Origin of the sequence: Paenibacillus shunpengii, from assembly GCF_042684905.1 — a bacterium.
GTDB lineage: Bacteria > Bacillota > Bacilli > Paenibacillales > Paenibacillaceae > Paenibacillus > Paenibacillus shunpengii.
The window spans coordinates 173,014-403,699 of the sequence record NZ_JBHUMJ010000004.1 but is presented as its reverse complement, the minus strand read 5'-3'; the positions used below and the strand labels follow the sequence as shown (position 1 = coordinate 403,699).

Genomic DNA, 230,686 nt, shown 5'->3' with positions numbered 1-230,686 from the left:
ACCTGCTGTTCCTTCATTCTCCCCTTGATTACACCCATAGGTTAACCCTTCTTTCCAAGATACGGTAATGTCTTCGTCTCAAAGTGATTGATTCATCTTTTATTATTTTAAATTAAAGATTCTGAAATGAAAATCATATTTTGGCGAATATTTCAAAATGATACCATGGTAGGATATTTGAATGTGTGAATATTCCCAATACAGATGCATTAGGTCTTGTTATCGACAAAAAAAGCCTGCCACCGACTACTGTCGTTCAGCAAGCTCTAATCTTATTTCGTCTCTCGGACTAAGCACCATATCCAGTCCATTATCCATCAGCTCTTTATTGTTCACTTCAATTTTCCATCTTTCCGTAATTAACGGAACATAACCATCAATCGAATGAACGTATCGTTTGTTATCCGTCAGTTGAATCCGCTCATTCTTCTCCAAAATATCTCGTACGGTCAAATTAGGAAAATAAAGACTAGCAATGGAGCCCCGCAAATCCGGCTGACTTACCCCGCCATAAATCGTTAAGGTTACAGCCGATGGCTCCAAATTCTCAATCTTGGCAATAGGTTGAATGTATAGAATTAGTGAATCTTTACTATCTAAAGAATGTCCCCATGCATCGGAGCCAATATCCTCATCATTTAATTTTAATCTCCACTCAAGAGACTCATCTAATACATACGAGCCAACGGAAGCAATGGCATTCGATCCTTCATTAAATTCAGCAACACGATCGATTGCATCATGTACTGTAAGTCCTTCATTAATTCTAATCTGTACAGGTTGAGTCAATGCCGGTATGTAGCTGCCACCTTCTACACGGAGTTCAACAGTTCCCGGCGTTTGATCCTCCGCCAGGCTTGTCCCTTTATCTACCGAACTGCAGCCCGTAAATATGAACAAGAGTAGAATTATTGCTGAAATTGTAAATGAGTACCGCACTTTCATGCAATCACCGCCTTACTTTTTTTTGCATTATTCTACAATCTATTTATATAGCATACTATTATCTTGTGTTTAACTTCAACTCCAATAGAAAAAAGCCCAAAATTGGGCTTCTGACATGACCAGTATGATGTTACTACTGAACTGCTGCTTGCATATATATTCGGTTACCGCTCATATTTTTTAAATAAGGACCAAGTCCCTTAAATTGCAGACCTGACACATAAACTCCTGTCATAAGCTTACCTTCCATCGTTCCCCACTCTGAATCAAATACGACAGACGGAGCTGGTACATCCTCTTGGAAGATCGTAACTCCGTAATCTCTTCTTCGATACTGGATTCCACTCTCATACAGCGGTCTCTCCGTCAAATAAGTCGGCACAAAGTAAGCAGCAATGACATCCATCTCTTCTCCCGTATAAAAGGATTCATCTCCCAGAAACGGATGAAACAATTGAATCTCTTCATACTGAGACCATATGAATGCCTGTAGAATTAAGCTCGCAAAAGTTCCGCCACGTTTGGTCGATACAGCTGTAGACTCGCCCATGCTTGTATCCGTTTTCAGATCAGCTAATGGGGGACGGGCTTCTGCTTGTTCATTCTGATATTCACTTCCAATGAATTTCCATCCTTTGCTCGTGTGTATCCACTTTTGAAAGTATGAGCGCTGGGACAGGACTGTTGCTTCAAGCTTCTCAGCAGCTGCTGGAGAAAAGTACTGTTTCACCATTCTGGCTGCCTTCTCATAGATCGACTGAACGCGGAGGGATGCTTGCTCAAGCTCGGCAACATCTTGTTGAAAGTAATTCACTTTACGAGATACGACGATTTTGTTCAAGTAGATCGCCCTCCTTTTAAGCCTTTTAGGACCTTTCTGCAATTATACTACGAAAAGCACTGACTTGTGCAAGGACGACAAATAAATACGAAGATCATACCTCAAGTGCTAATAAAAAAACCCTTTATCTTTCTTCAGAAAAATAAAGAGTTTGAAGTCATTACTTAAGTATATCGTGGTCAACATACCGTTCACCGTTAAGCTCACTGAGCACCTCAATGGCCACTCTTGCTCCGTCACCGGATGTCACGATGGTATGGACACTGACTCCAGCAATGACTCCAGCAGCCCAGACATTTGGCATACTTGTTCTGCCGAGACGATCCACCTCAATAACCGATTTTATTCTTGGCTCACGTCCTTCAATCATACGGATCCCACTATTTGCGGCCAGTTCAGGATTAGCACCGGTGGTCAGAATTACGTGCAGTGCCGTGTATTCTTTACCTGATTCTGTTGTAAGCCTGACCTGACCATCCTCGGAGGTGATCGAGGTCACCTTCTCATCGCAGAAAACAGCGCCAAACTTCTCTGCCTGCTTTCTGCCTGATGTTAACAGATCCGGACCTGATATGCCCTCTGTTCCATAATGGTTCTCCATCCAGGCGCGCTTTGTCATACTTGCACCGCTGTCAAGAACGATCGTTTCTTTGCCTGCCTTAGCCGCAAAAATAGCTGCACTGCCTCCTGCAGGACCTGCACCAACAACAATTATATCTGCCATGAGTTTCATCCTCTCCACACAAGATTCATGACGCCACGAGCCTAGCTTCGGCTATTCAACCCATTGCTCCGCCCACTGCTGAATTCCCTGCATTACAGGCTGGAGTGCTTTCCCTTTGTCGGTAAGCTCGTATTCAATTCTGACGGGTGTCTCCGGATATACGTGTCTTATTAAGATTCCTTCGCTCTCCAGATCCTTCATTCGCTCTGACAGCATTTTATCACTCATTTGAGGTATGAGATTCGAAATATCCTTAAATCGTTTAGGACCATCCATCAATGTTTGAATAATGAGACCATTCCATCGTTTGCCCAGGAATGAAAAGGCCGACTCAAATCTTGGACACATCTTCAGATGTTGACCTTCCATTATATTCACCTCTTTAAATATTTCCATCAACACAAACTTACAATTAGTTAGTACATATCATAATAGCACATTTCTTGGTGTATGGAAAGAAACTATACCATATCCCATGAAGTATACTATAACCATTAACCAAAAATGAAGCTAATGACCCAATTGTGAAATCAGTCAACCGCTTCAATTAAAAAAGACCATCCAAAGACAGTCCACACACTTTAGAAGGCTTTAAGATCAGGATTCATAAGCATTTCTATTATATCACGCTGATATTTGAATAACCAGTTCTTTGTACCTATATAATTTTAAAAATACCATGGACTCACTTAGATGTAAGTCCATGGTATTATTGTTGAAATTCGCTTATACAAGCACGTTACCTAATGCTCTGACCGGTTCGCTGTTACCAAATACCGGTTTGGTATGATGAAGAGGATAAGCCCATCGAATGGAATTGCTGATCACTCTTAGAATCTCCGGACGATAGTAGGTTGGATACGTTTCATGTCCTGGTCTGAAGTAGAAGATCTTACCTTCACCTCGTTTGAACGTACATCCGCTTCTAAACACTTCTCCGCCCTGAAAATTACTCAAGAATACAAGCTCATCCGGCGTTGGAATATCGAAGAATTCACCATACATTTCTTCATGTTCTAATATGATATGGCTGTCGATTCCTTCTGCAATCGGATGACTCGGATTTACAGTCCATATAATTTCTTGTTCCCCAGCTTCCCGCCACTTCAGGTCACAGGAAGTACCCATCAGCTCTTTGAACGGTTTGGAGAAATGTCCCGAATGAAGAACAACAAACCCCATACCATTTAATACTCTCTTCACAACCTTGCTTACGATTTCGTCGCTTACTCTGTCATGAGCCATATGACCCCACCAGATTAATACATCCGTCGTATTCAAGACCTCATCCGTTAAACCATGCTCCGGCTCATCTAGAGTAGCTGTACGAATCGCATATCCTTCTCCTGAAAGACCATCAGCAAGCGCTTTGTGAATGCCTTCCGGGTATACTTCTCTAACCTCATCATGAATTTTTTCGTGAACAAATTCATTCCAGATCGTGACGTTAATCATTCTTATTTCCCCCTGTTGATGTTAGACCCACCACATATCGCCAAGCGGTTCTTCAATAAGTACTTGCTTGAGATTGTGGACGGCTTTTGAGAAACCTTCCTCAACGGACATTAGTCCGTCTTCATGTTCAATACTTACAACATAATCATATCCGACAAGTCGCAGGGCACTGATAATATCTGCCCAGGTTTTGATATCATGACCAAATCCGACGGTGCGGAATTGCCATGCGCGGGTTTGCATATTTGTATAATCCTGCATATCCGTAAGACCATACATATTTACGTTAACAGGATCAATCGTTGTATCCTTGGCATGGAAATGGTGAATCGCTCCTTCACGACCCAAAATTTTGATGGATTCCACAGGATCAATACCTTGCCACCACATGTGAGAAGGATCTAGGTTTGCCCCGATCACTTCACCCGCTGCCTCGCGCAATTTAAGCAGTGTAGCTGGCGTATGAACCGAGAATCCGCCGTGCAGTTCAAGGCCGATTTTTACATTGTGATCAGAAGCGAACTTACCCCATTCCGTCCAGTATGGTATCAGTTTATTCTCCCATTGCCATTTCAATACTTCCTGGAAATCATTTGGCCACGGAGCGACAGGCCAGTTCGGATATTTCGCATCCTCATGATCACCAGGCAGGCCTGAGAACGTGTTAACAACAGGTACTTCGAGCTTCTCAGCAAGCTTCACTGTGTTAACAAAATCATCATGGAACTTCTTAGCAATCTCCTTTTGCGGATGTAGCGGGTTACCGTGACAGCTGAGCGCACTAATGATCAAACCACGAGATTCAACTGCCTTCTTGAATTCTTTCAATGCCGTTTCATTCTCCAGAAGCTCAGCCGGTTTGCAATGAGCATTGCCCGGATGCCCTCCTGTACCAATCTCTATCGCACCTAGACCTTTGGAAGCGATATAATCTAATGCATCCTCAAACTTACGACCACCGAATAGTACTGCAAATACGCCTAATTTCATAAACTAAAATCCCTCCTGTAATGTAATGAGTACTTCAACTATATTTAAACTGCTGCTTCTAAATGAATAAGGAAGATTGCTTATTACTCAAAATAAACTGCTTTTCCAGTACGTGCTGATTCATAGATGGCTTCAAGGATTTGAGTTACGACGTAAGCCTGTTCTGGTTTGACAAGAGGTTCCTTATCTTCAAGAATCGCCTCGATCCACATTCTAGCTTCCCGATCCGCGTCACTCTCGCTCTCACCTGCAAAAAAGGCAACACCGCCGGCATTAAGATCAATATTCTGTTCATATAGTCTGCTTAATTTCTCACCATTCAACCGAAGACCGTTCTTCATATCAGCTCCGCCTTCTGTCCCTGCAAGAAGGGTCTGTGCCTCGCCCGTCTCCACCACATTAAGAGCCCAGCTCGCTTCGACCTGAATGGTAGCCCCATTCTCCATTGTCACAAAGCCAAAGGCTGAATCCTCCACATTAAACTCTTTAGGATCCCAAGGACCAAATGCATTCGCTGCATTTTCCCGTCCGCTAAGCTTATGGAACACAGAACCCATTACACTCTTAGGTTTGTAGTTATCCATCAGCCATAAGGTTAGATCAAGCGCATGGGTCCCGATATCGATCAAAGGTCCGCCGCCTTGCTTCTCTTCGTCCAGGAATACGCCCCAAGTAGGAACACCGCGGCGGCGAAGTGCAATCGCTTTGCCATAATAGATATCCCCGAGTTCTCCCGTTTCGATAAGCTCCTTCAAATAGAGACTATCGTTGCGGAAACGGTTCTGATACGCGATGGACAGTTTTTTGCCCGTCCGTTTTGCCGCTTCGATCATCTCCAGGGCCTGCTCCGAAGTTTTGGCCATCGGCTTCTCACACATGACATGCTTGCCTGCTTCTAGTGCGGACACAGTAATAACCGAGTGGGAATCGTTTGGCGTACACACATGGACTACATCAATGCTCTTATCCTTGAGGAGCTCTTGATAATCGGTATACACTTTAGCTCCCTCGGCACCAAATTTGCTTGCTGCTTCTTCTGCGCGAGATTCAACAATGTCACAGAAGGCAACCATTTCAGCATTCTTTTGTTTAGATAGGGATGGCATATGTTTACCGTTTGCAATACCTCCGCAACCGATAATAGCTACTTTTAATGTTTGGGTCATGAACTTTACCTCCGCGTGCAGCTTGTTAATTTCATTATTGTTTAGTAAGTCTAATCGATATTGCTTAGATGTAGTTAGTTGTTGGATACAAGCTCAGGTTTCTTATGGACCTCAACGGTGCTCTCCAGCAGTACATGTCTGCCTTCAATCGAAGAGCGTTCAAACGCATGCATGGCTTCAAGCACATGGTATCCAAGCTTACCGCTTGCTTCAGCCTCACTTCCGTTATGAATCGCTTCTACCATCTGATTCAGACCTAGACCACGCTCATTCTGCTCACTGGCCGTTACTGGCTGGATTACTTCCCAAGCATCAGATCCAATTCGCTTCACTTTAACATCGCCGTTAAAGAAGTTTGGATCAGGCACCTGAAGCGTGCCTTCTGTTCCATGAATCTCGATCAGCGGCAGACCTGAACCTGCGCGAACATCAAAGCTTGCGATCATTGTTCCAATCACTCCATTGGCAAAATCCATGGTCCCAGCCAGATGGGTAGGTGTTTGTACCTGAAGCTTCTGACCTTGCTTCGGTCCGGATCCAACGACCCGGTCTGGGATTTGAATTCCGGTTGAAGCGCTTACCCTGCGGATCGGTCCTAACAGCTTAACAAGTGCTGTCAAATAATATGGTCCCATATCCAGCATCGGTCCCCCGCCGTAGGCATAGAAAAACTCCGGATCAGGATGCCAGGACTCAGGCCCGCCACCCATGAAAAAGGCGGTCGCAGATACCGGTTTTCCTATGACTCCGTCTTGTATGGCTTTCATCGCAGTCTGAATACCCGACCCCAAGAAAGTATCCGGGGCGGTTCCAACATAAAGCCCTTTTTCTTCAGCCAGCTCAAGCACTCTGCGGCCATCCTCAAGAGAGATGGTGAATGGTTTCTCGCCGTATACGTGCTTACCTGCCTCTAGTGCAGCTATATTGGTTACGGCATGACTGCCCGGTACCGTCAGATTTAATACGAGTTCAATTTCATCATTCTGCAAAAGCTCGTCAACGGTGTAAGCGTTTGCTACCCCGAACTCGGCTGCTCTCGCTTCGGCGCGTTCCATAATGATGTCCGCTACCGCTACAACTTCAATTACAGGACTCTTTTTCAGGTTCGTGAGGTATATGCTGCTGATATTTCCGCACCCGATAATGCCTGCCTTCATTTTTTTCACTGATCTTGTCACTCCTCTGGTGATTGACCTTCAAAGGTAATTCTTAACTGGTACTATAGTATTCGATTCGTTTATAAATTAAAATGAAGTATATGATCAAAACATGAACAATCTGGTCAATATTTTTATTTCAAGGAGTCAGTACTTATGTCAGTTGAACAATCCTGCCAAGTTCTTACAGCCGGCTTTTCTTTTCATCGGAAGCCTTACTATTTCTCACAGCCTGAAGGAGTGAAAAATTATCTGTTCCGTCTTCAGACCGATGGGAGGTGCAGAGCCCGGGTTGATGACCAAATGACCTTTATAGAATCAGGTGATTTGCTGTTATTTCATCCGACAGAACCGTATGAACTCAAGATTGATAATGAGGAGAACGGTGCCGGCAATTCACTTGTAGAAAGTGGAGATTATCATATTTTTTTCACTGGAGATTGGGCGGATGAATGGTGGCATAAAAAGAAGCGTCCGACGCGGATCAAGGTCGAATTGACCGAAAGCCTACTTAGCCTATTTCGTCAAATCGTTCTCGAACAGCGCCGGATCGCAAATCCATTTCCGGAGATCCCAAGCTATTATATGCGCATATTATGCCTTGAAATTGATCGTTTACTCTCGGAGCATCCGACCACGACACAAACCAGTTATTTAGCTTATCAAATCAAAAATTACATTGTTGAGAATGCTTCTACTTTATTTAAGCTTGAAGATGTAGCTTCCAGTATTGGCATTAGTGTCTCCAGGGCTGTTCATTTGTTCAAAGAAGCATTTGATACAAGTATCATGCAATATACACTGGATATCCGGTTAAATATGGCCCGTGAGCGCATTATTTTTAGTCCGATGTCACTCGAGCACGTCGCCGAATCTTCAGGCTTTAACAGCTATACATACTTTCATCGCGTGTTTAAGGCAAGATTCGGAATGTCGCCGAGGGAATTTCGTTCTATCCACCGAGAACAGCTTCTCTAACGCTTCCGCTGCTCGATCACCTCAGCTACGACCATAGCAAGATCGTCATTACCGTATAATGACAGGACACCAAGGAGTGTATCGTCTGCAATATCGCCTGCTTCTTCCTTAGGAACGACGAGATTCAGTACATGCTGAAGACGTTCGTTGTTCTTCTGTGCAGGATAAGCTTGGCGGTACAGCTCCTCAGGGTTCTGTTCATTGTTTACACACCACTGAGCGAAGACGAGAATCATCATATCCTCATCCTGTCTGTAGCTTTCAATGATTTGTTCTTCCATTTCTTTTTTATTCAAGGCTCATATCTCCTGTCTTGTATGATTTAAGATAAATATTACTGCGTCAGAAGCTCTTCACACAGCTCATGACTTGCAAGTACACGGCCGGCATGAAGCTCGCATCCCTCCGGCTCCTTGTCCAGGAAGTCCAGGAAATGCTGTACGCAGCCCGTAAATCCTCTGCGAGTGAGGATCGATTCCCAGCTGCCCGGTGTTCGGATGATGGATGGCGTGCCTGCTGCATGGAGGTGCAGCGTTTCCATCTGATGGACCCATGCTGTTCTGCCTGCTCCATGAAGCTCTATCGTTTCAGTGTCCGCCCCTGCAAAACGCACCATGCCAAACGAGCCCGCTCCTTTATTACCTGTCACTATACTGCCCGAAGCCTGGAGGAGCGCTCCCTGATCGTTCGTTCTCAGCCTATGGCTTGCGAGCTCGTAATCCTCACCGCCAAGCCATAATAGAGTATCAATCATATGAATGAGATCATCGTAGACGGTAACGCGGCTGGATCGGCTGTCCAGCTTCATACGATGCTTATGGCACACGATACTCTCAAGCTCTCCCGATTGGCTGATCCAGTCTTGTGCCTCACGGTACAGTGGAGCAAACCTGCGATTGAACCCGACAGCAAGCAGCACACCCATCGACTCTGCAAAAGCCGCCATTTCTATGGATTCCTTGAGATTATAGGACAATGGCTTATCTACATAAACGGCAATTCCCCGTTCGATACAGGCCATAACGATCTCATAGTGAGCTTCTGTTGAGGTATGTACAAATACGGCTTCCGGCTCCCAGTCAAGCAGCTCGTCCAGTTTGGTTGTTCCCCGATCAAGCCGATACAGAGAGGTGATCTCCTCAACTTTGGACAATGATCGATTCATTACGCCGACAACTTCCACCCCAGGATGGGCCGTAAGCAGCGGCAGATATACTTTATTTGCGATGTCACCCAGTCCTGCGATCGCAATTCTTTTTCGATGTGTTATTCTCATCTGGTTCTAGACTTCCTCCTGTCTCCTTCAGAATCACCTGCTCTAGTGTAACAAGGGCCTGCTCAACTAGCAAAGTGCACTTGTCCTCCTTATGTAAGTATGTGCGCATCCGGTATAATGTAAGAACGATGAATTCTCTGAGGATGATGATATGAAAAAATGGCTTCTCCTTACGCTGCTTTATCTGCCAGCGCTAATATTTCTTCTATTATATCGTAACGAAATCCTGACATGGGCGCAGGATCATGCGAATTATTTCAACTTAACGCTGATTGCCACCTTATTCGCTCTGTTTCCCGTGCTCCCTTATAAGCTTGTGATCGGGCTGCTGGGATACTCCTTCGGTGCAGCTATAGGCGGCATCGTTACCTGGCTCGGGACAACGATTGCCTCCATTATGGTGTACATGATGTTCAGATGGTTGTTTCAGGCGAAAGGACGGCTGTACTTGGAGCGAGTTCCCATCATTTCAAGACTCACTGCGCTGTTCGAGCAGCATACTTTCAGCACGATCCTACTCGCTAGAATGCTTCCAATCATTCCACAAATGGGGGTGAATATTTACGCAGGAACGGCCTCGCTGCCCTTCTGGAGCTATCTGCTGGCAACCTCTGTTGGCAAAATACCCAGTATCGCCCTGTATGCCTATGCAGGAGGCAACCTGTTAGAGCATCCGCTGCAAACCGCAGGTATAGCTCTGATTTATGTTATTATGCTCGTCATCGCGTTTGCCGCGTATAAAATAAGGTTAAAGCAAATAGAAGGACCGAGATAACCTCTTCATTGGTTAATATCGGTTTTTTAAGATATAATACTTCAAGGACAAGTTGATCTCATAATTCTTCATCGAATGGAGTGTGAATATAGAATGGAACCACTATTTACCGAAAAAGCTACATTTGCCGGAGGGTGCTTCTGGTGCATGGTCTCACCCTTTGAAGATCTTCCCGGCATTTTGAAGGTAAGATCAGGCTATACCGGAGGACATACGGAAAATCCGACCTATGAAGAGGTATGCTCAGAAACGACGGGTCACGTGGAGGCTGTTCAGATCACTTATGATCCGAAAGTATTCCCTTATGAGAAGCTGTTAGCCTTGTTCTGGCAGCAGATTGATCCGACCGATGCTGGAGGACAATTTCATGACCGCGGTACTTCGTATCAGACGGCCATCTTTTATCATACAGAAGAGCAGAAGGTGAAGGCGGAAGTATCCAAACAGGCGCTTGAAGCAAGCGGAAGATTCGATAAACCCATCTTTACCCCTATTCTGCCTGCTCAGACGTTCTATGAGGCTGAAGAGCATCATCAAGACTATCACAAGAAAAATCCAGCACATTACAAACGTTACAGTAAAGGCTCAGGGCGTGTGGATTTCATCGAGAAACACTGGTCACGCTCTATAAATAAGGAGCAGCTGAAAGATCGGCTGAGCCCGATGCAATACAATGTCACTCAAAATAATGGCACCGAGCCTCCCTTTCAGAATGAATTCTGGGACCATGAAGGAGAGGGAATCTATGTGGATATCGTATCCGGAGAACCTCTATTCAGCTCACGTGATAAGTATGATGCAGGCTGCGGCTGGCCAAGCTTTACGAGACCCCTTCGGGAATACAGTATTAAGGAAAAGACCGATTTGTCTCATTTCATGATCCGTACCGAGGTTAGAAGCCGGGAAGCCGATTCTCATCTGGGCCATGTGTTTGATGATGGACCTGGAGAGAACGGGCTTAGATACTGCATCAATTCCGCAGCCCTAAGATTTGTTCCAAAAGAGGATTTGGAGAAAGAGGGCTACGCTGAGTACGTCCATTTATTCGAGAAAGAGAACAGCTGAGCATTTTACCCTCATTCATTAGAAACGCAGGAGCTGAAAAGCCCTGCGTTTTTTGCCGTTGAAATTTGATGTTAGGTTATTAATGCTGAGTCTAGCAGCTCTGGACTACTTTGTTGTCCTGCACTAACTATATCCAGCCGACTATAAGGCTGATCCACAGAGCAAAGGGCACTAGAAGCAGCTGGGCAAGCAGCGTGCCGGCAAGGCGTGACATCAGCATGCAGCCATATACCCGGTTCATCTGCTCCAGACAAATCTCTCCCCTAAGTGATCGATCACTTAGAAGTGCGATCCGCGGGTCGATTAGCAGAGTCAGCAGAATCGTTGCCATACCGTTAATTAAGCCCGAAGATTGTGAAGCAGCCATCGCTTGTTCGGGATTTAGATAGGCTGCATATAAAGTGGCAAGAACGCCAACCGTATAAATAGCCGTCACCGACATGTTAAGGACCATCAGCCTTCTCGGCAAATTTCCAGCGAAGCATGTCTGAAGCATGGAGAACCTGGGCCAAGAAATGTAGTGAAGGGCATTTTTCATCGTATTCATGGAGCACAGTGAAGCAAGCATGCCAGGAATGGATCCTGCCTTCTCCAAATGAACCACCAGCCTTGAGGACCATCTTACCATGGTCGGAAACATGAGAATGGCGATTACCGTCCCTACTGCTGCCGCTCCTAAAATCCAATGAAGCTGAGTTTGCAGCATACTGCTGTCTGCGCCATTCGCCTTATCCACCATTGAGCCAAGCAGCGGCCCTTGTGCCATATTCGAAGTTCTTGAAACAAGGAGCAGCATACCAGATAAAGACAGAGCAATCGTGATCCGCTTTGTTCTTAATCCGCCTAGCCTCAGCGCATAAGACAGGCTGTCTGCAGCGTGAATTATCATTGTAAACATAAACGGCAGAGCCAGTTGGAGCAGCATGATCATTCCCTCCTTATGTTTTTGTCAATTTGTTATCGGGTAAATAGATAGGAGATATCTAATGAAGGGAGAGAACCATTATGCCATGGAGCAAACACGACTACCCTCCATCCATGAAAAATCTTGACCCCAGAATCCGTGAGAAAGCAGTGGAGATAGCAAATGCTTTGCTCGAAGACGGATATGAGGAAGGCCGATCGATTGCCATCGCTACCGCTCAAGCCAAGGAATGGGATGAGAATCATCCTGAAGGAAAGAACAAATCTGGCGGCGACAAAGACAGACCTGTTCACTCTTCTCGTGATCACCAGAATCTTCATATTGTTCCCTATGAAAATGGCTGGGCGATAAAAAAAGAAGGCAAAGACAAACCTGAAGATACCTATCACTTAAAAAATGAAGCAGAGGATGCGGCCAAGAAAATCGCGTCAGGTAAAGAGATGAGAGTCATTATCCATGATAAACAAGGTAAAATTATGACCTCCAAGATCTATCACTAAGCTTGTTACTGAGCAGCTAAGCTATGTAAGGATCAGCTTGGCTGCTCCTATAATCCCAGCTCTATTTCCTAATATGGCGGGCAGGATCGGAAGCGGCGGATGATCCGCAAATCCATCCATCGTGTACCTCTCTATATGTTTGCGTACCGGGCGGAGCAAGGCATCCCCCTGTTCTGAAATCGCACCGCCGATAATAATAGCGGGTGGATTATAGAGATGAATGAGATTGGTTAGACCGATGGCGATGAACTCGGCATAATCGTTGATAAGGATTTTTGCAGTTTCATTTCCCACCTCAGCTTGGGCAAACAATTGTCTGGGATCATCAGCCCAAGCAGGCTGTCCCGCTGCCAATACCTGTCTTTTTAGGGCTGTAACTGAAGCATACTGCTCCCAGCAGCCTTTCGATCCACACGTACAGGGATGACCACCCAACTGGATAATCTGGTGTCCAAAGGCACCTGCGTATCCACTTCTTCCCCGATAGGTATGTCCGTTTGTTATGATACTGCCGCCTACACCCGTTCCAAGACTAACACATAGAAAATCAGTCAAACCTCTGCCTGCGCCCTGCCACATTTCTCCTATGGCGAGTACGTTTACATCATTCTCCAGCTGTGCAGGGAGGTGGAGTCTTCGCTCCATTTCCGCTCTTAACGGAGTTCCTTTCCAATCTGGCAAATTCGCTGTTGCACTGCCGATGGCCCCGGCTAACGTAATGAACCCTGCTGTTCCCATTCCGATTCCTGTTACTTCGATATTTGTATAATTCCGGGCCTGCTCCATGCAGCTTGCAGCCGCTTCGGCAATGGAGTCAAGCAGCTGATCCTTGCCCTTCTCTGCATTTGTCGGAGCCATCATATCGTACAGAATGACTCCATCCTCTCGCACAAGCCCGGCCTTTATATTCGTTCCTCCAATATCCAGTCCCACTGCAGCCTGAAGCATGCCCCTCTCTCCCTTCTAATCAGCCCATTAATCGGTTGTATTTCGATATGTCAGAAATGATGTGATGAACATAATTCGTCGTTTGCTCTGTTTCGCCATACTCGGCAAGAACAGCTGTCGCTCCCCTTACCAACCACAGGATCATATTTTTGAGAAGCGAGTCCTGTTCCAGCTGTAAACCGCTCTGTTCATAACCTTTTTTAAAATTCGAAATATGAGTGGCAACCTGTTGATCTGTCCAAGTCTTACTCATCGACGATGTTAATAGTGCGGCTGCATCAAAGTGATAATCACCTGTTCTTGCTTCTCCATAATCAATGAAATACACCGAAGCTGCATGAAAAATGACGTTCCAGATCCCGAGATCAGCATGAATTATCCCTTCTCTTCGTTGCTCTATTTCAAGACAATCGGCTATGTATTTTTCAAGAGATGTTCTTAAATTACCGGATATATTGTGAGAAAACGTTGCTGTATTCCAGCTGATTTCCAAAGAAAATCGATCTTCTTGATGCGGAATCTTTGTATGCCTCAATACAGTATGCAGGCTGCCCAGCGCGTTGCCCATTTGCAGGAACTTGTCCTGAACAGATACCTTATCCGGCTCCAAATAGTGCTGAAGATTGTATATATTGCCTTGAACCTCTATATATCCATTTTCATTTTGACCAGGAAGCATGTATGGACTAATCTGATTCGCTGCAGTTCTATGAGATATTTCAAATTCGCAGGTCGCTTGATGTTTACTTCTTAGTCGTCTTAAAACGAATTGTTGTCCTTGTGCGGTTTCTAAAAGACGGGCATCAGATGTACGCCCAGCGGATATAGGAACAAGCCCTTTGACTTCTTCGAGCTCATAGTGTGCTTCTAAGCTTCTAAGCAGAGACCCTTCTGAAATATGCAATTTGTTTCTCCTTTATAAAATTGTAAAGAATAACGGCTTCCAGTCCCTCTATGTTATCCTTTAAAGTAAGAATATGTAAAGTGAACTCATAGAAAAAGCAAAAAACCGCACATTAAATAATGTTACGGCTTGTGTGGAGCTTTATAAGCATGCATTGCATTGTTCAGTTGATCTAATGCTTGCTGGTATTCCAGCTTGTCTTTCTCATAAACCGATAACTGTCTTCGCATGATTAAATCATCCTGCATTCGCTTGACCAGCTCAGCAATCTGATCGTTTGGCTTCGAGGTCGTCGGTTTAGGCAAAGACTCCTTTCCTGTCTGTACGGTAAGCTCTCCTTGACTGTCTACCTGTCCTATAAATACCTCTTTCAGCGGCAGATCCAGTCTGCGGAGCTCTTTATGGACCCAATCCTCATTATGTCCCGAAGCGGATAACGAATCAGGTAAAATATGTCCGTCGATGATAATGGTTTTTGGCTCTTGCTCGGAAGACAGCTGATAGCCTAACAGATCGGCAGTAAGAGGTTGATGCTCTTTTTTGAGCAACACGTTAATTTCTCCGCTCTGCTCCATCACTGCGAACTCCACATCAGCTACCCTGAACACATCTTTTTTACGAAGCTGTTCTAGAAATTCATCCACCGTGAGACGTTCTTTTTTTAAATTGTCTGCAAGCAAAGCCCCGTTCTCAACCAACACGGTTGCTTTGCCGTCTACGATATCCCTTAATTTTTTACTCTTCATCGTGACATACTCAGCTAATGTAGATACGGCAACCCATACAAACAAAGCTACAAACCCTAAGTACCATGTATTATCAACGTCAAGCGAGATATAACCAACCAAGTTTCCGAGCGTAATACCTGTAATATATTCAAATAGTGACAATTGGGAAATCTGACGCTTACCTAATATTTTGGTGATCAGAAACAGGACGGTTACCGATGCCAATGTTCTGATCGAAACCTCCAGCCAATCAGGCATATTTGTTCGCCTCCCTAATGGATGGTTTGTATTTTGATTCCATTTTGATGAATCCAGATACCTCAATACATGGGATATGGATTCCATTTGATGAATCCAGATACCTCAATACTGGGATATGGATTCCATTTGATGAATCCAGATACCTCAATACTGGGATATGGATTCCATTTGATGAATCCATAACCCTCAATACTGGGATATGGATTCCATTTGATGAATCCATAACCCTCAATACTGGGATATGGATTCATCATACCTCAACAATTTTGATCAAATTCGTCGTTCCCGATCTTCCGATTGGCACACCAGCGGACAACACCACCGTATCCCCCGGCTCCACAAACCCCTTCATCGCTGCGTTTCGTGTCACCGATTCAAACATCTCGTCTGTTGTTGTTACCTTCTCACCCAAATACGGAAATACACCTGAGTACAAACACAATTTAGGCAGCACCTCCGGGTTGGATGTGATTGCCAGGATAGGGGCCTTCGGACGATACTTCGATATCATTCTCGCAGTAAACCCGCTGCCTGTAGATGTAATAATTACCTTTGCTCCCAGCTCAAGTGATGCACTTACTGCACTTTGACTAATAACCTCGGTTATTTTGGTCGCATGCTGCTCTCTTTTCTTAAAGAATTCACTTCTATAATCAATCAGCGATTCAGCCTTCTTAGCTACGGCAGCCATCGTCCTCACTGATTCCACCGGATACTTCCCGGCTGCTGATTCTCCCGACAGCATCACAACATCGGCTCCCTGTAGAACAGCGTTCGATACATCACTGACTTCAGCACGGGTTGGACGAGGATTTACCTGCATGGAATCCAGCATATGGGTAGCCACAATGACAGGCTTGCCTGCCAAATTGCATTTCTGGATAAGCTCGATCTGAACCATCGGAACATCCTCAATCGGCACCTCCACACCCAAATCACCTCGAGCCACCATAATCCCGTCCGACGCTTCAATAATCTCATTGATCCGATCCACGCCCTCTTGGTTCTCGATTTTGGCATAGATCTGGACATGCTCGGCCTTGTTTTGTTTAAGAATTGATCGAATCTCCTCGATATCTGCTCCTTTGCGCACAAAGGACGCGGCAATCATCTCCACCTTATTCTCGAGCCCAAAAGCTATATGCTTCTTATCTCGCTCGGTTACCCCTGGCAGTGTCGTTTTAATTCCCGGAAGATTCACACCTTTTCTAGGCTTTAGTACTCCACCATTCAGGATTTTGCAGTGTATATCCGGTCCAGTAACCTCCATCACTTCAAGTCCAATCAGTCCGTCATCAATTAATATGATATTCCCCGGTTTAACGACGAGATTCATCTCGGCATAATTCACACCAATACGTGTGGCATCTCCTAATATTTCTTCTGTTGTTAATATGAGCTGTTCCCCCGTCATGAGCTGGACAGAGGCTTCTTTTAATTTTCCGATACGAATCTCAGGTCCTTTGATATCAATCATAATCGGTACAAATGTGTTCATTTCCTCTGCAGCCTGCCGTACTCTCTTCATCCGCTGAACATGCTCATCTGGTTCACCATGTGCCATGTTCAGACGCGCTACGGTCATTCCTTGCTGAATCATTTGCTTTAGCAGTTCAATGGAGTCACATGCCGGCCCCATCGTACAGATTATTTTTGTTTTAAGCATTCTTTCTCCTCACTTGTCGATAAGATTTAACCGTCAGGATCTGCCTCATTAATGCAGTCTTCTCCCGTAACAAAATGGTTCCTTTGTGAAGTATGTGTTCTGTCTGAAAAAATCATGTATAGGGCGTTCCATTTAGACGTTCCATTTTTGGCCCCCTCTCTCCGGTTGCTTCGCAAAAGTCGTTCGGTTTCCAAAAATTTCACTCGGGTGGGAGAACTGTGTTCGGCTTCTCAGCGGGCGTTCCATTTTTGGCTCCTTCTCTCCGGTTGCTTCGCAAAAGTCGTTCAGGTTCCAAAAATTCCACTCGGGAGGGAGAAGCGAGTTCGTTTTCTTGGCGGGCGTTTTATTTTGGCCCGTTCTCTCTGGTTGCTTCGCAAAAGTCGTTCAGGTTCTAATAATTCCACTCGGGAGGGAGAAGCGAGTTCGTTTTCTCGGCGGGCGTTCCATTTTTAAAAAAAACAAACATGACAAAGAACCGATACATTTACACCGCTGTATCGGTCTTTGTCATTAACGGTATTTAGATTACGTCAGTCAGTTGCTTTCTACTATGCTGATCAAGCGCTCTCCAATCGAGAATTTCACAGCGCTTACCGTTTATATCCGTTAATATCAATCGTCCCTCGCCAGGGTACTGTACATGCTCGTGTAAATTACGCATGGCCATGCGTGTTGGGCCTAGTGTCGTCTGCAGCTCCCAGACCCAGAGCTCTGATTTTTCTTTGACACTATCTACTCGGGTTACTCTCGGCAGGAAATATCGAAATTGCAGTTCTCTCCCCAATTCCTCTGCACTTTCATCATCCAGCTGACTTATATCCTCAATAATTCCGAGTTCATCTCCCTTCGCATTACGAATGGAAATATATTGAGAAGTGTACTTGAAAGGAAAAGTTCGATAGATCAGAATTTCATCATACAGTGCGCCTTCTATAACTCCCTGTAAAACACCTCCCGGCCCGCGGCTGAACATGATATCCGCTGGCTGAAGAAAGTGAATATCGTAAGGATCTCGTTCCATTAACCCTCGACCCCCTTGATCTTCGACAATTCTTGCTGTGCATCAACGAGTTTGCGATAAGCTCCCTCTTCGATCGAGAGCAATTCTTCATGGGTTCCCACTTCAACGATTCTTCCTTTATCAAGTACGACCAAACGATCGGCATTTCGCAGCGTTGACAGACGATGTGCAATAGCAAACGTAGTTCTTCCCTGTATAAGTCTTGAAATGGCTTCTTGAATCTGACGCTCGGTTTCTGTATCTACGGAAGCCGTTGCTTCATCCAATATCAAAATGCGTGGGTCATGAATAATTGCCCGGGCAATAGCAACACGCTGCTTTTCTCCCCCAGACAGCCTATGCCCTCGTTCTCCGACACGGGTATCATAGCCATCCGGCAGACGAACAATGAAATCATGCGCATTAGCAATCTTAGCTGCCCGCATAATTTCAGCCGGCGAAGCATCCGGCTTGGAATAAGCAATGTTCTCCGCTATAGTTCCATCGAATAAGAATGTCTCTTGCAGCACAACCCCGATCTTATTCCGAAGATCAGTTTGACTAATCTCTGTTAGCGGAACTCCATCGATATAAAGGCTGCCTTCATCTGGATCATAGAAACGGCAAATCAGATTAATGAATGTCGATTTACCAGCTCCCGAATGTCCTACCAGCCCAATCATTTCCCCCGGCTGAACCTCCAGGCTCACCTTCTTCAGTACGGGATGATGCTTCTCATAGCCATAGGTTACTCCATTGAACTGGACATGTCCCTTCATGCTGCCAATATCACGCGGGTTCTGTGCATCAGGTACATCCGGTGTCGTATCAAGAATTTCGAATACTCGATCTGCAGCGGCCAGTGCATTACTGGACCAATTAATCATCTGGCTAACCCATTGCAGCGGACCAAACAGCATACCAAGGTAGGATATCAATGCCATGAGTACACCAAGCTGAAGCTCCCCTTGTATAACCGATGCTCCGCCGTAATACCAGATGAGCAGTGTCCCAATCCCAGCGATCAAGGAAAATAACGGGAACATTCCCTGCCACAAGCCCTCGATACGAATATTATGCTTCACGAGCTGTTCATTCACTTCACTATATCGGGATATCTCTGCCTTCTCTTGTCCAAAAGCTTTTACTACTCGTATCCCTTGAAGCGAGTCACCTACAATGACGTTCAGACGAAAAATCGATCTCCATTGCTGATACCAGCGCCGCCCGATCTTAGGCCATAGAGATAAGGACACAAACACCATCACAGGCATAGGAAGTAACGCAAAGAGCGTCAGCTTCCAGTCAAGTCCAAACATAATGGCGAAGATGGCAACCACTCGGAGAGATTCTCCAGTTACCCAGATAATACCGTCTGTCATGAATTGCCGCATTGCCTCCGAGTCACTGTTAACCCGGCCAATAAATTGCGAGGTTTGCCTCCGGTCAAAGAAGGACAGGGACAGCTTCATTAATGCGTGGTATATATCCTTCCGAATGTCTCCCATTAGTTTGGAGCCGACCCATACGCCCAGCAATCCGCGAACCGTTTGCATGACCGATGTAACGAGCATGGTTGCTCCTAGTCCGATAACCAGCCACAGTAACGAAGCGGATAATGAATCCGGTTTCAAAACATCGTCTATCATAATCTTCGTTAAATAAGGCGGGATGAGTTCAACGAGTGTAGTTAATACAAGTAAAATTCCGGCCACAATCATTCGTCCCTTATATGGCTTTGCGTACCGGAGCATACGAAGAAGTACTTTTCCATTATCCTTACAGACAGGACATGTCTGAGTTCCTTCCGCCAGTGGATGCTCGCAATTCGGGCAATAACGCGGAAGTTCTTTTTCCGAAGCAGTCGGCAGCTCTTCCTGCTGAATCACAGCACAGACCAGCTTAGCTGCGAAGCTATAGACCGCCGTAAGGGCGGCCGTATATCTCGCGATAACTACAGGACCTTTGGATGTATCCGCAATGAAGGAGCCGCCGCCAATTCCACTGACGGCTCGGGCTTCTGTCATTTGCTGTACCTCCAGCCTGCTTATATTGACTCCTTCCGGAGTCCAGACCGTGACCTCTTCCCTAGTGATCACGGTCCACTGTTCTCCGAAATGTCCATTGCGCAATAAATCTGTCCGTGCGCTGAATAACAATGGACCTTCAATTTGAATACTAATCGAGCTCGGAAGCCCTTGAACGATCGACAATGAAGGCACTCTCCCATCTAACCATCCTAGTTACCTGGACTTTACTACAATTTTGCGAATACTCTCACTTGATAGATGATATTTCTGCTCCAGCTCCGAAACAGACCATCCTTTGGAATAATATAGTGAAATTTCTGCATTACGCTGAGCTAGCTGCTTGCGGGCTCCGCTCTTTTCTCCCCAGCGTGCACGCTCTTCGGTAGCTTTTGGGATGTAGATGAGATCTCCTTGTATATACTTTTGAATCTCTTTCAATAAGCTAGGGGGAAGCGCATCTCTTCCATTTTTGTACATCACGATAAATATCCTCCTCAAATACGGTTCTCTGGCCACTCACATCATCACTTACAAAGACATTTAAAATCATGTTCGCATCTCCTTTCGTTCATTTTTGGTTGTTGTAACCTTCTCACGGAAACTATGCCCTCAAAAAAATAAAAAAACCCTGAACGTTTACAAATGTCCATAGGCAGTCCTCAACATTATTCATAGGCTAAAATTCACACAACACACAGTCCTTCTCACGATTCATTAAGAGTCACTTGTCATGATCGCGTATCGGTATAGAGGTACCTTGGCTTGAGCATATTCAGTTGTTCCTGTTGTTGAAGTTTAAGTGACGGCTGCATTGTACTTTCTCCTCTCTTCTTAAGATTAGATTCCGCCGGTTACTTAGCAAGTTAGCATGTGGCAAAATCTTCAATATGTAAAACTAAACTTATTATAATGAAACCATTGTTATATAGGCAAGAAATAGTTTTTAAAATTTACAAATTTTATCACACAGGGTCAAAAAGATACGGTATGGATGAATAATGAGAGGAGGCATCAGCCTCCTCCCATGCTAAACGCACAACTTTCGCACTTAAGCGAAAGTCACCTCGCGCTCATTGATCAATTGGATCATCTCCTTTCCTTGTATTTCGTCGGCCCCGACAACTACATTATATAACCAGTAATTCGCACCAGGGTAGAGAAAGAAAAGTTATAACTAATCTTTACCGTGATCACATCTTAAGCCCTGATTTTATTAGATCGTCAATTTCACACCGCGAGATAACCGATAAGAAAGCGATTTCAATTGAATGAAGTCATATGCAATATTTCCATCCAGCTATTCTGATCTCCAAGCGTATGCTATATTTTTATCTGCTAAATTCAAGAAATTCAATTCGGTTGCCAAATGGATCATGAGTATAGAAGCGTGTGATGCCTTCTTCTGTACGTGCCTCATCATGGATAATGGTTATATTTTCCTTCGTCAGATGCTCCTTTAAAGCTTCTATATTGTGAACATGAAATGCAGGGTGGGCTTTAGAGGCAGGTGTAAAATCCTTCTGCACTCCAATATGTACTTCATGAATCCCACATTTAAACCAAATACCACCGCGTTTCTGTAATGGCTCCGGCTTAGGAATTTCGGTCCACCCTAGAATCTCTTTAAAGAAATGACGTGCTTCTGATTCACAGCCTTCCGGTGCAGCAAGCTGAACATGATCAAGACCAACAAACCTAAATGACATCGTCCTTTTCCTCCTCATGAACACTTTCTCGTTTCATTAGATGAAACTAAGTTTTAAATACTACCTTAGTACCATTTTACCTAATTTGGAAGGAAAGAGCTATCGTGTTTTTTTGTTCTGCAGGTATGTCTCTGAGTAAAGGGGAAATATTTCGGATTCCTTGTCGCTATACGTTACTTTTTGTCTCCCCGGTCCCAGAGACTTGAATTCGAAATCCCTCAGCTCCGGCTTCAACTGAGAGCTTCGTCACGATCATCATGAATCCGGTTATAACCAGAACTATGCCCATTAATTTTGAAAGCTGAATATTTGATCTCTTCACTTATATTCCCTTCATATGGATTCATCTAATATAAAAAAACGTCTGGGATGACCCAAACGTTTCCATTCTTCTGTAATCTTTTATGAATAACAATGTATTGGCTGATCAGGTAGATGTGACATTTCCAACGTTGTTCCAGAGAGAAGTGATGGTGGAGGAGGCTTCAACAAAGCCAAAGTGCCGTTCTATATTGGTTAGACTCGGTTCGTAAGCGTCCAAATAAAGGCAGGTGGTAGCATCCTTTGCGAGCACAACATGGTACCCTATCAAATGAGCCTCCCTAAGTGTGGATTCGACACAAGTATTCGTATTGATCCCAGCAGCAATAAGCGTCTTTACTCCCATACCCTTTAATACTCTTTTTAGTTCCGTATCCACAAAGGCATTATAACGATGCTTCCACACCAATACATCCTCTGTGCGAATATCGAGCTCCTGAATAAAATCGGCCCCCCAGGTTCCAGTCCGGCAGCTCGGAGGATGGCTTCTACCTATACGCCGCCTTATCCAGGCATCCTGTCCGTCGTTCAGCTGGTTGTGAGACATCCCAACCCATATGATGGTAATATCAGCCTGCCTCGCTTCCTTCACTAATTGACTAATTACGGGGACGATCCCACTGTACATGCTTGTATCATAGCCATACTGAGCGAATACACCTTTTTCATGAATAAAATCATTCTGCATATCGATAATCATGAGAGCTGTCTTTTCTTTCAATACATTAGTTAAGCTATACTCTGTATATTCGCTCATCTCATACCTCCGTCAGAATACCTTGAGATTGAAAGACCTCCCGTATCTCCCGAACATGCTCAAAAAATTTCGGATGCGTTCTTGTCTCCATACTACGCGGCCTTTCTAACTGAATTGAAATATCTTTTAAGATTGAGCCAGGTCTAGGTGACATCACGATGACCCGATCAGATAGGAAAACCGCCTCTTCAATGCTATGGGTAATAAAAATAATAGTACATTTATACTTCGTATAAATCTTTAACAGATCATACATCATCTGCTCACGAGTTAGTGCATCAAGCGCACCAAAAGGCTCGTCCATCATCAGTAACGATGGGTTCTGAATTAAAGCACGGCAGATCGATACTCTCTGCTTCATTCCTCCTGACAGCTCAAATGGATATTTGTCACCGAAACCATCAAGTCCAACCATGCTTAGCAGCTCGTTGGTTTTTCGTTTTTGCTCAGCCAGCTGTTTACGGTTCAATCTGTTCTCCAGTTCATAAGGCAGCAGGATGTTCCCCTGTACTGTCCTCCATTCCAGCAATAGATCCTTCTGAAAGACAACCGCATTCCCCGACTGCGGCCCATTCATCGTACTTCCATCCATCTCGATGGTGCCTCCTGTCGGTTGATCCAGACCTGCAAGTAGATTCATCAACGTGCTTTTTCCACAGCCACTCGGTCCCACAACAGAAACAAATGAAGATGACTCAATATTTAAACTGACCTTGCTCAGCGCTTGAACGACACCTGTACGCGTCTCGAATTTTTTCTCTACATTTTGAATTGCGATTGTTTTTCCAGCCATCTTATTCTCCTCCTCTGGCAGCTCTGTACCAAGGTATAGCTGCTCTTTCGATCCATCCGACCAAATTGTAAAAAATGAGTCCGATGACTGCCAGCATGACAACCACACAAAACTGCATCGTAATATCAAGATTGGCACTGGCAGCAAGCTGAAGATAGCCTAGCCCTCTGTCTGAGGAGACAAATTCCGCTACAACGGCTCCGACAACAGCCAGCGTAATTCCTACTTTGAAGCCTCCAAAGATGCTAGGAAGTGCCTTTGGCAGCCGGAAGTGCATAAACACCTGGAACGTACTGGCTTTCATGGACTGTGCAAGCATCAGCATCTCTTTCTCCGATGAACGCAGACCTACTACACTATTGACAATGATCGGAAAGAACGCGATGAGAAAAGCGATAATGACCTTTGTGACCATCCCAAATCCAAGCCAAGTAATCAAAAGCGGGGTAAGTGATATCATAGGCACGCACTGTAGACCAATCATGATTGGAAAAAACGACCTGGAAAAATATTTCGAATATACGATGATGATAGCGAACGGAACACCAAACCCAACCGATAAGGCAAACCCAGCTAGGATTTCGACTATGGTTATCCCGCTGTGCCTAAGCAATACTTGCCAATCCTGAGCCATACGTTCAACGATATTAAGCGGAGTTGGCAGTAAGTATTCTGGAATTCCGAACACCATGCAGCACAGCTGCCATAGAGCAAGAAGCGCAAATACGGTAAGCGATACGGACAGCAGAGACTTAAACTTCGCAGTATTACTCATTAGTCTTCTCCCCCTGCTTCCGCAGATTGGTCAGGAAGGTACTGATTCGTATAATACGTATCTACTTTCTCTCTATTCTTAATAAGGCCAGTCTCTTGCATAAGCAGTGTCATCTGCTCTAAATGCTCTGCATTGACATATCCATACGGCTTTCCATCAGGACGTACAGCCAGCTCTCCTGTTCTTACAATTTGTTCAGCTGTAATTTGTTCATCAACCACATCCGGAAATAATCGTTTGGATATAGCTGCTGCTTCTTCAGGATGCTCCATAGAATAGGCAAAGGCTTCATCCACTGCAATCAGAAATCGTTTTAACGTATTAGGATTCTCTTCAGCAAACTTATTGTTAGTAATAAGTGAGAGTCCCGATAGGTCAAAACCATAATCCGCTAAATAAAGCGGTACTAGCTCTTGACCTAGATTCTTCTCGAACAATGGATACTCATTTGTTGAGAATACCGCTATCGCATCTGCCTCTCTGTTCTGGAACAGCGTATTTCGTGCACCGGTTTCCACCATCATGTGCTCTACTTTTTTATAATCGGTGCCATTATACTCCAGAAATTTCTCATACACGCTGGTGAAGGTTGATCCAGATGAGGAAGCCAATGACTTTCCTTCTAAGTCCTTCGGTGAGCGAACTGGGTTATCCGGATAGGACAGCAGAATGATGGGTGAGCGAGTCATATAAGATGCAATCATTTTCACTGGCATCCCTTTCTCTATCCCCTGAACGGGCTCTACAGCTGAAGTTACCCCAATTTCTTCTTTATTTTGGGCAATCACCTGCAATACCGACACTGATCCAGATCCCTCCAACACATTCACGTTAAGTCCATACTTTTCAAATATGCCTTTTTCCTTGGCTACAAAAAATGGAGCAAATTCACCTTTAAATTTCCAATTTAGACGTAGTGTGAGTTCACTTTGTTCAGCTGGAGGCAAGTCAGTTCCAAGACCTGTACTTGAGCTGGCGTTCGCAGCTGTACTGGCTGTTTCGCGGACACCTTGATTTTGATTAGCACATCCCAAAGCTGTCAGCATAACCGTTACAAGCATGACGATCCAAATCTTTTTCATTTTTTCCACTCCCTCTCTTTTGTGTCAGGTTTATTGACATTGTTCTTTTACTTGATAAACACATGATAGCGAGATATACGATGCAAGCCTATGTCCTCAGTGCACAAGATCATGACTATGAACTTCAGCAGCACTTACAAAAATGGGGCATATATCTAGATGCGCTCTATTTGATAGGGCATAATGGTTAAAAACTCTATTGTTCAGGTCCGTTTTTACCTAGATTGAATTCATGACGTCATAAAATCTTACATTGGAGGAATGAAAATGGCACTAACACTGAAAAAAATTTTAAAGTTGCCGTTCTTCTACGGCGCTTCCGTTGTTGCCGGGGAGAACGGATTGGATTCAACCATTGAGTCCGTTAATGTCATGGTCAAACTTCCACATCAAGAGTCCGCTTCTCCTGACATTGCGACATGGCTGTGTAGAGGGCAGCTTCTATTCACCACAGAACATGTAATTTTAAGCAATCACCGTGTACTTACCGCATTCATTCATCAAATGTCCGAAGCTGGATGTGCAGGTATGATTATTAAAGCCAGTCACCACATCAGCCCACTTCCAAAAGCGATGCTCTCCGCTTCCTCAACCTTGCGAATGCCAATCGCTGTACTTCCTAATGAAAAGGGTCTCGGGGATATGATGAGTCAAGTCATGAGCATTTTACTGAATGAAAAGCAGGTTGAGCTTGAACGGACTTTTGAGATTCATCGTAAATTTTCCAAACTCTTCCTGAATGGTGCTACCATGTCAGACATCGCCCAGACACTGACAAGCGTAGTTCATCATCCAATTCTGATTACGAACAGCAAGCGGACCATGGTCGGATGGTCGGCTTCTGCTCGCTCCTGGGCAGTATCTGAGGAGTTTCGCGAAGAACTACTTCAATTCATTGTGAATCAGAGCCCTACTGAAAACAGCCTATCGTACTATAAAACAACAAGCGGAGAACGGCTCGGAGTGTATCCCATTCATTCTTCTGGAAATTTAAAGGGCTACATTATTGTCATGCATACGGATGAAACGTTAAAAACATTGCTGATGCCTCTGGAACAAGCTGCTCAGGTCATTGCTCTTGAGAGCGTCAAGCAAGCTGCTCTAATGGAGGGGTCAAACCGGCTTAGAGAAGAATTTTTCAGTGAGTTATTAGATAACGGTTATACATCAGTACAGGAGATTATGAAACGCGGCGAGAAATATGGATTACAATCAAATGGCACCTATTGGGTCGCTGTTTGCCAAGTTGACTCTTCATTGGACGGACGGATTTCCTTTCCTTTTAATAGCAGGGGTTATGAGTACCTGCAAGAGCAGATTCAGGCCTACCTTGATGCTAAACACATGAATGCCATAACAACCGTCAAAGGAGATCATATTGTCATCATTCTGACTTCTAATGATCTGTCGGTTTCACAGCAAGAGGGACGATTGATTCAATTGCTGCAGAGTGCACTCTCCCATCTTCGAAAAAGCAATGACCATCACCTCTTCTCCATTGGACTCAGCAATCATGCCGATCAGCTTGACCGATTGGCCAGGGCTTATCAGGAAGCTGTCCTGGCATTAAAACATGCAAATGACAGTCATAGCTCCACTTCAGTACATGCTTACCGAGTTCAGCAGGTTCCTGATCTGATTCGGATGCTGCCTTATCATAAATTAAGGGAGTTTTGCGGCAGTATTCTCAAATCGATTGCTTTTCCGAAATCAGATGAAAATATAGAACTATTGCAGACACTCGATGTGTACTTACAGCAAAACTGCAATGTCAAAGAGACGGCAAGGGTGCTCTTCCTGCACCGCAATACCGTCTTCTATCGATTAAATAAATGTGAATCCCTTCTTCAGCTTTCATTTAAAGATCCTGTGGACCTCCTCAAGCTGCAAATGGCCGTCATGATTCATCACATTCTTAAATCTCATGAAATTCAAGCTGAACATACTTTGTCCTGAACAATTTGAGGGAGAGGCACGTGGGATAATAACTCGCGTGCCTCATGTGTTTCAAATACGACGGATACATTAAGCTCATGATAAGAAGAAGCCGATAGCGGATCAGCCGGGCCTCTTCGAATCATATCTAATAGAGCAAGCTGTTCCTCAGGCTCATAAAACCGCTGCACGTAAGCCAGAAGCTGCGCATAGCCGAGCATGTTGCCTCCTCCAAGTGGATTGAATAGATCTCCCATATTGTCACTTCCAAGTCCTACTGGAATTCCTGCTTTCAAGAGCTCTTTCGTTCTTGTAATGGGTCTTGTTGCTACTGCTGTAGGACACACTGTAACATGAAGCTTGGCATTTGCCATAAGCTCTATCGTTTTTGCCGCTTTAAGATCGGGTACAGTCGCCAGAGAATTGCAATGAATGGCATAGATCTTATCTCCACATTCCTGCTCTAAGGCTTGCTCTGCAAGAAAGGGCAGAAGAAAGTCCTCCGGCTTCCCACTCTCATCTGTATGGAATTCTAACCAGGGAACATCAAATTGCTCAGCCATCGCCATCATTTTTCTAATGTGTAATTTACCATCTACATCAACTAGCGTATGTCCGCCAAGCCCCATCCTCCCCATAGTGAGTGCTTCCTGCAGCAGTTTCTCTGTCTCTGGGTACCGATCAAAGCCTTCCTGATTAAAAGCTGTAATGTCAATAACGATGTGCTTGGCAAATGCTTGTTGCAGCTCAAGCATAGCCTCTATTCCTTTCAAGCCGACAACCGGATCTACATCTACATGTGTTCTTACATAAGTCGTTCCATAACGAATCATCTGAAGAAGCGCCTTCTCAGCGCGGTCATATATATCCATTTTAGTAAACTCAGCTTTTTTCTCCCTCGTCCATCCGCCACGAATGCTCGCGGGAGCATCCACATAGACTACCTCGGGAACGAGCATCCCCTTATCCAGATGTGTATGCGCATTAGCAAATCCTTTACATTTCCAGATCTCACTCATCATTCCTCATCCCCTCTGGCTTCAGCGATAACTGCGATTAGATTAGCTCCACGCGGGCCCTGATGCTCTGAACCGGCTGAGCACAATATGGCTGCATCATTAACAACGCTTGCCACAACCGCATGAGCCACTGATTTGGCAACGACTCCTGCATGCATGCTTAGTGCATCGGTGTGAATGGTGTGACGCTGTCCTCTAATATGAGGCAAAGCATCCGCACCGGCATTTACAAATATTTGCCGAATCCTCCCCTGCTCCTTGGGTGATAGCAAAGGATCAACGGCCATATCCAGAGATGCGAAGACACGATAAAGTCCTCTGAGATCAAATCCGTCCTCCATCATGCCAGATGCGATTACAAGTGAACTGTCTGCCCCGTCTCTGTTACCCATCACAATTACACGAATGGCTGTCTGTTCTCCGCCTGCGGAGACAGAGGTTTTGACTGTATATAAACGATGGTCCCCATTGATCGCTTCATCCGTAATCTTTTCCCGATCGACCTCCCCTAAAGCTACCGCAGAGCCGAGTGCAGAAGAAGCTTTGGATCGAACCCCTCCTTCCCCCCAGGGACACTTGATTTCAACACAGTGCACGTCACCAAGATCTGTGATTCCTGCGTCTCTGATTGCATCACGTACCGCTTCTGCTGCCAGATCCACTTGAACGCAAGTGCCGATTTCTTCCGGAAGAAGCGTTCGACTTGAAGCTACGCCGAATACCCATCGTTTGCTTCCCGCTCTTGAATCAGACAGATGATGATCGTTTCTCAAAAATACGGTATAATGCGGACTCATATAACCGCCAGTCTTACCAATCATCATCATCGGAATTTCTTCAAAAATAGCATCATGGGTTTTGCTTAAATATTTGGACAATAACACTTGGAAAGCAAGTGTACTATATCCTCTTGCATAATTATCTCCTTCTGTTTGAGCTATGATGGCTTTGATATGAGCGGCCTTGATTTGGCCGGACTCAAGTTGTTCCTCTAGTTCACTTACATCTCCTGGGTGCTTCATTGTAAATTTCATTAGTTCATAACTCATTTCTATCTTCCTTCCCTGCAAATTTTTTAAGCATCTGTCCGTTTGATTGTTCTTGAAACGAAATTTACGAGAGGCATAAAACCATCTATTCGACATTCGACATGATCACCCTCACGAATAATACAGGCTCCGGGAGTTCCCGTCATGATGATATCTCCGGGAAGAAGCGTCATGTGCTCGGAATGAAAAGATACTACATGTGCAGGTGTGTACCTCATTAGGCCAGCCTTTTTTCGTGCTTCAACCTGTCCATTTCTTATCGTCGCAATCTGGATCTCCGCAAACGGATCGACCTCATCCGGTGTTAGCAGCTCAGAACCCAGACTGAAGAAAGTATCGAAGCTTTTGGAGCGAGTTAAGAATCGGGGGTTTTTTTGATGTATATCATCTGCACCAATATCAAGCACGGCAACATAGCCTGCAATACAGCCAGCCGCGATCTCTTCGGACACATGACTGCAAGCTTTGCCAATAACGATCGCAAGCTCTGCCTCTGCGATGACTCGCTCAGATTGCTCTGGAAGCCGAATATCGTCCGCGGGACCAATTAAGCTGGTGCTTGGTTTGAAAAATCCTACAGGTTCCTCACGTTCTTTTTGATTCCTGAACGCAGTAAGTTCTTCATAACTGGAGGTATAGTTAAAGCCTATTCCATATATTTTTCCAGGATTACGATACAAGGGAGCAAAATAAATCTCATCCGGGGAAGCCATTTCGAGACCTGGTAATTCATTAATAAAAGATCTGCTTATGATCCAGCTATTCAGCTCATCAAGCCTTTCTTCTCTCAGCAAGGACATCATATCTGTAGGCCAATCCGTCTTGTAGATTCGATTCATCATCTCTATTGAAATGACACCTTGCTGAGCTTGAATGCCAGCCTGCTCTTTTCCATTCTGAATAAAGCTCACATATTTCATCGAATGTGCTCCTTTCGGGGAACCAGCTTCAGCTCAGATTCGATATTAGCGATAAGCCGCAAGAGATCCATATCCCGGCCCGGTCCAGCAATAAATGATAAGCCGAAAGGATATCCCTGAGCCTCCATCCATGGAACGTTAACTTGGGGTAACCCGCCTATTCCAGCTACACAGCATAGCTGCATTGTGCTAATTCTTATCTGTTCTGCTTCCTTACCCGTGAGTCCAATTTCAGGGGCTATGCTCGGAGTTGTCGGCACAATTAGCACCGTATTCTTTTGCAGCTTCTCATGAAGAAATGCTCGAACTTGCTTGATATCTTCCCGTGCCAACCCGGCATCTTGAGCTTGTATTCCTTCGGCCCATTTAAAACGCTCGCGAACAGCAGCTCCAAATCGCGGGTTTACTTCCTCGATCCAAGGTCCGTGTGTTCTCCATATCTCATATCCCTGTAATGTACGAAAGGCTCGAACCCAATCCATTAGCTCGAATTGCATCCCTTCGGTTATCGCTTCTTCATCACAATTCAGTGCCGAGCGTAGTTGCCCAAATCTCACACCCAATTCTTCTTGTACTTGCTCGTCTACCAGATCCCACATATCCGTTGCCCATACAAACCTAAGCTCGTCTCGATCATTTTCTCGAGCATCACCTTTAAATAACGTCTTTCCCACTTTCAGCATGGTCTCTATTTCGTTTGCCATCCAGCCCGGCGTATCAAAACTAGGGGCTAGAGGGACGACTCCAGTCAATGACAGGCATCCCCATGTAGGCCGAATACCGTATACTCCGCAATAGCTGGAAGGAACTCGAACAGATCCCGCTGTATCTGTTCCTAACGCAAAATGAACCATCTCAGCAGCAACCGACACAGCAGACCCGCTTGACGACCCTCCTGGAATACGGCCTTGTGCCTTAGGATTAACCGGAGTACCCCACTGTTCATTCTCGCCGTTCAGTCCGAACATGAGCTCGTCCGTATGTGTTGCACCTACGAGTTGAGCTCCCTCTTCCAATATTCGTAACAGGATGGGTGCATAATTCTTGGCTGGATGATGTGTACGTTGAAAGTCAGGATTTCCAGCACTGCTCACATGATTTTGAATATCATAGACGTCCTTCACTGCAAATCGAAGACCTTTCAGACTTCCCCCTATTTCATGAACCGAAATGTCTCCCATACTTTTCACGAATGCTCCCCAACGATCCATCCATTTGTACTCCTCTCTCCTTAGATTTACTTTATTTTAGAAGAGCTGCGCTGTATTCACATTGGCACCTGTGACTAAATTTGATATCCGATTTTTAGAAGCAGCGACTATTGTGAAGACAACGCAAAAAAGGACCTGCAAGCATGCAGATCCTTCTTGTTCTTATCATCAATGTTCAACTGTATGATCAATACCAATCATCTTCTATCCTCCGGCAGCACTTGACTGCTTAACTCGGGTGGTGGATACGTGATGCTTGGTATCCTTCGTTCTAATCGGTGAATATGAAACAGACGCAGCTGAAGCTGCAGGCTTCGGTAATGGTAATAGTATAACATCGGTCTTGACCGGCTTCGGCTGTAAGGTCTCCCTCTCATATTCGGGCCGCTGCTTCTTAGCTGCTGCTTGAGTAATCAGAGTTATGAACTTACTTGCAATCCATACCGCAAGCACCGTATACAGCGTTTCTTTGAGCGGCATAAAGAGTAGTGATAATAGAAGTACCATCCCGTCAAAAATAAAGAACACCGATCCGATCTTCATTCGGCTCCACTTGCTGACGAGCACTGCCAGAATGTCATCTCCGCCTGTCGCGCTTCCACTCGCAATAACGATCCCTGCTCCGACTCCGGTTAGAATACCAGATATAAGGGCCGCTGCCAGCAGACTTCCCTGGAGATCAATGACGAGAGGTGAATACCGTTCGCACCATTCATAAAATAAGGAGAAAGATAAAGCTCCCAGCATGGCTTTGAGCATATACTTTCGGCCCATGAAATACCACGCAATCAGAATGACTGGAATATCCAGCAGCAAGCTGGTAAGTGCAGGAGACCAACCGGCGACATAACTGCCAAGCAGGGCTAATCCTACAAATCCGCCTTCCGACAAATGGTTCACATAGTTGATGTGATAAAAAGCAAACGCCATCAGCATCGTCCCAAAAAGCATCATTCCGATACTTTTCAGCTCATTCAAGTTAAAAATCGATCTTACGGCCTCAGTTACTGCCGTCTTTTTTCTGTTTTCGAATGAAACAGGTTGTTCTTGAGTTGTTACAGCCGTCTTATTCCAAAACAGAAGTTTTTGCTTTGTCCTCATACAGATTCCCTCGCATTGTTTGTAGTTTGGTCAGAAACAGACCGAAACTAATGCGTAAGGAAAGCTGAGAGGAGTTCATCCTTCGAATATTCATTTGGCTTACCTCTCCCTACGCATAGTTGGTCATTTAACTAGTGACTTTTACTAATCGCGTAAGGGAAGCTACGTATACGAGGAATCGTTTCGTTTCCAAATTGTCCTTTGGGGCTTCATCCTTCGGGGACTCATGGTATCCAGATCCTTTCTGTTAGTAATCATATATTCGTGCATAGAGTCAGTTCTTTAATATATGATTAAACTCATTATAACATACCAGAAACGGTGCCTGCTTGGTAATTTATACTCACTTTATTACATGCATCATGTCCACTTCATGTAACGGCGAATAGACTATTAATAATCATAGTATCGTCTTTAGTCGCATAACTCTAGTTCTTACGTCTCTTTCTTCAGAATGTGATGCTTTTCGGTTCGTCAAATTCGGGTAAATGGTATAATATAGAAAAAGATCTTAAAAAACCATATCCCGTAAGCGAGGCGGAGCGGACTATGAAGACGATAAAGCCTAGAGCGTTCATCGGATGTTCCCTTGAAGCGAAGCCTATTGCCGCAGCTGTACATGAGAATTTAAGGTATGCTGCTGAAGTCACTCCATGGTATGCCGGCGTATTTAACCCTAGCAGCTATACGATGGAGGATTTGGAGGAGCAGGTTCGAAGCAGTGATTTCGCCATTTTTATTTTCCACCCGGATGACATCACCAGTATTCGAGGAAAAATGTACGCCACGGTACGGGACAATACCCTGTTTGAAATGGGTCTTTTTATGAGCCGATTGGGAAGAGGACGCATATTCTTTATATTACCTGAGCATGTTAACGAGCTGGATAGCAGTAAAGATATCGAAGGCATGCGAATGCCCAGTGATCTTCTTGGTCTAGGTTCCCTGACTTATGAGATTCGTTCAGATAGCAACTGGGCACCCGCTGTATCGGTAGCCTGTCACAAAATTGCAGACATGATGGAAAGATTAGGCCCTTGGTCGGATATGTATTTAACAGAGAAAGTGAATAAAGTAAAGCAGGAGGAAGAGAATAAACGCATTCAGCTGCTGAAGCTGCTTCGTTTCTTTCGTGAACTGCTGCGTTCCCGCAAAATTGATGATCAAATGCTGCATCGTATGAGTGATACACTGCGAACGGCTTTTGTATCTCGGCCTCACTTTCTCGTACGCGGTACCACGGTGCACCGGGTATCTCTATCCGGATATATTGAGCAGGTAGCCGGAAATGTCGGTGAGATCGGGAGGCGTTACCCTATGAATATCAATGATGGCAAAACGCCGGATGATCCCAGTCGAATTCTTGTCGTTGATGCGTACAAGGAGAACAAAATTAAGGTGAATCTGTACGATGATTATCTTGAGAAAGAGTATATGCTGTGCTATCCTGTAGCAAGTGGTTATGTATTTACCGTGCATCTTGTTGGACACCTTGAGGCAGGTGATGATCTATTCCAGCAAATTGACCGCGATAATCGCCAACTATTTAGTGCTATTCACGACCTGTTAGGAGGAGAGTTGGGATGAAACCAATCAGACAGAGGCTCACCAAAAAAAGAGGAGCCCCCAAGGTACGTCTGAGTGCCGCCCGCGAAACAACCGGATCTGTACCGGAAGGTGACAGCGGCAACAGTTTCAAGAAGCCCGAGGTGCCCATTGTCACGCTTGGCCCTTCCTTGAAAGGCAAGGAACGCCCGTACAAGGTCATATTAGAGAAGGACGCACTCTACGATAAACCGCAATATATGGCATAAATCCTATTAATCCAGGCAGCATCGATCATCATTGATCGATGCTGCCTTTCTCTTATCCATTGTGCATTAGCTGCATGTATTCTCCGGTGGTGCTGTAAGCTCTACCTTAATTCGGTCAGGATCTTCAAAATATACAGCGTAATGCCGCTCTCCTCCCGCATAAGGGTGAAGATGCTCGTACAAGATCGGGACTCCTCTATCCCTCATCTGACGGGTAAGCGAATCGACCTGCGCTCTTGATTCGGCGTGAAAAGCAAGATGATTAAGCCCCACTCTGCATCTGTGATACGGGACATCAAGGAATCGGTCCTCAGCCTGCACAAATACAAGATAAGCCGCTCCAAATCTCCAGCTTATTCCCTTCTCCCATTTCTGATACTGCTCATATCCCAGCTCCGTTAGAAGCCATCCCCAGAATGCAGTGCTTCTCTCCAAATCAGAGACATAGATCTCTAGATGATGAATCATCGCTTCATCAAACCCCTCTCCCCATCCGTATGTATGCAATTTCCACTTGTCAGACCGCATAAACAGATCTTATATTGAATATAATATTACAGGAACGTATGTTCTGTAAATATAATTCAAAGCATAGTATGAAACGGATTCAACTACATATCAGTAAGGAAGTGAACGGGATGTCTACATCATCCACCGCCCCGGTCCCCAGTGAAGCAGATCATTTGCTGGTCAAAAAATATATGATGCACATTCTCATGCTGGATGTGCTTGAACAGGACATTCATACCATACAGCATGTTTCTTTGCATATGCCTCAGCTGTATGTCCATCATTTAACCCGCATCCAGATGGATGTAACTCGAAATTTGACGGATATCCGGATGCAGATGCGTAGAGACGGGATCCGCATTTACGAGGAGAACAAGCTGAGGGAAGGATTTGAAATGCGCTACCTATGCCGGGGATATCACCGGCGCCTATATTTACTGTGGACCTTCTGCAAGACCGAAGTCATGAAGGAAATGAGCGAACGGCTGGGCATTGACCTGACGGAGCTGTCTTGACGGAGCAGTCTTTCTGTTCGTATGATATTAGAAGATATATATTCCTACTGAAATAATAGGATATTAACTAAAGGGGACTTTCACATGCATGATCAAAATCATTCTGCCGTGCCGAAATCAGGCAATCGCCTCGTTGTAAACAATGTAACCGAATTGATCGGGAACACTCCGGTCGTCAGGCTGAATCGTCTACCGAAAGCCGGTCATGCTGATGTATACGTCAAGCTCGAATACTTCAATCCCAGCGGCAGTGTGAAGGATCGTGCCGCAGCCAATCTGATCAGACAGGCGGAACTCCGCGGCCTTCTTCAGCCTGGCGCAACCATTATAGAGCCTACCAGCGGAAACACAGGCATCGGTCTGGCTATGAACGCCGCAGCCAAAGGGTACAAAGCAATTCTAGTCATGCCTGATAACATGAGCAAAGAACGAATTAACATACTCAAGGCGTACGGCGCAGAGGTTGTACTTACTCCTGCTGCCGAGCGTATGCCTGGAGCGATTCAAAAAGCGCTGGAGCTTAAAGAAGCCCTACCGGGGAGCTTCATCCCGCAGCAATTTGAGAATCAAGCCAATCCGGATGCTCACCGAACGACAACAGCACTCGAAATCATGACCCAGATGGACGGGAAATTAGATGCTTTTGTAGCGACTTCGGGAACCGGCGGAACCATTACAGGAACCGGCGAAGAGCTCCGCCGTCAGATTCCAGACATTCGGATCTATGCAGTTGAACCTGCAGGATCCCCCGTATTGTCCGGCGGTGAGCCTGGCCCTCATAAACTGGTCGGGACGAGCCCCGGGTTTATTCCTTCCATCGTCAACACCCATGTGTGGGATGAGATTATTCAAGTAACGGACGAGGATGCTCTAGATATCATGCGGCGACTGGCCGCTGAGGAAGGACTTCTGCTCGGTCCGTCTTCCGGCGCATCGGTGTGGGCCGGGCTGCAGATCGCCAAGCAGCTGGGAGCTGATCACAAAGTGCTCTGTATCGCACCGGATACAGGCGAACGCTACCTTAGCACAGGTTTTTTTGATAAGTAGGAAGCCTATACATCCTGTACAAAAAAGGTCAGTAAACTGGCCCTTCGTGAAGTCTGCAAGAGACTTACAAGGATCAGATCACTGACCTTTATTTATTTCAGTATCGATTCCATATTGAACTCATCATGGTTTGTAGTTCAACAGCTATATCTTCTCCACCCTGAGTACTGCTCCTTGAGGAAGCACAGCCTCCACCCGTTCTCTGACCTTCGAATCGGCGACAAGCTCAGGATCAAGCACAGCGGCAATTCCCTGATCCGACGACGAACGAATCAATCGCCCGAGCCCCTGCCGCAGTCTAAGAAGCATATAAGGCATGTCCACTTCCTCATAGCTGGACTCTGCTGCCTCCCGCTTGGCCATAAATACCGGATCTTCCGGGGGATACGGAAGTGACCAGATCATGACGTTGGATAAGGAGGGTCCCGGTACGTCCAGTCCTTCCCACAAGCTCGTTGCACAGAGTACCGTTTCCTCATTGTTCTGGAAGTCTGCAATCAGGCTGCTGATCTCTCTGTCCCCTTCGAACAGCATCTTATAGGAAGCGAAATAAGGGTGCTGGGCTGCAGCCTGCTTGAATCTGCGCAGCTCTTCCATTGTAGTGAACAGAAGAAGGGCTCGTCCTTCGGAGTGTGCGAGCAGCTTGGCGGCACTCGCCAGCTTTTTGGCAAAGAGAACCTCACTTCGAAGCTCTCCCGCCTCGCAGAGCTCTTCAGGTACAATCAGTCTCATCTGATCGGCATAATTATATGGTGAATTCACGGAGAACGATAAATAATCGGTAATACCAAGACTATCAGCGACATAATCAAAAGACTGTCCTACGGATAGTGTTGCAGAGGAGAATACGATAGGCATATTCAGCCCGAATACTCGCTGCTCCAGCACTTCTTTGACCTTTTGCGGCATAACAGCTAGCGTGACGTCGCCGTCCTCGCTCTCTTCCGCCCAGCAAATATAACTGCCAGGCTGTCTGAACAGCTGGAGAGCCGTTTGAATCATCTCGAGGTGCTCCTCCACAATTCGAAGCTTATATTCATTGAGTGTGTGCAGGCCGCTTTCGAACACCAGCTCCTCGTCAATCGCCTCAAGCGTATCATTCCAGCGATTTAACTGTATGAGCAAAGCCTCATTAACGCCCACTCTTTTCCGATCTGATCCCGGAATGGTAGTACTGAGCTCTTGAACCAAGCTGAATACCACTTTACTTTGGTCAATGGCATCCTCTACCCGCTCAGCGAGCGTTTCACGTATTTCTCCATCCAGAAGCCTTGTAATCATCTCTTCAAAAGCGGTGTGCTTCAGCTTATAGCTGAGCGCATGCTGTGCAGCAGATTCCAGCAGATGGCCTTCGTCAAACACGACAGAGCTGTGCTCGGGAAGCAGCGGAAGCTGACCTTCCCTCTTTCTCCCTTCATATGTCCAAACATGCTCCATATAATAATCGTGAGAACAAATGATGAGATCGGTCGACTTACGGTAATGATCTCTCGAGAGGGTCATCCCGCAGCGATGCCTTTTGTCGCACACAAAACAATCCTGGAAAGAATCCCAGCTGATCTTGTCCCACTGCTCGTCGTTTAGATGGGGATATTCCTTCCTGTCCCCATAAGGGGAGAAGGTCTGCAGCGTTCCAGGCGAATGGACGAAGTCCGGCAGACTGTTATAGACCTCTTCAATTACACCGGCATCCTCATCCTTAAGGCGGGCGCCGTCCATCTTTTTAAGACAAATATATTGATCCGGGGATTTCCCCAGTCTTGCGTCAATGTTCAATCCCAAGTAGCGTGCAAGCTTGGCAATATCGCCTTCCGGCTTGACGAGCTGCTCAATTAACGATTCGTCCGCACAAGCAATTACAGCTGGTTTACGGGTATAACGGGCATAGTTCACCGCATACAGCAAATACACGAGCGTCTTCCCCGTACCGACACCTGCTTCTGCAAATATCGTCTTCTTGTCGGCATAGGCTCTTTCCAGCTGATACGCCATATAAATCTGTTCATCCCGCACTTCAAAACCATGCTCGGGCAACATATCATAAAATACATCCGCCACCCAATCGCCCACTTGCTTCACGAAAGGCTCGGTCGGATTATAGGAGAAAGGATATCGCTCCACGGTTACTCCCCCACATTAACATTTTTCTTATAAGGTAAATCCACGCCATGATATCTAAATACCAATTCAGGCAAACATCAATTATCTCATAAATCCAAGATGATAGCAATTCTTTTTTGTTGTTGATTCGATGCATTAAAATGAAGCAGCTTGCTTAAGCTATGCTCAAAAAGTAACCAGGTACGCATAGTATATAGAAATGGGGCGCTATGAACGAATGAATTGGAACATCCGCCAAGAGTATCCATCCGACTATTATGCCATTACAGAACTGCATGCTCTCACCTTCTCTTACAGCTACGGAATGGGTGAGGCCGTTCTTGTCAATATACTGCGAGCACGGAGCACTTTTGATCCGGAGCTGTCTCTCGTTTGCGAGCTGGATGGGCAGATTATCGGCCACATTTTATTCACTCCCCAGCCTATACGTATCCAGGGCAGCACCTACCAAGGTCTAATTCTGTCTCCACTAGCAGTTCATCCTAATTATCAAAAACAAGGTATTGGATCCGCGTTAATCGAAGCGGGCCATCATCGTGCCTTACATAAAAACTTTGCCTTATCCGTTGTACTGGGTCATCCCCATTACTACGTTCGCTTCGGATATCAAGGAAAGGCATGGATGGACGAGCAGGTCCACATTCCTTTGGAGAGCATCTATACCGATCGTATTGCCGTAGTAAGGGAACGCCGTATTGAGCTGGGAGATATTCCGTCTTTCTCACTGATGTGGGAGCATTTGCATGCCTCTTCTCCGCTGGCACTTATTCCAGGTTCATCTATTCAGGATTGGATCAGCCCCGGTGCAGGTACGATCAGCACTGCCTTATTAATTGATGAGGAACTTCGCGGATATATTAGATACTCCAGCACAGACCCGGAGAAAATCAGCTTCATTGTGGCACAGGACAGTCATTCCCTGCTCCTCATTGCAAATTACTTCAAACAAAAGTTAAACCCGCTTACGGCTTCTCACTTATCTTTGCCGTTACCAGCAACCTCCTATTTACTCGAACGGTTTGGTACAACCTTTGATGTTAACATCAGCACTTACGCCGAATATATGGTCAAAATATTAGAAGGCCCCCTTCACTCCAAGCTGCATCATCATTTCACTGCCTTTGAGGAGGGTACCGTCCCGCGCGGCTCCATTATCTGGCCTGTTGAGTTTGACGTGTGTTAGCAGCACAAGACATAACATCTGATGCAATGATTATGATGATGTGAGCTCTGTAACGACGGAGCCGCTCGTCTCCGATATAACCTCCATTCCTCATGAGCAGTGAAGATGATTATTCCTGTACCCCTCTATATCACGTATGATTCAGATTGCAACCGTTACCAAACCACGGGTGCCAATCTAAATCAAATTATAGGAGGAATCGTAGTGACGAAATTGAATCTGCTTGACTACAAAACAAAACGGAAGTCTGTCGCCTTCCGAACGCTTGTATCCGGAATCAGCCTGTCTCTTGCCCTTCCCTTACTTCCCCTAACGAGTTTATCTGCTGAGAGTACTTCTGCTGTAATGATTGCTGAGGCTGGACCTCAAAATACACAGGCTCTCACAGCTGCCGGGAATTTATACGTAGCTCCTAACGGTTCTGCAAGCAATCCCGGGACACTCCAAAGTCCGACAACCCTTGAACATGCACTCACGCAAATTGAAGCAGGCTACACAATTTATATGCGCGGCGGTACTTACAGCTATCCCTCTACCATTACAATTGATCGAAATAACAGCGGCAATTCTGCCACGGCAAGAAAAACACTGGCTGCCTACGGAAATGAGAAGCCTGTCCTTGATTTTTCTGCCCAATCCTTTGCCTCGACCAATCGCGGTTTGCAGCTGTTTGGCAGTTACTGGCTTGTGAAAGGTTTGGAAATTAAAGGCGCGGGAGATAACGGACTGTATATAGCCGGTAACTATAACCGTATTGAAAATATAGAATCGCATCATAACCGGGATACTGGAATTCAGCTTGGCCGCTATGCGTCCACTGCCGGATACAGCGAATGGCCCGCTTATAATGAAGTTATTAATTCCTATTCACATGACAATTACGACCCTGATAATGGCGAAGATGCAGACGGTTTTGCTGCTAAACTTACGGTCGGCCCCGGCAACGTATTTGATGGATGTATAGCGGCATATAATGTCGATGATGGCTGGGATCTCTATACGAAGGACGATACAGGCCCGATTGGACCGGTAACGATCCGCAACAGCATTGCCTACAAGAACGGTCAAACCTCGGACGGAACGTCTACTACGAGCAGTGACGGCAACGGATTTAAGCTGGGTGGAGAGGATATCGCGGTGAATCATACGGTGGTTAACAGCATTGCTTTCCAAAACAAGAAGCACGGCTTTACTTTTAACAGCAATCCCGGCTCCATTAACTTCAAGAACAATACATCCTGGAGCAACGGACAGAGTAATTTTGCATTTGATGAGGGTACGCATATCTTCACAAACAATTTATCCTTTGCCGGAGGAGCAAGCGATAAGACGAGCGGAACAGACGTAGCATCCAGCAACGTGTGGTGGAAAAACAAAAAAAGCGTCAATGCGAAGGGGCTGCTCGCCAGCAGTGAAGATTTTCAGTCTCTTGTTCCCGCAGTTGCTCGTGACGCAAACGGAAATCCGGTATTGGGCAATTTCTTGAAACTGGCTTCAGGCAGTGATTTGATCGGAGCCGGGACACCAAGCGGTACAAATATTGGAGCACGTTAATTGTTACTACAAATATGTAAGAAGGAGCCGACAAGCGTTCGGCTCCTTCTTACATATATTCACTGATTTCAAGCCTCAAACAGCACTTCCCCTGTCCGGGATAGATCATATCCCGATATTGAACCCAGCTCCCGGATAAAGGACTCGGAACGCAATATATCCAGAACAGTTCGAATAAGCACTTCATTCTCGGGCTTATTTATTAGCACAAGGTCATATCTCTCTACCGTCAGCGGAATGAATTCCACCCCTTGCACAATCGTTGCCGCTTTCTCGATGCCTACTCCGACATCTGCCTGTTTGGAAGCGACCCTTCCGGCCACAGCCAAATGATTGGATTCCTCGTCATAATAGCCCATTAGCTCTCGGGCAGCGATCCCATGCATACGAAGCTGTTCCTCAAGCAGCACCCGTGCTCCTGCACCCCGCTCCCGGTTCACCATACGAATTCCCGACTTGGCCAGATCCTTCCACTCATGCAGTTCATGAGGATTGCCAGGCTGAACGTATAGTCCTGCTCGTCTGCTCATCAAATTCACAACTTTATAAGAGCAGCCGATCAGCAATTTGCGAATATAAGGAATGTTGTATTCTCCGGTATCTCCGTCCAGTAGATGGGTGCTGACAATATCGGAATGTCCCTGATACATGGAAATTAAGCTGTCCAGGCTGCCTACGTAGGATCTAAGCGGCCTGATGCCAGGCGAGCGCTTCTCTATATGCCGCACCAAAATATCGAGGCTCATATCTTGTCCTGTAATCACCACTTGCCTTACTCCCTGAGTCGTCACCTGAACAGCTGGTGGATTCGCAGGAGCATCGATCACCGGAGTTAAAGATCTTGTCTCCTCACTAGAATATTGACCAACCCCTTTGGAGCGCTGCTTGTACGCCTCAAGATCAGAGTGGTCGACCCGCATCTGCTTACCTACACGATAGGCTGTAAGCTGCCCCTTCTTAATCAGATCGTACACCGTTAATTTTGATATTTTTAGTAGCTGGGCGATTTCCTCGGTTGTATAGGAAATATCAGTCACATCTGCCACCCCTCTTGTCAGGTATGCAATAACAAATGATTAATGCTATTGATTGTACCATACTCTTTTCTTACCCTCGTATTGTAATTGTTCAAAGAACCAATATAATATATTTAATTATATCTAATTATAATCAAATATATCGATTGGATGGAGATTATGTTAAAACAAACGAAGCTTAGTATGATTTCTTTCTTCCTTCTAGCTCTGGTATTCATATCTGCCTGTGCATCACCCAATGCTTCTTCACCATACCCTTCAGCAGACCATAACAATTCGGACAGCAGCGCATCCTCGACTCCTTCATCTGAACGCACAGAGCTGACGATCTCAGCGGCTGCAAGCTTAACTGATGTACTGGAGGAACTACAGCCCCGCTTTGAGACAGCTCATCCTGGTATAAAGCTCAGCTTCAACTTTGGCGGCTCCGGCTCTCTTCAGCAGCAGATTGAGCAAGGGGCACCGGCTGATCTGTTTCTGTCAGCAGCTGAGAAAAATATGCAGACCCTTATAGATAAGGGGCTCATGGATACAGAAAATACGACTACGCTGTTAACCAACGAGCTCGTACTGATTACTTCCAGCAGCAACGAGCTGCCTATATCCTCTGAGCAGGATCTCACTGCTAAAGATATCAAGATTGTTGCCCTTGGCATACCTGAAAGTGTACCTGCAGGAAGCTATGCACAAGAGGCGCTTACTTCGCTTGGCTTATATGAACAACTCCAACCCAAAATAGTTCAGGCCAAGGATGTGCGGCAAGTATTACAGTATGTCGAAACCGGGAATGCCGATGCCGGTTTTGTATACAAAACAGATGCACTTACTTCCAGCAAAGTGAAGATCGTGCACACTGTCGATCCCTCAAGCTACACAGCAATTACATACCCTGTAGGTGTGGTATTGGACAGTGCGCATCCCGAAGCGGCAAAAGCGGTTTATGACTTTTTACAGTCTTCCGAAGCCCAAGCTGTATTTACTAAATACGGGTTCTCGGTGCCTGAATGATGTCAGCTTCATTTGACTGGCATGACTTCTGGGCTCCTGTGCGCTTATCCTTACTGGTTGCCCTATTGTCCAGTGTTATCACGATTGTGATGGGCGGGCTTACTGCAAGATGGATGTCCAAGAGCAAGTTCAAAGGAAAGCTGCTGCTAGAAACAGCGTTTATGCTGCCAATGGTCCTTCCACCCACGGTTGTAGGCTTTCTGCTGCTCGTCCTGCTGGGGAGAAATAGCTGGATCGGAGCATGGATTGAGGCCATCTTTGCCGCACCTGTCGTATTCTCGTGGACAGCCTGTGTCATCGCCGCTGTTGTCGTCTCGTTTCCACTGGTGTATCAGACGATGAAGGTCGGATTTACGTCCATTGATTCCGAGCTTGAAGCTTCCGGACGCTCGATCGGTGCGAATGAATGGCAGGTATTCCGGTATATTACACTTCCACTCATCTGGCCTTCTGTTATTTCTGCTTATATTCTCGGATTTGCACGAGCGCTTGGTGAGTTCGGCGCAACGCTGATGCTTGCAGGCAATATTCCAGGAAAAACTCAAACCGTCCCTACGGCCATATACATTGCTGTGGACAGCGGGAATACGGTCATGGCCTGGGCCTGGACGATTGCGATCGTACTTATGTCGTTCCTGCTGCTGCTTCTGACAGGACGCAGAAAAAAGGATTAGCATTGTGTATATATATCAACAGAACCACTCCAATGCAGCGGCAGGAAATCAGTAAAATCAATGTATGCAGCATAAATAATAGTTCAAACCAAACCCTTATGTGATTTTAACGAAGGGTTTTTTGGTGCTCAATTTATTAATATATTTTTGTTTTTGGCATTATTACAATATATGGATATAAGATAGAGTCCCAGAATCAATTTATTTAGTTACAATATTGTTACTTTTGTAGATACCTGTTTCAAATCAATGACAATATATTACCCGACTTAGCGGAAATTACTCGAAAAAATCCGGTTCTTTCTATGTTTTATTCCAATAATTGGTGTACAAAAAGTAAAACAAAGGTAACATTTTTGATACTTTTTAACCTTAATTTATTATATATTAATTACAGTTAATTCATATTAAAAAAGTGTGCCGAATCTATCAGAATAGTACGGGGGACGATTTACAACATTTGGGGTGAATGCAGCAGTTAAGAAATGCTAGAGTACCTTCTACTCGAACCCGACAGCTAACCTCGGAGGCAATTGGAGGAAATTTTCAGAATGAAGAAGTTTGGTAAATATATGTTGTTCTCATCCCTGCTCGCAGCTGGGTTAATCATGGGTAATGGACAAGCAGATGCATCCTCTTCCAGTACCAATACGGTAAATATTCAAGTGAACAGTAATCTGATCGATTTCCCAGACGCGGAGCCATTCCTGGATCAGAATTACAGTACACAAGTGCCGGTCCGCATGCTTGCTGACGAAATGAACTATACGATTAAAGTATTTAAGAGCGGAAAAGAAACGGTGGTCAAGCTGTCCAAGGGAGGTACAACCATTCGTATTCAAACTAACCAGACGACTGCGATGGTCAACAGCAGCAAAGTAAGTCTCGGCACGCAAGTGTTCATCCGAAATGACCGTACATATGTACCCATTCGTTTTGTATCAGAAGCCATGGGCTATGACGTAACTTGGAAAAAGGATCTTATGCTGGCCATGATTAGCACAACCGGTAAAACATACAGCCCTGCACTTGTTCCAAACGACCATGTCAAAGGCACTAGCATTGTAAATGAAGCGATGAATCACATCGGCGTTCCTTATGTTTACGGCGGTTCGACCACAAGCGGGTTCGATTGCTCTGGTCTGGTTAAATATGTATTCGATAAATACGGAGTATCCCTGCCGCGTACAGCAGCTACCCAATATAACCAAGGCTCATCTGTATCCAAAGGAAACCTGCAGCAAGGCGATCTGGTCTTCTTCAAGACAACAGGAAGCTCGATCTCTCATGTCGGTATCTATGTAGGAAACAATAATTTCATTTCAGCTACCAGTTCCTCCGGCGTAAAAATCGACAGCCTGGACAATACCTATTGGGGTCCTAAATACGTCGGTGCAAAAAGAGTTCTATAAATGAAATATATATAATCAAAACCCCTTTGCTGCTTGCCTGCAAAGGGGTTCATTATGTATGCTCTGTATTTATATCTATAGCAAAGAAGCTGCCACAGTAATTTTGTGGCAGCTCCTTTTTTATATATGATATTGGATTAATTCGTAAACAGATGATTACCGATCTGCTTGATCGTTGGACGTTCCTTGCTCCATTCGGAGGTTGCGATCTCAGGGTTATAATAGTACAGAGCTCCACCTGACGGATCCCAGCCATTGAGCGCACTCTTTGCCGCCTTGATCGCAGTCTCATCAGGAGCCAAATTGTATTGGCCGTCATCTACGGCGGTAAACTGTCTTGGCTGCAGAATGACCTCTGTGATGGAGTCCGGGAATTCATCCGATTGAACCCGGTTCAAGATCACTGCTCCGACTGCTACTTGACCTTCAAAGGATTCTCCCCGGGCCTCGCCATGGATAGCCTTGGCTAGTTGATTCAGTGAAGTTTGGTTAATCGGTGCTTTTTTCTTAAGCACGCTGATCGTCTCTGGCCCTGCGATTCCGTCAATCTTGAGTCCAAATTGCTTTTGGAAGGAGCGAACGGCCTGCTCCGTTGCCTTACCGTAATATCCTGTTGACCCTGCACTCATAAATCCGATACTGCTTAGTCTTTCCTGCAAGTCCAGCACATCAGCACTCTGAATTCCCTGCTGCATTACCGCAGCACTTGCACCTGCCGGTGCAGCAACCGTTCCATACGCTCCCAGAAGCGCAGCACAGATCATAAGTCGTTTTGTTAGTTTTCTCATTGATGTCATTCCTCCTGTTGTGTTTGAATAGATCAGCGAAGCAGCACCAGTCATAGTTCTGCATTCAATTAAATATATCTATAAATATAGATAAGTGTATATTTAGATATATTTGGATATAAATCGCCTCATATAGCGATGATGTCACTGCCTATATGTCAGTGCAGATATATTATGATTAATCCGCTGAAAGCTACCAAAATCGAGCACTAATGATATCCTTCAGCGGATCATTTCTTTTCCAATTACAGTACAAACCCCATCTTTACAGTAAACTGTTGCATTTTATACAGAAGCGAATTGGATCGATCCGCTATTTCGTAAATACATGATTCCCAAGTCTTTGCGTCACAGGCCGGGATTTAATCCACGACGAGGATGCTGTCTTAGGGTTATAGAAATACAGAGCACCCTTGGAGGGATCATAGCCCGTCAGCGCCCTGCGGGCAGCCTCATAGGATGCAGCCGTTGGACTGCTGAGTTTACCGTCCATGGCCGGCGTAAATTGATTCTTCTGGAATATGACGTTTGTTATGGAGTCCGGAAAAGCATTGCTCTGAACCCGGTTCAGAATAACGGCACCCACCGCAATCTTACCTGTCAAGGATTCACCGCCAGCCTCATCCTGTATAATCCCTGCCAAATGCCGAAGCACCTTATTGTTGATTGGAGCAACCGCCTCAAGCTTGGACTTCGTATTAGGACCGACAACACCATCCACACTTAATCCGTAAGCTCGCTGGAATGACTTGACGGCAGCTTTCGTATGGTTACCATAGTAACCGCTGATTCCAGCCGTAAAATAATTTTTGCTATGCAGTCTTTCTTGTACTTCCACGACCTCTGCACTTTGACTGCCAAGGCGCAGTGTCGCTGCGTCTGCTGATGCCGCTGAGCCCAGCACGGAAAGTGCACAGGCACATGTTATTAATAGAGTTGTTATTTTCTTCTTCATTAAGATCAGATATCCTCCAGTTTCATTCATGTTAGTCTGTATCATCAAGGACGACTGACTTCATTACTTGAAAAGGCGGAACAAAAACGTTCACCTACGAACTACACTATATCACAGGTTACAAATTTGTCATATCTGACAATGGTCCTAATCTTCGAGCTCAAGCCCTTTAGTCTCTCTGCCAAGGATAAGAACAGCTGCTGCACCTATTAGCACGGTAACAAAAAACAATACGAAAATTGACTCCACGGCAACCCCGTTTTGTACCAATAGTCCTACGAGCAGCGGTGCAAGAATCCCTCCAACGCGGCCGATTGAGGCAGAAAGTCCGACACCCGTTGAACGTGCCTTAAGCGGATACAGCTCCGGCGTGTAGGCGTACATTCCTCCCCAAGCTCCAAGGTTAAAGAATGATAATGACATGCCTGCCAGAATCAGGCTGACTTCTGTTTCCGCATTACCAAACCACAATGCACTTACTGCGGTCATCACCAAATATACAACGAGTACGAATTTACGTCCGAACTTCTCAATGAAGTAAGCCGCTGTGAAATATCCTGGAAGCTGGGCTAATGTCATAATCAGCACGTATTGGAAGCTCTTGACCAGCTCAAAGCCCTTGATCTGCATAATGCTTGGCAGCCACAGGAACATGCCATAGTAAGAGAACACCACTGTAAACCATAGAATCCATAGCATTATTGTTGTCCTGCGATGCTCAGTGGACCACACGGATGCAAATTTCTCGCGAAATGGAACCTTGCGCAGCTCCTGCTTGTTCTCAAGCCGAGGTGAATCCTCGATAGCTCTTCGCAAATAGAGTGCATATAGCGCAGGCAGCGCTCCGATCAGGAAGGCTACCTGCCAACCGTATTCGGGAATAACGAAAAAGGAGATCAGCGCAGATAGAATCCATCCCGCTGCCCAGAAGCTCTCCAGCAGCACAACGGCTCGTCCCCGCTCTTTGGCCGGTACAGACTCCGATACAAGCGTAGAGGCTACAGGAAGCTCTCCACCAAGGCCGACCCCGGCAATGAACCGGATAATACATAGAAACACGTAACCTGTAGCCAGTGCCGAAATTCCGCTTGCTACAGAGAAAATAAGCAGTGTCCACATGAGGACCGCCTTGCGTCCATACTTATCTGCCATCGTTCCTGCCAGCAATGCACCCACCGCCATGCCGATGGAGGTGGAGCTCGATACGAGTCCAACTTCACCCGGCGTAAGCAGCCACTCTTTGGCCAGTGCCGCAACGATAAAGGACATCATGCCGACTTCCATTGCATCGAACATCCAGCTGAGCCCTGCGCTGAACAGCAGCTTGCGCTGCTTCGGATTACGCAATACTTCTAAATTACTCATTGTAAGGTTCTGCTCCCTATCTATGTATTTGAATGAATCACATCCACTTGAACTAAAGATCTTACTTCTCCGGTCTTAGGATAGATTCTTCCCATCCTTCTCCAGTTTATATCTTTAGTTCATGCTAGTTAACCCATCAAACTATTTATAATGGATTCTGCCAAACTGTCAACCTTTATTTAATATAAAAAGGAGAACAGTCAGCTTTATAGCTACTGTTCTCCTTGGCTACTCGTTTTTTTGCGCAAAGGTTAAATCCCCTGTTATCTTTCGGTACCATGCCTCATAATGATGGATCGCAAGTCCTGCGAAGGAACGATGGGTCGTGCCCAGCTTGCCGGCAATTTCAATCTCTGATTCCATGTTCGTTACCGGCTTACGGAAAAAGGTTAAATGCTCGCCTTCGTCGGTATGGCCCAGCTCTGCGCCGATCCACACCTTCTTATCAAGCTCGTCCGCCTCCGCAAGCTCCTCCTTGGACAGCTCATACATCTGCTCTCCGCTGTCCCTGTAAGCCATAATGGCGATGGCATCGAACCGATCAATCACCCAGCGGCTGAACGTGCCGCTGCCATCAGGAGCTTCCCTGGAGTCAAGCCAGAACGGTACAGCAGCACTCATGTATAACCCGGCTTCTGCACCTTCCCGGCTCCATTCCTCCATGTTCTCGCTCCATTCGGCAATGACGGCTGCTTCCTCCCGTTCCCATCTTCTCAGCTGGTAGGGCTCAACATCGAATTGAACACCGTCGAACTTCTCTTCAGGGGCTGCATTCCCATTGTAGGTCTTCACCCATTCAATCCATGCCGTTCCTTCACTTCGCTTCTCCGCATAAGCCCAGTCTGCATGTCCGTTAAGCGCATGAACCGTAATATCAGCAGCATGCGCTGAACGGTTGAATGACCGATAAGCCTCATCACTTACTTCTTGCTGCGTCTGGAGGAAGACCGTGTCCACCTCCTGTTCTTCCAGGAATTGCACGATCTCCTCCGTATGCTGCTCAATAAGAGAGGCATCCCAGAGCCAGGTTGCTTTTTTCTCATCCATGACCGGTGACTTCAGCATGAAATACAGAATGAGTAAAAATACAACGATGACAATCATGAGGCTCCATTTTACCCATGCAGGATATGCATTCCATGCTTTTCCTCCTCTAATCATGACAGGTTTTATGCGAGTACCGCTTCTTCCTGCTGTGTCACCGGATGTTGTACGGAATGGCCAATCTTATAAATGTGAGGCAGCGGATAATCCTTGAACGCATTACGAGTATCCAGTACCGGCACGCCAAGGGATGCAATAACGTCATATTCCAGATTCTTATGGTTCGTAATCAGCACGATGCAGTCGTATGATTTGAACTTCTCTGGATCGTATTTCACGCTGTGTACGGTAGAACCATGCTTGTCACGGAATGTGTCTGCATACGGATCGTAGTACTCGACATTCGCTCCTGCTTCCTTGAACAGCTCGTACACTTCAAGTCCAGGTGATTCGCGTAGATCGGCAATATTCGGCTTATAAGCCATACCGAGCAGCAAGATATTTGATTTGCGGACCGACTTGGCATACTCGTTCAAGATCGTCGCTGTCTTGTTCGTTACATAGTAAGGCATATTATCATTTGTATTTTGAGCAAGCTCAATGAATTGACTATAGAATCGGAAGCCCTTCGCTTTCCAGGACAGGTACATCGGATCAAGCGGAATGCAGTGGCCACCGATTCCAGGACCCGGGTAGAATGGCATAAATCCAAACGGCTTCGTTGCAGCCGCATCAATGACTTCCCAAATGTCGATGCCCATGCGGTCACACATCATCGCCATCTCGTTTACAAAAGCAATGTTTACACTGCGGAATGTATTTTCCAGCAGCTTGGACATTTCAGCTACCTTCGGATTGGAGACAGGAACTACGGTCTGTACATATTTGCTGTACAGGGCAACACCCAGCTTCAGACATTCCTCCGTTGTGCCGCCGATCACCTTAGGTGTGTTGAATGTCGTAAACCTTCCATTGGACGGGTCGACGCGTTCCGGCGAGAAGCACAGGAAGTAGTCCTCACCTACTTTATGACCAATTGCTTCGAGCTCCTGCTCGATCAGCTCTTCGGTTGTACCTGGATAAGTTGTACTCTCTAGTGTAATCAGCATGCCCTTCTTCATATGCTGCTTAATGTTATCTACAACAGTCTCGATATAAGATGTATCCGGATCCTGATTCTCGCTAAGCGGCGTTGGAACACAAATGCTCAGTGCATCAATAACGCGAAGCATGCTGTAGTCCGTTGTTGGTTGAAAGCGTCCGCTTTGCATTACGGTCTTCAGATCCTCGGAAGTAATGTCATGGATGTAGGAATCCCCTTGATAAATTCGTTCCACTTTGGATGGGTCCAAATCAATACCGATGACGGTAAAACCCTGTTTTACCATTTCTACGGCCAGCGGCAGCCCAACATAACCTAATCCTACTACACCAAGCACCGCTTTCTTGTTCTCAATCGCATTCATTAAAGTATGGAATTGCTCTGTCACAGTACTTCACCCTCCAGATGGAATTTATAATATATATGTTGAATCTGAGTTGCCTAATTAAGAATTGCATTATTGGAAGCAGCGGCGAATGCGCGCATCCAGCTCAACCGGAGAGTACGGCTTGGTAACATAGTCGTCTACTCCTTTTTCGAAGCACTTGCTGATCGTGTCTTCAACCCGCTGATCTGTCAGCACGATGACCTTAGGCTGTATCTGCAGCTCGAGGCTCTGAATCTGATGGATAAACGACAGTCCGCTTACTCCGTACAAATTAAGCTCGGTCAAGATCAAATCCGGGTTAATCTTCTTAGCCAGTTCTATAGCGGAGAGACCGTCGACCGCTTCAAAGGTTTCATAGCCTTGCAAAGACAGTCGTATTCTCAAAAACTCGCGTGTCGTCTCGTCATAATCAACGATCATAATTTTCCCCGGTGCTGTCATCGTCTCATTCTTGGTATACAGCTGAATGTCAGTGCTTTGACTAAGCTTCGCTGACTCTGCCATATTTTTGAGCATATGCCTGCTTGGGCTGCCCATCTCAGGGAAGCCGGCAATCGTCAGCCGCGGATCCGCCTCACCGAGATGTCCCAAGAGCTCCTGCTTGATGAGCAGTGCCTGGTAATGCGTAGCGTTCAGTGTCAAGCCAGGAAGAAACACAGCGATTGTGCTCGTCTTGCTGTCCTTCCATAGCTGAAATTCTGTTTCGCAAGTACGCTCTAGAGCTTCATTCACTTCAGCCTCCGGCTGCTGCTCCATATTCTTGCAATGTACAAACACGACACCGCTGGGCCTGCTCCCCATTCCTTTCAGCTGCTCCTCTAGAATGTCGTACACATTCACCGTCATTTGACGCTCAAGCGTGACCGTATTTGCCAAAGTTATTCCTCCCTTTCATCTGTTAATACTGTGATATTCACGCGGCCTCTTCCACTTTCGGCTCTTCCCAGCTCTGTCTTGTCATCGTGCCCCAGGAGTTGTTGTTCTGCATATATTGGATATGCCCTTGTACTCTCCACAGCACGCCAAGCTGGTGATATCCTACGAATTTCAAGGCGGAGAAGGTTAACATTTTTACAAGATCAGCTGGCTTCGGATAACGACGGAAAGCAATCTCCTCTAGGATCAGCGCAGCTACACTGAGAAGATATCCGCTAAGGAAGTTCAGCAGCCCGAAGATAACAAGCACAGGCCAAGCTGTCATATCCAAGGCTACATAACCCGCTAGAGCAAGCAGCCCCGTAATACGGAAATAAGGATTCAACGCTTCAAAAAATATGTTATAAGGCATCGTCAGCAGGCCCATGGTCTTATACTTTGGTCTAAACATCATATTGCCGTTCTCAATCATATTTTTTAAGTTACCGCGGCCCCAGCGCTTGCGCTGGTTGGAAATGATCTTGTACGTGTCAGGTGCTTGAGTCCAGCATACCGCTTCAGGGCAAAAAGCAACCCGATATTTAATCTTGTTCTCCAGCATGTAACGATGCAGCTTAATAATAATGTTCATGTCTTCCCCAGGGTAACCCCCCCGGTATCCGCCGACAGCGATAACCGCCTCTTTGCTGAATAAACCGAAGGCTCCCGATACGATAATGAGTCCGTTTAACTGACTCCAGCCAATCCGTCCTCCAAGAAAAGCTTTTAAATACTCAATCGATTGAAACATCGGCCACATCTTCCTAGGCAGTGACACTTCCTTGACTGCACCGTTCTCGATCTTGCAGCCGTTCGCGATTCTTACATCGCCGCCGATGGCCACAGTCTCTTCCGGATTCTCCAGGTACATGCGGGCCATGCGAATCAGTGCATCCTTCTCCAGCAGGGAATCTGCATCAATGGAAGAAATCAGCGGATAATGCGAGAAGTTAATTCCGGCGTTAAGTGAATCCGCTTTGCCTCCGTTCTCTTTATCAATCAGGTACAGGAACGGATATTCCGGATTGTGATATACCCCGCGGATCGGCTCGACGTTAATGGTGCCGCGGAAGCTTGGATTTTTAATTTCTGTAAGACCAAACTCTTTGACAAGCACCTGAACGGTTCTGTCGCTAGATCCATCGTTGATGACGATAACTTCATAAGTAGGATAATTTAAGGTCATCAAGCATTTTACATTCTCGATAATGGTCAGCTCTTCATTGTAAGCCGGCACCAGCAGCGATACCGGAGGCACCACGTCTGATCCTGCAAGGCTCTTAAAGCTTGAAAACTCGGACCTGCGCCGGATAGACCATATATCCTTGTATGAGAAACAAAGAATACCAAAATACAAGACAGTAACAAACACGACGTAATATATAATGATTGTGCCGTAACCCAACAAAATATCTCTAAGCAGTGAAATCTCCTCCAATCACGCCGGACATCCGGTTTGCATTTGCTTGCGGCGCGGTGCCGAAGTAACGATTGTAGATCAGCCTTTTCTTGTTGAAGGTCATCATCTTCTCGATCTCTTCATGCTCATTCGCCGCTTCTATGGCACGTTCTGCATATTCCAGTGCCGTATCCTTGGCGACTCCAGTTCCCTTCAAGGCTGTCTCGCACAGCGCCTCGAAGCCTTCCTCACCAAGCTGCATCAGGCTGTTCGCACTGTTATGTCTAACGAGCCAGTCCTCATCTCCAAGTGCATTTTTGAGGAGAGGAATGCTGCCGGCTTGATGGCCTGCCCCTAACGTCTTGGCCATTTCGGCTCTGACTTCTGCCACAGGATCTCCCATCCACTCTACGATATTCCGTTCCTTAAGCACGGGATTCGTACTGAGGTACAGCTTAACCGCTTCAGAACGGATATGCAGATCCTTGGAGCCAAACAGCTGTGTTACTGCCGGCATCACTTCCGGAATGGCATGTCCAGACATTGCGACAATACCAACTTTGACGAAATCCGGATCGTCAGATTCCAGTAATTCATATAACAGCTTGCTTGATTCAAGACTTGTCTCCATCAGAATATCTGCGGCCATGCGATGTATAGGCTTGCCTTTACTGAGCAGATAACCCAGCATTTCCTTCAGCTGCGCCGGACGCTCTGCACATCTTGCTGCCGCCCGGGCGTAGATAATAGCGTAGTTGACTTTCTTCTCTTCTTTTAACAGCTCTAGAATCGGCTCTGCCGCTTCGGTGCTTCGCATACCGCCCAGCCGGTAAGCAGCCTGTATAGCCGTACCTGTCCAAGAGCTGTTCAGCAGCTTCAATTGCTCATCTACGAAGCCGGTCTCCCGCGTAAGATCACGCAGCTTGTCTGCATGCTCTCCCTTCAGCTGGTCGATCCATGCAATACACTTGTCCATAATGACTTCCCTCTCAAGCTTGGTAAGCTTGCCAATCGGAAGCCGGATGGGTTCGCTGCCTGTCAGATTAGCTTGAACGTATACGAAGTAATCCTGATGCTTCTTTGCGTACAGTTCTTTTTTTCTAAGCTTTGAATTGTGTGAATTTTTTAACGCGAATAAAATGATGATACCTGCCACAATCAGTCCTGCGCACAGGTACAAGAACGCGTACGCTAGGGCTATGTTTGAAAACATGAGTATGTGTCCTCCTTTATCGTTCCTGCTCCGTAATATCCATGAATGCCTTCTGCATCGAGTAGTAGCTCTCTTTGAGGCGCTCACTGTACTGGACAGCTTCCCACGAATTCCATGTGTATGGAGTCATCGTCGTCAGATCAAGACTCTCCTCTGAGCCTCCCGGCCAGGATACTGCCCCTGTCTCTCTCTCTGTAAGCCAAGGGATAAATCTTATTCCTTCTGTAGTAACGGTCTTGAAGGCACGCTCCTCGCCTACCGGACTGTAATCAATCACCTGATGCGAGCTCGGATCACCAAACCCAAGCAGCATCCACGGAATGCGCAGTTCAATTTCTCGGCCTTCATACTGCCACAATGTAAGTGAATCAAAGTCCTCGGACGCAGGGTCCGAGCTTCCTCTATTCAGCTTACCTATCACTTCATCCATGTAAGGATGAGCAAATTTGGTATCCGGCGGTGACATCATCAGACTGATGGCTAATTTCCATGGCACAAAGGAAGGCGTGTCCGCCGGCTGTTCCTCAAGCATCCAATATCCTTCAGGCCCGTACATCCGTTGATTGAAATCATAGCTTTTCGCGATGTTAACCGCTGATTCCTCATCCTTGCCAACAGTAATGACCGTTTCTAGATCTCCGCCTTCCATCTTTTTGCCAGGCAGCTCCTCAGCAGGCTGATTACCTCCTGCTAATGTGTCTGTTCCAATGCTGAGCTTTGTCTTATCCGGATCAAAAGCCTCATCCAGCGTAATTCCGATATATACGTAAGCTTCATCATGAGTCATCTTCATGCTTTCGATGCCCTCAACCTTTCCCTGCCACTGCTTGACCTCTCCTTCGGCAAGTGAGCTCCAATCGTCGAGGCTTCCATCCATAATCAGCTGATTCTGCTTCCCGGCTTCCATTGCGAGTACGCCAAACATCTTCTCGTTTGTCAGCACGTTCAGCCAGAACGATCTTCGATCTGCAGGAATTTCAAGCGGCATCGTATTCCACGTTTTCTTAAACCATTCATCCTGCCACATGAAGAGGATCGCTCCTGCATATCCTTCGTCATATATGTCCTTGGTAAGGGATACATTGATCTCGCCCTGCTCCTGCTCATTGTGTCCTCCCTGATCCTTTCCGCCTAATCCATAGTGGGATATCCCCAAGGAAGCCGGAACACCGTATTCTGTAATCATTACAGGCATATCGGTATACTCGGATTTAAGCTTTTGCAAGTAGGCTTTGTAGGTGTTGTACTCCCCATTGTCATCCTTAATGGTCTGAAGTGTTTCATCGGTACGGAAGAAATCAGGGTAGTACGGGTACACATGGTATGCTGCAAAATATCCACCCTGCCAATCCAGCGGCTCAATGTGTCTGGCATCCACACTAACCAGATCCTCTTCGAACAGCGGCTCACCTGGATGAGAAAGCACGTCGGTTGTCACCCAGTTCGTAAAGGTCATCGGATGCTCCCAGCCATATTGCTGCTCTTCGCTCGCTACATGATCAAGCAGCTCCGCAAGCCAGTTCTCAAACGGCGTTGCATCCTCTGTACCGGCAAAATAATTCCCGACATAACGAGGATGATCCTTATACTGCTTGTTGGTGTTATCCACCATATGCGGGTCCCACTCGGTGCCTAAGTGCCATGCCATCAAATATTGTCCGGCATTGGCCGTATACTTTCCGCTCGACTCTCCTTGTACTGGAGGGATATCCGCATCACCGTATACTGCTGCAACGGCCTTCTCAATCTCTGACTTGAACTTCTCCTGAATGCCTTCCGCAAATGCATCCTGCTGCTCGATAAGCTGTTCCTCAGGTGACCAAATGCCTTGGATGAAATATAGCGGATGCTCTTTCCCCCTGTTGTATTCAACAAGTGCGGAATAAAATACAGGCTGATGAACGGTATACACACGAATGACGTTTGCACCCATTTCCTCAATCTGTTCGAACCACTTTAAGTAGTCCTCTTTGTCCAGCGGAAATTCCCCCGGATAGTACCCCGGCTTGGTAGAGCCCAGATTAACTCCCTTGACGAACATCTCCTCCCATACGCCCTCTTGGGTGTACTGCAGGAAACGATTGCCTTCCGTCCGGAATTTCATTCTCGTCCCATCTTCAGCAGCATAGGTGAGCTGAGCTGGTTTAAGCAGAAAATAGCCAAGCCCTCCTCCCCCGCCGATTAGCAGGACGCCTGCCAAAATCCATAGGGCAAGACGTTTTCTTTTTCGTTTGCTCATGGCTTTTGTTTCGCTCCATCTCTCTAAAATGTTGATTTCTCCGTATCAAAACATGAATCTCATGCTGATCGTTCAACTGCCTTAAAATTTTTTGCTTACTTTTTAAGATAAGCGCTCGAATGCGTTTCTCTTAAATCCAGCCCGTGACACCTGCACGGTTCATAAATAACTATATCGTCATGGTTTCACTTTTGTAACTAGGCTAATGGAAGGAAAGATGGAGATGGATACTATTGCCCATTTTGCTTGCTGTCTGTCTAAGACCTTGCCTTTTTCTCCTTGTACTTCCCTCTCTACCTGCACCCCAGCCTATGTCCCAGCCTATTTATGAGCCCTGCCCCTTTACTGTCCCCAGTGAAGAATCCTCTGAACGCCTGTGGTTATTACGCCGATCGGCTCCATCTCACTACTGCAAAAGAGTAATTTCAGGAATCGATTTGCGCTGTCCTCCTATAGTTTAACGCATATCCCTACCCAAAGTTACTTATGTTTTTACATTTTTACCCATAGTTATTACAAAATTGATACAATAGTCCGATAAAAAAATAGCGAAAAAGCTTGATATAACAGCATTTTCGATTTTTTTCGTTTTTAGCAAAAAAGGACGTGAGTCCTGTATAGGCCTGAGTGGCATTTAATATTAATTTACATTCCCATTTTTGTATGCCTTTTCATAACTCAAAGGTCTCAAACAACTGACATGATATGTAAAAATCCAAGTCTATTTTCCTAATTCGCTGTTCTTTTTGACAAACTTTTGAACTTTCATACCTTTTCAAAAAAATTCCGGTTGCTGTATGTATATTTCTCCGTTATCCTAATAAAATAAGAACATGTGTTCCGTTTAATCTCAACTCTGCAATAACCGTGACGTTCCTTGATTCAATTTAATCCAAAATGGAGGGGAGGCGTGGCGTTATGGAACGAATGAAACGCGTTATTATGCTGGCAGACTGCCAATCCTTTTATGCAAGCGTGGAGAAATCGGCCCATCCTGAGTATGCAAACCGGCCGCTTGTCGTAGCAGGTGACCCTGCCCGGCGCTCCGGCATTATACTGGCTGCCTGCCCTATTGCAAAGACCTATGGAATTACAACGGCAGAACGCCTGTCCGATGCGCTTGCGAAATGTCCGGATGTTGTGGTGGTTCGGCCCCGGATGTCAGAATATATTCGTGTCTCTCTCCATATTACGGATATTCTCCAGTCCTATACCGATCTCGTTGAGCCCTATAGTATTGATGAGCAGTTCCTTGATGTTACCGGCAGCCTCGGCTTGTTCGGCAGTCCTGAGGACATTGCTCTCCGTATTCAGCAGCAGGTCATGCAGGAAACCGGCGTATATGTAAGACTAGGCATCAGCGATACTAAGGTTGTGAGCAAGATGGCCTGTGATCTTTTTGCCAAAAAAAACAAAAACGGCATCTATGTTCTTCCCAAAGAACAAATTGCAGATACGCTGTGGCCGATGCCCATTCGGGACATGTTTATGGTCGGCTCTCGGATGTCGCGCCATTTTTACAAGATGGGGATTCATACGATCGGCGATTTAGCCCGCACCCCGCTGCCGAGACTCCGTGACCGCTGGGGAGTTAACGGAGAGGTCCTGTGGCGCATTGCAAACGGCGTGGATCAATCGCCCGTCATGCCCAGCACCTTCCACCAGCAGCAAAAAGGGATCGGACATCAAATGACGCTGCCGAGAGACTATACGACCTGGTCAGAAATTCAGGTTGTGCTGCTCGAGCTATGTGAGCTTGTAGCCAGACGTTCCCGGGAGAAAAGTCTTATGGGAAGTGTTGTATCTGTAGGCTGCCGGGGCATCGATTTTGATAAACCGACCGGCTTCTCGCGCCAGATGAAGATTGAAGAGCCTACTCACATTACCGATGAGGTCTATGAAGCAGCCAAAACGCTCTTCCTGCGTCACTGGGATGGTGAGCCTGTACGGCGGATCGGCGTATCACTGACCGACCTTGTACCTGATACAGAGTATCAGCTGACATGGTTTGATGAGCGTGAACAGAAGCGGGAGCTGGAGAAGGCAACTGACGAGATTAAACGAAGATTTGGAGACACCGCTATTATGCGTGCTTCCTCTCTGCAAAAGGCCGGGCAGGCACATGATCGTTCTCGTAAAATTGGAGGTCATTACCGATGAGTAAAAAGTTAGAACGCAATGGATTGTTTGAATCCTCACGTATGATGCTTCCTGAGCACCGGGAGGCCTATGTTACGCATCAGCAAAGACTCGCACCCAAGGCTCGCCCTCAGCTGGATTCTCAAGCAGCTGAAGAAATGTCGCGTTTGCTTGCTGAATCTCTTATGCTGTATACAGAGATAACCCTTGTCCTGTTTGACGAGTGGGAAGATATACTGATGAGCGGCATCGTCGTCAAATTCGATCAGGCTTCACGCTCAATCCGCCTTCAGGATGAAGAAGGTACGCTTCATGACATTCGAATGCGGCATATTATCGAAGTTCGCTCTGGCCGTTAAATGCGTTATACTTTATTCGTAATCCCTTAGTCAGGATGCCTAGTCAGTGGATACCTAAGACCCGTTGACCAGGAGATAGGGACGATGGATAGACAGCGCTGGCTGCTTGATAATAGAGGAGGGCTTCATGAATGTGCGGACGATTTACGCTTGGAATATCACTTGAAGAATTGATGCTCCGCTATATGCTGGAGGAGATTCCGGATTATATTGATTACAGGCCTCATTATAATATTGCGCCGACACAGCAAATTATGGCTGTCATTCATGATGGATCACAGCGACGTGCCGGAACGCTGAGATGGGGACTCGTTCCTCATTGGGCGAAGGACCTCAGCATAGGGAGCCGAATGATTAATGCGCGCAGCGAAACCGTGCTGGATAAGCCTGCATTTCGGGAATCGTTTCTTCGCAAGCGATGCCTTATTCCCGCCGATGGCTTTTACGAGTGGCTGAAAGAGGAGGATGGAACCAAAACTCCTTATCGCATCATCCCCCGGACGGGCTTGTTCAGCTTTGCCGGGCTGTATGATACATGGATGGATCCTGAAGGGCAGCGTGTCAGCACCTGTACGATTCTGACCACAAGCCCAAATACGCTGATGAGCCGTATACATGATCGGATGCCGGTCATTCTCTCTCCTGGCAAGGAACAGCTGTGGCTGGATCGCACCGTGCAGCAGCCAGAAGAGCTCCTTCCGCTTCTACGTCCTTATCCGGAGGAAGAGATGGAGGCTTATCCCGTATCACGTGCCGTGAATCGGGTCGCGAATGACAGTGTTGAATTAACACATCCTTTGGCATAGGACCAGCACTATAGAACCAGGTAATCCATAATAAAACATCGTTCGTTTCGTTATATTCTCAATAAGCAAGGGACCTCGCAGACATCGCGAGGTCCCTTACTTTTAACGAAACATTCCCCACAGCTTGATGAGATGCAGGGTATTATTCGGATCAATTTTTTGATCAATTACGAATTTAACGAGCTTATCTTCATCTGCGGAAGTAAATTTTTCATTCAGAATGGCTGCAGATGATTTGACCAACCGTCTGACTTTCGCACTATTTTGCAAATCGGCCTTGGTCACGCCGTCAATCAGCACTTTAACTTTTTCCTTCATCACCGGGTTCTTCATTTTGGTCTTCACCCGTTCCACCAGCTGTGGACTAATCCCATATTTTTGATAGCTCAACAGAACATCGCACCTCCCCGCCTATATCGTAGTCCTCCACTACTATATGCCGAGGGAGCTCGTCCTCTTGACCTTATTTTTTATGCTAATCCATTACTTCTCCCTGGAAGATCTGCTCCCGCTGTAAATAATCGCGCAGCGGTGCATAGGCTGGCGAAGTCCAGAACGCCTCATTACCAACAAGCGAAGTTGCATCATCTCTGGCCATTTCAAGCACTTCAAAATCACTGACCATATCTGCCAGCTTGAAATCGGGCAGCCCGCTTTGCTTCGTACCGAAAAAGTCACCCGGACCACGAAGATCCAGGTCACGTCTGGACACTTCAAAACCGTCCTCCGTCTCGGTCATGACCTTCATTCGTTCTTGGCCTACCTCCGATTTCGGATCGGCAATCAGAATACAATAGGAGGCATGGGCGCCCCGACCGACCCGCCCACGAAGCTGGTGCAGCTGGGATAAGCCGAAGCGCTCTGCATCCATAATGATCATCAATGTGGCATTCGGAACATCGACGCCAACTTCCACAACCGTCGTGGATACCAGCAGCTGAGTTTCATTTTCATAAAACAGCTTCATCGCTTCGTCTTTCTCGGATGGAGTCATCCGGCCGTGCAGGAGACCAACCCTATATTGAGGAAGCGCCTGCTGCATAGCCACATGCAAATCTATGGCATTCTGAACATCCAGCTTGTCCGATTCCTCAATAAGCGGGCAGATCAGATATGCCTGGCGTCCCAGATCCAGCTCCCGGGTAATAAAGCCGATGACCCGATCCATCATGTCATGCTTGACCCAATACGTCGAGATCGGAATCCGGCCCTTCGGCCGCTCTGAAATGGTAGAGACATCAATATCCCCAAACGCCGTAATAGCCAGCGTTCGCGGAATCGGGGTTGCCGTCATGGTCAGCACATCGGGGTTATAGCCTTTACGTCTGAGAACACTTCGCTGATTGACACCAAACCGGTGCTGCTCATCTGTAACGACAAGTCCGATATTTCTGAAGTACACATCCTCCTGAATCAAGGCATGGGTGCCGACGACAACATCAATCATTCCCATTTGCAGTCCAGACAGAATTTCTTTTCGCTTCTTCCCTGGTGTACTACCTGTCAGCAGAGCAACCTCGATCCCAAATGGAGTGAACAGCTTCTCCAGGGAGCGCATATGCTGCTCAGCCAAAATTTCAGTCGGCACCATCAAGGCGCCCTGGAATCCGGAACGGACAGCCGCATACAGTGCAATAGCAGCAATGACAGTTTTGCCTGAACCCACATCCCCTTGAAGCAGCCGGTTCATACAGTGAGGGGAGCGCATATCCTGCAAAATTTCAAGCTCTACCCTCTTCTGGGCATCTGTCAGCTCAAAAGGCAGGCTGCGCACAAACTCGCGGATCGTTGCATTGGAAGCGGTATGTACGACTCCGTCCGTTTTCCCACGATTGATGGCCCGAAAAGCCTGCATCTTTAACTGAAACAAAAAAAGCTCCTCAAACACCATACGGCGACGAGCTTCTTGTCCCAGCTGAGGATCACCTGGCTGATGAATCAGGGCAATCGCCTTTTTCCGGGGCATCAGCTTGTACTTCCTCAGCAGTTCCTCCGGAAGCAGTTCAGGCACGATCTCTCCATACTGAAGCAGCGCCTGGTTAATCGTCTTGCGCATCCAGTTCTGCGTAATCTTTCCCCCCACAGAATAGACAGGCTGAACGGAGCCCGAGCGCACGGCCCCCTTATCAGGGAATTCTGACTCCGATACCGTCATTTGCATCCGCTTTTGATCCCATTTGCCGGTAAGCGTAATCTCCCGGTTCGGCGTCAGCTGGTCCTTCAAGAAATGCCGGTTAAACCAAGTCGCCGTAAACATAAAATCCTCTGCCATCATTCTGCAGGTCAATCTTGATTTCTTACCATATCGTTGAAGTACAGGCACACCCATAATTTTGGCCTGAACCGTCACCCGGTCCCCGTCCTTCACCTCAGTCAGTGATTTGAGACGGTAATCCTCATAACGAAAAGGAAAATATTCAAGCAAATCCTTGATCGTATAAATGCCAAAGGCGTGAAGCTCTCCTTCCTTAAGAGCACTCACGCCGCTGACCTGCTTCACCGATGTTTCTTCTAACAACATAAAGCATCCCTCATATCTTAAGCCGGCCACACAAAGATCGCGATAGTCCCGAAACCGACATGACTTCCAATGACCGCGCCGATGTTCGGATACACCACCTCGTTCAGCTCAAACCGTGTCTTCATCAGCTCCACGAAGGTTTCTGCCGATGACGGATTGGCGGTATGACCGACAGCTATATTGATTCGTTTCCCGGCAAAATCACTCTCGAACATTTGGACGATGCGTTCCATTGCCTTCTTCTGCCCTCTTACCTTCTCAACGGCATAAATCACGCCTTCTTCATCAATAGAGAGGACAGGCTTAATGTTCAGCAGTGTACCAAGAATCGCAGAGGCTTTGCCAATACGTCCGCCTTTTTGCAAATATTCCAGTGTATCGACTAGAAAATAGAGCTTGCGTTCCTTATGAAGCGTAAGGACCGCTTCCGTTATCTCCGCCGCGTTCTTCCCTTCAGAGGCAAGCCGGGCAGCATGCACCACAAGCAGTCCGTATCCATAGCTGGCCGACTTCGAGTCAATGACGGTAATATCCGCTTCACTCTCGTCTTCAAGCATGGATTTGCCAAGCACAGCGGACTGGTACGTACCGCTCATTCCTGAAGATAAATGTATAGAAACGATCTGACAGCCCGGATGGGCCTCATTCAGTTCCTTGTAAACATTCATAAATTCGATCGGAGATGGCTGAGAGGTCGTTGGCAGAGCTTTAACTTCCCCAAGCTTCTCATAGAACTTGGATGCACTCAGCTCAATTCCGTCGAGATAGGACTCCTGTTCACTAAACACGACACGCAGGGGTACGATCTTAATTCCGTACTGATCCACCACCTGATCTGGAATATCAGCAGTACTATCCGTCACAATAAATACTTTGTTCATGAAGCGCTGGCCTCCTTATCTAATTTCAGGCTTCTACAGCGAACAGATAAGAGTAGACAGGCTGTCCTCCCTGATGCACTTCCACTTCCGCATTAGGATATTCAGCAGCAAGCCATGATGCGAGGCGTTCCGTTTCCGTCTCTTTCGCTTCTTCACCTGCAAGGATTGTGATAACTTCATCACCGCTTACAATCATCTTACGAAGCAGTTGCTCGCATGTATCCAGAAGTCCTTCTTCGGTAGCCACAATCTTGGAGTCATGAATCCCGATGAAATGGCCAGCTGTAATCTCAAGATCATCAAATGTAGTATCTCTCACTGCATAAGTCACTTGTCCCGAACGGACATGTGCAATGGCTTCAAGCATATTCGCCTCGTTTACTTCTGCACTTTCATCCTCCTGGAACGCGAATGCAGCTGAAATCCCTTGCGGAATGGTCTTGCTCGGAACAACCGTTATCTCACGCTCGCCTTCCAGCAGATCTCGGGCCTGCTTGGCCGCCAGCACAATGTTCGAGTTGTTGGGAAGAATAAAGATGTGCTTCGCATCAATGGAATGAATCGCCTTGACGAAATCCTCTGTACTCGGATTCATCGTTTGTCCACCGGACAATACAATATCTATCCCGAGACTCTTGAACACTTCAGATATTCCCTCACCGGATGCAACCGAGATAAAACCAAATGGGGCAAGCTCATCCGCTGGAGGAATCGACGGCTCAGGTGCTGCCTCTTGTTCAGGCGGAATATCTGCAAACAATTCAGGAGCTGGCGCGATATCCATTCCGGCAGTCAGCAGATCACGATGCTGCTCACGCATGTTCAGAATATGGATCTGGGTAATCTCGCCATAGCGAAGTGCCAGATTCAGCACGTCTCCAGGCTGCTTCGAATGGACATGAACCTTGATGACTTCATCATCAGAAATGATAATAATCGAATCTCCATTTACTGACAGCGCTTTCCTGAAATCTTCCTCATCAAAATTTGTTCCGCCTGCATCTCCGAGCTGCCGATTGATAAAAAATTCCATATCATACAAGAATTCAATATCCTCTGTCTCAAGTCTTGCTTGTGCCGAAATCGGCATTTCAGGAGAAATCGGAGTCTTCGGTGCAGCAGGCGGCATTACAGGCGCTGGAGTCGCTTCCTTCACTGGTGTAGAAACGGTTTTCCCCTCTGTGTTCAGCAGGTACTCCATAAAGCCTTCATAAATATATACAAGACCTTTACCACCTGAATCTACAACACCAACCTGCTTAAGTACAGGCAGCATCTCAGGGGTCAAGGCAAGAGTTTCGTTTGCTTTCTTAAGCACTTCGCTCATGAGTTCCGTAATGTCATTGGTCCGTCTCGCATAATAACCGGCATGCTTCGCAGCTTCCTTTGCGACAGTAAGAATCGTGCCTTCTACGGGTTTAACTACTGCCTTGTAAGCTGTATCCACACCGCTTTGCAGAGCAGCAGCAAACTGAAGAGTATTCAGCTCCTCATATGGGGCAGCGTAACGGCTAAAGCCCCGGAACAACTGCGATAGAATAACGCCGGAGTTTCCGCGTGCGCCCATAAGCAGGCCTTTCGATAAAATACCTGCACAGCTGCCAATGGAGCTTGCGCTGTTTCTTTTTAATTCGGCCACACCGGCACTCATCGTCAAATTCATATTCGTTCCTGTATCACCGTCTGGGACAGGAAATACATTAAGGGAATTGACGTGTTCAGCATGCTTCTGCAATTGATCCGCTCCGGCCAACACCATTGCGTTAAAATCTGTTCCATTTAAAGAACGTTTACTCAAGTGAGAATTCCCCTTCCTAGCATGATGCATAAGTACACTACCAGTACTAAAGACTAAGCATGCACTTAACATCCGTTGTTCCCGTCATCAGACGGGCAGCGGCTTTCTTCCGCAGTATTATGGACTATACATCATTGTACTATAATCAAGTATAGAAATAAATAAAGTTTTTGTTTTTATTGACTAAGCTTTTTCCTATATGATATTATATTTGAGTATTGTTTTATGCAGGTATATTGGATTGATTACAACCATTGACCTTGCGGATAACGGTTACTTTCAGAATAGGAGGTGTAATCTATGTCTCGCAAATGTTATGTGACAGGTAAGAAACCTGGTAGCGGTAACCACGTGTCTCACGCTAACAACCGTAACCGCCGTTCCTGGGGCGTAAACGTTCAAAAAGTCCGCATTCTGGTGGACGGTAAACCAAAACGCGTTTATGTTAGCACTCGTGCTCTGAAAGCCGGTAAAGTTACTCGCGTATAGTTGATTTTGAATACAAAGCAAAAAGCACCTTGCCATTATATGACATAGGTGCTTTTTTCATACCCGTATGTTCGCCTGCGATCCTTCAACTGCAGCCTTTTTTACGTTACTAGACGCTATGGAAACCCCTTTTTGAACCTGTTAGCTTTTCTGGAACGTGTTAAGGATCGCTTTTACAAAACCCCCCAAAAACTTTGGAAGCTTAAATGTGTAAAATTTCATAGTTCACCCTCCCATCATCCTCATGCGCTCCACCTTTTATCGTGCCAGAAGCCTTTCCTTCTACTCCGCTTATCCCTAACTGCAACGATGCAAACGAAAAAAAGGCTACATGAGAATCGCGCTCATGTAACCATGTTTATGCAGCATGTGTTCAGCCTATACCACTGAGACTAACTTAATCCTTCTGGAGGATTGGTCATAAAAATATAAGCAGATAAAATGAAGATAAAAAGGATGAAATAAAGCACAGTGAATACGATAAATGATATTCTCACTGACTTTTTATCAAACTTTTTAAAGAACCATATAACAAGGATAATACCGAGTAAGGATACCACTGCATTAATTGGAGAGGGCAGCAGTGTGAATGAGCCCAGCAGTATTCCTGTAACCATACTGGCAAGCGAAGTCCATAGCGCTTCTTTAAGTGTCATTGGTTCGTTATCCCCCAATACTATGCCGAATTTCTCTAATGGCCTCTGCACGGTCTGTACGGCCAAATACCGCGCTGCCCGCAACGAGGACGTCAGCACCTGCATCCACGACTAAAGGTGCTGTCTCCTTCGTAATGCCTCCATCTACTTCAATATGAACGTTTGAACGGCCCAATTCGTTAAGCTCATTCCGGATTTGTCTGATCTTCTGGATTGTTCTCGGAATGAAGGCTTGTCCCCCAAAGCCGGGATTGACTGTCATCACAAGGACCATATCAACATCTCCGAGCACTTCGCTGATCGCGCTGGCAGGTGTTCCTGGATTAATAGCTACCCCAGCCAGGATGCCGTGCTCTTTGATCAAATGAATGACTCTGTGCAGATGGACACAGGCCTCGGCATGAACTGTAATCATTCCTGCGCCTGCTTTAACGAAGTCGGCTATGTAGTTCTCAGGATTCTCAATCATCAAGTGGACATCCAGCAGCAAGCTGGTATGCGGCTTGAGGGACTGTACGATGGGTGCTCCCAGCGTAATGTTCGGAACGAAATGCCCATCCATGACATCAACATGGATCCAATCTGCGCCGGAAGCCTCTGCTTCGGCTACTTCTGCGCCCAGACGGGCGAAATCTGAGGACAGGATAGATGGTGCGATTAATACTGACATGTTTAGTACCTCCGTTTCTTATCTTTCATTTCCTCCAAGAACTGTACATAGTGTGTGTATCTGCTCTCGGCAATGTCGCCTTCTTCCTTGGCTCTGATCACTTGACAGCCTGGCTCATGCGTATGGGTACAGCCGCGAAATTTGCAGCCGCCGGCATATTCACGGAATTCTCTGAAGCAATCGCTTAGCTCCTCTACGCCAATCTCCAGAAAATCCAGTTGACTGAAGCCTGGTGTATCTGAAACAAACCCGCCATTATCCAGTGGAATGAGCTCTACGTGCCGGGTTGTATGCTTACCTCTGCCCAGCTTCATGCTTATAATACCTGTTTCAAGCTCCAGCCCTGGAAGCAGTGCATTCAGAAGCGAGGACTTGCCCACACCTGATTGACCTGAGAAGACGCTGATCTCTCCAGCCAGCCGCTGCTTCAAGCGATCCATTCCTGTGCCTTGACGAGAGCTGGTAATGATGACTTCATACCCTATAGACTCGTACAGATGGACAAGCTGCGCATAACGATCATCAGACTCGTCAGCAAGGTCCATTTTTGTAAGGCAGATCACTGCTTGAAGACCCGCCTGTTCAATATGAACCAGGAACTTGTCCAGCAGCTGAACATTCATATCCGGTTCCTTGAGCGAGAATACCAATACGGCGAGATGCGCATTGGCCACAGGAGGGCGGATCAGCTCGGTATCTCTCGGCAGAATTTCTTCAACCGTTCCTTCCCCGTTTTCGGTAAGCGTATATTTTACATAGTCACCTACAAGAGGAGTAATCCCTCTTTTCTTGAAAACACCTCTAGCTCTGCATTGAACAGCAGATACATCCGTATCCGGTGTTCCGCGACCTGGAGCAGGTTTAACGTAATAATATCCGCTTAACGCTTTGATAATAACTCCCTCCAGCATAATTCACCGCCCTTTTTAGGTTTGAAAAAAATTGAATTCTGATTCTTAATGAAGAACAGGCGCCCCTAAGGCGCCTAGAATGAGGAATGCAGCTGAATTTCAGTAGCCAGATCACTCTTCACCGTCTTCATCTTCATTCTGATTGTCTCCACGGCCATTGCCGTTATTGCCGTTGTTATCGTTGTTTCCATTGCCTTCTTCATTACCATTACCATTATTGCCATTATTACCTTCATTGCTCTCGTTACCCGGATCCTCTGGGTTCGGCTCTTCATCCGGACCCGACCCTTCTTCACCATCTCCCGAATTGTTGTCAGGAGTAACAGCTGGTCCAATCTCCGGTGTGGTAACCGTTCCGTTCTTCGCATCAAAATATCTGACTTCAAATGTATCCATCAGCTGTCCATCACGATAAACGGATACGACTCCATCCTTGTTCGGAGCCAGAACGAGCGGTACGGTCAGCGTTTCTGTCTTCTTGATCGTCTTCGTACCATGCTCTTGGTTCTCTCCTCTGGCATCGGTGAAGGTGATACGGATCTTGCTGTTCTTGCCTTCTTCATGAGGAGCTACCGAAATATGATAATTGTACTCGATCGTCTCTGGTGAATACCCCGTGCTTACATAGATCGTAATTTCTTCACCCGGAACAACTGCAGCCCCAGCATCATAAGGCCATTGCTGGGTAACCCTGCCTTTCTCCACTTCAAAGCTTGGCTCTTCTTTAACCGGTGCAACAGTCAGTTTATTCTTTCGAATCAACTCTTCTGCCTCTGCACGCGTCTTATTGATCAGATCAGGCATTTCGACCATTTCCTGGCCTTTACTTACCCTCAGGGTGATGGTATCTACCTCCGGGTCAAAAGGCTGGCCTTCGGTAACCGATTGTCCAATCACTTCATTAACGGACTCTTCACTGAATTCCTCCGTTTTCTTGATTCGATCTTCACTCATGCCAAGTGCCAGCAATTCCTGAACTGCATCTTCATAATTTCGACCTGTAAGTCCAGGCATCGTTTCCTTCGGCTTCTCCACGCTTACAGTAAGGTCAATTAGCGAACCTTTCTTCACGACAGCTCCTTCAGGCCTGCTCTGCTCGTAGACAATTCCCGGATCGACACCTTCTTTATATTCCTGGAGAACCTGATTAACCTCTATCCCTTGCTCAGCAAGCAAGGCTCTGGCTTCTTCCTCGGTCTTATCAATAACGCTGGGCACGGTTACTTCAGGCACAACAAGCGCACTCTCGACATACCAGACAACACCGGCTAGTGCAATCAGGATGAACAGTGTCAACGAGACCCAAAACGCTGCCCGCTTTTTCGATTTTTTCTTCTTGGATTTGCCGTCTGTCACTGCTTCGTCTGGAGCCATTTCAGGTGCATCCGTATAGGATGCCCCGCGTGGTTCCGGTTTGATCGCAGGAATGATACGGGTCTGATCTGTATCGAACTCATCATCGAATACAAGCTTCTCCTCATTCAGGCGATCCGGCAGCAAACAGGTCTCCAGATCGGTCAACATTTCAAGCGCTGACTGATAACGCTCATTCGGATTTTTGCGCATTGATTTAAGAATAATATTCTCAACACTCTGTGGAATCAGCGGATTAACAGCACTCGGCTCCTCGAATTCCTCCTGCAGATGCTTAAGCGCTACACTGATCGGGCTCTCTCCAAGAAACGGAAGCTGTCCGGTCAGCATTTGATAGATAACTATACCAAGTGAGTACAAGTCGGATTTCTCACCTGTTACAACCCCCTTGGCGTGCTCGGGAGAAAAGTAATGCACTGAGCCGACGACTGAGCCGGTCTGCGTAATCGTCGTCGAGGTCACTGCACGAGCGATTCCGAAATCTGTAACCTTGACCCTTCCATTTTTGCCAATCAGAATATTATGCGGCTTGATATCGCGGTGAATAATTTGATTATGATGGGCATGATCCAGTGCATCCGCAATCTGTGCAGCAATTCTGACAGCTTCATCGACTTGAAGCGGTGCACGTTCTTTTATAATTTCATTCAGGTTCTGACCTTCGATATACTCCATCACTATGTAATGGATGTCTTCTTCCTGACCTACATCATAGATACTAACTACATTCGGATGAGACAAGGATGCAGCCGATTGGGCTTCTCGTCTAAACCGACGAATAAACTCGTCATCATGAACGAATTGCTGACGAAGCACCTTGATAGCAACATTACGTCCGAGCAAAATATCGTGCGCTTTGTATACCAGGGCCATTCCGCCTCCGCCGACGCGCTCAATCACTTCATAACGTCCGCTCAGCTGATGTCCGATCATGATTCAACCCCCTCTTCAACAACACTTAAAGGGCCCGCTGGCATTTCAAATAAAGCAACCGTAATATTATCGTCCCCTCCGGCCAGGAGTGCGAGCTGTAGCAGCCTGTCTGCCCGTTCAGACAAAGGCAGATCCGATTGCCCGATCACGGTTGCCATCTGCACACTGCTGACCAGGTTGCTTAAGCCATCACTGCAGAGCATAATTACATCCCCGGCTTCCAGAATGACAGGGTACAGATCCACAGACACATCCTCATCCGTTCCAAGCGCTCGGGTAACGACATTTTTGAGCGGATGTACATGCGTCTCTTCTTCACTGATCTGACCATTCTTGTACAGCTCATTAACTAATGTATGATCATCTGTCAATTGGACGACCTTATCGCCTGTTATCTTGTAAGCACGGCTGTCGCCAATATGGCCAATAATGCCGGAAGCATTACTCATAAGGAGCGCAACGACGGTTGTCCCCATGTTATGCAGCTTCTCATCCCCAGCCGCTGTACGATAGATGACTTCATTCGCGTGCAGAATGGCATCGCTCAGCGCAGCACTCAGCGATGCCTCTGACAAACCGGGCTCAAGCACCGAGAGGTCATCGGATACCGTTTCTACAGCCAGTCTGCTTGCTGTATCCCCGGCAAGATGTCCGCCCATACCGTCTGCGACAATACCTAATATATATCCCTGATCCAGATGCCTTATCCAGGCGGAATCTTCATTTACCGAACGAACTCGTCCTACGTGACTCACATGCACTGTATTCATCACAGTCATATCCTCACCTCAAGCTTCCTTGTGCTTCTCCATGTGCTTCGCACGCAGCTGACCACAAGCGGCTGCGATATCATGACCCTGCTCTCTGCGGATTGTTACATTAACTCCATGATCAGCGAGGATACGCTGGAACTGGAATATATCCTTGCGAGCCGTTCTGATATATTTACGCTCCGGCACATAGTTTACCGGGATCAGATTGACATGGCACAGCATGTCCTTCAGAACACCCGCAAGCTCTTCGGCATGCTCCGGCTGATCGTTAACGCCGCCGATCAAGGCATATTCGAATGTAATACGTCGTCCTGTTTTGCCTTGGTAATAGCGAAGGGACTCCATTACATCATCAAAAGGGAACCGGCGGTTAACAGGCATCAGCTTCGAACGCAGCTTATCATTCGGTGCATGGATGGAGATAGCCAGGTTAATCTGGGTGTCCTCATCAGCAAATTTATAAATATTCGGAACAATACCGCTTGTCGACACTGTGATATGACGCTGACCAATATTCAAACCTTTCTCGTGAATCATCGTTCTAAGGAACTTCATCGTCTCATCGTAGTTCTCAAATGGCTCACCCGTACCCATAATTACGATACTGCTCACACGTTCATTGCGTTCATCCAGTATTTGCTGGGAGCGCACGACTTGAGCAATAATCTCACCAGCAGTTAGGTTCCGCTTCAAACCGCCCAGTGTAGAGGCGCAAAAAGTACAGCCGACTCTGCAGCCGACCTGTGTCGTCACACATACACTGTTGCCATAGTTATGCTTCATAATGACCGTCTCAATTGCGTGGTCATCATGCAGTCCGAACAGAAACTTTACGGTGCCGTCCTTGGACTCAAACTTCGTAATTTCCGAAAGCGTCACGAATTGAAACTGATCATCAAGCTTCTCACGTAAAGCTTTCGAGAGATTTGTCATTTCTGAAAAATCATTCACTCTCTTTACATAAACCCAATCGTAGATTTGAGCAGCACGAAACTTCGGCTCCCCATTCTCGACTGCCCACTGCTCTAACTCTTCGAGCGTGTAATCATATATAAAAGGCTTTGTCATTTCATTCACACCTGTTCTTTCCAATTGATCTATAGACATATTATTTCTCATTCTACCCATTTTAGCACATAATTCAGTATTCATCTATGCAGGTCTTTATGCCGGCAACTGCAAAAAGCCGCCAATACCTGACGGTTACTGGCGGCAGTCTTGTTATTGATCCACTTTTTTACGATGTTTCTACCCTTGTCAATCTTGCAATATAGAATCCGTCGCTATGAAACTGGTGAGGCAAAATTTGAATTCCGTACTCATCCAATATGGCAGAGTGCCGAAGTTCTTCTCTCAGCGACAGATGACCTGCAGGGGCAAATTGATCGTTCTCCTTCAAGAATCGTTCTACGACACCGCCATTCTCAGCATGCTCTGTCGTACAAGTACTGTACACAAGCGTTCCTCCAGGCTTCAACAGCTTGGATACACGGCTTAGCAGCTCATATTGCAGCGTACTGATGGCTTCAACATCCTCTGGGGATTTGGTCCACCTAAGGTCCGGCTTTCTGCGAATAACCCCAAATCCAGAGCAAGGTGCATCGAGCAATATGCGGTCAAACGAAGCTTCCTTGTAGTTGGAAGCCAGATCAAGCGCATCATGGCATACGGTCTCAATACTGGCGAGCCCCAGCCTTTCCGCTTGTCTATGAATAAGCTCTACTTTGTGAGGATGAATGTCATTAGCAATAATACGGCCTCGATCCTCCATCTTCTCACCCATATGCGAGGTCTTGCCTCCGGGTGCAGCGCAGCAGTCCAGAACGGTCATGCCTGGCTTCGGGTCCACCGCTCCTGCCACAAGCATGGAGCTCTCATCCTGTACAGAGAGCATCCCTTCCTTATACCAATCGGTAAGAGCCATATTCCCCCCACTCTTGACGATAATCCCATCATCACTGAGAAGAGAAGGCTCCACGACAAGTCCTTCCTCCTGCATCTCTTGAATTAGCTTATTTCTCGAGATCATGGTCGTATTCACCCGAACACTGACCGGAGGTGCCTCGTTGTTCGCCCTGCACATCGCTTCAGCTTCCTGCTCTCCGTATTGTTCAATCCAGCGCTGCACAAGCCATTCAGGATGGGAGTGCATCAGTGCGATGCGTTCTGCGGCAGGAAGGCTGTCTGGAATCGTCAGCTTGTCCCGGTTTCTCAGAATATTGCGCAGCACCCCGTTCACCATTCCGGATATACCCTGATGGCCTTTGCGCTTGGCGATATTTACCGCTTCACTTACCGCCGCATGATCCGGCACGCGGTCCAAATATAGAATTTGATACAGACTCAGCCGAAGCAGACTGCGAACCCAGGGCTGAAGCTTGGCAAGTCCTTTAGCTACATAGGATTCAAGATAGTAATCCAATGTCTTTTGACGGGCAATGGTGCCATATACCAGCTCCGTGGCTAGTCCCGTATCAGCAGGGGTGAGATTGGCCTGTTTCAGCACTTGATTCAGAAGCAGATTGCTGTAGGCTCCTTCCTGTTCAACCGCAGCCAAGACTTGAAGCGCCGCTTCTCTGCTGGATACCTTGCGCTTACTAGAAGCTGCAGACTGAGCACCGCTCTTCTCTCTACCCTTATTGGATGTATTGCCAAGACGCGGATTATTGTTGTCTCTTGACCTCACTTCAGCACCGTCCCTGCTGTGAGCGATCCGCCGCGGGCAAAATCACCGGCAGCCATCGCCTTCTTACCGGCAGGCTGCACCTCTGACAGCCACAGTGAGCCGTCGCCTGTCTTCACTTCAATGCCAAGCTTGGACATCCCAAGCACCGTTCCGGGCTCTGCATTCTTGCTGGCATTTGATGCTTGAAGGTAAGGCTCTGGTAGCTTGGAAGGATTGATAGTGCCCCAGACTTTGAATACCTGCTCGTCCCATAATGTAAATCCTCCAGAGTATGGAGTAAGCCCCCGTACCTGGTCATAAATTTGACGTGATTGACGAGACCAGTCGATCTTCTCATCCTCTCGGGATAGGTTCTTCGCATAAGTTGCCTCATCCTCCTTCTGAGGAGTGGCCTGCACTTTTCCCTTAGTCAGATTGGCCATCTCGCGCATCAGCAGCTCTGCTCCAGCAAGGCTGAGCTTCTCGAACATCGTACCTGAAGTATCCTCATCCTCAATTGCGACCTCTACCCTAGAGATCATATCACCGGTATCTAGACCTTCAGCCATGTACATTAGCGTTACTCCCGTAACCTTCTCACCATTCATGATCGAACGCTGGATCGGTGCACCTCCCCGATATTTCGGCAGTAACGATCCATGCACGTTAACACATCCGTACTGAGGCATATCGAGCACGGATCTCGGCAAGATTTGTCCAAAGGCAGCAGTAACAATGAGATCCGGCTTCCATTTGGCAAGCTCTGCTACAGATTCTTCATTACGAAGCCTTGTCGGCTGAAACACGGGAATACCGTGCTTCAGCGCAGCTTCTTTGACCGGAGGCGGTGTCAGAACCTTTTTTCGTCCTTGAGGTTTATCCGGCTGAGTCACTACAAGGCTGATGTTGTATCCTTCCTCAAGCAATCTCTCAAGTGAAGGCACAGCAAAGGCCGGTGTTCCCATAAAAACGATGTTCATTTCCATACCTCCTTATTTACCGCGGTTCGGTTCAGCTCCCATTTCATACACTTTTTCAGCGAGATCTGTAAACAAAACACCATTGAGATGATCGATCTCATGCTGGAACGCTCTCGCGAACAAACCACTGCCCGTTACCGTAATTTCTTTGCCATCACGGTCAAGACCCTTTACTGTTACCGTTTCAGCTCTGCGCACATCTCCGTTGTAGCCTGGAATGCTCAGACAGCCCTCCGGTCCAAATTGCTCTCCTTCCGAGCTAACAATCTCAGGGTTGATCATTTTGATCAAACCGTGATCATCGCCAACATCGACTACGATCAGCCGCTTCAAGATACCGACCTGCGGTGCAGCAAGACCTACACCATCCGCATCATACATTGTCTCCGCCATATCATCGAGCAGTTTTTGAACATTAGGTGTGATCTTCGTTACTTCCTTGGCTACCTTGTGCAATACCTCATCCGGTTCTTTTACAATCAATCGAATTGACATGCTGCTAAACACCTTCCTATGAACGTAATCATTTCAGGATTGAATCATCCTGCGTCATGTTAAATTATATGGTCTAAAATCCCGATCCTGAACTACATCAGCATCTGTGGATCGACATCAAGGCTTATAAGCAAATCCTTACCCTGAAAATCCTGTTCCATCTTCCTCGCCATATTTTTCACAAGGCCGATGGCATCAATTTCCCCACGCCATTTTATCATACATTGAAACCTGTATCTATTTTTTAATCGCGGCATAGGCGAGGCAACCGGACCCAGCACATCAAATGCATCAGAACTAAACCGATCCAGACTGCCGAGCAGCCCCATCTTCTGCGCCTGCTCCTTGAGAAGTCTCGTGTAATTCTCCGCTGCCCTTACAAGAACAGGAAGCTGCTCATGAGAGAACGTCACCAGGATCAGCCGGCAGTACGGCGGATACTGCAGAGCGCGCCTGTGACCCAGTTCATCCTTGATAAATGAGAGATAATCATGGCTTCCTGCATGCACTATGGAATAATGATCCGGTGTATAGGACTGTACGAACACCTCTCCTGGCAGCTGATGACGGCCCGCACGGCCTGCAACCTGAGTCAGCAGCTGGAATGTTTTCTCAGCCGCTCTGAAGTCAGGCAGATTCAGCGCTGAATCGGCGGTGATCACACCCACCAGCGTCACATCCGGAAAATCAAGCCCTTTGGCCACCATCTGTGTTCCAAGCAATATATCTGCCTTCTTCTCTCGAAAAGCTTTGAGCAGCTTCTCGTGGGAGCCTTTTTCAGTCGTGGTGTCCACATCCATCCGAATGACCCGCACGCCAGGAAACAGCTTTGCCAGCTCTTCCTCTACGCGCTGAGTCCCCGTGCCAAAATATCGGATATGCTCGCTGCCGCAATCCGGACAAATCTGGGGAGCCGTTTCCGCATAACCGCAGTAGTGACATCGCAAATTGTTGCTTCGCTGGTGATACGTAAGAGAAATATCGCACTCCGGACAGCTCGCCACATAGCCGCAGCTGCGGCACATCACAAAGGTTGAGTAACCCCGGCGGTTCAAGAGAAGCACCGTCTGCTCTCCGCGTTCAATCCGCTCGGCAATTCCTTGGTGCAGAGCTCTGCTGAACATCGACCGATTACCGTCTTTCAGCTCCTCCCTCATGTCAATGATCCGTACCTTTGGAAGCTCATTGCCCAAGGCACGATAGTTCATCTCCATGAGAACCGGAGCAAATTCATCACTAGCTTGTGACCTGGCAGCATAGTAGCTCTCAAGCGAGGGCGTGGCCGAGCCTAAAATAACGGCTGCTCCATGCTGCTTGGAGCGTTCCACCGCTACATCTCTTGCATGATATTTCGGGGTCTCCTCCTGCTTATAGGAGGTCTCATGCTCTTCATCAATGATGATCAGTCCCAGCTGATCGAAGGGAGCAAACACAGCAGATCGGGCACCGATCGCCACCTTGACCTTACCCTCACGGATTTTGCGCCATTCATCATATCGCTCTCCGCCCGATAACCTGCTGTGCATGACGGCAACCTGGTCACCAAAACGCCCCTTGAATCTTTCAACCATCTGCGGTGTAAGTGAAATCTCTGGAACGAGCACAATCGCCTGACGATTCTGCTTAATGCAGCGCTGAATGGCTTGCAGATATACTTCCGTCTTACCGCTGCCTGTTACACCATGCAGCAGAAATACACCCTGCTCACGTTCATCTAACTGTCTTGCAATCCGGTCATAGACGGCCTGCTGTTCCAATGTGAGCGGAAGCGGCTCGGTTGGCTTGAAATCACGTCCACGGTATGGATCGCGGAACACTTCCACTTCAGAGATCGAGATTAAGCCCTTGTCTTCAAGCCCTTTCACTGTGGCGGCAGATACCTGAAGTGCAGACAGCACGTCTTTAAGCGGCATGGGAAGAAGCTCCTTCGCTTCGAGCAAAAAAGACAAGACCTCTTTCTGCCGTTTCCCTTTAGCCGGGAAGTCAGCAAGCGCCTCCTCAGCCTCTTGCTCACTTACAGCAAGATGGACCGCCTTCAGCATCTTCTTCTGCAGCTTGTCCTTAATCATCTGTTCCTCATGCAGAATGCCGCTGCGAATTAAACGCTTGATTTCCTTAGAATGATCCGGATACCGATCACTTAGATGATCAAGTGTCACTTGTTCTTTGCTCCGTACATATCGGATGATTTCATCCTGGATGGACACATTCTCCGGTGAATCCGGCATAGCAAATAATACAGGTCCGTCGCTCGAAGCCTGAGATTCTTGCGCGGTCTGCTCCTCTAATGATTCAAACCCTTCCGAAACAGAAACATAACGCTTGGATTTGCCCTTCAGCGCAGTCGGAATCATGACCTGTAAGGCCATAATCGCACTGCAGGCGTAATGCCGGCTCATCCATCTTCCAAGCTCCACCAGATCTGGCGACAGCGGTGGAACCAGGTCCAAGAGTTCGGCAATTGGCTTCAGCTTAAAATCTGTGTTTACTGCCTCTTCCAGCCCAACGACAAAGCCCTGAACCGTTCGATGTCCAAAAGGCACCCCGACACGACTTCCTATCTCTACCCAGCCCTTAAGCGATTCCGGAATCAAGTAATCAAAAGTGCGGTCCACGTCTTTGGCAGGCACGTCTACTATCACTTTTGCTATATTCACAAGCTCACTTCCTCCCATCCATTCGGGAGGCTGCAATCAGCAGTACTTGCCGTGCTACTTCTTCTTTGGCCGTCACAGGTATTTCCTTGACCAAGCCCTGCTTGTCAAAAATCTTAACTGCATTCGTATCTGTCCCGAATCCAACACCCTCTTGAGTGACGTCATTAGCAACGATCAGATCCGCATTTTTACGTTCGAGCTTAGATGCTGCATGTAGCTCCAGATCATTCGTTTCCGCCGCAAACCCGATTAAGAATTGATGTGTTTTGGCTTTTCCCAGTGATTCAAGAATGTCAACCGTCTTGACGAGCTCGAGCGTAAGTGTCTCACCCTTTTTCTTAATCTTCTGCTTCGCCGCCTCCATCGGACGATAGTCAGCAACCGCAGCTGCCTTAACAACGATATCGCTCTGTTCCCAACGCTCAAATACTGCCTGATGCATATCATCTGCAGACTGAACTGGAACGACGGTTATTCCTTCTGGGTACTTGACCTGTATATTAGCTGCAATTAACGTGACCTCTGCGCCCATGTCCTTAGCTGTTTTGGCAAAAGCAACTCCCATCTTACCCGAGGAATCATTGGTAATGTATCTAACTGGGTCGATTCGTTCAATGGTACCGCCTGCAGTAACTACCATTTTTTTGCCTAAGAGGGGCATGCCTGCTTCTTCCTCACCAAAAAAACGCTCGATTACATCCACAATGGTCTCAGGCTCTTCGAGCCGTCCTTTTCCGACATACCCACAGGCAAGCTGTCCTACCCCCGGCTCGATAAAATGCACACCACGTGAATATAACGTATTCATGTTATGGATCACGGCAGGATGCTCATACATGTGTACATTCATGGCAGGCGCGACCATTACCGGCGCTGTCGTTGCCAGCAATGTCGTTGTCAGCATATCATCTGCAAGTCCATGAGCCATCTTGGCAATCACATTCGCTGTTGCGGGTGCAACAAGGACCAGATCTGCTGTATCCGCTAGGTTTATATGTGAGACAACGGATGCATCACGTTCATCAAAGGTATCTGTATATACCGGATTTCGTGATAATGACTGAAGGGTCAGCTCTGTAATGAACTCCTTGGCGGATGCCGTCATGATGACGTGTACCTCTGCTCCCTTCTGGACGAGCTTACTTGTCAGCGCAGCGGCCTTATAAGCTGCAATCCCTCCTGAAACACCGAGCACAATTTTTTTACCGTTCAGCATATGCGCTCCCCCTGTTCTGATTAAGATTTGGGACTTATGCGAATTACGCGTCTAAAGAAAAAAATAACAACCTTGCGGTTGTCACTTTTATCAGGGCTGTACCTTATTCGTATTTCGCGTATAGATTATGACTGGCTGTCTTGTTCTTCTGCTTCCTCTTCGTCATGACCTTTCTCCACACGCACAAAATCACCATAGATCTCTTCAAGTGCAATACCGACTTGCTTATGGGATTTCGGATTTCTGAGTTCGGATTTCTCACCTTCACGCAGCTGTCTGGCGCGTCTCGAAGCTGCAACCACCAGAGAGTATTTACTGTCTACCTTGTTCATCATTTCATCAATAGATGGATATAGCATGGAGCACTCCTCATTTCGATTTACTATTTATTTTACAATGTTCGGCGATGATGATCGATTCTATTCGTTTGCAGGCCAAATCAATTTCATCGTTGACAACGGCATAATCATATTGCTGCAGCAAACTGATCTCCTGCTCGGCTACAGACATGCGGTGATCAATGGTCGCTTGATTCTCGGTGCCTCTGCCTTGAATTCGATCCTTCAATTCATCAAGAGACGGAGGCAGCAGAAATACGAAAATTCCTTCCGGGAACTTCTCTTTGACTTTGAGAGCTCCTTGGACTTCAATCTCCAAAATGATATCTTTGCCGGAATTAAGAGTCTCCTCTACGAAATCACGCGGGGTTCCATAATAGTTACCTACATACTCCGCATGCTCCAGAAGCTGATCCTTCTCAATCATATCAAGAAACTGCTCTCGACTCTTGAAAAAATAATTGACTCCGTTCTCTTCACCAAGTCTTGGCTGACGAGTTGTCGCTGACACTGAATAGATGAGTTCAGGAACTCGTTTTCTTAGAGCGGTACACACGGTTCCTTTTCCTACACCGGACGGTCCTGATAATACAATTAGTAATCCCTTAGACATATTACACTCCATTTTATTCGTCGTTGTCATCGTCTTTAGAAGATAAACGATGGGCAACCGTCTCCGGCTGCACTGCAGACAGGATCACATGATCACTGTCTGTAATTATTACCGCACGTGTTCTGCGTCCATATGTAGCGTCAATCAACATGTGACGATCCCGTGCTTCCTGTATAATTCTTTTGATTGGGGCGGATTCAGGACTAACAATAGAAATGATGCGATTCGCCGAAACGATATTGCCGAATCCTATATTTATGAGTTTAATTGCCATATTCAGGTTCGTCCCCCTATTACTGGTGTAATCTTTGCAAAACTGAATCAATTTCATAAAAATCATTAAAAAAGCAGCTAAAGGTATTATGAAATTGCTTCAACTTAGTGTTCATTGCCTATTCTAAATTCGCAGCTTGTTCTCTGATCTTCTCCAGCTCGGCCTTCATCTCGACTACAAGATTAACCAGCCCCAGGTGGTGAGCTTTAGTGCCGATGGTGTTGACTTCACGATTCATCTCCTGGATCAAGAAATCAAGCTTGCGCCCTATAGGCTCACGCACGGTGAGCAGCTCTTCGCACTGAGCCATATGACTAGAGAGACGAGTCAGTTCCTCATCTATGTTGGATCGGTCGGCAAAAATCGCGATCTCCATACCAAATCTATGTTCATCGAATGGTGCATCAGAAATTTCGGTTAATCGCTGTCTCAGCTTGCTTCGGTACTCCGTCACTACAGCTGGCGCTAACTGAACCATCGCTGCATGATGAGCCTGCAGACTCAATATTCGCGACTTCAAATCAGCGGCAAGATGACTTCCTTCACGAGAGCGCATATCAAGCAGCTCATCAAGTGCAAGCGCTAGTCCTTCCTGCAGCGCAGTCTCCCAGTTCTCGTCCTCAAAGACTGTAAGATTGCTCATCTCCTCAGAACTCACTAACACACCAGGCAGCTGCAGCATCTCTGAAATGGTCAGATTCCCCTTCATCCCGAAGCTGGACTCAAGCTCCCTTGAAGCCTCAAGATAGGAAGCAGCCATCTGCTTGTTCAGCACAGTACCTCTGCTGCTGTCATCCAATTCTCTCGTAATGAAAACATCAATTCTGCCTCGTGCAAGTTTACGCTGTACCATTCTGCGAAGCCCGTCTTCGAAACGACTCCATTCCCTTGGCATCCTAAAGACAACTTCACAGTATCTATGGTTGACAGATTTGACTTCAAGTTGTACCTTATACCCGCCATAGCTGAGCAAATATTGACCGTATCCGGTCATACTGAATGACATCGGCATCACATCCATTATACTATTGTATCGGATAATACAGGCTTAAACAAGTACGATAATCATGGGGGATTTGCCATTAATTCATACCATTATTGCCTAATTCAGGGCTTCCTATTAGAATCTGCATACATTATTTATTTGCACTTCAGGCACCGGCTTCCTAGTAACGACCCATAAAAACTTAAACAGGAGAGCTGCTTATGAAAACAGAACTGAACCTTATTGTTCGTCCCACCGAGATTGATGTTAACGGCCACGTAAATAATGCGAAATATCTAGAATATCTGGAATGGGCACGAGATGAATGGTATGAAGCGGGAGGGCTGTCATACAAAACACTACTTGAGCTTGGCTGTCAGACGGTCACCGTTAATATCAATATCAACTATCGCAAGGAATGCTATCAGGGCCAGCTTCTTACGGTCACAACAGAACAGGACAGTGCCCGGAATTCAAGTTATGTGCTTAGGCAAATGATATTAAATGAAGCCCAGGAGATCTGCGCAGACGCGCTCATTACAAGCGTGACCATCGACCCTTCCACTCGAAAAAGCAGACCGATACCGGAACAGCTCCGGAACCTTTTCTCATGATCAATCAATTGCTTAAACTTAACCATCATATGATAGAGCAACCGCACAAAAGTCCGTACCTGCAGTATTCAGCACAGCAGGCACGGACTTTTTTCCGATTTCATTCGTGATACTCTATTTAGCCGGATTCTAGGTCTTAATTACACGGCCTGATTTCTCCCACACATAGTGAGTCAGCTCTTCACTCATTCCATAGAACATGAACGGAGTCATTATATAGATTCCATTAAAATGCTCCATCGCTACGTCCAGCAGCTCCTTCGCTATTGCCGTACCTACCTTGCGGCCCTCTTCGCCTTCGAGCCCCGCCATTCTTTCTCTGACTGCGTCCGATAATTGAATACCTGGCACCTCATTGTGCAAATATTCTGCATTTCGACCACTTGCGAGCGGCATAATTCCTACAAATATCGGAATATCCAAATGGCTCGTTGCTTCCTTGAGCTGTACAAACAGCTTAGGATCATAGATTGGCTGGGTCATAATATAGTCTGCACCTGCAGCAATCTTCTTCTCGAGACGCTGTACCGCCTTCTCCAAATATTTCACATTCGGATTAAATGCGGCACCTACAATGAAGTCGGCTTTTTGCTTAAGCGGTTTACCGGAGAACGCTATTCCACTGTTCAGCTGCTTGATCATTCGTATAATTTCAAATGATGTCAGATCATAGACAGAGCTTGAATCCGGAAGGTCTCCGAACCTTGCAGGGTCCCCGGTTACTGCCAGCACATGATCAATGCCCAGTGCATCAAAGCCCATGAGATGGGACTGGGTTCCGATCATATTGCGGTCCCGGCAGGCGATATGAATCAGCGGTCTCAGGCCGGTCTGCTCCTTCGCCAAATATCCAAGCGCCATATTGCTCATCCGGGTTACCGCGAGAGAATTATCAGCCAGTGTCAACGCATCAACTCCAGCCTTCTTCAGACTCTTCGCTCCGGTTAGAAATTTCTGAATATCAAGATCACGCGGAGGGTCAAGTTCAACGATGACGGTGTGGCGTTCTTTAACCAAGTCTACAATTGTAGGCTCTGTTCGAATCGTGCCTGCTGCACTTCCATCGGCAAGCGTCTCGGATACGGAGTCCGGCAATGGCAGAAGCTCATCATCGACTACCGTTAATGGAGCTGCCTCATAAGTATCAAGAGCTGATACCATGGCTTTAATATGCTCCGGTGTCGTACCGCAGCATCCGCCGATAATCCGTGCATTCAAATCAGCGAACCGGACGGCGCTCTGACCGAAGTATTCAGCAGAAGCACCATACCGGTATTCCCCGTCAACGTATTCCGCCAGACCCGCATTCGGGAATACCGACATCGGAATTCCTAAATTCTGAACAGATTCCATCGCCCGCATAATACCATTAGGACCTGTCCGGCAATTAAATCCGATGACATCCGCGCCTTCTTTATGCAGAATCGAGAACGCTTCAGGCATTGTGAATCCATCGAACGTACGGCCGACATCATCAATAGCAAACTGGCAAATGATCGGCAGATCAGTCAACTTCTTAACCTGTCGAACAGCAATGACAAGCTCCTCCACATCATAGAAGGTTTCAAGCAATACCCCGTCAATTCCCTCTCCCACTAGAGCGGATATCTGCTGTTCAAAATAAAGATTCAGCTTGGCAGCGGAAATATCTGCTCTCTTACCCGCGCGAATGGCTCCGACTGCGCCAACCACAAACCCTTTATTCCCCATGGCTTCCCGCGCAACCCTAACACCCGCCCGGTTGATTGCCTCAACTTGATCTTCAAGTCCATATTTGGATAGGTTAACGTAATTCGCAGAAAATGTATTTGTTTCAATGAGCCTAGCTCCCGCTTCAATGTATCTGCGATGAACATCCTTGACCATCTCGGGGGATGTCAGGTTTAATTCCTCGTAAGAAACGCCGACCGGCACACCCATTTGATAGAGCTGTGTTCCCATAGCGCCATCGCCAATAATGACTTCATTCTTCAACACTTCACGTAAATCAGCCATCGTTCTCCTCCCGCCAATTCCAATTTATTCACACTAATGTAACACAAATGGGAGGATTGTTTAAGCAAAAAAAGCAGGCTGCTGCCCTATAGTAGATAATAGGCAAATATCTCTTTCTCCGTTGTAGCAAGCTTATAAATATGCATATGCTTTTCTGTATTACTTTTTCCTGCACCCTTTTATTTTTGGATGCAATCAGAGAGGGCGCGCAGTTCGGCAGGATTGATCGGCTGAAGACCAGACTGATCGTAGCGGACGGCAGAGCCGAAGTGGATCTCTGTTACACCGGTTTGCTCAATAAAGTTCGTGATCATTTCTCTCTTCAAGCCACTGCCCGCTAGAATACAAAGGTGGCTTCCTGCTGCCTGTTCCACAAGTCTGCGAATTTGCGGAATCGACTGGGGGGCCGGCTTCGGACCGCCGGAGGTGAGAACTCTCGTTACTGCAGGATACTTCGCAAGAGTACTGAGACCCTCCAGCTGATCCTCCAGCTCATCAAAGGCACGATGAAACGTCACCTGCAGATCACCAGCTGACTTGAGCAGCAGCTCTAACGTTCTAACATCGATTTTGCCATCTGGTGTCAGCGCCCCAAGTACAACGCCTGCTGCACCTGTCTGCCGGATTGCCTCAATCTCGGCAGCCATCGTTTCCACATCGGTCTCACTATAAACGAAGGAACGGCTATGTGGACGCACCATGACATGCACGGGAATGCTGACAGACTTCACCACTTGGGAGACAAGACCGATTCCTGGAGTTAAGCCACCTTCAGTAATGGCCGTAATCAGCTCCAAGCGATTGGCACCGCACTTCTCTGCCGTAACGGCGTCGTCCACGGTCGTTGCTATAATCTCTAACAGCATAACTAATCACTCCTTATCCATTTGTCGGTATTCCGTATGATTCCATAAAAAAAGCACGCCCATCAACCAAAACGATGGTTAATGGGGATGCCTTCAGATTTATAACTTTATAATAGTATTCCGATTACCTCAGTTCGTAGTTCCTGTATATACAATCTCGGCAGGTCCTGACATGTATACATGGTTATCTTCCTCACTCCACTCAATATACAGATCACCGCCCTTTAGACTGATCCAGGCTTCACGATCCGTTACATCATTCAGAACAGAGGATACCAAGGTAGCACAAGCCCCGGTTCCACAGGCGAGCGTGGGTCCTGCGCCGCGTTCCCATACCCGCATATCTACATGCCTGCGATCCTTCACCGTTGCAAATTCAACATTCGTTTTGTTAGGGAACAACGGATGTACTTCCATTTTAGGTCCCCATGCGGCCAGATCAAAGCTCACCGCATCATCAACATAAATTACACAGTGTGGATTACCCATAGATACTGCAGTGAACCGGAAGCCGCTGCCTCCCACCTCTATAGGTTCATTCACCACTGGATTTGCATCAATTGTCGTCGGCACCTTAAGACCGTCAAGCTGAGGTTCTCCCATATCCACACGCACCGTCTCCACTTTACCGTCCTTTACAGTCAGCTGAACGGGCTGTACGCCTGCCCCAATCGTACGAATCGTAATCTCTTCCCGGTCAATATGTCCGTTATCGTACACATATTTGGCAACACAGCGAATTGCATTACCGCATTGTTCAGCCTCTGTACCATCCGAATTAATGATGCGCATTTGGAAATCCGCCGTATCGGAAGGCAAAATAAATACAAGCCCATCTGCTCCGATCCCAAAGAATCGATCGCACCATTTTATCGCCAGCTCAGCCGCGTTAGCGGGAAGCTCTTGTTCTCCATATACGACAACAAAGTCGTTACCCAGTCCATGCATTTTCGTAAATTCCATGACGTAACTCCGCTCCTTTTGGCACTCCAGATCGAACGAACCATTCATGATAGCTATTATAAATAGGCTCATTCTCTCCAGCCTATCCTGCTAAAATATGATAAGCATTTGACTTTTTCAGGATAGCATACCTCAAGGAGCGAAGGAAATCTACTTTATGCTGAAAACTTTGTATTTTTTGGTGTGTAGCCTCCGGTAGTCAATCTCCTACGGTTACGGCGTCCTCCCCATACACTGCCGATTCCAAGCAGGAATGTAGGAATTCCGGCAGCAACGATAACAAGCGCCCACTCTCTTAGATCAAGCGGTACAGTTTTGAAGATCGGCTGCAGTTGAGGCGTGTACATTACGATAAGCATCAGAATGACAGATGACAGAACCGCAAGAACCAAATATTTATTCTGCAGCGGGTTCCGATGGAATATGGATCTTGAGCTTCGGCAGTCAAATACATGGATGAGCTGTGCCATGACAAGGGTTGCAAAAGCTACGGACTGGGCTTTAACAAGCTGTCCTTCACTATCGGGTGCGGCCTGTAACGTTAACCAGAATGCCCCCAGCGTACATAATCCGATCAGCACACCACGGCTAATAATCTTCCAGCCCAGTCTTCTTGCAAAAATGTTTTCTTTCGCAGAACGCGGTTTATGCTCCATTAGATCTTTCTCCGGCTGGTCGACTCCTAATGCCATTGCTGGCAGCCCGTCGGTCACAAGATTGACCCATAGAATCTGAATCGGCAACAGTGGCAGTGGTAGACCTGCCATCATGGCGAAGAACATCGTCAATATCTCTCCGACATTGGAAGCGAGCAAATAACGAATAAATTTTCTTATGTTCTCATATATATTTCGCCCTTCCTCAATAGCCGAAACAATGGTAGAGAAATTGTCATCACTTAGTATGAGAGCAGAGGCTTCCTTGGTTACATCCGTACCTGTGATCCCCATCGCAATCCCGATATCTGCGGCTTTGATCGCAGGCGCGTCATTAACACCATCTCCTGTCATCGCAACCACGTGCCCTTTGCGCTGAAGTGATTTTACGATCCTCAGCTTATGCTCCGGAGATACTCTTGCATAAACATAGGTCTGCTCGACTTCATTGTCCAGCTCCTCATCACTTAATGAAGCAAGATGCTGACCTGTCAGTACCTTGCCATCCCGCGGCAATATGCCAAGCTGATGTGCAATCGCCTCCGCTGTCATGGAATGGTCACCCGTAATCATGACTGTCTTGATTCCGGCTCTTCTGCAGGTTGCAATCGCATCACGTACCTCCTTGCGTGGAGGATCAATCATCCCGGCTAGACCCACAAAGATCAGCTGACTTTCTGCTTTCTGTTCACTATCAACGTGTTCTTCCGGCTTCACTTCACGATAGGCCATGCCCAGCACTCTCAAAGCCGAGCTTGCCATTCTCTCTCCCGCTGCCGTAACCCTCTGTCTCAGCGTCCCTGTAAATGGCACTACCTTGCCTTCCCACATGATGTAGGTGCATTCCTGGATTAATACGTCCGGCGCACCTTTAGTAAAGATCAGTCTTCCGCCCTGATGCTTCATCATGACAGACATCAGCTTCCGTTCCGAGTCGAATGGAAACTCCTGCACACGCTCATATAAGCCAGACAGGCTTTGCGGTGATACACCGGCTTTGGAGGCAAGCGTAACCAGGGCTCCTTCTGTTGGATCCCCCTTCAGTCTCCACTCCGTCTCCTCCAGCAGCTTTTTGCCGTTTCGCATATCTCCGGCCGGAACCTCTTCGATCTGCGCATTGTTGCAAAGTGCACTAATCTGGAACAGTCTGCGAAGAGATTGATCACTCTTCAAGTCCACGATTTGGTCTTGATACGTAATTTCTCCGGAAGGACTGTATCCTTCCCCGGACACCTTCAGATGACGTCCGCCCTGCCATACATCCGTTACCGTCATTTTGTTCTGCGTCAGTGTTCCCGTCTTATCCGAGCAAATGACCGAGGCCGATCCCAGTGTTTCAACCGAAGGAAGCTTGCGGACAATGGCCTTCCGTTTGATCATACGCTGTACACCAAGCGCAAGCGCAATCGTTACAATCGCAGGCAGACCTTCAGGGATTGCGGCTACAGCAAGGCTCACACCTGCCAGGAACATCCCCACTGCCGGTTGTCCATGCAGAATACCTGCCACAACAACCAGAACGGTAAGTACCAGGGCAACGACGATTAATATTTTGCCTAGCTGCTCAAGTCTGCGCTGCAAAGGTGTCTCCTGCGCTTCGGTATTCTGGATCAGATCAGCGATTTTGCCCATTTCGGTATCCATACCGGTGCGAATTACGATTCCCTTCGCTGTTCCTCTGGTCACCATCGTGCCCATGAAACCGATATTCTTCTGATCACCGAGCGGGATTTCCTCTTGCTGAATGATTCTGCTATGCTTGCTAACCGGCACAGATTCTCCCGTGAGCGCAGATTCTTCAACATCACAGTTGCTGGCTGCAACAAAGCGAATATCGGCCGGAACGCGATCTCCGCTCTCCAGCATGACAATATCTCCCTGGACCAAGTTTTTGGCCGGTATTTGCATTACCTTACCGTTCCGCAGCACCTTAGAAGTCGGCGCAGACAATTTCTTGAGCGCGCTGAGCGATCGTTCGGCACGAAACTCCTGTACAAACCCAAGGATTCCATTCAGCAGAATAATCGCGATAATGGTGATAGCATCCAGATATTCGCCCAGCAGCCCGGATACAAGTGTGGCACCAACCAGAACAAGCACCATAAAATCCTTGAATTGATTCAGGAAAAGGGTGATCGGTGAGATCCCTTTCCCTTCGGACAGCTCGTTAGCTCCTGATTTTTGTTGCCTCTCTTCCGCTTCGGCTTCTGTCAGACCTATCTGCGGGTCAACATTCAAGCTGGCCCCAAGATCCTCTATACTCATCTGATGCCAATTCTTATGCTCCATCACGTACAGTTTCCCCTCCCGGTCTTTAGTCCTGTGCCTGTCCAGTGTCATGACTTGCCCGAATCAAAATAGGATTCATATCCTTCAATAAGCAGCGCCAATCTTGCCGGACAAACTTCTAACATTACTGTATTCGGACAAGGACTGAATTATCACATCTAAAGAGCTCTTAAGTTTTTGTCAAAACTATGGCATGATAGTAAGAAGTGAATCTAACCGTTCACGGCCACGAACCAAAGCTTAAGATGGGAGAACACTAAACTTATGGCACTAGACGGAATCGTCGTCCGCGCAATTGTAGACGAACTGCAAGCCTGCGTTGGCGGACGCATCAATAAAATACATCAACCTAATACACATGATATCGTAATCAGCCTTCGAGCAGGCCGGGAGAATGCCAAGCTGCTGCTGTCAGCAAGCCCTACCTATCCCCGGGTTCATTTTACAGAGCAAACCTTCATTAATCCGACGGAAGCCCCCATGTTCTGCATGCTGCTTCGCAAACACTGTGAGAGCGGTATTATTGAGAAGATCAGTCAGGTTGGTATGGAAAGAATGATTCACATCGACGTAAGGCAGCGAGACGAGCTGGGGGATGTATCTGTAAAACGGATCATTATTGAGCTGATGGGACGGCACAGCAACATTATTTTGCTTGATCCTGCATCAGGCACCATGATGGATGGCATCCATCACGTCACTCCGGCGATTAGCAGTTATCGGGTGATCATGCCCGGATTTGCTTATACCGAGCCGCCTCAGCAGAACAAGCATCATCCTTTAACAGCCGGCTCAGCTGAGTTTGAAGCCTATACAGCCTATGAAGGGACAGCTGCCAAGTGGCTTGTCGATACCTTCAGTGGTATAAGTCCACTCATAGCCGAGGAGATCGTGTATCGAGCCCAGCTTAGCGGAGAGCCGAAGTCTGAGGCTCTGCCGAGATTGATACAGGCCTTTAGTGAAGTGATGAGCCTTGTATCTTCGGACCAGTTCAGCCCTGTGATCGGTCAGAATGCGAAGGGAAAAATGGTGTTCTCAGCCATTCCTCTTACACATCTGAACGAAGAGCTCACCTCATTCTCTTCAATCAGCAAATGCATGGAGGCGTATTACGGCGAGAAGGCTGAGCGGGACGCGGTCAAACAGAAGGTGAGCGATCTGCTCCGCTTTTTGCAGAACGAGCGTAACAAAAATGTGAAGAAGCTGGACCACTTGCAGAAGGATCTTGCCGAAGCTGATGATGCAGATCAATATCGAATCTACGGTGAGCTTCTATTCGCATCGCTGTATGCTATTCAGAAGGGGGACAAGGAAGCTGTTCTTCCCAACTTTTATGATGAAGAGCAGAAGGAAGTGCGAATCCCGCTGGATCCGCTTCTTACACCTTCAGACAACGCACAACGCTACTTCAAGAAGTACAACAAATATAAGAACAGCCTGCAGATCATCGAGGATCAGCTGAAAAAGACGCGTGAAGAGATTGATTATATGGACAATCTCCTTCAGCAGCTGTCCATCGCCTCCATGAGCGATATCGAGGAAATTCGCGAGGAACTGGTGTCTCAGGGATATTTACGGGATCGCAGCAAAAAAGGCACTAAGAAAAAGAAGAAAAACCATTTGCCGACCCTGCATGTGTTCACATCATCAGAAGGCATTGAAATCTGTGTAGGCAAAAACAATCTGCAAAACGAATATTTAACTAACCGTCTTGCAAGCTCAGGAGATACCTGGCTGCATACGAAGGATATTCCCGGCTCGCATGTTGTGATCCGGGCGAGTTCTTTTGGCGAAGAGACGCTTGAAGAAGCTGCACAGCTGGCTGCATATTACAGCCAAGCCAAGGAATCGAGCAGTGTTCCCGTAGACTACACCCTGGTCAGACATGTGAAGAAACCGAACGGTGCAAAGCCCGGTTTTGTTATTTACGATAATCAGAAGACATTATTTGTTACGCCGGATGAGGCGCGGATCAAACAGCTGCCGAGCACGATCAAGAACGGATCCTGACTTAGAGCAGATCATTTGAAGACGTAAAGATAGACAAAACACCTTCAGAAAATGCAGCCATTTCACGAGAATGGCGACACTTTTGAAGGTGTTTTTTAGATTAGGGATGTTTCAGACTGCTTCAGGTATTTGATGCTTCAGTTTCACGTTACGCTGCAGCTTACTTTCCGTTTAACTCTTCCAGAACTTCTGCAGCCACGGTTACGCTTCCCAGATCACCGTGGAAGACGACACCCTGTCTCTCCCCGTGAAAATCGGATCCGCCTGTTATGACAAGACTATATTTCTCGGCCATCGCCCTATACCGCGCTTCTTCCTCCAGGCCATGATCGGAGTGGTAGACCTCAATGCCCTCGGGCTTACCCTGCTCAATAATTTCCTGTACTAGCTCATCATCCCCGTACAATCCAGGATGAGCCAGAACAGGCTTACCGCCAGCCTCTCTAATCCATTCCATCGCCTCAGCCGGTGATACACGCGGAACACTGACAAATCCCGGCTTCCCTTCAGCCAGATACCGATCAAATGCTTCGCGCATGTTCTTAACATAACCTTTGTGAACAAGTGCATCGGCAATGTGCGGACGTCCAATCGTCTCATCCTTGTCCAAAGGTCTGTTCATGACACGGATTACGTCATCCATCGTCACTGACAGCCCAAGCTCCTGCAGCTTCTCCAGAATACGTGTATTCCGCTCTTCCCGGGTGCGTCGGAGTGATTCGAGCCGCTCTAGAAATTTAGTGTTGTGTATATCAACAAAATAGCCAAGCACGTGAATATCCTTACCTCCGGCCCGGGTGCTGATTTCAACACCTGGAACGACCTGAATGCCGTATTGTTCTCCCGCTCTGATGGCTTCCTCTACACCGGAGACGGTATCGTGATCCGTAATCGCCACTGCTGCAAGACCTCTAGCTGTTGCAAGCCGGACATTTTCTGTTGGAGACTGCATGCCGTCTGATGCCAGCGTATGCGTATGCAAATCACAGCGATTTGTTCCGTGCTCCATAGACATGTTCAGACTACTCCTTTCGTCATTCGCTCGTCAGAGTCATTTTAATCATCACTTTCGTCTAATGACTGCGCCTGCTTCTTCAAATAATTCAAGAAGGTTACCGCTGAAATAGGCAGCATGGAGGATTTAGAATACACCTCGTAAAATTCCCGTTTGAACTCAATATCCTTCAGCTCCAGTATCTTTAAGAGACCGAGTGTCACTTCATGCTTCACTGAAGAAGGCGATATAATCGTAATTCCTACACCGGCCTCGACAGCGGATTTAATAGCTCCGGTGCTGCCCAGCTCCATCACCGTGTTCAGCTTTGATGGATCAACCCCGTGCTCACGGATTGCATCCTCCATCACTTGCCTTGTTCCCGATCCCTTCTCACGCACAATAAATGGATACTCAAGCAGATCATGCAGCCCGATCTCTTCCTTATACGTCAGCGGGTGATTGCCTGGAACGATCAGTTTCAGCTCATCACGCATTGCAGGCTGAACGATTAAATCCGGGTGCGAGAGCGGCGCCTCAATCATTCCAAAATTCAGCTGATGCTTCATAATTCCATCAATTATTTGAGTCGTGTTCATCACATTCATGACAATGGATATATCAGGATGCCTCTTGCCGAAGGGGCCAAGCAGGCGAGGCAGGACATATTCACCAATTGTCAGGCTGGCGCCAATCAGCAGCCTGCCCTGAAGCTTGTCCGTAAAGGAAGACATCGCTTCATCCGTTTCACGAAACAGCTCCATGCTGCGCAAGGCATAAGGGAGCAATGCTTCTCCAGCCTCCGATAACTCGATCTTCTTCGTTGAACGATGAATCAGCTTCGTGCCGAAGTAATCCTCCAGTGATTGAATCTGCATTGTAACTGCTGGTTGTGTCATATGTAAAGCCTGAGCTGCTGCAGAGAAGCTCCCTTTGTCCGCAACGGTATAAAAAATGTGTAGCTGGTGAAAGTTCATCTTGATCTACTCCCCCTTAAACTTTTCTTATTGTAACCGATCCACAAAAAAAAGTGTGCATATATGCACACTTTTCGATCAAAGCGATTACTCCACTACGAAGCTATTCTGTTAAACAAAGCTAGCTAGGCTTCGTACTACTTTCTCTTACGGCTGTTCTTCACCAGCGTCATTCGTCTAGAATGCCGCAGCCAGGAATAGTAAGTCTTCAAGTCACGCAGTTCAATCGTCTCTGACATCCGTCCAAGGAAAGTGACAATGATCATTTTGTGAAGCGGATTCCCTGTAATATCATATTCACCAGGCAACTCAGAGAATTCAGCAACCACGACTAGATCACCATCAATGAGATAAACATCTTGCTCATTCCGATAGTAGGGTGAAATCCTGTTCTGCTTGAGGCACTCCCAGAGCCATGCTGCGATGTTCTCAATATCGTTATTATCCTGTCTTACTCGGTCCGCATATCTTAGCTTAGCATGGTTCGTAATGACAACATCAGCTACTCTCTTATCACCTAGAGCCACATAAAAAGGTTCGTAAGTGCTCCAGCGCTGCATCAACTTGTCTCGCATGGGATATCACTCTCCACAAGATAGGTCTTTCTATCTACATATTTAACCAATATATTACAACATAAGTCCCGATAGCTCAAGGTAAAATTGCTTCTTGTGATAAGAAATTTGAGTTGTTAGTATGTCAATCAAAAAAATCATCCGACGGCAGCCCTATCTGATCGCTTGATTAATTCAAAAATATGAAAATAAAGAGCGGCCTATGGGCCGCTCCTCCGGATTGTATATGAAATTCCTTCCCGATGTATTTACACCAGGTTAAATCCCGCCGTAAAAGCTGGTTTTGTCCGGAATGTCCTTACTGTACTCCGTTTTAATCTCATTTCGATATGAACGTTCAATCTTGCGAACATAGGATAGTCTTTTGACATTCTTCATTGTATCCTCTGCGCGCTCTGCGTTCACATACATTACGACGTAATGCATTCTTCTTGAGATATAATGTACTGTGCCATATTTTTCTAGATTGCGAGCAGCTTTTAGATCACTGACCCATATGATATATCCTGTTCGCTGTGCAAACATACGAAATTCACCTCTTCTTCAGATTTTGCTATATCTGTCTATTGCAAAATCCTCCTTGTACCGGCATCGGCATTCATGAAGAATAAATCAGCCGCCGCAACCGCAGCTTCCGCCCCCGCCGCAGCCGCCTTTTGGTGAAGGATCGTTGCTAGGAACTTTAATGGAACTAGAAACGGAAAAAGCGATCGTCTCAGACATCTGATGCAGCATATCGTCTAACTGTGCCTCAGCTTCCTTAAAACGTCTAACTTCTTCAAAAGTTTCAAGCTGATCCTCTACAGCCTTAACTTCGTCTTTGGCACTATGATAATTGGGGTGGAAATGCCCAAAGCGCTCCGTTTCCGCAAATAGCTCCTTTTTGTCCGAAAGACGTCGGACCCATACTTGAATTTCCGGATTCTGCTGAACCCGCTCTTTCCAATATAAATAATCTGTTACTAACGTAGATTGGTTAATCATATCGCCTAGTTCATAGGCGTATGACAGCACTTGGGCCATATCAACCGTATTTAGCTCAGATACGCTCATGAAAATTCATCCCGATCTATATCAAAGTTCCATTTCTTTTCGGAAAAGGACTATATCTATCATAACATATCAGCCTATACATAAGAAGAGTTTTGTCTCTATCTTGCTGGCTAATTAACTTATTTTGGTAAAATAAGGGACATTTTTGTCCATTCTGAAGGTACAAGTGTACTCTTCTCGACTACGTTTATCACTCTATCCGGCGCAAAATAGCCGTTTACTGACCAAGGCTCGCCTCTGCCAATCGACTCCGGGATAAATTCTCTACGTATTCCTGCACATTCGATGCCGAGCCGAATCCGCCAGGAAATAGCCTGCTGAACCATTTGTTTAGCTGTTGAAGGATGATATTCCCGCCATTCCTCATACCAGGACTTCGGTATCGATCTGAAATCAGGCATCAGATTAGAAATGTCGGGTGTATCTTCTACCTTTTCGTAATAGTGCAGATTGTTTCCGGTATATACGAAGCCTTGTCTGCCTGTTTCTGCACAGAACCTCACAGCGAGCTCCGCCTGCTCCTTCGTCAGCGGATAGATCCGGGTATCAGGACTAAGACCTTTAATGCCCTTTGCAGGAGAGAGGCCCATCGCAGTCAGGTGTTTCTGTATTTCATTCAGCTTGTCCTTGTTTACAATGAAATGGTTCGGGCCAATGCGCTCCATATCTGAGCGCCATACCGAATAAGACGGATGAGCCTCAATCGCATCCGCATCCTTCAGATTGGCGCATCTTAGCAGAATAACCGCTTCGAAAGTCGTCTTCCCGAGCTCAGCTCCCCATTGCTCCAGTGTTAACCGGACTTGATCGGGTACGCCGGTCTCGCTGTATTGCTCAAGCCACTCCATTACCGTATCCGGCTCGAGTCCATGCTCAGCCGCAAGATGAAGCCGCTCCTTGGTCAACTTGTATATCGTCATTCGATCCCTAGCCTTCAGCTCTGCACAGCCCTCCAATATCCATGTTAGACGTTTGGAAGCGCTCTGCGGCACCATGATTTCAAAGTCAGGCTGCACGAAGATCCCTGAATAACGATTCTCAGATCGAACCTCATCTCGATCCTCGGCCCGATCCGCATCATCATCAACAGGCTCCTCAAATCGAAAATAATAAGTCCCGTCCGTAGAGGAGCCTAATTCTCCATAGCCAAAGGCAGCCAGGAGACGTACCCAGCCTGTGGCAGCATCAGCAAGCTCGGTAGTTGTCATCTGCCTTGCAAATCCATTATCCACTAAGCATGTGCAGAGCATGTCCAGACTGAGCCATGACAGTCCAGCATCTCTTCTTCCACAGCAGGTCAGCAGACTGCGAAAATGCCGGGCCCCCGGTATCGGTGATCCATACCTCTCTACCGCAATATGATAAATGTTCTGCCTCATCTGCTCATTTGACAGGTCCAGCCAGCTGTTTAATACATCCTCATCAATCGTGATCTGTCCTTCCTCTTTGCGTACCAGACCCAGACTAAACAGCAGATCCATGATGACTGCAATATGCACCGGATAAACATCCGGATGTGCGTAAGATAGAGCAAGCCCTTCGAAATCGGAAGACTGGAGAACGGTCATTTCCCCCAGCCTTCCCAGCGTCTTTTTATGTATCGTCCCTTTGGCAGTCAGAGGCATGCCATGAATCGCAATATAAGACAGGATATGAAGAACTTCCCCTGTAATATCTGATTTCGCTTCAAGAAGGACATGCTCCACCATGGAATCATGATCACCTGACAGAGGCAGCTTAGGCAGTATGATTCGTTCTGTCAGCCATACTAAATGCGCGGAAGGAATATAATAGATTTGTTCTCCCCACGTTTTCTTTACCGTCTTCAACAGTTGAAGACCTCTTAACCGAAGAACCGCAAGATCCAGCTCCAGCCCACTAAGCTGACCCGACAGCTCCTCCTGAAGGGAGTCAAGCTGCAGCGCCGAGCTGCCGAACAGCCGAAAGGCTGTCAAATACAGCAGCCTCTCTTGCTGATTTAATTGCTCCATACTTTTCTCGAATGCCATTTGTTCTGGGTTAGCCATTTTATAGCGTGGCCTCCTTCTCAGCGGCTACATGATATTCATACCCCTGCTCAATAAGAAACATTTGTCTCTTTAACGCAAAATCCTGTTCTCTTGAATCCTTGGATACCAAGGTATAGAAATAAGCTTTATTAGCCCCTTCCTTGGGACGCAAAATTCTCCCAAGACGCTGTGCTTCTTCCTGTCTTGAGCCATAGCTTCCCGATACCTCAATCGCAAGCGCAGCATCAGGTAGATCGACAGCAAAGTTAGCGACCTTTGAGACAATCAGCGTAGTAATCTTTTTCTTGCGAAAATCGGCAAACAGGCGGTTTCTTTCCTGCTGAGAGGTTGCACCTGTTATAATCGGCACCTGTAATTCTTCAGCAAGCAGCTTCAGCTGGCCTACGTATTGACCAATAATGAGTGCCGGCAGATCCGGATGACTGTCAAGCAATCGCTTCACTACTGGGAGCTTAGCAGGATTCTCAGAGGCCAGTCTAAATTTCTGCCTTGGTTCGGCATACAAGTATTTTTGCTTCAGCTCCTCCTCCATAGGTACACGAATCTCTCTGCAGTCCACCTCAGCAATCCAGCCTTGCAGCTCCAGCTCTTTCCAGGGCATGTCATAACGCTTTGGACCGATAAGTGAAAATACATCCTGCTCACAGCCGTCCTCCCGGACCAAAGTGGCCGTGAGACCAAGTCTTCTCGTAGCCTGGATGTCAGCTGTAGCCCGAAATACAGGGGCAGGAAGCAAATGCACCTCATCATATATGATGAGCCCCCAGCTGCGCTCTCCGAACAATTTCATATGTGTAAATTCATCATTTTGGTTTTTGCGATGAGTCATAATTTGATAGGTGGCCACAGTAACGGGTCTTACTTCCTTCGTCTGCCCGGAGTATTCGCCTACAGAGGCTTCCGGAATTGTCGTCTTCTCATTAATCTCCCTGATCCACTGTCTAACAGAGGTCGTGTTGGAGGTCAGAATGAGCACCTCACATTGCAATCGTTCCATCACAGCGATTCCGATAATCGTCTTGCCCGCGCCACAAGGGAGTACGAGTACACCACTTCCACCAAGTCCGTCTGATCCTTCAAAGGCGTTTGCCGCTTCCATCTGATAGTCCCGAAGTTGAAATTCCTGGGTCCCCTTGCCCTGCTCTATTGATTTCCACGAGAAGGCAAGTGGACTTCCATGCTTATACCCCGCCTGGTCCATAACAGGATATCCGATACGAATGAGCTGCTGTTTAATTAGCCCGCGATCCTTCGCAGGTATTAGAAGCTTCGTATCGGTTAATCGCTCAAAAGAATACGAGGATAGCGCCTTATGTGACTGAATTTGGTCAATCCATTTGGCCTCTTCGCTTACAAGTATGCATTCTCCAGTCTCATCATCCGATTGAAGCTTTAACTTCCCATACTTTTCTACAATTCCGCGAACATCCTGAATCAGTGACGCAGGAACATTCCACCTGGACACCATCACAAGGCTCTCTATAATATCGTCAGCACTGTACCCCATTGCAGCTGCACTCCACAGGGTGAGTGGGGTCATTTTATATGTATGAAAAGCAGGAGGACTCTTCACCAGTTCCGCATAAGGTGCAATTTGTTCTCTAGCGGTCTCATAGCTTGGATGGCCTGTTTCAAGTAATATCGTAAAATCCCGCTGCACAATACAAGCTTTGTCTGCGTTCATATCTCTTCTCCTTCCAAAGAAAGAAAAGTCCAATTTCGCATGGGCGAAAATGAACTTTTCTGGCACATTTCATGCAAGTGGATGCTGGATCAATGTAAATGCTCCGAAATTTGCGTCAATGCCTCCCCCGCATTATCAGCAAGCAGATGAGTGACCGCCAAATCACCCAAAGAGACGATACCTATCAGCTGATCCCCTTCGATGACGGGAATTCTGCGAATCTGGTATTTAGCCATCAGCTCAGCTGCTTCATCTGCTGTGGTATCCTTCGTCACGGTATGAACCTTCTTCGTCATGACCTCTTCAACACCGGTTGACCCTGAATGCTTGCCCGCGTACCCTCGGAGCACAAGATCGCGGTCTGTTACGACACCCACCAGCTTAGAGCTGTTCTCCGTTTCTACAATCGGAATAAAGCCTGTATCCTGATCCTTCATCATCACGGCTATATCATAGATATGTTTATCTGCTGAAACCGTCGCTACACCGGTAGACATCACTTCAGACACCATTTTTTTTGTCATCCGAAGACCTCCTAATCATGAAATTTAAGCCTTGCATTTCATCATTAGGTTAACCCGAACTAGCCAAAGGTATTATGAAATTGATTCAACTTATTAAACATTATGCATGCACGGTTGATGTAATATACTCCTCAGCATAGCTTTTTGTCATTTGTATGAATAATTGCATGGCATCGAGCATCGCCTGCTCGTCAAAATCAAACTTGGGATGATGATGCGAATAGATCGCTCCGGTATTATCGCTGCCTGCACCCACAAACATGAAGCAGCCTGGAATCTCCTGCAAATAATAAGCAAAATCCTCAGCCGGCATCAGTTTTGGCGTTACACGCACTCGCTCTGCACCAAATGCCTTCGTCGCTGTATCAAAAAAACGGGCCGCTTCCTTGTCATCATTAACGACAGGCGGGTATCCCATCACATAATTGATGTTGTAGGTGGCTCCATATGCAGAAGCCACCTGCTCCGTAAGCTGATGAACACGATCTTTCATTATAGAACGCGTCTCGGCATCAAATGTGCGAACCGTACCGCTGATCGTAAAGTTCTCTGCAATTACATTTTGTGCAGAACCGCCTTTAATTGTCCCTATTGTTAATACAGCAGGCTGAAGCGGATCCACCGAACGGCTGACAACACTTTGCATCTGGAGCACAAGTGAAGCCCCGGCTACAATGCTGTCAATACTGTTATGGGGCATCCCCCCATGTCCGCCTTTACCTGTTAGTTCTATATAAAAGTCATCCGCAGCGGCCATCATCGCCCCAGGAGTGCTGGCATATGTGCCGAGCGGAATGGGTGTCCATAAATGAATACCGTAAATAACATCGACATCCGCTAATGCCCCGTCTGCTATCACTTTTGCTGCTCCTCCAGGAAGAAGCTCCTCGGCAGGTTGGAACAGAAACCGCACCTCACCAATGAAATCCTCTATATGTTCGCTCATATATGCCGCAGTACCCAGCAGGGTTGCCATATGTCCATCATGTCCGCAGGCATGCATTGCTCCGTCCACTTGAGACTTATAAGCGGTCTCCTTCTCATCCTGAATAGGGAGTGCATCCATATCTGCTCGAAGCATAACGACAGGCCCAGGTACGTTCGTTTGCAGGATGCCGATCACACCATGTCCACCTACATTTTTCATAACCTTAATACCAAAGGATTCAAGCTGTTCGGCAATAAACCTGGATGTATTCACTTCATGAAAGGAAAGTTCTGGATTCTGGTGAAGATAACGTCTCCACACAATCATTTGGTCAAGCCACTCATCTAAACTGCGCTCTCTCATAAAACGCCCTCCACCCCTTCTAATGTTTTCCTATCATTGTATCAGAAATTATGCTTAAACGATATGAAATGGCAGGTTATGGAAAGCTTGCACATGCTGAGGAAACATACTATCATGATATTTGTGAACACAAAGGAGCATTGTATAAGGAGGGTTCATCTTCTATGATATTTGAGAACACGGGCTTGGACGGTCTCAGAAGCGATCTTGCATACTTAGATGAAAGCGCGGAAAAGGCCGGCTTTGTTCGTTGGCAATGGGAATACTACCGCGCTACATACGACTACAAAATCGAAGACAGCAAATCAAAAAATGAATATTTCTTACGAATCAATACGCGTGTAATCGAGGGCAAGCTAGAGAAACCTGACACTATTTTATCTGTAGAAGCTGTATATATCGGAAGAGCAACTTTTCCTCACGGGCTGGAGTACGAAAGTGAAATTCCTGCTCCAGTGATGAGCCTTGCTAATGAGAAGATTAAGCAGCTCAAGGAATTGCTTGAAGCGTAATCAGGAACAGCCTATGAAGACAAAAGGAACAAGGCGTGTGCGAAGAGGTATGCCTGATTTTCAGTTACTCATCCTCACCTTGTTATTAGTAGGCTTTGGATTGATCATGGTTTACAGCTCGAGCGCAAGCATAGCCCTCGTCTCAGAAGATTACAACAATGATGCTCTTTATTTCACCAAGCGACAAGTGGTCTTTGCGATCCTCGGAGTTATTGGCATGTTTGTTGCCATGAACATTCCTTTTGCAAAGTACAAGCAATTATATATACCATTGTTTCTCCTAACTGTCATATTACTGTTAGCTGTGTTAGTTGTAGGTGCGGAAATTAACAACGCGAAGAGCTGGTTCTCTCTAGGGCCAATTAATCTTCAGCCTTCTGAAATTGCCAAGATTTCTCTCATTCTGTATTTATCCGCGCTGATTACCAAGAAGGGCGAACGGTTCCGTGATTTACGAACCGGCTATATTCCGGTCATGATTATTGTCGGCTTTGTCGCCGGACTGATCATGCTGCAGCCTGACTTTGGTACAACCTTCATTCTAGTCGCTACCTGCGGCCTTATTATCTATGCAGGCGGCGCCAGTATGAAGCATATCATGGGTTCAATTGGACTCTTAGTTGTCGGAGCGGGCATTGTCATTGGGGCAAAATATCTTATCGACTTAATGACAGGCAATACATCCGGCAATTCCGGCGGTTATCAGCTCGCCCGGTTTACATCATTCCTGAACCCGTTCTCTGATCCTACGAATTCATCCTACAACCTGCTTCACTCCTTGACTGCAATTGGACAAGGCGGGCTGACGGGGACTGGCATTGGTCAAGGCGTGATTAAGCTGCACTATTTACCGAATGCCTTTAATGACTTTATATTTGCCGTTATCGGAGAGGAGTTAGGTCTGATCGGAACGATATTGTTCCTTGGGGTTTATGTCTACTTTATCTGGCGCGGCTTTATTATTGCACTTCGCTGCAAGGACTCCTTCGGGACTCTAGTCGGCGTCGGTATTATGGGGTTAATCGCCATCCAGGCCTTCATTAATATCGGCGGGGTAACACAGACTATCCCTGTAACTGGAGTTACCCTTCCATTCATCAGTTATGGAGGTACGTCGCTACTGATTACGATGGCCAGCATTGGTATTATGCTCAGTATCTCCCGAGAGAATAGTCTTGATCAGCCCCAGGAAAGAGTCAAGTCTGTTCGCACCATAACAGAGGAGCAGCGCACCTCACCTGCTCTCGTTAATCGCAAAACCCAGAAGAGAACAACTTCGAAGTAAGTGTTGTAATAACGACAAAAGGACAGTTTGGTCATTTGACCAAACCGTCCTTTTTTTTGTCATTATCCGATTCCATTGCACAAGACCAGTAATCTGCCGTTTCATTACCTGTAACAGACTTACTGCTCATCTCCCTTGAATGACACGCCTTCAACTTTCACATTCACTTCAACTACCCGCAGTCCTGTCATGCTCTCTACGGCTACACGTACGTTCTGCTGAAGCATCCGGGACACCTCGTGAATTGGTGTTTCATACAAGACGATAATTCTTAGATCAATTGCCGCCTCTGTGGATCCAACCTCCACGGTTACGCCCTTCTGTACATTCTTACCGCTGAGGCGCTTGGCCCAGCCTTCGGACAACCCTCCGGACATTGCTGCAATTCCCGGAGTTTCGAGTGCCGCAAGACCAGCAATTTTAGCTACAACATCATTAGATATACGAATGTTGCCTGTTTCGATTTCGAGCTGCTCTGCCATGCCGAATCCTCCTTTGGCTTCATTACCCATATTTTAAAGCCTTTCACCCCTAAAAAGCAAATCTATATATCTCATCACTTACATAGTAAAGCCTGCTCATATTTTAGTTGAATGAGGGGATATTATAACAAGTATGTTTCTGTTCTATCAGGGGGCGATCTTTATGAACAAATTGACTTCAATCCTGCTCATCCTTACCTTCTGTTTAAGCGCTGCAGCACATTTTCTGCACCTTGATCCGCTTATACAGTTTATCCTATCTTCGATTGCCGTCATCTTCGTAGCTGCTTTTTTAGGAAAAGCAACCGAAAGCGTGGCGCACTATGCAGGGGAGCGGCTCGGCGGATTTCTCAATGCAACATTCGGAAATGCTGCAGAGCTCATCATTGCGATTTTCCTCGTGCGGGAAGGTCTATATGATATGGTAAAAGCAAGCTTGACCGGCTCTATCATCGGGAATCTTCTGCTCGTGCTTGGACTCAGCATATTCCTTGGGGGGTTGAAATACAAAACACAGAGCTTTAATGAATCGCTCGCCGGGATGAACGGCTCTCTCATGACCGTTGCCGTTATCGCCTTGTTCGTCCCTGCCGTCTTTCTTAACACCCATACAATTACAGAAAATCAGACGAAAACTTTAAGCTTGCTCGTGGCCGGCATCCTGATTGTGTCCTATCTGGCCTGGATTCTGTTCTCCATGATCACTCATAAGGACCTTCTGACGGATTACTCGGACGGTGCTGAGCCCGATCATGGTGAAAAGCCCAAATGGTCCAAGACACGTTCGATTATCTATCTTATTGCTGCTACCGTAATGGTTGCCTTTGTCAGTGAATGGCTTGTCGGAACGCTGGAGTCGCTTACGACTCAATTCGGTTTCAGTGAAGTATTCGTAGGAGCCTTTCTTGTCGCCATTATCGGAAATGCCGCCGAGCATAGTGCTGCTGTCCTGCTTGCCATGAAGAACAAAATAGGCGCAGCTGTAGAAATTGCCGTTGGCAGCAGCCTGCAGATCGCCTTGTTCGTTGCTCCCATTCTCGTATTTGTGAGCTTCTTCTCCGGTAATACAATGGATATCGTTTTCACCACTATTGAACTTGCTGCCATTGCAGTTGCCGTGTTCATATCCAAATCCATCACGCAGGACGGTTCCACGAACTGGTATGAGGGACTGCTTCTCATGGCGGTATATTGTATTCTCGGCGTCTCCTTTTTTCTTATCTGAGCGCTTCAGTCAGTCAAAAAACATACGAAAAAAGCATGCATCTCTCCATGCATGCTTCTATAAATGACCTTGCGCTTACTCCAGATTCCCTTTATTATTCAGCGCTTCATAGAGAACGGCTAAATTACGTTCAAGGTTATTCACCAGCTGCTTGCCTGTTTCCGCTGGAAGAAGTCCTGCACGAACAGCAAAATCAACTTCTTTGGAGAAACCAAATACTTGAGTATCTAATACTTCCTCATAGAGAGGGCAGTAACGTGTTGCCAGGTTCTCCATCTGTACTTGAATAAGCTTTTTTATTTTATCTGCATCTTCTTCAAGAAGACTCATCGCTTTGGAATTCAGTTGTTCTTGCAGATTTGATGAAGTCATGCACTCTTCCCCCCTATGTCCAGAATCTTGTACGACAATATATCATTAATATTAGACGAAAACCACGCTCAAGACAAGAACCTGCTAAAAAAAGCACCTTTACCATCAAGGTAAAGGTGCTTTCAATCGCTGCATAAGCTGTTATTCGGCTGCTATTACCACCGTCAAACCATGCTTAGCAAAGACTTCAGAGATTTCACGTTTCGCTTCATCGGCATCCGGTCCATGAACATGAAGTTCATACGTTTTATTGCCTACTAACGTAGTAAATAATCCAAGAATGCTTTTTACATCAATGTACTTGCTGTCTGAGTGAAGTACGATAGAAGAAGTGAACTTACTCGCAGTTTGAGCAATATCTACAACCGCTGCATTGTTACTCGACATAGGAATCCCTCCGTCTAATATCAGATCTCTAATGTAATATAACCAGCTTTATGATACCTTGAATCCGCTTTCTTAGCAACTGATTTTTCCATTACATCCATTAAACGAGATTTTCCGGATTCAAACCTTCCAGTTCTGGAATGACAAACAATCCGTCCTTGCGAATAAGAACATCATCAAAGTAGATTTCACCACCGCCATACTCAGGACGCTGAATCAGAACAAGGTCCCAATGGATGGATGACGTATTTCCGTTGTCTGTAACATCATATGCCTGACCTGGTGTAAAATGAAGACTTCCTGCAATTTTTTCATCAAACAAAATATCTTTCATTGGATGCAAAATATGCGGATTGAAGCCGATCGCAAACTCCCCAATATAACGTGCTCCTTCATCCGAATCTAGGATTTCATTCAGACGCTTCGTGTCATTGCTCGTTGCTTCCACAATCTTCCCATTTTCAAATCGGAATTTGATGTTCTCAAAAGTAATGCCATTATATAGAGTCGGTGTGTTGTAGCTGATCGTCCCATTCACAGAATTACGCACTGGGGCACTGTAAACTTCCCCGTCAGGGATGTTTTTCTCCCCTGCACATTTTTCTGCACCAATAGATTTGATTGAGAAAGTAAGATCTGTTCCCGGACCGGTAATCCGAACCTTGTCCGTCTTGCGCATAAGATCTGCCAGCGGATCTTGAGCTTTATCCATTTTGGCATAATCCAGGTTGCATACATCAAAATAAAAGTCTTCAAAAGCTTCTGTGCTCGTATTGGCCAGCTGAGCCATACTTGCGTTCGGATAGCGCAGGACGACCCATTTGGTACGTTTAACACGCTCTTCACTATGTACGGGATGCGAGTAGAGTGAGTTATACATTTTCATTTTGTCCTCAGGTACATCAGACAGGTCGTTCGCATTCTCGCCGGCTCGGATCCCTATGTAACAATCCATCAGCTCCATACGCTTCAAATCAATCTCTGCCCAGGTCTTCAGCATCTCTTCGGTAGCATTCTTGAGCATTGCACGTTGAACAGTCTTATCTGTAAGCTGAACGAAAGCATTTCCGCCTGCTTTACCGACCTCTTCAATAATCGCGTTGATGAGATCTCGCTCAGAACCGATCATTTCTACTAATACATTTTCGCCTGGCTGTACGTTCACTGAATAGTTCACCAAATTTTGCGCCAGCTTCTGAATTCTAGGATCTTTCATTGTCTTGCTCCTCCTTCAAGTTGGTTCATTTCTATTGTAGCACCCCTTTGTGTTTTGGGGTATCTATTTGGGGCAGCCCCTTCAGCCAACCTGGTTTTCAACTGTATACTTTGCTTAGTGATGCTTAGTGATACTTACTGAAATAAATATCTGTAATGAGCATTTCTTTCTCTTTCTTATTATTCTTATCAGTGACTTCATTCTCCGAGGAGAGTCTGATCGGTAAGCTGGATTGCTTATTTACGGTAAGATGATAAACCGATTTGACGGTTATATTCTTCACTCTTTGGTTAAGTTCATCATTCTCCTCATTCCATATTCTTTCCAGCTCCTTCATACATTGCCGCCGTTTGCTGCTGTCTACCTGGTTTGCAAGCTCAGGCAGCTCATCATGAAGCATCTGCATTTCTTTCTTCAGTTGATCGGCTATCCATTGACTGGCTTCATCTTCAGCAAGCTCAATTCGAATCATCTGCGTTCCCCGAGGGGCTCCTGACTCATTGCTGAATGCCTTTCCTTTCATATTACCGATCTTCTCCAGCTGTTCTACCGGGTTCAGCCGGGTCAAGCCCCCATAAGAGCTGTCCTCCATACGATCCGACATTCTCCACATCCCGGCCTTTCGCTCCATATTGACAGGATGAGAGTCTGTCTCTGCCTTATTGCTGCTGCTCGTCTCCAAACGGCCCTTGTATTCCTGACTTGTTACGACCAGCTTGTTATGGTTAGATAATGTCCCTTTATATTCAAAATGCTGGTTAAACTCGCCCTGCGCTGAAGTTCTAAGTCCTGCATGGCCTTCAAAGGTCATTTCCTCCTTACCAGCTAGTCCCGAAAGAGCTCGATGAAATGTCTCTTCAGGATCAAGGGAATTGTTGAACATCCCGCATCCGCTCATGCTGAATAGCGATAAAGTCACAATCGATATTAGAATAGTGCGTAATCTCAATCTTCGCATAATAAGTCACTGCCCTTCAGGCTATATAGTATCGTCGGTTGTTAGGTTTCCCGTTGAACAGTGCTTATATCCAGTGCAGCCAAATAAAAAAACATCCGCCGTAATACTACCCCAGCGAATGTTTGTTATCGGTCAATCATTTTATGTTCGACTACAATCCGATTTCTGCCGCCATTTTTGGCCGCATAGAGCGCCATGTCCGCACGATAAAAAAGAGATTCCAGGCTTACCTGATCATCAAGCCAGCACCATTCCCCGATACCTATCGATACCGTGATGGAAGGAGTCGTCGATTCGGGTACCCGCTGCCGGATCGTTTCTGCGATCATTTTGGCCTGCTCACTGCTTACCTGAGGCAAATAAATTGCAATCTCTTCTCCTCCCCATCGCGCACAGAGATCATTGGGTCCAGCCGACTCTCGAATAATATTCCCTACTTGCTTGAGAACGGCATCTCCCACCTGATGACCGTAGCTGTCGTTAACTTGTTTGAATTGATCAATATCAATGATGATAAGGGAGCCGCAAAAATCTGTGCTCTGTCGTTCCTCAATCATACGGTCTACATAATGTCTGACGTACAGTCCAGTCAGTGCATCAACGGTCGCCAGCCGCTTCACTTCAGCGTGCAGTGTTGCATTCGTAACAGCCAGTCCAATATGAACGGCAAGCATATCCAGAAATCGGAAGTTGTTATAAGAGAAATATTGCTTCTTCTGATGTGCTACAAGCACTGTGCCTTCTACCTGTCCGCTGATTCTCAAAGGAACCGCCATCATCGACATAGAGCCTGTTGTCTCCATGAAGAAGGAGCTTGGACCATTGTAGTTCTCATAATTAAACAATATAAAAGGTTCTCCGCTCTTGTATACTTGCCCGCTGATTCCCGATAAGGAAAAAGTCTCGTTCCGGAGTGCAGCAACATTGGAGAACATTACATGGAAGCGTTGGTCTTCCGGGTTCAGCTTGAGAATACAGCAGGATTGAGCCTTGAATATGCGAATCAGCTGCTGAACTGCATACTCATATATATCCGTGAGCTGCAGACTCCGGTTCAGACGTTTGGTCAGCTCATCTATCATCCGCAGTTCTTGAATGAGTGTACCGGATTGTTCATGCAGCTTGGCATTCTCATACGCAGTCCCCGCTGTGTCCGCCATCATGGTAATCAGCTTCAGATCTACATCTTCAATCCATTCCTGATTGCCTTCGATATGAAACACACCATAAGTCCCTTGTTTGCCTCTGAAAGGAATACCGATCTCATATTGATGCCGTGTGGAAGGCTGGGTAATAATCCGTTCCTCCGTAAAGGCACGAACACATACAGAGCTGTTATCTCCATGCAGATATAACGGCTTAACTCTCGGGTCATCCATGCCGCCGTCCTGTGACATATAGAGCGTGAGATTTACCGCAGGAAAAAGAAAAGCAACACTGTCGAACACCTCTTCCAGCACTGCGCTCACATCCATCTTCTCCTGCATTCGCTGGACGATTTGAAGGAGGATGGATCTGCGCCGGTTCTCATTATCAGACAGCTTGTGGATATGAAGCATATCCGCTAGAAATAGATGTTCAAACCGCCGGTAAAAACAAGATTGATAGTGATACTTGGAGGATAAGAGCAAGTCTGCAAATCCCTCTGTCACCCGTTCCTGCATGACCGCAATACATAAAAAACCTAATTGTTTCTGCTCGCTCCGGGAATACAGAGGAAGAGTAAACAAACTGTAATCTTCCGCTTCTGACAAGTTATGCTCGATGATCGCCTCCGAAGCCACGGAATGCCCCATTCGCTCTGCTAGGATTTGTTGAATCTTCTGCTGAGCCGCTTTCTTTACAGAAGAGAATCCTTCACCTTGGACAGCAAGACATGTACCACTTCCGCTCCATATAGAAAAAATGGCTTCATTAAAGGAAGGGATCGTCAGCATTTGAATTCGCCATTCCTCAAAAGCATCCTTAAGGATCCGTTCGATGTGCTCTGTATCAAATACGTTGACGTCCAAAAATTCCAGCCAATGTTGCTCTATATGGAGATCGTTGGAGCTATCACTAGAGTTTCGATTATATTTCTCCGGCTTAGGTCCCTCCAGCAAGAGATCTTCCATCTTGTAAGCAGATTTATGAAGGTGTTCTGTCATAAAAGCGGCACTCCTTTGCACAAACCAAGACTAGATAGTCATCTTTGTATTAATGTACTCGAATGCTTAAAATTAAGATACAAATCTATTTTACCCTCTTTCATTGCAATTTGCACGGAGTTTAAGAGAAATTTGTCCTATTTTTTTAGGTAATAAGTCCTATCGACAATTTCAGACAAATTATGGATGTTCTCTTTTTATAGCTTCATGACCACATCTTCTTGACTTCGCTCGTACATTTAATATAATATATATTGTTGAATAAGACCGATATGGTCTTTAAATTTGGGCGTAACGTTGTGTCACCCTCACAGCTTATTGTAGCTATCCGGACAGCGGCTGAACTTTCTGGATTAGAAATGTATTGCCTTATAAGGCTTGCGATACAATTAGCGGCGCAAATAGAGCCCCATCATATGAAATTTATTATAAAAGGAGTTACTATAACAATGGCACGTTACACTGGTCCTAAATTTAAATTGAGTCGCCGTCTCGGCATTTCCCTGAGCGGAACTGGTAAAGAATTGAAACGCAACTTCCCTCCGGGTCAACATGGTCCTAACCAACGCAGAAAAATCAGCAACTACGGTATGCAGCTTCAAGAAAAGCAAAAATTGCGTCATATGTACGGCTTGGGTGAAAAGCAATTCCGTACTTTGTTTGCAAAAGCACAAAAAATGCAAGGTATTGCCGGTGAGAACTTCATGTTCCTGCTGGAAAGCCGTCTTGATAACCTCGTTTACCGTCTTGGTTTCTCCAACTCTCGTGCAGGTGCACGTCAGCTGGTAGCTCACGGTCATGTGACTGTTAACGGTAAAAAAGTAGATATCGCTTCTTACGCAGTAAGCATTGGCGATGTAATCGGTCTTCGTGAAAGAAGCCGCGGTCTTTCCTCTATTAAAGAAGCTTTGGAAAACCGTACACATCTTCCATCTTACCTTGAGTACAACGAAGCAGCTCTTGAAGGCAAGTACATCCGTCTTCCAGAACGCGCTGAGCTTTCTCAAGATATCGATGAGAAGCAAATCGTCGAGTTCTACAACCGTTAATATTTAACTGGAGAACACATCCCTCGAAAGCTTGCTTTCGGGGGATTTTTTAGTTGCCTGTAAACATAAAAAAAGAGTGCCTGTCAAGTCATAGGAACTGACCTCATATGACCTAAAGGCACTCTTTTACTATCTAAAGCTTATAACGAAGCTCATAATACTTTACAGTTTGATTTTGGCAAACTTACGTTTACCGACCTGTACGATATCGCCATCCTGCGGGGTGTACTCACTGTTCGGATCGCCCCACTTTTCTTCATTAATTTTGACTGCGCCCTGCTGAATGCTTCGTTTCGCTTCACCGTTAGAAGCAGCGAATCCGAGCGTCGTAAGCAGGCTGATCAGACGTATAGTTCCATTCTCGAGCGATTCGGCAGGAATCACGACTTCTGCAATATCGTCCGGCAGTGCACGCTGCTGGAATACAGTCACAAAGTGCTGCTGAGCTGCCTCAGCTGCTTCTTCCCCGTGGTACATGCGGACAAAGGTGTAAGCAAGCTTCATCTTTGCGTCGCGCGGATGAACACTGCCGTCTTCAACACCTTGCTCCAACGCCTTCAGTTCCTCTGTACTCAGATCGGTAGCCAGCGTGTAGTATTTCAGCATAAGCTCATCGGGAACAGACATCGATTTGCCGTAAATTTCGTTCGGCTCCTCGTCGATACCAATGTAGTTGCCAAGGCTCTTACTCATCTTCTGAACCCCGTCCAGACCTTCTAGAAGCGGAAGCATGATGGTCGCCTGCGCTTCGTCTCCATTTTCTTTTTGCAAAGTACGTCCCATCAGGAGATTGAACTTCTGATCCGTACCGCCAAGCTCAATATCACTCTTTAGAACGACAGAATCCGTACCTTGCATAAGCGGGTAGAAAAATTCATGAATGCTGATTGGCTGACCGCTCTGGAAACGTTTCGTGAAATCGTCACGCTCCATCATCCGGGCAACCGTTACCTTGGCAGCCAGATTAACAACTTGAGAGAAGTTCATCGGCGCAAGCCAATCGGAGTTGTTGTATACTTTTGTTTTGTTCGGATCCAGAATTTTGAACAGCTGCTTCTTGTATGTCTCTGCGTTGCGTATAACGTCTTCCTCACTCAATTGCTTCCGTGTCTCGGATTTCCCTGTCGGGTCGCCAATTCTGCCCGTAAAGTCCCCGATGATCAGCTGCACTTCATGTCCCAGATCCTGGAATTGACGCAGCTTGTGCATAACTACAGTATGGCCAATATGCAAATCAGGCGCGGACGGATCCATTCCAAGCTTCACTTGTAACGGTACTCCGCTGACTACCGATTTCATGATCTTCTGCTTCAAATCCTCTTCCGGAACAATTTCGGATACTCCTCTTGATATCACATCCAGCTGACGGCTCACTTCCTCCTGCTGAGTCTTGCTGAGTTCTTCCCATTTCATCCTAAACGTACCCCCTATAATATGTTCGATCCTATTTGGACACAAAAAGCTCCTTCTCATCCCAAGGGACGAGAAGGAGCTCTCGCGTTACCACCCTAATTAAAGTGCCTGCTCTACAAATAAAAAGATAGGCACTTTCACTTCATTGACATAACGGGATTTCAACCCGGTACCAGACTAATCCTGCAATAGCTCATGGTAATTTCAACCTGCTATTCCTGTTCATCTGGACAGCTCCGGACGGTAATTCGACAAGCGGCACATTCCGGTTCACACCACCCACCGGCTCTCTGACTATGTGTTATCCGCCTCCTACTGGAGTCCTTCACAGCTTTTTTCCGTATCAAGTTTTGACTTTATATATAACATATTCCGAGAAGGGCTGTCAATTTCCGACCCTTGCCACCATTTGCGGGGGTTCAAAAGAGTGATTTTATGCTATAATAATGCCTGTTAAAAGGAGGAAGACATTTGATGGTTGATGATAAGGATAAAAAACCTGATGAGCAGCCTTCCCGCAAAAGAAAATTCTTAAGCAGGTTAGGTAGTTTTGTTAAATGGATGGTCGTCCTTGGCTTCGTAGGTATCCTGTTTGTCGGCGGTGCACTTACAGGTTACATAGCATCCATTGTTAAAGACGAGCCTGTCCGCTCCAGAGCTGCAATCGAACAAGCAGTCAGTGAGAATGCACTAACGGGTTTTGCTTATTTTGCAGACGGTTCAGCAATCGGTCAACTCAGGACAGAAGAAGACCGGCGTATTGTGGAACTGGAGGACATTCCTCAAATCGTACTTGATGCAGTGACTTCTATCGAGGATGATACTTTTTATGAACATAAAGGCGTAGACATAACAGGTACTCTAAGAGCTGTCAAGGAGAGAGTGCTGAACGAGCCTGTACAAACAGGCGGAAGCACACTGACTCAGCAGCTGGCAAGACGGGTCTTCCTGAGTCTGGACAAGACGGAAGATCGGAAAGTGAAGGAAATTTTATTATCCTTGCGTTTAGAACGGTTTTTGACCAAGGATGAAATCATTACAGCTTATTTAAATAAGGTTCCATTTGGGAACGGCTCCAGCGGATATAACGTATACGGGATCAAAGCTGCAGCCAAAGGTATTTTTAATGTAAATGATCTTGATGATCTGAACATTGCACAGGCTGCCTATTTGGCAGGCCTTCCTCAGCTCCCTTCCGCCTACTCCGCTTTTAACGGAAAAGGTGAGTTCAATGAGGACAATTTCAACAATGCCATTGAGCGTCAGGAGCGTGTGCTCGGACGTATGCTCGCTTTGGGCAAGATAACGCAGAGTGAACATGATGAAGCATTAGCATTTGATCTTAAGTCATCGCTTGCACCAAGAGTAGCCAAAGCATACAATACGTATCCTTACCTAATGCTTGAAACCGAAAGACAGGCTGCCAAAGTGCTGATTGATGTGCTCTATCCTGAAGGAGAAGTGCCGGATAAATCAGACAGCGAGCTGACTGAGGAAGCACTGCAGAAGCTTCGTACCGGTGGATATCGCGTTTATACGACCATTAATAAGAATGTCTACAAGACGATGCGCACCATCGCCGAGGACGACAGCAACTTCTCAGCGTATAACGAGAGCAAAGGCTTAGAGCAAACGGCTGCCATGATGATTGATCACAAGACAGGGAAAATTCTCGGCATGATCGAGGGTCGTGATTTTAATGTTGAGAATTTGAACTTTGCTACACAAATGGTAAGACAGCCTGGTTCGGCTATGAAGCCGATCGCTGCTTTTCTGCCAGCGCTTGAAGAAGGAATTATACAGCCAGCCTCCGTTCTTGATGATTCGCCGATCATTTTGAAGGATGGTCAAAAAGGCTATCATATTCCGAAAAACTCAAACGGAAATTATAACGGTCTAGTAACGGCAAGATATGCGTTAAATCAATCTCTCAACATTCCAGCTCTCAAAATCTTTAATGAAAAGCTGGGACTTGAGAAGGCCTGGGATTTTGCGAAAAGTCTTGGGATTACTACCTTGACAGATGTCGACTATACGAATGCAACTACCGGTGTACTTGGAGGTCTTACTTACGGTGTATCCGTAGAAGAACTGACGAATGCATATGGTGCGATTGCCAACAATGGTGTCTTTAATGATGCTTACATGATTGAGAAAATCGTTGATTCACAAGGGAACATCGTATATTCCCATGAAGCTGCACCGAAGGAAATCTTCTCTAAGGAAACAGCTTATTTAATGACAGACATGTTAAGTACGGTTATATCGGACGGTACAGGTAAGCTCGTTAGAGACAATTTCAATAAGTACGGTGAAATTGAAATTGCCGGCAAGACAGGCACGACGCAGAACTATGCAGATGTATGGTTCCAAGGATATACACCGGATGTGACTCTCGGCGTATGGGTAGGTTATAACAACAAAGAGACTCTATCCACACTCGCTAAAGGGGCTGAAAGAGAGCGGGCCCGCAGACTCTGGGCTAAAATATTGAACGAGGTTACCGAGGCTGAGCCAGACCTGTTCCCTACGAAGACCTTTACGAAGCCTGAGAATATTACAACCAAGACGGTATCCGCATACAGCGGCAAGCTGCCGACTTCGCTTACCGACAAATTCGTAACCGATATTTTCAATACGAAATATGTACCAACCGAAAGCGACGATGCGGTTGCTAAATCGAAGTACATCACTTACAACGGTGTAAATTATATCCCTAGAGACGAAACGCCTTCAGATATGCTGAAGGAACAAACCGTCGTGAAGCGTGAACGTCCAATCTCTGAGCTGATCAAGCAGCTGCAGGAGGCATTTAAAGTGATGGCCGAGCATGAGCCATTATCCTATTATTTGCCGGACGATGCCGATGAAGACATGCCTAAGGAGGTTGACCCTCGTAAGGATGACGGAGCGAATCCCGATGCCCCTGGCAATGTCAGAATGACGGTGAACAATGGAAATGCAGTCATCACCTTTAATCCTAGCGCAGCCGGCGATGTCGTCGGGTACAGACTATATCGGAGCATGAACGGTGGTCCGTTCCAGAATCAGGGTAAGGTCGTGCTTGCAGGGAATCCGACTTCATTTAGCAGCTATGCGGGCAGCGGCGTACAGTTCTACATTGTTGCAGTTGACGTCGCTGGCAGAGAATCAGCACCTAGTGCAATTGTCAGCAGCGGCGCTCAGGCTCCTCCTCCAGAGGAAGAGACACCAGACAATCCTATTGAGGTTCCAGGTACGGTCGTTGATCCAGATGCGAACCCGGACGGTGACGCTGGAGCGAACAGTAACACCGATGCGTCTGGTGCGCCTGCAGCACCTAGCGGTGTTTCTGCCCAGATTACAGAGCAAGGTATTGTCATCACCTGGGCCGAACAGGAAGGCGTAACGGGCTTCAATGTTTACTACAGCGAAACAGGTCAGGAGCCTTTCCAGCATGTTGGAACTGCTGGTTTCACGGCATTCACTTACAATAATGCGGAAGCCAAGGGTGCATTCAGAGTAACCGCGGTTAACGCGGCTGGAGAATCCAGTCCGTCAGCACCAGTAAGTCCTTAAGATAGGCTATAGAAGTAAAAAAAGCTAACGTAAGTTTTAAACTTACGTTAGCTTTTTTGTATATATTCAAGTTTTTTGATTAAGTCATAATATCAACACGGACGATCATTCTAATCTTCAATCGTGGACAAATCGCCAGCAGGTAAATCAAGCTCCCACGCTTTAAGCACCCTTCGCATAATCTTCCCTGATCGAGTCTTCGGCAATTTATCCTTAAATTCAATTTCACGAGGGGCTGCATGGGCAGATAGGCCTTCTTTTACAAAACGGTAAATATCGTCCTTCAATTCCTGTGTAGGTTCATAGCCTTCCCGCAGGGAGACAAAGGCCTTAATAATCTCACCTCGAACGAGATCCGGTTTACCAATTACACCGGCTTCTGCAACTGCTGGATGCTCTACGAGCTTGCTCTCTACTTCAAAAGGACCGATTCGTTCGCCTGAAGAGTTGATGACATCATCAATTCTGCCTTGGAACCAAAAATACCCGTCCTCATCCATATAAGCGGAATCCCCGGATACATACCAGCCAGGAATACGAAAGTATTCGTCATATTTAGGCTGATTGTTCCACACCTGCCTCATCATGGAAGGCCACGGTGTCTTGATTGCCAAATTACCCATGGAATACGGAGGAAGCTCCTCCCCTTGATCATTAATAATTGCGGCTTCAATCCCCGGGAGCGGCTTACCCATTGAGCCCGGCTTAATCACCATACCTGGATAGTTACAAATGAGCTGTGCTCCGGTCTCGGTCATCCACCAGGTATCATGAATTCGCTGATTATAGGCTTTGGTTCCCCATCTTACTACCTCAGGATTCAGCGGTTCACCTACGGAGAGTACATGACGTAGTGTAGACAAATCAAATTGCTTAATAACCTCGTCTCCTGCACTCATCAGCATTCGAAATGCAGTAGGAGCACTGTACCACACGGTTACTTTATTGCTGACAATCGTTTGATACCAATCCTGTGGACTGAACCGGCCGCCTCTGATTACGTTCGTGACTCCATTCAGCCAAGGCGCAAAAATACCATATGATGTACCCGTAACCCAGCCAGGATCCGCGGTACACCAATAAATATCATCTTCTCGTAAATCCAGGACGACCTTCCCTGTATAATAATGCTGAATCATTGCATTGTGAACGTGATAGACCCCTTTGGGCTTGCCAGTTGATCCAGAGGTATAGTGCAGAATCATACCATCTTCCAGACTGAGCCACTCCAGCTCCAGCTCATCTGAAGCCGCTGCCATCTCTGCATCGTAATCAATGAAACCCTCTTGCTCCTGTGCTCCACCGCCTACAACGAAGATATGCTTCAGTTGGGGCAGTTCGTCACGATTGATACGCGGCAGCAGCTGTGGAACGGTAATCAGTGCTACTGCTTCACTGTCCAGCAGACGATCCTTCACTGCCGTTTCCATGAAGGCTTCAAATAAAGGTCCCACAATGGCTCCGACCTTCAAGGTTCCAAGCAGACTCAAGTACAGCTCAGGGCTTCTTGGCATAAAAATAAAGACCCGATCACCTTTGGATATTCCGTACTTTCGGAGTACATTACCAAATCGATTAGAGCCTTCACTAAGATCTAGGAAGCTGTAGGCTTCCTCTCTGACCGCATCACTGTACAGGAGCGCTGTACGTGCTCCATTACCTTCGTCTACATGACGATCAATCGCTTCATATGCCATATTTACTTTGCCTGTTTCATACCACGTAAAGTGCTTCTTCACTTCTTCCCAGCTAAATTGCTCACGAGCCTGTGTGTAATCTCCCAGATTACTACGCTCTACGACAGTTGCGATAAATTCATTTTGATCATGACTCATTGCCTTCAGAGCCTCCTCAGTTACATTTTCACAATGTACAGGTTAGTTAGCGCTTACAAATCTGTAATGACATGAATCAAATTCATACTTACTCTCATGTAAAATTTGATTCAACTTACCAACGTATCCGAGTTACTGCGGCTATTGCTAGAAATGTGAAAACTTTATGTCTGGAATATTATAGCATAATTTGAGATTCTGTTAATATTCCCTTTTCATTTTTTTGGTTATTTGTTATAAGTAGAGAGAACACGCCATGACACTCCAGAAGGAGCACTGATGAACAATGAACCATACCAAACATCACCACGCTCACTTACTCATTATGAACAGCAGGGAGATTGTTGTAGAAGGTCCTGTTCCTGCCGCATTGCTGCAGGATCTAGTCATGCATCCGGATCTTGATGCGTTCCGAAGACCTCATGAGCAGCAAGAGGCTCTCATTCAAATATCTGAGCTTCCGGAAGGAAGAATCATTATTGCCAGAGAACAAGATACGATTATCGGCTATGTGACTTTTCATTATCCTGACGAGATGGAACGTTGGTCTGAAGGGAATATGAAGGATCTGATTGAGCTGGGAGCGATTGAGGTTGCAGATGATTACCGCTCTTACGGAATTGGCCGCGCACTCATTCAGCACGCTTTTGAACATGAACAGATGGAGGAATATATCGTCTTTACGACCGAATATTACTGGCATTGGGATTTGAAAGGAAGCGGACTATCCGTATGGGACTACCGTAAGATGATGGAGCGATTGATGAAGACGGTGGATATGGTCTGGTACGCTACGGATGACCCTGAAATTTGTGCACATCCTGCCAATTGCCTTATGGTGAGAATCGGCAGCAAGGTCCCCCTTGCCTCCAAAGAACAATTCGATCACGTAAGGTTTAAACAGCGCTATATGTACTAATAAGACAGGAGCCTGGTCCCGGACATCCCCGGGCTGCTCCTGTCTTTTCTCGTTTACTCATCTGTTCTGCTTACATATGTACCAGTATGTGTTCTACGATCCGATGGGATTTCTGAGAGGATTCCACTGTAAATTCGGCAAAGTTCACATGGGCTGAGCCATCTGCCTTATCCGACATGGCACGCAAAATAACATAAGGGATCTTATTCATGAAGCTCACCTGTGCGACCGCAGCCCCCTCCATCTCGGCACACGCCCCTTGGAACTCGTCGTGCAGCCTGCTCACAACCTCTTTGCTTGCAATAAACTGATCTCCAGACAGCACAATTCCGCTAATATATCTCGCTGACAACTCCTCACATGCTTCAGCCGCCCGTTTGATCAAATCTGTATCCGCCGGAAAAGCCGACGTTTTCTGGTAAGGAATTTCTCCCCGCTTGTAACCTAAAGGAGTAACATCTATATCGTGATGAATACATGCCGTCGAGATGACGATATCTCCAATCTCCAAATCCGGATGGACTGCACCAGCTACCCCTGTAAAAATAATATGAGACACGCTGAATTTCTCGATCAAAATTTGAGTCGTTACAGCCGCATTCACTTTGCCTACACCTGATTTGCATACAACTACATGCTTGCCATAGACATCACCCTCGGTATACGTTATGCCCGCATAATCTGTTCGTACCGGATTCTCCATATCCGACAGCAACAGCTCAATCTCTTCATCCATTGCTCCAATGAGTCCAATTGTTTGTGCCATAACTTCATATTCATCTCCTTTGGCTCGGCTTGGTTTATGAATCAGCACATCCTTTGTTCAGCAAAAAAGCTCCGCAAAAACGGAGCTTTCTACCAGTTAACCTATACGGTTGCTAATTACACATGACTGACTGACAAACGCAAAATCGTTTCGTGTGGCAAAATAACACGCGGGTTCTCCACGTTCTCTTTTTTCATCAGCTTGGTAAGCAGACGCATCGCTACCGCGCCAAGATCATACATCGGCTGAGCTACCGTTGTCAGCTGTGGACGAACCATCGAAGCCATTCGGATGTTATCGACACTGATAATCGAGAAGTCGTCTGGAACTTTGAGCCCTTCATCCTGAATGCTGTGGATCGCACCAATCGCCATCTCATCGGTTGCGCTGAATATTGCGGTTGGTTTTTTCTTCAGTCCAAGGAAGTACTTCATTGCTTCCACACCAGACTCGTAGCGATAGTTGCCAATGCGTACCAGATCTTCTTGGTACTCGATACCGGCTGTTTCAAGCGCACGCTTGTAGCCCTGGAATCTTGCATAACCGTTCGCTGGGTCCTGAAGTGTTCCACTAATCATCGCAATCTCACGATGGCCATGGCGAACCAGTGTGCTTACTGCATCAAAAGCTGCTGCTTCGTGATCAATATCGACGGAAGGGAACGTCCCTTTCTCATCACTCGTCGCACAAAGAACAATCGGCACTGCCGCTGTTTGAAAAGCTTGAATATGCTCATCAGTTACTGTACCGCCCATGAACAGAAGCCCGTCCACTTGTTTTTCCAGAAGGGTGTTAATAACACGAATTTCCTTTTCCTTCTTCTTATCGGCGTTACATAGGATGATGTTATAATGGTACATATTCGCGATATCTTCAATTCCCCGAGCAATTTCGGCAAAAATCGAATTCGAGATATCCGGAATAACTACACCGACCGTTGTCGTCTTCTTACTAGCAAGCCCCCTTGCTACTGCATTCGGACGATACCCGAGTCTTTCTATGGCTTCATATACTTTTTTACGCGTTTGTGGCTTAACGTTAGGGTTGTTGTTCACAACCCGCGAAACCGTTGCCATAGATACTCCGGCTTCACGTGCTACGTCGTAAATGGTTACCGTCACATTCCTTCTCTCCATTTGCAATAAATTTTCATTCCCATTTTCATGTTAAAAATTATGATACGACATATTATTGCGACTTGCAATAAACATAAACAGGCTTTAAGTCGAGCTCAAAACCGAACTAAGGTCTCTTGAAGTGATTCCAGAGTGGGAAGTATGCCAGACTGGATGCCCATTCTTCACCAGAATCGTCTGCGGAGACTCATGCCGAACTCCCAAACGCTCTGCTGCTGCTGTAGATACGGCGCGATCCTCGATGACCAATACAATTGAATAATTAACCTGTTCATTAGGTGCCGCTTCCAGGTAGGCTTGTACCTCTTCATATGCATGTGCGCTGATGGGACAACGAGTACTATGTTTAAATAGCAGAAGCGGAGTCTCTGAAGACTGTGTAACCGCTTCTTCAAGCTGTTCTATACTAGTCAGTCTTGTCATCGTTTTCATTGCCTATACATCCCCTTTGTCACTTCAGCTTTTCGTTTTCATACTTTTCAGAAAAACTTACACTCCCAATATATTAACAAAAAACGAGTCGAAAAGCCAATTTTCATAAGATATGGCACTGACCTGATCAGCCTGCCTCTGAAAAATGCTCTTCCCACCGAAATTGAGAGAGCTGTTCAAGTCTTCTCTCCACATCATTCATCCAATGTTCATCGCCTGCACTCAGCGCATACTGATACAAATCTAATAGCAGATTAATCCTCTCCTGCTTGGCTTGTTCAATCTCTTTACCCATGGTATCGATGTCGATATCAGGATGATGCTCTAATAGTTCAGTAATCAGCTTGGCAACTTCATTTGAATCTGCAAAGGAAACAGAGACATATTCACTTCCGGGACTTAGGCTGCTGATCAGCTGAATCAAATCCGGTTTGACTGGCTTAAGGACTTCATACGTTGAACATGTCATGCAGGAAAATACGGGCACATCTCTGATCTCTACTCTCTTAGCATAGATTACGCTTCGGAGCTCTAAGTTCATTGTCAATTTACATTTGCACCATCTGCGCATAACCCTTACCCCACCTATCTGTTCAAATCTCAATATTCAAGTTTTTTCGACTTCATCTCATCTTTTTCTACTTTACTTCGACTAATGTAGCATAAATCCTTCCCTATGAGGGATGTACTTATTTCCATAGCTTAACTATTTCTCTTATCCTGCAGTGGATTTGGATTCGCGTGTCGTTTCGGTTACAATGGCACTGTATACGGTTAGGAAGGAGTGTTACAAATACATGAGATTAGCAGGAAAAAAAGTCATTGCACTGGTGGATGAAGAGTTCGAAGATTTGGAATTATGGTACCCTGTTCATCGGGTACGTGAAGAAGGGGCCGAGGTTCATCTTGCCGGAGAAATAAAAGACAAAACCTATGTAGGCAAATACGGTGTCCCGGCGAAGGCTGAATATAGTTTCGACGAGCTTAATAGTCAGGACTACGACGGCATACTCGTTCCCGGCGGCTGGGCACCGGACAAGCTGCGGAGATACCCTAAGGTCATAGAGCTCATTCAAGAAATGCATCGGGATCACAAGATCATCGGTCAAATCTGTCATGCTGGCTGGGTATTAATATCTGCCAAGATATTGCAGGGTGTAACAGTCACGTCAACACCAGGAATCCGTGATGATATGGAGAATGCAGGTGCGATCTGGAAGGACGAGCCTGTGGTCATTGATGGGAACATAGTTTCCGCTCGCAGACCACCTGACTTGCCGCCATACGGGAAAGCCTTCTGTGATCTGCTCGCAGATGAATCCTGATATTTATATGAACGACAAAGAGGATGAATTCAGGCAGCTTGCCTCGATTCATCCTCTTTTGGTGCAGATTAACGCTTTACATATTTTGCATCGTGATGTAATACTGGAGCTTGTCTGTCAAATTAAGACAGGGAGGTGCTTTGTGTCGAATTCCGTTTATACTTCTCCAGCTCTGCCTCAATTTCTTTGCCCGTCGACATGGTTAGACAAGACTGCGCCACCGTTACAGCCTCCGCTGCTTCCGTATTTAGCACACGGTGCTTCACTCTCAGGAGAGATTGAGGAGACATGCTCAGATTGTGTATGCCCAGCGACAGCCAGATTGGAACTGCCCTTTCATCACCGGCCAGTTCTCCGCAGACACTGACACTGATTCCTGCTGCATGCGCAGCCTCTGCAGTCATACGAAGAAGTCTTAATACAGAAGGATGGAACGGCTGATACAAGTGGGCAATTTGTTCATTCATGCGATCAACAGCCAGAACATACTGTACAAGATCATTTGTTCCAATGCTGAAGAAATCCACCTCTCTCGCCAGCAGATCGGCGATAACTACGGCAGCCGGCACTTCAATCATAATCCCTACTTCAATGTTAGGATCATAAGGGATTCCTCGCTCCGAGAGGCTTGCCTTTACTTCATTCAAGATCTGATTCGCTTCTCTAATCTCATCCAGTGATGAAATCATCGGATACATAATCTTCACTTTGCCATGTACGCTTGCCCGCAAGATAGCCGACAGCTGCGTCCTGAACAGATCCTTAAGCTCCAGACTAATTCGGATCGCACGGTATCCAAGGAAAGGATTGTCTTCCTCCGGAAGAGGGAAATAATCAAGCTGTTTATCTCCGCCAATGTCCAGTGTTCGTATGACTACAGCATTCCCGCCTGTCTTCTCCACTACATGCCGGTATACTTCATATTGCTCCTCTTCACTAGGGAATGAATGACGATCCATATATAAGAACTCTGTACGGAATAAGCCAACCCCCTTAGCACCGGATCGAAGCGACATGTCCAGCTCTTTGACAGAGCTGATGTTGGCTGCCAGATTCAGCTGTATTCCGTCCTTGGTTATAGCATCTACCTCCGCCAGCACTTGAAGCTGCTCCTTCTTTCGCAGCTGCTGATCACGAATTTCCGTATATTTCTCGATAATAAGTGGATCTGGATTAACATACACTATTCCTTCATCGCCATTAATAACGAGAACATCCCCTGTTTGAACCGGAAGATTAACACTATTCTCAAGGCCTGATACCATGGGGATTCCGAGAGCTCTAGCCATAATTGCGGAATGCGAGGTCTTGCCGCCGATCAGTGTCACGATGCCAAGCACATAATTAGGATTCAGGTGTGCCAATTGGGATGGAGACAGCTCATTCGCTACCAGAATATAAGGCTGTGTATCCAATGGCAGCGTAATCTCTGGAGCACCCAATAGATGCTTCAAGAGACGATTCCCTACATCCTTGATGTCCAGTGCCCGTTCCTTCATATATTCATCATCCAAGAGGTCAAACATCGTGACAAAGTGGTCAATTGCTTCCTTTACGGCCACCTCGGCCGCTTTATATTGCCGTTCAATAATCCCCTGAATCTCGTTCATGAACACAGGATCTTCTAATATGGCCAAATGAGCATCAAAAATACTCGATTCCTCGGGACCAACCACTTCATTAAACTCCTGCTTAATATGCTGAATCTCATCACGGGATGTTTTAATCCCCTCGTACAGCCGTTCGAACTCCCGAGCCAGGTCTACAGCGTCCATCTTCTGATCCGGTAAATCCCACTCCCAGCTTGGAAGAACAAATGCTTTGCCGATGGCTACACCAGCCGCTCCTGAGATGCCTTGTATCATGCTTCTACCCCTCCAACGTTCCTATCTTCATATAATACGACCGACATGACAGATGCCTGGCCTTTTCTAACGTGCTTAAACGGTGCATAACTCCATGACTTCACCCGATCCGGGTTGGTAATGACCATCGGAGTAACGAGAGACGGTGCTTCCTTGAGCAAGGCAGCATAGTTAAAGCGAATGAGCAGCTGACCTGGCTCTACGGTATCTCCTTCGCTGACGACAGCATCAAAATTCCCCTTGAGCTGTGAGGTATCAATGCCGATATGAAGCAGAACCTCAAGCCCCTCCGGAGTTTGAATCCCGATAGCATGCATGGTCGGATATAAATGCATGACCGTCCCGTACACCGGTGACAGCAATTCTCCATTCTCCGGCTCAAAAGCGACGCCGTCCCCTACCAGCTTGCCTGCAAATATTTTGTCAGGCACCTCTTCAATGGGGAGCATCTTCCCTTGCACAGGGCTGCTGAACAGCACTTGCGGCAAATCACGCTCCAGCAGCTTGGCAATTTCCTCACGAATTAATTCAGAGTAGGTGCCGAAGACAACCTGCACATTGCCTGCGCCGAGCTTGATGAGACCGGCTGAACCAAGTGCCTTCATCGCGCTGCTATCAATAAGGCGGTCATTATGCACTGTAAGCCGAAGTCGTGTAATACATGCCTCAACCTGAACAATATTGGTCTTCCCTCCAAGCGCCTCCACAATAAGCGGGGCTTGATAAGGTATACTGCCTGCCCAGTCCTCAAGCACAGAGCCTTCCTCACGTCCCGGGGTCGGGATCTGGAATCTACGGATGGCCCACCGGAATAAGAAGTAATATACCAGACCATACACGATCCCGACCGGAATCAACAAGAGTGCATTTTCAGACAAATGGAAATTCAGTATGTAATCAATAACACCTGCCGAATAAGAAAATCCATGTCTTATTTCAAGCACATAGCTGATCCATAAGGCAAGTCCTGACAGAACGGCGTGTACAAAAAACAGATAGGGAGCTGCAAACAAAAAGGCAAACTCGATCTGCTCCGACACCCCTGTTAGAAAACAAACGAGCGCAGAAGTCATGAAGGTCTTATGTATCTTGGGCTTCAAATCTTCCCGTGCTTCCTGAATAATGGCAAATGCAATCGCAGGAATGGCGAACATCATAATAGGGAACAAGCCCGACATAAAATAGCCTGCTGAAGGATCCCCGGCAAAAAAACGCGGCAAATCTCCAGTCATAATCTGCCCTTCCGGTGTCTCGTATGAACCTAGCTGAAACCAGAACACATTATTAAGCAGATGATGTAGCCCGAATGCGACAAGTACCCGATAGAGAATACCGTACAAGAACAATCCGAAACCGCCAAGGCTGTATTCCATGGATGCAATTAAATCTAACAGCTGCTGCAATAGAGGAGCTAAGCCGAGCATAATGCAGGAGAACAAGGCGGAGAACAAGCCCACAATCAGTAGAACAAATCGGGATCCGCCAAAAAACTGCAATATTTCCGGAAGCTTGATGCTTTTGAAACGGTTATGAGTAAACCCGGCGATTGCGCCGAGGATAATTCCGATCAAAGATGCGGGCTGAACAACCCCGTTACCGAAATGGCTTACGACTTGGTCATAAATAATCATGCCTGCAAGCGCTGCAAGTCCTGCTTGACCCGCCTGATTGGACAGCCCGAGCGCAACACCGACGGCAAACAGATAAGGTAAAAAATAAAACAGGCTCTGTCCCGCGACGGTAGCTATACCGCTTATACTTTCAAATCCCCATGATTCCCAAGGAAGACTGCCTATGCTTAGCAGAATCGCCGCTGCAGGCAGTACCATCGTCGGAAGCATGACAGCTCTTCCAAGCTGCTGCAAGGAACCGAGCCAATTCATGGCGATCCTCTCCTTTCTATCATTGATGGTAAGCGTTAGCCGTCCTTTTGTCAAAATGAGAATAAACTTGAATCGATTTCATAGCCTGCATGGCGGCTCTTTGAAGGGTTAACCGCGCTCGAATAATGCATATGAAAAAGGCTGTCCCACAGTCTTGTTTGTGGTAACAGCCTTACTTCGGGTTTGCTTATATTGTTCTGGGCTGCAGAATGGAATCCTCTACTTTAATGCAGCGATCCATAATCACCGTCATTCCATGCTCTTCACCGATCTGCGCGGCTTCTTCGTTAACAATGCCTAATTGCAGCCACAATACCTTGGCCCCGATCTCTGCCGCCTCTCTTGCCACATCCGCACAGTATTCACTCCGGCGGAACACATTGACGATATCGACAGGCTCCGGAACACTCTTCAAATCAGGGTAGCATTTCTCTCCCAGGATGGTATCCGCTCCAGGATTTACGGGTATAATTCGATAACCTCTGGATTGCATCGCCTGCGATACCATGTAGGAGGTGCGGTCCGGTTTATCAGACAAGCCAACGACCGCGATATTGCCTGCAGAAGCCAAAATTTCTTTGATCTCTTCACGTGAAGGATTAGCAAAAGTCATTTGAGCATTCGCTCCTCTCCTAACAACAGATTCATTATTAACACTTCTATCGTGAATCAATTTCATAGGCAGCCAAAGGTATTATGAAATTGATTCTATATTATACCCATTCTACGTTAGCGCCAAGCGTCTGCAAATGGTCAAAATACCCCGGATAGGATTTGGCTACATGATGAGCATCCTTAATGCGAATCGGCTGCTTTGCGCGAAGCCCGACAATCGTTAAGGCCATAATAACCCGATGATCATAATGGGCATTGATTTCTACTCCGCCCTCTACTCCTTCCGGTCTTCCATGCACAATAATCTCGGCCTGCTTCTCTTCTACCTTCGCTCCGGCTTTGGCCAACTCAGTCAAATAATCTGTAATCCGGTCACATTCCTTATATCTTAAATTCTCAACATTATAGAAGCGGGATGTTCCTTCTGCAAATACAGCAGCGGCAACCATAGCAAGCACAGCATCGGTTGCAGCATCCCCATCAAACTCCACCGCCTTCAATCTGCCATTGCCCTTGATGGTGACAGTATTGTTCTCATGCGTGAGGGGAACCTCCATCATACGAAGCACATCAACAATCGCGCGCTCTCCCTGTTTACTCTCTTCCATTAATCTTGTTACCGTAACCTCAGAATTCGTAACCGCTGCAGCAGCCAGTATGGCAGCCGATCCCGGGTAATCTCCTTGTACCGTGTATTCAGCAGGCTTGTACTTTTGTCCGCCGGGCACTGTGAAGAACATATAATTCTCATCTGCATGAATGGTAATGCCCGCCTGCTCTAGAACCTCCAGCGTCTGTCCAACAACGACCTTGGACTTCAGATCCCCGAGAACTTCAATTGTGCTGTCCTCAGGCAAGAGCGGTGTCAGAAACAGTAATGCACTCAAATATTGGGAGCTAACAGAACCTGATACCCGAATGGCTCCGCCTTGAGGCTTCCCTCCGCGAATCGTGATCGGCAGTCTTCCATCCTGATGCTCCACCTCCACGCCAAGCTGCTCAAGTGCATCAATTAAATCCTGATGTGGACGTTTCCCCAGCGATTCGGGGTATGTATTCACAAAATGAATTTCTTCACCAAGTGCTGCGATACCCATAAGAAACCTCAGAACTGCCCCTGCGTTACCTACATTAAGCTCAGAAACCTGTCTTGGAGAGGCACCAAAACCGGTAATCGTTATTTTCTCCTCATCCTCAATCAGCTCAGCCCCCAGCTCCTGTATACAGCGCCGCATCGCATCACTGTCCTCACTGTGAGCCGGATAGTAAATGGTGCTGGTTCCTTCTGCAAGCGCACCTACCAGCAAATAGCGTGTCGTATAGTTTTTGGAGGAAAGTGCATTAATCTCTCCGGCGAGTGAAGGGGTATTATTTACTAGAACGTCCATCGTGTCATAGCTCCTTTTTTATGAAAGAATATATCGAGTGTGGAATCCGTCAACAAATTGACATGCTCCATCTGTCTTCGTTATCATTGAATTGTTGTACATTCATGAACTAGCCTATAGATAAAATATATAGAAGAGAGGTTTCTACCTTATGAACCAAGTACCTGAAATTACACCTTCTGAGCTGCAAGCCCGGCTTCAATCCGGCGAAGCTCTCCAGATGATTGATGTCCGTGAAGACGAAGAGGTTGCAGCCGGCATGATCTCCGGAGCTAAGCATATTCCTCTAGGTCAGATTCCGGACCGACTCTCTGAGATCGAGAATACGGGCGAGATTATCTTCATCTGCCGCAGCGGCTATCGCAGTGAAAGAGCCTGCGAGTATTTGGCTCAGCAGGGCTTTGACGGATGCACCAATCTGGTAGGCGGAATGATTGCCTGGAACGAGCTAGAAGGCTAATAAATTAAGGGGCAGGCATTCATGCCTGTCCTTTTTTTAATCATACTACAACATACCTTAAAAGCACAACAGCTTAAACGCGGTGATGCGCTAAAATATAACAAACAACCTCTTCCGGCTCCATCTCTGATGTGTCAACCGTTAGATCTGCGAAAGAATACTTCGACTGGCGCTCCCGCATAATCTGATGTACACGCTCTTCCACATTTCCTGCTAACAACGGACGATCACGATTGGCAGAAACCCGTCTTATAATCGCTTCTGCGCTCGCTGTAAGAGCAACCACCCACCCTGCCTTCTTCATTGCGTCACAATTGAGCGGCTTCAGCACGGAGCCACCGCCTGTGGAGATAATCTGTGAAGATTGGTCAAGAACGCGAAGCAATACGCTTGTTTCTACCTCACGAAAATACGCTTCTCCCTTTTGTTCAAACAGCACCGGGATCGGGCAGTCTTCCTGTGCCTCTATTTCTGCATCAATATCAACAAGCTTATACCCCAGCCTATCCGCCAGCAGGCTAGACACTGTTGTTTTACCTGTACCCATCATCCCGATAAGGACGATATTCTCATTACTCCTGCTCAAAGACCTTTGCCACCCCTTTATTAGAACTATCAGTCGCTATTTTTCATTTAAACATATCACAGATAAAATCATCCGCCAAGAAGTCATAAAAGGACATCCTATCACGTACTCATAATAGTAATGAGTTGTCTATAGCATACCTGTAGGGAGTGTGAATACCATTCAAATTACAACTAGCCTCGAAACAGCCGTCAAAAAGCCCTCGCCCAGCCGAATCGCTCGAATTTTCCAGACAGGTCATGTCATCTGCAGAGATGATGTGCTGTTCGTGCTTCATTATGTACAACAAAAAGTGGCTTCGGAGGATCCACTTCTCGTAGATCTTCCAAAGCCACGTCTTATCCAGAGCTTCCAATATTTTAGTGAGGCTTCCCTGCTGCTGTTAGATGAGCATGCTTCCCATCACTGCACACAGGAGAGGTTAAGGAAGTGTCTTAAGGAAGCACTGTTCGGCCTCTATGAAGAACACAGTCCATAATTTTATATCACCAAAACTGCTCAGGACTCATTACCTAATTAATACGGAAGGATTCTTAGTTCCCCATCCAGTTGTAATGGAATGTACCTTCTTTATCCACACGCTTGAAGGTATGAGCTCCGAAATAGTCACGCTGTGCTTGCAGCAGGTTTGCTGGAAGTCTTTCCGTACGATAGCTGTCATAATAAGACAGGGCGCTTGCAAAGCCAGGTACCGGAATACCATTTGCAACGGCGACGGAGATCACTTTACGCCAAGCATCCTGATAGGATTCAACCACATTTTTGAAATATGGATCGAGGAGCAGATTTTTCAGCTCGGCATCCTTATCATAAGCATCTTTGATGTTCTGCAGGAACTGGGAACGAATAATGCAGCCTCCGCGGAAGATCATTGCGATATTGCCGTATTTCAGGTTCCAGCCGTACTCGTCAGAAGCTGCACGCATTTGTGCGAAGCCTTGAGCATAAGATACGATTTTACTTGCAAACAGGGCTTTGCGGACATTCTCAATAAACTCCGCTTTGTCGCCTGTGAATGCTTCTGTCTTAGGACCGCTCAGCACTTTGCTTGCTGCAATACGCTCTTCCTTCATCGCAGACAGGAAACGGGAGAATACGGATTCTGTAATCATGGACAGAGGCACGCCAAGATCCAGAGCACTTTGGCTTGTCCATTTACCGGTACCTTTTTGACCCGCAGCATCGAGAATCACATCTACCATAGGCTTGCCTGTCTCTTCATCATATTTCGAGAAGATATCCGCTGTAATTTCGATCAGGTAGCTGTCGAGCTCCCCTTTGTTCCACTCGCTGAATATTTCGTGGAATTGTTCAGCGTTCAGTCCAAGCACATCCTTGAGCAGATGGTAAGCTTCACCGATTAGCTGCATATCTCCGTACTCGATACCGTTATGCACCATCTTCACATAATGTCCTGCACCGTCAGGACCGATGTATGTTGTGCAAGGCTCGCCATTTACTTGAGCTGCAATCGAAGTCAGAATCGGCTTCACAAGCTCATAGGCACTTTCTTGTCCACCAGGCATAATGGATGGACCTTTCAGAGCGCCCTCTTCACCACCGGAAACCCCTGCACCGATGAAGCGGAAGCCTTTTTCTTCAAGCTCCTTGCTGCGGCGCTGTGTATCAGGGAAGTAGGCATTTCCTCCATCAATAATAATATCGCCTTGATCCAGATGCGGAACCAGTTGCTCAATCGTCGCGTCTGTCGCAGGACCAGCTTGTACCATAATCAATATTTTGCGAGGAGATTCCAAAGATTGTACGAATTCTTCTATAGAGAACGTTCCTACCAAGTTTTTGCCGTCAGCTTCTTTTAGAAGATCTTGCGTTTTCTCCGGGGAACGATTGAATACAGAAACCGAGAAGCCTTTACTTTCAATATTCAAGGCCAGATTCTTACCCATAACGGCGAGGCCGATAACACCAATTTGTTGTTTTGCCACTCTATCTCCATCCTTTGCTTCGTATTTTTTTTGACTTCCACTGTCGATCGCCTTCATGAGGAAGCATAACGTCTGCATTCCTTATCTATGTAGCATAATGAAGTGCGCTTCAACAATACCCCTATTCTATCGTGTTTGGTTTTGGAAGTAAAATACCGGGTCCTCCAAAACAAGGGTAAAACACCTCTATTCACGAGGTGTTCATTAAATGCTCAAACTCTCTGCTCTTACTTTATATATTTGTGGCAGCCTCACCATTCAAGCATCAGCATTCGATCCTGCATTTGAAGAAGCTTTGCGCGGCATTTGTCTGCCCTTGTTGTATCATTGGCACCGATGGCCTCATACAGCCGTTCCAGCTCATCGTCGATCTCCATCCGAAGCAGTGTAAGTCTTAATTCCCCTTCCGTGGAAGTGAACATCTCTTCCATTTCCTCGAGCGTTAGTGCCGGCCCCTTCTGATAGATCACCTTCTGCTTGAAGCCCGACACTTCGACGAGCCTGATGACCTCACCGAACAAAATATTTTCTATAACGATAATATGATCCTTGAATCTGCGAACGACAGCATGCCCTCTCGTGTCTCCAATCAATTTCTCGATATATTCTGCGAGCTTTGCATCCTTGATGATATAGTCACCAATCAACTTATAATCACCAGTTCTCATTTGCTGAAATTTCAGCTTTACTAATTTGCGGCCTGTACGTACGGACAAAATAAAGTAATCCTCATCTTCGCTCCAATATAGCGAATACCCTTCCTGAATGAGATCCTTAATGAGCTGTTGGATACGAAGGCGGCTAAACCGGAGCTCTAAATTGCAGTATTCCACTTCATAGCTCTTGTTCATGGCACTTCCTCCTCCATTTTTTTACGATCATGTGAGCCGGATCTTACTTATTAAAAAATGAGACTTGCCGCCTTGGTATCCTTGCCATTCTTCGCTCCACCATAAGTCGGCTTACCCTATTTTATACTGACTTCAAGGGAAGCGTACTTAGTCGTTTGACCATTTTTTTACCCGATAATCTTCATCAACTATCCAGCAAATGTACAAACTTGAAGAGAGGGGAAGCGGGTACTCCTGTGTTATAATGAGTCGCGTAATATTGTGTATACTATTATATTGGATAGTGTTTAGGTTCATGCTAACCTATAAGGAGGATTACTTATAATGTCACAACTCACATACCCCTCATTAAATGAAGCGGATTTTGAAGTATTCGAGGTACCCGGACTGGAGCCCCGCATGGAGCTATTGATTGAACGGGTTCGGCCGAAGCTTGAGGCCATTGGGGCGGCCTCAGCGCCATTCCTCAGCGAGCTGTGCGGCGAAGACATGTTTGTCCACGTTGCGAAGCATGCCCGCCGGAAGGTGAATCCGCCGAACGATACCTGGGTTGCAGTAGCCAACAATAAAAGAGGGTACAAGGCATATCCCCATTTTCAAGTTGGAATGTTCGGTACACATGCGTTCGTGATCTTCGCCATCATCTATGAGAGCAGCAATAAGGAAGTGTTCGCTGAAGCATTATCCCGTCAGTTTGAAGAAGTAGCACAGAATATACCCGGACATTATTATTGGTCCACCGACCATATGATTCCGGAAGGAACAAATCATGCAGACATGACGAAGGAAGATTTTCAGCGTATGGCGGAACGACTCAAAAATGTGAAGAAATCCGAGGTTTTATGTGGACTTCGTATCGACAAGGATGATCCGCTCCTTCTGGATGGTCAGAAGTTCGGCAAGACTATAGAAGAGACTTTCGCAGCCCTGCTGCCCTTGTATAAAATGTCATTTTAATCAGAGTATATCCCAATATTTATAAATAAAAGGCCGGATCATAAAAAATCCATTTTCATTCCCTTTTCATTTTGCTATACTCATCTAGGTTTGATTATTCTTAATAATGAAAGGTTGTGACAGCATCCATGGATCACCGTCGTACGCCGCTCTTTACAGCACTTAAGAACCACGCGGCTAACAATCCGGTACAGTTTCACATCCCTGGTCACAAAAAAGGACTTGGAACGGACTCAGAGTTTCGCGAATTCATAGGGGATAACGCCCTTTCCATAGATTTGATCAATATCGCGCCACTTGACGATTTGCATCAACCGACTGGAGTAATTAAAGAAGCACAAATGCTGGCTGCCGATGCATTCGGGTCAGATTACACCTACTTTAGTGTACAAGGGACAAGCAGTGCGATAATGACCATGATCTTGTCCGTATGCGGACCTGGTGAGAAGATTATCGTGCCGCGGAATGTGCATAAATCAGTCATGTCTGCCATCATTTTTTCCGGAGCCAAACCGATCTTTATTTCTCCGGTCAGTGACGAAAATCTCGGTATTGATCACGGAATTACAGTTGGTTCGGTACGCCGGGCACTGGAACGCCATCCTGATGCAAAGGGTGTGCTTGTCATTAATCCAACATATTTCGGCGTTTGTGCGAATCTGAAGGAGATTGTGGAGCTGGCTCACAGTTACCAAGTGCCCGTTCTTGTGGATGAGGCGCATGGTGTACTGATTCATTTCCATGAGGATCTTCCTATGTCTGCTATGGAAGCTGGTGCAGATCTAGCCTCTACAAGTGTGCACAAATTAGGCGGCTCGATGACGCAAAGCTCGGTCCTGAACCTGAATACCAAGAACGGATTCGTTAATCCAGAGCGGGTACAGACGATTATCAGTATGCTGACTACAACTTCTACATCTTATATATTGTTGTCTTCACTGGATACAGCAAGACGTAATCTTGCACTCCATGGACACAGCATGGCTCAGAAGGCCATTGATCTTGCGGAGTATGCCCGCCGGGCGATTAATGATATCGAAGGGCTGTACTGCTTCGGCGAAGAAATACTAGGCGGAGAAGCCACCTATAGCTACGATCCGACCAAGGTGACCATTCATGTTCGACATCTTGGACTCACCGGCTATGATACAGAGAACTGGCTTCGCAAGCATTACAACATTGAAGTGGAAATGAGTGATATGTACAACATTCTCTGCCTGATCACACCAGGCGATAATGATGACACTGTCAATACACTGCTTAATGCACTACAAGAGCTGTCGAACACGTATTACAATGTGAATCAAGCCAATGAGCTTGTCGTTAAAATCCCAGAAATTCCTCAGCTGATGCTGACACCGCGTGAGGCTTTCTATGGTGATACCGAGGTGATTCCGTTCAAGGAATCGGAGGGCCGCATTATTGCCGAATTTATTTATGTGTATCCTCCAGGTATACCGATTCTGCTGCCGGGTGAAGTCATTTCTCAGGATAATATCGACTACATCATTGAGCATGTCGAGGTTGGTCTGCCTGTTAAAGGACCAGAGGACCGAACGATTCAGAATGTCAAAGTGATCGTTGAGGCGGAGCCTATTTTTTAATACTTGTCGTTATAGGGCACAAGAAAAGACCAGACAACTTGTCTGGTCTTATTCGTCTGTTGAGAAGAAGATGCGTCGATTACTCGTTCTCGACCATTTCGTTGAAAGCCGCTTCAACACGGTTCCACTCTTCTTCATCTTCGATTTGATACAACGCAACTTCTTCATTCTCTTCTTCCAGTCGGAGGATCAATCCGTCCGCTTCAGGATTATCGCGCTCGAGCAGTACCGCATACTCTTTGCCGTCTACGTCAAAAGTTTGCGCCAGGATCATTTCGACCTCTGCACCATTCTCGTCTGTCAGGGTAAGAACAGCCATTTCGTGTTCATGATCGTGGTCATGGTTGCAATGTTCGTCGTGAACATGATTGTGATCGCTCATGAGAATACCTCACTTTTATATTTATATTGTAATCATACGATAGGCATTTGTAACATCATACTACGGTCGCACTTGTAATCATACGGACGTATCGTAACACTATTACGGGACAAAATCAATGAAACTCTAATCCAAGGCCGTAATCACTTTTTCCGAAACAAGGAAGAACGAATTGCTGCCTGACGGTTTCATATAGAACCCTACTTTATAATTCCCGCTTTTTTTAAAATCATAAGTAAAATCATTTGTTTTGAACCAAAAATTATCCTTCGATCCGCTGCCCAGCTTCTCGGATTGTATATTTTTCACGTTTCCGGAGGGGTCGGTGATCGCTACTTTGACCTCAGAAATTTTCCCATCCAGACTATCGACCTGACTTAACACGTTAAACTTTAATTTACCTACATTGACATTCCCAAACACCGTCTCACCTTTGAACAAAGTGATATGCACATTCGGCTTGGTAATGGTAACCTTGCCATTTCCTGAATCCCATGAAGCAAGCCCGCTAATCTCACGGACCGGAGCGTATGTCGTTCCATTTATAAAGTAACCACCGCCGCTTACTTCTTGCCCATTAATAATGACACGAATTCGTTCGGTAACCGAGTCAGCAAACAACATGGATCCGCTGCCCAAGAGCGAGAACACAATTGCAAGGGCAAGCGTTCTTTTCCACTTCATAAGCTCTTGTTCCCCTCCAGCAATGAGAATATAGTATGTCTATTTATACTTCATCCCGGAGAACAAGTTGCGGTACGTTTGGAAAATTTTTCAGAAAAATTTACGAAATATGTATCCTGCCGCTTCTTCTATGCTGGGTTTAACATGCACCGTTCCTTGAAAGGGCCCGGTGCACGTCATTTGGGTCTAACCTTTAGGCTTGGTCAAGATGCAAGGGACGCCCTTCCCTACTGCTCCCGGTTCCCGCATGCGCTCTGCGTATGCCATTCCGCGTTCACACGGTGTTTTACAGACTTCACACACCTCGGACGTCACCAGCTTCATACTTGTCCGCACCTTTTCCTTACTTGACCCGCCTTTATTCCCCTTCCCCTTTGCCATGGATGCTTCCCCTCTTTCGTAGGTGTTTAAGGCATGTTCATCTGCAGCTTCGTGTGCCTGGTAATGCATTGTATGGGGATTCGCGGAGAAGGTGCATAAGAGAGTGCGTTGGTGCTCCATTTTGACGCTTCATTTTTTGACTCCCTCTCTCCGGTTGCTTCAGGCGCTCCATTTTTTGACTCCCTCTCTCCGGTTGCTTCGCAAAAGTCAGGCGCTCCATTTTTTGGCTCCCTCTCTCCGGTTGCTTCGCAAAAGTCGTTCGGGCTCCAAAAAATTCCGCTGAAGGTGTAAAGACTAAACTATGTTTTGACAATGGACTTAGTCATTGTTAAAAAGCAAACAAAAAGGGAAGCCCTATACTCAAGCTTCCCTTTGACAAACGATCAAGATATTTTATTGAAAGATAGGCAGTTGATCCAAATTATTCGTCGGATCACCATCGGCATCTCCGCGAATACGAAGGGAGCCATCTTTCGCTTTGAATACATTAACTCCTGCAATGGATCCGGTTTGGATCTCATTCAACGCTTCATTGTAATCAAGCACTCGGCCCGTTGACGTCTTAAATGCGGTTAAATCTCCGTCTCCGTTTTTTTGAACGGCAACAAATTGCTCGCGTGTGTTATTTTCCATAAGAACATACACTCCTTTTTTGCAGCCATAGTTTGTAACCTGCTCGGATTCAGGATAACCTGATCTCCGACATCTATGATTGTGCCCAATAAGTGGACTTCTTATGAAAGATAATATTCTCGCTTAGAGCTTTTTCTGCATCCGTACGTGCAGTATACCTGCATCATAGAAAGGCTCGTCCGAGATCACTTCATATCCAAGCTTCTTATAGAAGCCTTCTGCCTGACATTGTGCATCCAATATAGAGTAGGCTAATCCCAGGTCTTTTGCTCTTTCTTCAAGCGCCATAATCAGTACACGACCATATCCGTTTACCCGATAAGGCTTCAGGACAGCAATTCTTTGAAGCTTTGCTGTATCTTTTTTATAATAAATCAAGCGGCCGGTAGCCACCATCTCTTGTCCATCCTGAATTAAAATATGGTGTGCATCCGGACTCAGAACATCATATTGGTCTATTTCCTCTTCTATTGGAACGTTCTGTTCCTCTACGAACACCGTTTTGCGAATGTTCAGCCCAGCTTCAAGCTGTTCTTGTGTTGTAACATTAATAATCTCGGCTGGCATACGTCTCCCCCTCTTACTATCCATAAATGCAAAAATCCAAACCATTATACACTACATCAGCAGTGATCGTACAGTCTGTCTTCGATATGGATAATTAAAGCAAGCATGTGCACCTTTGCTACGGTAAAAATGTTTCTTCATTTGATGGCTTGGAGTAAACTTCATCGCCTACGGATTTTCGATATACCTCATCGATTACAGGAAGATCTGAATCAGCTGGCTCAATCAGCTGCAGGTTAATTGTTTCCTGTGAAGGAGTTAAGGTGCATCCTGTTATGCTGGTTAATACTATTCCACAGATCATAAGTATGATCAGACTACGGGTCACACTTCTGTTCATAGAACCCCATCCTCTTGTTGTAATTTTCATCCTTTTAAGGTTGCTCATTTGAGGGAAAATTAAACATAGGACAGGGATTGACATCACATAATAAGCCTGATAATATAAATTTATTCACTTTTTATTATTATTCCATGATCTGTTAGCTCAGCTGGGAGAGCACTATCTTGACAGGGTAGGGGTCAGTGGTTCGAGCCCACTACAGATCATCACTGAGAAACCCTTGTATATCAAGGGTTTCTCTTTTTTTCTCAGCTCATATGATGTAGTGCGGACTATCCTTCTCGACTCTTATTCTTTAAATTTATGTACTCCCCTGATCTCACCGATTCCATCCAAACAGATTCAATATAGAACGCAATGATTGTGTTGACTCTTTGGCGTATGCCTTCAGTTCCACATAATAAGCAGGCCCCTCTATGGTCTCCACCCTTGTCTCATATGTAAAACATGAACCCAGCAGCTCTTTTCTCCTACTGCGAAATTTAAAAAACTCGGATAAATGACCATCCCTTATCTGTGTATCACTTGCCTCCAGCGCAAGACGAAGACATTGCCTTTCCCGACTCCTAAGCTCCACATTCTCTTCAAGAAGAGGGTAGGTTAAACCCAATAGCTCATCTGGGAACCTCTTCTCTTCGCACAAATACTGGAATCCATGAAACAGCTCATGCACAAGGAGTGACTTGATCTCTGCCATATCCTCAATTCCTTCCACGTTCACAATTGCTGTAGGATGATCTTTATACATAATTAACGTATTACCGACGAATGGCTGGTCCCATTTCAATTGATGAAACGTATCTGATTGAAATTTGGGATGGTGAAATAGGAAAACTTCGCTCGAGTTATATATCGCGTAGGCGACTTTTCGAAATCCCTGCCATAACGGTTCTACATCGAGCTCAAGCAGCACATCTGCTGCAGAATGAAAGTTGATTCCCATGTTTATTCTTCCTCTCAGTTTTCATTTGGTGAGATGTTTGAGGAGATTATACCAAAAAATAAAGGACCCGCAGATACCTGGGATCCTTTATTTTTTGGTGATTAGTATAGAATGGTTTTGGAAATGATGACAAGTAGAATGAAAAGAACAAGAATCGCTCCGATGGAAGACCAACCATTGTAACCTCCACAATATCCGGATCTAGATACTTCACTCATGCTGCTCTCCTCCTTATCTCTAAGGTATGAGATAGTATATGAATACCTAGATTAGATGACAGGGCGGGTATCCTGATTTTTCAACTCTTTTTTGTCACTTTTCTCTGTTTACTCCAATTATTTCGCGTGATGAGGTGTTCCCTCATGCTTCTCTTTGCGAAGCCCGGCAAGGCCGAACAGACCTAACAAACCAAGCCATCCCCAGCCGTTTCCACGATCTGTTGTCGCGTTTGCTCGAACGTTATTGGTACCATAAGTACCATTGTTGTAAGCATTGGTATTGTAAGTTCCAGTTCCAGTACCTCTGCCATCGTACATATTATTGTTCATGTTGTTCATTGTGCGAGTACGATTCATGTTTGTTGTACCGTTGTCTGTCCCATCAATACCCAAGTTTTTTTCCAAACGATTAACCGAATTCTTAACCGGATTATCGTTCATATGGTTTGTGTTCGTTTCAGCCATTGCCGGAACAGCAATTACCATAGAAATACTTGCAGCTGCTAAAGTGGCTGCCCATTGCTTTTTCATCATCATTCACCCCACTGATTATTGTTTTGGCCTGTCGCTTGTATAATCCCCTCCGCAATTTAAAGTTATACAAGCATCAATGTGGGGGAAAAATGGGGCAAATCCTAATTTTTATGTACAGCAAAAAACCCACCGTTTGCAGCCGGTGAGTTTTCATATATACCAATCATCTCTTGAAGGGTTACGAGTACAGAATACCGCATGATTATTAACGCTGCATGATAGAAACATAAAATTTAAATTAAAATAATGAGATCTTATCCACGCCTTGACCTCACAACGAACGTATACAGTTCTTTATCAAGGACTGTCCCGTCTTCAAGTACCACATTATGGTCGTCATGAGAGCTGATTGTCGTCCGGTACGAAATTAGCTTAACCCCTTTCCATACCGTTACCGCAGATTTGAAGTAAATTGCATTATCAAATTGAATCGACTGACGCATCACATATCCGACCGTATGAATAGAAGATCTTGCTCTTTTCTTGCCTTTTCCATAGGCATCCTCAGGCAAGGGATGAATTCGTACAATTTGACTAAACGGAATCTTGACTCTCTTCGCTCCTACGACGATGATTTCGGCATCTGCATCCCACTTCAGCAATATCCCTTGAACGGGATCTTTACGACCACCTGCTCGTTCCACCAGCACTCTTTGGCCTACCCAGTGTTTCATTCTCCCGTTCACCTCCGTGTTCTTCTTGTTACTTGTCCGAGATTATCCAATTTACTTGCTTGATTCCTTCTTCTTCCAAGAAGGCGTTCGCTCGAGAAAATGGATGGCTTCCAAAAAAACCGTGCCGAGCTGCAAGCGGACTCGGGTGAGCTGATTCTATAACCAGATGACGGGAACGATCTATGAAGGCCCCCTTCTTCTGTGCGTGACTTCCCCAGAGCATAAACACGACAGGCTGCTCCCGGACATTCAAATTCCCAATTACCGCGTCAGTAAACCGCTCCCATCCGATATGGCGATGTGAAGCAGGTTCTCCCTCTCTCACAGTTAATACGTTATTTAGTAACAGAACTCCTTCCTCCGCCCAATCCTGAAGAGACCCATGTGTAGGGATGGACACCCCAAGATCACTATGTAATTCTTTATATATATTTCGCAAAGATGGAGGGATTTTAACCCCTTTTTTGACAGAAAAACTTAGCCCTTCCGCCTGACCCGCTCCATGATATGGATCTTGTCCAATAATCACAACCTTTGTATTCGCATACGAGGTCAATTTCAACGCATTGAATATGTCTTCCTTCGGAGGATATATCGTTTGCGTCTTATATTCAACAGCCAGCTTCAATCGAAGCTCTTGCATATAATCCTTACTCATCTCGTCCCGCAGCAGTTCATCCCAGTCATTATTAAACATATATCTGCTCTCCTCATTCCCAATCACTTTATACCATATATAGATATCTAAAAAAATAAGCTGGACTCCTGTTAGGAGCCAGCCTATTTCATCTAAATGTATGCCGAGGACGGGGGTCGAACCCGTACGATGGTCACCCATCGCAGGATTTTAAGTCCTGTGCGTCTGCCAATTCCGCCACCCCGGCGTATGTGTATAGACTGTTTAACCAAACTCAGTGTAAAGTTAAAGAACAATCCACAACCACTTTCGAATTCCCCAGCAAATATGCTCAAAAATCCGGTATCTCTTATTATATATGAACAGTCACGTTTTGACAAGCTCTGTGCTTACTTATATTCATGAAATCTTGATCTGACTTTAACCGCACAAAAAAATCCACCTCTTCGAGATGGACTCCTGAACGTTTGCATCGCCATGAATAGTTTATTCTTCATGATCTAAGCGCACGGCTTTGTATAATTGGCCTTCATGTTCAACAAGAATAACCTCATTCGTGTTCGCATCTTTTAATTGAAATATCAGCGATCCCGCTTTCAAATAATTGCTTAAGCCGTCTTGACCTTTAAGCTCGTTATCCTCTGTTAATTCCGATAAAGTTACTTCCATCGTTACTTCACCTAGCTCCTCACTTGCCAACTTATCTGGAAGAACTTCCTCGGTAATTACTTTATATGGAATCCCACCAGACCATGTAACAAAAGGATCGTTGTTCTCCGTCTGAACTGTCCCTGCGGATGATTCTTCCCGCTCTGCAGAGTCTGTGGCGCAAGCAACAGGAAATAATAAGCACATCATGACGATCCCAAATTTTAATACATTCATCATATTTCTGCTCCCTCTAAGAAGTTGATCTGGTACCCTGAATAGAAAGCAGATCTACAGAATAATAACGAGCTACCTTTATTTAGCTAAAACACAGATTATTCTTCCTTGTACCCTTTCTTTCTGCTCGCCATTCTCATCCACCAAGCAATGCCACCAATACCCGCAGCAATAATTACAGCAAAGATAACGATATACCATCCATGAATATTCATTGTGCATTCCTCCTAAGATAGTTATACCCATATTATCTGCCACATTAAACTTACTCACTCATTTCTTCATATTCATCACGAATGTTTAAACTTCCGCCGAATTGGTTTATTTAACTTTAAGATATTTTTTCCTGGATTATTGTAGAAATTTAGAACTAGTTCTGATAGACTATTCGTAGACATGAAAGTGAAAAAAGATGTGATAAAACAACCAGTTTGCAATGTAATTAGACCTGATTCATTACATTAATCACTGGCATAGGGAGAATAGGCTTATGAATAAAGAAGCGATTATTGCGATGAAACGTAATCAGCAGATCATGGTACGAAGCAAAGATGGAGAGACCCTAACTGGGTATCCTGTTCCTACAGATCATTCATCAAGGCTTGTATTAAAAACAACCTTTGGTCCGGTTTGGATACCATATGAGGAAGTAGAGCAAATTACCCGGATTATCAGTATTAACCGCTCAAGAAAATTGGCTTTATCTTAAAGTTATCCTACAATGTACTGTTCATAAATTTACAACGCAATGTAAATCATAGATATGAATTAGCTGGGGCCTGGCATCATGGCTCTGGCTATTTTATTATTTAATGGGGGTGAGCTAGTAATGAACAATATGCCTAAGCTTCTCATATTTGCTGGGATTGCACTGATCGTGATTGGCTTGATCTGGATGATTCTCGGAAGATTTGTGCAACTAGGTAAATTACCAGGAGACATTTATGTAGATCGAGGGAACTTTAAATTCTATTTCCCCATTGTTACTTGTATCGTTATTAGTCTTATCCTTACGTTGATCTCCTGGATTATCCGCCACTTTATGAAATAAACAGCAGCTAGTATTTCGTCCAATAATCCATTCCATCTGATGAAGCTGGTATCGAACGCACCGACGTTTGCTCCTCTGGCTCCCAGCCCTCTAGAATCATAATGTGTTCTGTAGATGATTGATCCTGCCACTTAATAAATCCTTGTCTTTCTAACTCTCTTAGAGCCTTCCGAATACCACTTTCTGTTCTTCCGGTCTTGACTTCCAGTTCCATCATTTGAGGCATGCGTCTCCGCTGCCCACAAAAATTGTATAGGATCCGCAGCAGTTTGCGTTCAAAATCAGGCATCATCCTCATCACTCCCTAAGCTGTTATCGTTGCTCTAACAGGTCGCCAAGCCAGCACATTCTCCTCGTTAAAGGTTCTCGGAGCCCCTGTATGAAGACATGTGGAATAAATTCTGCCATTTACTATTCGATGAATTTCAATATTACGTTGACTAACCTGCCCTGCTCGATCCAGATAAACGATTTCTACAACCTTGCCAATATATTTACGTGGCATAAGCTCACCCCAAATAAGAACATTTGTTTGTATCTATTATATAGGAACACACGTTCTTTTATCAACTGTAAAATTTGGCTGCTCTACCTTAAGAATTCAGTTTTATGATTAAAATGCACTAGACTTGGTCTTACGCAAAAAGACCCTTGCATACCAATATGCAAGGGTCTTTTTCCAACGATATGAGATCTATATAAACTTTCACGTATCAGATCGTCCTTTAATGGGCAGGCGCACTGTTCACTGCAATATCATCGTATTCGTCATGGATATCTCCTACGATCTCTTCCAATATGTCTTCCATCGTAACGAGCCCTGTAACTTGGCCGCTGGCATCGGTTACAAGTGCAATATGAACCCGATTCTGCTGCATTTTAGTAAGAACATCCTTAATGGGCGAGGTCTCCTTAAGACTTGGCATCGGATGAATAAAACCGTTCAGATCAAATTCTCTGCCTGCAGCAATACTTGTCAGCATTTCTTTAGTGTTGATAAAGCCAAGATATTGCTCTTTATTCCCTTTATTAATAACAGGGTAACGGGTGTACTCATACTGATGAATGACCTCAAGTATGCTCTCAAGGGACATATCACTGCTAAAGGTAGCTATTTTCCCTTTTGGAATCATGATCTCCTTCAATATGCGCTCATCAAAATCAAAAATATTCTTCAAATAATCAAGCTCTGTCTGATTAATTTCTCCACTCTCATAGCTGTTGTTGACAATCAGCTTCAGTTCTTCCTCTGAATACACGGTATCATGACCTGCAGGCTTCACACCAAAAATCTTCAACAAGAGGCGAGCCGAATTGTTCAGTGCAGTAATTACAGGATACATTATCTTACCGAACCAATACAGCGGACCTGCCAGCAGCAGAGTCATTCTCTCTGAGAACTGAATAGCCAGTGTCTTCGGAGCAAGCTCACCAATAACAACGTGCAGGAAGGAAACAACCGACAAGGCAATAACATAGGATAATACCGTCGATAGGGCTGCCGGCAGATTCCAGCTATCAAAAACCGGATGAAGCATTTTCTCGACTGTTGGTTCACCCAATGCACCCAGAACGAGCGCCGTAATCGTGATTCCCAGCTGACACGCCGATAGATAATAATCCAGCTCATGTGCGACCTTTTTGGCTAGAACAGCCTTCTTGTTGCCTTCCGCAATCAATTGGTCGATCCGTGACATCCTCACCTTGAGAATCGCAAATTCAGCTCCAACGAAGAATGCTGTCAGTCCAATGAATACAGCTACCAAAAACAAATTTAATGCAATTGTTCCGTCCAATGATTTCCCTCTTATAAGAGGGATTCACCTCCAGAGTCCTATAGTATTTTACATATTTAAGATCTACAAAAAACAAAATTATTGTTGAATTTTACTTAATACGACCTGCTTGATTTGGAAGTTATCCATCTCCTTGACCTTCCATACCTGCTCATCCTGTTCAACGACATCGCCTTCCTCAAGAGAAGCCCCCCGCTTGGATTGAATCCAGCCGGCAATCGTATCTACCTCATCAGCTCCGTCAAATATGAAGCCGAATTGCTTCTCCAGCTCATCCAGTAAGACTCGGCCACTGATTAGATATTCGTTCTCTCCAAGCTGCTGGATGTCGGCCTTCTCATCACTGTCAAATTCATCGCGAATCTCGCCAACGATCTCCTCTAGAATATCCTCCATCGTTATAATCCCGGAAGTACCGCCGTATTCATCAATAACGACTGCCATATGCACCCTTTGCTGCTGCATTTTGATCATCGCTTCCTGAATTGGTGTAATTTCCGAGACATACGGCAGCTCACGCACAAATTCTTCAAGGCGATGCTCACTTCCGTCTACGATATGAGGGAGCATCTTCTTCACGTTGACTACACCGATAATTTTGTCCTTATCTCCAGCTTCAACAACCGGATACCGTGAGTAATTATACTCATCAAAAATAGGAACAATATCTGCATAAACCATGTCGATATCGAGCGTTACCAGATCCACACGCGGAACCATGATGTCTTTCGCGTCCCGTTCATCAAAGGAAAATACATTTTCCATATAAGCAAGCTTTGTCTGATTGATCTCGCCGCCTTCGTAGCTCTGATTCATGATGATCTTGATCTCATCCTCAGAATACGCCTGTTCGTGACCCGCTGGCTTAACCCCGAAAGCACGCAGCATAACGCGTGAAGAACCGTTCAATGCCCAAATGAATGGGGACATGATCTTACCGAACCAATAGAGAGGTGCTGCGAGCAGCAAGGTCATCTTCTCCGCAAATTGGATCGCCAATGTCTTCGGTGCCATTTCACCTACAACCACGTGCAGGAAGGTAACTAAGATAAATGCAATCGCATAGGAAGCCACAGATGAAACAGCCTCGGACAAATCAAAGTAGTTAAACACCGGATACAGCAGGCTCTCAACAGCCGGTTTACCCAGCGCTCCCAGACCAAGTGCAGTAACCGTAATACCGAGCTGACAGGCTGACAAATAATAATCCAGATCTGTAGCTACTTTTTTGGCAACCACTGCTTTCTTGTTTCCTTCAGCGATAAGCTGATCGATACGCGACATTCGTATCTTAACTACAGCAAACTCAGCAGCAACGAAAAACGCAGTAAGCGCAAGTAATATGACAAGTAATATTAAATTGGTAAACGTGATAATGTCCAATAATTTCCCTCTTAAGAGGGATTCACCTCCAGGAATATTTACAGCATCTCTATTGAATAACTGTATTTAAATTTAAAAGTTCGAATGAAATATACATTACAACTTCGGCCGATGAGGGGCGGTGTTCATGAGAAGAACCTTGTTCATGCCATCATGATCAGCCCGCTTGAATATTTTCCGTTCGTTTAATTGCGTCTGCGATTCAAAATACAGTAACGCCTTCCCAATGTGTCCACCTCCCCTCCGTAATATTCCTACAAGTATATCATGATTGATTGCTAACCATCCAGTTCAACGTTATGGTTACAGCTTTATAATAGCTGCCGATGCCTCAAGATCTTATACAAAAGGTAATGTTATCGTACCTTGATATAAGTCCAGCGTATGAATTCATTAAGAATGTACAAAACTCATTCTTTCTACAATATATTGAAAAGTCTAAATTATATAAACAATATATGGACCAATTAAACAAAAATTGCTCTATTAAACCCACCATTTTGCATGCCTATACCTATATATAAATGTACTTGATCCTCTTTCTCTGCTATGAAGTTAACTCACACATTACTTACAATATTGTAAGAGAAAAGAATGAATCCATTTCATATGAATATGAAATCGATCTAAGAAAATAAAATAAAACAGCCTTTGCTTATTACGCAAAGGCTGTTCAGGTATGGGCCCTGAGGGACTCGAACCCCCGACCAATCGGTTATGAGCCGACCGCTCTAACCAACTGAGCTAAGGGCCCTGAATCAATATTCTATTACACATATGAGTACGCTGTATGTAACAATTGCGGGGGCAGGATTTGAACCTGCGACCTTCGGGTTATGAGCCCGACGAGCTACCGAGCTGCTCCACCCCGCGTCATTAAAACTTAAAACAGCGACATCTAATAATATACATGATGTGTAATAGAATTGTCAAGGCACTTTTTTTGGAGGAACGAATGCTGCTAATTACGGAATAAAACGGACACCATACCGCCCCTTACGTGATTTGTATACCTCCACCTGCTGCGGCTCATCATGTCCATAGATCCATCCGTCCTGCTCCATCCGCTTCGCGAAGCAGCCCGCCTGAAACTTACTTCCGTATAATCTTGAATAATATACCCATTTCACTCGTGTTCATCTTCCTTTGACTCCATAGTGGATGCTGTTTCCTTTCTACCATTAGGATACCCAAATGCGAAAAAAATAGCCGCAAGATGAAATTTAATCAAGCGGCCCTTTTGATCATTTTATTTAGTTTGCACCTAATTTATCCTCGAAGCTCGCCTTCGGATCTGTCTTCAGCTTCTGCAGCATTTCATTTCCATCCTGCTCCCAGGCTTCCAGTGCTTCCTTCGGTGTCTTCTTATTCTCTACAACTTCATTGAAGTATTTCTGCCCCACGGAGTCTACCTGCCATAGATTCGGCATCTTCTGGTACAGTGTGTTCATATCCGTGCTTGTCGGGGGTATCGGCTTTAATGTGTAGAAAGCGGCAATGTTATAATCCAGTCCTTCCTTAGGCTGGATATAGCTCTTCCGTGACACCATCTCATAGCTGCTCCTTGCCTTGACCTTAGCCCATTCTTCACCGTTCAGAAACTTAATGAATTCCCATGCATCCTCTGGATTCTGAGCATTGCTGTTAATGGCCATCAGGCTGCTTAAATATACACTCCCGCCAATGCCCGGTTTCTCCTGATGTACAGGAGGAGTCACTACATCCCAATCAATCGGGTCAAACTTATCATCCGTTTCAGCGTACTTGTTATCATTAATCAGCCTTGTGACATAACTGTAGTCCGAAACAACCATAGCGAGCTTTCCTTCCATAAACATATTGCCTTGAAAAGGATTGAACTCGGTCTGCTCCGTTTGATATTCAAACATCTCCTGACCAGGCACAATTTTGTCCCGAGCCAGAGTAGCCACAGTATCCCACACTCTCTCCCAGGAATCATTGTTGACTGTCATCGTTTCCGCCTTGTCATCAAAGGTACGCAGCTGCAATGGACCAGCATACATTTGAACATTGTAGAACGGATCTCCGGCATATTGACTAAAGGAGAAGCCGTAAACCCGATCCTTGCCTTCACCACTCGTTACACGTCTTGCAAGATCAAATATATCTTCCCAAGTCGCTCCATCCGCCGGTGGTTCGACCCCGGCCTTTTGAAAAATCGCTTTGTTATAAAACAATGCAGAGGATGAAAAAGTAGGTGTCAGTGCATACAAGTTGTTATCTCCCATATCCTTGATCCCATCCAGCACAGTCGGCACAATATCCGTCGTATCAAACTCATCCTCGGCAATAAGCGGATCAAGCTGTGTCAGCATATTTTCCTGAATAAGCGACTTTAAGAGAGAGGTATCTCCGACAATGACATCCACTGGATTCTCGCCGGTCATCAGCTTCTTGACTGCTTCCAAGGTGTCTGGCTGCTCTGGCTGTTCATTCTTGGTATAGTCGAAATATTGATACTGATCCTGGTCTACTGCAGGTACAATTTCGATCGTTATATTGTCATTCAGCACCTCAAAAATATCCGTATACTGCTGTCTAAAATAGGTGTCATCATTACTTCCGTACACGGTCCCGATTCGAAGCACTCTCTCCTCTTGATCTTCAGATGGTTCATTAGAAGTACATGCTGCAAGAAGTGGGGTCAGCAAAGTCATACATGTCAGCATAGCGATGACGGGTCGACTAAATACAGATTTCTTTATCATTCCCATTCTCCCTTTCTATGGTTACTTCGGCTGCGTAATGACGATACGCTCACCATCAAACTCAAGAGTAGCCCGATTATCAATAGACAGCGCTTCTAAATACTCTCTCGGCACTTGAAGACGGCCTGCTCGATCGATAATGACAAACGCTTCATGCACCTCGCTCATGCCTGGAACAACCTCTGTGTCCAAATTGGCGTTGCGTTTCACAAATTCGGTGCTGGTAAGCCCGTCACGAATAGCAACAATTCGGTCTACCTTATTAGCTAGGGCCAGATCATGAGTGACAATGACAACACTGACGGCCAGTTCCCGATTGAGCTTGCGAAATATATCCATGATCCGGTCGCTTGTCTCGCTGTCAACAGAACCTGTAGGTTCATCAGCAAGGAGCAGACGCGGCCGATTGGCCAGAGAGATCGCAATAGCGACCCGCTGCTGCTCTCCCCCTGATAATTGCTGAAGTCTGCTGTGCATTCGGTGCTCAAGCCCTACCCATTCAAGCAGCTGTTTTGCATAGCTCCGATCATATTTCCCCCCAAGCATCATCGGTGTTTCCACATTTTCGAGAGCTGTCATGTAGGGAAGCAAATTCCGGCCATTGTTCTGCCAGATAAAGCCGACGGTGTGTCTCTTGTATTCCACAAGCTGTGCTTCGGTCATCTTGAGCAGATCCCAATCTCCCACAACCGCTGTTCCAGCAGAAGGACGATCCAGCCCCCCCAGGATATTAAGCAGTGTTGATTTGCCGCTGCCGCTGTTGCCAATAATGGCCATCATCTCACCATCTTCGACAGTCAGGTTCAGACCTTGAAGAGCTACCACTTCAACCTCGCTGGTTTTATAAATCTTGACCAATCCTTCGCAGTGAATCATATCAGCGCTCCTCTCCCATCTTCACAGCCTGATGTACTCTGAGTCTGCGAATTTGCCATAACAGCATCACTGCTCCAATGAAGAGCATGACTCCGGTTACGATATACAGCTGATTCGTATCACTGGCTTCGAACACGATCCGGAACGGAGGCACCTGAGTCTCTACATTATCTGTCGTCTGCAGGAATGGAAGAAACAATCTGCTGGCCAGCTGACCTATACCGATCCCTAGTGCTATGGATAACCCTGCCGTAAATACCTGTTCGAGCAGCAGCATCCCGCTCAGCTGACCTCTGGAGAGTCCCATCGCCCTCAGCACACCAAACTGAACGACTCTGCCTGACAGATTGAAGAACCAATACAGTACATAACCAATTAATGAAATAATAATGGAAACAAGAAATCCAAGGCTTAATATTCCAAAAACTCCGCCTCGCGAAGGATGCTTGCTCTCTGCAACAAGCTCGGTACGTACATCCTTTACAGAGGACAATTCGATCCCTGCATCGGCTAACTCCGTCATCAGAGGAGCAACTAAAGCATCGGGCTCCATCTTGAGCCACACCTCGTATGGAATCATCGGAACCTGGTCGTAGATATAATCCAAATTGGCAATGAAGAATGGTGTCTGATCCGGGTATTGTGCCGGCCAGTATGGCAGAATACCAAATACAACAAATTCGATCATCTGCTCCTGTAGAGCAATGGAAACAATGTCTCCACTTTCCAGCTGATATTTCTCCGCAAGATTGGAAGGAATAATGACGGCCCCTTCATAATGACCAAGCAGATCAAGATAACGATTCGGATGAGCTGGAAATAGATCATTACGGAACCAGGCCACCTCGGCAAAATCTACATTATCGATGCCTACAATCATTCCCTGACCTGCTGATTTACCCGAGACAATGACATTCCCTTTGGTTTGCAGAACCCTGGCAGCGTGCTCTACGCCTGGCAGCTGCCTGAATACTTCAAAAGGCGGCTCAGAGTATATCATTCTACCAGGTGCTGCGCCGCCTCCACCCGGGCCCGGATTCCCTCCACCGCCGGAATTGCCCCCGCCCCCTGGACTTACACCGGGATTGCCGCCTGTATTTCCTCCATTGTTATTTCCTCCCCCGCCAGAACTGCCCCCAGGCTCGTTCGGGTTGCCTCCCCCTCCCGAATTTCCTCCGTTGACTGGAGTCAATTCAGGGGACCCTTCCCATACCGTCTGCATAACGACATCCGTCCCATATTCATACAGCGTACGTTCTGTGGAGTTCAGATCAATGGTTCTTGCAGCAGATGCATTGTACACACCCAGTCCCAGAGTCAATACAAGCAGGATCATAAGCGGGTAATAAGAAGATGAAGACCGAGAGAGCTGAGTCAGCGTTAGATAGAGTGGAACCGGAAAAATTTTGCGGCCGATCCACTGGATCAGTTTGAGAATCAACGGAAATAACCTCAAAAAGAACAGACCCATAGCAAATATTGCGATGGCGGGCACAAAAAATAAAAATGGCTGCACCTGCAATTGATCGGTTGTCATTCCTGTTTGAAAGGTGAGCATCTGGCGTTCGTAGAACAGATAGTAGCCGTACCCAGAAATACCGAGCAATAAAATATCGAGATACCACCGCTGCCATATCGGCTTACGATCACTTCTCGCCTGTCGGCGCTTGGCATCCACAATTGTCGCTCTTGCATAATTAATTGCCGGAATAACGGAAGCGATCATGGACGCAATTACCGCAACAAGGCCTAGCCAGAGTGCATCCTGCGTTACACCTACAGGTATGGCTTTGCGATCGACGAACTCCAGGAATCCGCTGGCAGACCCTATGCTCTTCGCCATAAACCAGCCAAGAAATGGACCTGCCATCATAGCTGCCGCGCCGAGTATTAGACCCTCCAGCAAATACAATAAAATAATCTGTCTGGCCGATGCTCCCCGGCTCCGCAGAACAGCAATATCACTCTCCTGCTTCTGAAGTGATTGTCTTGCGTTCATGACGATAAAATAGAAGACCATGGCAATCATCGGAACCGCAAGTGTGAACAGCATGGTCTGCAGCTGCAAGCTCTGGGCTCTAAAGTTAGCAAGCAAATCACCGAAGGAGATATCGACTTTGGTGTCCTTTAATCGTTGATACAATTCGATATCCAACCGTTCGAGTGTTCTTCCTAGACCTGGAAGCTGGCTCGTTTGAATCTCACCCAGATCAAAGGCGTAGTACCATCTGGAGGTCTGAAGCGGAACACCTTTTTCACTCAGCAAATACGTATTCATCACTTCCGGATCAATATACAGTCCATTCATCATTCCTTCAAATCCCTGGAACCAATAAGGATCGGTCAGATCATCCGGAGTAAAAACACCAGTAATTTTGACCCTCAGCGTCAGATCAAGCCCGCTGTATACCGGATATTCCAGGATGTCACCGACATGCAGGTCGTTTCGATACATACCTTCCTCAAGCATCGCTGCCTCAATCACGTTATCCCGCACCTGATTGCCTGGCATAACACCTTGAGTCACTGTTACATGATCTTCTAAATCAGTCATTGAGCCAGCGGTCATGGTCCTGATTCTGCTGGCGTCAACTTTGGTAGGATCTTCAGGACTAACTTCCGTGCTGCGGATCGTACGGACGTTAAGATAAGTATTGTGATCGAAGCCGATGCTGCTCGAAACATCTTCCCTAATATATCGATCCACTTCGTTCAGCGAGGCAAGGTCTGTCTTCGTTCCTCCTGCCGCCTGATAGCTCATGAGCAGAGAACCTGCAGGCATACCACTGCTCTCTTCTTCCAAAGACTGAGCGACGACACGCTTTAACGCTCCATCTGCATACATGGGGATGCTGACGGTGAAACCTACAGCCACAATAAGACCAAGCAAGGTACTTAGCGTGAGCCATCTGGTGTTCCACATTTTTCGAGCCAAGAGGCGCAACAAGGGCATTCCTTTCATTACCTTCCGACCACCTTCTGTCCGGGCGTCAGACCTTTGAGGATTTCAACATCCGTCGATGTCTGCTGACCTACCTCAACGTCAACCTCCCTCTTGCTACCATCCGCCTCTACAACTTGTACATAAGTTCTGGATCCAATGGATCGAAGTGTAGAGATCGGTATTAAAACAGCATTCTCCTTACGCTGAGTTACAATCGATACGGTAAGGGGGGTACCGCGATTTAAGCCTTTAGGCCAATCATCCAGCTGAGCAATGACATATTGGTCCAGTGATTCCTGTGCAGGAGGTGTCCCTGCTCCTCCTTCTCCTCCAGAACCCGTTTCTTCGGCCAATTCCATAGGCATCACCTGAATGGTACCTGTGTGCGTACCTGCCCCATTGATATCCACTTCAGCCTTCATTCCTTGTGCAATGACTTCCAGATCCTTCTTGGCAAAAGTAGCGGCAACAACGAGATTGGATGTGTCAGCAATAGTCGCAATCGGATCGTATGCCTTCACAGCAGCTCCTTTTTCCACCTGAACACTCAGCACGGTGCCTGCAAAAGGGGCTGACAGCGTTGATTTGCCTACCTGCTCCTCCAGATCGGCCAGTTCCTGTCTTTGCTCTTCAAACGTAATTACAGCTTCTTCATATTCGACAGGGTCCATCTCGTCTTTTTTGCGGAGTGTCTCCTTCATCTGAACTTCCGCTTTTCGAATCTGCAGCTTCTTCTGGCGAATCTGCTTCTCCAGCTCCTCCACATCCAGCACAGCAATTTGCTGTCCAGCCTTTATCTTATCTCCCGGTTTGACGAACAGCTCCTTGATGTGCATGCCATCCAGTGTAAAATAAACCTTCTCCTCTCTCTGACTCATCAGCTTGCCGGAACCCGAAACCTTGGTTTCAATCGTTTCTGTACGAACCTCATATTCCGGTTTCTTGGATATGGTCGGCGGTGTGATCGGGGGTAGTACCTCCTCTTCTGGTTCTGCCGGTAGTAAGGAACAGCCGCTGAGCATAAGACCTGCTGCACCAACTAGTGCAATGCTCCGAAGGCGTCTCTTCCAGCTGGTATAGGATTCGTTATGTAATGAATTTACCGTCCACCATCTCATGAACATGGTCTGCAACCTCCAAAATCGTAGGATCATGTGTCGTCATGCAGATCGTTACTTGCTCTGTTGCAATCATATTTCGAAAAACGGCCATCACTTGTGCTCCCATCTTGGAATCAAGCTCTGCCGTTGGTTCATCCGCGAGCAGAAGCTTCGGGCGGTGTGCTATGGCCTTGGCTATTGCGACTCTCTGCTGCTCTCCGCCTGACAGCTCAAAGGGCCGGTGCTTCGCTCGTTTGGTAAGGCCCACCATATCAAGGCAATAAGCCACCCTCTCCTTCCATTCACTCCTTGGAACATTCGCCATCCGAAGGGACAGCTCTACATTTTCCCATGCAGACAGTAAGGGCATCAGAGCATACGCTTGAAAAATAAACCCAATATCCTGTCGTCTGAGCTTGGTGCGACTCCCGTCTCCTGAATCATGCAGGGGCCTTCCATTAAAATAGATCTCACCACTGGTTGGCTGATCAAGGCCGCCCAGCATATTTAGCAAGGTCGTCTTCCCCGAGCCTGACCTTCCTTTCAGCATAACAAGCTGCTCCGCATGGACCTCTAGATCAATGCCTTTCAGTACATGAATCGCCTTCCCCCCCGTCTCAAAGCTGCGATGAACATTGCACACCTTAAGAACAGGCTCGCTAGATTCCAGCTGAGATGGATCCGAATCCGAGTGTCCTATAGACTCGTTCTTCTCTTCTATGCTGATCATCTCAAGAGAAGGCTCTCTCTCAGGCAATGCATTATTCTCCTCCTGAACAAATATAGAAGAACGTTTGTCATCATCCTGCGTTTTTCTGCTGCGAAATGGGTTTCTTATAACAACTCACCCCCAAACACCACAAGGAAATAACTAGAATATAATTACAAATATTTCTATCTGCATTATAAACGACAGGAAACAGGAATAAGTTACAACCTTTTAAAGATAAATTTCATTTGTTTGGATCAACAAAAAAACGGCCCTCCGCAGGGCCGCCTATCTATAGAACCTTTTATATTACACTCCAAATGAACTTGGATCTTCACGCCAGGAGCGAAGCAAAGCCAGATCCGCCTCGGCAATAGCTCCTTCACGCAGAGCCACTTCAGTCAGCGCTGTATAATTGGACAAGCTTTGCAGTGGAATTCCTGCTTCTTCAAAAGCCTTCGCTGCCCGATCCAGTTGATAGCTGAAGATTGCCAGTACGGCAAGCGCATCAGCACCCGCTTCCTGTACCGCCTTCGCAGCCTTCAAAGAGCTTCCTCCAGTGGAGATTAAATCTTCAATGACGATGACTTTTTGCCCCTCGCGGACAAGTCCCTCAATCAGGTTTTCTTTACCGTGTCCTTTGGCCTTATCGCGAATGTAAATCATCGGAAGGCCCAGCTTCTGCGCAACAAATGCGGCATGAGGTATGCCGGCCGTTGCTGTTCCCGCGATCACTTCTGTTTCGGGATATTGCTCGCGAATCACAGCTGCGAACGATTCAGCGATGAGATCACGGATTTCGGGATAAGACATCGTGAGCCGATTGTCGCAATAGATCGGAGATTTAATGCCGGAGGTCCAGGTAAAAGGCTGATTCGGGCGCAGTGCCACCGCCTTAATCTGTAACAATTTGGATGCCAGCTGTTCTGGAATTTGCGTTAGTGTTGTCATTGATTCATCATCTCCTCAATAATTTGCTCTACTGCTGCTCTTGGGTTCTCACTGGCTGTTATAGGTCTGCCTACAACGATGAAGCTGCTGCCTCCAGCAATGGCTTGTCCGGGTGTAAGAATTCGGGACTGGTCACCTACCGCACTTCCCGCAGGGCGAATACCTGGTGTAACTGTATAAAACTGATGTCCACAGGCTTCTCTGATTGCAGCTACCTCCAGTGGTGAAGCAACCACACCGTGAAGTCCCGCTTCCTTGGTGAGTAAGGCATAGCGCACAACAGCCGTCTCGACATCGCCTGGAATGCCTATTTCATCGTTCATCGTCGCTTGATTGGTACTTGTCAGCTGGGTTACTGCGATAATCGTCGGAACTGTAAGTCCTTCCTCCTCCGCTGCCTGTTTCGCTCCTGTCAGTGCAGCAGACATCATCTCCTTGCCCCCCGCTGCATGAACGTTGAACATATCCACACCCAGCCGGGTTATGCTATGTGAGCCACCCTTCACTGTATTGGGAATATCATGCATTTTCACATCCAGAAATACAGAATACCCTTTCGCCTTCAGCTCCTTCACAAAGGATGGTCCTGCCGTATAGAATAGCTGCATTCCGACTTTCATGTAACAAGGTATTCCCTCAAGACGGTCGATCAGCTGTCTGGCACTGTCTGCATCTGGATAGTCCAATGCGACCATGAGGCGTCCGGCCATCTCTTTATATTCAGAAGTTAATTGCATCCGCCGCTCTCCTCCATTCCATTTCTTTTGTTCGTTATAAAGGACATCGGATAAAGCCCGCTGATTCAGAGCTCTATCGATGTCCTTAAGATATTGTTTATACGAATCAGCGGCTGAACGCTGGCATGGATTCGGAGGAGAAGTTAATGGTCTCCAGCATTTGCAGAAGCGCGCGTACTGTATCCAGAGAAGTCATACATACAACCCCGTTTTCAACGGCTTCCCGGCGAATACGGAATCCGTCACGCTGCGGCGTTTTACCTTTTGTCAGCGTATTGAATACGAAGTTCGCTTCACCTGTACGAATCATATCCAGAATGTTCGGGGTTCCTTCGCTCAGCTTGTTGACTGTTTGCACCGGAATTCCCGCCTTAGCGAGTGCTTCCGCAGTACCGCCAGTTGCAATAATCTTGTAGCCAAGCTTGTAGAAGCCGCCGAGCAGAGATACGGCCTCGTCTTTATCTTTATCCGCTACAGTGACGATGATGGCACCGGAAGACGGAATCTTCATGCCCGCTCCAATCAGCCCTTTATACAAAGCCTTCGCGTAAAGTACATCACGGCCCATAACTTCACCCGTAGATTTCATTTCAGGTCCCAGCGTAGGTTCCACACGGCGCAGCTTCGCGAAGGAGAAGACCGGTACTTTAACCGATACATGGTCACTCTCCGGCCATAACCCATCCACATATCCTTGATCAGCTAGCTTGTTGCCAAGAATTGCCTGGGTAGCCAGATTCGCCATTGGAATACCGGTTACTTTACTCAGGAATGGAACGGTTCTTGAAGATCTAGGGTTTACCTCGATGACATACACATCATCCTGATAGATAACAAACTGAATGTTCACGAGTCCAATCGTTTTGAGTTCCTTCGCAATTCGGATCGTGATATCCACAATTTTTTCTTTCAGATGTGCTTCTAGATGCTGCGGAGGATATACCGCAATCGAGTCACCGGAGTGAACACCTGCGCGCTCCACATGCTCCATAATGCCCGGAATCAGGACCGTTTCACCGTCACAGATTGCATCGACTTCAACCTCTTTACCCAGCATATAGCGGTCAATCAGCACCGGGTGCTCAGGATTAATCTTCACCGCCTGCTCCATGTAGCTGAGCAGCTCGCTGTCAGAGTAAACGATCTCCATCGCACGTCCGCCAAGTACGTAGGAAGGACGCACCAGCACCGGGTAGCCCAGACCTTGTGCAGTGCCGACAGCCTCGTCTACAGAAGTAACCGTGCTGCCTTGCGGCTGTGCAATCGACAATCGGGACAGCAGTGCTTCAAATTTCTTGCGATCTTCCGCTTCGTCAATGCTCGCAAGATCCGTACCCAGTATCTTCACACCTGCTGCAGCAAGCGGTGCAGCCAGGTTGATTGCGGTTTGTCCACCGAACTGCACGATGACGCCGATCGGGTTCTCCTGCTCAATTACGTTCATTACGTCTTCGAAGAACAATGGCTCAAAGTAGAGTCGGTCAGACGTATTGAAATCCGTGGATACTGTTTCAGGGTTATTATTGATAATAACCGCTTCGTATCCCGCTTTTTGAATCGCCCATACCGCGTGGACTGTGGAATAGTCGAATTCGATACCTTGGCCGATCCGAATCGGACCCGAACCCAGTACCACAATCTTCTCCTTGTCGGAAGGAAGAACCTCATTCTCGGTTTCATAGCTTGAGTAGTAGTATGGTGTGGTTGCTTCGAACTCCGCTGCACACGTATCTACCATTTTGTAGACCGGGCGCAGGTTTTGAGCCTCACGCAATTCACGGACTTCACTTTCCTTCGTATGAGCTGTCCCTGGTTGACCTTCAGCACGAAGCTCGGCAATAGAACGGTCAGTAAAGCCCATGCGTTTCGCTTGATACAATGTTTCCGCAGTCAGTTCTTTCTCTGACCGAATCTGGTCTTCGAATTTGACGATGGCTTCAATCTTATCAAGGAACCACCAGTCGATCTTTGTAATATCCTGAATTTCTTGAAGCGTGTATCCACGACGGAATGCTTCAGCGACTAAGAACATACGTTCATCGTCCGGTTTAGCAAGGCGGTTTCTAAGTACCTCATCTTCGAGTGTTGCCGCTTCTTTTAGATAGATGCGGTGGACACCAATCTCGAGAGAGCGGACAGCCTTATGGATGGACTCTTCAAAAGTACGCCCAATCGCCATAACCTCGCCGGTTGCTTTCATTTGAGTACCCAGCTTGCGGTTGGCGGATGTAAATTTATCGAATGGCCAGCGCGGGATTTTACTTACGATATAATCCAGCGTCGGCTCAAAGAATGCATAGGTTTGACCTGTTACCGGGTTAATGATCTCATCCAGTGTGTAGCCGAGTGCGATCTTGGCCGCCATTTTGGCAATCGGATATCCCGTTGCTTTGGAAGCCAGTGCAGAAGAGCGGCTGACACGCGGATTAACCTCGATAACATAGTATTGGAAGCTTTGCGGATCCAGTGCAAATTGCACGTTACATCCACCCTCAATGTTCAAGGCACGGATAATTTTAAGTGACGCCGAGCGAAGCATTTGATATTCGCGGTCGGACAGCGTTTGGCTTGGAGCCACGACGATACTATCGCCTGTATGCACGCCAACCGGGTCAAAGTTCTCCATGTTGCAGACAACGATACAGTTATCGTTAGCATCCCGCATGACTTCATATTCGACTTCCTTCATTCCCGCGATACTCTTCTCAACGAGGCACTGTGTAATCGGGCTGTAACGAAGACCCGAAGCTACGGTCTCAAGAAGCTCTTCTTCATCTGCACAGATACCGCCTCCTGTTCCACCCAGCGTATAAGCAGGTCGAACAATGATTGGGTATCCAATCTCATTAGCGAATTTTACTGCTTCTTCTACTGTTGTTACAATCGTGCTTTCGGGTACCGGCTGTTCAAGCTCACGCATCAGTTCACGGAACAGATCGCGATCTTCCGCTTTCTCAATCGAAGTAAGCTGGGTTCCGAGCAATTTTACATTTTCACTTTCCAGTACGCCGGCACGAGCCAGTTCCACTGCCATGTTAAGACCGGTTTGGCCCCCGAGCGTTGGAAGCAGGCCGTCTGGACGCTCCTGACGAATGATTTGGGTGACAAAGTCGAGAGTGATCGGTTCGATATATACTTTGTCTGCCATATTGGTGTCAGTCATAATTGTAGCTGGGTTGCTGTTAATAAGAACAACTTCCACGCCTTCTTCTTTGAGCGCTTGGCACGCTTGGGTCCCGGCATAGTCAAACTCTGCAGCCTGACCGATGACGATCGGGCCGGACCCGATGACAAGAATTTTCTTGAGGTCTTTATTAATAGGCATGTTAGCGTGCTCCTTTCCCTGCTGCGGCAAGAACGGCTTGGCGCGGCTTCTGAGGGTTGTTTTGTTTATGTTCACGAATCATATCAAGGAAGCGGTCGAACAGATAGGAATTATCCTGTGGACCTGGTGCTGCTTCTGGATGATACTGCACTGAGAAAGCAGGGTATTTGGTATGCTTCAACCCTTCAATCGTTTTGTCATTGTTGTTGATATGTGTAACTTCCAGATCTGTTCCTTTAATGGATTCTTCGTTAACTGTATAGCCGTGGTTCTGGGAAGTAATATAGCAGCGTCCTGTTTCAAGCTCCTTCACCGGATGGTTACCGCCGCGATGTCCGAATTTCAGTTTTTCCGTATTTGCACCTGCTGCCAGAGCGAACAGCTGATGTCCCAGACAGATCCCAAAGATCGGATATTCACCCAGAAGCTCAGATACCATCTTGACTGCATGAGGCACGTCTTTTGGATCCCCAGGGCCGTTAGAGAGCTGAATTCCGTCCGGATTCAATCTGCGGATCTCTTCTGCCGTCGTGTCATGAGGTACGACCACAATGTCACAGCCGCGCTTGTTCAGCTCACGCAGAATCCCTGTTTTCGCACCGTAGTCAACAAGTACGATTTTTTCGCCGATGCCAGGGCTGTTATATACATGTTTCGTAGAAGTCAGAGGCACTTGGTTGCGAAGCTCATCAATCGTCGTATCACCCATCATTTCCAGAAGCTCTTCAACCGACTTGGAGCCTGTTGTCAGAATCCCTTTCATGGTTCCCTGATGGCGAATGCGGCGTGTCAGCATCCGTGTGTCGATATCGCTGATTCCGATAATTCCGTGCTCTTTGAGCAGCATGTCAATGCTGTATTCAGCGCGCCAGTTGCTTGGCACAGGTTCATACCGGCGGGTTACAAACCCATGCACGTATGGACGGATCGATTCAAAGTCATCCCGGGTAATTCCATAGTTTCCGATCAGCGGATAGGTCATTGTTACAATTTGTCCGCAGTAAGATGGATCAGAGAGCACCTCTTGGTAGCCCGTAATTCCTGTATTAAAAACGACCTCACCTGTTTGCTCACCTTCAGCCCCGAATGCTCTGCCTGTGAACAATGTGCCGTCTTCTAGTAATAATCTTGCTTGTGCCTGCATCCAACTCACTCCTTCGTTGTATCTCTTTCATATTTAAAATGTGCTTACATAATGAATTGATAAGATAATAGTGCGTAAACCATATTGATTACTTGTTTAGCTTAATGTTGGATCAGAGTATACCTTCTTGCCGTCTACAAAAGTCATAACCGGCCAGCCCTTGAGCTCCCAGCCTGTAAATGGAGTATTGCGTCCTTTGGTCGCAAACTCGTTCGGATCAACCGCGCGAAGTCCTTCAAGATCAATGATGGTGACATCCGCGATGGCATCCTTCTCAAGACGACCTGTATCCAGTCTGAATACCCGCGCAGGCTCAGCTGTCATTTTGTCAACAAGAAACTTGAGCGTCCATTTTCCTGTTTCCACGAACTTGGTATAGAGCAGCGGAAATGCGGTCTCAAATCCGACAATTCCGAATGGAGCGAGCTCCATCCCTTTGGCTTTCTCCTCCGCGCTGTGAGGTGCATGGTCAGTGACGATCATATCGAGCGTTCCGTCCTCAAGCCCCTTGATGCAGGCTTCAACATCACGACGGGATCGAAGTGGAGGATTCATCTTCCAATTCGCATCCAGACCCGGAATGTCTTCATCTGCCAGTATCAGATGGTGAGGACATACCTCAGCCGTTACTTTAATTCCGATTTCTTTCGCCTGGCGGATCAGTCTTACGGATTGCTCTGTACTTACGTGGCAGACATGGTAATGAACACCTGTTGCTTCTGCCAGCAGAATGTCGCGTCCTACATGGATTGCCTCAGACTCGTTTGGAATCCCTTTGAGTCCATGCTTCCTTGCGAACTCTCCTTCGGCTACACATGCGCCTTCTACCAGAGAGTTATCTTCACAGTGAGCAATGACCGGCATATCCAGCGAAGCCGCTAAGGCCATCGCATCCTTCATCATCTGCGCGCTCTGCACACCAACACCATCGTCTGTAAAACCGATCGCCCCTGCTGATTTAAGTGCTTCAAAGTCGGTCAGCTCACGGCCCAGTTCATTGATCGTAATAGCTGCATAGGGCAGTACTTTTGCCAGATTTGCTTCCTGTGCTTTATTCAGCACCAGCTGCACCGTTTCCGGATCATCTGTGACAGGTCTCGTATTCGGCATGCAGGCGATGGTAGTAAATCCGCCTTTTACAGCAGAACGGCTGCCGGTTTCGATCGTCTCTTTATGCTCAAATCCCGGCTCCCTAAGATGTACATGCATGTCGATCAGCCCTGGGACAACCAGCTTGCCTGCCGCATCAATTTCTTCTAGATCTGTATTTTCTGATGCGAAGTGACCTGCATTTTCATCCATAATGTCTACAATTTTGCCATCCGCTATCATAATGCTTTTCCGTTCAAGTTCCCCTTCTTGATTCAGCACGTTCGCATTCTTTATAAAATAAGCTTTCATTTAGATCCTCCGCTCCGGTCACCCATCTACGTTATTCAAGATGTTTGTACCTGTTTAATGTTGGTAGCTGATATTTTTCTCTGTCTTGTCTTCTACTCTCATTCCTATTTATAGAAGCAATGCGCGTTCCATAACCGCCATCCGGATTGGAACTCCGTTCGACATTTGCGGGAAGATCCGGGAAGCCGGACTCTCTACGACCGCGTCATCAATTTCAACATTCCGGTTTACCGGAGCAGGGTGCATGATAATTGTGCTTGGATTCAGCTTCGCGGCACGCTCTTCTGTAAGTCCGAACTGCTCACGATACTCATCTGCCTTCATATCAATGCCTTTATCATGTCTTTCCAGCTGAACTCTCAGCATCATGACTACATCCGCCTTGAGTGCTTCATTAATGCTGATATAGGGCGCGTGTGCTTCGAGCTCAGGAGCCTTCATCATGTCTGGTGCACAGAACTTCACGTTCGCGCCAAGTTTTTGCAACGCCCACAGATTGGAGCGTGCTACTCGGCTGTGCTTGATGTCTCCGATGATGGACACATTCAGTCCCTTGAGACTTCCAAAAGTCTGACGCATGGTATACAGATCCAGAAGCGCCTGTGTTGGATGCTCGTTATTCCCGTCTCCTGCGTTAACCAGAGGCACTTTCACCTTCTCAGCAAGCTGCGCAAGTACGCCTTCCGGCTTCAATCGAATCACGCCAGCGTCAATTCCCATCGATTCAAGCGTGCGTACCGTATCGTAGATCGACTCTCCCTTGGCTACACTGGAAGCCGCCGCAGCGAAATTTAATACTTCAGCACCCAGTCGTTTCTCCGCCATTTCAAAAGAAAATCTCGTGCGTGTGCTGTTCTCAAAAAACATGTTTGCTACGAATTTGGACGCAAGGACCGGAACAAGCTTCTCCTCTTGTTTATCCCAGTGTGCCGCCCGATCCAGAATTGACTCGATCTCACTTGCTGCCAGACCCTTCAGTCCCAGCAGGCTGCGCTCTCTAATACTTTTTGCAGTTAGTATCATGCTTCATTCCCCCGGTTCTGATTAATGGTGACTTCGTCTTTACCATCAACTTCGATCAGAGCAACCTCGATCGATTCCGATCTTGAGGAAGGAACATTCTTCCCGATAAAATCAGGTCTAACCGGCAGCTCGCGATGACCGCGGTCTGCAAGTACGGCAAGCTGTATCATTTGGGGGCGGCCGATATCCATCAAGGCATCCATTGCAGCACGAATGGTTCTGCCTGTGTAGAGGACATCGTCGAACAAAATTACTTTTTTATTGTGAATGTCAATGTCCAGCTGCTGCTTCATGCTTTGTCTTACATCTGCCTCCACATTCCGGTCATCCCGATAAGGGGTGACATCGAGGTCAATGCAGGGAACCTTCTTCCCTTCAATTTCCTCAATCTTTGCTGCGATGCGTTCTGCGAGATATACACCGCGTGTGCGGATGCCGACAAGAATACAGCCTTCAATCCCTTTGTTTTTCTCCAAAATCTCATGTGCAATCCGGGTGAGTGCTCTGCGAATTGCGATCTCATCCATAATGACGTGTGCTTCACCGCTCATGTTGTTTAACCTCCTCCTGGGTTTCCTTGCTTTCTTATGGTCCCGTGATGAGATAAAAAAAACTCCCTGCCGTTAAACTTGGGCAAGGAGTCTCAAAACCACGGCTACGCACGCCGGGTTACTAAGCTCTAAAGGACATACGGAAACAGCAGCCGCAGCTAAAGATCCGGGTCCAATCACGTTACCTTGCCAGTCTCACGGGACTGATTTAAAGGTGCTATTCATGTTATTGCGCCGGCATGTAACCTCTCTGGATTACTCACATTCCTACGCAATTTTTCATCGACATGAATTATGACAGAAAGCTTATCCTCTGTCAACACCTTAACCAAAAAGAAGCACCAAGTGAAGTAATAAACATTACACAGCGATGAGATTTATACAAAATTATCAGAGAAATATACATTAAACATTCATTATTTTTAATAATTATACAATAAGTTCGTATATTTATCCACTGTTCTTTTTTGATGCTTAGTTATCGGCACAGTGACCTTTGAAGCGATCCTCTCATTAACCGGATTCAGGCAATGTACGCAAAAAAAGAGACCCCTAAACAAAGGGTCTCTTACCTTACGTATTTAATAATTAATGGTCATCCTTGGCAAGTCTGCGGAACATAGCTGTAATACCGATTCCGCCCAAGACCATAATAACTGCGATCATTGCGATAAATTCCATAAAATTATGCCTCCTTCATGGATTTCTTATATATAGTTTACCTCAATTCAGAGGACTTTTATTAATCAATCCGTGACAAAACTATGAAAGGTACCACATGGTATATTGGGATTAGGATTAGAATTCGAACTGAATATCACTTAGCCGGCGTTTTATTTCACCGATTACACGCTGCTCCTCTTCTTCACCGCTTGCTTCGAATGTAACAGAGAAACGGACAAAATGACCGGCATCGTCCCACGGTACAGAAGAAATGAGCTTCTCACGTATCAGAAACTGGGAGAAGTCTTCAGCGGATTCAAAACGCCGGCCCCCAACAATTCCTGATGGAGCTTCAACGTACAAGTAGACGGAGCCTTTTGGCTTCTCTACTCGGAAGCCCAGCTCATTTAATGCCAGTACCAGCATATCATGACGACGGGAGTACTTCTCTGTCATTTTCAACGTAATTTCTGGATGTGCAAGTCCATAAGCAGCTGCTTTTTGAATAGCCATAGATTGCCCTGAATCATGATTGTCTTTTATTTCGCTGAACGCTTTGACAACAAGCGGATTCCCCGCTGCAAACCCCATGCTCCAGCCTGACATATTGAACGATTTGGAGAGGGAATGAAGCTCTACGCCCACATCTTTGGCACCTGGTACAGACAAGAAGCTGAATGGCTTGAGACCATCATACGTAAGAGCTGCATAAGCTGCATCATGCACTACAATCACATTGTACTTCTTAGCCCACTCGATCACTTCAGTGAAGAATTCAGCTGTTGCGCTAGCACCTGTTGGATTGTTCGGATAATTCAAATAAATCAGCTTCGTACGAAGGGCAATCTCTTCTGGAATCGAAGCGAGGTCGGGCAGGAAATGGTTCTCTTTGGTCAATTGAACATTGTAAACCTCTCCGCCCAAATACTTCGTATGCGTTCCCATAGCAGGGTAACCCGGCACAGTCAGAACAGCAACATCACCTGGATTGATAAATGCAGAAGGAATGATGGCCAGAGCGGACTTGGATCCGGAGGAATAAACGACCTCCGTCTCAGGATCGATATCTTCTACACCGAATACCTCTGCAAGATATGCTGCAGCCGCTTCTTTAAATTCTGGAATTCCATTATTTGCATACCCGCGATTTTCCGGCTTCGCAGCCTCTGCAGCTAGTGTCGCAGCGATTCCTGTATCCATCATTTCATTTGGATCGTAAGCGCCCAGGTTAATCAGTTCAATGTCGGGAAAATTTTTATTCGCCGCTGCCATTGCGCGTTTGATTTTATCCAATTTATTGTTGTTTGCCGATTTACCATAGTTCGGACCGCCGATTCGATCAGCAAAGCAATTCTGAATATACGTTTCTTGGTATTTGTCAATGCTCATGAGTGTCCCATCCTCCCTTGTAACCAGTTTGCATTTCGGAAAATGCCTGTCACACTTATTACCCATTGGATTGAGGTTTTCCACCAGTTTGCATTCAATCACCATGAAATATTCAGGCATGCTGTAGTTTCTCTTCTCAATAAATCATAAAGAAAGAGCCGCACATCACTGCGGCCCTTTCGGTTTCTATATAAGAATCGAACATATAAATGAACAGCTTATCTGCTTCGAAGTGAAGCGAGTACATCTTCCATATCTTGAGGCAGAGGGGCATTAAATTCGAGAGTTTCGCCTGAATCCGGATGAACGAAGCCCAGCGTTGCCGCATGTAATGCTTGTCCATTCATCTTCACACCCTTGCTTCGTCCATACATCGGATCTCCAACAAGCGGATGACCAATAAACTTCATATGCACCCGAATTTGATGTGTTCTTCCGGTCTCCAGCTTGAGCTCTAACAAGGTGTAATCCCCAAGCCGCTCCATCACGGAAAAATGAGTCACCGCATGCTTGCTGTTACGCTCCGTTACGGTAAACATCTTCCGATCATGCGCATCCCGGCCAATAGGCGCATCAATGGTCCCCTGATCATGCTGAACATGTCCATGAACCAGTGCAATATAACGTCTATTGACACTATGGTCTTTAAGCTGCGCCGCAAGCGATGCATGGGCTTTATCATTCTTCGCAGCCATCAGAAGTCCTGACGTATCCTTATCAATTCTGTGTACAATACCTGGACGCAGTTCTCCGTTGATACCAGACAGGTCATGGCAATGATACATCAGTGCATTTACTAACGTGCCCGAGGCGTGGCCTGGCGCGGGATGTACAACGAGACCTCTCGGCTTGTTAACCACAATGACACTTGAATCTTCATAAACCACTTCAAGCGGAATATTCTCGGGCAGTATTTCGACCGCGGCAACCTCGGGTACAACAAGCTCAATCTTGTCTCCTGCCGCCAGTTTATAGTTTGACTTTACTTGGCTGCCGTTCACGGTCACCTGACCATCACCAATCCAGATTTGAACCTGGGACCGGGATACGCCCTCCATACTGTCAGCAATATATTTATCAATTCGTTCCTTAACGAAATCCGCCTCAACGGTCCATTCTTGGATGTCCTGGCCTGATTCCTGATCGGACCGATCTGTCATAGATTTATTCCTTCCCTTCCTTTTGGCTCTGTGCCGCCTGCTTCTCACGTCTTGATTCAAGCAGTGTGTCCAATATGATTAAGCCTACACCGACGACAATCGCAGAATCGGCGATGTTAAAGATCGGAAAGGTGTAGCTTCCAAAATTAAATTTAAAGAAATCGACAACCTCGCCCATCAGCAGTCGATCGATAAAGTTGCCAAGTGCACCGCCAAGCACCATAGCAAGAGCTACAGGTAATATTTTATCCGGCTGTGATTTCACCTTGTAGATATACCAGATCAAGGCTACAGCTACAATCGTTGTTACCACGATAAAGAACCACGTCTGACCCTGCAAAATACCGAAGGCCGCTCCACGATTCCGATGGGAAGTGATCAAGAAGAAATCGCCAATTACGGATATTTCCTCCCCAATGGTCATCCGAGTTGCAACAAGCCATTTTGTACCCTGGTCCACTAGAAAAACAATTAGTGCAATGACATAATATATCACCTTTTTTTGTCACTCCGATCCTTCTCTTTTACCATTCCATGGGTAATGCCTCGTATATTGTAGCACAAGGTCACGAACAGCGTCTATTTTAAGCTGGCTCCTGGGAATGGACGGCCATGGTGAATCATTTTTGCAAAATCCTCCTTCTCTAAAATTGAACAAATCAGCACACTCTATACAGACAAACCGATGAAGGATAAGTTCAACTAAAGGAGTAGACCGCCATGACGCATCTGACGAAGCAGGAATGGAACAGCTTGAAGAAGCAGCTTCTTGAGCAGCAACACGATATCGAGCAGCGCGAGAAGGAATCCGATCATTACGGGCTTAGCGGATCAACACGTTATGAAGCCGGAGAGTTAACGACTTTTGATAATCACCCGGGTGATGTTGCAACAGAAATGTATGAACGTGAAAAAGATATTTCGCTGAATGAGCACGATGAATTTATGCTTGAACGAATCACAAGCGCGCTGAATCATATGGAAGAGGGCGATTACGGTATATGCGCCGTATGCAGCAAGCCGATTCCTTATGAACGGCTAAATGCGGTACCGTATACTATTTTCTGCAGAGAACATGCTCCTGAAACCTCGGTATCTGAGGACCGTCCGATCGAGGAGGAATTTCTTAGCCCTCCGTTCGGCAGAACAAGCCTGGATGAAAAGGATACCCAGAATGGATTCGATGGTGAAGATACCTGGCAGATTCTCGAAAATTACGGAAATTCCAACAGCCCCGCTCTTCAGGAAGGCAACAATAACGATGATTATGATGCCATGTACATGGAGGCTGCCGAGGAGATTGATGGCTGTGTTGAAGCGTATGAGAGCTTTCTCGCGACAGACATTTACGGCCAGAACGTATCCGTTGTACGCAACAAGCAGTACAGAAGATATTTGGAGAATCACGAGGGCATGAGCATTTTGGAGCCGGATGTTATTGAAGATGAACTATAGTTCGTCCGCCTAAAGCGAATACCATCTAATGCTTAAGCGCTCTAATATGTATCCAGCTCCAATTGTCTCTGTACGATGCGGACAATATCGGCAATGTAATCCCCGACAATCGGTAAATTCAGCGCGCCAAGCTGCTGAAGAACATACACAATTGTCGCAGCAAAAAAGGTGAATCCGATCGCAATCCCGACCCCTCTTGCTGTTCCGGATAACAAATTAAGCCAGATCAGTCGCAGAGGCTTGTGCAGCAGTCTCGTATAATCTGCAATCCTTGATTTCTCCAGATCAAGAGCGAGCTTCTGAAGAACACTATGCATCTCATCCATCTGTTCGTTCATTTGCTTCACTTCTGCGGAATAATGCTGACGAATGCGTGATCTTCGCCGAATATTGTTCATAACGAAAAAGGCCTCATTCCTTCAATTATTTCAGTAAATATGAAACGAGCCGTAAGACGAGGGAGTTATCCTTCGGCATTAGCGGCTCGCTTTCACATGCAATTCTTTGCTATTATGTCCGCTTTACCGGCATTTTAGCCGGAAAAGCTTCCTTATTTTTTCTAGTGAATCTTCACACCAATCGTTCTCGAACCGGCTTCTACCCGTTCCATATCATCCGATGCGCCAAACGCCAAATCCGTAACCAATACGTTCTCGCGAAGGACGGATTCAAAAGCTTCAATCGCTGTTCTCAGCTCATGATCCACATCCAGTGTCAGGTTTACACGCTTCTCAATCGGAAGATCAAGCTTCTTACGCGTATCCTGTACCGCACGGACCACCTCACGAACCAGACCTTCCTGTTCAAGCTCAGGCGTTATCTCCGTATTCAATGCAACGGTCAGTCCATAGCCGGAAGCTGCCGCAAAGCCTTCTTTTGCTTTTTTCTCAATCAACAGCTCTTCGCTAGTCACTTCCAGCTCTGCTCCGTCCGGTGAAACGATATTGAACTGGCCGGCTTCAACAACTGAACGAGTATCTTCTGCACTCATCGCTTTAAAATGATTTTGCAGGAAGCCTACATTCTTGCCGTATTTCTTACCTGCTACTTTCAGATTAAGTTTAAGTGTAAAGTCAACAAATCCACTGTCGCTCGTCTCCACCTCAATACTCTTCACGTTAATCTCATCCTTGATGATTTCTTCATAGCCAGGCAGATCAAAGTCATGACTGAGCGATACAATGAGGGCCGACAACGGCTGACGGGTCTTGATCCCTGTCTCGTTACGAACATTCCGTGCAAGCTCAACAATGTTACGAGCCGTTTCCATATCCTGCTCCAGCTTCTCATCAATCAGAGCTTCATTCGCTGCCGGATAATCGGTCAGATGCACGCTGCCCTTTCCTCCAAGGTTACCGTAGACATCTTCGGACAGCATCGGTGTAAATGGAGCCATCAGCTTAGACAACGTTAAGAGTACCTCTGTCAGTGTGCCATACGCTGCAAGCTTATCCTCAGTCAGACCGCTGCCCCAGAACCGATCACGGGAACGGCGGATATACCAGTTACTCAATTCGTCGACAAATACTTCAATCGCTTTCGCCGCATTCAGGAAGTCATTCACCTGAAGTCCCTTGCTTACTTTTGCAATGAGGGAGTTCAGGCGTGACAGCACCCAGCGATCCAGCTTATTCTCGGATCCTTCGAATGGATGCTTCTCTGGATCATATCCATCAATGTCAGCATAGAGCGCAAGGAAGGCATGGGTATTAACAATCGTGTCAATGACTTTGGATTTGGCTTCTCCGACGATGCCCTTGGAGAAACGCTTGCTGTTCCATGGAGCACTGTCTGCCAGGAGTGCCCAGCGGAATGCATCCGTACCATACTCCTCAATGATTTCCCAAGGATCAATTACATTTCCTTTGGATTTGGACATCTTCTGCCCGTTCTCATCCAAAATATGACCTGTTGCCATTACAGCCTTATAAGGTGCTTTACCTGTGAACAAAGTAGAAACAGCCAGCAGGCTGTAGAACCAGCCGCGGGTCTGATCAATTCCTTCACAGATCATGTCCGCAGGATATTGCTGTTCGAACGTCTCTTTGTTCTCAAACGGATAATGATGCTGTGCATACGGCATCGACCCGCTGTCAAACCACACATCGATCACTTCTGAGGTCCGTTCCATAACTCCATTCTCACAGTGTGTACAATGTACCTTCACTTCATCAACGTAAGGCTTATGAAGCTCAAGCTCCGGACTTACTTCAGAGGTCGCATGCTTGCGCAGCTCTTCGTGGCTGTGAGGAGCGAACTGGCCTCCACAATCCTGACATACCCACACGTTCAGCGGAGTACCCCAGTAACGGTTACGACTGATGTTCCAATCCACCAAATCCTCAAGGAACTTACCAAAACGTCCTTCACGTACGTGTCCTGGATACCAGTTCACCGTATTGTTGTTGGCGATCAGCTGATCCTTTACTGCCGTCGTTTCAATAAACCAGCTGTCCATAGCATAGTACAGAAGAGGAGATTTACAGCGCCAGCAGAATGGATAGCTGTGCTCAATTTTTTCCTTGCTGTACAGCAGACCCTGCTCAGACAGATGCTTCACGATATCAAGATCGCAATCCTTAACAAAACGTCCGGCGAAATCGGTAACTTCCTCGGTATACTTCCCTTCCGAATTCACGACACTGACAAAGCTGATTCCATTCTCACGACAAGTCTTGTAGTCATCCTCACCATGAGCGGGAGCCATATGAACAATCCCTGTACCGCTGGCATCCGTAACAAAGCTTGCTCCAACCACGATATTCGCTTTTTCGGCTGAAATATAGTTGAACGGCGGAGTATAAGTCAAGCCAACAAGCTCAGAGCCTTGCAAGGTGGACAGCACCTCGTAGTCACCCTTCATCACTTTCTCGACGAGATTTTTCGCTACGATATAAATTCCGTCTTCCTGCTTAACACGTGCGTATTCCATTTCCGGGTTAACAGCAAGCGCAACGTGAGACGGGAGTGTCCAAGGCGTCGTTGTCCAAGCCAGGATGTACTCATCACGGTCATGAAGCTTGAACTTCGCTGTTGCACTAAGGTCCTTCACATCCTCATAGCCTTGTGCCACTTCGTGAGAGCTGAGTGTCGTCTGGCAGCACGGGCAATAAGGGCTTACCCGGTGGCCCCGATAGAGCAGGCCTTTGTCATGAATCGTAGCCAGGATGTTCCATACACTCTCGATGTAGGTGTTATCCAGTGTTACATAAGGATGATCCAGATCCGTCCAGTATCCGATCGCTTCCGTCAGCTCACGCCATTTATGCTCATATACGAATACGCTCTCTTTACATTTCTTAATGAATTCTTCAACACCATAATTCTCAATTTCTTGTTTTCCGCTGATTCCCAGCTGTTTCTCTACACCGAGCTCCACCGGAAGACCATGCGTATCCCAGCCTGCCTTGCGGACAACCCGGTATCCGTTCATCGTTTGGTAGCGGCCGACAAAGTCCTTAATTACACGGCCCAGCACGTGGCCAATATGTGGCGCTCCATTCGCTGTAGGCGGTCCTTCATAGAAGACATAATTAGGTCTGCCTTCACGATTCTCGATTGATTTCTTAAATGTATCTTCCGTCTGCCATTTTCCCAGGATTCGCTGCTCACGTGCGCGAGCCTTCTCCTTGACGTCAACTCGTTTCATCCATCTCTTCCTTTCATCAGTTACCTTTGGTGTAATACAACTCCAAGAAAAAATAAAAAAGCCCCGCCCCAAAAAGGGACGAGACTGTTCTCGCGTTACCACCCTAGTTCCGTCATCTGTCTGCATGTGACAAATAAACGGCGCTCTAATCCTTATGTGACTGCCATAAGGAGCCGATGTAACGTTCGGCACACGGTTCGGCTTAATTGCAGCTGCTGCAGCATGCTTTCAGCTTCACTTCTCCGGGATGATATTCAGCCATGGTCCGCTTCATTGGCTCGCACCTACCGCCAACTCTCTGTAAACGAATGCTCATGAGCTTACTGGTTCCCATCATCAAACCTGTATTATAATTTACATATAACAATATTTATAGCCTCTTTACAGCAAAAAGTCAACCTGACAGATGACCTGTGTATTTGGTATTAGTAAATTTCCTTCATTTCGCGCTCGCGCTCACGAACTTCCTGCTCCCGGTTCTCCAGAGCTTCCCAGCCATCCACACTCAACAGCTCCAGTTGAGCTTCAACAAGCGTGCGGAAACGAGCTCGGTAAATAGAAGCCTGCTTCTTGAGCTCCTCAACTTCAAGCGAAATTTTGCGTGACTTAGATAAAGCTTCGTTCACGATCCGGTCTGCATTCTTCTCTGCTTCCTTCACAATGAGCTGAGCTTCCTTCTTCGAATTGTTCTTCACTTCATCAGCAGCTTCCTGCGCAACAATAATGGTCTTGCTGAGCGTTTCCTCAATATTAGCAAAATGATCCAGCTTCTCCTGCACGGACAGCAACTGTGTGCTTAGCTCCTTGTTCTCACGGATAACAGCCTCGTAGTCTTTGATTACTTGATCCAAAAACTCATTGACCTCATCCTCATCATAACCACGAATACGGCGGGCAAACTCCTTATTATGTATGTCCAGCGGCGTTAGTGGCATGCTGTCCACCTCCTATAGTATTAACCTCTTGATTAGAGAGGCATTGAACTTCATTTTATTTATCGGTCCAGTACATCATTTCATAAACTCTGACCTAAAGATTTCGACAAGAAAACAAGAATTCCTGCAAATCTATTTACACAAATTTACCCACTTTCACACGAAACCGACCTTTCTTGGTCATTCCGTCGGTTTCCATCACTTTAAAACGCCCCAAGCCTTGGACAGATACGACGTCCCCTGCCTGCAGCATTTTGGATGGATCCTCTGCCACCTTCCAGTTCACTTTGCAGCGTCCTGCCTTAATCGGTGTAAGAATCTTGCTCCGGCTCAGTCTATACACATCGCTTGCAATCCCGTCCAAACGCAAAGAAGCCACCGTCAGATCCATCATCTGGAGAGCAACATCACTCGTCCGAAGCTGATCTATCGGCAGTATGTCCGTAAATACATTCATCCGATGCACTTGGTGTAAATGAAGCGAGAAATAGTCTGCGATCTCTCTGGCAACAACGGTGTGGCATCCGTCATCCAGGACGTGAATGTCACCGAGCTTTCCACGTTTGAGCCCAAGGCTCAGCAGCGCCCCCATGTAATCCCCGTGATCGAGCTGCAGAAATTTTTGATCCGCCGAAGTAATGCTTAGAATAGCAAGTCCCATATCCTCACCATCTAGATAAGCATAGTCAGGAGCAATCAGTGCTCTTTGACGCTCCGCATTAGCAGAGCCGCCTTCCATACGCACTTGTACATCTCCTCTGCGATTCGCCAGCGTATCCAAAATATAGGCCTGGCGCGGGTCCAGAAAGTCCGTCAGCTTCATCTCATGATACTGTCCGGCACGTTCCACCCACTCCCAGGCCTTGTCTACAAAATCCCGTTCATCGGGGTGAAAATGTTCATAAATGTCTGTACGCATTTCATAATCACCCTGTTAATCATTTTAATCGTGTCTTAAGTGAAAATTCCTTGTAGTATAGCGTTCAAACCCATTGCAGCATACCTCAGCGCAATAATGGCTATAATCGGGGAGATGTCGAGCATTCCGAAAATAGGCGGTATGAATCTGCGGAAAGGAGCAAGGTATGGCTCTACAAGCTTGCCCAATATTTCTCCGAACTTAGACTCTCTTGCGTTAGGCAGCCAAGACATTAGGATGTAAATAATGATCATCCAATAGTAAATGTTAACCAAGCTGTCAACAAATCGAACTACGAATTCCAAAAACCTGTCACCTCATTCTGTTGTAATCTACTTCGCTGTCGTGATCTGTAAGTATTTCCGCGATGGTTCCTTGTATTTCAACGGTGTCGGGTGTACAGAGAAAAATGTTTCCGCCGATTTTGGAAATGCCTCCGCCAAGCGCATAAACGGTTCCACTTAGAAAATCAATAATGCGAAGAGCCTGATCCTTACGCACACGCTGCAAATTGACAACAACGGTCCGATGGGATTTGATATGATCGGCGATCTCCTGTGCTTCATCGTAACTACGCGGCTCGTACAGAACGACCTTTACATTTTTTTGGGAATGAATGCTTACGACATTATTGCCCTTCTGGTTTCTACGTTTATCAAAGCTCGGCGTTTCAACTTCTTGTTCAGGTTCTTCTACGCGTGTGTTAACCTGCTCGCGTTCTACAACCTCTTCTTCTTCTTGAAGACCGAAAAAATTCATAAATTTATTCACTACACTCATCTCCTTTAGCCCTCCTCTTTACCTACGAGAACACTTCCCAGCCTCACCCAAGTTGCACCTTCCTGAATTGCAATCTCATAATCATTGGACATTCCCATCGACAGATCCGTCAATGGTTCATGGGTCAGGGCTTGTCTATTCAAGTCGTCTCTCAGTTCACGAAGTCCACGAAATACGGGACGCGTCCGTTCCGCTTCTTCTTCATAGGGGGCCATTGTCATAAGTCCGGCGACTTGAACATGCTTAAATTCACGAATTTCTTTGAGCAGCGGAACAGCCTGCTCGGGCTGAAGACCATATTTCGATTCTTCACCGGATATATTCACCTGCAGCATACACTGTACTTTAATGTCCAGCTGCGCTGCCTTCTTCTCGATCTCGCGAGCGAGAGACAATCGGTCTAACGAATGGATATATGGAAACTTGCCAATTACATCCTTCACTTTGTTTGTCTGAAGATGTCCGATAAAATGCCATATCCCCCGATGGCCGAGCGTATTCCATTTCTCCTCGGCATTTTGCCATCGGTTCTCGCCAATATGTACCAGTCCGCTGCCAAGCACTTTCTCTGTCATCTCGGCAGATACATACTTCGTTACCGCGATTACATTCACACTTTCTCTATTACGTCCGCTTGCCTCACAAGCAGCATGGATGCGTTCATCCACATACTGTATTCTCTCCTCCAGTGACAAGGAGGGTCACCTCTCTTCCAATCCAATCCAGCTTGCCATTCTGCCTGTTATGCCGCCTTCCTTACGATAACTGAAGAATAGCTCAGGGTGGCAGCTTGTACACCATGATGTACATTCGATATGATCCGGCAATATTCCTGCTTTCATCATAATGTGTCGATTGACTTCTTTCAAGTCAAGCATGCTTTTTCCTTCAGGTGCAGGCTGATGCGCCTTCCTGTATGCAGAATCCTTATATTCATCTTTACCCTGTTCAAGTTCGTACAAAACCTTAACCCGGTCCATCACATAATCATCAACCTCATAGCAGCAGCTTCCGATCGACGGGCCAATCGCCGTCCGAATATCTGCTCGTTTACTTCCATAATGCTCTTCCATCCGTTCAATCATACGTTCTGCAATCTTCTGGACCGTCCCCTTCCATCCAGCATGGGCGAGACCGACCACTTCGTTGACCGGATCATAGAAATAGAGCGGAACACAATCCGCATAAAATGAAGTCAGCAGCACACCCCGGACGTTCGTCAGTAATCCGTCCGTATCCTGAATCGCTGACTCCCGATTCAAGAAGCCCCTGCCTCGATCTGCTTCGGTTACGATGGCAATTTCACTCTTATGTACTTGCTCACCGCATGTCCACGCCTCTGCCGGTATTCCAATCTCCTCAGCGATGCGCCTGCGATTCTCAATGACATCCTCAGGGTTGTCTCCTACATGATAAGCACAGTTGAGACTGCTGTATGGTGCAGTACCGACACCTCCGGCACGGCTTGTATATCCTGTAATAAGTCCATTACTTTTTGAATAGGAATTCCAGGGCTCTATTGCAAACAGCTTCGGTCCACTGTCCTTATTATTCAACACAAAAGGTTCCATGCTTGTATATCACCTCGTTCTTCTTTAGGAACATCTATACACCAGTGTACCAAAAAATCATCCCTCATGTCTCTTTAGGGGAGACTAGACTCCTTCTAGAATCCCTTTCGTTCCCCTTCGCGCCGCTCTGTACGTTCGTTATAGGCATCCTCAGGCTTCGCTTCCTTCACTTCATCCATCTTCACAAGCACGACGTCCGAACCGATCTTAACAATATTTCGCCAAGGAATAATCAGATCTGCGCCTCCACCAAACAGCCCCATGAATCGGCTGTAGCTGGGTACAACGATAGACTCAATGCGTCCCTGCCGCAGGTCCAGCTCCAGATCACTGATTTGGCCCAGTCTTTTCCCATCCACAATATTAATGACATCCTTGGTTTGAAAATCCGATATTTTCATCGCTCTCACCGTCAGATCTCCTGAGCTCATCTTATCCTCACATCCCGCTCTTATTAATTGAATCCTTATATCAATATATGTTTGGAACGCCCAAAATGTCCTTTTTTTTATTCAGGCTTGGTCGCCTTGGGACAATAATAAAACCTCCAGCTCCGCGCTGCATACGCGAAAGTGGAGGTTAGTTTGAAAATGATGCAATACAATCCTTTTTTTAAATCAAGCTCTTATTGTTACGATTAGGTTTTAACATGCTTTTGCATTTGCTGAATGGCTGATTTCTCAAGTCTTGATACCTGCGCCTGGGAAATACCGATCTCATCAGCCACTTCCATCTGGGTCTTTCCTTCAAAAAAGCGCATGGATAGAATCATTTTTTCTCGCTGCCCAAGCCGCTGCATTGCTTCTCTAAGTGCGATCTCCTCAATCCACGACACATCCTTGTTCTTATCATCACTGATCTGGTCCATCACGTAGATCGGGTCACCGCCGTCATGATATATCGGCTCAAACAAGGACACGGGGTCCTGAATCGCGTCAAGCGCGAATACAACATCCTCTTTAGGCACATTGAGCACTTCGGAAATCTCAAAGATGGTCGGCTCGCGAGAGTTCATATTGGTCAGCGCATCCCTGACCTGCAATGCTTTATATGCAATATCCCGGAGGGATCTGGAAACTCGAATCGGGTTGTTATCCCGCAGGTATCTTCGAATTTCACCGATAATCATCGGTACTGCATAGGTGGAGAACTTCACATTCTGAGACAAATCAAAGTTATCAATGGCTTTCATGAGGCCAATACAGCCAACCTGGAACAAATCGTCAACGAATTCTCCCCGGTTATTGAAACGTTGAATGACGCTGAGCACGAGGCGCAGGTTCCCATTCACTAATTTCTCTCTAGCTGAGCGCTCATTATTTTGCTGAAGATTCGTAAATAACTCACGCATTTCTACGTTGGTTAGGACCGGCAGTTTCGACGTATCCACGCCACAAATCTCGACTTTATTACGGGTCATCGTGATTTACCTCCCAAGGAGAAACATTAATGTACATTATCTCCGGGAGAGGTATTTTTATTCCAATTAGAGCCGCTTACCAGTTATACCCAAGACTTGATTTTACACCATTTTGTTGAACTCCTTGCGCAGTCGCTTGATGATACGCTTCTCTAGTCTGGAGATGTAAGACTGGGAGATACCCAGCATGTCCGCGACATCTTTTTGCGTCTTCTCTTCCCCATCCTGAAGACCGAAACGAAGCTCCATGATCATCCGTTCCCGATCCGTCAGCTTGTCTAATGCCTTGTGCAGCAGCTTGCGATCGACCTGTTCCTCAATGTTGCGATAGATCGTATCATTCTCCGTACCAAGCACGTCTGACAAGAGCAGCTCATTGCCATCCCAATCAATGTTCAGCGGCTCATCAAAAGAAACCTCGGTTCGTATTTTGCTGTTGCGGCGAAGATACATCAAGATTTCGTTCTCGATACAACGAGACGCATAGGTAGCCAGCTTAATTTTTTTCTCCGGATCAAACGTGTTCACGGCTTTAATCAAACCGATGGCGCCAATTGAGATCAGATCTTCGATATTAATGCCTGTGTTCTCGAATTTGCGGGCAATATAGACGACTAGCCTGATGTTGCGCTCGATCAGCATCGCCCGGATGGCCGGATCACCTGTTTTTAGCTTTTGCAGTAAATAATCTTCTTCTTCCCTGGTAAGCGGCGGCGGGAGTGCTTCACTTCCCCCAATATAATAAATCTCCTCACTCTTCAGCCCGAACAAAAACAGGAACCGGTAATACTGCAGCTGTGCGGCGAGCTTCCATTTCACAAGCATGTATACTTCCTCCTATACCACGTTCAGCGGCTTTTCTGATTGACTGGCAGATGGTTTGATAATGGGGTCCTGCACATATTCCGGATGAATGATCGCCCTGTATTTCCCTTCAGATGAGAGCGTTCCTCCATCAAGACCGATCAATGTGCGAGCCGGCGTATAGCACGTCCCATTCATCTTGATCATGACCGAGTCGGGTTTCATTGCAAGCATAAACGACGTTCCTTTGTTGATCCCCCGAAAGGGGACAAGCCTTAATCGATCCTGCCAATCGAAGTCATCGCTAAGCTCCATAACAAGCTGATCAGCGGGAACCTGAGAGATCCTTCCTCTCCAGTTCTCAGGCAGGTAAGAATCCCATAATGCAGCTTCCATAACCATGACTGGCGTGCGAGTCAACGGATCTGTGAGCTGATTGCCTGTATCCACAAGTCCTGTGCAGCTCACTTCAACTTCCCCAATACGTACACTCACTTCACCGAAGAACGCTGTCATCTGATCTGCTTTCCTCTTGTTCAAATGAACCGCTCTAAAGATGAATAGAACGCTAAAGAAGACAATAAACATAAACCAGAACCCTACTTGAAGTTCGAACGACACGCCGCCCGTTGTAGTGAATAGTATTCCGTTGAATAACTCTCCTGAGCTTTGAAGTAAATAATGCGCCCCGAGTATACCGCCTGCAGCCACAAAATTGATGACATAAAAGGAGCCGATCGTCTTCATAAAGCTCTGCAGACTATGGAATCCGAAGGCGGTCCAAATCATCAATAATGACAAACCGAACTTGATGAGAAAGGTGTACAAAAAGGTAAGTTCGGGTACGAACATCATGACCACATATAGAGCTCCAATGACCGCAGCAATAACCATTCGCCACCACTTTGGCTTCTGGCGCTGCATCCAAGCGGTTAAGAATAACAGGACCCAGTCAATCAGCAGGTTGGTCAGAAAAATCAAGTCGATGTATACAACCAGTTTTTCTCACCACCCTTATATCATCGAATCAAAGAATATAACCAGTATAAGGAGGGAGACTTTCAAAGTCTGTCTAAACTTGGGAGGAGGATTGCAACTTTTTTTGTCGGATTTTTCACCTTTTTCAAGACGTGAACAAGGCGTAAAGTGACAGGAAACAAAAAAATGCAGCCTTGTGCAGGCTGCATTGTTGAATGATATTTATTCGTTATTATTGCCGTTGTTTCTGGTGCGATTCCGCAAGAACGTCGGAATATCCAATTGATCAGAGCTAGGCTGATTGCCAAATGGCTTCAGGTTAGAAGAACGATTCTCCTGCGTTTCCGGCTGAGCAGGTTTGCGTACCGGTGGTGCAGCTGCAGCAGGCTTATTCTCGAATCCTGTCGCAATAACCGTAACCTTAATTTCTTCCTTCAAATTCTCATCAATAATGGCACCGAAAATCATGTTCACTTCTGGGTCTGATGCAGAGGTTACAATCTCAGCTGCTTCATTCACTTCGTATAGTGACAGGTTAGCCCCACCTGTTATATTCATGATTACACCGCGAGCTCCTTCAATGGAGGTTTCAAGCAGCGGACTCATGATGGCTTTACGGGCAGCCTCAGCTGCTCTGTTCTCACCTGTTGCCATCCCGATCCCCATTAAGGCGGAGCCGCGCTCCGTCATAATCGTCTTCACGTCGGCAAAGTCAAGGTTAATCAATCCAGGAACAGCGATAAGGTCAGAAATACCTTGTACCGCTTGACGAAGAACGTTGTCTGCTTCACGGAAGGCCTCCAGCATCGGAGTCTTCTTGTCCACAATCTCAAGCAAGCGATCATTCGGAATAACGATCAGTGTATCTACTTTTTCTTTCAGTGCTTCTATACCATGCTCTGCTTGGTTCGAACGCTTGCGTCCTTCAAACGTGAACGGGCGAGTAACGACACCAACAGTCAGTGCTCCACACTCTTTGGCGATCTCAGCGATGACAGGAGCTGCACCTGTACCTGTACCTCCGCCCATGCCTGCTGTTACGAATACCATATCCGCACCCTTAAGCGTGTTAGCGATAAGGTCACGAGATTCCTCGGCTGCCTTCTTACCAACCTCAGGATTAGCACCTGCACCAAGCCCTCTTGTCAGCTTATCGCCGATTTGCAGTTTGTGTTCAGAACGGGCAAGATGCAATGCTTGAGCATCTGTGTTGACCGTAATGAATTCGACTCCTTGAACACCATTCTCAATCATTCGGTTCACAGCGTTGCTTCCGCCGCCACCGACACCTATTACTTTTATCTGAGCCAAGCTCTCCATCTCGAAATCAAATTCCAACATACTTTTCCATCTCCCCCTCATGTGTGCATGGATGGCTCGTCCACTTATCAAAAATGAATCTTGTCCATTTCATATATCGGTGTTAAATCAATTCACTGAACATATTTTTTATGCGTTCGAAAAACCCCGGTTTATGTTCTTCTTCCGGAGCCGGATTCGGCTTAACACGATTCGTAGGCTTCTTGTTATTGCTTCCTCCACCGCTCGTTGGTGCTGCGGGTCTGATTTTAGCACTGCGAATCACGTTATGCAAGATACCTACACCGCTAGTATAACCCGGGTCGCGCACCCCGATAAAGTCTGGTACGGCCACTCTTACTGAAGCCGCAAGCTCATGCCTTGCAACTTGCAAGACACCCGGCATAGCCACCGTGCCGCCCGTTAATATATAACCTCCGGGAAGCTCCGTGTAACCGAGTCTCTTCATTTCCTGATGAATCATTTGGAATATCTCCTGCACACGAGGTTCAATAATCGCTGCCAGATCCTCTTGAGTAAACTCCTTATCCACATTACTGCCGATACGAGTGACTTTGAATACGACATCTCTGGCTGCATCATCAAGCCAAGCACATCCATACTTCAGCTTTACTTTCTCTGCTTGCTCAGTCAATGTACGAAGTCCGTATGCAATATCATTGGTAACAAACTCTCCACCGATCGGAAGTGTAGAAGTGGCGACAATCGAGCCTTCCTCAAACACAGCTATCGTGGTCGCGCCTGCACCGATATCGATCAACGCAGATCCCATACCCTTTTCATCCTTGGACAGAGACAGCAGGCCTGCTCCGAGAGACATCAGTACAAGATCCTTCACTTTCAGACCCGACTTCTCTACGCAGCGAAGCAAGTTATGTATGGCGGTCTTGGCACCTGTAATAATCGTTGCTTCAACCTCAAGTCTTACACCGATCATGCCGCGTGGATCCTGAATGCCCTCAAGACCGTCCACTACGTACTGTCTTGCCACTACATCGATGATCTCACGTTCCGGCGGAATAGCAATCACTTCAGCCGCCTTCAACACCCGTTCCATGTCTTCTTCACCGATCTCACGGTCTTCATTCGATACTGCCACAACGCCGTGACTTGTCATAAGTCCGATATGATTTCCGGAGATACCGACATATACTTCGGATATTTGAATACCAACCATACGCTCCGCATGATCTACTGCATTGCGGATAGACTGTACAGTCTGGTCAATGTCTACAATTGATCCCTTACGAATCCCCTCTGAGTCGGCAGATCCAACTCCAATAATATTAAAGGTTCCATTGTTAATTTCCCCAATAATAGCTCGAACTTTGGATGTACCGATGTCCAAACTAACAATGATGTCATTGTTGCTCAAGTCTGTGGCACCTCCTGACTCCGATAGTAATATACGTTCTCAAGTTACAACACTCTCTACATATTCAACACGTTTAAGGCTTTCCCTCTTTTTTCTACAAATTTTTTAGGTGCCACCATCTTAGGTGTAATTATGAACTTTACGCTTGATTCCAAGCCTAATAGCTGCATGATTCACTCTGCTGTATGTCTATGTCTATTAACGGTTTAAACCGTCTCGATGATTCTATTAAATTCTGAAGAAAAAAGAAGGATACGTTAGTAAGATGCACATAGCTTAAAGTGTAACATTTTTTTAATCAATCAGAAAGTGCTATCTTCACAGGCTGTCAATTCCATTATTTCAGGATGTGCTTCCCGCTTCGTCTTCCCCGGTATCCTCTTCGTCCGGCTGAAAGGGCTCATAGGAATCAGCCTCCAGCATGGTGATAAGACCGGGCTCTTCTGTTTCAATGACTTGGTTTAGATAACTCACCTTATCTCCAAGCAAAGAAATGGTTGTGATGACCTCAAACTGTGATTTGGTATACAGCTTGATCCGGTCGGGAAACGAAGGTGTCGGCGAAGGCAGAATCTCCGAAATATCGGTTGTCAGCTCATTTGGTATTTCTTTGAGCACATTAGAGAGCTCGGTCTTCAGCGGGTCGTCTGCTTTCCACTGGGTAAGAATCGGTTTTTCTACTGCAATGCCTCTTCCCTCCAGATTGACGCTGGCACCGCTGGATAATATGGCTTGAATCTGACCATCTGAACCTAATTCGTACGCGACAGTCTCATACTCTTTGACGTGTATGGTAATGATTCCAGGAAACTGCTTGTCCACCGTTGCTTCAGAAATAAGAGGACTATCCTCGAGCCCCTCTTCAATATCCGATGCATCGGCGCCGAAAAAAGGACTTCCTACCGCTAGACCGCTCTTAGATAAAATTTCTTCTCTAGTACTAAACACATTTCCTTCTATCTGAACCTGGGAAATTTTGCTTACGGGAGATCTAAAGAAGATCACTGCAAAAATAACGATAAATAACAACACCAAAATAAAGATAATTTTCCGGCTTGTTTTCATTTTTGGGGTGCTCTCTTTTTTGAGAGCAGGAATTTGACCTTTTGGCATTGACGTCCGCTCCATAAAAGCCTTAAGGTCCCCTCCAAAAAGAGGGGACTTTCAGGGCAATATTGTGCTTAAATCTGATGTAGCATGAATATACTTGAATATAATGACCATGAAGGTATTCGAATCTAAGGTGCAACAAAACTTACAGGCTGTCGTTCTACAGATGCACCCAGGGACTGAAATAATTGTTCAATCCGGTCGTAGCCGCGATCAATATGATGCACCTGCTCCACCACTGTTTTGCCCTGCGCTGCCAGTCCTGCAATAACCAGTGCCGCACCTGCTCGCAAATCCGTAGCCTCAACCGTTGCCCCATACAAACGAGGTACGCCGCGGATGAATGCGGTATTCAAATCCACAGAAATATCGGCTCCCATAACGTTAAGCTCATCTACATGCTTGAATCTGGCTTCAAAGACCGTTTCCTTCATAATACTGAAACCATCTGCCAAACTGAGCAGAACCATAACCTGTGATTGAAGATCCGTTGGAAATGACGGGTAAGGTGACGTAACGATACGATCAACTGCCTTGGGTCTTCCCATGCAGCTCACGGTTATTATATCATTGCATACACTTGTTTGAACACCGGCACGCTTCAGCACGTGTATAAGTGAAGTGAGATGTGCTGGATTACTGCGCGTTAATGTAACATTCCCCCGTGTTGCAGCTGCAGCAATCAGTACAGTTCCTGCCACAATTCGATCGGGAATAATCTCATACGTGCAGGAAGTCAGCCGATCAACACCATGAATTGTAATGGTGCTCGTACCTGCTCCAATGATATGAGCGCCCATTGCATTGAGGAAATTTTGAAGATCCTGAATTTCAGGCTCTCTAGCCGCATTTGTGATCGTCGTTGTCCCAGAAGCCGTTACTGCTGCCATCATGATATTTTCTGTTGCACCTACGCTTGGAAAATCCAGCTGAATATCTGCACCGATCAGCTTCTTCGCCCGACAAGTAATCTGAGAATCCTTCTCCTCAATAACCGCCCCAAGTGCTTCGAGGCCTCTCAAATGAAGATCAATCTTACGCTCTCCAATAGCGCAGCCGCCTGGCTGATAAATGGACACTTCGCCAAATCTCGCCAGCAGCGGACCCATCAAAAAAATGGATGAGCGCATTTTGTTCATTAAATCTTCAGGAACTCTTGATGAGCTAACCAAAGAAGTATCGAGCGTTACGACGCCTTGTTCATGTCTCGTATTGCAGCCGAGCCTTTCAAGGATTTGCAGCATTACTTCAATGTCGAGCAAGTGAGGAACATTGTGAAGCTCTGTGTTCCCTTCCGCCAGCAGGCTTGCCGCCATGATGGGCAATGCAGCATTTTTCGCTCCGTGGATACGTATGGATCCTGATAGGGGTTTCCCGCCTTCAATCACCAATTTGTCCAAGTGTATCACCTCCGAGTTTACCGCCCCCCTTGACTATTAACACCCATGAATCGTCTCTAGCGCACACCGTCCGATGTATATGCGTTTTGAATAGGCAGTCATAGGGAATGAACGTCCTTAAGCGGATAAAAAATTTGTTGTAACACACTATGGACTTTTGTTAGCCCAGAGTGATTGTCACATTTGATAAGGTATCTTATGTAAAGAGACCTCTGTGTGTGACAATCGCCTACTGGACTGTTTCTTACGTATCCATGATCTGATCATGTTAGTCTTATTTCTTCGCAATCCGTCTCATCTCTGCGACAAGTACAGCTGCTGAATCAGGCTTTCCGAGCTGTTTAGAGATGCTGGACATTGAGCGCTTGCGGTCCTCATCGCCGATAATGGCCTCAATCGATTGATACAGGGTATTTCCGTTCATATCCTTTTCCAGAAGCACATGCGCTGCCCCAGCCTTCTCTAACGCCCTGGCATTGGCCTCCTGGTGGTTGTTTGTTACGTTCGGGGACGGAATCAGAATAGCTGGAATGCCCAGGGAAGTAATCTCGGCAAGGAAGGAAGCCCCTGCCCGATTCACAATCAGCGAGGTCGCTGCCAGAACTTCAGGCATATTATTTACATACGGCAAAATATGCATATGGCTTGGAATGTTGCCCAGACGTTCTTTTACAGCCTGAAGAGTAGATTCATAATAGGAATCCCCCGTAACATATACCATGTGGACGTCCTTAAGCGTGGATACACGTTCACTCATGTCGATCATCGCCTCATTGATCGCCTTCGCTCCCCGGCTTCCGCCTACGACAAGCACGACCTTGCTGCCCATTGGTACCCCGAGCGAAGCAAATCCGCGTTCGCGGCTCGCATGTTGCACGGTAGTCGCACGCGGATTGCCTGTGTAGAGTACATTTTTCACGCCGGGAAAATGCTTCTCCGAGCCTTCAAAGCTTACGGCTACGGTATCCACATAACGGCTCAGAAATTTATTGGTCAAACCAGGAATTGCATTCTGTTCATGAATAATGCTCGGAATGCCGAGTTTAGCTGCGGCGTAAACGACAGGACCACATACATATCCACCTGTGCCTATCACCACATCAGGTTTGAACTCTCGCAGCAGTTTCTTGGATGTGCGGACTCCCTGCAAAAAGCGGAGGATGGTTTTAACATTGTCCACAGACAGCTTACGGCGAAACCCCGTAATATCAATGGATTCAAACCGAAGCTTTTCCTCGGGAACGAGCTTACTTTCCAGCCCTCTTTTTCCCCCTATATATAAAAACTCAGCGTTCTTGTCCTCAGACTCCAGCTGCCTTGCGACAGCGACAGCCGGATAGATATGTCCGCCTGTCCCGCCGCCTGTAAGTACAACGCGCATATAAGTCACCTCGCATAACGTGATAAATTAAGTAGTATTCCCAGTGCTGTAAGCATCAGCGTCAGAGATGAACCCCCATAACTGATTAAGGGAAGTGTGATTCCCGTTACCGGCATCAGACCGATAACAACTCCGATATTAATAACAACCTGTACGGCAACCATACCGACGATCCCTACGCCCAGCAAGCTTCCAAACGCATCCGGCACGGTCATCGCTACCCGCATCCCTCTCCATACCAGCAGCAGGAAGAGCAGCAGTACAATCAAGCCGCCAATAAAACCGAGCTCTTCAGCCAATATGGAAAATATAAAATCGGTCTGCGGCTCAGGCACATAGCTGTATTTCTGCCTGCTCATGCCAAGACCAAGTCCTCCAAGTCCCCCTGGGCCGATCGCATATAACGATTGAATAATTTGATAGCCTGTACCGAGCGGATCAGACCAAGGGTCCAGAAATCCAGTAATCCGTCTTAGACGATAAGGTGCTGCGAGAATCAAGCCGGCAAAACCAAGTACACCGCCTAGCGCCAGGAACATCAGATGCTTCATCCTCGCCCCTGCTGTAAAGATGATCAGCATCGATGCGCCAAGCATAACCGCGCCCGTTCCAAGGTCTGGCTGAAGCATAATAAGACCAAATGCAAGACCAATAAGACCTAGAGGAGGAAGTAAGCCGGTAGTGAAGTTCTTGATCGCTGCAGGATCCTTGCTGAGCCATTTCGCTAGGAACAGAATCATGCCAAGCTTCATAAACTCTGAGGGCTGAATACCGAACGAACTGATGCCCAGCCAGCTTCTTGCGCCGCCGCGAACGACGCCGATGCCCGGAATCAGTACGATAATGAGTAGAATAAAGCAGAGGATGAGTACAAACTTTGCGTAGTTGCGCCATATCCGGTAATCCACATTTGCCGTAAAGAACATGGCGAGTAGCCCAAGCCCCGCGAACAGCAGCTGCCTTTTTACGAAGTAGAAGGAGTCACCGTGTTCACGAAAGGCAAGGACGGCACCTGCACTGTATACCATCACGATTCCGATGGAGAGCAGCGACACAATGCAGATCACAAGCCACAAATCAGGCGCCGGTCGGGTCTGTTTCATTAGGAGGCCACCTCTTACATAAGTAGTAGGGGCTTATCCACCCCCCTACTTACAGATTATGCACCGCCTCTTTAAAAATGCGTCCACGCTCTTCATAGGAGCTAAACATATCCCAGCTCGCGCATGCAGGCGACAACAGAACAACATCCCCTGCTTGTGCCAGCTCGGAAGCATTTTTAACCGCTTCGACAAGCGCTGCGGCGGCATCCTCCCCATTATCGACAATCCGAATATCGTTTAGACCGGCAAGTTTCGCAACCTCAGCCAGCTTATCCTTCGTTTGCCCCAGCAAAACGACAGCCTTCACTCTCTCTGTGAACACTTCTAACATATCCATATAGTCGGACCCACGGTCAAGACCACCTGCAATCAGCACGATGGGCTCTTTGAATGAGGTGAGCGCATTAAGAGTAGCCTTCGCATTCGTCGCCTTGGAATTGTTATAGTACGCTGCACCTGCATGATTCTGTACATATTCCATTCGGTGCTCTACTCCCCTGAATGTGGATAGGGGAGCCGAAAGCGCTGAAGGAGCAGCACCCGCTGCTAACGCAATCGCACAGGCAGCCAGCGCATTGGCAACGTTGAAACGACCCGGCAGTTTTATCTCATCCACAGAAATAATTGGATGAATTCCTCCATCAAAATCACGATACATGATGGTTCTCTCAATATCATCTTCAACATCCGTTATGTAGGGAGGATCTGCATATACACCGGCTTGCAGTGTTTCTGTCAGTGAGAATGGCAAAATTCTGCCTTTGATATAAGGCACAAGCTGTCTGCATACAGGATCATCCCAGTTAATAACCGCATAATCCTCTGGTGTCTGATTGTTGAACAGCTTGGCTTTGGAAGCGATGTAATCCTCCATCCCGCCATGGTAATCAAGATGCGTCTCCGAAACGTTGAGCAGGCAGCTGACGGCAGGACGAAAATCCGTCGTTCCCTTGAGCTGGAAGCTGCTAAGCTCGACGACCATGATATCCTCTTTTTTCGCGGCCTGCGCTGCCTCGGATAACGGAGTGCCAATATTTCCCGCCACAATCGGTGACAAGCCGGCATTCTCGAGCAAAAGACCTACCCAGGTCGTTGTTGTTGTTTTTCCATTAGAGCCTGTAATTCCTATGATGGGAGCTTTGCAAATATGATAAGCCACTTCAACCTCAGTGACGACTTCGATGCCCAGCTCCAGCGCCTTCTGAATCGGTGCAACCTTATATGGGATCCCCGGGTTCTTGACCAGAAGCTGCACTCCAGGATAAATCAGATCATCCGGATGCCCTCCGCATATAACAGAAATTCCCAAAGCCTCCAGTTCGGATGCTTCGGGACACTGCGCTCTGTCCTTTTGATCGTTAACAATAACATGGGCTCCAGCCTGATGCAGCACCTTAGCCACCTGTACGCCGCTCTTGGCCAGGCCAAGAACAACGACGTCCATTCCTTTATAACTCTCCGGATGATTCATGAATTACAACCCCTTGTTGATATAAAGTCCGAGACCAGCGAGCAGCAGTCCTACGGCCCAAAAAGTAATTACTACACGCCATTCAGACCATCCCGACAATTCAAAATGGTGATGAATCGGGCTCATTTTAAACACACGTTTGCCTCTTGTTTTAAAAGATACAACCTGAATAACGACGGACAGCATCTCAATAACGAATATACCGCCGATTACGAGGAATAAGAGCTCTGTCTTTGTGACGATGGCTATAGCTCCGATGGCACCCCCGATCGCAAGCGAGCCGGTATCCCCCATAAATACTTTGGCTGGGTGCGCATTGTAGACAAGGAATCCAAGTACGGCTCCAATCATCGCTGCTGCGCAAACGGCAGCCGGTAGTGAAGTAGCCTGCATCGCTACAATGGCAAACGCGCCAAAAGCTATGGCACTTACGCCGGACAATAGTCCGTCCAGACCATCCGTGAAATTCACTGCATTACTTATAGCAAGCATCATGATAACAATGAACGGATAGTAGAACCACGGACCAAGGTCGAATGCCCATGATGTTCCAGGCAAGGCAATCTCTGTACTGTGACCATTCTGTATAAGCAAGAAGCACATAATCGCCGCAAATAGCAGCTGGCCAAACAGCTTCTGCCTTGCGGTAAGCCCCAGCGAACGTTTAAACACAATCTTAATATAGTCATCCAGGAAACCGATTAAGCCAAAGCCTAAAGTTGCCACGATCAGAACATAAAAATCCGTGTTCTTCGCAGGTGCAAACTTTAAGAAGGCCAGCGTAAAGGCAAGCACGATGACAACGCCGCCCATTGTCGGTGTACCCGATTTCTTGAGATGGCTCTGAGGTCCATCTTCTCTAACCTGCTGCCCGAATTTCATACGGCGCAGGAGTGGTATTAGAATCGGTGCAGCAATCACCGCCAGGATGAATGACACACCGATCGTTAGCAGCATTAATTGAAAATCCATGATAACACCTCTCTAGTCAACTTCGATCTGTAATGGTTCATTGATTAGTGCGTTAGCAACTTCCTCCAGCTTCATGCCCCTGGAAGCCTTGACAAGAACAACATCCTTAGGTGTCATTGTTGCCTTCAAATGGGCAATTAAAGCAGCCTTATCCTCAAAAGCATGCACCGCATGGCTCGGCATATTCTGTAACGCGCCTTTTGCGATGCTCGAAGACAAGGAACCATATGTGAATACCAGATCAAGCTTGGCCGGTGTCAGATAGTGTCCAATCTCCTCATGAAGCTCTTCTTCTCTTGGTCCAAGCTCCAGCATATCTCCAAGGACTGCTGCTTTTCGTTCATAGCCTGCAAGTCCGCTAAGGGCATCGACCGCTGCCTTCATTGCAGTTGGGCTTGCGTTGTATGCATCGTTCAGCACCGTAATTCCACTGACGCCCTTCATCACTTCGATGCGCATTCCCGTCAGCTTCACTTCTGCCAAGCCCTTTTGCATATCCTCATGAGATACGCCGTAATGTCTTGCGACGGCAAGCGCAGCCAGCGAGTTAATCACATTGTGCTGACCTATCAGCGGTATTTGCATGGCCTCCTCGCCGGAGGAAACAGAAGTAAAGATCATCCCGCCGGCATGATTCGTAATCCCCGTAGGGAAATCATTATTTGTCTGATTCATTCCAAAGGTAAATCGTTTGAACTCCTTCGGCTTCTTCGTAGACGGCTCAGCTAGAACACGATCAGCAAGTGAATCATCACCATTGTAGATAAGCAGGCCGTCGTTCTTCAGTCCGCTTACGATTTCGAGCTTGGCACGTGCAATTTCCTCTCTGGAACCGAGCTGCAGCAAATGAGCTTCTCCAATGTTCGTAATAACGGCAACATCCGGACGAGCAATTTCTGCCAGTCTCTCAATTTCATGCCGGCCGCTCATGCCCATCTCCAGGATCACAATCTGCGTATCTTGAGGCATATCAAGAATGGTTAACGGCAGTCCAATATGATTATTGAAATTCCCCTGCGTCTTATGCACCTTAAAGGTAGTGGATAACAGCGAATACACCATATCCTTGGTCGTTGTCTTGCCATTGCTGCCCGTAATAGCTACTACGGATGCTCCACTCTCCCTTAAATAAGCCGCGGATAACTCCTGCAATGCCAGAAGAGTGTCCTCTACGACAACAACCGGCCCTTCGGGAGGTGTGCCATGATCGTTCTGCCACATAATCCCGGCCGCGCCTGCAGCCAGACACTCTGCAGCATATTCATGTCCATCGAAACGCTCACCGGCCAAAGGTACAAACAGCTGTCCTTCAGCAGATTTACGTGAATCCGTATATACACCATTTATAATTAATTCACTGTCTTGATCTCTCAAGAGTGTGCCGCCGCACATCTGTGCAATTTGATATAACGTTCTTTTTATCACTTTGCTATGCCCCTTATCGCTTCTTTTGCCACCAGACGATCATCGAAATCTGTTTTTGTCGTACCCAGAATTTGATACGTCTCATGACCTTTACCCGCAATCAATACTACATCGCCGGAGCTTGCCTGCTCAATAGCACGATGGATAGCCGCCTTCCGATCCACGATAAGTTCGTATTTGTCAGGCTCGGTCCCCATATCGATAAGTCCCTGTTTAATATCTTCAAGAATGGCATCCGGATTCTCAGTACGGGGATTATCGGACGTAATAAATACCTTGTCACTGTATTTAGCAGCAATCTGCCCCATAATGGGACGCTTTGTGCGGTCGCGGTCTCCCCCGCAGCCAAAGACACAGAGCACTCTGCGCTCCGCAAACTCATTAACCGTTCGAAGCACATTTTCAAGCCCATCTGGTGTATGGGCATAGTCAACAATTACGGCAAAGTCCTGACCGCAAGCAACGGCTTCAACCCGTCCGTCCACACCTGGAATGGATTCAAGACTTTGTTTAATAGCTTCGAGGGAAATTCCCTCCAGTAGTGAAGCCGTGGTCGCAGCCAGCGCATTGTATACATTGAATTTGCCTACCATGCGAAGCTGAATATCAGCGCTGCCTTTAAATGTATCTACATGGAAGAATGTACCTTGTGCTGTGATTTTAATATTGGATGCTTTCACATCCGCTTCTGTATCAATACCGTAAGTCACGACTTCGGCTGCTGTCAGGCTGGCAAAATACTTGGATGCCTCATCATCGGCGTTCAAGACTGCATATTTACGTTTTGAGATTTCCTCTGTATACCCGTTGCCTAGTCTTGCAAATAACAAACCTTTGGCACTTCGATAGGATTCCATGGTGAGATGGTAATCGAGATGGTCCTGCGTAAGATTCGTGAACACCGCCGTACGGAAGTCGGTCCCTTTGACACGTCCCTGTTCCAGCGCATGTGAGGAGACCTCCATGACACAGTTCTCGACCCCTTCCTGCACCATATGATGCAGGCTGCGCTGCAATTCCAGCGCTTCTGGTGTCGTCCCGGACATAGGGAACTCTTTACCTGCGTAACGCATTTGTATTGTACCGATGAGACCTGTACTTTGACCTGCATCGTTTAAAATTTTCTCAATGAGATAAGAGGTTGTCGTCTTGCCATTCGTACCGGTTACTCCGATCATGTTCAAGCGCTGGCTTGGCGACTCAAAGAAATGATTAGAAAAGACGGCCATCGCTAAACGGCTGCTATTTACGATAATTTGTGGAACACGAGCTTCCAGCTCCCGTTCAACAACAAGCGCAGCAGCCCCTTGATCCACCGCTGTCTGAGCGTAATCATGCCCATCTACCGTGTGACCAGGCAGGCAAATAAACAGATCTCCTTCGGTAACTTTTCTAGAATCTGTTTGTATTCCTGTAATCTCCGTATCCCCGTTGCCTGTGACTTTACTTGTCTGCAGCAAGGAAGCAAACTGTTTTAAAAGCACATGTATTCCTTCTTTCCCTAAATTAAAACGTCATCCTTCCCTATTGTATCCGTTACCTAGCATTATGGTCCATAGGAAGCGAAGTAAAAACATCAACTTCCTTCTTTTTCCTTGCCAGAGGATGTATTGGTGTCATGCTCGTGAGCATCTTCCGGATGACTTCCCATATAAATTCGTATGGTCGAGCCTCTTTCCACCCTGGCTCCTGGTTTTGGTGCCTGACTGATGACCGTATTGCCAGTTCCTGATTTGACGAGCATAAAGTTCATATTCAGATCTTCATACAGATCCTGTACCGTTGCTCCTGTAAGGTCTGGTACGGTTACAATTGGTGTTTCTCCATATTTATAATTCTTCTCAAGCTGATCCTTCCGCTGCGGAACCTGCAAATAATGTAATGAATCCTCTAATATGTTCTGGACAATCGGAGCCGCCACTACGCCCCCGAATTGAATCCCCTTCGGATTGTCTACCGCGGTATACACCACAATCTGAGGATCATCCGCTGGTGCAAAACCGATAAACGAAACGATATGTTCGGTTGTTGAATAACGACCGTTAATGACTTTCTGTGCGGTACCTGTCTTGCCTCCGACCCGATAACCGTCGATAAAGGCTGGTCGTCCGGTCCCCTTCGCAACCACACTTTCGAGCGCTTCACGAACCTGCTTGGACGTCTCCTCCGATATCACCTGTCTTACCATCTCCGGCTCGGTTTCATCGACAACTTTGCCCGTTATGGGATCGACCCATGCTTTGGCAACAAACGGTTTGTATAATTTCCCGCCGTTTATCGCGGCAGAGACTGCGGTGATCTGCTGAATTGGAGTAACCGAAACACCCTGACCAAAGGCTGTCGTCGCAAGCTCCACAGGTCCAACCTGGGAAAGCTTGAATAGTATTCCAGAAGCTTCTCCACTCAGGTCAATTCCTGTCTTTGCACCGAAACCGAAGTTTTTAATATACTCGAAAAGCGTCTCTTTGCCAAGCTTGTTCCCTAAAGCAACAAACCCCGGATTACATGAGTTTTCCACAACCTGTAAAAAGGTCTGGCTGCCGTGTCCACCCTTTTTCCAGCAGCGAAGCCGGGCTCCGCCAACCTCAACATAGCCTGGATCGAAGAAATGATCGTTAACAAGATCCACCTTCTTCTCTTCCAGTGCAGCAGCGAGGGTAATAATCTTGAAGGTAGAACCCGGCTCATAGGTCATCCATACAGGTAAATTCCGGTTGTATATTTCTGCAGGATATTCCTGATAATTACCCGGCTCATAGCTTGGACGACTCGACATGCCAAGAATTTCTCCGGTCTTCGGATTCATGGCTATCGCTAAGGCGGAATTGGCCTCAAATTTGACCATCGCCTGATCCAGCTCACGCTCGATAATGGATTGAATCGGCTGATCAATGGTCAGCTGAAGGTTGAGCCCGTCCTTTGGTGCGACATACTCATCTGATGAACCTGGCATCAGCCTGCCTGCTGCATCCGACAGGTATTCAATTCCTCCTCCGATGCCCTTGAGGTTATCATCGTACTTCTTCTCAATCCCGGTTAACCCTTGATTATCAATTCCTGTGAACCCGAGAATATGTGCTGCCAAATCGCCGTAAGGATAAAACCGCTTATTGTCCTCAGCAACAACAATGCCCGGAAGCTCCAAATCACGAATTTCCTGTGCTTTCTCCATCGTAATTTTTCGGCCCCCGGGCTTTATCTCGACTATTCTTTCGGTCTTGGAAATGATACCGAGCACCTTCTCCTGCGTCATCCCAAGAAGCGGCGCTAGGGCTTCAGCCGTTTTTTCCTTCTCCTTCACCTGAACCGGAATAGCCATAACGGTTGGTGTCGTAATATTATAAGCAAGTGATGTGCCGTTACGGTCAAGTATTTCTCCGCGCTTAGCAGTATATGGAATTTGCCTCCGCCACAGATTCTCGGCTTCCTCTGCCAATTCTGGTCCTTTGGCAAGCTGCACATAAGCTAGACGGATCGCCAGCGCCGCAAAAAGAATGAGCAGTATCAGCATGCACCACAGCAAGCGGCGGCGAAGCGTCACGCTGGATACTTTGGCCATATGTATCTCCCCCCTACTTGTCTTTCGTATTCACAATGACATGCTTAATCATGAATATTCGGGACAACCAGGGAATAGAACAAGCTTTATTCTATTACGTTACGGTCTCACTCTTCTGGGCCTGCATCTGTGTCGGATGTCTCAGACCCTTCTGAACCGGAGCTGTCAGGTTCTGCATTATCAGGACTTTCTGCCTGTTTATCGGCTGTACTTCCTTCCTCATCTGCCGATCCCTCCGTCGATTCACCAGTTACAGCATCCTTCGCCGTCTGCAGTGTAAGTACTGCCGTACGATTTTCTCCGGTCACTTCCACTTTTTGCTTAGTGACATAACCTTCACCCTCAACTCGAACTCCCACTTTAAGCAAGGTTAGGACTTCTAGCGCATCACGTAAAGATTCACCTGTCAAATCCGGAATTTCCATGGTGTCGCTCTGCTCGGTAAGCAGGTAGATTCGCTGGCCTGCAGTAAGCTCGGCACCTGCTTTTGGATACTGCTGTATCACTTTACTCCCCTTGCCGAGGGTCTCATAGGCGATGCCCTCATCCAAGAGCTGTGCGCGAGCATCCTTGCCGGATTTGCCGACCAGATCAGGCGCTTTTTTGCGTACCAATGGCTGGGTGGTCTCTGCTCCATCCTCGCTTGTTACGGCTTCCTTCGGAACGCCAAGATAAGTGAGTGATTTAGACATGATTTCTTTAAAAATCGGAGCCGCCCCTGAACCGCCTCCCAGGTTTGGATCATTAGGTTCATCAATCATGACCAGCATTGCAATTTTAGGATCATCCACAGGTGCGTAGCCGATAAAGGAAACGACGGACTTCGTATGATCATATTCTCCGTTAATGTATTTAATCGCTGTTCCTGTTTTCCCAGCTACACGGTAACCATCAATGTAGGCATAACGGCCTGATCCATGATCCTGATCGGCAACAACCTGCTCCAAATAACTGCCAACAGTTCTTGCTGTTTCGGGTGATACCACCTGACGGATTTCTTTTGGCTGAATTGACTCTACCTCACCGTTGTTAGGATCTGATATTTCTTTCACCAGATGCGGCTCAAGCAGTTTGCCACCATTAGCTATAGCTGAAATAGCAGCCACCTGCTGAATAGGTGTTACCTGTACAAGACCATGACCATAAGAAGCAGCCGCAATATCTGCAGCATATACCAGCTCTCTAATCGGCGAAGCGGACTCCGTTGGAAGATCAATGCCGGTCTTCACACCAAAACCGAATTTATCAATATAATCGCGAAGCTTCTCTCCACCAAGCATCTTGTAACCAAGGTTGACAAAGGCGACGTTACTGGAGCGTTTTACACCCTCTAAGTAACTGATCGTCCCCCAATTACGACTAATATCACTAATATTTCTGCCACCAACCTGTATACTACCTGATTCAAAGGTCGCATTCGGGTTAAACAATTTCTCTTCAACTGCAGCAGCCAGTGTCACAATCTTAAACGTAGAGCCCGGCTCGTAAATGGATTGAATGGCATGATTGAAATAGTTGTCCGGTGTTTCCCAATAGGAGTTCGGATTGTAATTCGGCAGATTTGCCATGCCCAGGATCTCCATTGTATTCGGATCGGCTGCAATGACCGTCATACTGATCGGATCATATTTATCATAAGCTTCCTTCATCGCTTCCTCGATGTAGTACTGAATCGTATCATCAATGGTCAGCTTTAATTTTTTACCATTCTGCGGCGCCGTATAGGCACTATCCGAGTTTGTCAGCTCAAGACCTATACCATCCTTCTGATATTGGAGACTGCCATCAGTTCCTTTGAGCTCCTCATCATAGTACAGCTCGAGCCCATAAACCGGGTCTCCCTCTTTATTCAAATAACCAAGCACATGCGACGCCAGATTATCCCTAGGATAAAAGCGCTTGGATTCATCCATTAAGACGATGGCATTCTTCGCGCCATACTCCTTGTCCAGCTCATTGCGAAATTCTTCAACCTTATCTCTTAACTCCTGATCAATCTTATAACCCTCGCTGCGTACTTCTCTATGCGGCCTGAGGCTACCGTTCTCTCTTGTTGCCGTCACATCCTCCCTCAGCCCCGCTTCATCCTTGCCCAGCAATTCATGCAGACCCTCGACGACCACGTCTTCGATCCCCTTCTCATGAATAAGCTCCGGATTTACAGCCACTGTATAGGCAGGTGCATCCGTGGCCAGAACATTGCCATTGCGGTCTGTAATTGTCCCCCTCTTCGCCGGGATTGTCTTGGAATTCTCTATCAATTGAGCAGCATAGTCCTGCCAGAAGCCCGCGTTGACCACTTGAATCCAGAACACTTTGCCCACAAGTACAAGAAAAAAGAGGGTGATGATCCCTCCAATGAGTAACGTGCGAAGTTTTATTCTTTTATTGATTTTCCCCATAGTCCAAAACCTCACATTTCTTACTTGCCGTCTGAAGAGCCTTGTTCAGATGAAGTAGGACTAACTGCCGTTCTCGGCACTCGAATGACTTCACGATCCGAAGTTTGCTCTACGTAGCCAAGCTCGCGAGCTTTCGCTACGATCTCGTTTTCCAGCTTCTCCTTATGAACGTCCAGAACAGCAATTTCCTTATTGGCTAACACCGTTGCTTGTTCGACAGAATGCGTCTGCTTGTTGAGATCATAGATGTTTACATATCTGCCAACCATGACACTGACAACAATGACACATACAATCACAGATATCAGATACAGAAGCTTCTCTCTTGTCGGCAGACCTGTCCTTCGAGTAACGACTTTTGTCGTCTCTTTATACCGCTGGGGCTGTGCTTGCTGCTCCTGCACTCTTTCCTTAACTGCCAGGTTGCCACGTGTATAGGCCATATTCGACTCTCCTTACGTTTCTAATTACAATTTCTCCGCTACACGCAGCTTAGCTGAACGCGCTCTGGGGTTCTGCGCAAGTTCCGCCTCGCTCGGCACAATCGGCTTGCGATTAACGAGCTTGAGCGTTCCTTTACCGCCGCATACACATAACGGGAAGTCAGGTGGGCATGTACATTTCTCCAAATAACTGCTAAAAATCTGTTTGCATATCCTGTCTTCCAGGGAATGAAACGTAATAACAGATACTCTGCCGCCTGGTTTCAAGCAGCGAACTGCTTGATGCAAAGCCTCCTCAAACGCACCGAGCTCATCATTCACGGCGATTCGTAGAGCTTGGAAGCTCCGTTTGGCAGGATGTCCGCCCGTTCTTCTGGCAGCTGCCGGAATACCTTCTTTAATGATATCGACCAATTCGCCCGTAGTTTCAATAGCTGCAGATTGCCTTTTTTCAACTATTACCCTTGCAATCCGTCTTGAAAACTTTTCTTCGCCATAAACATACAAAATTCGAGCAATTTCTTCTTCAGACCACTCATTTACAATGTCTCTTGCTGTCAAATCACCAGACTGATCCATGCGCATATCAAGGGGGGCATCGTGATTGTAGCTGAATCCCCGCTCGCCTTCATCGAACTGTGGAGAAGATACTCCAAGATCGTACAGAATGCCATCGACTTGAGGAATCCCTTCGGTCATTGGAACATCCTGTTCACTTAATACCGCAGTGAGATCTCTGAAATTGGTTTTGACCAGTGTAACCTTGGACCCAAATTCTCCAAGCCTTTCTTTTGCATTTTCAAGTGCCCAGTCATCCTGATCGAAGGCGATCAGTCGTCCCTCGGGTCCCAGTCGTGAGGCAATCAGCGAGCTATGTCCTGCCCCGCCTAATGTGCAGTCCACGTAAATCCCGTCCTGCTTGATGTTAAGGCCTTCGGTTGCTTCTTCTTTGAGTACGGTAATGTGGTGAAACACTTGTTTGTCCTCCAGACATTTTTGTAATTACGGATTGTGCATATCCTAAAACTCAAAATTGAAATCGACCAGCTTTTCGGCAATGTCGTTAAACGTTTCTTCGGATTGGCTGTAATATTGTTCCCATATGCCTTTGCTCCAGATCTCTACCCGATTGGATACTCCAAGTACGACGCATTCCTTGTCCATCTTGGCGTAATCGCGTAAATTCATCGGTAAATTTACCCTGCCCTGTTTATCAAGCTCGCATTCAGTTGCTCCTGAGAAAAAAAACCGGGTAAAAGCACGCGCATCGGATTTCATTAGCGGCAGAGCCTTTAGCTTCTGCTCCAGAATGGACCATTCATTCATCGGATACACAAACAAACACTGGTCCAATCCACGTGTGACAACAAAGCTCGGGCCGAGAGCGTCACGGAACTTGGCCGGGATAATCATTCGGCCTTTATCGTCAATGCTATGCTGGAACTCCCCCATAAACATTGTCTACCACTCCTTAGCTCCTGCTCACCACTTTGCTCCACTTTCCACCACTTAAGCATAATTGATTCGCTTTGAAAAATCAAAACCCTTCTCTCCAACTGAAACTTTTTGGAAGAGATGTTAGAGAGCTACCTTGACTAAGGATGAAAAACCAGGTTCGTTCATAGCAAAAAAGAGCGATGCCAAAAGCCGAATTCGGCTTTATAAGCATCACTCTTTGGCGTTCCAATTCCATATCTCATGTGCCAAGCATTCCCAGCTCAGCATTTCATAAATTAGACGTTCCAACTGTCCAAGTATTGAATTTGCTCATCGGTTAATGTGTCTAGCTCAATGTTCAGGCTCTCCAGCTTGTATCTGGCTACCTTCTCATCAATCTCATAAGGAACGTTAATTACAGCAGGTTCGAGAGTTTCATAATTTTCCCTTACATACCGCAGCCCCAGTGCTTGTAGGGCAAAAGTCGTGTCCATAATTTCAGCCGGATGACCATCTGCTGCAGCCAGGTTCACGAGACGTCCTTCTGCTAACAGATACATTTTGCGTCCATCTGCAAACTGGTATTCCTCGATATTTTTCCGTACCGTCCGTACTGATGTAGAACGTTTCTTCAGCTCAGGTATGCTCACTTCCACATCGAAATGTCCTGCATTCGCCAGCACGGCGCCATCCTTCATGACATCAAAATGCTCACCTGTAATAACCGCCTTGTTTCCAGTTACCGTGATGAAGAAATCACCCAGCTTAGCAGCCTCGACCATCGGCATGACACGGAAGCCATCCATGTGAGCTTCTACAGCCTTGATGGCATCCACTTCTGTTACGATGACATTCGCACCAAGTCCCTTGGCACGCATCGCAACGCCTTTGCCGCACCAGCCGTATCCGACGACAACGACGGTGCTTCCGGCAACGACAAGATTTGTAGTCCGAATTATTCCATCGAAAGCAGATTGCCCTGTCCCATAACGATTGTCGAATAAGTGTTTGCAATATGCGTCATTTACAGCCACCATCGGTAAGTTCAAAACCTTCTGTTTTTCGAGGGCTTTCAGCTTAATAATGCCCGTTGTCGTTTCTTCTGCTCCGCCGCGAATCGTCTCCAGCAGATCTGGACGCTCGGAATGAAGGATGGTTACAAGATCTCCGCCATCATCAATAATGAAGTCAGGCTTCGTCTCCAGTGATTTCAGGATCAATTGCTTGTATTCCACCGGATCAGGATTATATTTGGCAAACACCGTAATACCGTCCTCCACCAATGCTGCACATACATCATCCTGAGTAGACAGTGGATTGCTTCCCGTAATCGTTACTTCAGCACCGCCCGCCTGTATAACCTTTGCAAGATAAGCTGTCTTTGCTTCTAAGTGAAGGCAAATTGTTACTTTGAGTCCTTTAAAGGGCTGATCTGCTTCAAACTCTTTACGTACCCGGTTCAATACCGGCATATGAGCCTCCACCCAATCAATCTTCAGGTGCCCTTCGGGGGCCAGGTTCATATCTGCAACGATACTGTTCTTAATCACATCCGTGCTCATCTTGTTCCTCCAATTATATATACAGAATATGATGGTTGCCGCTCATATCAGCAGGAACCTCCATTAATTCCTTCAACCAGCCCGTTCCATACCGGTTAAGGTAATAGTAAACATTATAGACTCTTTCCTGTGGCCGTTTAGAAGGGAAAAGCGATCTCTCTATACAATCCCATTGTTTAAGGGAAGCATCATGTCGCTGTGCGATGGCCTGCTTCGTTCTTTTTTGCATATATTCAATCTGCTCTTCTATTTTCTCACTGTTAGTCATTCCTAGACGACCTAGTCCCGACTCCAGCTGACCGAGCTGTTCAATCAATGGCGCATACAGCTTGTGGAAAGAAGTCTTTAGATCTTCAAACTGTCCATTTACATCAAATTCATCCAAGCTGAGCAGCCAGGCTTCTTTCTTCTCATCAAAAGTGAACTGGATATCGGCAAAATTCAAATCGTATTTATCCATCAGCTTCTGTATATGATGATCCAAAATCGTATATGACAAACGCGGCATGAGTATTGGCATACGAAGACCCATTCGGTGAAAGGCATCTTTGGTCAGCGCCCAATACGCAATCTCGGCATGCCCGAGTACCGTAGACAGCACCGGGAATAGAGAATCCTGCATTAAGGGCCGGGTCAGAACATTGTTGCTAAAGCGCTCCGGATGCTGATGGAGAATTTCAAGCAGCTCTGTTTTGGAAAAAGAGACATACCCTTTGCGATCGACAAATCTACCATCTTCCTTGAACAGCAGCAATCTCGATCCCTCATGGATGTAGAATAAATTGGCTCCTCCGGAGGCGACATCGGCCTGCATTGTGAAGCCGCTTGTTACAACTCGGCCGGAAGATTCGTGGTAACACTGCTCAAGCATGTCGTTATCTTCGATAATACGTTCGAACACAGGCACTTCGAGCCTTCTTAGCTCTGGATCTGCCGAGTCCATAAGGACAAGTCCATAGGAACCGAATAATTGCCCGAGTAATTTGGCAAACACATCACTCAGGCTGATATGTTCGTCCTGAACTGCTTCTTTTATAGAAGCGATGAGCTGCGGCTTGTTCTCCGAATCAGGCAGCAGCTCTTCCAGCTCATGAATAGCGGCAATCCAATGCTCCTTTTCTACGACAACGTCACTCACGGAAGAACGCCCTTCATATTTGCCGGGCATTTTGACTTTGGTTACTGAGAGATCTGAACTCATCAAGTAAGTATGGTCTACCTCATCCCAATCGTGGTCCTCACCCGCAATCCAGAATATGGGCACGACAGGTCGTCCAAGCTTCTCTTCTGCCATCTTGGCTGCTTTAATAATCGTTGCTGCCTTGTATATGACAAGCAAAGAGCCGGTGAACAATCCGCTCTGCTGTCCCCCGGTAACGACCAAAGCGTTCTCCTGTGCCAGCCTGTTGAGAGATGCCTTCACTGCAGGGTGGGGATTTCGATTTTCATTATATATACGCAGGCAATTAACAATAGCCTGTCGGTCTACTCGTGTGTCTCCGGTTCGATCAAGCCACTCGGCACGCGCTATGTAGCTGGAAACGTCGCGAAAATTATATTCGTACAAATGATGCACGGCTTCATCGTAACGCAAATAATGTTCCGCCAGAGGTGATCCACTACGCAGCGCCTCAGGAATTAGATTCATGAGGTCATCCTCCTATTCATTTAAAGCCTTATTCGATTGTACCGAATGCTTTATATTCCGTCAAAGTAATAATTATATAAAAAACCGCCGATGTAACATCGGCGGCACTAAACTACATATTTCGATCAAGCGTAAGGCTCAGCCACAAAATGGCCTTTGGATACTTCGATCAGCTTCGCATTATCCAGGTTAAAGGCGCTCTTCGCTGCCTCTCCCTCGTTGCCCGAACTGATTGGACCGGAATTGTCCTCAGGCATAATAATACGCTTTTTATTCGCTTCAATGTCCGGATCCGGAATTGGAATCGCAGATAGAAGCATTTTGGTGTAAGGATGGATCGGATTTGCATACAGCTCTTCGCTGTCCGCAAGCTCTACCATTTTACCCATGTACATAACAGCAACCCGGTCACTGATGTGCTTAACCATAGAGAGGTCATGGGCAATGAACAAGTACGTCAGGCCCAAACGATTCTGAAGATCCTTCAGAAGGTTAACCACCTGTGCCTGGATGGATACGTCAAGTGCTGAAATCGGCTCATCACAAATGATGAATTTAGGATTTACCGCAAGCGCGCGGGCAATCCCGATCCGCTGACGCTGACCGCCGGAGAATTCATGCGGATAACGGTTCGCATGGTCTGCATTCAGTCCAACGAGATCAAGCAGCTCCTCAATCCGTTTCTTGCGCTCCAAGCTGCTTCCAGCCATTTTGTGAATATCCAGAGCTTCACCAATAATATCAGAAACCGTAAAACGCGGATTGAGTGATGCATAAGGATCCTGGAAGATCATCTGCATGTCCCGGCGCATCGCTTTCATCTTGTTCGGTGAGAGCTTGTAGATATCTGTCCCGTTAAAGCGCACACTGCCTGCAGTAGGCTCATACAATCGAAGAATTGTACGTCCAGCCGTAGATTTACCACAGCCGGATTCTCCTACCATTCCAAGCGTCTCACCTTCACGAATATAAAAGTTAAGATTATCTACGGCTTTGAGCGTACGATTCTTCCCTACATTAAAGTATTTCTTAAGACCTTCAACCTCAATCAAGTTCTTGCTCATGAAGAATGTACCTCCTTCGCCATAGGATGCAGCTCCCAGCAACGTGCCATATGCGTGTCGCTGAATACCGTAGCACCCGGATCAATGCGCTCGCATATGCTCATTGCACGATCACAACGTGCTGCAAACGGGCAGCCGAGCGGCGGCTTGATCAGATCCGGCGGTGTACCCACGATCGGAATGAGCGGCTCGTCCTTCTTCTGATCAAGACGAGGCATGGAACGCATCAAACCTTTTGTATATGGATGCTGCGGATTTTTGAAAATCTCGTATTTCGTACCTGTTTCTACTACTTCTCCAGCATACATAACAATAACACGGTCTGCAATACCAGCGACTACGCCAAGATCATGCGTAATCAGGATAATTGAAGTGCCAAGCTGCTCCTGCATTTCCTTCATAACATCCATGATTTGGGCCTGGATCGTTACATCTAGAGCCGTTGTCGGCTCATCGGCGATCAGCAGGGCCGGCTTACAAGCGAGCGCAATCGCGATCATCGCACGCTGACGCATACCGCCTGAGAATTCGTGTGGATATTGATTAAAGCGCTCTTCCGCATTTTTGATGCCGACCATCTTGAGCATTTTGACCGCTTCTTTAGCCGCATCATCCTTGGACATGTTCTGATGCTTAATCAATACTTCAGTTATCTGTTTACCGATCTTGATGGTAGGGTTCAGGGAAGTCATCGGATCTTGGAAGATCATGCCGATATCTTTACCACGAATGGATTCCATTTGCTTGTTGGTCTTCTTCAGCAAATCCTGTCCTTGGAAAATAATTTCACCTTTATTAATGATGGACGGTGGAGAAGGAATCAAACGCATAATGGTTTGGGCTGTTACACTCTTACCACTACCGGATTCACCGACAATCGCAACCGTCTCACCCTTGCCGATTTCAAAATTCATGCCGCGTACGGCCTTTACCTCGCCGTCTCTTACTTTAAATGAAACGTTAAGATCTTTAACCTGCAACAACGGATCCATTATGTCCACCTCCTATTTTTTCAGTTTTGGATCAAGTGCGTCACGGAGTCCGTCACCGAAGAGGTTGAACGCTAGCATAATTAAGCTGATCAGACCTGCTGGGAACAACATCCGCCAAGGGTAATACATCCATCCTGTAAGTGCGTTCTCGATCATGGAACCCAGGGACGCTCTAGGCGCTTGTACACCCAGACCAAGGAAGCTGAGGAACGCCTCACTGAAGATCGCACTCGGTACAGACAGAGTCAGTGTTACGATGATTGGTCCTACTGCATTGGGCAGCAAGTGTTTGAAGATAAGGCGAGACGAGTTTGCACCCATGGATTTGGAAGCAAGTACGAACTCTCTGTTCTTGAGCTGCATAATTTCGCCCCGTACGATCCAGGCCATGTTAATCCAGCCGGTTATACATAGGGCGATAATAATCGTGGCAACGCTTGGTTCCAGCACGACAAGCAGCAAAATAGTAACGAGCAGGTAAGGAATGGCATACAGAATTTCAGAGAATTTATTCATGATTTCTCCGACACGTCCACCGTAGAAGCCCATGATTCCGCCGTAGATAACCCCAATACAAAGGTCAATCAAGGCAGCTGCAAAACCGATAATGAGCGAGATCTGCGCACCTGACCAGGTACGTACCCACATATCGCGGCCAAGATCGTCTGTTCCGAACCAATGCTCTTTGGAAGGAGGCTGATTGGCATTCATCAGATCATTGGTTTGATAGTCGTAGCTGGACATTAATGGTGCAACAATCGACATAATAATAATGATCACGAGGATGACTAGGCTGGTCATTGCGAGCTTATTTTTAAGAAGCCGCTCCCATGCATCGCGCATAGCTGACACACTTTGACGCTGAATGACCTCTGCTTGCTTCTCATCCGTCCCGATTCTTCTAAAATCTTCAGGTGTAAGCTGAGTGTTGTTTGGATCGATGCTAGATTGATTTGCAGACACTACCTAGCCCTCCTTTCCATTCGAAAGTTTGATGCGTGGATCGATAAGAACATATGCAATGTCCGTCAGGAAACGAGCCAGCATTAGAATAATGCCATAGAATATGGTGATCCCCATAATCATGGTATAATCACGCGTCGTAATACTCTCAACGAATACTTTACCGATACCGCCGATACCGAATACGCGCTCGATAACAACAGAACCTGTAACTACGTTAGCCGTCATTGGTCCAATATAAGTTACTACAGGCATGATCGCATTACGAATAATGTGTCTGAACATAATGGTGAAGCTGTTTAAGCCTTTGGCTTTGGCCGTTTTGATATAATCAGCGTGCAATACTTCAAGCATGTTGGAGCGTGTCAAACGCGCAATGTATGCAATAGGCTGGGCTGAGAGCGCCGCAACCGGCAGAACATAATCGAGCGGACCGTTCAGCCCCATTACTTTGAACAATCCAAGCTCTTGGGCCAGATAAAATTGCAGGAGTGATGCCAGCACGAAGCTCGGGACCGCGATTCCAATAACCGCAAGCACCATAGCCACGTTGTCGATCAGCTTGCGATGGTTCATTGCTGCCACCATTCCAAGGAGAATACCTACAACTACAGCGACAACGATAGCAACAAGTCCAAGCTTCAATGACACGCCAAAGGTTTGACCAATAATTTCGGCCACATCTTGGTTTAGTCGCTTCATGGAGATCCCCAAATCTCCTGTAATTATATTTCCGAGATAATCAATATATTGCACGAACACCGGCTTATCGAGACCATATTGCTCCATAAGTCTGGCTTGAATTTCAGGTGATGTCGCCTTCTCACTCATAAACGGGTTACCCGGAATCGCCTTCATCAGGAAGAACGTAGCGGAGATGAGAATAAATAGAGATATCAGCATGAAAATCAGCCTATTGATCACGTATCTTATCATGATCATGGACACCCCCCGCAAATTAAAATAACAGTCGTACAAGTACAATTTTATAAAAACTAGAGATTGAAATCTATTCTAGTTATTTGCGAATTTTACTATTACTTACCAAATATGAACGACATACAAAAAAATCGGGATATATAAGGGTTAGCCCGCATATATATCCCGAAGCTTCTATACAGTTATATCCTTACTTACCCTCAACAGAAGCTCTAGTGAAGTCAATGGCTCCACTGAAATCAAGGCTAACGCCTTTAAGGTAAGGCTTAGTTAAAGAAACATTTGTATAGTAGTACAACGGTGCAATGACCATATCCTCTTCAACGAGCATTTTCTCAGCTTGAGCAAAGAGATCATTACGTTTAGCTGCATCTTGCTCTACAGCGGCTTGTTTGATAAGCGCATCGTACTCAGGGTTTGCATAACCGGAATCATTGTTACCATTGCCAGTAGTCCACATATCCATGAATGTCATCGGATCATTGTAGTCAGCAGACCAGCCAGCACGTGCTACTTGATAGTTCAGGTTCTTACGAGTTTCAAGGAACACACCCCACTCTTGGTTCTGAGTGGCAACTTCTACGCCAAGAGCATTTTTCCACATATCCGCTACGGCTACAGCCAATTTTTGGTGAGCTTCACTGGAGTTGTAGATCAGCGTAACTTTAGGAAGTGTAGTGTAGCCCTCTTCCTTCATACCTTCTTCAAGCAAGCGTTTTGCTTCTTCTGCATTCTCCTCAAAGTATGCATCTTCAACTTCAGTACGGAATTCTTCAGAAGCACCTTTGATACCTGGAGGTACGAATCCAAATGCTGGCAGCTGTCCGCCAAGAGTTACGTTGTCAACGATCGCTTGACGATTGATAGACATTGCAAAGGCTTTACGGATTTTAGCATTTTGGAAAGGCTCAGCTGTTACGTTAAACATATAGTAGTACGTACTAGCGATACCTTTTACATTAAATTCGTCAGGAAGTTCACTTTGAACACCTTTAATTTGATCTGTAGGGATCTCACCGTTAGGTGCACCAGCGTAATCGATTTCACCATTTCTATAAGAAGAAAGTTCAGTCGCACCGCTGTTTGTCAAGGACATATCTACGCGAGCAAGGTTAATGTTCGCTTTGTCCCAATATTGTTCGTTCTTCGTAACTTGAATCTTTTGACCAGTTGTCCATTCAGTCAGTGTGAATGGTCCGTTAACAACCATCGAATCTTTGTTCGTCGCCCATTTGTCATTGCCATCAACAGAGGAATGAACTGGGTAGTAAGTGTAGAAGGAAGTCAGACCCAGGAAGTAAGGAGTTGGGTTAACCAATTTTACTTTCAAAGTCTTCTCGTCTACTGCTTCAACGCCGACTTGGGAGAAATCTGTAATTTCGCCAGTGTTGAATTGTTCTGCATTCTCGATGTAGTACAGCTGGTAAGCATAAGGTGGAGCTGGTGTAGAAGCTGGATCAAGGACGCGCTTCCAAGCGAACACGAAATCGTTTGCTGTTACTGGATCGCCATTGCTCCATTTCGCATCTTCACGAAGTGTGAAGACGTATTCTTTGCCATCTTCAGAAACTTCCCAAGATTCCGCAACACCTGGAACCGGGTTACCATCTTCGCCCATACGAACTAGGCCTTCATACATAAGCTTCAATACCGTGTTAGTCTGGCTGTCTTGAGCCTGTGCCGGGTCAAAAGTCGGCGGTTCAGCACTCAAATTAATGTTCAAAACCTGTTCTGCTGGTGCATTACCTTCACCAGATTGACTGCCTTCATTGCTATTGTCAGAACCGCACGCTGCAAGTACGGAACCAAATGCAAGAACTAGCGTCAAAAGGACTAACAAACTCTTCCTTTTCATCAAGCATTTCCCCCTAAAAAGATGATGTGGTATATATGTTTATAGATTATACAACCAGCGGTCAAAAAAATCTACATAACTTTTTCTGAAACACTACTTTTTTTCACCATTCGACACATTCGACACAATTTGCACACAATTTACGTTATGTTTTCTTACATGAAATCTATTATGTAGCTGAATAATCCAAAGGCTAAAAGTACTATGTAGCTGAATCCCATTACGACAAAAGCCATGCGCCAAACGGCTCTTATCATTCTTCTGTAGTTAATCTTCCCTTTTAAACGAGTTTGTGCACTTCCAATTAAACCCAAGGCGATCAGCATCACCAGCAAGATTAGATAAACGCCAAAATTTAAATTAAAGGTGCTGTTAAAAAGAGCAGCAACTGCTGCAATCAAAAAGATGGTCGTCACATCCATTGCCATATGAAGAGCCGTCTTCTTCGGCTTCTTGAAATAAACCATCCCATAGTACACGATCAAAAAAGGAAAAAACGGAAGCATGCTAAGTACAATAAGAAATGATCCGATAGCGTTCAATTCCTTTACTCCTCCCCTAGTGGCATCCCCTCAATAAGTGAACATACAAGCTGATGGACTTCCGCACGCATTCCCGCCTCTCTGGCCATAGCAACAATACTGCCATTTATAGCAGCGATCTCCGTCGGCCTGCCATGGAGAACATCCATACACATGGAAGACCAGTTGCTCGAGGTCGATTGACAAACAGCAACAACTTGTTCCCATAGATTCGTATCATATTCAATCTGATGAGCATCATAGACAGCCACAGCCTCACTGTAGAGCTGCTTCATTACTTCCCTTCTCTCTTGGTTTGTCAGTAATTCCCCATTCGGTATTCTCCAAAGAGCGGTCAGCGGATTAATTACCGCATTAATGACTAATTTCCGATAGATCAATCTATCGATTTCATTCGACGATTTCGTATCAAATCCTGCTTTATTCAATTTATCGACTAGCGTGTCCACTTCTGATTCGATAGGCATTCCTGGGTGATTCGACCAGCCGATCTGCGTCTCTCCGTAACCAGCCCTCGTCACTTCAGCCTTGTCCGTTCGTTTGGCTCCTTCTGTTGTAATTGCAGCATATACCCGGGTGGAAGGAAACGCTTTGGCAATGACAGGGATATGACCTGTTCCATTCTGAAAACAAAATAAAGCGGCATCCAGCTTCCTGACCTTTGTCAGGATCTCCATTATCTCCTGAATACCCCCTTGCTTCGACATGAGCATGATCATATGTCCAGGCTTCTGGTTCCATACTTCTGGCAGGGATGCAATGTCTCTCGCTTCAAAGCTTCCCGCTTGTACCCTCCATACTTGTCCATCGGGCTGATTTATCTTCATCCCCGCTTCAAGTAATTGTGCAGCCTGTTCACTTGTTCTAGTCCAAAACCTTACTTCTTCTCCAGCATATATGAGGGCCCCTCCATACATTAGACCAAGTGATCCCGCACCGATGACATCAATAATCAAATTATGTACACCTCCAATAAACCTTTCTCTCTTACTATATATTAGTTAGGAGCATATGACAAAAGCCCATCTGACCACGCATAACGCGGTCAAACAGGCTTTATAGTTCCGTAATCTCTAATCTAGAATTGTTACTGTGTATTCGAGTTTATTCAATTCGTTCCAGGTTGCCGTTAGCATCCATTTTGAACCGCGTTTTCTCTTCATCTTCCTCAGACAAAAAGGCGAGTCTTCTGGCACGATCCATAATTTGAATGAGCGCTTTATAATCATCGTTTACTACCCGATAATCGGTTTGTACTTCACTAACTTGCTTGGATAAGCGATCATTCTCGAATCGAAGCTCGTTCAATTCTTCTTCTTTTTCACGCAGTTCCTTCTCGATAAGCTTCAATTGTCTAGAATTCTCTTGAACCATACCCTTCCACTGTCTTAAGAAGCGGATCACCGCATCAATAGACAAGGTTTCCTCAGAGAATCCCTCTGTTCTGTACATAAGCTCATCGGTTTCCGTTACCGATAATGCTGCAACTTGAGGCTGAACTGCAGCATGTCTTCTCGAATAGCTTCGCTTTTGGCGCTGAGCCTTGGCAATGCCTATCGCTTCATCATACTTTTTACGAACAAAACTGTTCCAGCGAAAACCGCACGCGGCCGAAGTTCTACCGATTTTTTCACCAACTTCCTCAAAAGCAGCAAGCTGAGTACTTCCTTCCCGGATATGGCGAAGGGTAACATCAGCCAGGATCAAATCATCCTCCGCGCTCCAAGCATCCTGTCTAACAGCAGTCATGCTATAAACCTCCTAACGACATCCATAATCACAGCTCCACCTCTCAGCATGCATCAAGCTATGAGATGAGAAGCCGGTTATAAAATTCAGCTTTAATCATTCTTATGCCCTTCATAGAGTTCATAGAATCTATTTCATACTAAAATGTATTTCCAAATTGCTCCCTGGACATACCCTAAAAGATTTCGCTTTCATATCCATTTTTTATTTACATCATTTTCCTTAACCGCTATAATGTTACTTAGCAATTAGACGAGCGTTCCTAAGAGAGGGGGTAAGTCATCGTGGCGCGCATGTTTCGTGTACTGGGATTTTTCACTCTAACGATTGGTCTTATGGCCTTTGCAGGTGATATGTTGGAGATGGCACTATTATTTTTCCTTCAAACCGCTTTTTTCGTAATTCTCGGTTATTTGAAATTCACGGAGAGAACATATATTTTATTGTTCTGGGCTTACATGATTATCACCTTTTCAGGCTTTAGCTACTGGACTGTATTCGAAATGGGCAAACCTCTATAGCACATCTTTTAAGCAAAATAAAGAACGGATCAGCGAAGTTAAGCTGGTCCGTTCTTTATTTGTTTTCTTTTTCATATGTATGTTTTAAGTATATGATATAGAAAGTTTGTCATTATTCAGTACCCATTTACTTGTACAAGCTATAGGGAGGAAATATATGAGATGAGAAATCGTTCTACATATTATGTGACCATCTGTTGTTCTATTCTATTGTTCTTTCTTCATATCTCCCCTATTCAGGCTGAACCTGCTATGGACGAGAATACGAGAGATGTTCTGCAGAACAGCCTGTCTATCGTTGAGATTGATCACGAAATTGAACGTATAGAAGAACAGCAGCAGCAAATTGAAGAGAGGCGGTCATCACTAGAAACCCAAATGTCTGTACATAAGGAAGAAATGAAAGATCATCAGGACCGTGCGGCCTCTATTGTGAGATCCTATTATATGGGGGAACGAGATCAATTGCTGCATGTTTTTTTAAAGGCAAAGTCGCTGCGCTCTATTCAAATTCTGGCAGGCTATTATGAGATTATAATAGGCAGAGATCAAGAGGTGCTTCATGCATATCATTCGAGGCAGCAGGAATTTGAAGAAATGACGGTTAAACTAGATCAGAATGATGCAGAGCTTCGTCTGCTTAAACAAAATTTGCAGAATCAACGGGAAAGAGTCCTCTTGCTGGAGCAGGAGGTTGAGAATACGCTGGCAAGCAGTGATAACCGGGAGCTGATGGAGAAGCTGATGGAGGAGCTCAATACTTACTGGAGCAATGTAGGCATTCATGAGGTGAAGCGGTACTTCGGCGCACTTGCCTCCGCTATGAATAATCTGCCCAATTTTGTCCAGCAGGAGAAAGGCATCATATCAACCAATGGCCGTACCTATTCGATCCGAATCAATGAAGAGCAATTAAACGATTTTCTGAGAACGGAGAATGAAATATTCAACGATTTCGCCTTCGAATTTACGGATGATTATATCATTGCCAGTGGAAAAAGAGACAATCTTGAGCTTGCTGTACAAGGTCATTATACCGTCATTGATGAGCCGGCTAACGGTCTGCTGTTTCATGTAGACAAGCTCGTATTTAACGGATTTGAACTTCCAGATACAACGCGGAGCATGCTTCAGCAGGAATTTGATCTAGGATTTTACCCGCAAAAGCTAATGTCTTTCATTAAGGCAACCGATGTCTCAACAAAGGATCAGACGCTTGAAGTGACACTTGAGTTAGCCCTGAAATAACACCGATCATTGCTGCGGATCCGGCACAGACTCATGAGACACTGCATCCCCCTCCTGCTCTGAGAATAAGGATTGAACACGCGAATTATAAGCTTCAGCCGAGATGTCACCACGCAGAAATTGTGTGATCAGAGGCTGTGCACGATTCAACAAATTCCAATCCATCAAGTCATCGCGATAAGCAGTCTCAAGGCTCTGTTCCAGAGCCTGAACAGGAACCGCTCTTGTAATGTCCCGCATCTCCAGCTCTTCATAAAGCGATCTATAAATAGGCAGATTCCCAGTCTCTTCAAACCAGTCTTGTACGGATTCAGGGGATGTCATGGCCTTAATCCATTCCGTAGCCAGATCTGTTTGCCCTGTTCGAGAGGAAATGGCGAAGCTGCGTCCTGTCACCGTAAGGGCCTGTGTTTCGACATCGTTATTAATGTACTCCGTGAGTTCACCACGATATTCGGGCAGCATATCAGATAGCTTCACAATTCCAGACGTCCAGTTCAATTGACCGGAGACAGAATCCTTGAAGTTTGTCTCAATATAAGGAAGCAGCGTCTCCAGATCTTGAATCCTAGCCTGCATCTGTTCGCTCTGCCCAGCAGGATTGAAGGGCTCCTCGGTTTGACGAATGATTCCGCGAAATTCAAGCCAGGAGGCAAACGCCAGCGGGTCCTCCACATCCAAGAAGAATGGCTTATCATCCGTCTCAGACCATGCGGTCATTCGGTTCATCCAATCCTCATCTGAGTTCATTGACTGCAAGGGTGGTGACGACGCGTTGTCACTACGAGCCTCAGCATAGAGATATGGATCAATATCAAGAGGAACAGCCCAGCGATATCCATTCCATTCACTTACTGTAATGGTCTGTGGAAATGGATCAGCAGCCGTTCCATTCAGATCATTCCCTGTAATGGGTCTCAAATAGCCTTGCATGGCAAACAATCGGATATAGTAATTATTCAGTAAGGTAATGTCTGCACTATCACCTAGTACATAGCTTTCGCGAATGGCTGCGTACGCCTCACTCTCAACCGTTTCTTGCATGTTATGTACTTCAACATCACTGCCAATCTTATTTCCGATCTCTACAGCGAGGCGCTGAAAAACGGCAAAATCCTGCTCCTGCATCGAAACTGCTATTTTCAATGGCTGCTGCTCCTGTGGAGCCGGAGGAGCTGGACGATATAACGGATCCGTGCTCTGATCGTCCTCATCTGTAACCGGGTCTCTTGATATATCAAAGCTTGGAGACAATATGGTTAAGGACAAGAATAACACGACAAAGAGTATCCAGTGGTTTCTTCGCTTCACAGCTTCTGTACCTCCCCTAGACATATCCAACCTTTCCCCATTATTGTACCAAATGTATAGTCCGCTTGTCCTATTAACTCAGAAAAGAACCGGAATGGGATCCGGTTCTTTTTCGCATTATATTTCATTTTCCGGGAAATAAATGACCTACAAGAGATCAGCTGCCAGCTGGGCGAGCTTGGAGCGTTCGCCTTTTTCCAGCATAATGTGTCCGCTGATCCCTTCCTGACGGAATCGCTCCACAATATATGTTAAGCCGTTGCTTGCTGAGTCAAGATATGGATGGTCAATTTGCTCTGGATCACCCATCAGAATGATCTTACTTCCTTCACCTACACGGGAGACAATAGTCTTTACTTCATGCTTCGATAGATTCTGAGCTTCATCAATAATGATAAACTGTCCAGGAATCGATCTGCCCCGGATGTAAGTGAGCGCTTCTACTTGAATACTGCCGAGTCCCATGAGTATTTTATCGATGTCACCCGCCTTTTTTGTATCGAACAGAAACTCCAGATTATCATAGATCGGCTGCATCCAGGGACGAAGCTTCTCTTCTTTTTCCCCAGGGAGGTAACCAATATCCTTCCCCATTGGGACCACCGGTCTTGCTATGAGAAGCTTTTTGTATTTATGTTCATCCTCAACCTTCAGGAGTCCTGCAGCAAGGGCAAGCAGCGTTTTCCCTGTTCCGGCTTTACCTGTAATTGTCACCAGCGGAATATCATCATTTAAGAGCAGCTCTAAAGCCATTCTCTGCTGTGCATTACGTGCGACAATCCCCCAAACCGGATCATTGCTGAGATATAAAGGCTCTAGCTTGGTAGCCTCCTGATTCACCTTAAGCAGGGCGGATTTTCCCGTGCCCATCTCGTCCTTTAATATAATAAATTCGTGTGGATACAGATTATAGGTTAGCTGCAATGGCTTGATAGGCAGAAAACGATACGTATAAAATTCATCGATTACGGAAGGGTGGACTCTAATCGCAGTATACCCCGGATATAATTCGCTTGGATCTGCGGTACGATCAGACAAATAATCCTGTGTATTGAGACCAAGCACATCTGCCTTGATACGTACGAGTACATCCTTGCTGACCAATACAATGTCCCGCGGCTCCTCGTTATCCTCCTGCTCCAGCTGATAATTGAGCGCTACTGCTAGTATACGATTATCATTCGTAACTTCACCAAACATCTCCTGTACTCTTATAAAACTGCGGTGGTTCAGTTCTACCTTCAAGTTTCCACCATTCGGTAAAGGTACCCCACTGTGCAAATGTCCCTGCTCCCTTAATCCATCTAATGAACGCGAGACATATCTCGCATTTCTCCCTATTTCATCTGCATTACGCTTTTTGGAGTCGATTTCCTCCAGCACTACGGCAGGAATTACAACTTCATGCTCGTCAAAAGCATAAATGGCGCCCGGATCATGAAGCAGCACATTCGTATCCAACACAAAAATTTTTTTCATTGGTATCCCCTCCAAGGCGGCGTCTTTTAAGCACAGCTAGGGCAAGCTATGGGCAGCGATAAGGACAATCGTGTATCCCATATCTAAATGTATTCGACCGGGAGCAAATAATTGTACAATTTCCTGAAAATATCCGTGGAATATGCATCGTTCATCACATGAAATACAAAAAGCCCAGTGAACAGCGTTCACCGGGCTTGTATTCATGACAAAACAGTGCATTTGTCAGCATATTCATATGAAGAGAGCGATATTCCATTCGATTAGCATAATTGGACATAGACAGGACCTCCGCTAATGAATTTCCATCTATGGGATACATCCACATTATATCACTACTTCTCCATAGTTTGAATAGATATTTTGCGGATACTTTATTCCCCCGAAGCTTCAGCAGCTGCAGATGTATGCTCGCCTGCCAGCTCCTTAGCTAGTGCTTGCTTCGCCTGGTCTAACTCCCCTTGATTAATATATACATAAGGGCTGTTCCATGTTCCTGTCACCGGCACAAAGTTTACACTATCCTTAGGAAGATTCCAGTAGGTTGATATGAAGTTCTTAACCTGATCACTCTCTACCGTGGTCGTCATGTTATCATCGACAGCACCCACGACTTTACCAATCTTCGTAACACCGCCAAGAGACTTCATTTGATCCATTAACGAGTGCAGAACTTCGCTTTGACGCTGGTTACGGGAGAAATCGTCGGAAGCCGGCGTTTTGGGATCACAGTTTGATTTGCGATAGCGTACATACCCGAGTGCATCTTCACCGTTCAAGGTCTGTTGACCCGCAGTGAGATTAATATCAGTATCATCCGCGGTATCCTTATAGCACATGTTCTGATTCACATTCACTTCGACTCCGCCCAAGGCATCTACGATTTCTTCAAATGCCTTGAAGTTCAGCACGGTGACGTAATTAATATCCACATCCAAGTATTTGCCGAGCATAACCCGCATTTCTTCCTCAGCTGAAATACCTGATTCTTTCGCCGCAGCTCTGAAGCGAGGATAGAACTCATTCAGCTTCCTCTCGGTATAGCCCTCGAGCTGAACCAGCGTGTCACGTGGCAGAGATACAATCGTCGCAGATTTCGTCTCCGGATGCAGTGAGGCTACCATCACGACGTCAGACAGATGAGTGCCTGTCTCCTCTCGATAGTCCGTTCCCAAGATCAGCATCGTCTGCGGCTTCACCTTGGCTGAATCTTCAGCTGCTACGGGGTTATTGTTCCCTGTGTCGATCACATCATTAAATACCATGTACAAATAGCCAATACCTGCGATCAAACCGATAACAATGAGAGATAATACCAACTTCATAAATGTTTTTGCTGGACTCTTCTTCTTCACTTTCTTCTTCGTCGTTGTCTGCGCTGTGTTGTTATCGCTGCTCTTGCCGCCTCTATTGCGTGGGGGCAATCCGTTAGATCCCATACTCATATTATAAATTCAACACCTTTATACATTTCTATGGTTGCTCTTACATATTACCGCCACCGCTGCCGCATTTCAAATCTGGGTATATCATCCACTTAAAAAATGAGTTTAACTGCTCCAAAAAGAACGGAAAGACCGCTGATTAGGGCGGTCTCTCTAATGTGTGCATATGAAGTTGTCTTTACTAAAGCTACATTTTACTTGTCTCTCCAGAAGACTCCGTTTTTTTCTTCTGCCGAGCTTCCACAAAATAACGGATTCTGACCAGCAGCATCAGTGCTACTGCGACAAGCAAGCATTGAATAATCGGCAATTTATCGATTTGGAAAACGAGCAGCATGAAGGAGCCGATGGCCATCAAAATGTACAGTAATATCTCTTTGAGTAACGGCATTTTCTGCTGCGGGCGAAATACCTTATTGTAGACATACGTAATCAGTACAAATATAACCACATAACTAACGATCGGGTGTGACGCAAACCATGCCTGCATGGCGGCGTTCAGCTCCTTTCAAGTACATGCTCTCTTTTCCAAGCGTATTATTTACATATTATAGATTAGCTTGGGACATCTTGCGATGCTTCTCCGCACGCTCACGCTCACTCTTATTCAGGAGCTTCTTACGAAGACGAACGGACTTCGGTGTGATCTCACACAGTTCATCATCATTTAAGTACTCCAGAGCTTGCTCCAAGGAGAAGATTATAGGAGTCTTCATCTTCACTGTATCGTCCTTGGTTGCCGAACGAACGTTAGTCAGTTGTTTCTCCTTACAGATGTTTACAACGATGTCATTGTCACGATTGTGTTCACCAACGATCATTCCTTCATAAACTTCCGTTCCCACATCAAGGAACAACATACCACGGTCCTCAACACCAATCATACCATAGAATGTTGATGTACCATTCTCACTGGATACGAGCACGCCTTGGTGACGTCCACCAACTTGACCGCCAACGAGTGGACCATAGCTGTCAAATGCATTGTTCATTACGCCATAGCCGCGAGTCAGTGTCAAGAAGTTCGTACGATATCCAATCAAGCCGCGTGCAGGGATCAGGAACTCAAGACGAACCTGGCCGTTACCAGAATTGATCATGTTGACCATTTCGGCTTTACGGGAACCCAGGCTTTCCATAACCGCACCCATGCTTTCTTCAGGAATATCGATCATTAGGCGCTCAATTGGCTCCATTTTCTTGCCGTCGATCTCTTTAATGATAACTTCCGGTTTGGATACCGCAAGTTCATAGCCTTCACGGCGCATGTTCTCAATCAGGATACCTAGGTGAAGCTCACCACGGCCGGATACAACATAAGCATCTGGGCTGTCTGTTTCTTCGACACGAAGACTTACGTCCGTCTCAAGCTCTTTAAACAGACGGTCACGAAGTCTGCGGGATGTTACCCATTTACCTTCGCGTCCAGCAAAAGGACTGTTATTAACAAGGAATGTCATTTGAAGCGTTGGCTCATCAATCTTAAGAACCGGCAATGCTTCAGGATTCGCTGGATCAGCTATCGTTTCACCGATATTAATATCCTTAATTCCCGCAATGGCAACGATATCGCCTGCACCTGCTTCAGCTACTTCTACGCGCTTCAGCCCTTGGAATCCGAACAATTTCTCAATACGCGCAGTTTTATTGGAGCCGTCACGTTGGATAACTGTTACAGCCTGTCCTTGACGAATAACGCCTCTGTTCACGCGTCCAATTGCAATACGACCCAGATATTCATTGTAATCCATCAGCGTTACGAGGAACTGCAGCGGCTCGTCAACACTTTCTGTTGGATGAGGAATGTGATCAACAATCGTCTCATAGAGACTCATCATGTTGTCATCTTGTTTCTCAGGATCCATGCTTGAAGTACCGTTAAGTGCAGAAGCATATACAACCGGGAAGTCAAGCTGCTCATCATTAGCACCGAGCTCAATGAACAGATCCAGAACTTCATCAATAACCTCAGCCGGACGAGCTGCTGGGCGGTCAATTTTGTTAACAACAACGATTGGCGTCAGGTTATGCTCCAGAGCTTTGCGCAGTACAAACTTCGTTTGCGGCATGCAGCCTTCATACGCATCGACAACAAGCAGTACACCGTCAACCATTTTCATAATCCGTTCTACTTCTCCGCCAAAGTCGGCGTGTCCTGGTGTATCAACAATGTTGATAAGAAAATCTTTATAATTGATCGCAGTATTTTTGGCAAGGATCGTAATCCCGCGTTCACGTTCCAAATCATTGGAGTCCATGGCGCGTTCTTGTACGGCCTCATGTTCACGGAAGGTTCCGGATTGTTGAAGCAGTTTGTCTACAAGTGTTGTTTTGCCGTGGTCAACGTGGGCAATGATCGCAATATTGCGAATATTCTCTCTTACATGCATGGTTTATATCCATATCCTTTCCAAAATCATTTCTATTTGAATCAAATTCATGGTGCAAAGCCATGAGATTTGATTCTCGAATCAAAATTCATGATAATGAAGTCATGAGGCTTGATTCTTGAATCAAAATTCACGATACAAAGCCATAAAGTTCGATTCTTGTAATATATAACGACCTTACTCACAAAAGAAGCGCCGGGTGATAACTCCGACGCACATATATCCCTTATATTATAGACGAAAAATGTTAAAAATCAAGTAGCTTATCGAAAACGCCGCCGGGTCGGTTTAGGCCTTCCGAAGATAAGCCAGATTCCCACAAAGATAAGTATAGCAGCGACGACATATATGAATCCGGTAGTGAGCATGGTTATGAACAAGAGCACGATCGACACGGCAAGCAAAATAATGGATGTCCTGTAGATCACAGCTGGCCGAGGGTATTCAAATAAAGCATATTCAAACAAGCCTAGGGCAACCCCTGTTATAAAGACAGGCCATAGAGTTGCGGTCAGATGCCATCCCCAAATACTGCATATGAGGAAGAAAATACCATACACCGTCAGAATTCCCGCCGGCACCAAAATAACGGCACTCGTATTTCTGAAGAAATAAAAAAGATGGAGAATAATTCCTGGAATGATTAAAATGAGCGGCCAGAAATTTCGTCCAAGAAAACTGAAAAAGCCCAATTGACCAAGTAAGATGACAAGACCGGCAATGACAATAAAGATGCCTACCAACCTTTCGTTTCTTCCCTTCACTTCACACTTCACCCCGTTTGTATGATGATCTCTGCTTCTATCCAAGGCAATTCAAGATCTACGTTCACTAGGAACTATATTAGCGTATATATTTCTAGTTTATCCGATGTTTTTGCAAAAAACTACTGTCATGCTTCATATTTGAAAAAACATTACATTTCCAGCTCTTTCCTCATCGATCTTACGCTTAACAATACAAAAAAACCGGCATTCCACTTCGATTGCCGGTTTATGATTCATCTATTTATGTATCCACCCGATATCTTAACACTTTGAAAAATGCACCGCCAAGCATAACCAATATAACACAAACTGCGGGCAGCAAGGTCTCATAGCCTGCAAAAACCTCTTGGAGCCATAACCCCAGCTTCGGATCACGAAGGACCATCTCGCCGGACGTATAAGCTAATATACCCGAACCTGCGAAGACCAGTATCGGAAAGCGCTGAAGCAGCTTAACAATAATACCGCTGCCCCATACAACAATGGGAATGCTGATCGCGATCCCAATTACAATGAGTGCTAGATCGCCATCTGCGATTGCAGCTATGGCCAGAACATTGTCGAGACTCATGACAAAGTCAGCGACGAGTATCGTGTATACCGCACTCCATAAAGTTGTAGATTGTTTGACATTCACATTCTCATCTTCGTCAAACAACAATTTAAACGCAATATAGAGTAGCATAAGTCCGCCAGCCGCTTGTATAAACGGTATACCAAGTATGAGCACCGCAATAAAGGTTAAAATACATCTTAATAACACCGCGCCAAATGCTCCCCACCATACTGCTCGATTACGGCTCTGCTCAGGCAAATTACGACTTGCCATAGCAATGACGACAGCGTTATCGCCGCTTAAAACAAGGTTAATCATAAGTATCTGCATTATAAGCCAAATATCATCCATGAACAGGGTAAACACCTCCATACACTAGATGTATGCCCTGGTTGTCCGAGCTATGCTTGACGCTGAGAAATCAGAGGAATATAATGAACTCCGATTTAAGCAATCGGATGATTCGGAATCATGGTTAGAGTAAAGGAGTGACAAGAATTGGATATCGGTCAGTTTTTAATCAGCTTGCTACAAATTGTTTTTATTGATTTAATCCTCGCTGGGGACAACGCAATCGTCATTGGATTAGCTGCCCGTAATTTACCGCAAAGTGTTCAGAAGAAAGCCATTGTCTATGGTACTGGAGGTGCGGTTCTGATTCGGATCCTGGCAACCATCATCGTGCTGTGGCTGCTGCAAATTCCATGGCTGCTGCTGGTTGCCGGGCTGCTGCTCGTGGGTATTGCCTACAAGCTGCTGGCCGATCAAGGTGCCGATGAACATAGCGATATCAAGGCCGGCAGCTCGTTATGGTCGGCTGTACGTACCATTATCATCGCTGATGCGGCCATGGGGATTGATAATGTAATCGCTGTTGCTGGCGCAGCAGAGCAAAATCTGATTCTCGTTATTTTGGGTCTGCTGATCAGTGTTCCTGTCATCGTATGGGGCAGTACCTTGTTTATCAAGCTCATCGATCGTTTCCCTTGGGTCATGTATATTGGCGCTGCTGTACTCGCTTACACAGCCTCAAATATGATTACGGAGGAACGAAGATTTGAAACATTCTTTATCTCGCATCCCGTTCTTCGGATCCTATTTATTGTTCTTGTCATCGGCGGTGTTCTGTTTGCTGGCTATCGGAAACAGCAGAATGTGAAGAGAGAACATTCCTACTCATAAAACGAGAACAAGTGAAGATTGTTTCTGGACAAGCTTCTAGCACCAACCTGATCGAAGAACAAAAAAAGGCTTATTGCTGATCATATCAGCGATAGGCCTTTTCGTTTTATTAAAGTAAACTTCTTAAAACCAGTCTTCCTGTATCGAATCAGGCATAGCTGTGTCGTGATTACTGCGCAGTACCAGTGTCTCAGTCTGCTCCACTGCCCGCGCAATGAACTCAGGAAGCTCCGGAATAGAGGCTTCAATCTTTTCGACAATCCGCAAATTCGGATTCGTTGTCGGTGACTTGGGCACAAACAAGGTACAGCAATCTTCATAAGGTAAAATCGAAGTGGAGTACGTACCGATGTCCTCAGCAATCTTTACTATTTCACTCTTGTCCATCATGACAAGCGGTCTTAACAATGGAAGATCAGTTGCCCTCCCAATGACATTCATGCTTCCAAGCGTCTGGCTGGCTACTTGACCAAGGCTATCTCCGCTTACAATAGCCAGTGCCCCTTCCCGTTCCGCCAGCTGAGTTGCAATTCGAAGCATCGAACGGCGCATTAGTGTAATCATCAAATTATCCTGCCCCGTTTTCGTAAACGAAGTTTGAACCTCTGTAAAAGGAACCAGATGAAGCTTCACTTCACCGGCATGATCAGCAAGAATTCTAGCCAGCTCGATGACTTTATCTTTTGCTTTTTGACTTGTAAACGGGAAGCTGAAGAAATGAACCATTTCCAGCTCTAGTCCCCGGCGCATGGAAGACCAGGCGGCAACAGGTGAATCTATTCCCCCTGATAGCAGCATCATGGCTTTGCCATTAGAACCACGGGGAAAGCCTCCGACGGCAGGAACAGATTCATAATATAGATAAGTTCTCGCCTCGCGAATCTCAATCTTAAGCTCAATATCCGGATTTCTTACATCCACTTTAAGCGCACTGAATTTTCTTAAGATCGGGGCTCCCACCAAATGGTTCGTCTCATGAGAAGAATGCTCGAACGCTTTCCAGACCCTTCTAGCGTTTACCTTAAAGGTCGTTCCTTGCTGCGGATCCAGCTCTTCCATAAAACCAAGGGAGGCTGCCACGATCTCATCTGCTACGGATGGGGTTACCTTAACAGGACTAATGGAGACAATCCCGAATACCTTGCGTAAGCTATCCATTATAATAAGGTGATCGTTCTCTCCAAGGTCTACGTACATTCTCCCATATTCCTCAATAATGGAGGTTCCCGGATAGGCCTTTAATTTAGACTTCACATGCTTAATTACGGATCTCTCAAACCTCTTTCGGTTCTTACCTTTCAGTGTAAACTCTCCAAAACGGAGTAATAACATATCATATTTCATCGGTTTACCTATTCCACCCTTCAAAAGAAGCAAGCCTTTCCTTCATCTGTCTCATCGCCTGAATCAGCTGTAATATATCTTGCTCTGTATGTTGATCTCCCAGACTAACTCGAATCCCGCTGTCAGCAATCGCCTCTGACTTGCCCATTCCGAGCAGCACCCGGCTTGGAATGGCTTGTTTGGACGAGCATGCCGATTGAGTGGAAACAATGACATTCAGCTGTTCTAATACGTGCAGCATCACTTCGGCCTTCATGCCGGGATAAGAGAAATGTACAATATGCGGGGTACCTTCTTCTGAGCTGTTCAGTACCCACTCCGGATGTAGTCTTATTTCCTCAAGAAGCAGGATTTGCAGCTTTTTGAGGTGTGTGTTCAGCTCAGGCTGACGTTCCCGGGCAAGACGCATGGCTTTGGACATGCCTACGATCAGCGGAATATTCTCTGTTCCCGCACGCATCCCCTGCTCCTGTGAACCGCCAGACATTAAGGGAGTAAGCTCCAGACCAGAACGAATATATAAGAGTCCAACGCCCTTGGGTCCTCGGATTTTATGTCCTGAGATGCTGTATAGATCAATTCCAGACTCTGCCAATTGAACAGGAATTTTACCATAAGCCTGAACCCCATCGACATGGAACACAATCTTAGGGTGCTTCTGCTTAAGAGCCTGCCCTATTTCAACGACAGGATGCACGGCTCCCGTCTCATTATTTACATGCATCAGACTTACAAGAATTGTCTCTTTGGTAACCGCATCTAGGACATCCTCTGTCTTCACTCTGCCCATCTCATCCACCGGCACATAAGTAATATCATAACCGATTTCGGACAAAAACTTGATGCTCTCATATACAGACGCATGCTCTGTCCTGGTCGTTATAATATGCCGTCCGCGGGATTGATAACGTAACGCTGTTCCTTTTATTGCAAGGTTGTTACTCTCCGTGGCTCCAGATGTGAAGATAACTTCATCCGGTTTGACATCCAAAGCCTCGGCGCAAACGGAACGAGATTTATTCAATAGTCGTCCTGCATTCTCTCCGTATGCGTGAATGGAGGAGGCATTCCCATAATGCAGCTTCATTACCTCTGACACAGTTCGAATCACATCTTCATATGGCGGTGCTGAAGCCGCATAATCAAAGTAAAGCATATTTTGTCTGCCTCCTTTCTTAAACGTGAAAAAGATCAATAATGGACTCGTCAGCTGATGCCTCATACCGACTGTCCACGTTGATCTTTTGTTCAGATCCGATCAGCAAAAGGACTGAAATATATGCTGTTTATGCTCTATATTTCGCTTCTGCTTTTTCTATTTTAGCAACATAGTCCTGCGTTTCCCTAGGTAATAAATGGAGTACATTCATCAGCTGCTCATCCGTCGTAACCTGAAGCTGGCCTACACGGCCTGGACCTGCATTGTAAGCAGCAAGAGCAAGATTCACTTGCCCGTCAAACCGTTCAAGCTGATATGATAAATACCTTGTTCCTGCATCGATATTCTGCGCAGGGTCGAATGGATTCGTTACGCCTAATCCTGCTGCGGTTCCATCCATAAGCTGCATCAGACCCTTGGCTCCGGCTCCAGATACTGCGTTCGAATTAAATCCAGACTCTGTATCGATAACCGCCTTAATAAGGGATACAGGTACACCATATTTCTCACTGGCTTCCTGAATCATGGACTCATAGGCAGTAACCGTTCCTCCAAGCTGTGAGTGCTGCACTTGTGAGGATGAAGAGATCCCTAAATTCGAAGAGGATACAGTACTTGCATTCAAATTCGCATTTTTATTTATATCGCTTGGGCCGCCGGATATTTTACCGGTTCTGAGGTTAATCCAGAGCAGTCCGTCTGTAGACATAGAAGATTTGTTACTGCCTTTATCTCCTTGACGATCAGTGGATGGATCTCGGTTGACTTCAGCCCATATCTCCGAGAATTCAGGTGCAGAAGTCGTCGTTGCCGCTGATCTGGAACTTGTTTCTGAAGAAGAGGAAACATCATACCACAGCGATTTTCCTACAGAATCGATTTGCATATGTAAACAGGCCTCCAATATACTCGCTACCTATATCTAAATTTATTGATATTGTTTCATTCACTGATCTATTGTAACAATTGCCATCCTGCATGCCAAGTCTTGTTTTTCCTGATATAAATAAACTAAACAGGCAGCCCCACATGATAGAAGAGCTGCCTGCATTACTTTACTAATAGTAAGTGAACATCACTAGGAACGCGTAGCTTACCAAAGCCGCAATTCCGATGCCCATTGCCCAGCCGCCAGCTGTACGTCTCCCTTTGCTGAAGGCATAATACCCGAGAACGATACCTATGACACCTACCACATAAGACCATAAAAACAAGGACACAATGGATACGGCAAGAGCCAGATATCCTATTCGTTTAGAGGTTGTGTCTTCATCACGCTCACGAGCCCTCGAAGTTGTCCCAGCAGAATCTGCACTTACTAAAGGGCTGATCTCCGCTGCGTACTCCTCTTGGTGCTCATGATGCTCTTTGCGAGGAAAATCGATACGATCTCGGCTTCCCTTTACTTTGTTTTCTTGGTTCGGTTTGTCCATTTTCGCACCTCCGAAGCATTAGAGCCTGTCAGGTTAGAAGCCGCAGAATACTGATGACTTAAGCCTTTGGTTTAAACGTGTGACAACAAGTCGCCGAGGAAGTGCTTGCATAATCATGATGTTCGGAATCAAATGTTTCTCCAGCATACTCTTCCTTGAGATGGGTTCTGGCATGCGCATCAATGTCAATCATAATTAGATCTGCTTTGCAAACATTTTGTTCTCCCCAATAGCTGCAGTTCGATACGCTGCATTTCACGATGGGTACAGTCATTATTATCACCTCAAATGGTATGGTACCCTCATTGCCGATACCTTATACTCCAGCATTATTATGCACGGATGCCTTTTGCTTGCAAACAAAAAAAGCCGTGCAATGTACACGGCTCTTAGATATAATCTGTATTCAAAAATCGACCCAGCAGCGCTTAAGCTCTGCTCTTCATTCTGCGCTGAGTCAGATAGTCACTTTCGTAATAATTCAGGTCATCACGCAGTTCTTCATAGGTCTTCGTAATTTCCATAATAATATCGCGAGCAGGTCTTACCGGCTTAATGCGGAAACGAATGGCATCTTGACCTGTATATGCGTAACGTCCATCCTCAGAGTAGCATTCATTCTTTGGATAGAAAAAGCTGTTGATACCCTGATGATAAAGGTTATACAATGCTTTTTCCGCAAAATCAACGTCAAAATTGGCACGACGGAGTGCTGTTCCAAGCTTCTCATACGATACCTCAGAAAAAACGAGCAGGTGCCGAAGGTCGGAAAGAAATCCTTTGTAAAATGGAATCGTCTCCTGATCCTGGTCAGCTGCAAGCTGAGCAAGTGAGTTTTCGTTTAGAAATGTTTCCAGTTTTTCAATTGCGGGCTTCAATTTCTCTCGTGCCGATTCACACAACTTCTGCACATTTGCTGACATAAAGGTAGTTCCCCCTTAAAGAATAAGTCCCTCATATAGACTTCTTATAACCGGCCAAGATTCAAATACATCTACTGACCATTATTTCTCAGCTTCTATCCTACCATAAAAATGTGACGAGCGGTACTTAAATAACCCTAAAGCCGCCATTTCCTTTCCCCTGTTTATTTTAAGTTAGAGCTGCAAAATCCTTCGTATAAAAACCGCCTCATCTTCTCACGCTATAGGTACTATATAGACAGGCAGGAGGAGTACTAAAATAATGGCTAGAAGCAATTGGACATACTGGGCAATTGGCGCCGCCGCTGCCGTTTTGGTAATGACCACCCTGTTACTACCCGGGGAAGAAAATACCGCTGACCAGCAGCAGACCCCTAATGAGCCACAGCAAGAGCAGCTGCTCAAACAACGAATCAAAGCACAGGATGTTCAAGCGACTGACCGCTTATCCCGGATGGATGCTCAAATGCACCTCCAAAAAATACTGCAAGAATTAAAAGATTCAGACAACAAAGAGCTGTCAGCTTATATGGATCAATTAGAGAAAACACATAGTCACATTCACACCTTACTCTGGATGGATCTAGAGCAAAACAAGCAGCAATCCTTCAGTATTCAGAAGAATGCGGATTCGTTACAGAAGAACAAACAGCTTCGAGCAAGCATTGGCTCCGCGAAGCAAGCTCTTCAGAAGCATAAATCCTATGAATCTACTTCGCTTACGCTCGATAAGGATAAGTATTTTGTTCTGGGCGAACCCTCTTCGGATGGTAAGCATGCGGTTATCGCAGTAATGAGCCAGCATATCCTAAATGATGTGGAGGAGCATCAGCGCCGGAACCTAAGAATGATCCCATATCCCAAAGAGGGCATGTACAGCGTAGAATCTGTTCTCCCTAACACCTTAAAGGATATTACAGTTAAGACAGGACACGATAATCAGAATGCTAGTCATTTTTATGAAGATGAGATCGTCGTTAGATTCAATGAGAAATTAACATCAGAGAAGCTAAAACAGATCGAGAAAGATATTGATCTGGATCATACCCATCAAGTTGGCCAGGCGTATGTTTTTCGTTCTAAGAAGATGGATTTTGCTAAACTTCAGTCTTATTTTCAGAACAAATGGAATCCGGTATATACCGAACCTCACTATCTATATTTAACCAACGAAACTGCGCCTGAAAATGAGCTGGCTGATAATATTCCGAACGACCTATTGTTCTCCCGTTATCAATGGAACCTCCCTGCGACAGAAACCAATAAGGGGTGGACGTTATCCAAAGGGAGTGAGGATGTCATTGTAGCCGTTATTGATACAGGCGTCGATCTTGATCATCCTGATCTGGAAGGGCAGCTGGTCGAGGGGTACAACGTTATTGATGGGGAAGCAGAGCCTTATGATGATGTCGGGCATGGTACCCATGTTGCAGGAATTGTATCTGCCAAAGTGAATAACAATGAAGGTGTCGCAGGCATGACCTGGTATAACAAAATTATGCCTGTTAAGGTACTCGATCAATCCGGTTCCGGCACAAGCTATGCCGTAGCTGAGGGAATCATCTGGGCTACCGATCACGGAGCAAAGGTGATCAATATGAGTCTCGGTAATTATGCAGATGCTGAATTTTTGCATGATGCCATCAAATACGCTTATGACCATGATGTCGTCCTGATCGCGGCGACGGGTAATGACAATACGGAACGGCCTGGGTACCCGGCTGCTTATCCCGAAGTATTTGCCGTGTCCGCCACAGATGCATCCATGAAACGAGCGGACTTCTCAAATTATGGTGATTATGTGGATGTGATGGCGCCTGGCGCAAGCATTGCCAGCACCTATCCGGGCAATCAATACGCTGCCCTGTCGGGAACATCTATGGCAAGCCCTCATGTCGCCGCACTAGCGGGATTGATCCGTTCCTATAATCCTGATCTGTCTAACGAAGAAGTAATGGATCTGATGCGCAGCAGTGTCATCGACCTGGGAGATCCGGGATACGATAAATACTTTGGCTACGGTCAGATCGATGTGTACAAGGCACTGGAAGCTGCAGGAGCATCTGGAGAGCAGGCCCCCCTCCAATTATGGCCTCAGAATGTTCGCGACAAGCTTGAAGATACTATCAACAGATTTATGAAGTAATAAACAAAAAGAGCAGGCGAGTTCATCTCGTCTGCTCTTTGCGTTGTTTAATTATCTACGGCCTCTTCTGTTGCGGTCATGATGACAGCCCTTGCCATGCATGCCACCCATGCCGTGATTCATTGTGCTCATGCCGCCTACACCGTTCATCGTGCTTGTTCCAGCAACACCATTCATACCATTCATGCCTGTGCTCATGCCACCTACCACTTCTTCAGTTTCAGCAACGACCCACTCATGAACTGGAACTGGTACCGGATGATGTTTGTTAATGATTTGTACAGGGTGAATTACAGGCTGGATTTGAGGATGATAATGATTTTTCACTACATTTACAGGATCACAAACGATAGGCTTAAGAGGAGGAAAACATTTTTTCATGTGATGACCACTACGTTGAGACATATTGAACAACTCCTTTTCAAGTGATAGTATAATCTATTCCTCACTCCCTTAATGGCTTGGATGTTCGTCCATAGGTCAAATAATTAAGAAAAACGTCTATTCGTTCATATTGGCATAGAAAAAGGCGAGCTGCTACATAACAAAAAACGGTAATATGTCCTGCACTAGGCAGGCAAATTACCGTTATATCATCGCATATGCTGTGTTGCAGTTTGGAAAGTTTTACGTAAGCCGGGTTCTGTGCTCTTCGTGGTCATAACGGGAACTACCCTCCCACCACAAGCGACAATCATCTATCTAGGCCATTCATTGCTGAACAGCTCAAGCGACCAACCTAGACACACCTCGGGCTAAGGCTGCCTCCCTTACGGAAGACGGTGTCTCTTTAGGTCTTGCTCCAGATGGGGTTTACCAGGAACGAAGTCACCAGCGTTCCTCGGGGTCTCTTACACCTCGGTTCCATCCTTGCCTGTGCTAGCCATATAGCCAGCCATCGGCGGTCCATTTCTGTGGCACTATCCTTCAACTCGCGCTGACTGGACGTTATCCAGCATCCTGCCCTGTGGAGCCCGGACTTTCCTCTCGTGGCAACATGGCCACCAGCGATTGTCTGTCAAACTTTCCGACAACATTCATATTATACTAGGACTCGCTGTATCATTCAAGTGAAATTACTGGAATCGTCTATACAAATTGGAAAGGTTCTGTATCAATTTCAGATGCATGCACCTCTGTCGCATAGCGGCCTTTCTCCAGCTTCTCCTTGAGCCATTTCACCGTGTTGGGCTTCATGATCTTTTCAATATTATGACCTGGGTCAATAATAGCAATCCCCGCCATCAATGCATCCTGAGCGGTATGATAGTCAATATCGCCTGTAATAATGACATCCGCGCCTCTAAACAGCGCATGATTCACATATCGGCTGCCCGATCCGCCAAGCACAGCGGCCTTCTTGATCTGACGATTCAGATCGCCGACAACTCGTACTTGCTTCACATCGAACTGCTTCTTCACTTTATCCACTAGCTCCTGGAGCCGAACGGGTTCAGACAGCTTGCCGACCCGCCCCAACCCAAGCGTTCTGCCTTTCATATCCATAGGGTACAGATCATAAGCCACTTCTTCATAGGGATGAGCCTTAAGCATCGCCTGCACGACTTTATTCCGAATGCTATGCGGAACAATCGTTTCAATTCTAACCTCTTCTACACGCTCCATTTGCCCTTGCTTACCAATGAACGGCTGTGTAGCATCACCCGGAACAAAAGTGCCGTATCCGTCAATATTGAAGCTGCAGTGACTGTAATCCCCGATTGAGCCCGCGCCTGCGTCCAGCACCGCATCTAGCACTTTTTGGTGATGAGACTTCGGTACAAACACAACCAGCTTGGACAAGTGATCGGTGTGCAGATCTTCTAATGGAGCGACATCCTTTAATCCAATCGCTTCGGCCATCCAATCGTTTATGCCGCCCTCCGCTACGTCTAGGTTCGTATGACTAATATAAACGGCGATATCATGCTTGATCAGTTTTTCATACAGCTTTCCCATCGTCGAGTCGGTATTCAGCGATTTGAGGGGTCTGAAGATGATGGCATGGTGTGCGATAATAAGATCTGCTTCCAAACGGATCGCTTCTTCAACGACCTCATCTGTCACATCAAGTGCAACCAGCACTTTCTTGATTTCTTTTGCCAGCGTTCCGAGCTGAAGACCGATACGATCATCAGGAACGGCTAGATGCTTGGGAGCAAGCTCCTCCATATAAGAGATTACAGTTTGTCCTTTTGCATACATGTGAGCACCTCCACAATTCTTTTCAACTCCTGCTGGAGCTCCCCAGCCTTCTCTTTTGCTTCAGGAAGATCAGATTTAGATAAGGAAGCGAGCACCTTTTGGATCTTATCTATTTCGAGCTCCCATTTTTTAACGAAGACAGATCCACCTTGTTCTACCAAGAATGGCCCCATCTTGAGCAGTTCGCTTGAAGTCAGCTCAACCTCATGGTCAGCTGTGCCGATCAGCTTCGGCTCATATACTTCATCATTTGAGATGTGGCTGAAATACCCGGGTACAGCTGCAATGACTTCATAGATTTTGCCGTCTTCCTCAATAATTCGTTCTGCTTCAATGACGTAGTCATTATCGAACAGCCATCTTCGCAAAATATCTTCACCAACATTAGGCTGCAAAATAAGACGTGTAACTCCCTTAAGCTTAGGCTTGCCGCGTTCCAGGATATTAGCGATCAGTGCGCCGCCCATCCCTGCGATCGTGATTGTATCCACTTCGCCGGCCTCAATCACATCCAGACCGTCTCCCCGTCTGACTTCGATTTTGGCTTGTAAACCGCTGCTTGCCACTTGTCTCTTCGCTGCCTCATATGGGCCTTCGTTCAGCTCCCCAGCAATGGCTGTGGCCGCCTGACCGCTTTGAATACAAGCGACTGGCAGGAGAGCATGGTCTGAACCGATATCGGCAAGATTCCGTCCCGGATCCATTAGATCATGTAATAGCTGCAATCTTTTCGACAATTTCAACATGCATTGCACCGCCCAACTCTATACTAAATGGTATCACTGCAAATCTATCTCTCAACGATGACTTCGCCCACTAATCAGGCACTGCCTCGTTTCGATGTTTGCAATCATCATCAAAAAAAGCTAAAATAATGGGTAATAAGAAATCGAAGGAAATATATCCAAAAAAAAGAAAAAAATCGCTTGATTCATACAAAAAGACCTCCTGCCGCAAGCACAGCAGAAGGCCCTTAATCTAACTATTCAAGGAAATCTTTAAGCCGTTTGCTGCGGCTTGGATGACGCAATTTGCGAAGTGCCTTCGCTTCAATCTGACGAATCCGTTCTCTCGTTACACCAAACACTTTACCTACCTCTTCAAGTGTACGTGTCCGCCCGTCGTCAAGCCCGAAACGGAGACGCAGAACGTTCTCTTCACGCTCAGTCAGTGTATCAAGTACATCCTCCAATTGCTCCTTCAGTAATTCATACGCAGCAGCATCAGCCGGTGCAAGTGCTTCCTGATCCTCGATAAAATCTCCGAGATGAGAATCATCTTCTTCACCAATCGGTGTTTCAAGCGACACTGGTTCTTGCGCAATTTTCGTAATTTCCCGTACCTTTTCCACACTTAGATCCATCTCAGCCGCGATTTCCTCTGGCGTCGGTTCGCGCCCTAGCTCTTGCAGCAGTTGTCTGGATACACGGATCAATTTGTTAATGGTCTCCACCATATGAACAGGGATACGAATTGTACGAGCCTGGTCAGCAATCGCACGCGTAATCGCTTGACGAATCCACCAAGTTGCATAGGTACTAAATTTAAAGCCTTTGTTGTGGTCGAACTTCTCAACCGCTTTGATCAGACCCATATTCCCTTCCTGGATCAGATCAAGGAAGAGCATACCGCGGCCTACATACCGCTTAGCAATGCTGACAACGAGACGTAAGTTAGCTTCAGCGAGCCGACGTTTTGCTTCCTCGTCTCCATTCATGATTCGCTTAGCCAGTTCAACTTCATCGTCTGCTGACAACAGCGGCACACGTCCGATTTCTTTCAAATACATGCGGACCGGATCATTAATTTTGATACCAGGAGGAAGACTCAGATCATCATCAAAATGAAAATCATCACCCTCTTTATCCTCAGAGTCATCATTAGGCCGTAGTGGGTTATCATCATCACTCTCATTTACCACATCAATTCCTAAATCACTGAGTTGTTCATAGAACTCATCCATTTGCTCAGGGTCTTGATCGAATGGAGACAGCTTCTCCATGATCTCTTTATAATTCAAAGACGACCT

Annotated in this window: 217 protein-coding genes, 4 tRNA genes, 1 other RNA gene, 1 riboswitch and 2 other annotated features (2 of these 225 running past the window's edge); of the genes, 39 read left to right on the top strand and 183 right to left on the bottom strand. The window is 46.3% G+C overall.

Features of this window, described 5'->3' with window-relative positions:
• The 9 genes from ACFSVM_RS18240 to ACFSVM_RS18200 form a co-directional block, all read right to left on the bottom strand.
• A protein-coding gene (locus tag ACFSVM_RS18240) for a nitrite reductase (NAD(P)H) small subunit (protein ID WP_052511820.1) crosses the window boundary here: on the bottom strand, positions 1–38 show its beginning. 346 nt of this gene lie to the left of the window's left edge; the window shows 38 of its 384 coding nt (coding positions 1–38); the start codon lies at positions 36–38; the stop codon falls past the left edge of the window.
• Positions 39–246: 208 nt separating this feature from the next.
• Entirely contained in the window at positions 247–945 is a 699-nt protein-coding gene (locus ACFSVM_RS18235) for a hypothetical protein (protein WP_379263763.1), read from the bottom strand.
• A 133-nt stretch (positions 946–1,078) separates the two neighbouring features.
• Positions 1,079–1,786: a hypothetical protein gene (locus ACFSVM_RS18230; protein ID WP_052511818.1), complete on the bottom strand. Its 708-nt coding sequence runs from the start codon at positions 1,784–1,786 to the stop codon at positions 1,079–1,081.
• Positions 1,787–1,946: 160 nt separating this feature from the next.
• Entirely contained in the window at positions 1,947–2,510 is a 564-nt protein-coding gene (locus ACFSVM_RS18225) for an FAD-dependent oxidoreductase (protein ID WP_379263760.1), read from the bottom strand.
• Between the two features lie 51 nt (positions 2,511–2,561).
• Positions 2,562–2,879, bottom strand: coding sequence for a winged helix-turn-helix transcriptional regulator (locus ACFSVM_RS18220; RefSeq protein WP_047911015.1), 318 nt, complete (start codon positions 2,877–2,879; stop codon positions 2,562–2,564).
• A 357-nt stretch (positions 2,880–3,236) separates the two neighbouring features.
• Positions 3,237–3,965, bottom strand: coding sequence for a ThuA domain-containing protein (locus ACFSVM_RS18215; RefSeq protein ID WP_047911014.1), 729 nt, complete (start codon positions 3,963–3,965; stop codon positions 3,237–3,239).
• Positions 3,966–3,986: 21 nt separating this feature from the next.
• Complete coding sequence (locus ACFSVM_RS18210; protein ID WP_047911013.1) at positions 3,987–4,955, bottom strand: sugar phosphate isomerase/epimerase family protein; 969 nt, start codon at positions 4,953–4,955, stop codon at positions 3,987–3,989.
• An 83-nt stretch (positions 4,956–5,038) separates the two neighbouring features.
• Positions 5,039–6,121 (bottom strand): Gfo/Idh/MocA family protein, encoded by a 1,083-nt coding sequence (locus ACFSVM_RS18205; protein WP_090725494.1) that lies wholly within the window; start codon positions 6,119–6,121, stop codon positions 5,039–5,041.
• 74 nt (positions 6,122–6,195) lie between these two features.
• Entirely contained in the window at positions 6,196–7,287 is a 1,092-nt protein-coding gene (locus ACFSVM_RS18200; RefSeq protein ID WP_379263757.1) for a Gfo/Idh/MocA family protein, read from the bottom strand.
• Between the two features lie 147 nt (positions 7,288–7,434).
• Here ACFSVM_RS18200 and ACFSVM_RS18195 point away from each other — a divergent pair, with 147 nt between their 5' ends.
• Positions 7,435–8,256, top strand: coding sequence for an AraC family transcriptional regulator (locus tag ACFSVM_RS18195; protein WP_076313115.1), 822 nt, complete (start codon positions 7,435–7,437; stop codon positions 8,254–8,256).
• Here ACFSVM_RS18195 and ACFSVM_RS18190 read toward each other — a convergent pair.
• Together ACFSVM_RS18190 and ACFSVM_RS18185 are read right to left on the bottom strand one after the other, a co-directional pair.
• Complete coding sequence (locus ACFSVM_RS18190; protein WP_256209773.1) at positions 8,253–8,552, bottom strand: hypothetical protein; 300 nt, start codon at positions 8,550–8,552, stop codon at positions 8,253–8,255. The two genes, ACFSVM_RS18195 and ACFSVM_RS18190, sit on opposite strands and share 4 nt — an antisense overlap.
• A gap of 38 nt (positions 8,553–8,590) precedes the next feature.
• Positions 8,591–9,532 carry a Gfo/Idh/MocA family protein gene (locus ACFSVM_RS18185; protein WP_076313116.1) on the bottom strand — a complete coding sequence of 314 codons (942 nt, stop codon included), beginning with the start codon at positions 9,530–9,532 and terminating at the stop codon, positions 8,591–8,593.
• 151 nt (positions 9,533–9,683) lie between these two features.
• Here ACFSVM_RS18185 and ACFSVM_RS18180 point away from each other — a divergent pair, with 151 nt between their 5' ends.
• Together ACFSVM_RS18180 and msrB are read left to right on the top strand one after the other, a co-directional pair.
• Positions 9,684–10,307, top strand: coding sequence for a TVP38/TMEM64 family protein (locus ACFSVM_RS18180; RefSeq protein WP_076313117.1), 624 nt, complete (start codon positions 9,684–9,686; stop codon positions 10,305–10,307).
• 93 nt (positions 10,308–10,400) lie between these two features.
• Positions 10,401–11,372, top strand: a complete 972-nt coding sequence (gene msrB / locus ACFSVM_RS18175) for a peptide-methionine (R)-S-oxide reductase MsrB (protein WP_076313118.1) — start codon at positions 10,401–10,403, stop codon at positions 11,370–11,372.
• A gap of 127 nt (positions 11,373–11,499) precedes the next feature.
• Here the strand turns inward: msrB and ACFSVM_RS18170 are convergent, their stop codons facing one another.
• Positions 11,500–12,297: a lipid II flippase Amj family protein gene (locus ACFSVM_RS18170; RefSeq protein ID WP_379263753.1), complete on the bottom strand. Its 798-nt coding sequence runs from the start codon at positions 12,295–12,297 to the stop codon at positions 11,500–11,502.
• Between the two features lie 80 nt (positions 12,298–12,377).
• Here ACFSVM_RS18170 and ACFSVM_RS18165 point away from each other — a divergent pair, with 80 nt between their 5' ends.
• The gene (locus tag ACFSVM_RS18165) at positions 12,378–12,797 is read left to right on the top strand and encodes a DUF2188 domain-containing protein (RefSeq protein WP_090725489.1); all 420 of its coding nucleotides are present in this window, start codon (positions 12,378–12,380) and stop codon (positions 12,795–12,797) included.
• A gap of 21 nt (positions 12,798–12,818) precedes the next feature.
• On the opposite strand, the gene ACFSVM_RS18160 is transcribed toward ACFSVM_RS18165, so the two are convergent.
• The 12 genes from ACFSVM_RS18160 to ACFSVM_RS18105 form a co-directional block, all read right to left on the bottom strand.
• On the bottom strand, positions 12,819–13,745 hold the full coding sequence (locus ACFSVM_RS18160) for an ROK family protein (protein WP_379263750.1): 927 nt from the start codon (positions 13,743–13,745) through the stop codon (positions 12,819–12,821).
• A gap of 19 nt (positions 13,746–13,764) precedes the next feature.
• The gene (locus ACFSVM_RS18155; protein WP_379263748.1) at positions 13,765–14,649 is read right to left on the bottom strand and encodes a phosphotransferase enzyme family protein; all 885 of its coding nucleotides are present in this window, start codon (positions 14,647–14,649) and stop codon (positions 13,765–13,767) included.
• Positions 14,650–14,771: 122 nt separating this feature from the next.
• On the bottom strand, positions 14,772–15,635 hold the full coding sequence (locus ACFSVM_RS18150) for a DUF421 domain-containing protein (RefSeq protein ID WP_076313123.1): 864 nt from the start codon (positions 15,633–15,635) through the stop codon (positions 14,772–14,774).
• Between the two features lie 253 nt (positions 15,636–15,888).
• A complete protein-coding gene (pyk, locus tag ACFSVM_RS18145; protein ID WP_379263746.1) occupies positions 15,889–17,304 on the bottom strand; it encodes a pyruvate kinase in 1,416 nt (471 codons plus the stop codon).
• Between the two features lie 520 nt (positions 17,305–17,824).
• Positions 17,825–18,325: a DUF1854 domain-containing protein gene (locus ACFSVM_RS18140; protein WP_379263744.1), complete on the bottom strand. Its 501-nt coding sequence runs from the start codon at positions 18,323–18,325 to the stop codon at positions 17,825–17,827.
• Positions 18,325–20,526 carry an ABC transporter ATP-binding protein gene (locus ACFSVM_RS18135; RefSeq protein ID WP_256209771.1) on the bottom strand — a complete coding sequence of 734 codons (2,202 nt, stop codon included), beginning with the start codon at positions 20,524–20,526 and terminating at the stop codon, positions 18,325–18,327. The genes ACFSVM_RS18140 and ACFSVM_RS18135 overlap by 1 nt, the downstream gene beginning before the upstream one ends.
• Positions 20,527–20,547: 21 nt before the next feature.
• A complete protein-coding gene (locus ACFSVM_RS18130) occupies positions 20,548–20,811 on the bottom strand; it encodes a CD3324 family protein (protein ID WP_285849985.1) in 264 nt (87 codons plus the stop codon).
• 851 nt (positions 20,812–21,662) lie between these two features.
• Positions 21,663–22,040 carry a VOC family protein gene (locus tag ACFSVM_RS18125; protein WP_076313128.1) on the bottom strand — a complete coding sequence of 126 codons (378 nt, stop codon included), beginning with the start codon at positions 22,038–22,040 and terminating at the stop codon, positions 21,663–21,665.
• Positions 22,041–22,467: 427 nt separating this feature from the next.
• Positions 22,468–23,118, bottom strand: coding sequence for a cysteine hydrolase family protein (locus ACFSVM_RS18120; RefSeq protein WP_090725477.1), 651 nt, complete (start codon positions 23,116–23,118; stop codon positions 22,468–22,470).
• A 1-nt stretch (position 23,119) separates the two neighbouring features.
• Complete coding sequence (locus ACFSVM_RS18115) at positions 23,120–23,911, bottom strand: ABC transporter ATP-binding protein (protein ID WP_090725475.1); 792 nt, start codon at positions 23,909–23,911, stop codon at positions 23,120–23,122.
• Between the two features lies 1 nt (position 23,912).
• Complete coding sequence (locus ACFSVM_RS18110; protein WP_090725474.1) at positions 23,913–24,686, bottom strand: ABC transporter permease; 774 nt, start codon at positions 24,684–24,686, stop codon at positions 23,913–23,915.
• A complete protein-coding gene (locus ACFSVM_RS18105; RefSeq protein ID WP_090725472.1) occupies positions 24,686–25,768 on the bottom strand; it encodes an ABC transporter substrate-binding protein in 1,083 nt (360 codons plus the stop codon). The genes ACFSVM_RS18110 and ACFSVM_RS18105 overlap by 1 nt, the downstream gene beginning before the upstream one ends.
• A 267-nt stretch (positions 25,769–26,035) precedes the next feature.
• Here ACFSVM_RS18105 and ACFSVM_RS18100 point away from each other — a divergent pair, with 267 nt between their 5' ends.
• A complete protein-coding gene (locus ACFSVM_RS18100; RefSeq protein WP_177178752.1) occupies positions 26,036–27,724 on the top strand; it encodes a PucR family transcriptional regulator in 1,689 nt (562 codons plus the stop codon).
• On the opposite strand, the gene ACFSVM_RS18095 is transcribed toward ACFSVM_RS18100, so the two are convergent.
• The 5 genes from ACFSVM_RS18095 to ACFSVM_RS18075 all read right to left on the bottom strand — a co-directional run bounded on the left by ACFSVM_RS18095 (position 27,700) and on the right by ACFSVM_RS18075 (position 33,003).
• The gene (locus tag ACFSVM_RS18095) at positions 27,700–28,725 is read right to left on the bottom strand and encodes an amidohydrolase family protein (RefSeq protein WP_256209770.1); all 1,026 of its coding nucleotides are present in this window, start codon (positions 28,723–28,725) and stop codon (positions 27,700–27,702) included. The genes ACFSVM_RS18100 and ACFSVM_RS18095 overlap by 25 nt on opposite strands.
• Entirely contained in the window at positions 28,722–29,771 is a 1,050-nt protein-coding gene (locus tag ACFSVM_RS18090) for a ring-opening amidohydrolase (protein ID WP_076313134.1), read from the bottom strand. The genes ACFSVM_RS18095 and ACFSVM_RS18090 overlap by 4 nt, the downstream gene beginning before the upstream one ends.
• 26 nt (positions 29,772–29,797) lie before the next feature.
• Entirely contained in the window at positions 29,798–30,691 is an 894-nt protein-coding gene (locus ACFSVM_RS18085) for a fumarylacetoacetate hydrolase family protein (protein WP_090725468.1), read from the bottom strand.
• Positions 30,688–31,902: an amidase gene (locus tag ACFSVM_RS18080; protein WP_379263738.1), complete on the bottom strand. Its 1,215-nt coding sequence runs from the start codon at positions 31,900–31,902 to the stop codon at positions 30,688–30,690. Before ACFSVM_RS18080 ends, ACFSVM_RS18085 begins: the two co-directional genes overlap by 4 nt.
• A gap of 204 nt (positions 31,903–32,106) precedes the next feature.
• Positions 32,107–33,003, bottom strand: a complete 897-nt coding sequence (locus ACFSVM_RS18075) for a YitT family protein (protein WP_076313137.1) — start codon at positions 33,001–33,003, stop codon at positions 32,107–32,109.
• Positions 33,004–33,552: 549 nt separating this feature from the next.
• On the opposite strand from ACFSVM_RS18075, the gene ACFSVM_RS18070 reads away from it, so the two are divergent.
• Entirely contained in the window at positions 33,553–34,590 is a 1,038-nt protein-coding gene (locus ACFSVM_RS18070) for a nucleotide-binding protein (protein WP_177178751.1), read from the top strand.
• A complete protein-coding gene (locus ACFSVM_RS18065; protein WP_047910985.1) occupies positions 34,587–34,817 on the top strand; it encodes a hypothetical protein in 231 nt (76 codons plus the stop codon). Before ACFSVM_RS18070 ends, ACFSVM_RS18065 begins: the two co-directional genes overlap by 4 nt.
• Before the next feature lie 66 nt (positions 34,818–34,883).
• Here the strand turns inward: ACFSVM_RS18065 and ACFSVM_RS18060 are convergent, their stop codons facing one another.
• On the bottom strand, positions 34,884–35,285 hold the full coding sequence (locus ACFSVM_RS18060; protein WP_090725539.1) for a VOC family protein: 402 nt from the start codon (positions 35,283–35,285) through the stop codon (positions 34,884–34,886).
• A gap of 170 nt (positions 35,286–35,455) precedes the next feature.
• Here ACFSVM_RS18060 and ACFSVM_RS18055 point away from each other — a divergent pair, with 170 nt between their 5' ends.
• Both ACFSVM_RS18055 and cysK read left to right on the top strand, forming a co-directional pair.
• Entirely contained in the window at positions 35,456–35,842 is a 387-nt protein-coding gene (locus tag ACFSVM_RS18055) for a hypothetical protein (protein WP_379263734.1), read from the top strand.
• An 84-nt stretch (positions 35,843–35,926) separates the two neighbouring features.
• A complete protein-coding gene (cysK, locus tag ACFSVM_RS18050; RefSeq protein WP_090725463.1) occupies positions 35,927–36,889 on the top strand; it encodes a cysteine synthase A in 963 nt (320 codons plus the stop codon).
• Positions 36,890–37,033: 144 nt separating this feature from the next.
• On the opposite strand, the gene ACFSVM_RS18045 is transcribed toward cysK, so the two are convergent.
• Positions 37,034–39,010 carry an ATP-dependent DNA helicase gene (locus ACFSVM_RS18045; protein WP_379263732.1) on the bottom strand — a complete coding sequence of 659 codons (1,977 nt, stop codon included), beginning with the start codon at positions 39,008–39,010 and terminating at the stop codon, positions 37,034–37,036.
• A 217-nt stretch (positions 39,011–39,227) separates the two neighbouring features.
• Here ACFSVM_RS18045 and ACFSVM_RS18040 point away from each other — a divergent pair, with 217 nt between their 5' ends.
• On the top strand, positions 39,228–40,193 hold the full coding sequence (locus ACFSVM_RS18040) for a GNAT family N-acetyltransferase (RefSeq protein ID WP_379263730.1): 966 nt from the start codon (positions 39,228–39,230) through the stop codon (positions 40,191–40,193).
• 345 nt (positions 40,194–40,538) lie between these two features.
• Entirely contained in the window at positions 40,539–41,747 is a 1,209-nt protein-coding gene (locus tag ACFSVM_RS18035) for a right-handed parallel beta-helix repeat-containing protein (protein ID WP_076313530.1), read from the top strand.
• 68 nt (positions 41,748–41,815) lie between these two features.
• On the opposite strand, the gene ACFSVM_RS18030 is transcribed toward ACFSVM_RS18035, so the two are convergent.
• On the bottom strand, positions 41,816–42,793 hold the full coding sequence (locus ACFSVM_RS18030; protein WP_090725459.1) for a substrate-binding domain-containing protein: 978 nt from the start codon (positions 42,791–42,793) through the stop codon (positions 41,816–41,818).
• Positions 42,794–42,943: 150 nt separating this feature from the next.
• Between ACFSVM_RS18030 and modA the strand changes: the two genes are divergently transcribed.
• The 3 genes from modA (at position 42,944) to ACFSVM_RS18015 (ending at position 45,878) form a co-directional block, all read left to right on the top strand.
• On the top strand, positions 42,944–43,792 hold the full coding sequence (modA, locus tag ACFSVM_RS18025; RefSeq protein WP_076313144.1) for a molybdate ABC transporter substrate-binding protein: 849 nt from the start codon (positions 42,944–42,946) through the stop codon (positions 43,790–43,792).
• The gene (gene modB / locus ACFSVM_RS18020) at positions 43,789–44,466 is read left to right on the top strand and encodes a molybdate ABC transporter permease subunit (RefSeq protein ID WP_076313145.1); all 678 of its coding nucleotides are present in this window, start codon (positions 43,789–43,791) and stop codon (positions 44,464–44,466) included. The genes modA and modB overlap by 4 nt, the downstream gene beginning before the upstream one ends.
• A 408-nt stretch (positions 44,467–44,874) precedes the next feature.
• A riboswitch (cyclic di-AMP (ydaO/yuaA leader) is annotated at positions 44,875–45,013 on the top strand.
• Between the two features lie 4 nt (positions 45,014–45,017).
• Positions 45,018–45,878, top strand: a complete 861-nt coding sequence (locus ACFSVM_RS18015; protein ID WP_274358916.1) for a C40 family peptidase — start codon at positions 45,018–45,020, stop codon at positions 45,876–45,878.
• Between the two features lie 137 nt (positions 45,879–46,015).
• Here the strand turns inward: ACFSVM_RS18015 and ACFSVM_RS18010 are convergent, their stop codons facing one another.
• The 9 genes from ACFSVM_RS18010 to ACFSVM_RS17970 form a co-directional block, all read right to left on the bottom strand.
• The gene (locus ACFSVM_RS18010; RefSeq protein ID WP_274358918.1) at positions 46,016–46,666 is read right to left on the bottom strand and encodes a cell wall hydrolase; all 651 of its coding nucleotides are present in this window, start codon (positions 46,664–46,666) and stop codon (positions 46,016–46,018) included.
• Positions 46,667–46,979: 313 nt separating this feature from the next.
• Positions 46,980–47,621: a cell wall hydrolase gene (locus ACFSVM_RS18005; protein WP_379263726.1), complete on the bottom strand. Its 642-nt coding sequence runs from the start codon at positions 47,619–47,621 to the stop codon at positions 46,980–46,982.
• Between the two features lie 147 nt (positions 47,622–47,768).
• Positions 47,769–48,986, bottom strand: coding sequence for an MFS transporter (locus ACFSVM_RS18000; RefSeq protein ID WP_379263724.1), 1,218 nt, complete (start codon positions 48,984–48,986; stop codon positions 47,769–47,771).
• Between the two features lie 228 nt (positions 48,987–49,214).
• Positions 49,215–50,147 (bottom strand): hypothetical protein, encoded by a 933-nt coding sequence (locus tag ACFSVM_RS17995; protein ID WP_274358921.1) that lies wholly within the window; start codon positions 50,145–50,147, stop codon positions 49,215–49,217.
• Between the two features lie 8 nt (positions 50,148–50,155).
• Positions 50,156–51,520, bottom strand: coding sequence for a nucleotide sugar dehydrogenase (locus ACFSVM_RS17990; protein WP_274358922.1), 1,365 nt, complete (start codon positions 51,518–51,520; stop codon positions 50,156–50,158).
• A 69-nt stretch (positions 51,521–51,589) separates the two neighbouring features.
• The gene (locus tag ACFSVM_RS17985) at positions 51,590–52,396 is read right to left on the bottom strand and encodes a response regulator (RefSeq protein WP_379263721.1); all 807 of its coding nucleotides are present in this window, start codon (positions 52,394–52,396) and stop codon (positions 51,590–51,592) included.
• 37 nt (positions 52,397–52,433) lie between these two features.
• Entirely contained in the window at positions 52,434–53,819 is a 1,386-nt protein-coding gene (locus ACFSVM_RS17980; RefSeq protein WP_274360007.1) for a glycosyltransferase family 2 protein, read from the bottom strand.
• Positions 53,820–53,850: 31 nt separating this feature from the next.
• Positions 53,851–55,047 (bottom strand): HEAT repeat domain-containing protein, encoded by a 1,197-nt coding sequence (locus tag ACFSVM_RS17975; RefSeq protein WP_047910973.1) that lies wholly within the window; start codon positions 55,045–55,047, stop codon positions 53,851–53,853.
• Positions 55,048–55,063: 16 nt separating this feature from the next.
• Entirely contained in the window at positions 55,064–57,286 is a 2,223-nt protein-coding gene (locus ACFSVM_RS17970) for a hypothetical protein (RefSeq protein WP_090725457.1), read from the bottom strand.
• Positions 57,287–58,204: 918 nt separating this feature from the next.
• On the opposite strand from ACFSVM_RS17970, the gene ACFSVM_RS17965 reads away from it, so the two are divergent.
• From ACFSVM_RS17965 to ACFSVM_RS17955, 3 genes are all read left to right on the top strand, one after another.
• On the top strand, positions 58,205–59,446 hold the full coding sequence (locus ACFSVM_RS17965; RefSeq protein WP_090725456.1) for a DNA polymerase IV: 1,242 nt from the start codon (positions 58,205–58,207) through the stop codon (positions 59,444–59,446).
• On the top strand, positions 59,443–59,784 hold the full coding sequence (locus ACFSVM_RS17960; RefSeq protein WP_047910971.1) for a YolD-like family protein: 342 nt from the start codon (positions 59,443–59,445) through the stop codon (positions 59,782–59,784). The genes ACFSVM_RS17965 and ACFSVM_RS17960 overlap by 4 nt, the downstream gene beginning before the upstream one ends.
• A 131-nt stretch (positions 59,785–59,915) precedes the next feature.
• Positions 59,916–60,590 carry an SOS response-associated peptidase gene (locus ACFSVM_RS17955; protein WP_047910970.1) on the top strand — a complete coding sequence of 225 codons (675 nt, stop codon included), beginning with the start codon at positions 59,916–59,918 and terminating at the stop codon, positions 60,588–60,590.
• A gap of 102 nt (positions 60,591–60,692) precedes the next feature.
• Here ACFSVM_RS17955 and ACFSVM_RS17950 read toward each other — a convergent pair whose 3' ends face one another.
• The 4 genes from ACFSVM_RS17950 to ACFSVM_RS17935 form a co-directional block, all read right to left on the bottom strand.
• Positions 60,693–60,980: a stage VI sporulation protein F gene (locus ACFSVM_RS17950; RefSeq protein ID WP_047910969.1), complete on the bottom strand. Its 288-nt coding sequence runs from the start codon at positions 60,978–60,980 to the stop codon at positions 60,693–60,695.
• Between the two features lie 85 nt (positions 60,981–61,065).
• Positions 61,066–63,111, bottom strand: coding sequence for an ATP-dependent DNA helicase RecG (gene recG, locus ACFSVM_RS17945; protein ID WP_047910968.1), 2,046 nt, complete (start codon positions 63,109–63,111; stop codon positions 61,066–61,068).
• A gap of 17 nt (positions 63,112–63,128) precedes the next feature.
• A complete protein-coding gene (locus ACFSVM_RS17940; RefSeq protein ID WP_379263717.1) occupies positions 63,129–63,992 on the bottom strand; it encodes a DegV family protein in 864 nt (287 codons plus the stop codon).
• A gap of 25 nt (positions 63,993–64,017) precedes the next feature.
• On the bottom strand, positions 64,018–65,790 hold the full coding sequence (locus tag ACFSVM_RS17935; RefSeq protein ID WP_379263715.1) for a DAK2 domain-containing protein: 1,773 nt from the start codon (positions 65,788–65,790) through the stop codon (positions 64,018–64,020).
• 300 nt (positions 65,791–66,090) lie between these two features.
• Between ACFSVM_RS17935 and rpmB the strand changes: the two genes are divergently transcribed.
• Positions 66,091–66,279 carry a 50S ribosomal protein L28 gene (gene rpmB / locus ACFSVM_RS17930; protein ID WP_047910965.1) on the top strand — a complete coding sequence of 63 codons (189 nt, stop codon included), beginning with the start codon at positions 66,091–66,093 and terminating at the stop codon, positions 66,277–66,279.
• Positions 66,280–66,420: 141 nt separating this feature from the next.
• On the opposite strand, the gene spoVM is transcribed toward rpmB, so the two are convergent.
• The 16 genes from spoVM to ACFSVM_RS17850 form a co-directional block, all read right to left on the bottom strand.
• On the bottom strand, positions 66,421–66,501 hold the full coding sequence (gene spoVM / locus ACFSVM_RS17925; protein WP_006675261.1) for a stage V sporulation protein SpoVM: 81 nt from the start codon (positions 66,499–66,501) through the stop codon (positions 66,421–66,423).
• Between the two features lie 170 nt (positions 66,502–66,671).
• Positions 66,672–66,935 carry a hypothetical protein gene (locus ACFSVM_RS17920; RefSeq protein ID WP_379263712.1) on the bottom strand — a complete coding sequence of 88 codons (264 nt, stop codon included), beginning with the start codon at positions 66,933–66,935 and terminating at the stop codon, positions 66,672–66,674.
• 7 nt (positions 66,936–66,942) lie between these two features.
• Positions 66,943–67,605 carry a ribulose-phosphate 3-epimerase gene (gene rpe, locus ACFSVM_RS17915; RefSeq protein WP_047910963.1) on the bottom strand — a complete coding sequence of 221 codons (663 nt, stop codon included), beginning with the start codon at positions 67,603–67,605 and terminating at the stop codon, positions 66,943–66,945.
• Between the two features lie 2 nt (positions 67,606–67,607).
• A complete protein-coding gene (gene rsgA, locus ACFSVM_RS17910) occupies positions 67,608–68,516 on the bottom strand; it encodes a ribosome small subunit-dependent GTPase A (protein WP_379263710.1) in 909 nt (302 codons plus the stop codon).
• A 111-nt stretch (positions 68,517–68,627) separates the two neighbouring features.
• Positions 68,628–70,823, bottom strand: coding sequence for a Stk1 family PASTA domain-containing Ser/Thr kinase (pknB, locus tag ACFSVM_RS17905; RefSeq protein WP_379263707.1), 2,196 nt, complete (start codon positions 70,821–70,823; stop codon positions 68,628–68,630).
• Positions 70,820–71,596, bottom strand: coding sequence for a Stp1/IreP family PP2C-type Ser/Thr phosphatase (locus tag ACFSVM_RS17900; protein WP_047911231.1), 777 nt, complete (start codon positions 71,594–71,596; stop codon positions 70,820–70,822). Before ACFSVM_RS17900 ends, pknB begins: the two co-directional genes overlap by 4 nt.
• Before the next feature lie 15 nt (positions 71,597–71,611).
• A complete protein-coding gene (gene rlmN / locus ACFSVM_RS17895) occupies positions 71,612–72,664 on the bottom strand; it encodes a 23S rRNA (adenine(2503)-C(2))-methyltransferase RlmN (protein WP_047911230.1) in 1,053 nt (350 codons plus the stop codon).
• Positions 72,665–72,833: 169 nt separating this feature from the next.
• The gene (gene rsmB / locus ACFSVM_RS17890; RefSeq protein WP_379263845.1) at positions 72,834–74,153 is read right to left on the bottom strand and encodes a 16S rRNA (cytosine(967)-C(5))-methyltransferase RsmB; all 1,320 of its coding nucleotides are present in this window, start codon (positions 74,151–74,153) and stop codon (positions 72,834–72,836) included.
• A gap of 125 nt (positions 74,154–74,278) precedes the next feature.
• Positions 74,279–75,241 (bottom strand): methionyl-tRNA formyltransferase, encoded by a 963-nt coding sequence (fmt, locus tag ACFSVM_RS17885; protein ID WP_379263704.1) that lies wholly within the window; start codon positions 75,239–75,241, stop codon positions 74,279–74,281.
• A 12-nt stretch (positions 75,242–75,253) separates the two neighbouring features.
• On the bottom strand, positions 75,254–75,736 hold the full coding sequence (gene def / locus ACFSVM_RS17880) for a peptide deformylase (protein WP_379263702.1): 483 nt from the start codon (positions 75,734–75,736) through the stop codon (positions 75,254–75,256).
• 92 nt (positions 75,737–75,828) lie between these two features.
• Positions 75,829–78,411: a primosomal protein N' gene (gene priA / locus ACFSVM_RS17875; RefSeq protein ID WP_379263700.1), complete on the bottom strand. Its 2,583-nt coding sequence runs from the start codon at positions 78,409–78,411 to the stop codon at positions 75,829–75,831.
• Complete coding sequence (gene coaBC / locus ACFSVM_RS17870; protein ID WP_379263698.1) at positions 78,398–79,609, bottom strand: bifunctional phosphopantothenoylcysteine decarboxylase/phosphopantothenate--cysteine ligase CoaBC; 1,212 nt, start codon at positions 79,607–79,609, stop codon at positions 78,398–78,400. The genes priA and coaBC overlap by 14 nt, the downstream gene beginning before the upstream one ends.
• Before the next feature lie 125 nt (positions 79,610–79,734).
• On the bottom strand, positions 79,735–79,968 hold the full coding sequence (gene rpoZ, locus ACFSVM_RS17865; protein ID WP_274358934.1) for a DNA-directed RNA polymerase subunit omega: 234 nt from the start codon (positions 79,966–79,968) through the stop codon (positions 79,735–79,737).
• 10 nt (positions 79,969–79,978) lie between these two features.
• Positions 79,979–80,560 (bottom strand): guanylate kinase, encoded by a 582-nt coding sequence (gmk, locus tag ACFSVM_RS17860; RefSeq protein ID WP_047910955.1) that lies wholly within the window; start codon positions 80,558–80,560, stop codon positions 79,979–79,981.
• Between the two features lie 13 nt (positions 80,561–80,573).
• Positions 80,574–80,834, bottom strand: coding sequence for an extracellular matrix/biofilm regulator RemA (gene remA / locus ACFSVM_RS17855; RefSeq protein ID WP_006209218.1), 261 nt, complete (start codon positions 80,832–80,834; stop codon positions 80,574–80,576).
• A gap of 118 nt (positions 80,835–80,952) precedes the next feature.
• On the bottom strand, positions 80,953–81,840 hold the full coding sequence (locus ACFSVM_RS17850) for a YicC/YloC family endoribonuclease (protein ID WP_047910954.1): 888 nt from the start codon (positions 81,838–81,840) through the stop codon (positions 80,953–80,955).
• A gap of 200 nt (positions 81,841–82,040) precedes the next feature.
• On the opposite strand from ACFSVM_RS17850, the gene ACFSVM_RS17845 reads away from it, so the two are divergent.
• A complete protein-coding gene (locus tag ACFSVM_RS17845; RefSeq protein WP_076313159.1) occupies positions 82,041–82,433 on the top strand; it encodes an acyl-CoA thioesterase in 393 nt (130 codons plus the stop codon).
• A 129-nt stretch (positions 82,434–82,562) separates the two neighbouring features.
• Here ACFSVM_RS17845 and ACFSVM_RS17840 read toward each other — a convergent pair whose 3' ends face one another.
• The 4 genes from ACFSVM_RS17840 to ACFSVM_RS17825 all read right to left on the bottom strand — a co-directional run bounded on the left by ACFSVM_RS17840 (position 82,563) and on the right by ACFSVM_RS17825 (position 89,202).
• The gene (locus tag ACFSVM_RS17840; RefSeq protein ID WP_076313160.1) at positions 82,563–84,428 is read right to left on the bottom strand and encodes a bifunctional homocysteine S-methyltransferase/methylenetetrahydrofolate reductase; all 1,866 of its coding nucleotides are present in this window, start codon (positions 84,426–84,428) and stop codon (positions 82,563–82,565) included.
• 179 nt (positions 84,429–84,607) lie between these two features.
• Complete coding sequence (locus ACFSVM_RS17835; protein ID WP_076313161.1) at positions 84,608–85,294, bottom strand: copper homeostasis protein CutC; 687 nt, start codon at positions 85,292–85,294, stop codon at positions 84,608–84,610.
• Between the two features lie 129 nt (positions 85,295–85,423).
• On the bottom strand, positions 85,424–86,257 hold the full coding sequence (dapF, locus tag ACFSVM_RS17830; RefSeq protein ID WP_076313162.1) for a diaminopimelate epimerase: 834 nt from the start codon (positions 86,255–86,257) through the stop codon (positions 85,424–85,426).
• Positions 86,258–86,412: 155 nt separating this feature from the next.
• Positions 86,413–89,202: a calcium-translocating P-type ATPase, SERCA-type gene (locus ACFSVM_RS17825; RefSeq protein ID WP_076313534.1), complete on the bottom strand. Its 2,790-nt coding sequence runs from the start codon at positions 89,200–89,202 to the stop codon at positions 86,413–86,415.
• 264 nt (positions 89,203–89,466) lie between these two features.
• Between ACFSVM_RS17825 and ACFSVM_RS17820 the strand changes: the two genes are divergently transcribed.
• Positions 89,467–91,212: an Rqc2 family fibronectin-binding protein gene (locus tag ACFSVM_RS17820; protein WP_379263693.1), complete on the top strand. Its 1,746-nt coding sequence runs from the start codon at positions 89,467–89,469 to the stop codon at positions 91,210–91,212.
• A 160-nt stretch (positions 91,213–91,372) separates the two neighbouring features.
• Here ACFSVM_RS17820 and ACFSVM_RS17815 read toward each other — a convergent pair whose 3' ends face one another.
• The 9 genes from ACFSVM_RS17815 to ACFSVM_RS17775 form a co-directional block, all read right to left on the bottom strand.
• Positions 91,373–92,227, bottom strand: coding sequence for a PHP domain-containing protein (locus ACFSVM_RS17815; protein WP_379263691.1), 855 nt, complete (start codon positions 92,225–92,227; stop codon positions 91,373–91,375).
• Positions 92,228–92,268: 41 nt separating this feature from the next.
• Positions 92,269–93,183, bottom strand: coding sequence for a selenium metabolism-associated LysR family transcriptional regulator (locus tag ACFSVM_RS17810; protein WP_379263689.1), 915 nt, complete (start codon positions 93,181–93,183; stop codon positions 92,269–92,271).
• A 137-nt stretch (positions 93,184–93,320) separates the two neighbouring features.
• On the bottom strand, positions 93,321–93,758 hold the full coding sequence (locus ACFSVM_RS17805; RefSeq protein ID WP_047910946.1) for a hypothetical protein: 438 nt from the start codon (positions 93,756–93,758) through the stop codon (positions 93,321–93,323).
• A gap of 258 nt (positions 93,759–94,016) precedes the next feature.
• Positions 94,017–94,283 carry a YlbG family protein gene (locus tag ACFSVM_RS17800; protein WP_047910945.1) on the bottom strand — a complete coding sequence of 89 codons (267 nt, stop codon included), beginning with the start codon at positions 94,281–94,283 and terminating at the stop codon, positions 94,017–94,019.
• An 87-nt stretch (positions 94,284–94,370) separates the two neighbouring features.
• The gene (locus ACFSVM_RS17795) at positions 94,371–94,811 is read right to left on the bottom strand and encodes a YlbF family regulator (RefSeq protein ID WP_090725449.1); all 441 of its coding nucleotides are present in this window, start codon (positions 94,809–94,811) and stop codon (positions 94,371–94,373) included.
• A 119-nt stretch (positions 94,812–94,930) separates the two neighbouring features.
• On the bottom strand, positions 94,931–96,838 hold the full coding sequence (locus tag ACFSVM_RS17790) for a helicase-associated domain-containing protein (protein WP_379263686.1): 1,908 nt from the start codon (positions 96,836–96,838) through the stop codon (positions 94,931–94,933).
• A 1-nt stretch (position 96,839) separates the two neighbouring features.
• Positions 96,840–98,525, bottom strand: a complete 1,686-nt coding sequence (locus ACFSVM_RS17785) for a DNA repair helicase XPB (protein WP_076313168.1) — start codon at positions 98,523–98,525, stop codon at positions 96,840–96,842.
• An 89-nt stretch (positions 98,526–98,614) separates the two neighbouring features.
• The gene (locus tag ACFSVM_RS17780) at positions 98,615–99,049 is read right to left on the bottom strand and encodes a CBS domain-containing protein (protein ID WP_076313169.1); all 435 of its coding nucleotides are present in this window, start codon (positions 99,047–99,049) and stop codon (positions 98,615–98,617) included.
• Positions 99,050–99,149: 100 nt separating this feature from the next.
• Positions 99,150–100,340: a M20 metallopeptidase family protein gene (locus ACFSVM_RS17775; RefSeq protein WP_379263683.1), complete on the bottom strand. Its 1,191-nt coding sequence runs from the start codon at positions 100,338–100,340 to the stop codon at positions 99,150–99,152.
• Between the two features lie 164 nt (positions 100,341–100,504).
• Here ACFSVM_RS17775 and ACFSVM_RS17770 point away from each other — a divergent pair, with 164 nt between their 5' ends.
• Both ACFSVM_RS17770 and ftsW read left to right on the top strand, forming a co-directional pair.
• Complete coding sequence (locus ACFSVM_RS17770) at positions 100,505–100,852, top strand: YugN family protein (protein ID WP_076313171.1); 348 nt, start codon at positions 100,505–100,507, stop codon at positions 100,850–100,852.
• Between the two features lie 13 nt (positions 100,853–100,865).
• Positions 100,866–102,137, top strand: coding sequence for a putative lipid II flippase FtsW (gene ftsW, locus ACFSVM_RS17765; protein ID WP_379263680.1), 1,272 nt, complete (start codon positions 100,866–100,868; stop codon positions 102,135–102,137).
• Between the two features lie 119 nt (positions 102,138–102,256).
• On the opposite strand, the gene ACFSVM_RS17760 is transcribed toward ftsW, so the two are convergent.
• On the bottom strand, positions 102,257–102,619 hold the full coding sequence (locus ACFSVM_RS17760; protein ID WP_047910938.1) for an Asp23/Gls24 family envelope stress response protein: 363 nt from the start codon (positions 102,617–102,619) through the stop codon (positions 102,257–102,259).
• A gap of 163 nt (positions 102,620–102,782) precedes the next feature.
• Between ACFSVM_RS17760 and cax the strand changes: the two genes are divergently transcribed.
• Positions 102,783–103,844 (top strand): calcium/proton exchanger, encoded by a 1,062-nt coding sequence (gene cax, locus ACFSVM_RS17755; protein WP_090725445.1) that lies wholly within the window; start codon positions 102,783–102,785, stop codon positions 103,842–103,844.
• A gap of 75 nt (positions 103,845–103,919) precedes the next feature.
• On the opposite strand, the gene ACFSVM_RS17750 is transcribed toward cax, so the two are convergent.
• From ACFSVM_RS17750 to ACFSVM_RS17730, 5 genes are all read right to left on the bottom strand, one after another.
• Positions 103,920–104,216, bottom strand: a complete 297-nt coding sequence (locus ACFSVM_RS17750) for a YlaN family protein (protein ID WP_047910937.1) — start codon at positions 104,214–104,216, stop codon at positions 103,920–103,922.
• 141 nt (positions 104,217–104,357) lie between these two features.
• The gene (locus ACFSVM_RS17745) at positions 104,358–104,603 is read right to left on the bottom strand and encodes an HPr family phosphocarrier protein (protein ID WP_379263677.1); all 246 of its coding nucleotides are present in this window, start codon (positions 104,601–104,603) and stop codon (positions 104,358–104,360) included.
• A 100-nt stretch (positions 104,604–104,703) separates the two neighbouring features.
• Entirely contained in the window at positions 104,704–105,819 is a 1,116-nt protein-coding gene (locus ACFSVM_RS17740; RefSeq protein ID WP_379263675.1) for an aminopeptidase, read from the bottom strand.
• 124 nt (positions 105,820–105,943) lie between these two features.
• A complete protein-coding gene (locus tag ACFSVM_RS17735; protein ID WP_090725442.1) occupies positions 105,944–106,702 on the bottom strand; it encodes a hypothetical protein in 759 nt (252 codons plus the stop codon).
• 200 nt (positions 106,703–106,902) lie between these two features.
• Positions 106,903–108,924, bottom strand: a complete 2,022-nt coding sequence (locus ACFSVM_RS17730; RefSeq protein WP_090725440.1) for a sensor domain-containing diguanylate cyclase — start codon at positions 108,922–108,924, stop codon at positions 106,903–106,905.
• 449 nt (positions 108,925–109,373) lie between these two features.
• Between ACFSVM_RS17730 and rpsD the strand changes: the two genes are divergently transcribed.
• On the top strand, positions 109,374–109,973 hold the full coding sequence (gene rpsD / locus ACFSVM_RS17725) for a 30S ribosomal protein S4 (protein WP_076313177.1): 600 nt from the start codon (positions 109,374–109,376) through the stop codon (positions 109,971–109,973).
• Positions 109,974–110,135: 162 nt separating this feature from the next.
• Here the strand turns inward: rpsD and tyrS are convergent, their stop codons facing one another.
• The gene (gene tyrS / locus ACFSVM_RS17720) at positions 110,136–111,386 is read right to left on the bottom strand and encodes a tyrosine--tRNA ligase (RefSeq protein WP_379263671.1); all 1,251 of its coding nucleotides are present in this window, start codon (positions 111,384–111,386) and stop codon (positions 110,136–110,138) included.
• 61 nt (positions 111,387–111,447) lie between these two features.
• Positions 111,448–111,724 (bottom strand) — a binding site (T-box leader).
• A gap of 136 nt (positions 111,725–111,860) precedes the next feature.
• Between tyrS and ACFSVM_RS17715 the strand changes: the two genes are divergently transcribed.
• The gene (locus ACFSVM_RS17715; protein ID WP_379263669.1) at positions 111,861–114,944 is read left to right on the top strand and encodes a transglycosylase domain-containing protein; all 3,084 of its coding nucleotides are present in this window, start codon (positions 111,861–111,863) and stop codon (positions 114,942–114,944) included.
• A 110-nt stretch (positions 114,945–115,054) separates the two neighbouring features.
• Here ACFSVM_RS17715 and acsA read toward each other — a convergent pair whose 3' ends face one another.
• Positions 115,055–116,779 (bottom strand): acetate--CoA ligase, encoded by a 1,725-nt coding sequence (gene acsA, locus ACFSVM_RS17710; protein ID WP_090725437.1) that lies wholly within the window; start codon positions 116,777–116,779, stop codon positions 115,055–115,057.
• Between the two features lie 286 nt (positions 116,780–117,065).
• Between acsA and ACFSVM_RS17705 the strand changes: the two genes are divergently transcribed.
• The gene (locus ACFSVM_RS17705; protein ID WP_090725435.1) at positions 117,066–117,698 is read left to right on the top strand and encodes a GNAT family N-acetyltransferase; all 633 of its coding nucleotides are present in this window, start codon (positions 117,066–117,068) and stop codon (positions 117,696–117,698) included.
• Between the two features lie 70 nt (positions 117,699–117,768).
• Here ACFSVM_RS17705 and ACFSVM_RS17700 read toward each other — a convergent pair whose 3' ends face one another.
• The 4 genes from ACFSVM_RS17700 to ACFSVM_RS17685 all read right to left on the bottom strand — a co-directional run bounded on the left by ACFSVM_RS17700 (position 117,769) and on the right by ACFSVM_RS17685 (position 120,579).
• Complete coding sequence (locus ACFSVM_RS17700) at positions 117,769–118,464, bottom strand: 5'-methylthioadenosine/adenosylhomocysteine nucleosidase (protein ID WP_379263666.1); 696 nt, start codon at positions 118,462–118,464, stop codon at positions 117,769–117,771.
• A gap of 116 nt (positions 118,465–118,580) precedes the next feature.
• The gene (gene ccpA / locus ACFSVM_RS17695) at positions 118,581–119,585 is read right to left on the bottom strand and encodes a catabolite control protein A (protein ID WP_047910927.1); all 1,005 of its coding nucleotides are present in this window, start codon (positions 119,583–119,585) and stop codon (positions 118,581–118,583) included.
• A gap of 99 nt (positions 119,586–119,684) precedes the next feature.
• Entirely contained in the window at positions 119,685–120,032 is a 348-nt protein-coding gene (ytxJ, locus tag ACFSVM_RS17690) for a bacillithiol system redox-active protein YtxJ (RefSeq protein ID WP_076313183.1), read from the bottom strand.
• Between the two features lie 127 nt (positions 120,033–120,159).
• Complete coding sequence (locus ACFSVM_RS17685) at positions 120,160–120,579, bottom strand: hypothetical protein (RefSeq protein ID WP_379263663.1); 420 nt, start codon at positions 120,577–120,579, stop codon at positions 120,160–120,162.
• Positions 120,580–120,829: 250 nt separating this feature from the next.
• On the opposite strand from ACFSVM_RS17685, the gene ACFSVM_RS17680 reads away from it, so the two are divergent.
• Positions 120,830–121,357: a type 1 glutamine amidotransferase domain-containing protein gene (locus ACFSVM_RS17680; RefSeq protein WP_379263661.1), complete on the top strand. Its 528-nt coding sequence runs from the start codon at positions 120,830–120,832 to the stop codon at positions 121,355–121,357.
• 122 nt (positions 121,358–121,479) lie between these two features.
• Here ACFSVM_RS17680 and ptsP read toward each other — a convergent pair whose 3' ends face one another.
• The 4 genes from ptsP to aroA all read right to left on the bottom strand — a co-directional run bounded on the left by ptsP (position 121,480) and on the right by aroA (position 127,108).
• Positions 121,480–123,222, bottom strand: a complete 1,743-nt coding sequence (ptsP, locus tag ACFSVM_RS17675; RefSeq protein ID WP_379263659.1) for a phosphoenolpyruvate--protein phosphotransferase — start codon at positions 123,220–123,222, stop codon at positions 121,480–121,482.
• A complete protein-coding gene (locus ACFSVM_RS17670; RefSeq protein WP_379263657.1) occupies positions 123,219–125,105 on the bottom strand; it encodes a glucose PTS transporter subunit IIA in 1,887 nt (628 codons plus the stop codon). The genes ptsP and ACFSVM_RS17670 overlap by 4 nt, the downstream gene beginning before the upstream one ends.
• A 187-nt stretch (positions 125,106–125,292) precedes the next feature.
• On the bottom strand, positions 125,293–125,718 hold the full coding sequence (locus ACFSVM_RS17665) for a CoA-binding protein (protein ID WP_076313188.1): 426 nt from the start codon (positions 125,716–125,718) through the stop codon (positions 125,293–125,295).
• 100 nt (positions 125,719–125,818) lie between these two features.
• A complete protein-coding gene (aroA, locus tag ACFSVM_RS17660; protein WP_379263654.1) occupies positions 125,819–127,108 on the bottom strand; it encodes a 3-phosphoshikimate 1-carboxyvinyltransferase in 1,290 nt (429 codons plus the stop codon).
• 151 nt (positions 127,109–127,259) lie between these two features.
• Here aroA and ACFSVM_RS17655 point away from each other — a divergent pair, with 151 nt between their 5' ends.
• Positions 127,260–127,568 (top strand): rhodanese-like domain-containing protein, encoded by a 309-nt coding sequence (locus ACFSVM_RS17655; RefSeq protein ID WP_076313190.1) that lies wholly within the window; start codon positions 127,260–127,262, stop codon positions 127,566–127,568.
• A gap of 73 nt (positions 127,569–127,641) precedes the next feature.
• Here the strand turns inward: ACFSVM_RS17655 and ACFSVM_RS17650 are convergent, their stop codons facing one another.
• Positions 127,642–128,154: a shikimate kinase gene (locus tag ACFSVM_RS17650; protein ID WP_379263652.1), complete on the bottom strand. Its 513-nt coding sequence runs from the start codon at positions 128,152–128,154 to the stop codon at positions 127,642–127,644.
• A gap of 151 nt (positions 128,155–128,305) precedes the next feature.
• Between ACFSVM_RS17650 and ACFSVM_RS17645 the strand changes: the two genes are divergently transcribed.
• On the top strand, positions 128,306–128,632 hold the full coding sequence (locus ACFSVM_RS17645; RefSeq protein ID WP_379263650.1) for a hypothetical protein: 327 nt from the start codon (positions 128,306–128,308) through the stop codon (positions 128,630–128,632).
• A gap of 55 nt (positions 128,633–128,687) precedes the next feature.
• Here ACFSVM_RS17645 and gndA read toward each other — a convergent pair whose 3' ends face one another.
• Positions 128,688–130,100, bottom strand: a complete 1,413-nt coding sequence (gene gndA, locus ACFSVM_RS17640) for an NADP-dependent phosphogluconate dehydrogenase (RefSeq protein WP_047910918.1) — start codon at positions 130,098–130,100, stop codon at positions 128,688–128,690.
• Between the two features lie 251 nt (positions 130,101–130,351).
• Positions 130,352–130,951 carry a hypothetical protein gene (locus ACFSVM_RS17635; RefSeq protein WP_379263647.1) on the bottom strand — a complete coding sequence of 200 codons (600 nt, stop codon included), beginning with the start codon at positions 130,949–130,951 and terminating at the stop codon, positions 130,352–130,354.
• A gap of 324 nt (positions 130,952–131,275) precedes the next feature.
• Here ACFSVM_RS17635 and ACFSVM_RS17630 point away from each other — a divergent pair, with 324 nt between their 5' ends.
• Entirely contained in the window at positions 131,276–131,908 is a 633-nt protein-coding gene (locus tag ACFSVM_RS17630) for a DUF1054 domain-containing protein (RefSeq protein WP_076313193.1), read from the top strand.
• A gap of 128 nt (positions 131,909–132,036) precedes the next feature.
• Positions 132,037–133,512 (top strand): aminotransferase class I/II-fold pyridoxal phosphate-dependent enzyme, encoded by a 1,476-nt coding sequence (locus ACFSVM_RS17625; RefSeq protein ID WP_076313194.1) that lies wholly within the window; start codon positions 132,037–132,039, stop codon positions 133,510–133,512.
• Positions 133,513–133,591: 79 nt separating this feature from the next.
• Here the strand turns inward: ACFSVM_RS17625 and ACFSVM_RS17620 are convergent, their stop codons facing one another.
• From ACFSVM_RS17620 to ACFSVM_RS17595, 6 genes are all read right to left on the bottom strand, one after another.
• A complete protein-coding gene (locus ACFSVM_RS17620; protein WP_047910914.1) occupies positions 133,592–133,894 on the bottom strand; it encodes a DUF1292 domain-containing protein in 303 nt (100 codons plus the stop codon).
• 126 nt (positions 133,895–134,020) lie between these two features.
• Positions 134,021–134,578: a copper amine oxidase gene (locus tag ACFSVM_RS17615; protein ID WP_076313195.1), complete on the bottom strand. Its 558-nt coding sequence runs from the start codon at positions 134,576–134,578 to the stop codon at positions 134,021–134,023.
• Positions 134,579–134,764: 186 nt separating this feature from the next.
• The gene (locus tag ACFSVM_RS17610; RefSeq protein WP_076313196.1) at positions 134,765–134,959 is read right to left on the bottom strand and encodes a hypothetical protein; all 195 of its coding nucleotides are present in this window, start codon (positions 134,957–134,959) and stop codon (positions 134,765–134,767) included.
• A 393-nt stretch (positions 134,960–135,352) separates the two neighbouring features.
• On the bottom strand, positions 135,353–135,592 hold the full coding sequence (locus tag ACFSVM_RS17605; protein WP_379263643.1) for a DUF3892 domain-containing protein: 240 nt from the start codon (positions 135,590–135,592) through the stop codon (positions 135,353–135,355).
• Between the two features lie 123 nt (positions 135,593–135,715).
• Complete coding sequence (locus ACFSVM_RS17600; protein ID WP_076313198.1) at positions 135,716–136,159, bottom strand: GNAT family N-acetyltransferase; 444 nt, start codon at positions 136,157–136,159, stop codon at positions 135,716–135,718.
• Positions 136,160–136,277: 118 nt separating this feature from the next.
• Positions 136,278–136,499 carry a hypothetical protein gene (locus tag ACFSVM_RS17595; protein ID WP_090725427.1) on the bottom strand — a complete coding sequence of 74 codons (222 nt, stop codon included), beginning with the start codon at positions 136,497–136,499 and terminating at the stop codon, positions 136,278–136,280.
• 136 nt (positions 136,500–136,635) lie between these two features.
• Between ACFSVM_RS17595 and ACFSVM_RS17590 the strand changes: the two genes are divergently transcribed.
• Positions 136,636–136,708: transfer RNA gene (locus ACFSVM_RS17590), tRNA-Val, on the top strand.
• Between the two features lie 113 nt (positions 136,709–136,821).
• Here ACFSVM_RS17590 and ACFSVM_RS17585 read toward each other — a convergent pair.
• The 6 genes from ACFSVM_RS17585 to ACFSVM_RS17560 all read right to left on the bottom strand — a co-directional run bounded on the left by ACFSVM_RS17585 (position 136,822) and on the right by ACFSVM_RS17560 (position 140,396).
• On the bottom strand, positions 136,822–137,445 hold the full coding sequence (locus tag ACFSVM_RS17585; protein ID WP_379263641.1) for a hypothetical protein: 624 nt from the start codon (positions 137,443–137,445) through the stop codon (positions 136,822–136,824).
• 335 nt (positions 137,446–137,780) lie between these two features.
• Positions 137,781–138,194: a WGxxGxxG family protein gene (locus ACFSVM_RS17580; RefSeq protein ID WP_076313201.1), complete on the bottom strand. Its 414-nt coding sequence runs from the start codon at positions 138,192–138,194 to the stop codon at positions 137,781–137,783.
• Positions 138,195–138,451: 257 nt separating this feature from the next.
• The gene (locus tag ACFSVM_RS17575) at positions 138,452–138,871 is read right to left on the bottom strand and encodes a hypothetical protein (RefSeq protein WP_090725424.1); all 420 of its coding nucleotides are present in this window, start codon (positions 138,869–138,871) and stop codon (positions 138,452–138,454) included.
• A 28-nt stretch (positions 138,872–138,899) separates the two neighbouring features.
• Positions 138,900–139,568 carry a uracil-DNA glycosylase gene (locus ACFSVM_RS17570; protein WP_379263638.1) on the bottom strand — a complete coding sequence of 223 codons (669 nt, stop codon included), beginning with the start codon at positions 139,566–139,568 and terminating at the stop codon, positions 138,900–138,902.
• A gap of 101 nt (positions 139,569–139,669) precedes the next feature.
• Positions 139,670–139,755 (bottom strand) — tRNA-Leu (locus ACFSVM_RS17565).
• Between the two features lie 239 nt (positions 139,756–139,994).
• Entirely contained in the window at positions 139,995–140,396 is a 402-nt protein-coding gene (locus ACFSVM_RS17560; protein WP_090725422.1) for a hypothetical protein, read from the bottom strand.
• 487 nt (positions 140,397–140,883) lie between these two features.
• Between ACFSVM_RS17560 and ACFSVM_RS17555 the strand changes: the two genes are divergently transcribed.
• Both ACFSVM_RS17555 and ACFSVM_RS17550 read left to right on the top strand, forming a co-directional pair.
• A complete protein-coding gene (locus ACFSVM_RS17555) occupies positions 140,884–141,102 on the top strand; it encodes a hypothetical protein (RefSeq protein WP_076313205.1) in 219 nt (72 codons plus the stop codon).
• A gap of 120 nt (positions 141,103–141,222) precedes the next feature.
• On the top strand, positions 141,223–141,444 hold the full coding sequence (locus tag ACFSVM_RS17550; protein WP_090725530.1) for a DUF2905 domain-containing protein: 222 nt from the start codon (positions 141,223–141,225) through the stop codon (positions 141,442–141,444).
• Positions 141,445–141,451: 7 nt separating this feature from the next.
• Here ACFSVM_RS17550 and ACFSVM_RS17545 read toward each other — a convergent pair whose 3' ends face one another.
• The 22 genes from ACFSVM_RS17545 to lspA all read right to left on the bottom strand — a co-directional run bounded on the left by ACFSVM_RS17545 (position 141,452) and on the right by lspA (position 165,821).
• A complete protein-coding gene (locus ACFSVM_RS17545) occupies positions 141,452–141,736 on the bottom strand; it encodes a hypothetical protein (protein ID WP_090725421.1) in 285 nt (94 codons plus the stop codon).
• Positions 141,737–141,748: 12 nt separating this feature from the next.
• Complete coding sequence (locus ACFSVM_RS17540; protein WP_090725419.1) at positions 141,749–141,949, bottom strand: hypothetical protein; 201 nt, start codon at positions 141,947–141,949, stop codon at positions 141,749–141,751.
• Between the two features lie 220 nt (positions 141,950–142,169).
• On the bottom strand, positions 142,170–143,240 hold the full coding sequence (locus tag ACFSVM_RS17535) for a hemolysin family protein (RefSeq protein ID WP_076313209.1): 1,071 nt from the start codon (positions 143,238–143,240) through the stop codon (positions 142,170–142,172).
• Between the two features lie 78 nt (positions 143,241–143,318).
• Positions 143,319–144,623: a hemolysin family protein gene (locus ACFSVM_RS17530; RefSeq protein WP_076313210.1), complete on the bottom strand. Its 1,305-nt coding sequence runs from the start codon at positions 144,621–144,623 to the stop codon at positions 143,319–143,321.
• Between the two features lie 680 nt (positions 144,624–145,303).
• Positions 145,304–145,377 (bottom strand) — tRNA-Ile (locus tag ACFSVM_RS17525).
• A 45-nt stretch (positions 145,378–145,422) separates the two neighbouring features.
• Positions 145,423–145,496, bottom strand: a tRNA-Met gene (locus tag ACFSVM_RS17520).
• Between the two features lie 92 nt (positions 145,497–145,588).
• Positions 145,589–145,753: a hypothetical protein gene (locus ACFSVM_RS17515; protein ID WP_170862441.1), complete on the bottom strand. Its 165-nt coding sequence runs from the start codon at positions 145,751–145,753 to the stop codon at positions 145,589–145,591.
• Between the two features lie 123 nt (positions 145,754–145,876).
• On the bottom strand, positions 145,877–147,352 hold the full coding sequence (locus ACFSVM_RS17510) for an ABC transporter substrate-binding protein (RefSeq protein ID WP_090725418.1): 1,476 nt from the start codon (positions 147,350–147,352) through the stop codon (positions 145,877–145,879).
• A 21-nt stretch (positions 147,353–147,373) separates the two neighbouring features.
• A complete protein-coding gene (locus ACFSVM_RS17505) occupies positions 147,374–148,228 on the bottom strand; it encodes an ABC transporter ATP-binding protein (protein WP_090725417.1) in 855 nt (284 codons plus the stop codon).
• A gap of 1 nt (position 148,229) precedes the next feature.
• Complete coding sequence (locus tag ACFSVM_RS17500; RefSeq protein WP_090725415.1) at positions 148,230–151,190, bottom strand: ABC transporter permease; 2,961 nt, start codon at positions 151,188–151,190, stop codon at positions 148,230–148,232.
• The gene (locus ACFSVM_RS17495) at positions 151,190–152,296 is read right to left on the bottom strand and encodes an efflux RND transporter periplasmic adaptor subunit (RefSeq protein ID WP_090725413.1); all 1,107 of its coding nucleotides are present in this window, start codon (positions 152,294–152,296) and stop codon (positions 151,190–151,192) included. The genes ACFSVM_RS17500 and ACFSVM_RS17495 overlap by 1 nt, the downstream gene beginning before the upstream one ends.
• On the bottom strand, positions 152,259–153,029 hold the full coding sequence (locus ACFSVM_RS17490) for an ABC transporter ATP-binding protein (protein WP_371264563.1): 771 nt from the start codon (positions 153,027–153,029) through the stop codon (positions 152,259–152,261). The genes ACFSVM_RS17495 and ACFSVM_RS17490 overlap by 38 nt, the downstream gene beginning before the upstream one ends.
• A gap of 261 nt (positions 153,030–153,290) precedes the next feature.
• Positions 153,291–153,932 carry an orotate phosphoribosyltransferase gene (gene pyrE, locus ACFSVM_RS17485; protein WP_076313215.1) on the bottom strand — a complete coding sequence of 214 codons (642 nt, stop codon included), beginning with the start codon at positions 153,930–153,932 and terminating at the stop codon, positions 153,291–153,293.
• Entirely contained in the window at positions 153,929–154,669 is a 741-nt protein-coding gene (pyrF, locus tag ACFSVM_RS17480; protein ID WP_305728143.1) for an orotidine-5'-phosphate decarboxylase, read from the bottom strand. Before pyrF ends, pyrE begins: the two co-directional genes overlap by 4 nt.
• Before the next feature lie 106 nt (positions 154,670–154,775).
• Entirely contained in the window at positions 154,776–157,994 is a 3,219-nt protein-coding gene (gene carB, locus ACFSVM_RS17475) for a carbamoyl-phosphate synthase large subunit (protein WP_090725411.1), read from the bottom strand.
• 1 nt (position 157,995) lies between these two features.
• The gene (gene carA / locus ACFSVM_RS17470) at positions 157,996–159,138 is read right to left on the bottom strand and encodes a glutamine-hydrolyzing carbamoyl-phosphate synthase small subunit (RefSeq protein ID WP_076313218.1); all 1,143 of its coding nucleotides are present in this window, start codon (positions 159,136–159,138) and stop codon (positions 157,996–157,998) included.
• 96 nt (positions 159,139–159,234) lie between these two features.
• Positions 159,235–160,539: a dihydroorotase gene (locus tag ACFSVM_RS17465; protein WP_090725410.1), complete on the bottom strand. Its 1,305-nt coding sequence runs from the start codon at positions 160,537–160,539 to the stop codon at positions 159,235–159,237.
• Positions 160,540–160,647: 108 nt separating this feature from the next.
• Positions 160,648–161,562 carry an aspartate carbamoyltransferase catalytic subunit gene (locus ACFSVM_RS17460; RefSeq protein ID WP_076313220.1) on the bottom strand — a complete coding sequence of 305 codons (915 nt, stop codon included), beginning with the start codon at positions 161,560–161,562 and terminating at the stop codon, positions 160,648–160,650.
• Positions 161,559–162,113, bottom strand: a complete 555-nt coding sequence (gene pyrR / locus ACFSVM_RS17455) for a bifunctional pyr operon transcriptional regulator/uracil phosphoribosyltransferase PyrR (protein WP_076313221.1) — start codon at positions 162,111–162,113, stop codon at positions 161,559–161,561. The genes ACFSVM_RS17460 and pyrR overlap by 4 nt, the downstream gene beginning before the upstream one ends.
• A gap of 798 nt (positions 162,114–162,911) precedes the next feature.
• Positions 162,912–164,165, bottom strand: a complete 1,254-nt coding sequence (locus tag ACFSVM_RS17450; RefSeq protein ID WP_090725526.1) for an LL-diaminopimelate aminotransferase — start codon at positions 164,163–164,165, stop codon at positions 162,912–162,914.
• Positions 164,166–164,383: 218 nt separating this feature from the next.
• Positions 164,384–165,325 (bottom strand): RluA family pseudouridine synthase, encoded by a 942-nt coding sequence (locus ACFSVM_RS17445; RefSeq protein ID WP_090725408.1) that lies wholly within the window; start codon positions 165,323–165,325, stop codon positions 164,384–164,386.
• A 4-nt stretch (positions 165,326–165,329) separates the two neighbouring features.
• Complete coding sequence (gene lspA, locus ACFSVM_RS17440) at positions 165,330–165,821, bottom strand: signal peptidase II (RefSeq protein ID WP_090725406.1); 492 nt, start codon at positions 165,819–165,821, stop codon at positions 165,330–165,332.
• A 224-nt stretch (positions 165,822–166,045) separates the two neighbouring features.
• Between lspA and ACFSVM_RS17435 the strand changes: the two genes are divergently transcribed.
• Positions 166,046–166,780 carry a TraR/DksA C4-type zinc finger protein gene (locus ACFSVM_RS17435; RefSeq protein WP_090725405.1) on the top strand — a complete coding sequence of 245 codons (735 nt, stop codon included), beginning with the start codon at positions 166,046–166,048 and terminating at the stop codon, positions 166,778–166,780.
• Between the two features lie 41 nt (positions 166,781–166,821).
• Here ACFSVM_RS17435 and ACFSVM_RS17430 read toward each other — a convergent pair whose 3' ends face one another.
• The 37 genes from ACFSVM_RS17430 to ACFSVM_RS17240 all read right to left on the bottom strand — a co-directional run bounded on the left by ACFSVM_RS17430 (position 166,822) and on the right by ACFSVM_RS17240 (position 208,548).
• Positions 166,822–167,106, bottom strand: a complete 285-nt coding sequence (locus tag ACFSVM_RS17430) for a DUF5665 domain-containing protein (protein ID WP_371264569.1) — start codon at positions 167,104–167,106, stop codon at positions 166,822–166,824.
• Between the two features lie 233 nt (positions 167,107–167,339).
• Positions 167,340–170,429 carry an isoleucine--tRNA ligase gene (gene ileS / locus ACFSVM_RS17425; protein WP_090725402.1) on the bottom strand — a complete coding sequence of 1,030 codons (3,090 nt, stop codon included), beginning with the start codon at positions 170,427–170,429 and terminating at the stop codon, positions 167,340–167,342.
• A 71-nt stretch (positions 170,430–170,500) separates the two neighbouring features.
• Positions 170,501–170,775 (bottom strand) — a binding site (T-box leader).
• A 79-nt stretch (positions 170,776–170,854) separates the two neighbouring features.
• Positions 170,855–171,364, bottom strand: coding sequence for a DivIVA domain-containing protein (locus tag ACFSVM_RS17420; RefSeq protein WP_076313226.1), 510 nt, complete (start codon positions 171,362–171,364; stop codon positions 170,855–170,857).
• Between the two features lie 136 nt (positions 171,365–171,500).
• Positions 171,501–172,283 carry a YlmH family RNA-binding protein gene (locus tag ACFSVM_RS17415; RefSeq protein ID WP_076313227.1) on the bottom strand — a complete coding sequence of 261 codons (783 nt, stop codon included), beginning with the start codon at positions 172,281–172,283 and terminating at the stop codon, positions 171,501–171,503.
• A 35-nt stretch (positions 172,284–172,318) separates the two neighbouring features.
• The gene (locus ACFSVM_RS17410) at positions 172,319–172,588 is read right to left on the bottom strand and encodes a YggT family protein (protein ID WP_090725400.1); all 270 of its coding nucleotides are present in this window, start codon (positions 172,586–172,588) and stop codon (positions 172,319–172,321) included.
• A 7-nt stretch (positions 172,589–172,595) separates the two neighbouring features.
• The gene (locus ACFSVM_RS17405) at positions 172,596–173,063 is read right to left on the bottom strand and encodes a cell division protein SepF (RefSeq protein WP_076313228.1); all 468 of its coding nucleotides are present in this window, start codon (positions 173,061–173,063) and stop codon (positions 172,596–172,598) included.
• A gap of 5 nt (positions 173,064–173,068) precedes the next feature.
• Positions 173,069–173,758: a YggS family pyridoxal phosphate-dependent enzyme gene (locus tag ACFSVM_RS17400; RefSeq protein WP_076313229.1), complete on the bottom strand. Its 690-nt coding sequence runs from the start codon at positions 173,756–173,758 to the stop codon at positions 173,069–173,071.
• Between the two features lie 6 nt (positions 173,759–173,764).
• A complete protein-coding gene (pgeF, locus tag ACFSVM_RS17395) occupies positions 173,765–174,634 on the bottom strand; it encodes a peptidoglycan editing factor PgeF (protein WP_090725398.1) in 870 nt (289 codons plus the stop codon).
• A gap of 95 nt (positions 174,635–174,729) precedes the next feature.
• The gene (locus ACFSVM_RS17390) at positions 174,730–175,035 is read right to left on the bottom strand and encodes a YlmC/YmxH family sporulation protein (protein ID WP_256209778.1); all 306 of its coding nucleotides are present in this window, start codon (positions 175,033–175,035) and stop codon (positions 174,730–174,732) included.
• 236 nt (positions 175,036–175,271) lie between these two features.
• On the bottom strand, positions 175,272–176,054 hold the full coding sequence (gene sigG, locus ACFSVM_RS17385; protein WP_076313232.1) for an RNA polymerase sporulation sigma factor SigG: 783 nt from the start codon (positions 176,052–176,054) through the stop codon (positions 175,272–175,274).
• 102 nt (positions 176,055–176,156) lie between these two features.
• Complete coding sequence (sigE, locus tag ACFSVM_RS17380) at positions 176,157–176,879, bottom strand: RNA polymerase sporulation sigma factor SigE (protein ID WP_047910874.1); 723 nt, start codon at positions 176,877–176,879, stop codon at positions 176,157–176,159.
• A 12-nt stretch (positions 176,880–176,891) separates the two neighbouring features.
• On the bottom strand, positions 176,892–177,857 hold the full coding sequence (gene spoIIGA, locus ACFSVM_RS17375; RefSeq protein ID WP_076313233.1) for a sigma-E processing peptidase SpoIIGA: 966 nt from the start codon (positions 177,855–177,857) through the stop codon (positions 176,892–176,894).
• Positions 177,858–178,058: 201 nt separating this feature from the next.
• On the bottom strand, positions 178,059–179,177 hold the full coding sequence (gene ftsZ, locus ACFSVM_RS17370) for a cell division protein FtsZ (protein WP_076313234.1): 1,119 nt from the start codon (positions 179,175–179,177) through the stop codon (positions 178,059–178,061).
• An 82-nt stretch (positions 179,178–179,259) separates the two neighbouring features.
• Positions 179,260–180,531, bottom strand: a complete 1,272-nt coding sequence (gene ftsA, locus ACFSVM_RS17365; protein WP_076313235.1) for a cell division protein FtsA — start codon at positions 180,529–180,531, stop codon at positions 179,260–179,262.
• A 342-nt stretch (positions 180,532–180,873) separates the two neighbouring features.
• Positions 180,874–181,644 carry a cell division protein FtsQ/DivIB gene (locus ACFSVM_RS17360; RefSeq protein WP_090725396.1) on the bottom strand — a complete coding sequence of 257 codons (771 nt, stop codon included), beginning with the start codon at positions 181,642–181,644 and terminating at the stop codon, positions 180,874–180,876.
• A gap of 125 nt (positions 181,645–181,769) precedes the next feature.
• Positions 181,770–183,041 carry a UDP-N-acetylglucosamine 1-carboxyvinyltransferase gene (murA, locus tag ACFSVM_RS17355; protein ID WP_076313237.1) on the bottom strand — a complete coding sequence of 424 codons (1,272 nt, stop codon included), beginning with the start codon at positions 183,039–183,041 and terminating at the stop codon, positions 181,770–181,772.
• Between the two features lie 274 nt (positions 183,042–183,315).
• Complete coding sequence (murG, locus tag ACFSVM_RS17350; RefSeq protein WP_090725395.1) at positions 183,316–184,422, bottom strand: undecaprenyldiphospho-muramoylpentapeptide beta-N-acetylglucosaminyltransferase; 1,107 nt, start codon at positions 184,420–184,422, stop codon at positions 183,316–183,318.
• Between the two features lie 5 nt (positions 184,423–184,427).
• Positions 184,428–185,525, bottom strand: a complete 1,098-nt coding sequence (gene spoVE, locus ACFSVM_RS17345; protein WP_076313239.1) for a stage V sporulation protein E — start codon at positions 185,523–185,525, stop codon at positions 184,428–184,430.
• A 49-nt stretch (positions 185,526–185,574) separates the two neighbouring features.
• On the bottom strand, positions 185,575–186,996 hold the full coding sequence (gene murD, locus ACFSVM_RS17340) for a UDP-N-acetylmuramoyl-L-alanine--D-glutamate ligase (protein WP_379263619.1): 1,422 nt from the start codon (positions 186,994–186,996) through the stop codon (positions 185,575–185,577).
• A 3-nt stretch (positions 186,997–186,999) separates the two neighbouring features.
• On the bottom strand, positions 187,000–187,968 hold the full coding sequence (gene mraY / locus ACFSVM_RS17335; RefSeq protein ID WP_047910865.1) for a phospho-N-acetylmuramoyl-pentapeptide-transferase: 969 nt from the start codon (positions 187,966–187,968) through the stop codon (positions 187,000–187,002).
• A 12-nt stretch (positions 187,969–187,980) separates the two neighbouring features.
• Positions 187,981–189,390, bottom strand: coding sequence for a UDP-N-acetylmuramoyl-tripeptide--D-alanyl-D-alanine ligase (locus ACFSVM_RS17330; protein ID WP_076313540.1), 1,410 nt, complete (start codon positions 189,388–189,390; stop codon positions 187,981–187,983).
• Complete coding sequence (locus tag ACFSVM_RS17325) at positions 189,390–190,877, bottom strand: UDP-N-acetylmuramoyl-L-alanyl-D-glutamate--2,6-diaminopimelate ligase (protein WP_076313241.1); 1,488 nt, start codon at positions 190,875–190,877, stop codon at positions 189,390–189,392. The genes ACFSVM_RS17330 and ACFSVM_RS17325 overlap by 1 nt, the downstream gene beginning before the upstream one ends.
• A gap of 92 nt (positions 190,878–190,969) precedes the next feature.
• Entirely contained in the window at positions 190,970–192,952 is a 1,983-nt protein-coding gene (locus tag ACFSVM_RS17320) for a stage V sporulation protein D (protein WP_090725390.1), read from the bottom strand.
• 107 nt (positions 192,953–193,059) lie between these two features.
• Entirely contained in the window at positions 193,060–195,345 is a 2,286-nt protein-coding gene (locus ACFSVM_RS17315; protein WP_449290223.1) for a penicillin-binding transpeptidase domain-containing protein, read from the bottom strand.
• Between the two features lie 29 nt (positions 195,346–195,374).
• Positions 195,375–195,797 carry a hypothetical protein gene (locus ACFSVM_RS17310; protein WP_076313243.1) on the bottom strand — a complete coding sequence of 141 codons (423 nt, stop codon included), beginning with the start codon at positions 195,795–195,797 and terminating at the stop codon, positions 195,375–195,377.
• 24 nt (positions 195,798–195,821) lie between these two features.
• Positions 195,822–196,772: a 16S rRNA (cytosine(1402)-N(4))-methyltransferase RsmH gene (gene rsmH / locus ACFSVM_RS17305; RefSeq protein WP_076313244.1), complete on the bottom strand. Its 951-nt coding sequence runs from the start codon at positions 196,770–196,772 to the stop codon at positions 195,822–195,824.
• A gap of 45 nt (positions 196,773–196,817) precedes the next feature.
• The gene (gene mraZ / locus ACFSVM_RS17300; RefSeq protein WP_047910860.1) at positions 196,818–197,255 is read right to left on the bottom strand and encodes a division/cell wall cluster transcriptional repressor MraZ; all 438 of its coding nucleotides are present in this window, start codon (positions 197,253–197,255) and stop codon (positions 196,818–196,820) included.
• Between the two features lie 275 nt (positions 197,256–197,530).
• A complete protein-coding gene (locus ACFSVM_RS17295; protein ID WP_076313245.1) occupies positions 197,531–198,796 on the bottom strand; it encodes an adenosylhomocysteinase in 1,266 nt (421 codons plus the stop codon).
• A gap of 13 nt (positions 198,797–198,809) precedes the next feature.
• Positions 198,810–200,444 carry a bacillithiol biosynthesis cysteine-adding enzyme BshC gene (gene bshC / locus ACFSVM_RS17290; protein WP_076313246.1) on the bottom strand — a complete coding sequence of 545 codons (1,635 nt, stop codon included), beginning with the start codon at positions 200,442–200,444 and terminating at the stop codon, positions 198,810–198,812.
• A gap of 125 nt (positions 200,445–200,569) precedes the next feature.
• Positions 200,570–201,508 carry an ABC transporter ATP-binding protein gene (locus ACFSVM_RS25810; RefSeq protein WP_047910857.1) on the bottom strand — a complete coding sequence of 313 codons (939 nt, stop codon included), beginning with the start codon at positions 201,506–201,508 and terminating at the stop codon, positions 200,570–200,572.
• Positions 201,505–202,500 (bottom strand): ABC transporter ATP-binding protein, encoded by a 996-nt coding sequence (locus ACFSVM_RS17270; RefSeq protein WP_076313247.1) that lies wholly within the window; start codon positions 202,498–202,500, stop codon positions 201,505–201,507. Before ACFSVM_RS17270 ends, ACFSVM_RS25810 begins: the two co-directional genes overlap by 4 nt.
• 12 nt (positions 202,501–202,512) lie before the next feature.
• Complete coding sequence (locus ACFSVM_RS17265) at positions 202,513–203,463, bottom strand: ABC transporter permease (protein ID WP_076313248.1); 951 nt, start codon at positions 203,461–203,463, stop codon at positions 202,513–202,515.
• A 3-nt stretch (positions 203,464–203,466) separates the two neighbouring features.
• On the bottom strand, positions 203,467–204,399 hold the full coding sequence (locus tag ACFSVM_RS17260; RefSeq protein ID WP_076313542.1) for an ABC transporter permease: 933 nt from the start codon (positions 204,397–204,399) through the stop codon (positions 203,467–203,469).
• 193 nt (positions 204,400–204,592) lie between these two features.
• Positions 204,593–206,257 carry a peptide ABC transporter substrate-binding protein gene (locus ACFSVM_RS17255; RefSeq protein WP_090725389.1) on the bottom strand — a complete coding sequence of 555 codons (1,665 nt, stop codon included), beginning with the start codon at positions 206,255–206,257 and terminating at the stop codon, positions 204,593–204,595.
• A gap of 155 nt (positions 206,258–206,412) precedes the next feature.
• On the bottom strand, positions 206,413–206,799 hold the full coding sequence (locus ACFSVM_RS17250; protein WP_238546315.1) for a DUF3397 domain-containing protein: 387 nt from the start codon (positions 206,797–206,799) through the stop codon (positions 206,413–206,415).
• Positions 206,800–206,804: 5 nt separating this feature from the next.
• On the bottom strand, positions 206,805–207,755 hold the full coding sequence (locus ACFSVM_RS17245) for a ketopantoate reductase family protein (protein ID WP_379263608.1): 951 nt from the start codon (positions 207,753–207,755) through the stop codon (positions 206,805–206,807).
• Positions 207,756–207,903: 148 nt separating this feature from the next.
• Complete coding sequence (locus ACFSVM_RS17240) at positions 207,904–208,548, bottom strand: RsfA family transcriptional regulator (RefSeq protein ID WP_076313251.1); 645 nt, start codon at positions 208,546–208,548, stop codon at positions 207,904–207,906.
• 284 nt (positions 208,549–208,832) lie between these two features.
• Between ACFSVM_RS17240 and ACFSVM_RS17235 the strand changes: the two genes are divergently transcribed.
• Positions 208,833–209,069, top strand: coding sequence for a DUF2626 domain-containing protein (locus tag ACFSVM_RS17235; protein ID WP_047910852.1), 237 nt, complete (start codon positions 208,833–208,835; stop codon positions 209,067–209,069).
• Positions 209,070–209,231: 162 nt separating this feature from the next.
• On the top strand, positions 209,232–210,317 hold the full coding sequence (locus tag ACFSVM_RS17230; RefSeq protein WP_076313252.1) for a hypothetical protein: 1,086 nt from the start codon (positions 209,232–209,234) through the stop codon (positions 210,315–210,317).
• Between the two features lie 6 nt (positions 210,318–210,323).
• Here the strand turns inward: ACFSVM_RS17230 and ACFSVM_RS17225 are convergent, their stop codons facing one another.
• The 8 genes from ACFSVM_RS17225 to ACFSVM_RS17190 form a co-directional block, all read right to left on the bottom strand.
• Positions 210,324–211,628 carry a hypothetical protein gene (locus ACFSVM_RS17225; protein WP_090725386.1) on the bottom strand — a complete coding sequence of 435 codons (1,305 nt, stop codon included), beginning with the start codon at positions 211,626–211,628 and terminating at the stop codon, positions 210,324–210,326.
• Between the two features lie 147 nt (positions 211,629–211,775).
• Entirely contained in the window at positions 211,776–213,107 is a 1,332-nt protein-coding gene (locus ACFSVM_RS17220; RefSeq protein ID WP_076313254.1) for a PhoH family protein, read from the bottom strand.
• A 154-nt stretch (positions 213,108–213,261) separates the two neighbouring features.
• Positions 213,262–213,387 carry a hypothetical protein gene (locus ACFSVM_RS17215; protein WP_256209764.1) on the bottom strand — a complete coding sequence of 42 codons (126 nt, stop codon included), beginning with the start codon at positions 213,385–213,387 and terminating at the stop codon, positions 213,262–213,264.
• Between the two features lie 94 nt (positions 213,388–213,481).
• Positions 213,482–214,552, bottom strand: a complete 1,071-nt coding sequence (locus ACFSVM_RS17210) for an LCP family protein (RefSeq protein WP_076313255.1) — start codon at positions 214,550–214,552, stop codon at positions 213,482–213,484.
• Positions 214,553–214,739: 187 nt separating this feature from the next.
• The gene (locus tag ACFSVM_RS17205; protein WP_076313256.1) at positions 214,740–215,042 is read right to left on the bottom strand and encodes a YlaH-like family protein; all 303 of its coding nucleotides are present in this window, start codon (positions 215,040–215,042) and stop codon (positions 214,740–214,742) included.
• 58 nt (positions 215,043–215,100) lie between these two features.
• Positions 215,101–216,942 carry a translational GTPase TypA gene (typA, locus tag ACFSVM_RS17200; protein WP_076313257.1) on the bottom strand — a complete coding sequence of 614 codons (1,842 nt, stop codon included), beginning with the start codon at positions 216,940–216,942 and terminating at the stop codon, positions 215,101–215,103.
• Between the two features lie 263 nt (positions 216,943–217,205).
• Positions 217,206–217,706 (bottom strand): LiaF transmembrane domain-containing protein, encoded by a 501-nt coding sequence (locus ACFSVM_RS17195; protein ID WP_076313258.1) that lies wholly within the window; start codon positions 217,704–217,706, stop codon positions 217,206–217,208.
• Positions 217,707–217,950: 244 nt separating this feature from the next.
• Positions 217,951–218,616 carry a TerC family protein gene (locus ACFSVM_RS17190; RefSeq protein ID WP_076313259.1) on the bottom strand — a complete coding sequence of 222 codons (666 nt, stop codon included), beginning with the start codon at positions 218,614–218,616 and terminating at the stop codon, positions 217,951–217,953.
• 147 nt (positions 218,617–218,763) lie between these two features.
• Here ACFSVM_RS17190 and ACFSVM_RS17185 point away from each other — a divergent pair, with 147 nt between their 5' ends.
• Complete coding sequence (locus ACFSVM_RS17185) at positions 218,764–219,447, top strand: TerC family protein (protein WP_076313260.1); 684 nt, start codon at positions 218,764–218,766, stop codon at positions 219,445–219,447.
• 123 nt (positions 219,448–219,570) lie between these two features.
• On the opposite strand, the gene thiI is transcribed toward ACFSVM_RS17185, so the two are convergent.
• The 6 genes from thiI to ACFSVM_RS17155 all read right to left on the bottom strand — a co-directional run bounded on the left by thiI (position 219,571) and on the right by ACFSVM_RS17155 (position 224,306).
• Positions 219,571–220,791: a tRNA uracil 4-sulfurtransferase ThiI gene (gene thiI / locus ACFSVM_RS17180; protein ID WP_379263602.1), complete on the bottom strand. Its 1,221-nt coding sequence runs from the start codon at positions 220,789–220,791 to the stop codon at positions 219,571–219,573.
• Between the two features lie 4 nt (positions 220,792–220,795).
• On the bottom strand, positions 220,796–221,947 hold the full coding sequence (locus ACFSVM_RS17175) for a cysteine desulfurase family protein (protein ID WP_076313262.1): 1,152 nt from the start codon (positions 221,945–221,947) through the stop codon (positions 220,796–220,798).
• A gap of 130 nt (positions 221,948–222,077) precedes the next feature.
• Complete coding sequence (locus ACFSVM_RS17170; protein ID WP_379263599.1) at positions 222,078–222,836, bottom strand: lytic transglycosylase domain-containing protein; 759 nt, start codon at positions 222,834–222,836, stop codon at positions 222,078–222,080.
• Positions 222,837–223,008: 172 nt separating this feature from the next.
• Positions 223,009–223,383 carry a hypothetical protein gene (locus tag ACFSVM_RS17165; protein WP_076313264.1) on the bottom strand — a complete coding sequence of 125 codons (375 nt, stop codon included), beginning with the start codon at positions 223,381–223,383 and terminating at the stop codon, positions 223,009–223,011.
• A gap of 58 nt (positions 223,384–223,441) precedes the next feature.
• The gene (locus ACFSVM_RS17160) at positions 223,442–223,657 is read right to left on the bottom strand and encodes a DUF1540 domain-containing protein (protein ID WP_090725384.1); all 216 of its coding nucleotides are present in this window, start codon (positions 223,655–223,657) and stop codon (positions 223,442–223,444) included.
• Between the two features lie 154 nt (positions 223,658–223,811).
• Positions 223,812–224,306, bottom strand: coding sequence for a YpuI family protein (locus ACFSVM_RS17155; RefSeq protein ID WP_047910837.1), 495 nt, complete (start codon positions 224,304–224,306; stop codon positions 223,812–223,814).
• A 262-nt stretch (positions 224,307–224,568) separates the two neighbouring features.
• On the opposite strand from ACFSVM_RS17155, the gene ACFSVM_RS17150 reads away from it, so the two are divergent.
• Positions 224,569–226,452, top strand: coding sequence for a S8 family peptidase (locus ACFSVM_RS17150; protein WP_076313266.1), 1,884 nt, complete (start codon positions 224,569–224,571; stop codon positions 226,450–226,452).
• A gap of 51 nt (positions 226,453–226,503) precedes the next feature.
• On the opposite strand, the gene ACFSVM_RS17145 is transcribed toward ACFSVM_RS17150, so the two are convergent.
• From ACFSVM_RS17145 to rpoD, 5 genes are all read right to left on the bottom strand, one after another.
• A complete protein-coding gene (locus tag ACFSVM_RS17145) occupies positions 226,504–226,857 on the bottom strand; it encodes a hypothetical protein (RefSeq protein ID WP_047910835.1) in 354 nt (117 codons plus the stop codon).
• Positions 226,858–227,069: 212 nt separating this feature from the next.
• Positions 227,070–227,479, bottom strand: an RNA gene (gene rnpB, locus ACFSVM_RS17140) — RNase P RNA component class A.
• Between the two features lie 62 nt (positions 227,480–227,541).
• Positions 227,542–228,657 carry a Nif3-like dinuclear metal center hexameric protein gene (locus ACFSVM_RS17135; protein ID WP_379263595.1) on the bottom strand — a complete coding sequence of 372 codons (1,116 nt, stop codon included), beginning with the start codon at positions 228,655–228,657 and terminating at the stop codon, positions 227,542–227,544.
• On the bottom strand, positions 228,633–229,403 hold the full coding sequence (locus tag ACFSVM_RS17130) for a tRNA (adenine(22)-N(1))-methyltransferase (RefSeq protein ID WP_305954042.1): 771 nt from the start codon (positions 229,401–229,403) through the stop codon (positions 228,633–228,635). Before ACFSVM_RS17130 ends, ACFSVM_RS17135 begins: the two co-directional genes overlap by 25 nt.
• A 236-nt stretch (positions 229,404–229,639) precedes the next feature.
• Positions 229,640–230,686, bottom strand: the 3' portion of a protein-coding gene (rpoD, locus tag ACFSVM_RS17125) for an RNA polymerase sigma factor RpoD (RefSeq protein ID WP_047910833.1). Its footprint extends 84 nt past the window's final position; the window shows 1,047 of its 1,131 coding nt (coding positions 85–1,131); its start codon lies beyond the right edge, outside the window — the gene reads right to left on this strand; the stop codon is at positions 229,640–229,642.

Excerpts from the sequence above, each read along its gene's own strand:
- ACFSVM_RS17665 (WP_076313188.1), bottom strand. The coding sequence starts at position 125,718 with ATGACTTTTGCTAATCCTTCACGTGAAGAGATCAAAGAAATTTTGGCT.
- aroA (WP_379263654.1), bottom strand. The coding sequence starts at position 127,108 with ATGGACGTTCTAGTAAATAATACCCCTTCACTCGCCGGAGAGATTAAT.
- spoVE (WP_076313239.1), bottom strand. The coding sequence starts at position 185,525 with ATGAAACAGACCCGACCGGCGCCTGATTTGTGGCTTGTGATCTGCATT.
- ACFSVM_RS17495 (WP_090725413.1), bottom strand. The coding sequence starts at position 152,296 with ATGTTCATGAGATGGTGGACGGTAAATTCATTACATAACGAATCCTAT.
- pknB (WP_379263707.1), bottom strand. The coding sequence starts at position 70,823 with ATGATCGGACATCAGCTGAGCGGACGTTATGAAGTGATTGAGCGCGTC.
- ACFSVM_RS17500 (WP_090725415.1), bottom strand. The coding sequence starts at position 151,190 with ATGAAAGGAATGCCCTTGTTGCGCCTCTTGGCTCGAAAAATGTGGAAC.
- priA (WP_379263700.1), bottom strand. The coding sequence starts at position 78,411 with ATGGGAGGAAGTGAGCTTGTGAATATAGCAAAAGTGATAGTAGACGTG.
- ACFSVM_RS18075 (WP_076313137.1), bottom strand. The coding sequence starts at position 33,003 with ATGAGGACAAAGCAAAAACTTCTGTTTTGGAATAAGACGGCTGTAACA.
- sigG (WP_076313232.1), bottom strand. The coding sequence starts at position 176,054 with ATGACCCGTAATAAAGTCGAGATTTGTGGCGTGGATACGTCGAAACTG.
- murD (WP_379263619.1), bottom strand. The coding sequence starts at position 186,996 with ATGAATCATCCGGAGAGTTATAAAGGAATGGACGTCGTTGTTCTTGGC.
- pyrF (WP_305728143.1), bottom strand. The coding sequence starts at position 154,669 with ATGCAATTAACTTCTGAATATAAAGAGATGGCCGGACGCCTCATGGTC.
- ACFSVM_RS18110 (WP_090725474.1), bottom strand. The coding sequence starts at position 24,686 with ATGAGTAATACTGCGAAGTTTAAGTCTCTGCTGTCCGTATCGCTTACC.
- ACFSVM_RS17630 (WP_076313193.1), top strand. The coding sequence starts at position 131,276 with ATGTCACAACTCACATACCCCTCATTAAATGAAGCGGATTTTGAAGTA.
- ACFSVM_RS17615 (WP_076313195.1), bottom strand. The coding sequence starts at position 134,578 with ATGAAGTGGAAAAGAACGCTTGCCCTTGCAATTGTGTTCTCGCTCTTG.
- ACFSVM_RS17580 (WP_076313201.1), bottom strand. The coding sequence starts at position 138,194 with ATGAAAAAGCAATGGGCAGCCACTTTAGCAGCTGCAAGTATTTCTATG.
- ACFSVM_RS17150 (WP_076313266.1), top strand. The coding sequence starts at position 224,569 with ATGGCTAGAAGCAATTGGACATACTGGGCAATTGGCGCCGCCGCTGCC.
- acsA (WP_090725437.1), bottom strand. The coding sequence starts at position 116,779 with ATGAGTCATGATCAAAATGAATTTATCGCAACTGTCGTAGAGCGTAGT.
- ACFSVM_RS17570 (WP_379263638.1), bottom strand. The coding sequence starts at position 139,568 with ATGTTTAATAATGACTGGGATGAACTGCTGCGGGACGAGATGAGTAAG.
- ACFSVM_RS17545 (WP_090725421.1), bottom strand. The coding sequence starts at position 141,736 with ATGATGCCTGATTTTGAACGCAAACTGCTGCGGATCCTATACAATTTT.
- ACFSVM_RS18090 (WP_076313134.1), bottom strand. The coding sequence starts at position 29,771 with ATGAGTTATGAACTAATGAAATTTACAATGAAGCACCCAGGAGATGTA.
- ACFSVM_RS18140 (WP_379263744.1), bottom strand. The coding sequence starts at position 18,325 with ATGGAACGAGATCCTTACGATATTCACTTTCTTCAGCCAGCGGATATC.
- ACFSVM_RS17975 (WP_047910973.1), bottom strand. The coding sequence starts at position 55,047 with ATGTTTTCAAACATAGCCCTAGCGTACGCGTTCTTGTACCTGTGCGCA.
- ACFSVM_RS17260 (WP_076313542.1), bottom strand. The coding sequence starts at position 204,399 with ATGATAAGATACGTGATCAATAGGCTGATTTTCATGCTGATATCTCTA.
- ftsZ (WP_076313234.1), bottom strand. The coding sequence starts at position 179,177 with ATGTTGGAATTTGATTTCGAGATGGAGAGCTTGGCTCAGATAAAAGTA.
- typA (WP_076313257.1), bottom strand. The coding sequence starts at position 216,942 with ATGCATGTAAGAGAGAATATTCGCAATATTGCGATCATTGCCCACGTT.
- ACFSVM_RS17750 (WP_047910937.1), bottom strand. The coding sequence starts at position 104,216 with ATGACTTCATCAAATCTGCAAGAACAACTGAATTCCAAAGCGATGAGT.
- ACFSVM_RS17165 (WP_076313264.1), bottom strand. The coding sequence starts at position 223,383 with ATGGACAAACCGAACCAAGAAAACAAAGTAAAGGGAAGCCGAGATCGT.
- ACFSVM_RS18040 (WP_379263730.1), top strand. The coding sequence starts at position 39,228 with ATGAATTGGAACATCCGCCAAGAGTATCCATCCGACTATTATGCCATT.
- ACFSVM_RS17160 (WP_090725384.1), bottom strand. The coding sequence starts at position 223,657 with ATGACTGTACCCATCGTGAAATGCAGCGTATCGAACTGCAGCTATTGG.
- ACFSVM_RS17670 (WP_379263657.1), bottom strand. The coding sequence starts at position 125,105 with ATGAATTGGCTCGGTTCCTTGCAGCAGCTTGGAAGAGCTGTCATGCTT.
- ACFSVM_RS17270 (WP_076313247.1), bottom strand. The coding sequence starts at position 202,500 with ATGGATCCGTTGTTGCAGGTTAAAGATCTTAACGTTTCATTTAAAGTA.
- ACFSVM_RS17745 (WP_379263677.1), bottom strand. The coding sequence starts at position 104,603 with ATGTCGAGTAACAATGCAGCGGTTGTAGATATTGCTCAAACTGCGAGT.
- ACFSVM_RS18055 (WP_379263734.1), top strand. The coding sequence starts at position 35,456 with ATGTCTACATCATCCACCGCCCCGGTCCCCAGTGAAGCAGATCATTTG.
- ACFSVM_RS17850 (WP_047910954.1), bottom strand. The coding sequence starts at position 81,840 with ATGTCATTCAGTATGACCGGATACGGTCAATATTTGCTCAGCTATGGC.
- rsgA (WP_379263710.1), bottom strand. The coding sequence starts at position 68,516 with ATGCTGGAGGGAGTTATTATCAAAGCGTTAAGCGGATATTATTACGTT.
- ACFSVM_RS18185 (WP_076313116.1), bottom strand. The coding sequence starts at position 9,532 with ATGAGAATAACACATCGAAAAAGAATTGCGATCGCAGGACTGGGTGAC.
- ACFSVM_RS17810 (WP_379263689.1), bottom strand. The coding sequence starts at position 93,183 with ATGAACTTTCACCAGCTACACATTTTTTATACCGTTGCGGACAAAGGG.
- remA (WP_006209218.1), bottom strand. The coding sequence starts at position 80,834 with ATGGCAATTAAACTCATAAATATAGGATTCGGCAATATCGTTTCGGCG.
- ACFSVM_RS18120 (WP_090725477.1), bottom strand. The coding sequence starts at position 23,118 with ATGAGCGAATATACAGAGTATAGCTTAACTAATGTATTGAAAGAAAAG.
- ACFSVM_RS17460 (WP_076313220.1), bottom strand. The coding sequence starts at position 161,562 with ATGATACTAACTGCAAAAAGTATTAGAGAGCGCAGCCTGCTGGGACTG.
- ACFSVM_RS17230 (WP_076313252.1), top strand. The coding sequence starts at position 209,232 with ATGAGAAATCGTTCTACATATTATGTGACCATCTGTTGTTCTATTCTA.
- ACFSVM_RS17540 (WP_090725419.1), bottom strand. The coding sequence starts at position 141,949 with ATGCCACGTAAATATATTGGCAAGGTTGTAGAAATCGTTTATCTGGAT.
- coaBC (WP_379263698.1), bottom strand. The coding sequence starts at position 79,609 with ATGCTGAACGGTAAAAAAATTGTGCTCGGTGTTTCAGGAGGGATTGCA.
- ACFSVM_RS18150 (WP_076313123.1), bottom strand. The coding sequence starts at position 15,635 with ATGCCTGATTGGCTGGAGGTTTCGATCAGAACATTGGCATCGGTAACC.
- ACFSVM_RS17430 (WP_371264569.1), bottom strand. The coding sequence starts at position 167,106 with ATGGATGAGATGCATAGTGTTCTTCAGAAGCTCGCTCTTGATCTGGAG.
- ACFSVM_RS18170 (WP_379263753.1), bottom strand. The coding sequence starts at position 12,297 with ATGCTGCTCCAACTGGCTCTGCCGTTTATGTTTACAATGATAATTCAC.
- carA (WP_076313218.1), bottom strand. The coding sequence starts at position 159,138 with ATGCAGGCACAAGCAAGATTATTACTAGAAGACGGCACATTGTTCACA.
- ACFSVM_RS17995 (WP_274358921.1), bottom strand. The coding sequence starts at position 50,147 with ATGATTAGAGGAGGAAAAGCATGGAATGCATATCCTGCATGGGTAAAA.
- ACFSVM_RS17505 (WP_090725417.1), bottom strand. The coding sequence starts at position 148,228 with ATGATTCACTGCGAAGGATTGGTCAAGATTTATAAAACCAGCGAGGTT.
- cysK (WP_090725463.1), top strand. The coding sequence starts at position 35,927 with ATGCATGATCAAAATCATTCTGCCGTGCCGAAATCAGGCAATCGCCTC.
- recG (WP_047910968.1), bottom strand. The coding sequence starts at position 63,111 with ATGTTGTTAGAAGAAACATCGGTGAAGCAGGTCAGCGGCGTGAGTGCT.
- ACFSVM_RS17420 (WP_076313226.1), bottom strand. The coding sequence starts at position 171,364 with ATGCCACTAACGCCGCTGGACATACATAATAAGGAGTTTGCCCGCCGT.
- ACFSVM_RS17835 (WP_076313161.1), bottom strand. The coding sequence starts at position 85,294 with ATGCTGTTAGAGATTATAGCAACGACCGTGGACGACGCCGTTACGGCA.
- ACFSVM_RS17815 (WP_379263691.1), bottom strand. The coding sequence starts at position 92,227 with ATGTCTATGGAGCACGGAACAAATCGCTGTGATTTGCATACGCATACG.
- ACFSVM_RS17560 (WP_090725422.1), bottom strand. The coding sequence starts at position 140,396 with ATGATGAATGTATTAAAATTTGGGATCGTCATGATGTGCTTATTATTT.
- ACFSVM_RS18215 (WP_047911014.1), bottom strand. The coding sequence starts at position 3,965 with ATGATTAACGTCACGATCTGGAATGAATTTGTTCACGAAAAAATTCAT.
- ACFSVM_RS17735 (WP_090725442.1), bottom strand. The coding sequence starts at position 106,702 with ATGTTCAACAATTCCCTTGATCCTGAAGAGACATTTCATCGAGCTCTT.
- ACFSVM_RS17240 (WP_076313251.1), bottom strand. The coding sequence starts at position 208,548 with ATGACTGCTGTTAGACAGGATGCTTGGAGCGCGGAGGATGATTTGATC.
- ACFSVM_RS17610 (WP_076313196.1), bottom strand. The coding sequence starts at position 134,959 with ATGGCAAAGGGGAAGGGGAATAAAGGCGGGTCAAGTAAGGAAAAGGTG.
- dapF (WP_076313162.1), bottom strand. The coding sequence starts at position 86,257 with ATGGAATTTACGAAAATGCATGGACTGGGTAACGACTTTGTTGTCGTA.
- ACFSVM_RS17680 (WP_379263661.1), top strand. The coding sequence starts at position 120,830 with ATGAGATTAGCAGGAAAAAAAGTCATTGCACTGGTGGATGAAGAGTTC.
- ACFSVM_RS17210 (WP_076313255.1), bottom strand. The coding sequence starts at position 214,552 with ATGAGTATGGGATCTAACGGATTGCCCCCACGCAATAGAGGCGGCAAG.
- pyrE (WP_076313215.1), bottom strand. The coding sequence starts at position 153,932 with ATGACAACACTAACGCAAATTCCAGAACAGCTGGCATCCAAATTGTTA.
- bshC (WP_076313246.1), bottom strand. The coding sequence starts at position 200,444 with ATGAATCTAATTCCTGAGGCGCTGCGTAGTGGATCACCTCTGGCGGAA.
- rpmB (WP_047910965.1), top strand. The coding sequence starts at position 66,091 with ATGTCTCGCAAATGTTATGTGACAGGTAAGAAACCTGGTAGCGGTAAC.
- ACFSVM_RS17820 (WP_379263693.1), top strand. The coding sequence starts at position 89,467 with ATGGCACTAGACGGAATCGTCGTCCGCGCAATTGTAGACGAACTGCAA.
- ileS (WP_090725402.1), bottom strand. The coding sequence starts at position 170,429 with ATGAAACGAGTTGACGTCAAGGAGAAGGCTCGCGCACGTGAGCAGCGA.
- ACFSVM_RS17190 (WP_076313259.1), bottom strand. The coding sequence starts at position 218,616 with ATGGATGATATTTGGCTTATAATGCAGATACTTATGATTAACCTTGTT.
- ACFSVM_RS17770 (WP_076313171.1), top strand. The coding sequence starts at position 100,505 with ATGATATTTGAGAACACGGGCTTGGACGGTCTCAGAAGCGATCTTGCA.
- ptsP (WP_379263659.1), bottom strand. The coding sequence starts at position 123,222 with ATGATACAAGGCATCTCAGGAGCGGCTGGTGTAGCCATCGGCAAAGCA.
- ACFSVM_RS17310 (WP_076313243.1), bottom strand. The coding sequence starts at position 195,797 with ATGGCCTATACACGTGGCAACCTGGCAGTTAAGGAAAGAGTGCAGGAG.
- ACFSVM_RS17740 (WP_379263675.1), bottom strand. The coding sequence starts at position 105,819 with ATGAAAGATCCTAGAATTCAGAAGCTGGCGCAAAATTTGGTGAACTAT.
- ACFSVM_RS17600 (WP_076313198.1), bottom strand. The coding sequence starts at position 136,159 with ATGCCAGCCGAGATTATTAATGTTACAACACAAGAACAGCTTGAAGCT.
- carB (WP_090725411.1), bottom strand. The coding sequence starts at position 157,994 with ATGCCTATTAATAAAGACCTCAAGAAAATTCTTGTCATCGGGTCCGGC.
- ACFSVM_RS17215 (WP_256209764.1), bottom strand. The coding sequence starts at position 213,387 with ATGTCCAATTATGCTAATCGAATGGAATATCGCTCTCTTCATATGAAT.
- ACFSVM_RS17390 (WP_256209778.1), bottom strand. The coding sequence starts at position 175,035 with ATGAAAATATCGGATTTTCAAACCAAGGATGTCATTAATATTGTGGAT.
- ACFSVM_RS18160 (WP_379263750.1), bottom strand. The coding sequence starts at position 13,745 with ATGCTTCAGGCTGCAGTGGGACTGGATATTGGAGGAACGAATATAAAG.
- ACFSVM_RS18060 (WP_090725539.1), bottom strand. The coding sequence starts at position 35,285 with ATGATTCATCATCTAGAGATCTATGTCTCTGATTTGGAGAGAAGCACT.
- ACFSVM_RS18065 (WP_047910985.1), top strand. The coding sequence starts at position 34,587 with ATGAAACCAATCAGACAGAGGCTCACCAAAAAAAGAGGAGCCCCCAAG.
- ACFSVM_RS17700 (WP_379263666.1), bottom strand. The coding sequence starts at position 118,464 with ATGGCACAAACAATTGGACTCATTGGAGCAATGGATGAAGAGATTGAG.
- ytxJ (WP_076313183.1), bottom strand. The coding sequence starts at position 120,032 with ATGAAAACGATGACAAGACTGACTAGTATAGAACAGCTTGAAGAAGCG.
- rpoZ (WP_274358934.1), bottom strand. The coding sequence starts at position 79,968 with ATGCTATATCCATCTATTGATGAAATGATGAACAAGGTAGACAGTAAA.
- ACFSVM_RS17130 (WP_305954042.1), bottom strand. The coding sequence starts at position 229,403 with ATGTTGAAATTGTCGAAAAGATTGCAGCTATTACATGATCTAATGGAT.
- ACFSVM_RS17965 (WP_090725456.1), top strand. The coding sequence starts at position 58,205 with ATGGAACGAATGAAACGCGTTATTATGCTGGCAGACTGCCAATCCTTT.
- ACFSVM_RS17625 (WP_076313194.1), top strand. The coding sequence starts at position 132,037 with ATGGATCACCGTCGTACGCCGCTCTTTACAGCACTTAAGAACCACGCG.
- ACFSVM_RS17205 (WP_076313256.1), bottom strand. The coding sequence starts at position 215,042 with ATGCAGGCATGGTTTGCGTCACACCCGATCGTTAGTTATGTGGTTATA.
- ACFSVM_RS17555 (WP_076313205.1), top strand. The coding sequence starts at position 140,884 with ATGAATAAAGAAGCGATTATTGCGATGAAACGTAATCAGCAGATCATG.
- ACFSVM_RS18220 (WP_047911015.1), bottom strand. The coding sequence starts at position 2,879 with ATGGAAGGTCAACATCTGAAGATGTGTCCAAGATTTGAGTCGGCCTTT.
- pyk (WP_379263746.1), bottom strand. The coding sequence starts at position 17,304 with ATGCTTAAAACAAAAATAATCTGTACGATGGGGCCGGCATGTGACTCC.
- rpsD (WP_076313177.1), top strand. The coding sequence starts at position 109,374 with ATGGCACGTTACACTGGTCCTAAATTTAAATTGAGTCGCCGTCTCGGC.
- murG (WP_090725395.1), bottom strand. The coding sequence starts at position 184,422 with ATGCGCGTTGTACTTACAGGCGGCGGGACAGGCGGACATATCTATCCG.
- fmt (WP_379263704.1), bottom strand. The coding sequence starts at position 75,241 with ATGAACATCGTTTTTATGGGAACACCGGCCTTTGCTGTGCCTTCACTT.
- modA (WP_076313144.1), top strand. The coding sequence starts at position 42,944 with ATGTTAAAACAAACGAAGCTTAGTATGATTTCTTTCTTCCTTCTAGCT.
- ACFSVM_RS18115 (WP_090725475.1), bottom strand. The coding sequence starts at position 23,911 with ATGGCTGGAAAAACAATCGCAATTCAAAATGTAGAGAAAAAATTCGAG.
- msrB (WP_076313118.1), top strand. The coding sequence starts at position 10,401 with ATGGAACCACTATTTACCGAAAAAGCTACATTTGCCGGAGGGTGCTTC.
- ACFSVM_RS17465 (WP_090725410.1), bottom strand. The coding sequence starts at position 160,539 with ATGAAAGCTTATTTTATAAAGAATGCGAACGTGCTGAATCAAGAAGGG.
- ACFSVM_RS17780 (WP_076313169.1), bottom strand. The coding sequence starts at position 99,049 with ATGACAAAAAAAATGGTGTCTGAAGTGATGTCTACCGGTGTAGCGACG.
- pyrR (WP_076313221.1), bottom strand. The coding sequence starts at position 162,113 with ATGAGCGGTGAAGCACACGTCATTATGGATGAGATCGCAATTCGCAGA.
- ACFSVM_RS17920 (WP_379263712.1), bottom strand. The coding sequence starts at position 66,935 with ATGACACTTAAAGAAGCGCTATGGACTTCGCTTGCCAGTATGGTTACA.
- ACFSVM_RS18070 (WP_177178751.1), top strand. The coding sequence starts at position 33,553 with ATGAAGACGATAAAGCCTAGAGCGTTCATCGGATGTTCCCTTGAAGCG.
- ACFSVM_RS18035 (WP_076313530.1), top strand. The coding sequence starts at position 40,539 with ATGATTGCTGAGGCTGGACCTCAAAATACACAGGCTCTCACAGCTGCC.
- ACFSVM_RS18180 (WP_076313117.1), top strand. The coding sequence starts at position 9,684 with ATGAAAAAATGGCTTCTCCTTACGCTGCTTTATCTGCCAGCGCTAATA.
- ACFSVM_RS17550 (WP_090725530.1), top strand. The coding sequence starts at position 141,223 with ATGAACAATATGCCTAAGCTTCTCATATTTGCTGGGATTGCACTGATC.
- ACFSVM_RS17790 (WP_379263686.1), bottom strand. The coding sequence starts at position 96,838 with ATGGCTAACCCAGAACAAATGGCATTCGAGAAAAGTATGGAGCAATTA.
- ACFSVM_RS18100 (WP_177178752.1), top strand. The coding sequence starts at position 26,036 with ATGGCACTAACACTGAAAAAAATTTTAAAGTTGCCGTTCTTCTACGGC.
- ACFSVM_RS17785 (WP_076313168.1), bottom strand. The coding sequence starts at position 98,525 with ATGAACGCAGACAAAGCTTGTATTGTGCAGCGGGATTTTACGATATTA.
- ACFSVM_RS17635 (WP_379263647.1), bottom strand. The coding sequence starts at position 130,951 with ATGAACAAGAGCTATGAAGTGGAATACTGCAATTTAGAGCTCCGGTTT.
- pgeF (WP_090725398.1), bottom strand. The coding sequence starts at position 174,634 with ATGGAACCTTTTGTGTTGAATAATAAGGACAGTGGACCGAAGCTGTTT.
- mraY (WP_047910865.1), bottom strand. The coding sequence starts at position 187,968 with ATGGATTTTCAATTAATGCTGCTAACGATCGGTGTGTCATTCATCCTG.
- sigE (WP_047910874.1), bottom strand. The coding sequence starts at position 176,879 with ATGCTTGTGAAATGGAAGCTCGCCGCACAGCTGCAGTATTACCGGTTC.
- ACFSVM_RS17510 (WP_090725418.1), bottom strand. The coding sequence starts at position 147,352 with ATGATAAAGAAATCTGTATTTAGTCGACCCGTCATCGCTATGCTGACA.
- ACFSVM_RS17970 (WP_090725457.1), bottom strand. The coding sequence starts at position 57,286 with ATGAGCAAACGAAAAAGAAAACGTCTTGCCCTATGGATTTTGGCAGGC.
- ACFSVM_RS18205 (WP_090725494.1), bottom strand. The coding sequence starts at position 6,121 with ATGACCCAAACATTAAAAGTAGCTATTATCGGTTGCGGAGGTATTGCA.
- ACFSVM_RS17620 (WP_047910914.1), bottom strand. The coding sequence starts at position 133,894 with ATGAGCGATCACAATCATGTTCACGACGAACATTGCAACCATGACCAC.
- ACFSVM_RS18210 (WP_047911013.1), bottom strand. The coding sequence starts at position 4,955 with ATGAAATTAGGCGTATTTGCAGTACTATTCGGTGGTCGTAAGTTTGAG.
- ACFSVM_RS17450 (WP_090725526.1), bottom strand. The coding sequence starts at position 164,165 with ATGAGCATTGACAAATACCAAGAAACGTATATTCAGAATTGCTTTGCT.
- ACFSVM_RS17840 (WP_076313160.1), bottom strand. The coding sequence starts at position 84,428 with ATGGCTGATTTACGTGAAGTGTTGAAGAATGAAGTCATTATTGGCGAT.
- ACFSVM_RS17220 (WP_076313254.1), bottom strand. The coding sequence starts at position 213,107 with ATGAAAAAAATTTTTGTGTTGGATACGAATGTGCTGCTTCATGATCCG.
- ACFSVM_RS17320 (WP_090725390.1), bottom strand. The coding sequence starts at position 192,952 with ATGGCCAAAGTATCCAGCGTGACGCTTCGCCGCCGCTTGCTGTGGTGC.
- modB (WP_076313145.1), top strand. The coding sequence starts at position 43,789 with ATGATGTCAGCTTCATTTGACTGGCATGACTTCTGGGCTCCTGTGCGC.
- def (WP_379263702.1), bottom strand. The coding sequence starts at position 75,736 with ATGTCAATTCGATTGATTGTAAAAGAACCGGATGAGGTATTGCACAAG.
- rpe (WP_047910963.1), bottom strand. The coding sequence starts at position 67,605 with ATGTCAGTATTAATCGCACCATCTATCCTGTCCTCAGATTTCGCCCGT.
- ACFSVM_RS17800 (WP_047910945.1), bottom strand. The coding sequence starts at position 94,283 with ATGTTTGCACAGCGAACAGGATATATCATATGGGTCAGTGATCTAAAA.
- ACFSVM_RS17960 (WP_047910971.1), top strand. The coding sequence starts at position 59,443 with ATGAGTAAAAAGTTAGAACGCAATGGATTGTTTGAATCCTCACGTATG.
- gmk (WP_047910955.1), bottom strand. The coding sequence starts at position 80,560 with ATGTCTAAGGGATTACTAATTGTATTATCAGGACCGTCCGGTGTAGGA.
- ACFSVM_RS18235 (WP_379263763.1), bottom strand. The coding sequence starts at position 945 with ATGAAAGTGCGGTACTCATTTACAATTTCAGCAATAATTCTACTCTTG.
- ACFSVM_RS17155 (WP_047910837.1), bottom strand. The coding sequence starts at position 224,306 with ATGTCAGCAAATGTGCAGAAGTTGTGTGAATCGGCACGAGAGAAATTG.
- ACFSVM_RS17955 (WP_047910970.1), top strand. The coding sequence starts at position 59,916 with ATGTGCGGACGATTTACGCTTGGAATATCACTTGAAGAATTGATGCTC.
- ACFSVM_RS17415 (WP_076313227.1), bottom strand. The coding sequence starts at position 172,283 with ATGCGTACAGACATTTATGAACATTTTCACCCCGATGAACGGGATTTT.
- ACFSVM_RS17775 (WP_379263683.1), bottom strand. The coding sequence starts at position 100,340 with ATGAGAGAGCGCAGTTTAGATGAGTGGCTTGACCAAATGATTGTGTGG.
- ftsW (WP_379263680.1), top strand. The coding sequence starts at position 100,866 with ATGAAGACAAAAGGAACAAGGCGTGTGCGAAGAGGTATGCCTGATTTT.
- mraZ (WP_047910860.1), bottom strand. The coding sequence starts at position 197,255 with ATGTTTATGGGGGAGTTCCAGCATAGCATTGACGATAAAGGCCGAATG.
- ACFSVM_RS17845 (WP_076313159.1), top strand. The coding sequence starts at position 82,041 with ATGAAAACAGAACTGAACCTTATTGTTCGTCCCACCGAGATTGATGTT.
- ACFSVM_RS18005 (WP_379263726.1), bottom strand. The coding sequence starts at position 47,621 with ATGAAGAAGAAAATAACAACTCTATTAATAACATGTGCCTGTGCACTT.
- ACFSVM_RS18080 (WP_379263738.1), bottom strand. The coding sequence starts at position 31,902 with ATGGATCGTTGGGGAGCATTCGTGAAAAGTATGGGAGACATTTCGGTT.
- ACFSVM_RS17940 (WP_379263717.1), bottom strand. The coding sequence starts at position 63,992 with ATGAACAAAGTATTTATTGTGACGGATAGTACTGCTGATATTCCAGAT.
- ACFSVM_RS17295 (WP_076313245.1), bottom strand. The coding sequence starts at position 198,796 with ATGAGCACGGATGTGATTAAGAACAGTATCGTTGCAGATATGAACCTG.
- ACFSVM_RS17805 (WP_047910946.1), bottom strand. The coding sequence starts at position 93,758 with ATGCGAGACAAGTTGATGCAGCGCTGGAGCACTTACGAACCTTTTTAT.
- ACFSVM_RS17585 (WP_379263641.1), bottom strand. The coding sequence starts at position 137,445 with ATGGGAATCAACTTTCATTCTGCAGCAGATGTGCTGCTTGAGCTCGAT.
- ACFSVM_RS18130 (WP_285849985.1), bottom strand. The coding sequence starts at position 20,811 with ATGTACAAAAATGGAAGAGATGCGCTTCCCCCTAGCTTATTGAAAGAG.
- ACFSVM_RS17760 (WP_047910938.1), bottom strand. The coding sequence starts at position 102,619 with ATGGCAGAGCAGCTCGAAATCGAAACAGGCAACATTCGTATATCTAAT.
- spoVM (WP_006675261.1), bottom strand. The coding sequence starts at position 66,501 with ATGAAATTTTACACATTTAAGCTTCCAAAGTTTTTGGGGGGTTTTGTA.
- thiI (WP_379263602.1), bottom strand. The coding sequence starts at position 220,791 with ATGAAATATGATATGTTATTACTCCGTTTTGGAGAGTTTACACTGAAA.
- ACFSVM_RS17705 (WP_090725435.1), top strand. The coding sequence starts at position 117,066 with ATGAACCATACCAAACATCACCACGCTCACTTACTCATTATGAACAGC.
- ACFSVM_RS18125 (WP_076313128.1), bottom strand. The coding sequence starts at position 22,040 with ATGTCATTTAGGTTTGTTGGTCTTGATCATGTTCAGCTTGCTGCACCG.
- ACFSVM_RS17255 (WP_090725389.1), bottom strand. The coding sequence starts at position 206,257 with ATGAAAAGGAAGAGTTTGTTAGTCCTTTTGACGCTAGTTCTTGCATTT.
- cax (WP_090725445.1), top strand. The coding sequence starts at position 102,783 with ATGAACAAATTGACTTCAATCCTGCTCATCCTTACCTTCTGTTTAAGC.
- ACFSVM_RS17715 (WP_379263669.1), top strand. The coding sequence starts at position 111,861 with ATGGTTGATGATAAGGATAAAAAACCTGATGAGCAGCCTTCCCGCAAA.
- ACFSVM_RS17605 (WP_379263643.1), bottom strand. The coding sequence starts at position 135,592 with ATGGAAAATAACACACGCGAGCAATTTGTTGCCGTTCAAAAAAACGGA.
- ACFSVM_RS17730 (WP_090725440.1), bottom strand. The coding sequence starts at position 108,924 with ATGACAGAACACCTTCATAAATCTGCTTACAAGATGGAAGATCTCTTG.
- ACFSVM_RS17435 (WP_090725405.1), top strand. The coding sequence starts at position 166,046 with ATGACGCATCTGACGAAGCAGGAATGGAACAGCTTGAAGAAGCAGCTT.
- ACFSVM_RS17795 (WP_090725449.1), bottom strand. The coding sequence starts at position 94,811 with ATGAGCGTATCTGAGCTAAATACGGTTGATATGGCCCAAGTGCTGTCA.
- ACFSVM_RS17595 (WP_090725427.1), bottom strand. The coding sequence starts at position 136,499 with ATGAACAGAAGTGTGACCCGTAGTCTGATCATACTTATGATCTGTGGA.
- ACFSVM_RS18010 (WP_274358918.1), bottom strand. The coding sequence starts at position 46,666 with ATGAGAAAACTAACAAAACGACTTATGATCTGTGCTGCGCTTCTGGGA.
- ACFSVM_RS17360 (WP_090725396.1), bottom strand. The coding sequence starts at position 181,644 with ATGCCAAAAGGTCAAATTCCTGCTCTCAAAAAAGAGAGCACCCCAAAA.
- ACFSVM_RS17145 (WP_047910835.1), bottom strand. The coding sequence starts at position 226,857 with ATGTCTCAACGTAGTGGTCATCACATGAAAAAATGTTTTCCTCCTCTT.
- ACFSVM_RS18165 (WP_090725489.1), top strand. The coding sequence starts at position 12,378 with ATGCCATGGAGCAAACACGACTACCCTCCATCCATGAAAAATCTTGAC.
- ACFSVM_RS18085 (WP_090725468.1), bottom strand. The coding sequence starts at position 30,691 with ATGAAATATGTGAGCTTTATTCAGAATGGAAAAGAGCAGGCTGGCATT.
- ACFSVM_RS17575 (WP_090725424.1), bottom strand. The coding sequence starts at position 138,871 with ATGAAACACTGGGTAGGCCAAAGAGTGCTGGTGGAACGAGCAGGTGGT.
- ACFSVM_RS17175 (WP_076313262.1), bottom strand. The coding sequence starts at position 221,947 with ATGCTTTACTTTGATTATGCGGCTTCAGCACCGCCATATGAAGATGTG.
- ACFSVM_RS18105 (WP_090725472.1), bottom strand. The coding sequence starts at position 25,768 with ATGAAAAAGATTTGGATCGTCATGCTTGTAACGGTTATGCTGACAGCT.
- ACFSVM_RS17445 (WP_090725408.1), bottom strand. The coding sequence starts at position 165,325 with ATGACAGATCGGTCCGATCAGGAATCAGGCCAGGACATCCAAGAATGG.
- ACFSVM_RS17655 (WP_076313190.1), top strand. The coding sequence starts at position 127,260 with ATGAACCAAGTACCTGAAATTACACCTTCTGAGCTGCAAGCCCGGCTT.
- ACFSVM_RS18095 (WP_256209770.1), bottom strand. The coding sequence starts at position 28,725 with ATGATGAGTGAGATCTGGAAATGTAAAGGATTTGCTAATGCGCATACA.
- rlmN (WP_047911230.1), bottom strand. The coding sequence starts at position 72,664 with ATGACAAAGCCTTTTATATATGATTACACGCTCGAAGAGTTAGAGCAG.
- ACFSVM_RS18225 (WP_379263760.1), bottom strand. The coding sequence starts at position 2,510 with ATGGCAGATATAATTGTTGTTGGTGCAGGTCCTGCAGGAGGCAGTGCA.
- tyrS (WP_379263671.1), bottom strand. The coding sequence starts at position 111,386 with ATGAAATGGGAAGAACTCAGCAAGACTCAGCAGGAGGAAGTGAGCCGT.
- ACFSVM_RS17825 (WP_076313534.1), bottom strand. The coding sequence starts at position 89,202 with ATGGAGCATAAGAATTGGCATCAGATGAGTATAGAGGATCTTGGGGCC.
- ACFSVM_RS18000 (WP_379263724.1), bottom strand. The coding sequence starts at position 48,986 with ATGAGTAATTTAGAAGTATTGCGTAATCCGAAGCAGCGCAAGCTGCTG.
- ACFSVM_RS18015 (WP_274358916.1), top strand. The coding sequence starts at position 45,018 with ATGAAGAAGTTTGGTAAATATATGTTGTTCTCATCCCTGCTCGCAGCT.
- ACFSVM_RS17405 (WP_076313228.1), bottom strand. The coding sequence starts at position 173,063 with ATGAGTGTAGTGAATAAATTTATGAATTTTTTCGGTCTTCAAGAAGAA.
- ACFSVM_RS18195 (WP_076313115.1), top strand. The coding sequence starts at position 7,435 with ATGTCAGTTGAACAATCCTGCCAAGTTCTTACAGCCGGCTTTTCTTTT.
- ACFSVM_RS25810 (WP_047910857.1), bottom strand. The coding sequence starts at position 201,508 with ATGAGCAAGAACTTGATTGAGGTTGAAGGTCTTAAGAAATACTTTAAT.
- ACFSVM_RS17170 (WP_379263599.1), bottom strand. The coding sequence starts at position 222,836 with ATGCAAATCGATTCTGTAGGAAAATCGCTGTGGTATGATGTTTCCTCT.
- ACFSVM_RS17135 (WP_379263595.1), bottom strand. The coding sequence starts at position 228,657 with ATGTATGCAAAAGGACAAACTGTAATCTCTTATATGGAGGAGCTTGCT.